This is a genomic window from Pseudomonas germanica (genome assembly GCF_019614655.1).
Classification (GTDB): domain Bacteria; phylum Pseudomonadota; class Gammaproteobacteria; order Pseudomonadales; family Pseudomonadaceae; genus Aquipseudomonas; species Aquipseudomonas neuropathica.
This window is the reverse complement of the sequence record NZ_CP071586.1, coordinates 4561971-4757500: the sequence shown is the minus strand read 5'-3', so window position 1 is coordinate 4757500 and position 195530 is coordinate 4561971. Positions and strand designations below refer to the sequence as shown.

General features: G+C 58.5%; 182 protein-coding genes, 2 rRNA genes and 3 pseudogenes (2 of these 187 cut by a window edge). 109 read left to right on the top strand and 78 right to left on the bottom strand.

Going from position 1 to position 195530, the window contains the following annotated elements; translation table 11 throughout:
* The 3 genes from J0G10_RS20945 to mrdA form a co-directional block, all read left to right on the top strand.
* Positions 1-2844 (top strand): 23S ribosomal RNA (locus J0G10_RS20945); it begins 50 nt to the left of the window's first position.
* Positions 2845-2994: 150 nt separating this feature from the next.
* Positions 2995-3110: ribosomal RNA gene (rrf, locus tag J0G10_RS20940) — 5S ribosomal RNA — on the top strand.
* Positions 3111-3334: 224 nt separating this feature from the next.
* On the top strand, positions 3335-5227 hold the full coding sequence (gene mrdA / locus J0G10_RS20935; RefSeq protein ID WP_034156458.1) for a penicillin-binding protein 2: 1893 nt from the start codon (positions 3335-3337) through the stop codon (positions 5225-5227).
* 65 nt (positions 5228-5292) lie between these two features.
* Here the strand turns inward: mrdA and J0G10_RS20930 are convergent, their stop codons facing one another.
* The 7 genes from J0G10_RS20930 to J0G10_RS20905 all read right to left on the bottom strand — a co-directional run bounded on the left by J0G10_RS20930 (position 5293) and on the right by J0G10_RS20905 (position 9062).
* Positions 5293-5964: a hypothetical protein gene (locus tag J0G10_RS20930; protein ID WP_220556622.1), complete on the bottom strand. Its 672-nt coding sequence runs from the start codon at positions 5962-5964 to the stop codon at positions 5293-5295.
* Positions 5965-6049: 85 nt separating this feature from the next.
* Entirely contained in the window at positions 6050-6256 is a 207-nt protein-coding gene (locus J0G10_RS20925; RefSeq protein ID WP_007910409.1) for a helix-turn-helix domain-containing protein, read from the bottom strand.
* Between the two features lie 9 nt (positions 6257-6265).
* Positions 6266-6871: a hypothetical protein gene (locus J0G10_RS20920; RefSeq protein ID WP_095050453.1), complete on the bottom strand. Its 606-nt coding sequence runs from the start codon at positions 6869-6871 to the stop codon at positions 6266-6268.
* A gap of 308 nt (positions 6872-7179) precedes the next feature.
* Positions 7180-7410, bottom strand: a complete 231-nt coding sequence (locus tag J0G10_RS30055) for a nitroreductase family protein (protein WP_245397993.1) — start codon at positions 7408-7410, stop codon at positions 7180-7182.
* The gene (locus tag J0G10_RS30050; protein ID WP_245397992.1) at positions 7370-7573 is read right to left on the bottom strand and encodes a nitroreductase family protein; all 204 of its coding nucleotides are present in this window, start codon (positions 7571-7573) and stop codon (positions 7370-7372) included. Before J0G10_RS30050 ends, J0G10_RS30055 begins: the two co-directional genes overlap by 41 nt.
* A 106-nt stretch (positions 7574-7679) precedes the next feature.
* Complete coding sequence (locus tag J0G10_RS20910; protein ID WP_093433626.1) at positions 7680-8084, bottom strand: lysozyme inhibitor LprI family protein; 405 nt, start codon at positions 8082-8084, stop codon at positions 7680-7682.
* Between the two features lie 57 nt (positions 8085-8141).
* Complete coding sequence (locus J0G10_RS20905; RefSeq protein WP_220556621.1) at positions 8142-9062, bottom strand: ADP-ribosylglycohydrolase family protein; 921 nt, start codon at positions 9060-9062, stop codon at positions 8142-8144.
* A 196-nt stretch (positions 9063-9258) separates the two neighbouring features.
* Here J0G10_RS20905 and J0G10_RS20900 point away from each other — a divergent pair, with 196 nt between their 5' ends.
* Positions 9259-9747: an SRPBCC family protein gene (locus tag J0G10_RS20900; protein WP_093433632.1), complete on the top strand. Its 489-nt coding sequence runs from the start codon at positions 9259-9261 to the stop codon at positions 9745-9747.
* Positions 9748-10190: 443 nt separating this feature from the next.
* On the opposite strand, the gene acnA is transcribed toward J0G10_RS20900, so the two are convergent.
* Positions 10191-12932 carry an aconitate hydratase AcnA gene (gene acnA, locus J0G10_RS20895; RefSeq protein ID WP_095050456.1) on the bottom strand — a complete coding sequence of 914 codons (2742 nt, stop codon included), beginning with the start codon at positions 12930-12932 and terminating at the stop codon, positions 10191-10193.
* A gap of 222 nt (positions 12933-13154) precedes the next feature.
* Here acnA and rlmM point away from each other — a divergent pair, with 222 nt between their 5' ends.
* Both rlmM and tusA read left to right on the top strand, forming a co-directional pair.
* Positions 13155-14228 carry a 23S rRNA (cytidine(2498)-2'-O)-methyltransferase RlmM gene (gene rlmM / locus J0G10_RS20890; RefSeq protein WP_095050457.1) on the top strand — a complete coding sequence of 358 codons (1074 nt, stop codon included), beginning with the start codon at positions 13155-13157 and terminating at the stop codon, positions 14226-14228.
* 165 nt (positions 14229-14393) lie between these two features.
* The gene (gene tusA / locus J0G10_RS20885; RefSeq protein ID WP_095050458.1) at positions 14394-14642 is read left to right on the top strand and encodes a sulfurtransferase TusA; all 249 of its coding nucleotides are present in this window, start codon (positions 14394-14396) and stop codon (positions 14640-14642) included.
* A gap of 48 nt (positions 14643-14690) precedes the next feature.
* Here the strand turns inward: tusA and J0G10_RS20880 are convergent, their stop codons facing one another.
* Positions 14691-16100 (bottom strand): MATE family efflux transporter, encoded by a 1410-nt coding sequence (locus J0G10_RS20880; protein ID WP_095124316.1) that lies wholly within the window; start codon positions 16098-16100, stop codon positions 14691-14693.
* A 159-nt stretch (positions 16101-16259) separates the two neighbouring features.
* Between J0G10_RS20880 and pdxB the strand changes: the two genes are divergently transcribed.
* The gene (gene pdxB / locus J0G10_RS20875; RefSeq protein ID WP_095050459.1) at positions 16260-17402 is read left to right on the top strand and encodes a 4-phosphoerythronate dehydrogenase PdxB; all 1143 of its coding nucleotides are present in this window, start codon (positions 16260-16262) and stop codon (positions 17400-17402) included.
* Between the two features lie 169 nt (positions 17403-17571).
* Here the strand turns inward: pdxB and J0G10_RS20870 are convergent, their stop codons facing one another.
* Positions 17572-17751, bottom strand: a complete 180-nt coding sequence (locus J0G10_RS20870) for a PA1571 family protein (RefSeq protein WP_220556620.1) — start codon at positions 17749-17751, stop codon at positions 17572-17574.
* A gap of 256 nt (positions 17752-18007) precedes the next feature.
* Here J0G10_RS20870 and J0G10_RS20865 point away from each other — a divergent pair, with 256 nt between their 5' ends.
* Complete coding sequence (locus tag J0G10_RS20865; protein ID WP_095124317.1) at positions 18008-19813, top strand: ABC transporter transmembrane domain-containing protein; 1806 nt, start codon at positions 18008-18010, stop codon at positions 19811-19813.
* An 82-nt stretch (positions 19814-19895) separates the two neighbouring features.
* Here the strand turns inward: J0G10_RS20865 and J0G10_RS20860 are convergent, their stop codons facing one another.
* A complete protein-coding gene (locus tag J0G10_RS20860; protein WP_220556619.1) occupies positions 19896-21824 on the bottom strand; it encodes a transglycosylase SLT domain-containing protein in 1929 nt (642 codons plus the stop codon).
* Between the two features lie 214 nt (positions 21825-22038).
* Between J0G10_RS20860 and J0G10_RS20855 the strand changes: the two genes are divergently transcribed.
* Positions 22039-23961, top strand: coding sequence for an ATP-binding cassette domain-containing protein (locus J0G10_RS20855; protein ID WP_220556618.1), 1923 nt, complete (start codon positions 22039-22041; stop codon positions 23959-23961).
* Positions 23962-24135: 174 nt separating this feature from the next.
* Here the strand turns inward: J0G10_RS20855 and J0G10_RS20850 are convergent, their stop codons facing one another.
* Complete coding sequence (locus tag J0G10_RS20850; protein ID WP_093099866.1) at positions 24136-24573, bottom strand: universal stress protein; 438 nt, start codon at positions 24571-24573, stop codon at positions 24136-24138.
* A 103-nt stretch (positions 24574-24676) separates the two neighbouring features.
* Between J0G10_RS20850 and J0G10_RS20845 the strand changes: the two genes are divergently transcribed.
* The 7 genes from J0G10_RS20845 to J0G10_RS20815 all read left to right on the top strand — a co-directional run bounded on the left by J0G10_RS20845 (position 24677) and on the right by J0G10_RS20815 (position 33073).
* On the top strand, positions 24677-25114 hold the full coding sequence (locus tag J0G10_RS20845) for a hypothetical protein (RefSeq protein ID WP_095050464.1): 438 nt from the start codon (positions 24677-24679) through the stop codon (positions 25112-25114).
* A 517-nt stretch (positions 25115-25631) separates the two neighbouring features.
* Positions 25632-27779: a fatty acid oxidation complex subunit alpha FadB gene (gene fadB, locus J0G10_RS20840; RefSeq protein WP_095124318.1), complete on the top strand. Its 2148-nt coding sequence runs from the start codon at positions 25632-25634 to the stop codon at positions 27777-27779.
* Positions 27780-27808: 29 nt separating this feature from the next.
* The gene (fadA, locus tag J0G10_RS20835; protein WP_007910465.1) at positions 27809-28984 is read left to right on the top strand and encodes an acetyl-CoA C-acyltransferase FadA; all 1176 of its coding nucleotides are present in this window, start codon (positions 27809-27811) and stop codon (positions 28982-28984) included.
* 99 nt (positions 28985-29083) lie between these two features.
* Positions 29084-29320 carry a DUF1653 domain-containing protein gene (locus J0G10_RS20830; protein ID WP_007910467.1) on the top strand — a complete coding sequence of 79 codons (237 nt, stop codon included), beginning with the start codon at positions 29084-29086 and terminating at the stop codon, positions 29318-29320.
* A gap of 114 nt (positions 29321-29434) precedes the next feature.
* Positions 29435-32065, top strand: coding sequence for a type I DNA topoisomerase (topA, locus tag J0G10_RS20825; RefSeq protein ID WP_095050466.1), 2631 nt, complete (start codon positions 29435-29437; stop codon positions 32063-32065).
* Between the two features lie 143 nt (positions 32066-32208).
* Positions 32209-32733 carry a DUF6586 family protein gene (locus J0G10_RS20820; protein WP_007910470.1) on the top strand — a complete coding sequence of 175 codons (525 nt, stop codon included), beginning with the start codon at positions 32209-32211 and terminating at the stop codon, positions 32731-32733.
* A gap of 106 nt (positions 32734-32839) precedes the next feature.
* The gene (locus tag J0G10_RS20815; protein WP_007910471.1) at positions 32840-33073 is read left to right on the top strand and encodes a hypothetical protein; all 234 of its coding nucleotides are present in this window, start codon (positions 32840-32842) and stop codon (positions 33071-33073) included.
* 92 nt (positions 33074-33165) lie between these two features.
* Here J0G10_RS20815 and sulA read toward each other — a convergent pair whose 3' ends face one another.
* A complete protein-coding gene (sulA, locus tag J0G10_RS20810) occupies positions 33166-33639 on the bottom strand; it encodes an SOS-induced cell division inhibitor SulA (RefSeq protein WP_095050467.1) in 474 nt (157 codons plus the stop codon).
* 10 nt (positions 33640-33649) lie between these two features.
* Entirely contained in the window at positions 33650-34258 is a 609-nt protein-coding gene (gene lexA / locus J0G10_RS20805; RefSeq protein WP_003226590.1) for a transcriptional repressor LexA, read from the bottom strand.
* 229 nt (positions 34259-34487) lie between these two features.
* On the opposite strand from lexA, the gene J0G10_RS20800 reads away from it, so the two are divergent.
* From J0G10_RS20800 to J0G10_RS20785, 4 genes are all read left to right on the top strand, one after another.
* Complete coding sequence (locus J0G10_RS20800) at positions 34488-35195, top strand: TetR/AcrR family transcriptional regulator (RefSeq protein ID WP_007910473.1); 708 nt, start codon at positions 34488-34490, stop codon at positions 35193-35195.
* Between the two features lie 158 nt (positions 35196-35353).
* Positions 35354-36364 (top strand): beta-N-acetylhexosaminidase, encoded by a 1011-nt coding sequence (gene nagZ / locus J0G10_RS20795; RefSeq protein ID WP_220556617.1) that lies wholly within the window; start codon positions 35354-35356, stop codon positions 36362-36364.
* 12 nt (positions 36365-36376) lie between these two features.
* Positions 36377-37114: an S-methyl-5'-thioinosine phosphorylase gene (locus J0G10_RS20790; protein WP_016986745.1), complete on the top strand. Its 738-nt coding sequence runs from the start codon at positions 36377-36379 to the stop codon at positions 37112-37114.
* Between the two features lie 9 nt (positions 37115-37123).
* Positions 37124-40417: a DEAD/DEAH box helicase gene (locus J0G10_RS20785; protein WP_220556616.1), complete on the top strand. Its 3294-nt coding sequence runs from the start codon at positions 37124-37126 to the stop codon at positions 40415-40417.
* 148 nt (positions 40418-40565) lie between these two features.
* Here the strand turns inward: J0G10_RS20785 and J0G10_RS20780 are convergent, their stop codons facing one another.
* The 3 genes from J0G10_RS20780 to mfd are packed head-to-tail and all read right to left on the bottom strand — an operon-like array spanning position 40566 to position 47294.
* Positions 40566-43256 (bottom strand): DEAD/DEAH box helicase, encoded by a 2691-nt coding sequence (locus tag J0G10_RS20780; protein WP_220556615.1) that lies wholly within the window; start codon positions 43254-43256, stop codon positions 40566-40568.
* Positions 43257-43267: 11 nt separating this feature from the next.
* Complete coding sequence (locus tag J0G10_RS20775; RefSeq protein ID WP_220556614.1) at positions 43268-43834, bottom strand: CsiV family protein; 567 nt, start codon at positions 43832-43834, stop codon at positions 43268-43270.
* 10 nt (positions 43835-43844) lie between these two features.
* Entirely contained in the window at positions 43845-47294 is a 3450-nt protein-coding gene (mfd, locus tag J0G10_RS20770; RefSeq protein ID WP_095124324.1) for a transcription-repair coupling factor, read from the bottom strand.
* A gap of 354 nt (positions 47295-47648) precedes the next feature.
* On the opposite strand from mfd, the gene J0G10_RS20765 reads away from it, so the two are divergent.
* The gene (locus J0G10_RS20765) at positions 47649-49112 is read left to right on the top strand and encodes a glyceraldehyde-3-phosphate dehydrogenase (protein ID WP_093433692.1); all 1464 of its coding nucleotides are present in this window, start codon (positions 47649-47651) and stop codon (positions 49110-49112) included.
* Positions 49113-49296: 184 nt separating this feature from the next.
* Here J0G10_RS20765 and tcuC read toward each other — a convergent pair whose 3' ends face one another.
* A complete protein-coding gene (tcuC, locus tag J0G10_RS20760) occupies positions 49297-50595 on the bottom strand; it encodes an MFS transporter (RefSeq protein WP_095050472.1) in 1299 nt (432 codons plus the stop codon).
* Between the two features lie 120 nt (positions 50596-50715).
* Between tcuC and J0G10_RS20755 the strand changes: the two genes are divergently transcribed.
* Both J0G10_RS20755 and sthA read left to right on the top strand, forming a co-directional pair.
* Positions 50716-51702, top strand: coding sequence for an FAD:protein FMN transferase (locus tag J0G10_RS20755; RefSeq protein ID WP_176471231.1), 987 nt, complete (start codon positions 50716-50718; stop codon positions 51700-51702).
* A 197-nt stretch (positions 51703-51899) separates the two neighbouring features.
* Positions 51900-53294, top strand: coding sequence for a Si-specific NAD(P)(+) transhydrogenase (gene sthA, locus J0G10_RS20750; protein WP_064117858.1), 1395 nt, complete (start codon positions 51900-51902; stop codon positions 53292-53294).
* Positions 53295-53336: 42 nt separating this feature from the next.
* Here the strand turns inward: sthA and J0G10_RS20745 are convergent, their stop codons facing one another.
* Both J0G10_RS20745 and J0G10_RS20740 read right to left on the bottom strand, forming a co-directional pair.
* Positions 53337-54059: a glycerophosphodiester phosphodiesterase gene (locus tag J0G10_RS20745; protein ID WP_007910500.1), complete on the bottom strand. Its 723-nt coding sequence runs from the start codon at positions 54057-54059 to the stop codon at positions 53337-53339.
* A gap of 14 nt (positions 54060-54073) precedes the next feature.
* Entirely contained in the window at positions 54074-54655 is a 582-nt protein-coding gene (locus J0G10_RS20740) for a PilZ domain-containing protein (protein ID WP_034156427.1), read from the bottom strand.
* Between the two features lie 94 nt (positions 54656-54749).
* Here J0G10_RS20740 and J0G10_RS20735 point away from each other — a divergent pair, with 94 nt between their 5' ends.
* The 3 genes from J0G10_RS20735 to J0G10_RS20725 all read left to right on the top strand — a co-directional run bounded on the left by J0G10_RS20735 (position 54750) and on the right by J0G10_RS20725 (position 57999).
* Positions 54750-56000 (top strand): lipoprotein-releasing ABC transporter permease subunit, encoded by a 1251-nt coding sequence (locus tag J0G10_RS20735; RefSeq protein WP_034156426.1) that lies wholly within the window; start codon positions 54750-54752, stop codon positions 55998-56000.
* The gene (gene lolD / locus J0G10_RS20730; RefSeq protein WP_007910506.1) at positions 55993-56691 is read left to right on the top strand and encodes a lipoprotein-releasing ABC transporter ATP-binding protein LolD; all 699 of its coding nucleotides are present in this window, start codon (positions 55993-55995) and stop codon (positions 56689-56691) included. The genes J0G10_RS20735 and lolD overlap by 8 nt, the downstream gene beginning before the upstream one ends.
* A 63-nt stretch (positions 56692-56754) precedes the next feature.
* Positions 56755-57999, top strand: coding sequence for a lipoprotein-releasing ABC transporter permease subunit (locus J0G10_RS20725; protein ID WP_093433700.1), 1245 nt, complete (start codon positions 56755-56757; stop codon positions 57997-57999).
* 119 nt (positions 58000-58118) lie between these two features.
* On the opposite strand, the gene J0G10_RS20720 is transcribed toward J0G10_RS20725, so the two are convergent.
* On the bottom strand, positions 58119-59465 hold the full coding sequence (locus J0G10_RS20720; RefSeq protein ID WP_220556613.1) for a heavy metal sensor histidine kinase: 1347 nt from the start codon (positions 59463-59465) through the stop codon (positions 58119-58121).
* The gene (locus tag J0G10_RS20715; RefSeq protein WP_038362249.1) at positions 59465-60145 is read right to left on the bottom strand and encodes a heavy metal response regulator transcription factor; all 681 of its coding nucleotides are present in this window, start codon (positions 60143-60145) and stop codon (positions 59465-59467) included. Before J0G10_RS20715 ends, J0G10_RS20720 begins: the two co-directional genes overlap by 1 nt.
* Positions 60146-60299: 154 nt before the next feature.
* Here J0G10_RS20715 and copI point away from each other — a divergent pair, with 154 nt between their 5' ends.
* Together copI and queF are read left to right on the top strand one after the other, a co-directional pair.
* Positions 60300-60833 carry a copper-resistant cuproprotein CopI gene (gene copI / locus J0G10_RS20710; protein WP_095050476.1) on the top strand — a complete coding sequence of 178 codons (534 nt, stop codon included), beginning with the start codon at positions 60300-60302 and terminating at the stop codon, positions 60831-60833.
* A 61-nt stretch (positions 60834-60894) separates the two neighbouring features.
* Positions 60895-61725: an NADPH-dependent 7-cyano-7-deazaguanine reductase QueF gene (gene queF, locus J0G10_RS20705; RefSeq protein ID WP_220556612.1), complete on the top strand. Its 831-nt coding sequence runs from the start codon at positions 60895-60897 to the stop codon at positions 61723-61725.
* 187 nt (positions 61726-61912) lie between these two features.
* Here the strand turns inward: queF and J0G10_RS20700 are convergent, their stop codons facing one another.
* Both J0G10_RS20700 and J0G10_RS20695 read right to left on the bottom strand, forming a co-directional pair.
* Entirely contained in the window at positions 61913-62176 is a 264-nt protein-coding gene (locus J0G10_RS20700; protein WP_095050478.1) for a DUF4404 family protein, read from the bottom strand.
* A gap of 108 nt (positions 62177-62284) precedes the next feature.
* Positions 62285-62905, bottom strand: coding sequence for a phosphatase (locus J0G10_RS20695; protein ID WP_095050479.1), 621 nt, complete (start codon positions 62903-62905; stop codon positions 62285-62287).
* Positions 62906-63103: 198 nt separating this feature from the next.
* Here J0G10_RS20695 and J0G10_RS20690 point away from each other — a divergent pair, with 198 nt between their 5' ends.
* Complete coding sequence (locus tag J0G10_RS20690) at positions 63104-63793, top strand: MlaA family lipoprotein (protein ID WP_038362262.1); 690 nt, start codon at positions 63104-63106, stop codon at positions 63791-63793.
* Positions 63794-63845: 52 nt separating this feature from the next.
* On the opposite strand, the gene J0G10_RS20685 is transcribed toward J0G10_RS20690, so the two are convergent.
* The gene (locus J0G10_RS20685; protein ID WP_220556611.1) at positions 63846-64145 is read right to left on the bottom strand and encodes a PilZ domain-containing protein; all 300 of its coding nucleotides are present in this window, start codon (positions 64143-64145) and stop codon (positions 63846-63848) included.
* Positions 64146-64420: 275 nt separating this feature from the next.
* Between J0G10_RS20685 and rssB the strand changes: the two genes are divergently transcribed.
* Together rssB and rssC are read left to right on the top strand one after the other, a co-directional pair.
* Positions 64421-65602: a two-component system response regulator RssB gene (gene rssB, locus J0G10_RS20680; protein ID WP_095050481.1), complete on the top strand. Its 1182-nt coding sequence runs from the start codon at positions 64421-64423 to the stop codon at positions 65600-65602.
* Complete coding sequence (gene rssC, locus J0G10_RS20675; RefSeq protein WP_003226553.1) at positions 65602-66084, top strand: anti-sigma factor antagonist RssC; 483 nt, start codon at positions 65602-65604, stop codon at positions 66082-66084. The genes rssB and rssC overlap by 1 nt, the downstream gene beginning before the upstream one ends.
* Positions 66085-66197: 113 nt before the next feature.
* Here rssC and tal read toward each other — a convergent pair whose 3' ends face one another.
* Together tal and J0G10_RS20665 are read right to left on the bottom strand one after the other, a co-directional pair.
* Positions 66198-67124: a transaldolase gene (gene tal / locus J0G10_RS20670; RefSeq protein ID WP_016986723.1), complete on the bottom strand. Its 927-nt coding sequence runs from the start codon at positions 67122-67124 to the stop codon at positions 66198-66200.
* A 202-nt stretch (positions 67125-67326) separates the two neighbouring features.
* Positions 67327-68280, bottom strand: a complete 954-nt coding sequence (locus J0G10_RS20665) for a cellulase family glycosylhydrolase (protein ID WP_220556610.1) — start codon at positions 68278-68280, stop codon at positions 67327-67329.
* Positions 68281-68573: 293 nt separating this feature from the next.
* Between J0G10_RS20665 and J0G10_RS20660 the strand changes: the two genes are divergently transcribed.
* From J0G10_RS20660 to J0G10_RS20625, 8 genes are all read left to right on the top strand, one after another.
* A complete protein-coding gene (locus tag J0G10_RS20660) occupies positions 68574-69014 on the top strand; it encodes a low molecular weight protein-tyrosine-phosphatase (protein WP_220556609.1) in 441 nt (146 codons plus the stop codon).
* A 39-nt stretch (positions 69015-69053) separates the two neighbouring features.
* On the top strand, positions 69054-71282 hold the full coding sequence (locus J0G10_RS20655) for a polysaccharide biosynthesis tyrosine autokinase (protein ID WP_095124332.1): 2229 nt from the start codon (positions 69054-69056) through the stop codon (positions 71280-71282).
* 40 nt (positions 71283-71322) lie between these two features.
* Positions 71323-72405: a glycosyltransferase gene (locus J0G10_RS20650; protein ID WP_095050484.1), complete on the top strand. Its 1083-nt coding sequence runs from the start codon at positions 71323-71325 to the stop codon at positions 72403-72405.
* Between the two features lie 15 nt (positions 72406-72420).
* Entirely contained in the window at positions 72421-73533 is a 1113-nt protein-coding gene (locus tag J0G10_RS20645) for a polysaccharide pyruvyl transferase family protein (protein WP_095124334.1), read from the top strand.
* Positions 73530-74762 carry an oligosaccharide flippase family protein gene (locus J0G10_RS20640; protein ID WP_095124335.1) on the top strand — a complete coding sequence of 411 codons (1233 nt, stop codon included), beginning with the start codon at positions 73530-73532 and terminating at the stop codon, positions 74760-74762. Before J0G10_RS20645 ends, J0G10_RS20640 begins: the two co-directional genes overlap by 4 nt.
* Positions 74753-75856 (top strand): hypothetical protein, encoded by a 1104-nt coding sequence (locus J0G10_RS20635; protein WP_095050487.1) that lies wholly within the window; start codon positions 74753-74755, stop codon positions 75854-75856. The genes J0G10_RS20640 and J0G10_RS20635 overlap by 10 nt, the downstream gene beginning before the upstream one ends.
* 12 nt (positions 75857-75868) lie before the next feature.
* Positions 75869-76915 carry an acyltransferase family protein gene (locus tag J0G10_RS20630; RefSeq protein ID WP_220556608.1) on the top strand — a complete coding sequence of 349 codons (1047 nt, stop codon included), beginning with the start codon at positions 75869-75871 and terminating at the stop codon, positions 76913-76915.
* A 186-nt stretch (positions 76916-77101) separates the two neighbouring features.
* Positions 77102-78232, top strand: a complete 1131-nt coding sequence (locus J0G10_RS20625) for an SGNH/GDSL hydrolase family protein (protein WP_220556607.1) — start codon at positions 77102-77104, stop codon at positions 78230-78232.
* A 142-nt stretch (positions 78233-78374) separates the two neighbouring features.
* On the opposite strand, the gene J0G10_RS20620 is transcribed toward J0G10_RS20625, so the two are convergent.
* The gene (locus tag J0G10_RS20620; protein WP_095050491.1) at positions 78375-78779 is read right to left on the bottom strand and encodes a phosphohexomutase domain-containing protein; all 405 of its coding nucleotides are present in this window, start codon (positions 78777-78779) and stop codon (positions 78375-78377) included.
* 29 nt (positions 78780-78808) lie between these two features.
* Positions 78809-79642, bottom strand: a complete 834-nt coding sequence (gene galU / locus J0G10_RS20615; protein ID WP_093433753.1) for a UTP--glucose-1-phosphate uridylyltransferase GalU — start codon at positions 79640-79642, stop codon at positions 78809-78811.
* 389 nt (positions 79643-80031) lie between these two features.
* On the opposite strand from galU, the gene galE reads away from it, so the two are divergent.
* The 6 genes from galE to J0G10_RS20585 all read left to right on the top strand — a co-directional run bounded on the left by galE (position 80032) and on the right by J0G10_RS20585 (position 86231).
* Positions 80032-81048, top strand: a complete 1017-nt coding sequence (gene galE / locus J0G10_RS20610; RefSeq protein WP_095124338.1) for a UDP-glucose 4-epimerase GalE — start codon at positions 80032-80034, stop codon at positions 81046-81048.
* A 230-nt stretch (positions 81049-81278) separates the two neighbouring features.
* Positions 81279-81515: a hypothetical protein gene (locus J0G10_RS20605; protein WP_007910552.1), complete on the top strand. Its 237-nt coding sequence runs from the start codon at positions 81279-81281 to the stop codon at positions 81513-81515.
* A gap of 90 nt (positions 81516-81605) precedes the next feature.
* Entirely contained in the window at positions 81606-82721 is a 1116-nt protein-coding gene (locus J0G10_RS20600) for a polysaccharide biosynthesis/export family protein (RefSeq protein ID WP_016985642.1), read from the top strand.
* A gap of 11 nt (positions 82722-82732) precedes the next feature.
* Positions 82733-83398, top strand: coding sequence for a YjbF family lipoprotein (locus J0G10_RS20595; protein WP_220556606.1), 666 nt, complete (start codon positions 82733-82735; stop codon positions 83396-83398).
* A complete protein-coding gene (locus J0G10_RS20590; protein WP_220558882.1) occupies positions 83398-84156 on the top strand; it encodes a capsule biosynthesis GfcC family protein in 759 nt (252 codons plus the stop codon). The genes J0G10_RS20595 and J0G10_RS20590 overlap by 1 nt, the downstream gene beginning before the upstream one ends.
* Positions 84153-86231, top strand: a complete 2079-nt coding sequence (locus J0G10_RS20585) for a YjbH domain-containing protein (RefSeq protein ID WP_095050495.1) — start codon at positions 84153-84155, stop codon at positions 86229-86231. The genes J0G10_RS20590 and J0G10_RS20585 overlap by 4 nt, the downstream gene beginning before the upstream one ends.
* Positions 86232-86845: 614 nt before the next feature.
* Here the strand turns inward: J0G10_RS20585 and J0G10_RS20580 are convergent.
* The 3 genes from J0G10_RS20580 to J0G10_RS20570 all read right to left on the bottom strand — a co-directional run bounded on the left by J0G10_RS20580 (position 86846) and on the right by J0G10_RS20570 (position 90284).
* Complete coding sequence (locus J0G10_RS20580) at positions 86846-88240, bottom strand: undecaprenyl-phosphate glucose phosphotransferase (protein ID WP_220556605.1); 1395 nt, start codon at positions 88238-88240, stop codon at positions 86846-86848.
* Between the two features lie 391 nt (positions 88241-88631).
* On the bottom strand, positions 88632-89264 hold the full coding sequence (locus J0G10_RS20575; protein ID WP_220556604.1) for a winged helix-turn-helix domain-containing protein: 633 nt from the start codon (positions 89262-89264) through the stop codon (positions 88632-88634).
* A gap of 279 nt (positions 89265-89543) precedes the next feature.
* Positions 89544-90284: a winged helix-turn-helix domain-containing protein gene (locus tag J0G10_RS20570; RefSeq protein ID WP_095124342.1), complete on the bottom strand. Its 741-nt coding sequence runs from the start codon at positions 90282-90284 to the stop codon at positions 89544-89546.
* Positions 90285-90870: 586 nt separating this feature from the next.
* Between J0G10_RS20570 and J0G10_RS20565 the strand changes: the two genes are divergently transcribed.
* A complete protein-coding gene (locus J0G10_RS20565) occupies positions 90871-91704 on the top strand; it encodes an undecaprenyl-diphosphate phosphatase (RefSeq protein WP_095050500.1) in 834 nt (277 codons plus the stop codon).
* Here J0G10_RS20565 and J0G10_RS20560 read toward each other — a convergent pair whose 3' ends face one another.
* A complete protein-coding gene (locus J0G10_RS20560; RefSeq protein ID WP_245397991.1) occupies positions 91705-92124 on the bottom strand; it encodes a DUF2388 domain-containing protein in 420 nt (139 codons plus the stop codon).
* 27 nt (positions 92125-92151) lie between these two features.
* Positions 92152-93162 carry a tRNA dihydrouridine(20/20a) synthase DusA gene (gene dusA, locus J0G10_RS20555; RefSeq protein WP_220556603.1) on the bottom strand — a complete coding sequence of 337 codons (1011 nt, stop codon included), beginning with the start codon at positions 93160-93162 and terminating at the stop codon, positions 92152-92154.
* 102 nt (positions 93163-93264) lie between these two features.
* Between dusA and J0G10_RS20550 the strand changes: the two genes are divergently transcribed.
* On the top strand, positions 93265-94389 hold the full coding sequence (locus tag J0G10_RS20550) for a tyrosine-type recombinase/integrase (protein WP_220558881.1): 1125 nt from the start codon (positions 93265-93267) through the stop codon (positions 94387-94389).
* Position 94390: 1 nt separating this feature from the next.
* On the opposite strand, the gene J0G10_RS20545 is transcribed toward J0G10_RS20550, so the two are convergent.
* The 8 genes from J0G10_RS20545 to J0G10_RS20510 all read right to left on the bottom strand — a co-directional run bounded on the left by J0G10_RS20545 (position 94391) and on the right by J0G10_RS20510 (position 99511).
* Complete coding sequence (locus tag J0G10_RS20545; RefSeq protein ID WP_064392767.1) at positions 94391-94666, bottom strand: pyocin activator PrtN family protein; 276 nt, start codon at positions 94664-94666, stop codon at positions 94391-94393.
* Positions 94663-94959, bottom strand: coding sequence for a hypothetical protein (locus tag J0G10_RS20540; protein ID WP_220556602.1), 297 nt, complete (start codon positions 94957-94959; stop codon positions 94663-94665). The genes J0G10_RS20545 and J0G10_RS20540 overlap by 4 nt, the downstream gene beginning before the upstream one ends.
* Before the next feature lie 66 nt (positions 94960-95025).
* Complete coding sequence (locus J0G10_RS20535) at positions 95026-95319, bottom strand: hypothetical protein (protein ID WP_141127440.1); 294 nt, start codon at positions 95317-95319, stop codon at positions 95026-95028.
* A gap of 16 nt (positions 95320-95335) precedes the next feature.
* Complete coding sequence (locus tag J0G10_RS20530; RefSeq protein ID WP_220556601.1) at positions 95336-98134, bottom strand: toprim domain-containing protein; 2799 nt, start codon at positions 98132-98134, stop codon at positions 95336-95338.
* 2 nt (positions 98135-98136) lie between these two features.
* On the bottom strand, positions 98137-98370 hold the full coding sequence (locus tag J0G10_RS20525) for a hypothetical protein (RefSeq protein ID WP_220556600.1): 234 nt from the start codon (positions 98368-98370) through the stop codon (positions 98137-98139).
* A gap of 75 nt (positions 98371-98445) precedes the next feature.
* The gene (locus J0G10_RS20520) at positions 98446-98811 is read right to left on the bottom strand and encodes a hypothetical protein (protein ID WP_220556599.1); all 366 of its coding nucleotides are present in this window, start codon (positions 98809-98811) and stop codon (positions 98446-98448) included.
* On the bottom strand, positions 98808-99281 hold the full coding sequence (locus J0G10_RS20515; protein ID WP_220556598.1) for a YmfL family putative regulatory protein: 474 nt from the start codon (positions 99279-99281) through the stop codon (positions 98808-98810). Before J0G10_RS20515 ends, J0G10_RS20520 begins: the two co-directional genes overlap by 4 nt.
* 29 nt (positions 99282-99310) lie before the next feature.
* Complete coding sequence (locus J0G10_RS20510; protein ID WP_095050509.1) at positions 99311-99511, bottom strand: DNA-binding protein; 201 nt, start codon at positions 99509-99511, stop codon at positions 99311-99313.
* A 92-nt stretch (positions 99512-99603) separates the two neighbouring features.
* Between J0G10_RS20510 and J0G10_RS20505 the strand changes: the two genes are divergently transcribed.
* Positions 99604-99951: a helix-turn-helix domain-containing protein gene (locus J0G10_RS20505; RefSeq protein ID WP_177409285.1), complete on the top strand. Its 348-nt coding sequence runs from the start codon at positions 99604-99606 to the stop codon at positions 99949-99951.
* A gap of 102 nt (positions 99952-100053) precedes the next feature.
* Positions 100054-100239: a hypothetical protein gene (locus J0G10_RS20500; RefSeq protein ID WP_220556597.1), complete on the top strand. Its 186-nt coding sequence runs from the start codon at positions 100054-100056 to the stop codon at positions 100237-100239.
* A gap of 55 nt (positions 100240-100294) precedes the next feature.
* Here J0G10_RS20500 and J0G10_RS20495 read toward each other — a convergent pair whose 3' ends face one another.
* The 3 genes from J0G10_RS20495 to J0G10_RS20485 all read right to left on the bottom strand — a co-directional run bounded on the left by J0G10_RS20495 (position 100295) and on the right by J0G10_RS20485 (position 103451).
* A complete protein-coding gene (locus J0G10_RS20495) occupies positions 100295-100552 on the bottom strand; it encodes an ogr/Delta-like zinc finger family protein (RefSeq protein ID WP_064392752.1) in 258 nt (85 codons plus the stop codon).
* A 75-nt stretch (positions 100553-100627) separates the two neighbouring features.
* Entirely contained in the window at positions 100628-101497 is an 870-nt protein-coding gene (locus tag J0G10_RS20490; RefSeq protein ID WP_177409286.1) for a phage portal protein, read from the bottom strand.
* Positions 101409-103451 (bottom strand): terminase large subunit domain-containing protein, encoded by a 2043-nt coding sequence (locus J0G10_RS20485; RefSeq protein ID WP_220556596.1) that lies wholly within the window; start codon positions 103449-103451, stop codon positions 101409-101411. Before J0G10_RS20485 ends, J0G10_RS20490 begins: the two co-directional genes overlap by 89 nt.
* A 162-nt stretch (positions 103452-103613) precedes the next feature.
* Here J0G10_RS20485 and J0G10_RS20480 point away from each other — a divergent pair, with 162 nt between their 5' ends.
* The 25 genes from J0G10_RS20480 to J0G10_RS20360 all read left to right on the top strand — a co-directional run bounded on the left by J0G10_RS20480 (position 103614) and on the right by J0G10_RS20360 (position 122560).
* Positions 103614-104540: a GPO family capsid scaffolding protein gene (locus J0G10_RS20480; RefSeq protein WP_220556595.1), complete on the top strand. Its 927-nt coding sequence runs from the start codon at positions 103614-103616 to the stop codon at positions 104538-104540.
* A gap of 1 nt (position 104541) precedes the next feature.
* On the top strand, positions 104542-105561 hold the full coding sequence (locus tag J0G10_RS20475; protein ID WP_220556594.1) for a phage major capsid protein, P2 family: 1020 nt from the start codon (positions 104542-104544) through the stop codon (positions 105559-105561).
* The gene (gene gpM, locus J0G10_RS20470) at positions 105558-106280 is read left to right on the top strand and encodes a phage terminase small subunit (RefSeq protein WP_220556593.1); all 723 of its coding nucleotides are present in this window, start codon (positions 105558-105560) and stop codon (positions 106278-106280) included. The genes J0G10_RS20475 and gpM overlap by 4 nt, the downstream gene beginning before the upstream one ends.
* A gap of 97 nt (positions 106281-106377) precedes the next feature.
* Positions 106378-106836, top strand: coding sequence for a head completion/stabilization protein (locus J0G10_RS20465; RefSeq protein ID WP_220556592.1), 459 nt, complete (start codon positions 106378-106380; stop codon positions 106834-106836).
* Positions 106833-107282, top strand: coding sequence for a phage tail protein (locus J0G10_RS20460; protein ID WP_220556591.1), 450 nt, complete (start codon positions 106833-106835; stop codon positions 107280-107282). Before J0G10_RS20465 ends, J0G10_RS20460 begins: the two co-directional genes overlap by 4 nt.
* Positions 107272-107952: a phage virion morphogenesis protein gene (locus tag J0G10_RS20455; RefSeq protein WP_220556590.1), complete on the top strand. Its 681-nt coding sequence runs from the start codon at positions 107272-107274 to the stop codon at positions 107950-107952. Before J0G10_RS20460 ends, J0G10_RS20455 begins: the two co-directional genes overlap by 11 nt.
* A gap of 11 nt (positions 107953-107963) precedes the next feature.
* Positions 107964-109079 (top strand): DUF2586 domain-containing protein, encoded by a 1116-nt coding sequence (locus J0G10_RS20450; RefSeq protein WP_220556589.1) that lies wholly within the window; start codon positions 107964-107966, stop codon positions 109077-109079.
* 6 nt (positions 109080-109085) lie between these two features.
* On the top strand, positions 109086-109535 hold the full coding sequence (locus J0G10_RS20445; protein WP_201234000.1) for a phage protein: 450 nt from the start codon (positions 109086-109088) through the stop codon (positions 109533-109535).
* Complete coding sequence (locus tag J0G10_RS20440) at positions 109535-109744, top strand: TraR/DksA family transcriptional regulator (protein WP_116256721.1); 210 nt, start codon at positions 109535-109537, stop codon at positions 109742-109744. Before J0G10_RS20445 ends, J0G10_RS20440 begins: the two co-directional genes overlap by 1 nt.
* Positions 109744-110040 carry a hypothetical protein gene (locus tag J0G10_RS20435; protein WP_220556588.1) on the top strand — a complete coding sequence of 99 codons (297 nt, stop codon included), beginning with the start codon at positions 109744-109746 and terminating at the stop codon, positions 110038-110040. The genes J0G10_RS20440 and J0G10_RS20435 overlap by 1 nt, the downstream gene beginning before the upstream one ends.
* The gene (locus J0G10_RS20430; protein ID WP_220556587.1) at positions 110037-110570 is read left to right on the top strand and encodes a lysozyme; all 534 of its coding nucleotides are present in this window, start codon (positions 110037-110039) and stop codon (positions 110568-110570) included. The genes J0G10_RS20435 and J0G10_RS20430 overlap by 4 nt, the downstream gene beginning before the upstream one ends.
* Positions 110570-111085, top strand: coding sequence for a lysis protein (locus J0G10_RS20425; RefSeq protein WP_220556586.1), 516 nt, complete (start codon positions 110570-110572; stop codon positions 111083-111085). Before J0G10_RS20430 ends, J0G10_RS20425 begins: the two co-directional genes overlap by 1 nt.
* The gene (locus J0G10_RS20420; protein ID WP_128615523.1) at positions 111082-111375 is read left to right on the top strand and encodes a putative phage tail assembly chaperone; all 294 of its coding nucleotides are present in this window, start codon (positions 111082-111084) and stop codon (positions 111373-111375) included. Before J0G10_RS20425 ends, J0G10_RS20420 begins: the two co-directional genes overlap by 4 nt.
* A gap of 23 nt (positions 111376-111398) precedes the next feature.
* The gene (locus J0G10_RS20415) at positions 111399-111539 is read left to right on the top strand and encodes a DUF6890 family protein (RefSeq protein ID WP_191626909.1); all 141 of its coding nucleotides are present in this window, start codon (positions 111399-111401) and stop codon (positions 111537-111539) included.
* Positions 111540-111544: 5 nt separating this feature from the next.
* Complete coding sequence (locus J0G10_RS20410) at positions 111545-113530, top strand: phage tail tape measure protein (protein ID WP_220556585.1); 1986 nt, start codon at positions 111545-111547, stop codon at positions 113528-113530.
* The gene (locus J0G10_RS20405; RefSeq protein ID WP_201233996.1) at positions 113527-113844 is read left to right on the top strand and encodes a DUF2590 family protein; all 318 of its coding nucleotides are present in this window, start codon (positions 113527-113529) and stop codon (positions 113842-113844) included. Before J0G10_RS20410 ends, J0G10_RS20405 begins: the two co-directional genes overlap by 4 nt.
* Positions 113841-115016, top strand: a complete 1176-nt coding sequence (locus J0G10_RS20400) for a baseplate J/gp47 family protein (protein WP_220556584.1) — start codon at positions 113841-113843, stop codon at positions 115014-115016. The genes J0G10_RS20405 and J0G10_RS20400 overlap by 4 nt, the downstream gene beginning before the upstream one ends.
* On the top strand, positions 115013-115537 hold the full coding sequence (locus J0G10_RS20395; protein WP_128615526.1) for a phage tail protein: 525 nt from the start codon (positions 115013-115015) through the stop codon (positions 115535-115537). Before J0G10_RS20400 ends, J0G10_RS20395 begins: the two co-directional genes overlap by 4 nt.
* 9 nt (positions 115538-115546) lie before the next feature.
* A complete protein-coding gene (locus tag J0G10_RS20390; RefSeq protein WP_220556583.1) occupies positions 115547-117244 on the top strand; it encodes a phage tail-collar fiber domain-containing protein in 1698 nt (565 codons plus the stop codon).
* An 8-nt stretch (positions 117245-117252) separates the two neighbouring features.
* Positions 117253-117960, top strand: a complete 708-nt coding sequence (locus tag J0G10_RS20385; protein WP_220556582.1) for a DUF4376 domain-containing protein — start codon at positions 117253-117255, stop codon at positions 117958-117960.
* On the top strand, positions 117957-118880 hold the full coding sequence (locus J0G10_RS20380; protein ID WP_220556581.1) for a hypothetical protein: 924 nt from the start codon (positions 117957-117959) through the stop codon (positions 118878-118880). The genes J0G10_RS20385 and J0G10_RS20380 overlap by 4 nt, the downstream gene beginning before the upstream one ends.
* On the top strand, positions 118877-119431 hold the full coding sequence (locus J0G10_RS20375; protein WP_220556580.1) for a baseplate complex protein: 555 nt from the start codon (positions 118877-118879) through the stop codon (positions 119429-119431). Before J0G10_RS20380 ends, J0G10_RS20375 begins: the two co-directional genes overlap by 4 nt.
* Positions 119428-120132 (top strand): hypothetical protein, encoded by a 705-nt coding sequence (locus tag J0G10_RS20370; protein WP_220556579.1) that lies wholly within the window; start codon positions 119428-119430, stop codon positions 120130-120132. Before J0G10_RS20375 ends, J0G10_RS20370 begins: the two co-directional genes overlap by 4 nt.
* Entirely contained in the window at positions 120105-121076 is a 972-nt protein-coding gene (locus J0G10_RS20365; RefSeq protein WP_220556578.1) for a hypothetical protein, read from the top strand. Before J0G10_RS20370 ends, J0G10_RS20365 begins: the two co-directional genes overlap by 28 nt.
* Before the next feature lie 50 nt (positions 121077-121126).
* A complete protein-coding gene (locus tag J0G10_RS20360) occupies positions 121127-122560 on the top strand; it encodes an SEFIR domain-containing protein (protein WP_220556577.1) in 1434 nt (477 codons plus the stop codon).
* A 46-nt stretch (positions 122561-122606) separates the two neighbouring features.
* Here J0G10_RS20360 and J0G10_RS20355 read toward each other — a convergent pair whose 3' ends face one another.
* The 5 genes from J0G10_RS20355 to J0G10_RS20335 form a co-directional block, all read right to left on the bottom strand.
* The gene (locus tag J0G10_RS20355; protein WP_220556576.1) at positions 122607-122903 is read right to left on the bottom strand and encodes a hypothetical protein; all 297 of its coding nucleotides are present in this window, start codon (positions 122901-122903) and stop codon (positions 122607-122609) included.
* A gap of 8 nt (positions 122904-122911) precedes the next feature.
* On the bottom strand, positions 122912-123163 hold the full coding sequence (locus J0G10_RS20350) for a hypothetical protein (RefSeq protein ID WP_245397990.1): 252 nt from the start codon (positions 123161-123163) through the stop codon (positions 122912-122914).
* A gap of 644 nt (positions 123164-123807) precedes the next feature.
* Complete coding sequence (locus J0G10_RS20345; protein ID WP_220556575.1) at positions 123808-124899, bottom strand: hypothetical protein; 1092 nt, start codon at positions 124897-124899, stop codon at positions 123808-123810.
* An 8-nt stretch (positions 124900-124907) separates the two neighbouring features.
* On the bottom strand, positions 124908-126383 hold the full coding sequence (locus J0G10_RS20340; RefSeq protein ID WP_220556574.1) for an AAA family ATPase: 1476 nt from the start codon (positions 126381-126383) through the stop codon (positions 124908-124910).
* A gap of 270 nt (positions 126384-126653) precedes the next feature.
* On the bottom strand, positions 126654-126869 hold the full coding sequence (locus J0G10_RS20335) for a hypothetical protein (protein ID WP_220556573.1): 216 nt from the start codon (positions 126867-126869) through the stop codon (positions 126654-126656).
* A 1201-nt stretch (positions 126870-128070) separates the two neighbouring features.
* On the opposite strand from J0G10_RS20335, the gene J0G10_RS20330 reads away from it, so the two are divergent.
* From J0G10_RS20330 to lepB, 4 genes are all read left to right on the top strand, one after another.
* On the top strand, positions 128071-128943 hold the full coding sequence (locus tag J0G10_RS20330) for a hypothetical protein (protein WP_220556572.1): 873 nt from the start codon (positions 128071-128073) through the stop codon (positions 128941-128943).
* A gap of 576 nt (positions 128944-129519) precedes the next feature.
* Entirely contained in the window at positions 129520-129882 is a 363-nt protein-coding gene (locus J0G10_RS20325) for a DUF6124 family protein (protein ID WP_220556571.1), read from the top strand.
* Positions 129883-130029: 147 nt separating this feature from the next.
* Positions 130030-130437: a hypothetical protein gene (locus J0G10_RS20320; protein WP_095124384.1), complete on the top strand. Its 408-nt coding sequence runs from the start codon at positions 130030-130032 to the stop codon at positions 130435-130437.
* Positions 130438-130517: 80 nt separating this feature from the next.
* The gene (gene lepB / locus J0G10_RS20315; protein ID WP_095124385.1) at positions 130518-131315 is read left to right on the top strand and encodes a signal peptidase I; all 798 of its coding nucleotides are present in this window, start codon (positions 130518-130520) and stop codon (positions 131313-131315) included.
* 44 nt (positions 131316-131359) lie between these two features.
* Here the strand turns inward: lepB and J0G10_RS20310 are convergent, their stop codons facing one another.
* From J0G10_RS20310 to J0G10_RS20300, 3 genes are all read right to left on the bottom strand, one after another.
* Positions 131360-132775, bottom strand: coding sequence for an amino acid permease (locus J0G10_RS20310; RefSeq protein WP_220556570.1), 1416 nt, complete (start codon positions 132773-132775; stop codon positions 131360-131362).
* A 127-nt stretch (positions 132776-132902) separates the two neighbouring features.
* Complete coding sequence (locus J0G10_RS20305) at positions 132903-133955, bottom strand: ornithine cyclodeaminase (protein WP_220556569.1); 1053 nt, start codon at positions 133953-133955, stop codon at positions 132903-132905.
* Positions 133956-134005: 50 nt separating this feature from the next.
* Positions 134006-135040, bottom strand: coding sequence for a histone deacetylase family protein (locus J0G10_RS20300; protein ID WP_220556568.1), 1035 nt, complete (start codon positions 135038-135040; stop codon positions 134006-134008).
* A gap of 119 nt (positions 135041-135159) precedes the next feature.
* On the opposite strand from J0G10_RS20300, the gene J0G10_RS20295 reads away from it, so the two are divergent.
* Positions 135160-135660, top strand: coding sequence for an Lrp/AsnC family transcriptional regulator (locus J0G10_RS20295; RefSeq protein WP_093433799.1), 501 nt, complete (start codon positions 135160-135162; stop codon positions 135658-135660).
* A 77-nt stretch (positions 135661-135737) separates the two neighbouring features.
* Here the strand turns inward: J0G10_RS20295 and J0G10_RS20290 are convergent, their stop codons facing one another.
* Entirely contained in the window at positions 135738-136106 is a 369-nt protein-coding gene (locus J0G10_RS20290; RefSeq protein ID WP_235372397.1) for a DUF7079 family protein, read from the bottom strand.
* Positions 136107-136284: 178 nt separating this feature from the next.
* Between J0G10_RS20290 and J0G10_RS20285 the strand changes: the two genes are divergently transcribed.
* On the top strand, positions 136285-136497 hold the full coding sequence (locus J0G10_RS20285; RefSeq protein ID WP_220556567.1) for a hypothetical protein: 213 nt from the start codon (positions 136285-136287) through the stop codon (positions 136495-136497).
* A 3-nt stretch (positions 136498-136500) separates the two neighbouring features.
* Here the strand turns inward: J0G10_RS20285 and J0G10_RS20280 are convergent, their stop codons facing one another.
* The 7 genes from J0G10_RS20280 to J0G10_RS20250 all read right to left on the bottom strand — a co-directional run bounded on the left by J0G10_RS20280 (position 136501) and on the right by J0G10_RS20250 (position 142768).
* Positions 136501-137292: a transporter substrate-binding domain-containing protein gene (locus tag J0G10_RS20280; protein ID WP_220556566.1), complete on the bottom strand. Its 792-nt coding sequence runs from the start codon at positions 137290-137292 to the stop codon at positions 136501-136503.
* A gap of 59 nt (positions 137293-137351) precedes the next feature.
* Entirely contained in the window at positions 137352-138221 is an 870-nt protein-coding gene (copD, locus tag J0G10_RS20275; protein WP_220556565.1) for a copper homeostasis membrane protein CopD, read from the bottom strand.
* A gap of 3 nt (positions 138222-138224) precedes the next feature.
* Entirely contained in the window at positions 138225-138599 is a 375-nt protein-coding gene (copC, locus tag J0G10_RS20270) for a copper homeostasis periplasmic binding protein CopC (protein ID WP_095124392.1), read from the bottom strand.
* Positions 138600-138631: 32 nt separating this feature from the next.
* Positions 138632-139501 (bottom strand): copper resistance protein B, encoded by an 870-nt coding sequence (locus J0G10_RS20265; RefSeq protein WP_220556564.1) that lies wholly within the window; start codon positions 139499-139501, stop codon positions 138632-138634.
* A gap of 11 nt (positions 139502-139512) precedes the next feature.
* The gene (locus J0G10_RS20260) at positions 139513-141210 is read right to left on the bottom strand and encodes a copper resistance system multicopper oxidase (RefSeq protein WP_220556563.1); all 1698 of its coding nucleotides are present in this window, start codon (positions 141208-141210) and stop codon (positions 139513-139515) included.
* A 73-nt stretch (positions 141211-141283) separates the two neighbouring features.
* Entirely contained in the window at positions 141284-142249 is a 966-nt protein-coding gene (locus J0G10_RS20255) for a phospholipase D family protein (RefSeq protein ID WP_220556562.1), read from the bottom strand.
* Between the two features lie 48 nt (positions 142250-142297).
* Positions 142298-142768, bottom strand: coding sequence for a hypothetical protein (locus tag J0G10_RS20250; RefSeq protein WP_095050551.1), 471 nt, complete (start codon positions 142766-142768; stop codon positions 142298-142300).
* Positions 142769-142933: 165 nt separating this feature from the next.
* Here J0G10_RS20250 and J0G10_RS20245 point away from each other — a divergent pair, with 165 nt between their 5' ends.
* The 4 genes and pseudogenes from J0G10_RS20245 (at position 142934) to J0G10_RS20230 (ending at position 145485) form a co-directional block, all read left to right on the top strand.
* On the top strand, positions 142934-143599 hold the full coding sequence (locus tag J0G10_RS20245) for a ribonuclease T2 (protein WP_095050552.1): 666 nt from the start codon (positions 142934-142936) through the stop codon (positions 143597-143599).
* 135 nt (positions 143600-143734) lie between these two features.
* Positions 143735-144232, top strand: coding sequence for a PAAR domain-containing protein (locus tag J0G10_RS20240; RefSeq protein WP_220556561.1), 498 nt, complete (start codon positions 143735-143737; stop codon positions 144230-144232).
* Positions 144233-144235: 3 nt separating this feature from the next.
* Positions 144236-144964: pseudogene (locus J0G10_RS20235) on the top strand (alpha/beta hydrolase).
* Positions 144964-145485: a hypothetical protein gene (locus J0G10_RS20230; protein ID WP_095050555.1), complete on the top strand. Its 522-nt coding sequence runs from the start codon at positions 144964-144966 to the stop codon at positions 145483-145485. The pseudogene J0G10_RS20235 and the gene J0G10_RS20230 overlap by 1 nt, the downstream one beginning before the upstream one ends.
* Before the next feature lie 16 nt (positions 145486-145501).
* On the opposite strand, the gene J0G10_RS20225 is transcribed toward J0G10_RS20230, so the two are convergent.
* The gene (locus J0G10_RS20225) at positions 145502-146359 is read right to left on the bottom strand and encodes a LysR substrate-binding domain-containing protein (protein WP_220556560.1); all 858 of its coding nucleotides are present in this window, start codon (positions 146357-146359) and stop codon (positions 145502-145504) included.
* Between the two features lie 109 nt (positions 146360-146468).
* On the opposite strand from J0G10_RS20225, the gene J0G10_RS20220 reads away from it, so the two are divergent.
* From J0G10_RS20220 to J0G10_RS20210, 3 genes are all read left to right on the top strand, one after another.
* Positions 146469-147173 carry a haloacid dehalogenase type II gene (locus J0G10_RS20220; RefSeq protein ID WP_220556559.1) on the top strand — a complete coding sequence of 235 codons (705 nt, stop codon included), beginning with the start codon at positions 146469-146471 and terminating at the stop codon, positions 147171-147173.
* A gap of 12 nt (positions 147174-147185) precedes the next feature.
* Positions 147186-147959: an aldolase gene (locus tag J0G10_RS20215; protein ID WP_220556558.1), complete on the top strand. Its 774-nt coding sequence runs from the start codon at positions 147186-147188 to the stop codon at positions 147957-147959.
* A 176-nt stretch (positions 147960-148135) separates the two neighbouring features.
* Positions 148136-149707, top strand: coding sequence for a sensor domain-containing diguanylate cyclase (locus tag J0G10_RS20210; RefSeq protein WP_220556557.1), 1572 nt, complete (start codon positions 148136-148138; stop codon positions 149705-149707).
* Positions 149708-149849: 142 nt separating this feature from the next.
* Here J0G10_RS20210 and J0G10_RS20205 read toward each other — a convergent pair whose 3' ends face one another.
* Positions 149850-150149 carry a hypothetical protein gene (locus J0G10_RS20205; RefSeq protein ID WP_093433811.1) on the bottom strand — a complete coding sequence of 100 codons (300 nt, stop codon included), beginning with the start codon at positions 150147-150149 and terminating at the stop codon, positions 149850-149852.
* A gap of 186 nt (positions 150150-150335) precedes the next feature.
* Between J0G10_RS20205 and J0G10_RS20200 the strand changes: the two genes are divergently transcribed.
* Positions 150336-150776 (top strand): carboxymuconolactone decarboxylase family protein, encoded by a 441-nt coding sequence (locus J0G10_RS20200; protein ID WP_095124401.1) that lies wholly within the window; start codon positions 150336-150338, stop codon positions 150774-150776.
* 129 nt (positions 150777-150905) lie between these two features.
* Here the strand turns inward: J0G10_RS20200 and J0G10_RS20195 are convergent, their stop codons facing one another.
* Both J0G10_RS20195 and J0G10_RS20190 read right to left on the bottom strand, forming a co-directional pair.
* A complete protein-coding gene (locus tag J0G10_RS20195; RefSeq protein ID WP_220556556.1) occupies positions 150906-152498 on the bottom strand; it encodes a DHA2 family efflux MFS transporter permease subunit in 1593 nt (530 codons plus the stop codon).
* Positions 152495-153604, bottom strand: a complete 1110-nt coding sequence (locus J0G10_RS20190) for an HlyD family secretion protein (protein WP_220556555.1) — start codon at positions 153602-153604, stop codon at positions 152495-152497. Before J0G10_RS20190 ends, J0G10_RS20195 begins: the two co-directional genes overlap by 4 nt.
* Before the next feature lie 413 nt (positions 153605-154017).
* On the opposite strand from J0G10_RS20190, the gene J0G10_RS20185 reads away from it, so the two are divergent.
* The 6 genes from J0G10_RS20185 (at position 154018) to J0G10_RS20160 (ending at position 165040) form a co-directional block, all read left to right on the top strand.
* Complete coding sequence (locus J0G10_RS20185) at positions 154018-155745, top strand: ShlB/FhaC/HecB family hemolysin secretion/activation protein (protein ID WP_220556554.1); 1728 nt, start codon at positions 154018-154020, stop codon at positions 155743-155745.
* A 97-nt stretch (positions 155746-155842) separates the two neighbouring features.
* Entirely contained in the window at positions 155843-160312 is a 4470-nt protein-coding gene (locus tag J0G10_RS20180) for a hemagglutinin repeat-containing protein (protein WP_220556553.1), read from the top strand.
* A gap of 205 nt (positions 160313-160517) precedes the next feature.
* Positions 160518-160895, top strand: coding sequence for a cytochrome c (locus J0G10_RS20175; RefSeq protein ID WP_095050566.1), 378 nt, complete (start codon positions 160518-160520; stop codon positions 160893-160895).
* A gap of 104 nt (positions 160896-160999) precedes the next feature.
* Positions 161000-161491 (top strand): sigma-70 family RNA polymerase sigma factor, encoded by a 492-nt coding sequence (locus J0G10_RS20170; RefSeq protein ID WP_095050567.1) that lies wholly within the window; start codon positions 161000-161002, stop codon positions 161489-161491.
* A gap of 40 nt (positions 161492-161531) precedes the next feature.
* Positions 161532-162515, top strand: a complete 984-nt coding sequence (locus J0G10_RS20165; RefSeq protein ID WP_220556552.1) for a FecR family protein — start codon at positions 161532-161534, stop codon at positions 162513-162515.
* Between the two features lie 98 nt (positions 162516-162613).
* Positions 162614-165040: a TonB-dependent siderophore receptor gene (locus tag J0G10_RS20160; protein WP_220556551.1), complete on the top strand. Its 2427-nt coding sequence runs from the start codon at positions 162614-162616 to the stop codon at positions 165038-165040.
* Between the two features lie 88 nt (positions 165041-165128).
* Here J0G10_RS20160 and J0G10_RS20155 read toward each other — a convergent pair whose 3' ends face one another.
* Positions 165129-166280: an MFS transporter gene (locus J0G10_RS20155; protein WP_220556550.1), complete on the bottom strand. Its 1152-nt coding sequence runs from the start codon at positions 166278-166280 to the stop codon at positions 165129-165131.
* 283 nt (positions 166281-166563) lie between these two features.
* Here J0G10_RS20155 and J0G10_RS20150 point away from each other — a divergent pair, with 283 nt between their 5' ends.
* Positions 166564-167544, top strand: coding sequence for a diaminopimelate epimerase (locus J0G10_RS20150; protein WP_220556549.1), 981 nt, complete (start codon positions 166564-166566; stop codon positions 167542-167544).
* A gap of 264 nt (positions 167545-167808) precedes the next feature.
* Here the strand turns inward: J0G10_RS20150 and codA are convergent, their stop codons facing one another.
* The 5 genes from codA to J0G10_RS20125 form a co-directional block, all read right to left on the bottom strand.
* Positions 167809-169056: a cytosine deaminase gene (codA, locus tag J0G10_RS20145; protein ID WP_095050572.1), complete on the bottom strand. Its 1248-nt coding sequence runs from the start codon at positions 169054-169056 to the stop codon at positions 167809-167811.
* Positions 169057-169070: 14 nt separating this feature from the next.
* Positions 169071-170342, bottom strand: a complete 1272-nt coding sequence (gene codB, locus J0G10_RS20140) for a cytosine permease (RefSeq protein ID WP_095124413.1) — start codon at positions 170340-170342, stop codon at positions 169071-169073.
* A 298-nt stretch (positions 170343-170640) separates the two neighbouring features.
* Positions 170641-171453: an alpha/beta fold hydrolase gene (locus tag J0G10_RS20135; protein WP_220556548.1), complete on the bottom strand. Its 813-nt coding sequence runs from the start codon at positions 171451-171453 to the stop codon at positions 170641-170643.
* A gap of 200 nt (positions 171454-171653) precedes the next feature.
* Positions 171654-172010 (bottom strand): 6-carboxytetrahydropterin synthase QueD, encoded by a 357-nt coding sequence (gene queD, locus J0G10_RS20130; protein ID WP_007915588.1) that lies wholly within the window; start codon positions 172008-172010, stop codon positions 171654-171656.
* 85 nt (positions 172011-172095) lie between these two features.
* Positions 172096-173175, bottom strand: coding sequence for a hypothetical protein (locus J0G10_RS20125; protein ID WP_095050575.1), 1080 nt, complete (start codon positions 173173-173175; stop codon positions 172096-172098).
* Between the two features lie 242 nt (positions 173176-173417).
* Here J0G10_RS20125 and J0G10_RS20120 point away from each other — a divergent pair, with 242 nt between their 5' ends.
* Genes J0G10_RS20120 through J0G10_RS20105 form a run of 4 tightly spaced genes read left to right on the top strand, consistent with a single transcriptional unit; the run spans position 173418 to position 176019 of the window.
* Positions 173418-173726: a PepSY domain-containing protein gene (locus J0G10_RS20120; RefSeq protein ID WP_095124415.1), complete on the top strand. Its 309-nt coding sequence runs from the start codon at positions 173418-173420 to the stop codon at positions 173724-173726.
* A complete protein-coding gene (locus J0G10_RS20115) occupies positions 173726-174037 on the top strand; it encodes a PepSY domain-containing protein (protein ID WP_095050577.1) in 312 nt (103 codons plus the stop codon). Before J0G10_RS20120 ends, J0G10_RS20115 begins: the two co-directional genes overlap by 1 nt.
* A 3-nt stretch (positions 174038-174040) precedes the next feature.
* Positions 174041-174709, top strand: a complete 669-nt coding sequence (locus tag J0G10_RS20110; RefSeq protein ID WP_038362523.1) for a response regulator transcription factor — start codon at positions 174041-174043, stop codon at positions 174707-174709.
* Positions 174706-176019 (top strand): sensor histidine kinase, encoded by a 1314-nt coding sequence (locus J0G10_RS20105; RefSeq protein WP_220556547.1) that lies wholly within the window; start codon positions 174706-174708, stop codon positions 176017-176019. Before J0G10_RS20110 ends, J0G10_RS20105 begins: the two co-directional genes overlap by 4 nt.
* Positions 176020-176448: 429 nt before the next feature.
* Here the strand turns inward: J0G10_RS20105 and J0G10_RS30340 are convergent, their stop codons facing one another.
* Both J0G10_RS30340 and J0G10_RS30335 read right to left on the bottom strand, forming a co-directional pair.
* Positions 176449-177204 carry a methyl-accepting chemotaxis protein gene (locus J0G10_RS30340; protein WP_371857720.1) on the bottom strand — a complete coding sequence of 252 codons (756 nt, stop codon included), beginning with the start codon at positions 177202-177204 and terminating at the stop codon, positions 176449-176451.
* 102 nt (positions 177205-177306) lie between these two features.
* A pseudogene (locus tag J0G10_RS30335) lies at positions 177307-177453 on the bottom strand (HAMP domain-containing protein); the annotation flags it as partial.
* A 1528-nt stretch (positions 177454-178981) separates the two neighbouring features.
* Here J0G10_RS30335 and J0G10_RS20095 point away from each other — a divergent pair.
* The 3 genes and pseudogenes from J0G10_RS20095 to J0G10_RS30325 all read left to right on the top strand — a co-directional run bounded on the left by J0G10_RS20095 (position 178982) and on the right by J0G10_RS30325 (position 182184).
* The gene (locus J0G10_RS20095) at positions 178982-180298 is read left to right on the top strand and encodes a Na+/H+ antiporter family protein (protein ID WP_095050993.1); all 1317 of its coding nucleotides are present in this window, start codon (positions 178982-178984) and stop codon (positions 180296-180298) included.
* Positions 180299-180501: 203 nt separating this feature from the next.
* A pseudogene (locus J0G10_RS30330) lies at positions 180502-181278 on the top strand (cache domain-containing protein); the annotation flags it as partial.
* An 84-nt stretch (positions 181279-181362) separates the two neighbouring features.
* Complete coding sequence (locus tag J0G10_RS30325; protein ID WP_425355403.1) at positions 181363-182184, top strand: methyl-accepting chemotaxis protein; 822 nt, start codon at positions 181363-181365, stop codon at positions 182182-182184.
* A gap of 208 nt (positions 182185-182392) precedes the next feature.
* On the opposite strand, the gene J0G10_RS20085 is transcribed toward J0G10_RS30325, so the two are convergent.
* Complete coding sequence (locus J0G10_RS20085) at positions 182393-183328, bottom strand: LysR family transcriptional regulator (RefSeq protein WP_095050996.1); 936 nt, start codon at positions 183326-183328, stop codon at positions 182393-182395.
* Positions 183329-183441: 113 nt separating this feature from the next.
* Between J0G10_RS20085 and J0G10_RS20080 the strand changes: the two genes are divergently transcribed.
* The 3 genes from J0G10_RS20080 to J0G10_RS20070 all read left to right on the top strand — a co-directional run bounded on the left by J0G10_RS20080 (position 183442) and on the right by J0G10_RS20070 (position 185807).
* Positions 183442-183927: a DMT family transporter gene (locus J0G10_RS20080; protein WP_095051024.1), complete on the top strand. Its 486-nt coding sequence runs from the start codon at positions 183442-183444 to the stop codon at positions 183925-183927.
* Between the two features lie 3 nt (positions 183928-183930).
* Complete coding sequence (locus J0G10_RS20075; protein ID WP_093433867.1) at positions 183931-184383, top strand: DMT family transporter; 453 nt, start codon at positions 183931-183933, stop codon at positions 184381-184383.
* Between the two features lie 1259 nt (positions 184384-185642).
* The gene (locus J0G10_RS20070; protein ID WP_077573617.1) at positions 185643-185807 is read left to right on the top strand and encodes a metallothionein; all 165 of its coding nucleotides are present in this window, start codon (positions 185643-185645) and stop codon (positions 185805-185807) included.
* 25 nt (positions 185808-185832) lie between these two features.
* On the opposite strand, the gene J0G10_RS20065 is transcribed toward J0G10_RS20070, so the two are convergent.
* Both J0G10_RS20065 and J0G10_RS20060 read right to left on the bottom strand, forming a co-directional pair.
* Complete coding sequence (locus J0G10_RS20065) at positions 185833-186105, bottom strand: hypothetical protein (protein WP_095050997.1); 273 nt, start codon at positions 186103-186105, stop codon at positions 185833-185835.
* A gap of 39 nt (positions 186106-186144) precedes the next feature.
* On the bottom strand, positions 186145-186372 hold the full coding sequence (locus J0G10_RS20060) for a DUF6555 family protein (RefSeq protein ID WP_093433873.1): 228 nt from the start codon (positions 186370-186372) through the stop codon (positions 186145-186147).
* Between the two features lie 136 nt (positions 186373-186508).
* Between J0G10_RS20060 and J0G10_RS20055 the strand changes: the two genes are divergently transcribed.
* From J0G10_RS20055 to J0G10_RS20045, 3 genes are all read left to right on the top strand, one after another.
* Positions 186509-187282 (top strand): AraC family transcriptional regulator, encoded by a 774-nt coding sequence (locus J0G10_RS20055; protein WP_220556545.1) that lies wholly within the window; start codon positions 186509-186511, stop codon positions 187280-187282.
* Positions 187283-187516: 234 nt separating this feature from the next.
* Entirely contained in the window at positions 187517-187690 is a 174-nt protein-coding gene (locus tag J0G10_RS20050) for a DUF1427 family protein (RefSeq protein ID WP_007969534.1), read from the top strand.
* Between the two features lie 30 nt (positions 187691-187720).
* Positions 187721-188677 carry a quinone oxidoreductase family protein gene (locus tag J0G10_RS20045; RefSeq protein WP_220556544.1) on the top strand — a complete coding sequence of 319 codons (957 nt, stop codon included), beginning with the start codon at positions 187721-187723 and terminating at the stop codon, positions 188675-188677.
* 122 nt (positions 188678-188799) lie between these two features.
* On the opposite strand, the gene J0G10_RS20040 is transcribed toward J0G10_RS20045, so the two are convergent.
* Positions 188800-189822, bottom strand: coding sequence for a purine-nucleoside phosphorylase (locus J0G10_RS20040; RefSeq protein ID WP_220556543.1), 1023 nt, complete (start codon positions 189820-189822; stop codon positions 188800-188802).
* A gap of 15 nt (positions 189823-189837) precedes the next feature.
* Positions 189838-190797: a nucleoside-specific channel-forming protein Tsx gene (locus J0G10_RS20035; protein WP_220556542.1), complete on the bottom strand. Its 960-nt coding sequence runs from the start codon at positions 190795-190797 to the stop codon at positions 189838-189840.
* 512 nt (positions 190798-191309) lie between these two features.
* Here J0G10_RS20035 and J0G10_RS20030 point away from each other — a divergent pair.
* Positions 191310-195530: the beginning of an autotransporter-associated beta strand repeat-containing protein gene (locus J0G10_RS20030; protein ID WP_220556541.1), read on the top strand. Its footprint extends 6303 nt past the window's final position; the window shows 4221 of its 10524 coding nt (coding positions 1-4221); its start codon is at positions 191310-191312; its stop codon lies off the right edge, out of view.

Genomic DNA, 195530 nt, shown 5'->3' with positions numbered 1-195530 from the left:
GAAAGACGTGGTAGCCTGCGAAAAGCTTCGGGGAGTCGGCAAACAGACTTTGATCCGGAGATGTCTGAATGGGGGAACCCAGCCATCATAAGATGGTTATCTTGTACTGAATACATAGGTGCAAGAGGCGAACCAGGGGAACTGAAACATCTAAGTACCCTGAGGAAAAGAAATCAACCGAGATTCCCTTAGTAGTGGCGAGCGAACGGGGACTAGCCCTTAAGTGGCTTTGAGATTAGCGGAACGCTCTGGAAAGTGCGGCCATAGTGGGTGATAGCCCTGTACGCGAAAATCTCTTAGTCATGAAATCGAGTAGGACGGAGCACGAGAAACTTTGTCTGAATATGGGGGGACCATCCTCCAAGGCTAAATACTACTGACTGACCGATAGTGAACTAGTACCGTGAGGGAAAGGCGAAAAGAACCCCGGAGAGGGGAGTGAAATAGATCCTGAAACCGTATGCGTACAAGCAGTGGGAGCAGACTTTGTTCTGTGACTGCGTACCTTTTGTATAATGGGTCAGCGACTTATTTTCAGTGGCGAGCTTAACCGAATAGGGGAGGCGTAGCGAAAGCGAGTCTTAATAGGGCGTCTAGTCGCTGGGAATAGACCCGAAACCGGGCGATCTATCCATGGGCAGGTTGAAGGTTGGGTAACACTAACTGGAGGACCGAACCGACTACCGTTGAAAAGTTAGCGGATGACCTGTGGATCGGAGTGAAAGGCTAATCAAGCTCGGAGATAGCTGGTTCTCCTCGAAAGCTATTTAGGTAGCGCCTCATGTATCACTGTAGGGGGTAGAGCACTGTTTCGGCTAGGGGGTCATCCCGACTTACCAAACCGATGCAAACTCCGAATACCTACAAGTGCCGAGCATGGGAGACACACGGCGGGTGCTAACGTCCGTCGTGAAAAGGGAAACAACCCAGACCGTCAGCTAAGGTCCCAAAGTTATGGTTAAGTGGGAAACGATGTGGGAAGGCTTAGACAGCTAGGAGGTTGGCTTAGAAGCAGCCACCCTTTAAAGAAAGCGTAATAGCTCACTAGTCGAGTCGGCCTGCGCGGAAGATGTAACGGGGCTCAAACCATACACCGAAGCTACGGGTATCATCTTCGGATGATGCGGTAGAGGAGCGTTCTGTAAGCCTGTGAAGGTGAGTTGAGAAGCTTGCTGGAGGTATCAGAAGTGCGAATGCTGACATGAGTAACGACAATGGGTGTGAAAAACACCCACGCCGAAAGACCAAGGTTTCCTGCGCAACGTTAATCGACGCAGGGTTAGTCGGTCCCTAAGGCGAGGCTGAAAAGCGTAGTCGATGGAAAACAGGTTAATATTCCTGTACTTCTGGTTATTGCGATGGAGGGACGGAGAAGGCTAGGCCAGCTTGGCGTTGGTTGTCCAAGTTTAAGGTGGTAGGCTGAGATCTTAGGTAAATCCGGGATCTTAAGGCCGAGAGCTGATGACGAGTGTTCTTTTAGAACACGAAGTGGTTGATGCCATGCTTCCAAGAAAAGCTTCTAAGCTTCAGGTAACCAGGAACCGTACCCCAAACCGACACAGGTGGTTGGGTAGAGAATACCAAGGCGCTTGAGAGAACTCGGGTGAAGGAACTAGGCAAAATGGCACCGTAACTTCGGGAGAAGGTGCGCCGGTGAGGGTGAAGGACTTGCTCCGTAAGCTCATGCCGGTCGAAGATACCAGGCCGCTGCGACTGTTTATTAAAAACACAGCACTCTGCAAACACGAAAGTGGACGTATAGGGTGTGACGCCTGCCCGGTGCCGGAAGGTTAATTGATGGGGTTAGCTAACGCGAAGCTCTTGATCGAAGCCCCGGTAAACGGCGGCCGTAACTATAACGGTCCTAAGGTAGCGAAATTCCTTGTCGGGTAAGTTCCGACCTGCACGAATGGCGTAACGATGGCGGCGCTGTCTCCACCCGAGACTCAGTGAAATTGAAATCGCTGTGAAGATGCAGTGTATCCGCGGCTAGACGGAAAGACCCCGTGAACCTTTACTATAGCTTTGCACTGGACTTTGAATTTGCTTGTGTAGGATAGGTGGGAGGCTTTGAAGCGTGGACGCCAGTTCGCGTGGAGCCATCCTTGAAATACCACCCTGGCAACTTTGAGGTTCTAACTCAGGTCCGTTATCCGGATCGAGGACAGTGTATGGTGGGTAGTTTGACTGGGGCGGTCTCCTCCTAAAGAGTAACGGAGGAGTACGAAGGTGCGCTCAGACCGGTCGGAAATCGGTCGTAGAGTATAAAGGCAAAAGCGCGCTTGACTGCGAGACAGACACGTCGAGCAGGTACGAAAGTAGGTCTTAGTGATCCGGTGGTTCTGTATGGAAGGGCCATCGCTCAACGGATAAAAGGTACTCCGGGGATAACAGGCTGATACCGCCCAAGAGTTCATATCGACGGCGGTGTTTGGCACCTCGATGTCGGCTCATCACATCCTGGGGCTGAAGCCGGTCCCAAGGGTATGGCTGTTCGCCATTTAAAGTGGTACGCGAGCTGGGTTTAGAACGTCGTGAGACAGTTCGGTCCCTATCTGCCGTGGACGTTTGAGATTTGAGAGGGGCTGCTCCTAGTACGAGAGGACCGGAGTGGACGAACCTCTGGTGTTCCGGTTGTCACGCCAGTGGCATTGCCGGGTAGCTATGTTCGGGAAAGATAACCGCTGAAAGCATCTAAGCGGGAAACTTGCCTCAAGATGAGATCTCACTGGAACCTTGAGTTCCCTGAAGGGCCGTCGAAGACTACGACGTTGATAGGTTGGGTGTGTAAGCGCTGTGAGGCGTTGAGCTAACCAATACTAATTGCCCGTGAGGCTTGACCATATAACACCCAAGCAATTTGCGTCGAAAGACCAGATTGCGGTGTGTGAAGACGAAACGAACCGAAAGTTCGATGTTCACAAACACCGAAAGCTATCACATACCCAATTTGCTGAAGCGAGGCCATTTGGCCACGACTCAGTACCCGAATTTCTTGACGACCATAGAGCGTTGGAACCACCTGATCCCATCCCGAACTCAGCAGTGAAACGATGCATCGCCGATGGTAGTGTGGGGTTTCCCCATGTGAGAGTAGGTCATCGTCAAGATTAAATTCCGAAACCCCAATTGCGAAAGCAGTTGGGGTTTTGTTTTGCCCGCGGGAAAGTTTTCACAGGACAACGCTGTCCCAGCTGTCGCAAGAAATGGCCATTGGGGAAAATCCTTCTGAAATGACCGGGCAGTTTTTGGTATGGTGCAGCTCGTTTTTTTTAACGGACTGATGTCATGCCCACGGATCGGCACTCATTTATGTCAAAGAGTTGCTGTAGAAATGCCTGAACCCATCCCGATCAAAGACCACGAAAAAGAGACGCGCCTGGTCAACAAACGGTTGATCGCCTGCGCCTTGTTCGTTTTCGCCATCAGCTGCGCCCTTGTCGTGCGCCTGTACATCCTCCAGGTGGTGGAGTTCGACTACCATTCCACGATCTCCGAAAACAACCGCGTCCACGTACTGCCAATCCCGCCGACACGCGGCTTGATCTACGACCGCAACGGCGTCTTGCTCGCCGATAACCGCCCCAGTTTCAACCTGACCATCACCCGCGAGCGCGCCACCGACGTCAATCAAGAACTGGACGAGGTCATCAACCTCCTGCACTTGCCTGCAGAAGATCGTACAGTCTTCGATAAAGCCATGAAGCAGTCCCGTCACCCGTTTACGCCGGTGACGCTGTTCTATGAGCTGACGGAAGAGCAAATCGCTGTATTGGCCGTCAATGAGTTCCGCCTCCCGGGCCTCGATGTCGAACCCCAGTTCGTCCGGCATTACCCGCTCGGCGCGCATTTCGCCCACTCGATCGGCTACGTCGGGCGGATCAATGAAAAAGAGTCGAAGAGCCTCGACTCGGTCGAATATCGCGGTACGCAATCCATCGGCAAAACCGGCATCGAACGCTTCTACGAGGCGCAATTACACGGCCACGTCGGTTACGAAGAAGTGGAGACCAACGCTCAAGGTCGCGTACTCCGTGTGCTCAAACATACCGACCCGGTCCCGGGCCAGAACATCGTCCTGAGCCTCGATATCAAACTGCAGGAAGCCGCCGAAGCCGCTCTGGGTGATCGTCGTGGTTCAGTGGTAGCGCTCGATCCGTCGACGGGCGAGGTGTTGGCCATGGTTAGCAATCCGAGCTTCGATCCGAATCTATTCGTCACCGGTATCAGCTCCAAGGAATACTCGGCACTGCGAGATTCGATCGACAGGCCGCTGTTCAACCGTGTGCTGCGCGGGCTCTACGCACCGGGCTCGACGATCAAGCCAGAAGTGGCAATCGCCGGCCTCGACGCCGGCGTCGTAACACCGCAGACGCGCGTCTTTGACCCCGGTTATTACCAACTCCCGGACTTCGATCACAAGTACCGCAACTGGAACCACAGTGGCGACGGCTGGGTGGACATGGACGCGGCGATCATGCGTTCCAATGACACCTATTTCTACGACCTTGCGCACAAGCTCGGCATCGATCGCCTGCACGATTACATGGCAATGTTCGGCTTGGGTGAGAAGGTCTCGCTGGACATGTTTGAAGAGTCGCCCGGCCTGATGCCATCGCAAGCGTGGAAGCGCGCGACCCGCCGTCAGGCCTGGTTCCCGGGCGAAACGGTTATCCTTGGCATCGGCCAGGGCTACATGCAGGTCACGCCGCTGCAACTGGCTCAGGCCACGGCATTGATCGCCAACAAAGGTGTATGGAACCGGCCGCACCTGGCCAAGACCGTCGACGGTGTCGCTCCTGTCGACGAACATCCGATGCCGAACATCCTGCTCAAGGATCCGCGAGACTGGGAGCAGGTCAATCACGGTATGCAGATGGTAATGCACGATGCGCGAGGTATCGCGCGTGCGGCCGCGGCCGGTGCGCAATATCGCATCGCTGGCAAGAGTGGTACCGCGCAAGTGGTGGCGATCAAGCAGGGCGAGCGCTACAACCGCGAGAAAACCCTGGAGCGCCATCGTGATAACGCCTTGTTCGTCGGCTTCGCGCCGGCCGAGCATCCGAAGATTGCGATTTCGGTGATGATTGAGAACGGCGAGGCCGGTGGTCGTGTTGCCGGCCCTGTGGTGCGGCAGATCATGGACGCTTGGCTGCTTGATCAGGACGGCCATCTCAAGCCGCAATACGCTGCGCCGACGAAAGCGCCGGGTGACCCGCACGTTTAACCTTCAACAGTTCACAGTAGCGGCTCATGCAAGCTGAACCGCTACCTTGAACTGTCTTGCAAAGACTATTTGCAGCGGTAACCCTCGGGCATCGTGACGGTGTAGTTGCGCTGCACGCGATCCTCGAAGTTCAGGTTCTGCAAGCCTTGTTCCACCAGAAAGGCTTCAACCTTGGTGGATTGGCAGTCTTCGTTATAGGACGACGCGCGAAGCAGGTAGACCGGGCGCTTACTGACTTCGTCGCGGGCAGTGGCAACGAAGGTGCTGAGCGTGGTGTAACCGGTGCGCTCCGAGGTCCCTACCGGTCCATAGGTGGTGTTCGGTTTACTCGTACAGGTCAGTCGGTCGTCTTTTTTCTTTCTGGTCTTGCACACCGTAGAGGTGCTGGTCGGCACTTGCCCATAGTCGGTGGCGGTATAGCGGTAAGTCACCTGTCGACTGCCAATATCGAGACTGACAGTCATTTTTATCGGCGCGTGGTTTTTCGGCAGACTGGCGTCGGTATAGACCTCCTGGAAACCCCTGTCTTTCAGCGCGTTAACCATGTCGCGAAGATAGTAGCGGGCATTAAGAGCGTTTTCGTCGCTGCCACTCGCAGACGTCACCAGCACAGTCGCCTTTCGGTCAAAATGATAGTCCGGATCGGGTGTCGCATTTAGCGCTACGTCCATTTGCGTGGCGCAGCCGCTGATCAACGCTGTCAGTAAAAACAGCGCGCAAAGTAAAAACCGGGTCATGACAAAGCCGCCTTACAAACTAAGGATTGAATAAGAGTTAAACGGTGTGGACTGGCGACAATTAACTTGCACGTCTGCGCAAGGCTCAGTCTTTCTGGTATTCCAGCAAATCGCCTGGCTGGCAATCCAGTGCTGCGCAGAGCTTGTCCAGGGTGGCCATCTTCACGCCCTTGACCTTGCCATTCTTCAGTAATGACAGATTGGCCTCGGTGATGCCCAGCAGGCTGGCCAACTCTTTCGAGCGAATTTTTTGCGTGGCCATGACAACGTCAAGGCGGACGATAATGGTCATTGTATTGTTCTATATGTATTGGCTTTGCTCATCGCTGAGTACTTTTGCATCGCGCATGATAATTGAAAACAAACAGAGCAATACGCCTTTGACAATCTCGTAGGCAGAAGTGGAAGACAGGCCGATCGAGAACTGAAAAATACGATCCCCTGGCGGTAGATCAATAGACAGGGCCAAACCTTGCAAAGTCTCTACCAGTGGGTAGGCGGCCGGAGAAATGATGCAAAGAATCCCCACTCGCCATAGCACCTTGATGTTGCGCTCGGTCCAGGTTTCGCCGCGGGACAAGCGCAGGAAAAACAACCCTGTCAGCCAGAGCACGTAGGTCGAAAGCAGGACGGGCAGGAAATCCAAAACGACGAGCAGCGCAGTGACCAGTGGCGAGAGCCATGTATCGGGGGCAAGCAGGGCACCTTCGACAAACGGGTCAAGTAATTGCGGCGAGTTTTCGGCGAAGGCGTAGAGCAGAGCTGCGAGCATTTCATCCGTTTGGAAGAACCAGATCGAAGCGTTGCCACCGACCTCGGTCACCCCTAAGACCCAGACAAGAATCGCTGCCAGTAATCCGACCCAATGCATGCGCTGCAGTGCCAATCCGTTGTTACGAGTACTCATGAAAAATCCTTGCGGTGTCATTGGGAATGACTAATTCTCGATGTTAAATTATCGAATGGCAATAATAAATTGTTCTTGTTTTGTGAGGGACGTTGTTAGCATCGGACGCAGAGGCCATAGAATGAACCTCAGTTCAATCGATTTGCGGGGATTTCAATGTCGATAGGCTCTCGAGTTCGAAGCAAGTCGAGAGCAGGGGAGGGGCGCGCCCCACGCGGTGAACGCTGATATCGATGACGGGTTCAGCGAATGATTGGAGCGGGGGGGCATGCGCCACAAGCATGCTTCAGTCCCCGCTCTTACAGGTCTTACTTGATCTCGGTAATGAAGTTTTCCCGCGAGCGCCGAACCTTTTTCAAGTTGACCAACCACTCTCCCTCAGTGGCTCTATGCCCCAGCGGCAGAATCACTACACCGCGCAAGTTGCGGGCCGTGAGTCCGAGGATTTCATCGATGGCTGCCGGGTCGAAACCTTCCATCGGTGTCGCGTCGACTTCTTCAAATGCCGCAGCGATCAGAGCCGAGCCAAGACTCTGCATTGGTCACTACGAGCAATTCAAAGGGCCGCAGTCCACTTGATGTCGGCGTTAGCCGTACCACCTCCAGAATGCGCTCGATTTTTTCATCGAACACCGTCCGGGAAGGGTCGTACTTTTTCGTTGCATAGCGCCATTTCAGCAGGTCTGTCAGTGTGCTCGTCATCAAATTCCGTAAAGGTGAAAGATGTTCTCCGCCCCCCACATTTGAAATGCGTTCCAATGTGGGAGCGAGCCTGCTCGCGAAGGATCCTCAAAGCCGCCGCAAAAAATCAGGCCCCAGGCACCGGGCAGCTCATGTCACCTTCTTCACACTTCAAATACTGTTTCAGCGACTCAACCCGCAGCTTGGTCACCCCTGTCAGACAACTGCTGTAAACCCATGGATAAACGCTCCCGCCAGTAACTCCCGACGATGAAAACTTGCACTCGGCATCCCGAAACCCGAGCCACGCCCGCTGCGCGCTGACCAACAGCTTCTTGCCATCCGGGTTGTCCTTCAAGCGCCCGATGATCTGTTGATACACGGTGTTCAACTCTTTGTCCGCCGCTTTGAAGTCTTGCCCGGCGCACTGATTCATCGTCGCTTGATCGCTGGCATTTGCACAGTCCACGGCGGCGTGGGCGAGGGGAGTGAACAGAAAGGGCGTGAGAGCCAGAAGCAGGCGTGGGGACATGGTCAAGTCTCGCTGTATCGAAGATAAGTGCCGAGCAGTGTAGCGGCTGCTTCGCACTTATTCAGGCAGGCGCATTCGGGAGGCGTCGAGCAAACGGTCGGCGATGGCCGCAATCTCTTCACCATCGTGCAGCCTTTCCAGCCAATGTGCAGGAATGCCCCGCACGCCGTAATAGGCGCCGGCCAACTGACCGGTGATCGCAGCGGTGGTATCGGCGTCATCCCCCAGGTTGGCCGCTCGCAAAATGGCCGCTTCGAAGCTGTCCGTCTGGTGAAAGCACCACAGCGCCGCTTCCAGGGACTGCACGCTGTAGCCATTGCCTCTGATGTCCGTCTCGGACAGAACGAGGTATTCGCCATGCGCAATGGCGGCGACCTTGGATTGCGAGAAGCTGGCGAAAGGCAACTGACGCAGTTCTGCTTTGCTTGCGCCTTCAAGCGCTCTGGCAATCAACCCGGCCAACAATTGGCAGCATTCGATGGCTTCAGGTGCTGCGTGGGTGGTTCGCGAACTGTCGGCGGCAAAGCTCTGGATTTTCCGGGCATCGGGAAAGTAGAACAGCACCACCGGCACCAGACGCATCAGCGAACCGTTGCCGGCGCTGTACGGGTCGGTCGAGCCGGCGAAGGGATCAGCGGTTTGTTGATACTGCGCGAGCGCCTGGCTGACGGTCATGCCGACATCGAAACATTCACCGGTCGAACTGAGGTAACCCCATTGCCACCAGTTGAGGTAGCGCCCCATCTGATCGGCAGCGTTGAATCCATTCTTGTTCAGCAGGCTTTCTGCCAGACAGAGGGCCATGGAAGTGTCATCGGTCCACTGCCCTGGCTTGAGGTGGAACGGGCCACCGCCGACCATATCGGTCAATGGTGGGAATGATCCCCGTGGTTTGAACTCAACCGTAGTACCGACAGCGTCGCCGCACGCAAGACCGAGCAGGGCTCCGCGGTAACGTTCAGCGAGGGATGGCGGCATGATTCGTCCTTGTAGATTCAAATTCGCTGGAGAAGGTAACAGTTTCGTTGGGCGGAGGGTGCCTGGATCCATCACAGCAACGGTCAAAAAGTGCAGCTTGATGTGTCTTTGCTGATGAATGACTGCACCGCCTTGATACAACTTCACATTGGACATGTGGTCATACAGGCCTAGTGTTCAAAACAGGAGGTGACGTATGAAACCAGTACCCAATAGTTTCGAACGCAAAATCACGCTCAAGGCGCCGCGTTCGCATGTCTGGCGTGCATTGGTCGATGCCGAGGCGTTTGGCCAGTGGTTTGGGGTGGCGCTGGAGGGCAGGCGTTTTATTGCCGGTGAATGGACGCAAGGGCAGGTCACGTATCCGGGTTATGAACACGTGTTGTGGAACGTGCTGATCGAGCGGGTCGAGCCGCAGCAGTTGTTTTCGTTTCGCTGGCATCCGTATGCGGTCAATCCGAAGATCGACTATTCACAGGAGCCGACTACGCTGGTCAGGTTCGAGCTGGAAGACTTCGAGAGCGGTACGTTGCTGAAAGTGTCCGAATCAGGCTTCGCGCACATTCCTGACATTCGCCAGAAAGAGGCGTATTACATGGACAGCCGTGGCTGGGAAGAGCAGTTGAGCCGGCTCGAACAGTTTCTTGCTGAGAGCGCCAAGGCCCGCGAGCGTGACGGTGGTTGAGACCTTCGAATCTTGCCTGAACGACAGCGATAGCCGGCTATGTGCACGGTGGTGCTGGAAGCAGGCCTCAGGGCCGCTGAAAGTCGCTTAGATCGTGGCTTCCATGCTTTCTGCATGACACGGCTAAGGGTTTTCGGAAGGGTTGCTATGGCGAATGTCCTACACGCGCTGGTAGCTTTTACGACTATTGGCGATTGGATCCACCGCGTAATCTACACACATCAACTGAGACACAGGGAGTGTTTCAGGATCAAGGATGATCGACCATTTGCAAGGATCGCTGCCGACAGGGAGTCGATAATGGTCTTGGGAAAAACCCGCTTCGGCGGGTTTTTTTTCGCCTGTATGTAGGAGCTGCCGCAGGCTGCGATCTTTTGACTTTGGCTTTTAAAAGCAAGATCAAAAGATCGCAGCCTGCGGCAGCTCCTACTTTGGTTTGTGCGTTACGAGGCGATCAATTGGCGCAGGACGTAATGCAGAATCCCGCCCGACTTGAAGTACTCCACCTCATTCAACGTATCGATCCGGCACAACACCTCGATCTTCTCCTGGCGCCCGTCCTCACGGGTGATCAGCAGCGGCAGATTCATCCGCGGTATCAGCTCGACGCCGGTCAGACCCTGGATTTCAAAGGTTTCCTTGCCGGTGAGATTGAGGCTCTTGCGGTTCTGATCAAGCTTGAACTGCAGCGGCAATACGCCCATGCCCACCAGATTGGAACGGTGAATTCGCTCGAAGCTTTCCGCGATCACCGCTTTGACTCCCAGCAGATTGGTGCCTTTGGCCGCCCAGTCACGGCTGGACCCGGTGCCATATTCTTGCCCGGCAACCACAACCAGCGGCGTTCCCGAAGCCTGATACTTCATCGCCGCGTCGTAGATCGCCAGTTTTTCGCCGGTCGGAATGTAGATCGTGTTGCCACCTTCTTCACCGCCGAGCATTTCGTTGCGAATACGGATGTTGGCGAAGGTGCCGCGCATCATCACTTCATGATTGCCACGCCGTGAACCGTAAGAATTGAAGTCCCGTGGCTCCACGCCTTTTTCGCGCAAATAACGCCCGGCCGGGCTGTCGGCCTTGATGTTGCCGGCGGGGGAGATATGGTCGGTGGTCACCGAATCACCCAGCAGGGCCAGCACCCGTGCACCTTTGACATCCTTGATTTCAGGCAACGGGCCGGAAATGTCGTCGAAAAATGGCGGATGCTGGATGTAAGTCGAATCGTCTTGCCACACATACGTCGCCGCTTGCGGCACTTCAATGGCTTGCCACTGTTCATCACCGGCGAACACTTCGGCGTATTCCTTATGGAACATTGCCGTACTGACCTGATTGACCGCGTCGGCGATCTCTTTGCTGGTTGGCCAGATATCGCGCAGGTACACCGGATTGCCTTGCTGATCTTCGCCCAGCGGTTCGCTGCTGATGTCGCTGCGCACGCTGCCGGCCAGGGCGTAGGCGACCACGAGCGGCGGTGAGGCCAGCCAGTTGGTTTTCACCAATGGATGCACGCGGCCTTCGAAGTTGCGGTTGCCGGAGAGCACCGAAGCGACGGTGAGATCAGCTTTCTGGATGGCTTTCTCGATCGGTTCCGGCAGCGGCCCGGAGTTGCCGATGCAAGTGGTGCAGCCATAGCCGACCAGGGAAAAGCCGAGCTGATCTAGGTATTGCGTCAACCCCGCAGCCTTGTAGTAGTCGGTGACCACTTTCGAACCCGGTGCCAGCGAACTCTTCACCCAAGGTTTGCGGGTCAGGCCTTTCTCCACCGCTTTTTTCGCCAGGAGGCCGGCGGCCATCATCACGCTCGGGTTCGAGGTGTTGGTGCAGGACGTGATCGCGGCGATGACCACGGCGCCGTTTTTCAGGCGATAAGTGTGGCCTTCATATTCATATTCGGTTTCGCCGACCAGATCGGCATTGCCCACCGCGACGCCGCCACCGCCCTCACTTTCCAGACGTCCTTCTTCTTTACTGGTGGGTTTGAATTGCAGATCCATGAAGTCGCTGAACGCTTGTGCGACATTCGGTAGCGAAACGCGATCCTGCGGGCGTTTCGGCCCGGCGAGGCTGGCTTCGACGCTGCCCATGTCCAACGCCAGGCTGTCGGTGAACACCGGTTCCTGACCGGGTAGACGCCACAAGCCTTGAGCCTTGGTGTACGCCTCGACCAGTTTCACCACTTCCGGTGGCCGGCCGGACAGGCGCAGGTATTCCAGCGTTACGTCGTCAACGGGGAAGAAGCCGCACGTCGCGCCATATTCCGGGGCCATGTTGGCGATGGTCGCGCGGTCGGCCAGCGGCAGGTCGGCGAGGCCGTCACCGTAGAACTCGACGAACTTGCCGACCACACCTTTCTTGCGCAGCATTTGCGTGACGGTCAGCACCAGGTCGGTAGCGGTGATGCCTTCCTTGAGCTTGCCGGTCAGTTTGAAACCGATCACTTCTGGAATCAGCATCGACACCGGTTGCCCGAGCATCGCCGCTTCCGCCTCAATCCCGCCGACGCCCCAGCCGAGCACGCCGAGACCATTGATCATGGTGGTGTGCGAGTCGGTGCCGACCAGCGTGTCGGGGAACGCGTAGGTGCGGCCGTCCTCATCCTTGGTCCACACCGTGCGGCCGAGGTATTCGAGGTTGACCTGGTGACAGATGCCGGTACCCGGCGGCACCACGCTGAAATTGTCGAAAGCGCTCTGGCCCCAACGCAGGAAGGCGTAACGTTCGCCATTGCGCTGCATTTCGATATCGACGTTCTGCTCGAACGCGCTGGCGGTGGCGAACTTGTCGACCATCACCGAGTGGTCGATCACCAGATCCACCGGCGACAACGGGTTGATTCGCTGCGGATCGCCACCGGCCTTGGCCATCGCCGCACGCATGGCGGCAAGGTCGACCACCGCGGGTACGCCGGTAAAGTCCTGCATCAATACCCGGGCAGGGCGGTACTGGATTTCGCGGTCGGAGCGGCGCTCCTTGAGCCAGGCGGCAAGCGCCTTGAGGTCGGCGCCGGTGACCGTTTTTTCATCTTCCCAGCGCAGCAGGTTTTCCAGCAGGACTTTCAGCGACATGGGCAGCTTGTCGAGGTCGCCCAAGCTTTTGGCGGCATCCGGCAAACTGAAATAGTGGTAGGTCTTGTCATCGATTTGCAGGGTTTTGAGCGTTTTCAGACTATCGAGGGACGGCATTACGATCACTCCTTTGAATCCGCACGGCTACGGATTGAGGGGACGAATAGAGCTTTAAACCTAGCCCTGTTTTAGGTAGCTGGCTAATAACTGGACTCTATGAGCGGAACCAAGGTTCCGACATCGGCTATCATGCGCCGGTTTTCGTGACAGGCTTTGCTTCAACGCAAGGCCTGAGCATCGCGCGGCGGCCGAATGATCGCCCGCTGCCCAGGAGTAAGAATGAACACCCTATTCATGCATTGCCGGCCAGGCTTCGAAGGCGAAGTCTGTTCGGAGATTTCCGACCTCGCCGCGCAACTCAACGTGGCCGGCTACGCCAAGGCCAAAGCGGCTACCGCCTGCGCCGAGTTTGTCTGCACCGAAGAAGACGGCGCCGAGCGCCTGATGCGCGGTCAGCGTTTCGCCGAATTGATCTTCCCGCGCCAATGGGCGCGTGGGGTTTTCATCGATTTGCCTGAAACCGACCGCATCAGCGTGATCCTTGCGCACATGGCCGAATTCCCGGTGTGCGGCAGCCTGTGGCTGGAAGTCGTCGACACCAACGACGGCAAGGAACTGTCGAATTTCTGCAAGAAATTCGAAGGCCCGCTGCGCAAGGCGCTGACCGGCGCCGGCAAACTGGTGGATGACGCCAGCAAACCGCGTCTGCTGCTGACCTTCAAGAGCGGTCGTGAAGTGTTTCTCGGCATGGCCGATGCCGGCAATTCAGCGATGTGGCCGATGGGCATTCCGCGTCTGAAGTTCCCGCGTGAAGCACCGAGCCGTTCGACGCTGAAGCTGGAAGAGGCCTGGCACCACTTTATCCCGCGTGATCAGTGGGAAGATCGCCTGCACAGCGACATGACCGGCGTTGACCTCGGCGCCGCGCCGGGCGGCTGGACCTGGCAACTGGTCAATCGCGGCATGCTGGTGACCGCGATCGACAACGGCCCGATGGCTGAAAGTCTGATGGATACCGGACTGGTTCAGCATTTGATGGCAGACGGTTTCACCTTCAAGCCCAAGCAACCGGTGGACTGGATGGTCTGCGACATCGTCGAGAAGCCGGCGCGCAATGCCGCGATGCTGGAAGAGTGGATCGGCGAAGGGCATTGCCGCGAGGCGGTGGTCAACCTGAAGTTGCCGATGAAGCAGCGTTACGCCGAAGTGAAGCGCTTGCTCGAACGCATTGCCGATGGTTTCAAGGCACGCGGGATCAAGGTCGATATCGGCTGCAAACAGCTGTATCACGACCGCGAAGAAGTGACCTGCCATTTGCGCCGTCACGACACCAAGAAAGCCAAATCCCGCTGATACACCGCAAAACCCCTGTAGGAGCTGCCGCAGGCTGCGATCTTTTGATCTTAAAAAGCAAAGATCGCAGCCTTCGACAGCTCCTACATAGGGTGTGGCGTAACGCCATAGATGACCGAATACCCGGCAATGCGCGACAATGCCGGCCAGTTTCAGGAGTGAATCATGAGTGAAATGATCGATACCCCGGTCGATGGCACCCTCGACGCCACCGGTCTCAATTGCCCGGAGCCGGTGATGATGCTGCACCAGCACATCCGTGACCTGGTGCCCGGCGGCCTGCTCAAAGTGATCGCCACCGACCCGTCGACCAAACGCGATATCCCCAAGTTCTGCGTGTTTCTCGACCATGAACTGGTGAGCCAGCACGAAGACGCCGGTACATATCTGTACTGGATCCGCAAAAAGTCCTGATCAAAGGCAAAAAAAAGACCTGCATCTGCAGGTCTTTTTTATGGGCGATCAACCCGCCGAGCGACTGATCCGAATACGCTTGCGCGCACTGCGCGTCAGGCGAATCGACAGCATCAACGCCGCACAGCTCAAGCCCACGATCAAACCCTGCCACAAACCGCTCGGGCCGCGTGGTTCGCCGAGCCAGTCGGTCAGACCGAGGGCATAGCCCACCGGCAAACCAATGCCCCAATAGGCGAACAGGGTCAGGATCATGGTCACGCGCGTGTCCTGATAGCCACGCAGCGCGCCGGCGGCGGTGACCTGGATCGCGTCGGAAAACTGGAACAGTGCCGAGTACACAATCAGCATCGCCGCGATGTGAATCACTGTCGGGTCAGCGGTGTAGATCGCCGCAATCGGCTCGCGCAGCAACAGCATCATGCTCGCCGACAGGCAGGCGTACGCCAGCGCGGTGCCCATGCCGACACCAGCGGCAAAACGCGCTTCGCGTGGTTCTTCGCGGCCCAGTGCCTGACCGACGCGCACGGTCACCGCCATGCCCAGCGAATACGGAATCATGAACACCAGCGAACTGACGTTGAGGGCAATCTGGTGCCCGGCCACCACGGTGGCGCCAAGACTGCCGATCAGCAGGGCGATCACGGCAAAAATGCTCGACTCGGCAAACACGGCGATACCGATAGGCAGACCAATCGCCAGCAGACGCTTGATCACTGTCCATTGTGGCCAGTCGAAACGGCTGAATATTTCGCTCGAACGATAGGCCGGTGCCCAGCGCTCATAACCGGCCAGCCCCAGCGCCATCACCCACATCACGATGGCCGTGGCCCAACCGCAACCGACGCCGCCCATCGCCGGCACACCGAAATGGCCATAGATGAAGATGTAGTTCAGCGGAATGTTCAGCGCTAGACCGCACAGGCCCAGCACCATGGCAGGACGCGTACGGCCGATGCCGTCACTGGTGCAGCGCAGCACGTGATAGAACGCCACTGCCGGCAGACCACTGGCGATGCCGTGCAGGTATTGCATGCACGGGCCGATCAGCTCTGGATCGACTTTCATCAGGTGCAGTACCGGCTCGGCGGCCACCAGCATCGCGGTGGCGATCAGTCCGACCACCAGCGCCAGCCACAGCGCCTGACGCACGAGCGGGCCGATTTCGCTGTGGGTGCCAGCGCCGAAACGCTGGGCGACTTTCGGCGTGGTTGCCAGCAGAGTGCCGGTCATCAGCAGAAACACCGGCACCCAGATCGAGTTGCCCAGCGCCACCGCTGCCAGATCCTTTGGCCCGACGCGGCCAGCCATCACCGCGTCGACGAAGCCCATGGCCGTAGTCGCCAGTTGCGCGATGATGATCGGCAACGCCAGGGCGAGCAGGTTCTTGAACTCCAGGCGAATCCGCGCGGGGCGAGTGAGGGAGACGGCGACAGGTTGATCAGTTACAGAATTCACGGGAAAAACGTCCACAGCTGTTGATGCGCAAGGCGCCGCATTCTACGCCGCTGACGCCTTGGTCAGGAAAAATCCTCTGTTGCGGATTTGTAAGCGCAAAGCCCGCTGGCCCGGCGACCGATCTGCACCTAAACTGCCGATCCGCCTAAGGAGCCCGCCATGCTGATTGTTGCCGACGAAAATATCCCGCTGCTCGATGCCTTTTTTGCCGGTTTCGGCGAGATCCGCCGGGTGCCGGGCCGTTCCATCGACCGTGCGACGGTCGCGCAGGCCGACGTGTTACTCGTGCGCTCGGTGACCAACGTCAACCGCACGTTGCTTGAGGGCAGCAAGGTGCGCTTTGTCGGTACCTGCACGATCGGCACCGATCATCTGGATCTCGACTACTTCAATGAGGCCGGCATCACCTGGTCGAGTGCACCCGGCTGCAATGCCCGAGGCGTGGTCGATTATGTGCTGGGCAGTCTGATGACCCTCGCCGAAATCGAAGGTGTCGATCTCACTCAGCGGACTTATGGTGTCGTCGGCGCCGGTGAGGTGGGAGGGCGCCTGATCAAGGTTCTGAAAGAGTTGGGCTGGAATGTCAAAGTCTGCGATCCGCCGCGTCAGGCTGCCGAGGGCGGCGATTACGTGAGCCTTGAGCAAATCATTGAGCAGTGTGACGTAATCAGTCTGCACACACCGCTGACACGCAGCGGCGTTGGTGCGACTTGGCATCTGTTCGATCAGCAGCGTCTGCAGCAGCTCAAGCCCGGTGCATGGCTGATCAACGCGGCGCGTGGTCCGGTGGTGGATAACGCCGCGCTGCGCGAAGTGCTGCTGGAGCGTGAAGACCTGCAAGCCGTTCTTGATGTCTGGGAGGCCGAGCCTGAGGTTGATGTTGCATTGGCCGAACTTTGCGTACTGGCCACTCCGCACATTGCCGGTTACAGCCTTGATGGCAAACAGCGCGGAACGGCGCAGATCTATCAGGCTTACTGCCAATTCATCGGCCAGCCAGCAAGCATTCAACTCAGTGAGCTGCTACCGGCGCCGTGGTTGTCGCAAGTGACCTTGCATGGCGACAGCGATCCGGCCTGGGCGCTGGCGATGTTGTGTCGTGGCGTGTACGACCCGCGCCGCGATGATGCGGATTTTCGCCGCAGCCTCGTAGGTAATGTCGGCGAGCAGCGGGCGGCGTTCGATGTGTTGCGTAAACAGTATCCGGTGCGGCGCGAGATTGAAGGGCTGAAGGTGCGGATTGAAGGGGATTCGCCGGTGTTGGCGAAGATAGTCGCGGCACTGGGTGCGGTGACTGTCTAGAAACCGGGTCGGCCCCTTCGCGAGCAGGCTCGCTCCCATATGGATCTCGCACTCACTGACGATCTCCTGTGGGAGCGAGCCTGCTCGCGAAAGTCGCGCCAAATGTCCCCGGATCTGCAGGCAGAAAAAACCCGGCCAAAGGGGCCGGGTCAGGAAGACGGTGGCTATATCACTTTTGTTCGGCAGGCTTGACCAATCGCTTCTCCAGCTCGCTGCAGGCTTGCTGGATCATCTCTTCAGTGATCGGTACTTCACGCCCATCCTTATCCAGTATCGAGCAACCCAGAGATTGGCCGGGCTTGGTGCGGATCACTTCAATCTTGTCATCGCTGCTGTGTTGCAAGGACATGGCCTGTCTCCTCATCAGGTTGTATACCCAGATTAAAGCCGCCACGTGACCAGGCTGTGACAGCGCCTTTCGATCCGTCATGAGCGGCCATTCCAGTCCAACAGAAATGACCGTTCGTCTCAACCTTGACGTTAGACCGATAGCAACTATGGCCTAGTCTTTGGGGGCATATTTAACCTGACTCATTGTGATTTACAGAGTTCCACCCCAAAGAAGGTTTACGCTAGCCCTTTCATCAACACGGATGTACACCTGAATGACCCCGAAGCTTTCTTCACGACACCGTCGCGCGCTGCGTCTGACCAGTCGATTCCTGGCCCCTTACCGCTGGCAGGTCATCGCTGCGCTGCTGGCGTTGATCGTTACGGCCGCCGTCACGTTGTCGATGGGGCAGGGGATCAAGCTGTTGGTCGACCGGGGCTTCATGACTCAGTCGCCGCATCAGCTCAACCAGAGCATCGGCATCTTCATGTTGATGGTGCTGGGTCTGGCGGTCGGTACGTTTGCCCGGTTCTACTGGGTGTCGTGGATCGGCGAGCGCTGCGTGGCCGACATCCGCCGCGAGGTGTTCAACCATCTGGTCTATCTCCATCCGGGCTTTTACGAGAACAACCGCAGTTCCGAGATCCAGTCGCGACTGACCGCTGACACGACGCTGCTGCAATCGGTGATCGGCTCGTCGCTGTCGATGTTCCTGCGCAACCTGCTGATGGTCATCGGTGGCGTCATCCTGCTGTTCGTGACCAATGCGAAACTCACCAGCATTGTGGTGATTGCCTTGCCGTTCGTGGTTGCACCGATCCTGATATTCGGCCGGCGCGTGCGCAATCTGTCGCGGTTGAGCCAGGACCGGGTCGCCGATATCGGCAGCTATGTGTCGGAAACCCTCGGCCAGATCAAAACCGTGCAGGCCTACAACCACCAGGTTCAGGACGAGCGACGTTTTGCGACGACGGTCGAGGACGCATTCGACACCGCGCGCAAACGCATCTTTCAGCGTTCGTGGATGATCACCATGGTGATCGTGCTGGTGCTCGGCGCCGTGGCGGTGATGTTGTGGGTCGGAGGCATGGACGTAATCGCCGGGCGCATCACCGGGGGCGAACTGGCGGCGTTTGTCTTTTACAGCCTGATCGTCGGCAGTGCGATTGGCACGTTGAGTGAGGTGATCGGCGAACTGCAGCGCGCGGCCGGGGCCGCCGAACGTATCGCTGAACTGCTGGGTTCGGAAAACATCATCCAGCCGCCCGTTACCGGGCTGGTGACCTTGCCGGAGCGCGTGCGGGGTGAATTGCAATTGCAGGACGTGCGTTTTTCCTACCCTTCGCGTCCGGAAAGCTACGCCGTCAACGGTTTGAATCTGACCATTCGCGCTGGCGAGACACTAGCGCTGGTGGGGCCGTCCGGCGCTGGCAAGTCCACCGTGTACGACTTGCTGTTGCGTTTTTATGATCCGCTGGAAGGGCAGATCCTGATTGATGGCGTGCCTTTGACCAGCCTCGATCCGCTGGACCTGCGCCGTCACTTCGCCCTGGTATCACAATCGCCGGCGCTGTTTTTCGGCAGTGTTGAAGAGAATATTCGTTACGGCAATCCCGGGGCGACGCTGGAGCAGGTCAAGGACGCTGCGAAAATTGCTCATGCCCACGACTTCATCGAGAAAATGCCCAACGGTTACCAGACCCATCTCGGCGATGGTGGCCTCGGTCTTTCCGGTGGCCAGCGTCAGCGTCTGGCCATTGCCCGGGCGTTGCTGGTCGACGCACCGATCCTGCTGCTGGACGAAGCCACCAGCGCCCTTGATGCGCAGAGCGAACACCTGATTCAGGAAGCCCTGCCGAGCCTGATGCAAAACCGCACCACGCTGGTGATCGCGCATCGACTGGCCACGGTGAAAAACGCTGACCGGATTGCGGTAATGGATCAGGGCAAGCTTGTGGCCATTGGCACCCATCAGGAACTGATTGCCAGCAATCCGCTGTATGCGCGGTTGGCAGCGTTGCAGTTCAATGATGGCAAGAGCGCGTCAACGAATCCTGTCACCGATCCTGCCATTCACTAAATAGCCGCTCAGGTTGTGCCCATAAAAAATGCCCGTATCTCGCGATACGGGCATTTTTCGTTAGTTGGCGTCAGTCAGGTGATCACTGATCGTCGAAGTAGCGCTCATGCCAGTCCACCAGCGGCTGCGGCGAGTTGAGCTTCTGGCCGTAGATCACCGAGTACGACAGCACGTTCTGCACATACTGACGGGTTTCGTCGAACGGAATGCTTTCGACCCACACGTCGAAGCTCAGGTGATCGGCGCCGCGCAGCCATTGGCGCACGCGACCAGGACCTGCGTTGTAGGCGGCGGAGGCGAGGACGCGGTTGCCGTTGAACTGGCTGTGCACCTGGCTCAGATACGCGGCGCCGAGCTGGATGTTCTTGTCCGGGTCCAGCACTTGCTGCGGCGAGGCCAGCGGAATGCTGAATTTGCGCGCGGTTTCCTTGGCGGTGCCGGGCATCAATTGCATCAGGCCACTGGCCCCGACACCGGAGCGTGCGTCGTCCATGAACGCGCTTTCTTGGCGGGTAATGGCAAACACCCAGCTCGAATGCAGGCCACGTACCTTGGCTTCACGCACGAGCGTTTCGCGGTGGGCCATCGGGAAGCGGATATCCAGATCGTCCCAGTACTGCGCCTGACTGATGGTGCGGATCGCCGGGAAATACCATTTCAAGTCGTAAGCGAGTTTCGCCTGGGCAACCATTTCATCGCGATTGAAATGGCGGCTGACGTGATACCACTCGCGACGACCGTCGACGATTTGCCCACGGGCATGGAATTCCAGCGCGCGGCGTACCCCCGGCGTGTTGCGCACCTTGTTGATCAGCGCCTGGCTGAGGACCAATGGCTTGTTGTTCAGCGAGTACGGCGATTGCGAGCGGTCGGCGGCGAGGAAACCGTAGAAGTCACGTTCGCGCGCAAGGTTTTTGTACAGGGTCTGCGCTTCCGGGTTCTGCGGCTGGGCCAGTTCCAGACTACGCGCCTGCCAGTAGCGCCAGCGGTTGGTGGTGGCCAGATCCTGCGGCAGACGGCGGGTCAACTGGTAGGCGTCGTCCCAGCGGGCCAGACGCAGCAACAGGCGCAAGCGCCATTCCGAGACGGTGTTGTCGCGCAGTTCCGGGTCGTACTTGGCCATCACGTCCAGCGCGCGGCTGTCGAAACGACGGGCAAGGGTCAGGCCGATTTCCCGGGCAATCGCGACTTTTTCATCGCGGGAGAAGTGCATGCTGCTGGCGTAACCGTCGAGCAACGCCATGGCCTTGTCCGGATCCTGACGGGCCAGTCGGCGCAAGCCGAGGCTGACCACATCGGACATCGGTTCATCGGCCGGGGTAAAGCGCGAAGGCTGATTGAGCAGTTCGGGTTTCTGCGCGACATCGACCAGCAAACGACCGCGCGGGGCGAGGGTGGTCAGGCCGTTGACCAGACTGTTGGCCAATGGATAGTTGCGGGCCTGAGCGGCAAGTTTGGTGCGCTCCCAGCGTTTCTGTTCAGTGAGCTGGCCATCGGCTGCCCAGATGCCGAACAGCGCGTCACACGCGGCGGGTTGGGATTTGCCAGTCAGCCAGAGCTTTTCAGCATTGGCGTACCCCTCGGCCTTATGGTTGCTGCTGATCTGGTACTGCGCATTCAGGCAGTCCAGTTCAGTGAAGTTGAGTTTCGGGTCGTAATACTTGACGAAGGTGGCCCAGTCGCCACGGTCGGCGAGCCAGCGCAACCAGCGCAATTTCATCCAGTTGGCCTGGGGCAGGTCACCGTGTTCGGCGAGGAACTTTTCGATTTCCGCGTTGCTCGCGGTTTTCAGCCGCGCGGTCAGTTCGTCGTAGGCCAGGTACGGTTCCAGCGGGTAATCGGCCAACGCCTGGCTGTAGCGAAAGTACGGGCCGGTATCACCCTTGGCCAGGGCGCGCTTGGCTTCATCGTAATACTGGCGTTGGGTGGACAGGTCCACCGCCTGGGCGGATTGAGCGGCAGCGGCGGTAAGTAGCAAACAGGACAAGACACTGAAAAGGCGACTGCGCATGAGACATCCGGGCAGAGAAATCATGACAAGTGCCGACCTCGGTCAGCACTGAATTGTCTTTAGCTTAGCCTTTTGCCAGCAAGCGGCGAAAGCTTTGCGGGCCTCGCAGCACAAGTTCGCAACAAATGTTGTGCAGAGTGCTTCGACAGACAAATTGCCGGCCTGCTGAAGCCCTAACTCAGGTAGAATGCGCGCCCGGTTTTTGGAGAAGCTCATGACCCTGCTCAAATTCAGCGATGTGTCCCTTGCGTTCGGCGCTATGCCGTTGTTGGACAAGGTGTCCTGGCAGATCGCCCGTGGTGAGCGGGTGTGCATCATCGGCCGCAACGGCACTGGCAAGTCCAGCATGATGAAACTGGTCAAGGGCGACCAGAAGCCCGATGAAGGCTCGGTGTGGCGTGCCCCCGGTCTGAAAATCGGCGAATTGCCGCAAGAATTGCCGGTGGCCGACGATCGGACGGTGTTCGACGTAGTCGCTGAAGGCCTTGATGGCGTGGGCGCGTTGCTCGCCGAATACCATCACCTTGCGCAGAACTGCGTCACTGATGAAGACCTGAACAAGCTGATGCACGTTCAGCAAGACCTCGAAGCCCGTGATGGCTGGCGCTTGCAGACTCTGGTCGAGAGCACTTTGAGCCGTCTGCAACTGCCGGCCGACAAGACCCTCGCCCAGTTATCCGGCGGCTGGCGTCGTCGCGTGCTGCTGGCGCAGGCGCTGGTGTCCGAGCCGGATCTGCTGCTGCTCGACGAACCGACCAACCACCTGGACATCGGTGCGATTGCCTGGCTCGAAGAAGCCCTGAAAGATTTCCAGGGCGCCGTGCTGTTCATCACGCACGACCGTTCCTTCCTGCAAAACCTCGCCACGCGCATCCTCGAACTGGATCGCGGCGGCCTGATCGACTGGAACGGCGACTACGCCAGTTTCCTTGTGCACAAAGAAGCCGCGCTGGCCGCCGAAGAAACCGCCAACGCGCTGTTCGACAAGAAACTGGCCCAGGAAGAAGTCTGGATCCGCCAGGGCATCAAGGCTCGCCGCACCCGCAACGAGGGCCGCGTCCGCGCCCTGAAAGCTTTGCGCGTGGAGCGTAGCGAGCGTCGTGAGCGCACCGGCAAGGCCAACATTCAGCTGGACACTGCCGACAAGTCCGGCAAGCAGGTGATGGTCCTCGAGAACGTGAGTTTCGCTCACCCGGGCGGCCCGTTCCTGATCAAGGATTTCTCGATGGTGCTGACACGCGGCGACCGTATCGGTCTGCTCGGCGCCAACGGTACCGGCAAGACCACCCTGCTGAAACTCATGCTTAGCGGTCTGCAACCGACCAGCGGCAAAGTGGAAGAGGGCACGCGGATCGACGTGGCCTACTTCGACCAGTTGCGTCATCAACTGGATCTGGAAAAAACCGTGATCGACAACGTCGCCGAAGGTCGCGACTTCATCGATATCGACGGCCAGAGCCGTCACGTGCTGAGCTACCTCGGCGATTTCCTGTTCAGCCCACAGCGTGCCCGCACGCCGGTCAAGGCGCTGTCGGGTGGTGAGCGTGCGCGTCTGTTGCTGGCCAAGTTGTTCAGCAAGCCGGCGAACCTGCTGGTTCTCGACGAACCGACCAACGACCTCGACGTGGAAACCCTCGAGCTGCTCGAGGAAGTGCTGCTGACCTTCAACGGCACCGTGCTGATGGTCAGCCACGACCGGGCATTCCTCGACAACGTGGTCACCAGCACCCTGGTCTTCGAAGGTGAAGGCAAGGTGCGTGAATACGTCGGCGGCTATCAGGACTGGATCCGTCAGGGCGGTTCGCCGCGTCTGTTGGGCGTGACTGAAAGCAAATCGGGCAAGGCTGACCTGAATTCGGCAGTGGTTACTGCCGAGCCTGCTGTGGTTGCTGCGCCTGCCGCTGCAGCACCGGCGGCCAAGAAGAAGCTGAGCTACAAGCTGCAACGCGAGCTGGAAGCGTTGCCGGGCGATATCGATGCCAAGGAGCAGCAGATTGCTGCGGTAGAGGCGGAAATGGCTGAAGCTGGTTTCTATCAGCGCCCAGCGGCTGAAACAGCCAAGGTGATTGCTTCGCTGGAGCAGTTGCAGGCTGAGCTGGATGCGTTGGTGGAGCGTTGGGCGGAGCTGGATGCCTGATTGATCCTGATGTGAAAAAGCCCGGCGTTCAGTGATGAACGCCGGGCTTTTCATATGCGGGTGGAGACCCAATGTGGGAGCGAGCCTGCTCGCGAATGCGGTGTGTCAGGCGGCATTAATGCTGAATGTGCCGATGCCTTCGCGAGCAGGCTCGCTCCCACAATGATCAGTGTTTCAACGTTTGACCAGGTGGACGGCGAGGACGTCGCAAGGCGCACCGTGCAGTACGTCGTTTGCGGTCGAGCCGAGCAACAGCGCCAGGCCATGTCGGCCATGACTGCCGACTACGATCAAATCGCACGTTTGCTCTTTGGCGAAATGATGGATTTCCTGGCGTGGCTGGCCGTAGGTCAGGTGGCAGTTGGCGCCTTCGAGTTCGGTGTATTTGAGCTTCAGACGTTCAAGTCGCTCCTTGGCCTGATCGAACTGCTGTTGTTGCAGTTGTGACAGATCCATCGGCACGTCGCCGCCGAATGCCATGGCCATCGGTTCGACAATATGCACCAGCGACAGCTTGGCGCCATTGCTCACCGATAGCTCTCGGGCGCGGTGAATCACAGGGTCGCACTCTTCGGTCAGATCTACGGCGACCAGGATGTGGTGGTAGGGCATGAGGTGCTCCTCGTGAGGTTTCAATATTGTTAAGTATGGCTGGTTTCAAGCGCATTGGTTCCAAGGTGACACAATGCGCTCACCAAGAATTGGGAATAGAGATATGACGGTCTGGTTGGTGGTGTCAATCCTGCTGGTGGTTTTGAGTCCGCTGGCGTGGTTGCGCCCATCGCGTGCGCAAAGCGGTCGCATCGCCTTGCGCATGGAGGCGCGGCGCATGGGTCTGGCCATGCAACTGGCGCCTCAGGAATGGCCGCACTGGCTGGCGCAAGAGCCGCCGAATCCGTGTGCGCAGTATCATCGGCCGCGTCGTGGCAAGTCGCCTGCCTGCTGGACTTACTGGCAAAAATCGCCGGGTGTGTGGGTCAATCAATGGCAGGAAGTTTGCGAAGATCGGGCGCTGCTCAATCATTTCGAAAAGTTGCCCGGCAACGTTTTCAAAGTCGAAGCAGACAAGCAGATGATCGCCTTGTACTGGGGCGAGAAGGGCGAAGCGTCGGTGTTGCAGGACATCGACACCACTCTGAAAGCACTGGCGTGACGCGCGGACTTTTCCCACTGCAACGGTGGGGAACGTCCGGCAGACGCGCAATAAAAAGCCCGACATGATTCATCGGGCAGGGTGGCCAGGCAGGCCGGAAACCTTTTTTGATGCTGACTTGGTCGGTACATCTCTCTGTAGTCCACCCAGCGTAGCCCTTTAAACTCGGGCTGCTGCGAATTAGGGCGACTTTTCTAACTATTGATTCTATGAATGGCTTCACATGCAGACGCGTGTTGCGGGTCTTCGTCTTACAGAAATGACCGCAAAGTCGCATTTCAACCCGTATTTTGGGCGATTGACAATTGTCGGAAATTCCGTGAAGGTGACGTACCCAAATCAAACGGGCGTATGAATTGAGCGTTTGTCTTACAGACTGCTCCTACAGAATCCCGACTATCGCGTTGGCGGGTGTGCCGGGTGGATTGGCGTTAGCATCGACGAAAAAGCGTCCTGCCGAGCCATTCGCCTGCGTCCGACGTGTACTGTTCAGCTTCCATATCGTGGAGATCAGTTGATGATTTACGAAGGTAAAGCCATCACGGTTAAAGCTCTTGAAAGTGGCATCGTCGAATTGAAATTCGACCTCAAGGGTGAGTCCGTCAACAAGTTCAACCGTCTAACCCTGAACGAACTGCGTCAGGCCGTAGACACCATCAAGGCAGATGCTTCGATCAAGGGCGTGATCGTCAGCAGTGGCAAGGACGTGTTCATCGTCGGCGCCGACATCACCGAATTTGTCGATAACTTCAAGCTGCCGGATGCCGAGCTGGTTGCTGGCAATCTCGAAGCCAACAAGATCTTCAGCGATTTCGAAGACCTCAACGTCCCAACCGTAGTGGCCATCAATGGCATCGCCCTGGGTGGTGGTCTGGAAATGTGCCTGGCGGCTGACTATCGCGTCATGTCGACCAAAGCCAAGATCGGCCTGCCGGAAGTCAAGCTGGGCATCTACCCAGGCTTCGGTGGCACCGTGCGTCTGCCGCGCTTGATCGGTGTCGATAACGCCATCGAGTGGATTGCCTCCGGTAAGGAAAACCGCCCTGAAGACGCCCTGAAAGTCAGTGCCGTCGACGCCGTGGTTGCTCCTGAAAAACTGCAGGAAGCTGCCCTTGAACTGATCAAGCGCGCCATCTCCGGCGAGTTCGATTTCAAGGCCAAGCGTCAGCCGAAACTTGAAAAACTCAAGCTGAACGCTATTGAACAGATGATGGCTTTCGAAACCGCCAAAGGTTTCGTCGCCGGTCAGGCTGGCCCGAACTACCCAGCGCCGGTTGAAGCGATCAAGACCATCCAGAAAGCCGCGAACTTCGGTCGTGACAAGGCGCTGGAAGTCGAAGCCGCCGGCTTCGTCAAACTGGCCAAGACCTCTGCCGCGCAGAGCTTGATCGGTCTGTTCCTGAACGATCAGGAGCTGAAGAAAAAGGCCAAGGCCTACGACGAAATCGCCAAAGACGTGAAGCAGGCCGCTGTACTCGGCGCCGGCATCATGGGTGGCGGTATCGCCTATCAGTCGGCCTCCAAAGGTACGCCGATCCTGATGAAGGACATCAACGAGCACGGTATCGAGCAGGGTCTGGCCGAAGCCGCCAAGCTGCTGGTTGGCCGCGTTGATAAAGGTCGCATGACCGCTGCGAAAATGGCTGAAGTGCTCAATGGCATTCGTCCGACCCTGTCCTACGGCGACTTCGGTCACGTGGATCTGGTTGTCGAAGCTGTCGTCGAGAACCCTAAGGTCAAGCAAGCCGTACTGGCTGAAGTCGAAGGTCAGGTCAAAGAGGACACCATCCTCGCGTCCAACACCTCGACCATTTCCATCAGCCTGCTGGCCAAGGCCCTCAAGCGTCCGGAAAACTTCGTCGGCATGCACTTCTTCAACCCGGTGCACATGATGCCGCTGGTGGAAGTGATCCGTGGCGAGAAGTCCAGCGAGCTGGCTGTTGCCACCACCGTTGCCTACGCCAAGAAAATGGGCAAGAACCCGATCGTCGTCAACGACTGCCCGGGCTTCCTGGTCAACCGCGTACTGTTCCCGTACTTCGGTGGTTTCGCCAAGCTGGTCAGCGCCGGTGTCGACTTCGTCCGTATCGACAAGGTCATGGAAAAATTCGGCTGGCCGATGGGCCCGGCGTACCTGATGGACGTGGTCGGCATCGACACCGGTCACCATGGTCGTGACGTGATGGCTGAAGGTTTCCCGGATCGCATGAAGGATGACCGTCGTTCGGCCATCGACGTGCTGTACGAAGCCAAGCGCCTGGGCCAGAAGAACGGCAAGGGCTTCTACGCCTACGAGGCCGACAAGAAAGGCAAGCAGAAGAAAGTCGCCGATCCATCGGTGCTGGAAGTGCTCAAGCCGATCGTTTACGAGCAGCGTGAAGTCACTGACGAAGACATCATCAACTGGATGATGATCCCGCTGTGCCTGGAAACCGTGCGTTGCCTGGAAGACGGCATCGTTGAAACCGCCGCCGAAGCCGACATGGGTCTGGTCTACGGTATCGGTTTCCCTCCATTCCGTGGCGGTGCACTGCGCTACATCGACTCGATCGGTGTTGCCGAGTTCGTTGCCCTGGCTGACCAGTACGCTGATTTGGGCGCGCTGTACCACCCGACCGCGAAGCTGCGCGAAATGGCCAAAAACGGCCAGAGCTTCTTCGGTTAAGCGCCCCCAACTAGAGTGAGAGTGAACTTATGAGCTTGAATCCTAGAGACGTCGTGATTGTCGACTTCGGTCGTACTCCGATGGGCCGCTCCAAGGGCGGCATGCACCGCAACACCCGCGCCGAAGACATGTCGGCGCACCTGATCAGCAAGTTGCTGGAACGCAACGCCAAGGTCGATCCTGCAGAAGTCGAGGACGTGATCTGGGGCTGCGTCAACCAGACCCTGGAGCAGGGCTGGAACATCGCGCGCATGGCTTCGCTGATGACCCAGATCCCGCACACCTCGGCCGGTCAGACTGTTAGCCGTCTGTGCGGCTCGTCGATGAGTGCGCTGCACACCGCTGCGCAAGCGATCATGACCGGCAACGGTGACGTGTTCGTGGTCGGCGGCGTCGAGCATATGGGCCACGTGAGCATGATGCACGGTGTCGATCCGAACCCGCACATGTCGCTGTACGCGGCGAAAGCCTCGGGCATGATGGGCCTGACCGCTGAAATGCTCGGCAAAATGCACGGCATCACTCGCGAACAACAGGACGCTTTCGGCGTGCGATCCCACCAGTTGGCCCACAAGGCCACCGTGGAAGGCAAGTTCAAAGACGAAATAATCCCGATGCAGGGCTATGACGAGAACGGTTTCCTGAAACTGTTTGACTACGACGAAACCATTCGTCCGGAAACCACCCTGGAAAGTCTGGCGGCCCTCAAGCCTGCCTTCAATCCAAAGGGCGGCACCGTGACTGCCGGTACTTCGTCGCAGATCACCGATGGTGCTTCGTGCATGATCGTGATGTCGGCGCAGCGTGCGCAGGACCTGGGTATCCAGCCAATGGCGGTTATCCGTTCGATGGCAGTGGCGGGTGTGGATCCGGCAATCATGGGCTATGGTCCAGTTCCGGCGACACAAAAAGCCCTGAAGCGTGCGGGCCTTGGCATCAACGATATCGACTTCTTCGAGCTCAACGAAGCTTTCGCCGCACAGGCCCTGCCAGTGCTGAAAGATCTGAAAGTGCTCGACAAGATGAACGAGAAGGTTAACCTGCACGGCGGCGCGATCGCCCTGGGTCACCCGTTCGGTTGCTCCGGTGCCCGTATTTCCGGCACTTTGCTGAACGTGATGAAGCAGAATAGCGGCACCTTCGGGGTGGCCACTATGTGCATTGGTCTCGGCCAAGGCATCTCCACCGTCTTCGAACGCGTTTAAGCGTCTCGTCGATGGAAGCCGGGGCCAAGTGCCCCGGTTTTTGTTTTTGTGGATTTATTTTGTTTTTATTTTTGAAAAAATTTGAGTGAGGGCCGAAGCATGCCGATACAACCTGGGCTCTACCAACATTACAAAGGTCCGCAGTACCGCGTATTCAGTGTTGCGCGGCATTCCGAGACCGAAGAAGAAGTGGTCTTTTACCAAGCCCTGTATGGCGATTACGGCTTTTGGGTACGCCCTCTGAGCATGTTTCTCGAGTCAGTCGAGGTTGACGGCGAGCAGGTGCCACGCTTTGCTTTGGTGCAAGCCGAACCGAGCCTTTTTTCCAAGGCATAAGGCGAGTGCGCACAGAACCCTGTGCTTGACCTCACCTTGTATCAACTATATATAGCGGTGCCGCGTCAGGCGCCAACCGCCTTTCACTTCTAGAATTCAGGAATTTTCTGATCCATGGGCAAATCGCTGGTCATTGTGGAATCCCCGGCTAAGGCCAAGACCATCAACAAGTATCTGGGTAACCAATACGTGGTGAAGTCGAGTATCGGCCATATCCGAGACCTGCCCACCAGCGGTTCGGCTAGCGCCAGCAAAGAGCCAGCCGCCAAGCGCGGTAAGGCTGCTGCGGGCGAAGGTCCGGTGCTCTCGCCGAAAGAGAAAGCGCGCAAGCAGCTGGTCTCGCGTATGGGTGTCGATCCCGATCATGGCTGGAAAGCCCAGTACGAGATCCTCCCGGGTAAAGAGAAGGTCATCGAAGAGCTGCGCCGGCTCGCCAAAGATGCTGACACCATCTATCTCGCAACCGACTTGGATCGCGAGGGGGAAGCCATTGCCTGGCACCTGCGCGAAGCCATCGGTGGTGACGACAGCCGCTACAAGCGTGTGGTGTTCAACGAAATCACCAAGAAAGCGATTCAGGAAGCTTTCTCGGAACCGGGTGAGCTGGACATTGATCGTGTCAACGCTCAACAGGCGCGTCGCTTCCTCGACCGCGTTGTCGGTTACATGGTCTCGCCGCTGCTGTGGGCGAAGATCGCTCGTGGCTTGTCCGCCGGTCGCGTGCAATCGGTTGCCGTGAAGCTGGTGGTCGAGCGTGAACGTGAAATTCGCGCGTTCAACCCGGAAGAGTACTGGGAAGTGCATGCCGATCTCGGCACCACCAAAGGCTCCACCGTGCGTTTCGAAGTGGCTCGCGAAAAAGGCGAAGCGTTCAAGCCGCTCAACGAAGCTCAGGCCATGGCCGCGCTGGAGAAACTCAAATCTTCCAGCTACAGCATCGTCAAGCGCGAAGACAAACCGACCAGCAGCAAGCCGTCGGCGCCGTTCATCACATCGACCCTGCAGCAGGCTGCGAGCAACCGCCTGGGCTTCGGCGTGAAGAAAACCATGATGATGGCCCAGCGTCTTTACGAAGCCGGCTACATCACTTATATGCGTACCGACTCGACCAACCTCTCGGCTGATGCCGTGGCGATGGCGCGTACTTACATCGAAGACGAGTTCGGCAAGAAGTACCTGCCGGAAACGCCGAACGTCTACAGCAGCAAGGAAGGCGCACAAGAGGCTCACGAAGCGATTCGTCCTTCTGACGCCAACACCACGCCAAGCAAGCTGGCGGGTATGGAGCGTGACGCTGAGCGTCTCTACGAGCTGATCTGGCGCCAGTTCCTCGCTTGCCAGATGCTGCCGGCGCAATACCTGTCGACCACCGTCAGCGTAGGCGCTGGTGACTTCGAGCTGCGCGCCAAGGGTCGTATCCTCAAGTTTGACGGTTACACCCGTGTCATGCCGCAGATTGCCAAACCGGGTGATGACGACGTTCTGCCTGATATGGCGCAGGGCGACGTGATGAAGCTGATCAAGCTCGATCCATCGCAGCACTTCACCAAACCGCCGGCCCGCTACTCGGAAGCCAGTCTGGTTAAAGAAATGGAAAAGCGCGGTATCGGTCGTCCTTCGACTTACGCTGCGATCATTTCGACCATTCAGGATCGCGGTTACGTGACCCTGCACAACCGTCGTTTCTACTCGGAAAAGATGGGCGACATCGTCACCGAGCGTCTGTCGGAAAGCTTCTCGAACCTCATGGACTACGGCTTCACCGCAGGCATGGAAGAGAACCTCGATGACGTGGCGCAGGGCGAGCGCGACTGGAAAAACGTACTGGACGAGTTCTACGGCGACTTCAAAAAGAAACTCGAAGTAGCCGAAAACCCGGACAGCGGTATGCGTGCCAACCAGCCGGTCATGACCGACATCCCGTGCACGACTTGTGGTCGTCCGATGCAGATTCGTACCGCGTCGACAGGCGTTTTCCTCGGTTGTTCAGGCTACAGCCTGCCGCCGAAAGAACGCTGCAAGGCCACCGTCAACCTGGTGCCGGGCGATGAAATCGCTGCGGACGACGAGGGTGAGTCGGAATCGCTGGTACTGCGTGGCAAGCACCGCTGCCCGATCTGCAGCACGGCGATGGACGCTTACCTGCTGGACGAGAAGCGCAAGCTGCACATCTGCGGTAACAACCCGGATTGCGCCGGCTACGAAATCGAAGAAGGCAGCTATCGCATCAAGGGCTACGAAGGTCCGAGCCTGGAATGCGACAAGTGCGGCAGCGAGATGCAGCTAAAGACTGGCCGTTTCGGCAAGTTCTTCGGTTGCACCAACCCGACCTGCAAAAACACCCGCAAACTGCTGAAAAGCGGTGACGCGGCGCCGCCGAAGATGGATCCGGTGAAGATGCCTGAGCTGAAATGCGAAAAGGTCAACGACACCTACATCCTGCGCGACGGTGCTTCCGGCCTGTTCCTGGCGGCCAGTCAGTTCCCGAAAAACCGCGAGACCCGTGCTCCGCTGGTGATCGAGATTCTGCCGCACAAGGACGAGATCGATCCGAAGTACCACTTCCTCTGCGACGCTCCACAGAAAGATCCTGATGGTCTGCCGGCGGTGATTCGCTACAGCCGCAAGACCAAGGAGCAATACGTACAGACCGAAGTCGATGGCAAGCCTACCGGTTGGAAGGCGTACTTCGACGGCGGCAAGTGGACGGTTGAAGACAAGCGTACGAAGCCAAAAGCTGAGTAAGCCTTAGCCTGATACTGAAAGGCCGCATGAGAACTCTTGGGTTTTCATGCGGCCTTTTTGTTTTGTGCTTGCGGTGGGATCGGCTGATCCACGACACTGTCCGGCCTGTGTGAAGCAATTATTTCGTTGTGGAGAGCGCCGTCATGGCTCACGAACTCTATACCCGCACCAACCAGAAGATCTATTTCGCCGGACTGTCGCTCGAAGCTCTGGCTCGCGCCGAAGAGGGGCGAGCGATGAATTCGCTGGCGTTGATTCAGGCGGGGCGTGAATCGGCGTTGTTTCACCTTTACGGCGCCTTGCTCGGTCTCTGTCACGAGATCGCTGGTTTCTATCGTCTGCCGCAGGCCAATGCACCACGCGCCGAGATGCTGCTGACACGTGAGGTGCTGGAGTCGATCGCGATTCCCGAGTTGGCCGAGATGGTCGAACTCGCTGGCAACTCTGAAACCTGGCTGGCAAAACTGCTGGCAGCGCATTCGGCGCTGTTCCAGCCGCCACGGGTGCCACACAAGCCCAAAGGGGACGTGACTCAGCCGCTAATTCAGGCGATTAATCTGGATGAAGAAGAAGCGCCAGAAGAGTTGAGTCGAGAGGAGCTGGAGAGCTGGCGGCAGAATCTGAAAGGCTTGGCGATTCGCTTTCGCGAAGGCTTGAACGAGTGCTGAGGGTGATTGACACGGTGGCAATCTGAAACATGCTGCTGGTCAAGATCCCGAGCGAAGCCTGAATGATGTCTATATAATCCCTGCCTTTCGTGGAGAACAGACCTTTATGCCAACGTCCTTTCTAGAAATTGTCGAGTTACCAGACGGCCGAATCGAACTGCGCAGGGCTGAGGACGAGGGTTCTCTGGTGACGCTGGATTTCTCCGACGATGCCAAGGCGTTCCTTCAAGGTCAGCATGTAGAAATTGCCAAGGCGATGCTAAGCGTCGGCGTGCAGATGGCCGGTCGTATGGTCGAAGGCGAGTTTGATAAGGAAGAGGGGCCGCGGGTTCTTCATTGATCCGCGCCTTTGCTTTTTAACGTTACCGCTTCAGATCGGCTTCTCTGTCCCTGGAGAAGCCCTGCGCTTCACACAGCGCGTAGTAGCAACCCTCAACCCAAACGAATATTCAGGCTCTGAGCTTCGCCCGTGCGTGCGGCGCTGATCAGTTGTTGCCGCGAGTGGGTGTTTAGCGGGTTGAGCCAGGTGACCACAGTGTGGCTGCGCCCCAACCGCAGAGCTTCGCACGCCAGTTGCTGGGCGCTTTGAGCGCCCCGTGGTTGAAGTAGCAGAATACGTTCGCGGTTCAGGCCGGCATCCCGCAGCCAGGTTTGAGTCAGGCTGGCAGGTGGCGCGATCAATGTCAGCCAACGTGCGTCCTGATCTTCACTGAGTTCGCGAAGAATCGGGGCGAGCAGGTTCAGGCAGTTCCCGGCCGCACCACGCAGTGACAGCTCACTGAATACTTCGGGTTCGGCATTCCAGGGGCGTTCGACCACGTCTTTCAGGATCGGCGCCATCGGTTGCGCCAGAAACGCTTCGAATAAAGGCAGTTGTGTTTGCTGGGGGGTGTGTGGGAACTGCATAAAGCCTCCTTTAGCGGCGGATTACGCCGACACTCAAGCCTTCGATCACCAGTTCCTGATCTTTCAGGTCGACTTCGATAGGGGCGAACTCGGGGTTTTCGGCAATCAGCCAGACCTTGCTGCCTTCACGCTTGAAACGTTTGACCGTCACTTCGTCGCCGATACGGGCAACGACGACCTGGCCATTACGTGCTTCGCGGGTGGTGTGCACGGCAAGAAGGTCACCATCGAAAATGCCGATGTCCTTCATGCTCATGCCGTGTACGCGCAGCAGATAGTCGGCGCGCGGATGAAAGAAGGCCGGATTGATGTTGCAAGACTCTTCGATGTGCTGCTGAGCGAGGATTGGCGCGCCGGCAGCGACCCGGCCAATGATTGGCAGGGTAGAGTCGTCGGCCTTGGCTTCAAAGCCGGGAATGCGAATACCGCGAGAAGCGCCCGGTGTCATCTCGATGGCGCCTTTTCGGGCCAGAGCCTTGAGATGTTCTTCAGCCGCGTTCGGCGACTTGAAGCCCAGTTCCTGAGCGATTTCCGCACGGGTTGGCGGGTAGCCGTTGTCTTCGAGGCAGCGTTTGATAAAGGCCAGAATCTCGGCTTGGCGTGGCGTCAGCTTTAGCATATTGATCGCTCTGTCTTTTTATACAGTGACTGTGATTATATACAGTGAAGCGTCCTTGGCAATGCCCGTTTTTTTGCAGGCCGCCAGACGGTCGGTATTCGTGCTTATTAATGAGTTGGGCTTGTGTGGTTAAATAGCTGACCGACCATTCCCAAAACGAACCGGCAGGCTTGACAAGGCACAGGCTGAAACGTATGTTTCAAACAAGTGTTTGTCAGGCGGAGTAGCCATGGCCCAGTCGGAAACCGTTGAACGCATTCTTGATGCTGCCGAGCAGTTGTTCGCGGAGAAAGGTTTCGCCGAAACCTCATTGCGTTTGATCACCAGCAAGGCCGGCGTCAACCTGGCAGCGGTGAACTATCACTTCGGCTCGAAAAAAGCGCTGATTCAAGCGGTTTTCTCGCGCTTCCTCGGGCCGTTCTGCATCAGCCTCGATAAAGAGCTGGAGCGCCGTCAGGCCAAGCCTGAAAACAAGCCGACGCTTGAAGAGCTGCTCGAAATCCTCGTCGAGCAGGCCCTTGTGGTGCAACCACGCAGCGGCAATGACCTGTCGATCTTCATGCGCCTGCTCGGCCTCGCGTTCAGCCAGAGCCAGGGCCACTTGCGCCGTTATCTGGAAGACATGTACGGCAAGGTGTTCCGTCGCTACATGCTGCTGGTCAACGAAGCCGCGCCACGCATTCCGCCGATCGAGCTGTTCTGGCGCGTGCACTTCATGCTCGGCGCCGCGGCGTTCAGCATGTCTGGCATCAAGGCGTTGCGCGCAATTGCCGAGACCGATTTCGGCGTCAACACCTCCATTGAGCAAGTGATGCGCCTGATGGTGCCGTTCCTCGCTGCGGGCATGCGTGCCGAAACCGGCGTCACCGATGCGGCGATGGCTACCGCACAACTGCGCCCGCGCAGCAAATCAACGCCGGTCGCCGCCAAGGTTTAACCGGGCACGGGTGGGCGCGGCAGCTTGTATCCGCTAAGCTAGCCGCCCATGCCGACTCTCGTTCTGAACCCGAAATCCATACAAATTGCCAACCTGCCGAGCATTGCTCAGGGTAGCGATGTGCTGCGGATCGGGTTTTTCGTTTTCAAGGAATCTCTATGACTGCTGGCCTGCAAGGCTCGTTGATGGTGGACGTCGCCGGTACCTGGCTGACGGCCGAAGATCGCCAATTGTTGCGTCAGCCCGAAGTGGGCGGCCTGATCATTTTCGCGCGCAACATTGAGCATCCGCGTCAGGTGCGTGAGCTTAGCGCGGCCATTCGTGCAGTTCGTCCTGATCTGCTGCTGGCGGTGGATCAAGAGGGCGGTCGCGTGCAGCGCCTGCGTCAGGGCTTTGTGCGCCTGCCGGCCATGCGTGCCATCGCCGACAACCCGAACGCCGAATACCTCGCCGAGCAATGCGGCTGGATCATGGCCACCGAAGTGCTGGCGGTCGGGCTCGACCTGAGCTTCGCCCCGGTGCTCGATCTGGATTACCAGCGCAGCGCTGTTGTCGGCACCCGTTCATTTGAGGGCGATCCGGAGCGCGCCGCAGTGCTTGCCGGAGCGTTCATTCGCGGCATGAACAGCGCGGGCATGGCTGCTACCGGCAAGCATTTTCCTGGCCACGGCTGGGCCGAAGCCGATTCCCACGTGGCGATCCCGAATGACGAGCGCAGCCTGGACGAGATCCGCGCCAACGATCTCGTGCCCTTCGCCAGGCTCAGCAAACAACTGGCCGCTGTGATGCCGGCCCACGTTATCTACCCGCAAGTCGACTCGCAGCCTGCCGGCTTCTCCCGGCGCTGGTTGCAGGACATCCTGCGCGGCGAATTGCAGTTCGACGGCGTGATCTTCAGCGACGACCTGTCGATGGCCGGCGCCCACGTTGTTGGCGATGCCGCCAGCCGCATCGAAGCCGCACTGACTGCCGGTTGCGACATGGGGCTGGTGTGCAACGACCGCGCTGCTGCAGAGCTCGCCTTGAGCGCCGCACAACGCATGAAGGTCAAGCCATCGGCCCGAATCGCGCGCATGCGCGGTCAGGCCATTGCCAGCACCGAATATCGTCAGGATCCGCGCTGGCTCACCGCCATCAGCGCGCTCAAAGACGCTCAACTGATCGATTAAGGATTTTTCGCTATGACGGTTTACGCAATCATCGGTGGCACCGGCCTGACCCAGCTCGAAGGCTTGACCATTCGCCAATCGCTGGCGGTGGACACCCCCTACGGCGCGCCATCGGCCGACGTGCAGATCGGCGAATACGCCGGCAAGGAAGTGCTGTTCCTCGCCCGTCACGGCCATCCGCATCGCTTTCCGCCGCACAAGGTCAACTACCGCGCCAACCTGTGGGCGTTGAAGCAGGCCGGTGCCGAAGCGATCATCGCGGTAAATGCGGTGGGCGGTATTCACCCGGCCATGGGCACCGGGCATTTCTGCGTGCCACACCAGATCGTCGACTACACCAGCGGCCGCGAACACACCTTTTTCGCCGATGATCTGGAGCACGTCACCCATATCGACTTCAGCTTCCCCTACAGCGAGCCGCTGCGTCAGCAATTGATTGCGGCGGTGGCTGCCGAAGGCTGCGAATACAGCGATCAAGGCGTGTATGCCTGCACTCAGGGCCCGCGTCTGGAAACCGTGGCGGAGATCGTGCGTCTGGAGCGCGATGGCTGTGACATCGTCGGCATGACCGGCATGCCGGAAGCTGCACTGGCCCGCGAGCTGGATCTGGATTACGCCTGTCTGGCGCTGGTGGTTAACCCGGCAGCGGGAAAAACCACCGAAGTAATCACCATGGCCGAGATCGAGCAGGCCTTGCATGACGGCATGGGCAAGGTTAAGTCGGCGTTGGCGCGGGTGTTGGCCGGCTAAGGACTGCCCATGAGCATTATCATCGAACAGCTTAAGTCGTTGGCCTGGGCCCGGGCATTCACTAGCAACGCGCTGGCCAAGGCTCGGGCTTATGCCGCCGATGATCGGGTAGAGATCATCGAGATCGATGACAGAAAGATCGAGGCGTTCTGCGTCGGTTCGGAAGATCAGGCGTATGAACAAACCATTTACCTGTCCGAAGATCGGCTGGGTTCCGTCAACTTGCGTTGCCTGTGCACCTGTCCTGTCTCAATCGACTGCAAACACTGCGCTGCGGTGCTCTATCACCTGCAGGGCAGTGATCATGAAGCGTCCGAAAGTAACGCACAGACCCAGTTGGGGCGGGCGCTGGAACATTGGCTTTCGACCATTCCCGTGCCGGCCAAGCCCATCGAAGAAGGCGCGCAAACTGCAGGCACGCGCCTGTTTTACAAGCTCAAGCCGACGTCAGTGAGCGGCAAGTGGCTGCTCGATATTTTCAAGGTCTCCCAGCTCAAGAGCGGCGAGTTGCGCGAAGTCAAACCGATGTATTCGCTGGCGGAAATGCTCATGCGTCAGCCCGGCTACCTGTCCGAGTTGGATCTGCGCGTCGCCAGGCTGCTGGTTGCCATGCACTCCCATCACGCCTATTACAGCGGCTATCCGCTGGAAGGCAGCAGCGGCGCCGAACTGCTGGAAATGCTCCTGCGCACCTCGCGGCTGTTCCTCGATTTCGAGGATCTGCAACCGTTGATGTCTGGCGCGAAACGCATCGGCCAGTTCGCCTGGGCCGAGCAGGCCGACGGCGGGTTCCGCGCGCAGTGGAGCAGTGCCGAGGCTGCGCAGGAAACCGTGCTGGCGCTGGAGCCGCTTTATTACCTGGATCGTGAACAGCGGCAGATTGGCCCTCTGTTCAATGAACTGGATGAAAAACTGGCCAGTCATTTGACTCTGGCGCCGGACATTCCGGCGCGTCAGGCCATGCAGTTCAGTCATCGCATGAGTGCGGCAACGAGAATCCCGCCGCCACACCAACTGACCGAACGAATCATCGACGACGTACTACCGCAGCCGCAACTCACCCTCGTCAGCGGTCGGGAGCGCTCGCGCTGGGAATACGTTCTTGAGCACCGCGCCGCCCTGGTGTTTACCTACAACGGCCAGCCGACGGTGGATCGCAACCCGGAAGTAATGATCCTCAACGGCACCGAAACCCAGCGCATTCAACGCCAGCCTGCGGTGGAAAAGAAACTGCGTCAGATCCTGCAAAAGTTCGGCTTCAAGAAAACCACGCGCAAGAGCTCGCTGGATCGTCCCGGCGAGATGTTCACGTTGCCGGATGATTCCGCCTGGCTCGGGTTTATGCACGAAGGGCTTGCCACGTTGCGCGCCTCGAACTGGGAAGTCGAGATGAGTCCCGGCTTTCATTTCAATGTGCAGCCAGTCGAGCATTGGTACGCCGAGGTCGAAGAAGAGGCTGGGCATCAGTGGTTTGATTTGCAGTTGGGTATCGTCGTCAATGGCCAGCGCTACAGTTTGCTACCGATCCTTCTGCACTTGTTGCGCACCCAGCCGCGCTTGCTTGACCCGGTCAATCTTGCACAACGCAGCGATGACGAAAAACTCCTGATCGAACTGAAGCCCAGCGGTTTTGGCGACCCTTCGGGCGCCAAGGTCGCGCTGCCGCTGAGTCGGATCAAACCGCTGATGGCCACGCTGGGCGAGTTGTACCTGGGCGGTCATCAGGGCGATGCACTGCGCTTGAGTGTCCCGGATGCCGCGCGCTTGAGTATGCTCGATGGCGTGCCGCTGGATTGGCAGGGTGGCGAGCGGCTGCGCACCTTCGCCAAGCGCTTGCAGAATTCCAGTCACACCCAGGTCGCTGCGCCGGCCGGCCTTAACGCGCAACTGCGCCCGTATCAGCTCGAAGGTCTGAACTGGATGCAAACCCTGCGCGAGCTTGAAGTAGGCGGCATTCTGGGCGATGACATGGGGCTGGGCAAAACGCTGCAAACCTTGGCGCATCTGCTCACGGAAAAACACGCCGGACGCCTTGATTGTCCGGCTCTGGCGGTGATGCCGACCAGCCTGATTCCCAACTGGCTCGACGAGGCCGAGCGCTTCACCCCCCAGTTGAAAGTGTTGGCGCTGCACGGCTCGGGGCGGCAAAAGGATTTCGCTGATCTGGCTGGATACGATCTGGTACTGACCACTTACGCTTTGCTGCCGAGGGATCTCGAGGTTCTACAGCCGCAGTTATGGAGCGTGCTGATTCTCGACGAAGCGCAGAACATCAAGAACCCGCTCAGCAAAGCCGCGCAGGCCGCACGCGATTTGCAGGCCCGCCAGCGCTTGTGCCTGAGCGGCACGCCATTGGAAAACCACTTGGGCGAGCTTTGGTCGCAGTTTCATTTCCTCATGCCCGGTTGGCTCGGCGACAGCAAGTCCTTCAATCGCGATTACCGCACGCCAATCGAAAAGCACGGCAATGTTCAGCGTATGCAGCACCTGACAGCGCGCATCAAGCCGTTTTTACTGCGCCGCAAAAAGGATCAGGTGGCCACCGAACTGCCGCCGAAAACCGAAATCATCCATTGGGTGGATCTCAGCGACGGCCAGCGCGATGTCTATGAAACCGTTCGCGTGGCGATGGATAAAAAAGTGCGCGACGAAATTGCCCGCAGTGGCGTGGCGCGCAGTCAGATCATCATTCTGGATGCCTTGCTCAAGCTGCGGCAGGTCTGTTGCGACCTGCGCCTGATCAACATGCCGCTGACAGCGAAGGCGCTGCGCTCCGGCAGTGGCAAGTTGGTCAGCTTGATGGAGATGCTCGAAGAGTTGCTCGGCGAAGGTCGCAGGATCCTGCTGTTCTCGCAGTTCACCTCAATGCTCGCCTTGATCGAGGAAGAATTGCAGCAACGTGACATTGCCTATTCGTTGTTGACCGGTGACACCACGGATCGACGCACACCGGTGAAGGATTTTCAGGGCGGCAAGGTGCCGCTGTTTCTCATCAGTCTCAAAGCGGGTGGTACCGGTTTGAACCTGACCGCTGCGGACACGGTGATTCACTTCGACCCTTGGTGGAACCCGGCGGTGGAGAATCAGGCCACCGATCGTGCGTATCGAATCGGGCAAAACAACCCGGTGTTCGTTTACAAGCTGATTGCTCGTGGCACGGTAGAGGAAAAAATACAGGCGCTGCAGCAGGAGAAAGCGGCGTTGGCCGGAGCGGTGCTTGAGGGGGGGACGACAGGTGGCTGGAAACTGGAGCAGAGCGACATTGAGGCGCTATTTGCGCCGTTGCCTGTTGCCAAGGGTTGAACCCTAAGTAATAGAGCAATATCTGATGGCCCCATCGCTGGCAAGCCAGCTCCCACAGGGTTGGGAGTCGTACACAAAACTGTGTTCCAACTCGGTACCTGTGGGAGCTGGCTTGCCAGCGATGGCTATCTAACAGGCGACGCAGATCTCAACGCTTGTCGGACTTATCCGGCAACGGCGCAAACAACGCCTCAATATCATTACTCTGCAACTTCCAGTCCCCAGCCTTGCGCCCATCCAGCACGCCCGCTGCCAAGTCGGATTTTTCCTTTTGCAGGTGCTGAATCTTCTCTTCCACCGTGCCCCGGGCAATCATCTTGTAGACGAACACCGGTTTCTCCTGACCGATCCGATAGGCACGATCCGTCGCCTGATTCTCGGTGGCCGGGTTCCACCACGGGTCGTAATGAATCACCGTGTCGGCCTCGGTCAGGTTTAAACCGACGCCGCCGGCCTTCAGGCTGATCAGAAAAATCTGACGCTTGCCACTCTGGAATTCCTTCACCGGCGTGCGCCGATCCCGGGTCTGGCCGGTCAGCAGCGCGTAAGCGACATTACGTTTTTTCAGCTCGTCTTCGATCAAGGACAGCATCGAGGTGAACTGCGAAAACAGCAGAATCCGCCGGCCCTCCTCGAACAGCTCCTCGAGCATTTCCATCAGGCTGTCGAGCTTGCCCGAGGTACTGCCGCGAGCGGGCAGGGTGGCGTCATTGACCAGGCGCAGATCGCAGCAAACCTGACGCAACTTGAGCAGCGCCTCAAGAATGATGATCTGGCTGCGCGCCACGCCTTTGCGGGTGATCTCGTCGCGGACCTTCTTGTCCATCGCCAGGCGCATGGTTTCATATACATCGCGCTGCGCTTCGTTGAGATCGACCCAATGGATGATCTCGGTTTTCGGCGGCAACTCAGTCGCCACTTGTTCCTTGGTGCGGCGCAGCAGGAACGGTTTTATCCGACCGTTGAGGTGCTGAAGTCTGACTTCACTGCCGCGCTTTTCAATCGGCACGCGGTAATCGGCGTTGAAGCTTTTTACGTCGCCGAGCCAGCCCGGCAGCAAGAAGTGAAACAGCGACCACAGCTCGCCCAGGTGGTTTTCCAGCGGCGTACCGCTCAGGCACAACCGTTGACGTGCGTTAAGCTCGCGCGCGGCCTGGGCGGCTTTGCTGTTCGGATTCTTGATGTACTGCGCTTCATCCAGCACCAACACATGCAGCGGCTGCTTGGCCAGACGTTCGACGTCTTTTGGCAGCAGGGCGTAGGTGGTGAGGATCAGGTCGAAGTCGGCCAGGTTATCGAAATGCTTTTTGCGAGTGGCGCCATACAGGGCAACCACTTTCAGTTGCGGCGTAAAGTGCGCCGCCTCATCGAGCCAGTTCGGAATCAGGCTGGTCGGCATCACCACCATGCACGGACGATCGAGGCGTCCGGCGATTTTCTCGCTGAGAATATGCGCCAGGGTCTGTAGGGTTTTACCCAGCCCCATGTCATCCGCAAGAATCCCGCCGACTTCCAGTTGCCGTAGCGACTGCATCCAGCTCAAGCCTTCGAGCTGATAAGGGCGCAACGTCGCATTCAAACCTTCCGGTGCTTCTGTGCTGAAATCACGAATATCACGCAGACGTTGGGCAAACGTGCGGATCTGTTCGCCGCCCTCCCACAGCAGCGGAAGGCCTTCCAGCGAATTGAGACGCGTGGCATCGGCCTTGCTCAGGCGCAGGGTGGTTTCGCCCGGCTCTTGTAAGTAAAACTCCCCGAGCGTCATCAGCACCGGCTTCAGCCGACCCAGGGGTAAGGCCACCTGCAACGGCCCGTGCTCGCTGTTGCGCTGCGGAATATTCACCAGAATCAGCTCGTCATCGCGGCGGCGCGCCAGGCGTTCCGGGTTGAGGATTTCCGCGTGCGAGCGCATCAGATTGAGCAAGATAGGCAACAGACTCAGGCGCTCACCATTGACGATGATCCCCAGTTCCAGATCAAACCAATCGCGTTCCGGCACCTGCTCGACGGTGGCGTACCAGTCATCAACGGCGGTCAGGTCAAAACCGAATTCCTCGTCGATCTGCAGTTCCCAGCCTTGGCTGCGCAGTTTCGGCAGGTCGTTGAGGGTGAACGTCAGCCAAGCGCTGTCATTGACCATTTCGTACAGCTCGCCAGCGCTCTCCGGCAGGGCTTTGCTCTGGCGGGTGGCGATGCGAAAGCCGAGGATGCGCAACTGTTCGCGGTACGACTGCTCGACATCCGGATGGCGTTTGACGCGCAGCGTCTGGCTTTCCTGGCGAATCAGGATGTCGCTGTTCTTTTGTCCGCTGACGTATTCATCCAGATAGCTGAACGACAACGCCGCGCGATGCTGAATGTAGCGCTGCATCTTGCCGTTGCGCGGTTCGAAGGCGCTGAACTCGACGCTGGCCAGCCATAGGCGCGGCATTGGCTGCACATTGTCGACCAGCACTTGCGGTGGCGCCTTCGGGCTGCGGTTTTCCAGCACGGCTTGCAGCTTTTCCAAGAGTTCGGCGTCTTTGGCGGCGGCAGGGTAATCGAGGGTTTCCTGCACTTTCAGGAGCACCGCTGCGCAGTGTTTGCAGTTGCTGCGAACCGGGCAGGTGCAGCTTGCATCGACCAGCAGCAAGGTGCTTTTGGCGGATTCGCGCAGCTGGATGGTCTGGCGGTAAACGTTACCGCCAGAGCCTTCGCAACTGGCGGTGATGGTCGCATCGCCGACCTGGGCGATGCGTACCCGGTTTTCCAGGGCATAGCGGCGGCCACGCTCCAGGCTCTGTTCCTTGAATCGGCTGACCCAGGAGGGTGCCAACGGTTTACTCAGGGGCGGGGACATAAGGACTTCGATCAGTCCGGAATCGCTTCAGGCGCTTCCCGTGGCGCTGGCGCGGTCAGGGAAGTGATCTTGATCAGCAAGGCCAGATGACCGTTGTCCAGGTAGTTGAGTTGGCCGTTCTTGGTGTGACTGTCCTGTTTCAGGCGCTCGCTGGTGGTGACCAGGCCATTGGCGTCGATCTGATTGACCCAGAAATCGGCGTTCACATCGGTGAAACGCCCCAGTTTCATTTCCAGCGTGCCCTCGATCGGGAATTGACCGAACTGCTCCTGACCGTCGCTGACCGCCACTTTTGCCGGTGCTTCGCCAAGGGTTTGCTGCCAGGCCTTGTGCATCAGCACGCTGTAGTCGCCGCTGGCGGTGAGTTTGCTGACGACGTCATTCAACGCCGGTGTGCGTTTGCTTTCGTCGCTCAAACGCTGGGCGCCAGCGGCCCAGTCTTCCGGCGCGGCGCGGCTGACGATTGCCGGCACGGCGTTCTGGCGCACCAGAATCATTTCGACCTGATACAGGTCATCGGCGAAAGCCGAAGGGGCTACCAAAGCAAGTAGCAAAGTCACTGAGCGGAACAGGCGCATTGGGCGTCCTTCAAACAGATTTCGGGAGGAGGCGCTCAAACAGCGCCTCTACAGTATTAAAGCGCTCTTCCGGACGTTCCATCGGTACCTGGAATTTGAACATCGTCGCGCCTTCGAATTTATAGCGTTTTGGCTGGCTCTGGATCAGCTTTATCAGCGTCATCGGGTCGACCGGGGTTTGCGCGGCGAACTCAATACGCCCACCTTGCGGGCCACCATCGACCTTCTTGATGCCCAATTGCTCGGCCTGCAACTTCAGCGCTGTGATGCGCACCAGATTCTTCGTCGGTTCCGGTAGCAGGCCGAAGCGGTCGATCATCTCGACTTGCAGATCTTTCAGGCCTTCCTCGTCGGTGGCCGAAGCGATGCGCTTGTACAGAATCAGACGCGCGTGAACGTCCGGCAGGTAGTCTTCCGGAATCAGCGCCGGCACCCGCAAGTTGACTTCCGGGCCACCGCCCAGCGGTTGATCAAGGTTCGGTTGCTCGCCCTTGCGGATCGATTTCACCGCGCGTTCCAGCATCTCCATGTACAGCGTGAAGCCCACGGCCTGAATCTGCCCGCTCTGGCCATCGCCGAGCAGTTCGCCGGCACCACGGATTTCCAAGTCGTTGGTCGCGAGCACGAAACCGGCGCCGAGATCCTGAGTATTGGCAATCGCTTCCAGACGCTTTTCCGCGTCCGAAGTGATTTGCTGGCGCGGCGGCGTCAGCAGGTAGGCGTAAGCCTGGTGGTGACTGCGGCCGACACGACCACGCAACTGGTGCAGTTGTGCCAGGCCGAACTTGTCGGCGCGCTCGATGATGATGGTATTGGCGCTCGGCACGTCGATGCCGGTCTCGATGATGGTCGAGGCGATCAGCACGTTGAAGCGCTTGTGATAGAAGTCGCTCATCACCTGTTCGAGTTCGCGCTCGCGCATCTGTCCGTGACCGATGCCGATGCGGGCTTCCGGCACCAGTTCGGCGAGATCGGCGGCGCACTTCTCGATGGTTTTCACATCGTTGTGCAGGTAGTAAACCTGGCCGCCGCGCAGCAGTTCACGGAGCAGGGCCTCTTTGACCGTGCTCTTGTTCTGCTCCATGACGAAAGTGCGCACCGACAGGCGTCGCGCTGGCGGCGTGGCGATGATCGACAAGTCGCGCATGCCCGACACCGCCATGTTCAGTGTGCGCGGAATCGGCGTGGCGGTCAGGGTAAGAATGTCGACTTCGCTGCGCAGGGCCTTGAGCTGTTCTTTCTGACGCACACCGAAACGGTGTTCTTCGTCGATGATCACCAGCCCGAGGTTTTTGATTTTCACATCGTCGGACAGCAGCTTGTGCGTGCCAATGACGATGTCGATTTTGCCTTCGGCCAGATCAGCGATAGCCGCGTTCACTTCCTTGGCCGACTTGAAGCGGCTCATCACTTCGACGGTCACTGGCCAGTCGGCGAAGCGGTCGCGGAAGCTGTTGTAGTGCTGCTGGGCGAGCAGGGTGGTCGGCACCAGAATCGCCACCTGACGACCGCCGTGCACGGCGATGAATGCCGCACGCATGGCCACTTCGGTCTTGCCGAAACCGACGTCGCCGCAGACCAGGCGATCCATTGGTTTCGGCGCGAGCATGTCTTCGCGCACGGCTTCAATGGTCGATTGCTGGTCCGGGGTTTCTTCGAACGGGAAACCGGCGCTGAACGTCGCGTAATCGGCTTTCGGGTCGGCGAATGCATAACCTTCGCGAGCGGCACGCCGGGCATAGATGTCGAGCAGTTCAGCGGCAACATCGCGCACCTGTTCGGCGGCTTTACGCTTGGCCTTCTGCCAGGTTTCCGAGCCGAGGCGGTGCAGCGGGGCCAGCGCATCGTCGCTGCCGGTGTAACGCGCGATCAAATGCAGGTTAGCTACGGGCACGTAAAGCTTGGCGTTCTCGGCGTATTCGAGGGTGAGGAATTCGGCGGCCTGATTGTCGATTTCGAGAATCGTCAGACCCAGATAGCGACCGACACCATGATCAATGTGCACCACCGGCGCGCCTTCGCGCAGCTCGGTGAGGTTTTTGATCACCGCATCGTTATTGCCGTCGGCACGCTTCTCGCGGCGGCGGCGTTGCATCACGCGTTGGCCGAACAGCGGACTTTCCGCGACCAGGGCCAGCGCCGGGTCATCGAGCATCAGGCCTTCATCGAGCGGGGCAATGGTGATCGCCAGACGATCCTTGCTCGCGACGAAGTCCGGCCAGCTGTCGACGGTTTTCGGTCGCAGCTTCAGGCGTTCAAGCAACTCCAGCAGGACTTCGCGACGGCCGGCGGATTCGGCGGTGAACAGCACGCGTCCGGGGAATTCATCGAGAAATGCCGACAGTGCCGCCAGCGGTTGCGTGGCTTTGGCCTCGATTGCCAGATTCGGCAGGGCTTGCGCGGGGAAGCGCTCGCGGCCGACGCCGGTTTCCACGTCTTGTTGACTGGCGACCACACGTGGCCAGCTCTTCAAACGGGCGAAACAGTCTTCCACCGGCAGGAACAATTCTGCCGGCGGCAATAAAGGACGCGAAGGGTCGACGCGACGCTCTTCATAACGATTGCGCACGTCGTTCCAGAAGTTTTCCGCCGCTTGCTCGATGCCCGGCAGAGAGAACACCTGGGTGTCCTGCGGCAGGTAATCGAACAGGGTCGAGGTTTCGTCGAAGAACAGCGGCAGGTAGTACTCGATACCGGCCGGAGTGATGCCGCTGCTCAGATCCTGAAAGATCGGGCAGCGACGGAAGTCGACGTCGAAACGCTCGCGAAAGCGTGCCTTGAAACGGGTGACCGCGTCTTTCTGTAGCGGGAACTCACGGGCCGGCAGCAGCTTGACCGATTCGACCTTGTCGATGGAGCGCTGGTTTTCCGGGTCGAAGGTGCGCAGGGTTTCGATTTCGTCATCGAACAGGTCGATGCGATACGGCAACTTGCTGCCCATCGGAAACAGGTCGATCAACGCACCGCGCACGGTGAACTCGCCGTGCTCATAAACCGTATCGACGTAGCGATAGCCACTGGCTTCGAGTCGCGAACGCATCTGTTCAACATCGAGCTTCTGCCCGACATCCAGCACCAGGCTGCTGCCGAGCAGGAATTTGGTCGGCGCCAAACGGTGCAACGCTGTGGTGATCGGCACCACCAGCACGCCATGCGCCAGTTCCGGCAGCCTATATAAGCTGGCGATGCGCTGGGAAATGATGTCCTGGTGGGGCGAGAACAGGTCGTACGGCAGGGTTTCCCAGTCAGGGAAATGCAGAACGGGCAAATCCGGGGCGAAGAAACTCAGCTCCTGTTCCAGTCGTTCAGCACTCTGGCTGTCGGCGGTCAGTAGCAGGGTGAAGCGCTTGGCAGCGCTGGCAGCCTCGGCAATCGCCAGGCTGAGGGCAGCACCGGGCAGATTGCCCCAATGCTGTTTACCTGCCTCGGCAGGGAGTAGCGGTAGACGCAGAACGGGCACGGAAGGTTGAGCTCCAGGCTTTGCGACAAAGTCGGTAATTGTAGCGGCGTCCGGTGCCGCCTGTCAGTTGCAGACTACGTCTATCTTCGCTGTTTGGACGAAATGTAGTGGTAACCATAAAAACCAGCCGTTTTTTTGTGGTTATGTAGTGCCGAAAGTGGCTGGTGTTACGGAGGGTTACAGACATCGTCTAACAGTCGTCGAAAAATTGACTGCGCTGAAAGCCCCGGTTTTACTGGGCTTGAGAGAGGCGTAATTTTTTTGAACGGAATTTTGTTACCGATTTCGCGACAAGCGCACATTGCTACAAGAGGTTGTCGGCGGCATAATGTAGCCCCTTTTTTCTGCCCCTACATGTGGAAGGTTACCGTGACTCAGAAGCCCGACCAGTGTCTTGGTGAATGGATCGACCGTGAAGCACTCGCAGAAGCGATGATTCCGCTTATCGGTCAGCTCTACCGCAATAACAACGTGGTGAGCTCGATCTATGGCCGCAGCCTGATCAACCAGTCTGTCATCGCGATTCTCAAAGCTCACCGCTTTGCGCGCCACCGTTCTTCCGACGACAGCGAACTCTCCGTCCACGAAACATTCCCACTGCTTAAAGCCATGAGCGAGCTCAAGCTCGGCGCGGCTTCGGTAGACCTGGGCAAGTTGGCGTTCAAATTCCGTAACGAAGGCAATGGCCGCAGCGCCGAGCAATTCGTTCGTGAAGAAATGGCTGACGTGGTTGGCCAGCAAAACGCTTCCGCACGTAAAGGCACTGACGTTGTGCTGTACGGCTTCGGTCGTATCGGCCGTCTGCTGGCGCGCATCCTGATCGAAAAAACCGGTGGTGGCGACGGCCTGCGTCTGCGTGCCATCGTCGTGCGCAAAGGCGCCGACAACGACCTGACCAAGCGCGCCAGCCTGCTGCGTCGCGATTCGGTCCATGGTTCGTTCAACGGCACCATTACCATCGACGAAGAAAACAACACCATCACCGCCAACGGTAACCTGATCCAGGTGATCTACGCGAAGAACCCGACCGAGGTGGATTACACCCAGTACGGCATCAAAGATGCGCTGCTGGTGGACAACACCGGTGTATGGCGTGACGCCGATGGTCTGGGCCAGCACCTGCAATGCCCGGGTGTCGCCCGCGTTGTTCTCACCGCGCCTGGCAAAGGCAAGCTGAAGAACATCGTTCACGGCATCAACCACAACGAAATCACCGCTGACGACAAGATCGTGTCCGCCGCTTCCTGCACCACCAACGCCATCGTGCCGGTGCTGAAAGCTGTGAATGACAAGTTCGGCATCATCAACGGTCACGTCGAAACCGTTCACTCGTACACCAACGACCAGAACCTGATCGACAACTTCCACAAGGGCGATCGCCGTGGCCGTAGCGCCGCGCTGAACATGGTCATCACCGAGACCGGTGCTGCCACCGCTGCTGCCAAGGCCCTGCCTGAGCTGGCCGGCAAGCTGACCGGTAACGCGATCCGCGTTCCGACGCCAAACGTGTCGATGGCCATTCTCAACCTCAACCTTGAGAAAGCTGCCACCCGTGAAGAGATGAACGAGTACCTGCGCTACATGGCGCTGCACTCCGATCTGCACAAGCAAATCGACTTCGTCAACTCGCAGGAAGTGGTTTCGACTGACTTCGTGGGCTCGCGCCACGCCGGTGTGGTCGACGCTGAAGCGACCATCGTTCAGGACAACCGCGTTGTACTGTACGTGTGGTACGACAACGAGTTCGGCTACAGCTGCCAGGTGGTTCGCGTGATGGAAGACATGGCCGGTGTGAACCCGCCAGCGTTCCCGCGCTAAGCGATAGCTGCACATGAAAACGCCCCGACTTTGTTCGGGGCGTTTTTTTATGCCTGCAAAACTTCTATTGCCTTGGCCAGCCTCATCGCTGGCAAGCCAGCTCCCACAGGTTTACTGGTTAATTACACAATTGCATTAACACCTGAAACCCTGTGGGAGCTGGCTTGCCAGCGATGGCGTCCTGTCAGGCGCCGCCAGGGACGGCCGCTTGCGCGGTACGCAGTTCGTGCTTATTGCCCCGGAACAACACCAACGTCGCAATCAATCCCAACACCGCCGCACCACTCAGCCAGATCCCCGGCGCAGCCTTGTTGTCCAGCACATGAATCAGGTAAGTACACGCCGCCGGGGTAAACCCGCCGAACGTCGCGGTTGCCAGGCTGTAAGCCAGTGAGAAGCCGGTCGTACGCACTTCAACCGGCATGATCTCGGTCAGCGCCACCACCATCGCGCCGTTGTACGAACCGTAGAGGAACGACAGCCACAACTCGACAATCAGCAAATGGCTGAAGCTCGGGTTCGCCACCAGCCACGACAGCGCCGGGTAGGCGGTCAGGATCGCCAGAATCGTCGCCGCCAGCAGTAAGGGTTTACGGCCGATCTTGTCAGACACCGAGCCCATCACCGGCAACCAGAAGAAGTTCGACAGGCCGATGCACACCGTCACCAGCAACGCGTCGAAATCCGACAGGTGCAGCTCAGCCTTGCCGAACGTCGGGGTGTACGCAGTGATCAGGTAGAACGACACCGTAGTCATCACCACCAGTGCCATGCCGGCGATGACGATGCCGAAGTTCTGACCGATCGAGCGGACAATTTCCCGCAGGGTTGGGCGATGTTTCCTGGCTTGGAACTCTGGCGTTTCCTCCAGCGAGCGGCGAATGACGAAGATTACCGGCACAATCATGCAGCCGATCAGGAACGGCACGCGCCAGCCCCAGTCACCCATTTGTTCCGGGCTCAGCCAGTGGTTGAGGCCGACGCCGAGCAGGCCGGCGAAAACCACCGCCGCTTGCTGACTCGCAGACTGCCAACTGACGAAGAAACCCTTGCGGCCTGGTGTGGCGATCTCTGCCAGATAGACAGATACGCCGCCCAGTTCTACGCCAGCGGAAAAGCCTTGCAGCAACCGACCGAACAGTACGAGCAGCGGTGCGGCGACGCCGAGGGTGGCGTAGCCCGGCACGCAGGCAATCAGCACCGTACCGGCAGCCATCAACGCCAGCGTGATGATCAGCCCTTGGCGACGGCCATGACGGTCAATGTAGGCGCCGAGGAAAATCGCCCCGAGCGGACGCATCAAGAAGCCGGCCCCAAAAGTGGCCAGTGAAAGCATCAGCGAAGCGAAGGCGCTGTCGGTGGGGAAGAAGGTCTTGGCAATGGCTGTGGCGTAAAAGCCATAGACCATGAAGTCGAACATTTCGAGGAAGTTGCCGCTGACAACGCGAAAAATCGCTTTGCCTTTGCCCGTGGTGGAGGACATGTTCAGGTACTCGCTATTGGATTTTGTATAAAGATGTTGCAGATCCTTTAATTCATAATGGCCGTCGCGGTTTTACGGAGAGATGAATAATTGTTCACTAGACGGTTGCTGGGGCTTGTGATGCTGGCTGGCTTATTGGCTGGCTGCGGCAATGGCGATTCCATGGAAAGCCTTGGTGGGGCGACCATGGGCAGCACGTATTCAATCAAGTATGTGCGCCGCGCCGGCTTGCCCGAACCGAAGCAAGTTCGCGGTGAAGTGGAGGGGATCCTCGGCGAAGTCGATCGGCAGCTATCCACCTATCGCAACGATTCGGACATCGAGCGCTTCAACGCTTTACCCGCCAATAGCTGTCAGAAAATGCCTGCAGCGGTACTCGAATTGGTCCGCACGGGCGAACAACTGTCAGCGCAAAGCGAAGGCTCCTACGACCTGACTGTCGAACCGCTGATGAATCTCTGGGGGTTCGGCCCGCAGGGGCGCGAAGAGAAAGTCCCTGGCGCCGCCGCACTCGCCGAGGTGATGTCGCGCGTCGGTTATCAGCACTTGCGCATCAATGGCGAGCAGTTGTGCAAGGACGCCGCCGTCGAAGTCGATTTCAACAGCATCGCCGCCGGTTATGCCGTCGACACCATCGCGGCACGGCTCGATGCCATGGGCATCCACGATTACCTCGCTGAAGCCACGGGTGAGCTAAAGGCAAAGGGGCGAAAGCTTGACGGCTCATCGTGGCGCATCGCGCTGGAAGAACCTCGTGACGATCAACAGGTCGCCGAGCGCATCATCAATGTCGACGGCTACGGCGTTTCCACCTCCGGCGACTACCGCAACTATTTCCTGCAGAGCGGTCGGCGTTATTCCCACACCTTCGATGCGCGTACCGGTGCACCGGTCCTACACGATCTGGCGTCAGTCACGGTGATTCATCCTTCAGCGTTGATGGCCGATGGCCTATCGACGCTGTTGCTGATTCTCGGCCCTGAAAGGGCGTGGGACTATGCGGAAAAACATGACATTGGTGCATTCTTTGTGATTCGTGCCGATACAGGTTTTGTCGTTCGCACCAACAAGGCTTTCGAACGCCTCAGTGGCGCAAAAACTGACTGAGAACAATACGAAAGCTGGCGTTGTAGTGCAGGCAAAAGTAGCCTACGACGCGACCAAGGGTTAATGTGCGCGGCGTTGACGCTTCTATAGACTGTATCCGGGTTCTTGATTGACCCCCAATTGTTCCTTCGCGCCGCCGTTCGGCGTGATTTAGCCGCCGGTGCTGCTGGCACCGCGGCCTGTTCTGAGGAGTACGCATGGCTGTCTACAACTACGACGTGGTGGTGCTGGGTTCCGGCCCGGCGGGAGAAGGCGCGGCAATGAACGCCGCCAAAGCAGGGCGCAAGGTCGCGATGGTCGACAGCCGTCGCCAGGTCGGCGGCAACTGCACCCACCTCGGCACCATCCCGTCCAAGGCACTGCGTCACTCGGTGCGGCAGATCATGCAGTTCAACACTAATCCTATGTTCCGGGCGATCGGCGAGCCGCGCTGGTTCTCCTTCCCGGACGTGTTGAAAAGCGCCGAAAAGGTTATTTCCAAACAAGTCGCTTCGCGTACCGGCTACTACGCCCGTAATCGCGTCGACGTGTTCTTCGGCACCGGCAGCTTCGCCGACGAGCAAACCATCGAAGTGGTTTGCGCCAACGGTGTGGTCGAGAAACTGGTGGCCAAGCACATCATCATCGCCACCGGTTCGCGTCCTTATCGCCCGGCGGACATCGATTTCCACCATCCGCGTATCTACGATAGCGACACCATCCTCAGCCTCGGCCACACCCCGCGCAAACTGATCGTTTACGGCGCCGGCGTGATCGGTTGTGAATACGCGTCGATCTTCAGTGGTCTGGGTGTACTGGTCGAGCTGGTCGACAACCGTGGTCAGTTACTGAGCTTCCTCGACTCGGAAATCTCCCAGGCGTTGAGCTACCACTTCAGCAACAACAACATCACCGTGCGCCACAACGAAGATTACGATCGCGTTGAAGGCGTCGACAACGGCGTGATCCTGCACCTGAAGTCCGGCAAGAAGATCAAGGCCGACGCCTTGCTCTGGTGCAACGGTCGTACCGGCAACACCGATCAGCTCGGTCTGGAAAACATCGGCGTCAAGGTCAATAGCCGTGGCCAGATCGAGGTCGACGAGGCTTACCGCACCTGCGTGCCGAACATCTACGGTGCCGGTGACGTGATCGGCTGGCCGAGCCTGGCCAGTGCCGCCCACGACCAGGGTCGTTCGGCTGCTGGCAGCATCGTCGATAACGGTAGCTGGCGCTTTGTGAATGACGTGCCGACCGGCATCTACACCATTCCGGAGATCAGCTCGATCGGCAAGAACGAGCAGGAACTGACCCAGGCCAAAGTGCCGTACGAAGTTGGCAAGGCGTTCTTCAAGAGCATGGCGCGTGCGCAGATCGCCGGCGAGCCGCAAGGCATGCTGAAGATCCTGTTCCACCGTGAAACCCTGGAAGTGCTGGGCGTTCACTGCTTCGGTTATCAGGCGTCGGAGATCGTTCACATCGGCCAGGCGATCATGAGCCAGCCGGGCGAGCTGAACACCCTGAAGTACTTCGTCAACACCACGTTCAACTACCCGACCATGGCCGAAGCCTATCGGGTAGCGGCGTACGACGGCCTCAACCGGCTTTTTTGACGGGCTCCGGCCGGTGGCCTGAGCCGGCCGGGGAGACCGATTTCAGCAATTCTCGAGGGTGGCAGTGGCCAAACCGGGAAAGTCTGTAATCAGGCTGTCAACGCCGAAGTCGGCGAGTCTGCGCATCAGCGCAGGCTCGTTGACGGTCCACACCGACACATGCAGCCCCTGACGCTGCGCCTTTTGCAGACGTTCCGGCGTGCACAGTGTCCAGTTCAGCGCGAGAATCTCACAGCCATAGCTGGCCGCGACCTTCAACGGGTCGAGCCAAGCGTATTCGGCCACCAATCCGCGCGACACGTCCGGCACCAGATCCAGCGCCGCTTTCAGCACTTCCCGCGAACTCGAGGTGATCGTCACCTTGTCGAGCAGGCCATGCCGTTGCGCCATTTCACGAATCGCCAGCACCGTGGTTGCGGCGCGAGTACGTGAAGCGCTTTTGACCTCCAGTTGCCAATGCTCGAAATCACACTTCTCGAACAACTCTTCCAGCGTCGGAATCGGGCACGGCTTGATCCAGCCCGGGCCGCCCTTGCGCGCGTCGTAGGTCACCAGCTCGGCGGCGGTGTGTTCGACGACCTTGCCGCGCCGCTCCGTGGTGCGTTTGAGGGTCGGGTCGTGGATGACCATCAACTCGCCGTCCTTGGACAGGTGCAGATCCAGTTCGCAACGGCGCACGCCGTGCTTGAGACATTCCTGAAAGCTGCTCAGGGTGTTTTCCGGTGCTTCGCCCTTGGCGCCGCGGTGGCCGTAGATGAGGGTCACGGTTCTTCCTTAAATTAAATGCCTGATTCGTTCTGTTCGCGGGCCAGACGTCGTTCCTGAGCCTGCTTCTGCAAGATATAGCGGGCGAGCAACTGGCGCTGGGCGTCGGTCAGGTGTTCGAACTCGGTACCGACGTCGTAGCCTTCGCCTTTGCGATCGCAATGGGTGACGCGAGCGCGCAGCAACAGGCCCAGCGCTTGCGGCATCAGCACCAGTTTCACTGACAGGTGTGCACCGGTGGCAATCGGTGTCGGGTGCTGAAAGTCGATCCCGCCTTCGGAGATGATCACCGGTTGCGGCTCGCCGATATGACCGAGTACGGTCAGGGCGACCACCTGGCTGAGCAGGTCGATGCGTTTGTTCTGGGATTTCAGGAACGCGGCAATGGCCCGGTCGCGCTCGCTGATCTGCCGCAACAGGTGTTGCGACTCGAATTCACTCAGGTGCAGTTCGCTGAGCAGGTTGAACAGTGGGGAAGCATCCTGCAACACTTCCTGGCCTGCGGCTTCGGGAGCAGACAGGGGCCGAATTTCCAGTGCGATCGTGTCCTCGATACGGTAGTATTCGCGGCGATCTTCTTCATCTAATGTCGACATGGCGAACCCATGGTAGCGGCGGTGGTCTGAGTGTAAAGCTGGTTATCGACCCCCGCCACAAGGACGTTCCTTTTCCCTCCGAACAAGCCCCGACATGTTCAGACCTCTCTTCGTATTTATCGGCACGCGTTATACCCGTGCAAAGCGTCGCAATCATTTTGTGTCATTCATTTCCCTGACTTCGATGATCGGGCTCGCCCTTGGCGTGGTCGTGATGATCGTCGTGTTGTCGGTGATGAACGGCTTCGATCATGAGATGCGCACCCGTGTGCTGGGCATGGTGCCCCACGCGACCATTGAATCCACTGAGCCGATCAACGATTGGCAAAGCCTGGCCACCCAGGTCAAGCAGAACCCGCAGGTGACGGCGGTTGCGCCGTTCACCCAGATGCAGGGCCTGCTGACCAATAACGGTCAGGTGTCCAAGGTATTGCTCAATGCCATCGACCCTGCGCTCGAGCGCAATGTGTCGATCATCGACAACTTCATGAAACAGGGCAAGCTCGACGATCTGACGCCGGGCAGCTTCGGCATCGTCATCGGCGACAAGGCTGCGACCAAGCTCGGCGTCGGCATCGGAGACAAGGTCACCTTCGTCGCGCCGGAGGTCAGCGTGACCCCGGCCGGGATGTTCCCGCGCATGAAGCGCTTCACCGTTGTCGGCATTTTCCATGTCGGCGCTGGCGAACTCGATGGCTATCTGGGCGTGACCAACCTGCAGGATCTGGCGAAGATGCACCGCTGGAAGCCTGATCAGGTGCAGGGCATTCGCCTGAAGTTCGACGACCTGTTCCAGGCACCGCGTGTGGCATGGAACATCGCCCAGCAGCTTGGCGAAGACCACTACTACGCCCGCGACTGGACCCGCACCCACGGCAATCTGTATCAGGCGATCCGTATGGAAAAAGCCATGATCGGCCTGCTGTTGTTGCTGATCGTCGCCGTCGCTGCGTTCAACATCATTTCCACGCTGGTGATGGTGGTCAACGACAAGAAGGGCGACATCGCCATTCTGCGTACGTTGGGCGCGACGCCGGGCACGATCATGCGCACGTTCATGGTGCAAGGCACGGTGATCGGTGTGGTCGGCACGGCGATTGGCGCGGTGGTGGGTATTTTCGCCGCGCTTAATGTCAGCGCGGCGATCTCGGCACTGGAAGGCCTGATCGGCCACAAATTCCTTAATGCTGACGTGTATTTCATTGATTATCTTCCGTCGCAGGTGCAGAGCCAGGATGTGGTCATGGTCTGCGCCGCTGCGTTGGTCCTGAGTTTCCTCGCCACCCTGTATCCAGCCTGGCGTGCCGCGCGCACCCAGCCGGCGGAGGCGCTACGTTATGAGTGAGTCGGGCATGAGTGAACAAGCAATCCTGAGCTGCCGCAACCTGGGCAAATCTTACGAGGAAGGCCCGGAATCGGTAGAAGTACTGGCCGGCCTGCAACTGGAGTTACACCCGGGCGAGCGCGTCGCGATCGTCGGCACCTCGGGTTCGGGCAAAAGTACCTTGCTCAACCTGCTCGGCGGCCTCGATACGCCGACCAAGGGCAGCGTCTGGCTCGATGGTGAAGAACTGTCGGCGCTGAGCGAGAAGAAGCGTGGCCTGCTGCGTAATCGTGCGCTCGGTTTCGTTTACCAGTTCCACCACTTGCTGCCGGAATTCACCGCACTGGAAAACGTCTGCATGCCGCTGCTGATCGGCAAGACGCCGATCCCGGAAGCGCGTCAGCGCGCCACGGCGTTGCTGGAACGCGTCGGCCTCGGTCATCGCCTGGAGCACAAACCGGCGGAACTGTCCGGCGGTGAACGTCAGCGTGTGGCCATCGCCCGCGCCCTGGTGAACAAGCCGGGCCTGGTGATGCTCGATGAGCCGACTGGCAACCTCGACTCGCACACCGCGCAAGGCATTCAGGATTTGATGCTGGAACTCAGCACCTCCATGCGCACGGCGTTCCTGGTGGTGACCCACGACATGAACCTGGCCCGCCAGATGGATCGCGTATTGCACCTGCAAGAAGGTTGCCTGACGCCCATCTGATTGGCTGAAACCCGACGCCTGCAAAGACGTCGGGTCTTTTATTTTTATACGGTGCCCCAGCGAATGTTCAGACCGTTATCGATCTTTATCGGCACGCGCTATACCCGCGCCAAGCGCCGCAATCGCTTTGTTTCGTTCATTTCGATGACCTCGATGATCGGCCTCGCCCTCGGCGTGCTGGCGATGATCGTGGTGTTGTCGGTGATGAATGGCTTCCAGCGCGAAATGAGCTCGCGCATCCTCGGCATGGTTCCGCACGCCACCATCGTGGGCGTCAAGCCGATCGATGACTGGCAGCCGGTTGCCGCCGCCGCGATGAAAAATCCTGAAGTGACCGCCGCCGTGCCGTTCACTGAGATGGAAGGCATGCTCTCCTATAAGGGCTTGATGCAGCCGATCCAGATCAGCGGCGTTGATCCGGCGCAGGAAGGCAAGGTTTCTATCGTTGCTCAGCACATTGTGCAGGGTCGTCTTGATGCCTTGAAGCCGGGCGAGTTTGGTGTGGTGATTGGTGAAATCACCGCGCGCCGTTTCCGCCTCAACGTCGGTGACAAGATCACCCTGATCGTCCCGGAAGTCAGCACCGCACCGGGCGGCATCACCCCGCGCATGCAGCGTCTGAACGTGGTGGGCGTGTTCAAGGTTGGCGCTGAACTGGACGGCTCGATGGGCCTGATCCATGTGGCGGACGCTGCGACCATGCAGCATTGGCAGCCGAATCAGGTACAGAGCGTGCGTCTGGCGGTCAAGGATCTGTACGCCGCGCCGAAAGTCTCTTCGGACATCGCTGCCGGCCTGGGCGCTGAGTTCAAGGCTGACGACTGGACCCACACCCAGGGCAGCCTGTTCAGTGCGATGAAGATGGAAAAAACCATGATCGGCCTGCTGTTGCTGATGATCGTCGCGGTGGCGGCGTTCAACATCATTGCGACCCTGATTATGGTGGTGAACGACAAGGGCGCGGACATCGCGATCCTGCGCACCATCGGCGCCACGCCACGACAGATCATGGCGATCTTCATGGTTCAGGGCACCGTGATCGGGATTGTCGGCACGATCATTGGCGGCGTTTTGGGCGTGATCGCCGCGCTGAATGTCAGTCAGATCGTGGGCTGGATCGAGCGAGTCAGCGGGCAGCACATCTTCAGTTCTGATGTGTATTTCGTCAGCAATTTGCCGTCGGAATTGCAGGGTGGGGATGTGCTGTTGATCTGCTCGGCGGGCTTTATTCTGAGCTTCCTGGCGACGGTATATCCGGCCTGGCGGGCGGCGAAGATCGAACCGGCTCACGCGTTGAGATATTCGTAAGCGACTCCATGCTCGTTCCCACGCTCTGCGTGGGAACGCCTCAACGGACGCTCCGCGTTCGGCTCTGGAAGGGACGCGGAGCGTCCCGGGCTGCATTCCCACGCAGAGCGTGGGAACGATCAGGTTCGAGGTAGCTCAATCACAAACCGCGTCCATCCCGCTTCAGATTCGCAATGAATCTGCCCACCATGGGCGCGGACGATCGACTGAGTAATCGCCAGCCCCAATCCCGCATGCTCACTGCTACCTTCCTGTCGCGCCGGATCGGCCCGATAAAATCGATCAAACAGGCGTGGCAACAACTCCGCAGAAATCCCTTCGCCACTGTTTTCGACTGAAATGCGTACCGCGTTCGGTTGATCAACGATCCGCAAGCTCACGTAGCCCTCGACCGGGGTAAACCGCAGCGCGTTATCGAGCAAATTCGACAAGGCACGGCGCAACATGCTGCGATCACCTTCGATCCGCGCATGGCCCTCGCGCGTCAGCTTGACCCCGGCGTCCTCCGCCAGCGGCGCAAAAAACTCCAGCAACACATCGGTCTCGTCCGCCAGTTCCAGCGCTTCGCGCTTGGGCATCAGCAAACCGTGGTCAGCCTTGGCCAGATACAACATGTCGTTGACCAGTTGTGCCATCCATTGCAGCTCTTCGAGGTTGCTGTGCAGCGCTTCGCGGTAATCCTCGATCGGCCGAGGGCGGGTGAGGGTGACTTGAGTGTGGGTCAGCAGGTTCGACAATGGCGTGCGCAACTCATGAGCGATGTCGGCGGAAAACGCCGAGAGCCGCTGAAACGAGTCGTCGAGGCGTGCGAGCATGGCGTTGAAGCTGTGGGCCATTTCCGCAAGCTCGGGCGGCATTTGCGCTTCCGGCAGTCGCGCATTCAGCGATTGTGCGGAAATCCCACGGGCGACCGCGCTCATGCGCCGCAATGGCCGTAAGCCGCTGCGTGCTGCCCAGGCACCGAGCAAAGCGGTGGCCAGTGCCGAGAGACCGACAGTCAGCCAGATCAGATGCTGCATGCGTTGCAGGAAGTGCTGGTGATGGGTGATGTCCAGCAGCATTGTCAGTTGCGGGGAATCGGCGTTTTCCGGGTAGAGCGGGGCGTTGAGCACGCGGTAATCGGTGCCGTCGTTGCTAACTGTCAACAGGCCGGATTGTTGCGGCAAATCCTTGGGGATTTGCGTCGAACTGTCATACCAGCGCTGGCCGTCAGTGCCGGTAATGCGCAACGACAGATCGGCCTGACGGCTCAGCTCATCCGCCAGCCGCGCCTCACGTTGAGCGGGTTGAACATCCTGCAAGGCGCGGCGCAGGCCAATCAGCTTACCGTCCAGTTGCTGTTGGTCGAGTTCGATGAAGTGCGCCTCGCTGGCGCGGTTGAACAGCACCCCGGCAAACAGTGAAACCACGGCGGTGCAAGCGGCAAACAACAAGGCCAGACGCGAACTCAGAGACAGCCGGCTCATCAGGCGCCACGCTCTTCGAGCACGTAACCCATGCCGCGCACGGTGTGGATCAATTTGTTGGGAAACTCGTCGTCGATTTTCAGGCGCAAACGGCGGATCGCCACTTCGATAACATTGGTGTCGCTGTCGAAATTCATATCCCAGACCTGTGAGGCGATCAGCGATTTCGGCAGCACCTCACCCTGACGGCGCAGAAGCATTTCCAATAGCGCGAATTCCTTGGCGGTGAGATCAATGCGTTGGCCACTGCGTTCGACCCGACGGCGAATCAGGTCCAGACGCAGATCGGCCAATTGCAGGCTGGTTTCTTGCTGTGTAGCACTGCCGCGACGCAACAGGCTGCGCACCCGCGCCAGCAGTTCGGAGAAGGCGAACGGTTTGACCAGATAGTCGTCGGCGCCCAGTTCAAGGCCATGCACCCTGTCTTCCACGGCGTCTTTGGCCGTCAGAAAAAGTACCGGCGTATCCAGTCCGGCGCTGCGCACCGCTTGCAGAATCTGCCAGCCGCTGCGACCCGGCAGCATCACGTCGAGGATCAGCAGCGCGTAATCACCGCTCAGCGCCAGTTGCTGACCGCTGTTGCCGTCGGCCACCAGTTCGGTGTTGAACCCGGCCTCGGTCAGGCCCTGGCGCAGGTATTGGCCGGTTTTCGCTTGGTCTTCGACGATCAACAGTTTCATGGGCGACTCGGGTTGTAGTAACTAAGGCTTTATACCGTGAGCGCGTGCGGTAAGCGCCAACCTGACAAAGTTGTAATCTGCCTGTCAGGTAGGTGCCAGCGCAGGCCGGCTAAAGTCTCCCACAGGCTGAACCTTAACTTGTTGGAGAACGACCATGTTTTTACGCCAATCCCTGACGTTGGCTGCCTGTCTGGTGGCGCTGAGTTCGCCAGTGTGGGCCGCGCCAGCTCACACCTACGATTTTGGCCAGCCAGCACCTGCCGCCAACGCCACGCGCAGTATCGAGGTGGTGATGGGTGATATGTCCTTCGATCCCAAGGCGATTCAGATCAAGGCCGGTGAGACCGTTCGTTTTGTGCTGGTGAATAAAGGCCAGTTGTTGCACGAATTCAACCTCGGTGACGCAGCGATGCACGCCAAACACCAGCAGGAAATGTTGCAGATGCAGCAAAGCGGCATGCTTACGCCTACCGGTATGAAGGAAATGTCCCACGACATGGCTGGCATGGATCACGCGGCGATGGGCCACGGCATGAAGCACGACGATCCGAACAGCGTGCTGGTCGAGCCGGGCAAAACTGCCGAGCTGACCTGGACCTTCAGCAAAGCGACGATCCTGGAATTTGCCTGCAATATTCCCGGGCATTATCAGGCGGGCATGGTCGGCAAACTGACGGTCAGTCAGTAAGCACTCAAAGGCGCGGGCAAAGACTGGTAGAATCCGCTGATTCTTCAGTCAGGTTTCCGCCATGCATCCCGCAGCCGAACATTCGCCGCTGGGCAAATCCAGCGAATACATCGCCACATACACGCCGTCCCTGCTGTTCCCGATTCCGCGCACCGCGAAATGGGCCGAACTGGGCCTGACCGCCGAAACCCTGCCGTATAAAGGTGTGGATTTCTGGAACTGCTTCGAGCTGTCGTGGCTGCTGCCGTCGGGCAAGCCGGTGGTGGCGATCGGCGAGTTCAGCATTCCGGCGGATTCGCCGAATATCATCGAATCGAAGTCGTTCAAGTTGTATTTGAACTCGCTGAACCAGACCGCGTTTGCCGACGTTGCGAGCCTGGAGGCGACACTGATCAAGGATTTGTCCGCCGCCGCCGGCAAACCGGTAGGGGTGCGGGTTCGCAGCCTGAAAGACGTTGAAGCGGAAGGCGTCGTGGCGTTGCCGGGCGTGTGCATCGACGATCTGGATATCAGTGTCAGCAACTATGAGCATCCGCGCCCGGAACTGCTACGTTGCGATGATTCGCGGATTGTGGAAGAGAGCGTGCACAGCCATCTGCTCAAATCCAATTGCCCAGTGACCAGTCAGCCGGACTGGGGCAGTGTGGTGGTGGAATATCGCGGCTCGGCGCTGGATCATGCGAGTTTGCTGGAATACATCGTCAGCTTCCGTCAGCATTCGGACTTCCATGAGCAGTGTGTGGAGCGGATTTTCCTCGATCTGCAGCGCTTGTTGAAACCTGAGAAATTAACGGTATTTGCACGTTACGTGCGTCGCGGCGGTCTGGATATCAACCCGTATCGCAGCACCGAAAGCTTACAGCTGCCGAACCACCGGCTCGTGCGTCAATAAAGATCCGGAATGTGCGATATCCAATGTGGGAGCGAGCCTGCTCGCGAATGCGTAGTGTCAGTCGACATCATCGTTGAATGATCCACCGTATTCGCGAGCAGGCTCGCTCCCACTAGGGACTGTATTTCAAGTCCGGAAATGAAAAAGCCCTGCCAGTGATGGCAGGGCTTTTTGCGTTACGGGGGAATCAGATCCCCATGCTACCCAGCGCATTGACTATATTGCGCAGGGTGCCGGCAATGGTCGGGTGTTCGACTTCGAAACGCTCCACTGCCAGATTCACACCATCGACGATGCTGGCGTCTTGAGTAGCCGCTTCCAGTTGGATTTCCGATTCAATCTGCGCCATCAACGCATGTAAGTCTTCACGCTCAACTTCCGTCAGCGGCGGATTCTGCTCCAGCTGCTCGCGCAGGGTCTCGAGCTGTTTTTGCAGTTCTTGGGCGGGCATGGTGTTTTCCTTTTATCAATAGGCACTGGCATTGACCGCAGCCGCGCGCCAAAGGTCTATGGCTGACCTTTAGATTAATCCACTCCCGGCAAACCTGCATGATCCCGATCAGGGCTTTTCGCCTTTGAGGCGGCGCAGGCTGATGTCTGCCAAACAAGTGTCGAGTTCGCCCAAATGATCGATCACCGAATGCACGCCCAGCCCGAATAACTGCACGGTCGCCTTGCCGCGCAAGTGTTCGCGTTCTTTCTGGCTCAAGGCTTGCCATTCGTGGGGTGCCAGGCCACACAGCGAGCCGCAGGAGGCGAGGCCGATGGTCCATAGCCCGGCGTTCAGGCCGGCCTGCAACAGGCGCGGCTCACCGCTGACCAATACGCAGCCGTCCAGACTGGCGACGTTCAAGTCCATCAAGGCTTGCCAGCAGGCGTTCGGCGCAGGCCACGGATTGATTGTTGCCGAATGTTGCGCAGGTTTGATTGACGCCGGGAGTAAGGCCGACAACGATTGGGCGAGCGCAGGGGGCAGTTCATCCAGCCAGGCGCAGGGAATCTGCTGGCGCTGCAAATTGTGCAGGCTGTCGAGCGCGCCCGGTGTTGCCTCGGCATGCTCGGGCAGGGCGATCGTCTGTTGCCGGGCACGAGCACCGAAATCCACCAGACAGCCGCTGAGTCCGAACAGTACGGCTGTCAGGCCCGGCGCGGCGAGGGGCAAGGTTTCGGCATGTGACATGGCAACGTCCCTGAAATAGCGATAAGGCTAGTCATTCCAGGTGACAGTTGCGTGACGGCTATGTGAAGCGCGACGTGGGAAGCGTCCTACAACTTTGCACAATTGGCCGACTGTCCAAACCGGCGTTTACGCTTATACTAGCGACCTTAATGCCCGGACTCCGATGTCCGCGACAGTACAAATCCAAGGAGTTTTTCTATGCGCTGGAGCTATCCGCTCGCTCAGCTAAGTGTATGTGCCGGCCTGTTGCTGGCGCCGTTCGCCACTCAGGCGGCAACGGAAGAAGACCCTTGGGAAAGCGTCAACCGCCCGATTTTCCAGTTCAACGACTTCGTTGACACTTACGCGCTGAAGCCATTGGCCCAGGGCTATGAGTTTGTCACGCCGCAGTTCCTTGAAGACGGCATCCACAACATGTTCCGCAACGTCGGTGACGTCACCAACCTTGCCAACAACATCCTGCAGGCCAAACCGGCTGCCGCTGGCGTCGACACGGCGCGCTTGATCTTCAACACCACGTTCGGTCTGCTCGGCTTCTTCGATGTCGGCACCAAAATGGGCCTGAACCGCAGCGACGAAGACTTCGGCCAGACCCTCGGTTACTGGGGCGTGGGTAGCGGTCCGTACGTGATGCTGCCGCTGATGGGGCCGAGCACGTTGCGCGATGCGCCTTCCAAGTACGTCGACAGCTATACCGGTATGTACCGCTACATCGACCACGTGCCTACGCGTAACTCGATCTTCGGTCTGAACATCGTCGACACCCGCGCCAGCCTGCTGTCGAGCGAGAAGCTGATCAGCGGCGACAAGTACACCTTCATCCGCAACGCTTACTTGCAGAACCGCGAGTTCAAAGTGAAGGATGGCCAGGTCGAAGACGATTTTTAATCTCGACCGGTAAAAAGAAAGGCGACCTCAGGGTCGCCTTTTTTGTGTGTAGCTATTTCATTTTCAGAATGGTCAGGCCGAGCTTCTGGCCGCCGCCGTCCTGTGGCCTGATCCACACCACTTCGGTCTCGGCTTCAAGCCCACTTAACGCTGCGTGTTCAGAGTCGATCCGCACGCTCAAACGGTCACCGACCGTGAACTGGCGCGGTGCTTCGACCTGCATGCCACTGCTGGAGAGGTCGATGCACACCCCTGAAACCTCATCCCCTTCATGAATCAACACGACATCGGCATCGACCCGCATGCGGATGAAATCGCGCTTTTCGCTGTAGTCCCGACTGGTTTGACTCATAGGTTCGTCCTTCCATTGGGTTACGGTTTGAGCTGTTCTTATAACTCTCGGTGATTTGACAAGTAAAGTCGTCAAGCGACCATCGGCGCATGCTTGAAACGCTCTGCGGATGGGAGTACCGTCTGCGCCTTAGAAGGGCACCTCTGGTGCAACCGCGTTTGCAGTCAATGCTCGAAAGCGGTGCAGCAGAGAGGCTAGAAAGCGAATCCAGTAGTCTGCGCAGGGCCAGATGCCCCGCCAACTACGCCAACCTAATTCTGGCGCCGTTTGCCCACATGCCAAAAACCAGTGCCACGCTGCTGATAATCGATGATGACGAAGTAGTGCGCGCGAGCCTCGCGGCCTATTTGGAAGACAGTGGTTTCAGCGTCCTGCAGGCCAGCAACGGCCAACAGGGTCTTCAGGTATTCGAGCAAGACACGCCCGACCTGGTCATCTGCGATCTGCGCATGCCGCAGATGGGCGGTCTCGAACTGATCCGTCAGGTCACCGAGCGATCGCCGCAAACGCCGGTGATCGTGGTGTCGGGTGCCGGCGTGATGAACGACGCGGTCGAGGCTTTGCGCCTGGGCGCGGCGGATTACCTGATCAAGCCTCTCGAAGATCTGGCTGTGCTCGAGCACTCTGTGCGCCGGGCCCTTGATCGTGCGCGCCTGCTGGTGGAGAACCAGCGCTACCGCGAGAAGCTGGAAAAGGCCAACCGCGAGCTTGAGGCCAGCCTGAACCTGCTCCAGGAAGACCAGAACGCCGGTCGCCAGGTACAGATGAACATGCTGCCGGAAAGCCCGTGGAGCATCGACGAGTTCAAGTTCGCGCACCAGATCATCCCGTCGTTGTACCTGTCGGGTGATTTTGTCGACTATTTCCGTGTCGATGAGCGCCGGGTCGCCTTTTACCTGGCCGATGTATCCGGGCATGGCGCTTCTTCAGCCTTCGTCACCGTGCTGCTGAAGTTCATGACCACGCGCTTGCTGTTCGAATCCAAGCGCAACGGCACCTTGCCGGAATTCAAGCCTTCGGAAGTCCTTGGTCATATCAACCGGGGGCTGATCAGTTGTAAGCTGGGTAAACACGTCACAATGGTCGGTGGAGTCATCGACGAGGAGACCGGTTTGTTGACCTATAGCATCGGCGGCCATCTGCCGTTGCCTGTGTTGTACACGCCTGACAGTGTTCGTTATCTCGAAGGGCGTGGTCTGCCAGTGGGGCTTTTCAATGAAGCCACTTACGAAGATCACGTGCTTGAGCTGCCGCCGACGTTCAGCCTGACGCTGATGTCCGATGGCATTCTGGATCTTTTGCCAGAACCTACGCTCAAAGAAAAAGAAGCCGCTTTGCCTCAACGGGTGAAGTCGGCGGGCGGCAGCCTGGATGGTCTGCGGCAAGTGTTTGGATTGGCCACGCTAGGGGAGATGCCGGATGATATCGCCCTGTTGGTGTTGAGCAGGAATCTTTAATGAGTACCGGTAGAATCCAGTTCGCCGAGCAGGACGGCACCTTTGTCCTGAAGTTCGTCGGTGAAGTTCGCCTGACCCTGTGTTCGGCGTTGGATGCGACTATTGAGAAAATCTTCACCGCGCTGAATTTCAACGCGATCGTGATCGATTTGACCGAAACCCGCAGCATCGACAGCACAACGTTGGGCCTGCTGGCCAAACTGTCGATCCTGTCGCGGCAGAAGGTCGGCCTGCTGCCGACCGTCGTCACCACCCACGAAGACATCACCCGTCTGCTGCAATCGATGGGTTTCGAGCAGGTGTTCAACATCGTCAACCACCCGGTGCCATGTCCCGAGTGTCTGGACGACCTGCCTGATCAGGACCAGTCGGAAGAAGTGGTGCGGATCAAGGTGCTCGAAGCGCACAAGATCCTCATGGGCCTGAACGATTCCAACCGGGAAGCGTTTCATGACCTGGTGAATGCCCTCGAGCGGCATTAAGTGATGCCGACCGGAGGGGCCTCTTCGCGAGCAAGAACACCTACAATTTCCGGCAGCAACAAAAAAGGGCGAACCCTCACAGGTTCGCCCTTTTTGCATTTCGCTAACTCAAATCACAGCTTGGCCTGCAACAGCGCCTCAAGCTTCTCCTGGTCGCGAGCGAACTGACGGATGCCCTCAGCCAGTTTCTCGGTGGCCATTGCGTCCTCGTTGGACAACCAGCGGAATTGCGCTTCGTTGAGGCTCAGACGGGCTTCACCGGCGTTGCCCGGGGCCAGTTTGCGCTCCAGCTTGCCGGTATCGGCCGCCAGCTTGTCGATCAGGTCCGGGCTGATGGTCAGGCGATCGCAGCCGGCCAGTTGCTCGATCTGGTTGAGGTTACGGAAGCTCGCGCCCATGACCACGGTCTTGTAGTCATTGGCCTTGTAGTAGTTGTAGATGCGGGTCACCGACTGTACGCCCGGATCATCAGCACCGGTGTAGTCGTTGCCGTTGGCCTTCTTGTACCAGTCGTAGATGCGGCCCACGAATGGCGAAATCAGGAACACACCCGCGTCGGCGCAAGCGGCGGCCTGGGCGAAGGAGAACAGCAGGGTCAGGTTGGTCTGGATGCCTTCCTTCTCCAGCACTTCGGCGGCGCGGATGCCTTCCCAGGTCGAGGCGATCTTGATCAATACGCGATCACGGCCAATGCCGGCCTTGTCGTACAGTTCGATCAGGCGATGTGCGCGCTTCAGTACCGCATCTTTATCAAACGACAGGCGCGCATCCACTTCGGTGGAAATACGGCCCGGGATCACTTTGAGAATTTCCTGACCCACCGCGACGCCGAAACGGTCGCTGGCCAGGCCGACATCGCCCTTGCAGTCGCTGACGCAGGCGTTCAGCAGCTCGGCGTAGGCCGGAATGGCCGCCGCTTTGAGCAGCAGGGAAGGGTTGGTGGTGGCGTCGACCGGTTTGACTCGGGCGATCGCTTCGAAGTCGCCGGTGTCGGCAACAACGGTGGTGAATTGTTTGAGTTGTTCCAGCTTGGAAGTCATGGGCGTGCTCTGTCCTATGGGTCTGATGACATTACCCGAGCGCTGACGGCCACTCAAGGGTAGGTGCGTGTATCGATGGCCCCTGCAGCAACAACCTGAAAACGATTGTTTGAAAGGCGGGGCGCGGTATCGATGAATACGATGCCAAAACAGCCAACAGGTTCAAAGCAACCGACCTGCGTACAGGCCGGTTGTGCATGCGCTACTGGGCGTTCAACAGGGCTTCGACGGACATACGTGCCGGTTTCGGCTGACCGTCAGAGGTCAGCAGGCCAAAGTTCTTCTCGCGATCGTTGCTGCCCGAATCGCTGTTCTTCCATTCATAAATGGACGTCAGCGGAATATTGAGTTTTTTAACATCGCCAATAAACGTGTTGATCTTGCTTGCTTGTCCTTCAGGCCCACCATTGGAGGCAAGTGCCGAGATCCCCCATTCACTGATGACTCCCGGCAGATGGAAGTTTTGCTGAATGAAGTTTTGCGCGTTGCTGATCTGCGTGGCGGTCATGCCGTAGGGGTGGTAGGACACGGCGCTCAGGCATTTGGGGTATTCGCTGACGATGCGGTTCAGCGCCACGGTTGCAGCCGAGCCTGCGCTAGGCGGGCGGGCGAAGCCGTAACCGATCACGGGTGTCGATAGCGGTTGCTCCTGCAGAGCCTTGCACACGCCGCTCATGAACGGCACAAACGTGGTGTCGAAATTGCGCGTCGGCCAGTAGGTTTCCAGGTCCGGCTCATTCCATAACTCGATCGCCACCAGTTGCGCGCTGTACGACTGTTGCAGCCCCGTCACGGCTTTGGCGAAGCCTTCACCGGCAGTGGTCACTTCGGCGCTCGAGGTGGCGGGCAACGCCTTGATCGCGCGGACCGTCAGCAACACCGGCAAGCCCGCAGACTGTGCTGCGGCAAAGGCATCGCTGACCTGTTTCTGATAAGCCTTGGCTGTCAGGCTGTCGCTCCACACACCGAAGCGGACAAAACCGAAGCCTGCCGATTTGATCTGCGCGGCGTCGGTGGCTGTGAAGTTCTGGATCTTCACCTGCACACCGATGTTCTTGGCTGGAAGGTTGGGAAACAGGGCGCTGGCGTGAACCTGAGTTGCACCCAGCGCCATCAACGCCAAAGCGCCGAGTCTTTTGAGATGTGTTGGTTTCATGTCTGCTCTCCCGAAGAGAAGTGACAACTGCGAATAAATGATCTCGTTTCTCAATTTTCGAGTGAGGTGATGGCACTTAGTGCGCGAATGTTAGTTTTTGTCGGGAAACAATCATCTGAAAATCACAGTTATTTTTAGTCCGTTAATAGTGGTTGGGGAGCTTTTAAACGCTGTGGTACTTAATGCTTCGGTACTAACAGGGCGAATCTATTTCTGAGTGCAGGAAGATCTTGAGGGTTCATTCAATTGCTCTCGGATGTTGGCCGTTTGACATTACACAGGAAAGTAAAACCTTGTTCAGAAAGATCCTTGTCGTTTGCGTGGGCAATATATGCCGTAGTCCGACGGCAGAGCTGATGTTGCGTAACGCGCTGACCCCCTCAGCGATCACCGTTTCCTCCGCAGGCCTGTCGGCGCGGGTGGGCGAGGGTGTAGAAGCGTCCGCGCGGCAAGTGCTCGAAGACCATGGCCATAACGCCGAAGGCTTCATGGCACGGCAACTGACCGCAGACATCGTCAATGAATCAGACCTGATTCTGGTCATGGAAAAACAGCATGTTAATCAAGTACTGAAGATTGCCTCTCATGCGAGGGGCAAAGTATTTCTGCTCGGCAAGTGGCAGAGCGAGCGCGAAATACAAGATCCATATCGTCAAGGCAAGGCCGCTTTTATTCATGCCCATGCATTGATTGAAGATGCTGTTAGCTCATGGGCACAACGTCTCGCGCGTTGATGAATATTCTTCAGATCAATGAATGGTAAGAACAGACTTATGCAGTTACCGTCCGTCATCGGCACCCGCGACAATGATCAAGACAGTATTGATCTTCTCGGCATATTCGGCAGTTTGATCGACCAGAAATGGTTGATCGGCGCGCTCACCGGCGCCTTCATGGTCACCGGTGTCGCGTACGCGGTTTTGGCCACGCCCGTGTACCTGGCCAATGCGCTGGTGCAGGTCGAGCCGAAGAAGAACGACATGCTCGGGTTTTCCGACCTCAACAGCATGCTCGGTGGGCAATCGCCGTCGGTGACCGAAATCGGCATCATCAAATCCCGCGCGGTGATCGGCAAAACCGTCGACGACCTGCGGCTGGACATCGATGTCACCCCCAACACCTTCCCGATGATTGGCGGCTTTCTCGCCCGGCGTTATCGCGGCGAGACTGAAACCAGTGTCGCGGCGCCGCGTTTCGGTCTGAACAGTTACGCCTGGGGTGGTGAGCGTCTGGAGTTCGCCCGGCTCAATCTGCCGAAAGAACTGTTGGGCAAGAAACTCACCCTGATCGCCGGTGAACAGAAGCACTTCCAGTTACTCGATGACAACGACAACCTGCTGGTGGAAGGCGTCGCCGGTGAAGCCTTCGCGCAGGATGGCGTAGAAGGGCAAATCACCCAGTTGTTGGCGAATCCCGGTACGCGTTTCGAAGTGGTGCGCAATCCGCGAATCGTGACCATTCAGGGCTATCAGGACGCACTGGATATCTCCGAACAGGGCAAGGAATCGGGGATTATCAAACTGGCGCTGGCCAGCAGCGACGCCGCCGAAGCGGTGAAGATCCTCAACAAGATCGCCGCGCTGTACGTCGATCAGAACGTGCGCCGCACCTCGGCGGAAGCAGCGCAGAGTCTGGCTTTCCTGCAAAGCCAGTTGCCGCAGGTCAAGCGTGATCTGGCCAAGGCCAGCGATGCGCTGAACGCCTATCAGACCCACGGCAAGACCGTGAACATCTCGCTGGAAACCCAGTCGGTGCTCGGTCAGTCGGTAGCGCTGGAAACGCGGATCTCCGAGCTGAAAATGCAGCAGGCGGAGATGGATCGCAAGTTCACCAAACAGCACCCGGCCTATCGCGCGTTGATGAGCCAGATCGGCGAACTGACCCAGCAACAGAAGTCGCTGGAAGGCAAGGTTGGTGATCTGCCTGCCACGCAACAAGAGCTGCTCAACCTGACCCGCGATGTCGAAGTGGCCTCGCAGATCTACACGCAGTTGCTGAACAAATCCCAAGAGCTGGACATCGTCCGCGCCGGTGCCGTGGGTAACGTGCGTCTGGTCGACGCAGCGGATGTCGACCTGACCAGTCCGGTCAAACCGAAAAAAGCCCTGATCGTGCTGATCGCCACCTTCCTCGGCGCTTTTGTCGGCGTGGCGCTGGTGCTGCTGCGCAAATCCCTGAGCCGTGGTCTGGAAGGCCCGGAAGCCATCGAGCAACTCGGTTTGCCGGTGTACGCGTCGATTCCGTACAGCGCCTTGCAGGATGAAGAAGACAACAAAAAAGGCCGCGCCCGCGACGGTGTCGACAAACCGGCGTACCTGCTGGCCCTGCGTAATCCCACGGATCTGTCGATTGAATCGATCCGCAGCCTGCGCACCTGCCTGCATTTCGCCGGGCTCGATTCGACCAACAACCGCATCATGATTTCCGGGCCGAGCCCACAGGTCGGCAAGACCTTCGTCTCGTCCAACCTCGCCGCGGTCATGGCGTTGAGCGGTCAGCGTGTGGTGCTGATCGATGCCGACATGCGCAAAGGTCACCTGCACAAAACCCTCAACACGCCGATCACCAACGGCTTGTCCGATCTGCTGGTCAAGCGCTGCAGCATCGATCAGGCAATCAACAAGGTCGAAATCGACAACCTGCACTTCATCAGCCGTGGCCAGGTGCCGCCGAATCCTTCCGAGCTGTTGATGCACGCCAACTTCCGCGAGCTGTTGGCGGAACTGAGCGAGCGCTACGACCTGGTGATCATCGATACGCCGCCGCTGCTGGCGGTGACCGATGCGGCCATCGTCGGCCGTGAAGCCGGGATCAGCCTGATCGTCACGCGCTTCGGGGTGAACCCGGCCAAAGAGATCGAACTGACCATTCGCCGCTTCGCGCAGAACGGCATCGAGTTGAAAGGCGCGGTGTTCAACGGCGTCGAGAAGCGTGCGGCCAGCTACTACGGCAATGGCGGTTACGGCTATTACAACTACGAATACGCGTCCGACAAATCCTGACTGTCAGCGACTGTTTTTTCCTGTTTGAAGTGGGTGATTTGTGAAGAAAATACTGCACGTGGCAGAGACGATCAAAGGTGGCGTCGCGACGGTGATCCGGACGATTTCGGCTTCGCCTGAAGGCGATGCGGCGAACTACGAGCTGGTGTACCTGGTGCCGGATGATCAGGCCAAAGAGTTGCACGGTATCGGCGCGCAGCAGATCCGCACCTTTCCCCGCACCGGGCGCAACGTGCCGTCGTTGCTGCGTTTTGCCTGGCGTTTGACCCAGGTGATGCTCAAGGAAAAACCCGACGTGGTGCATTTGCACAGCACCTTTTCCGGGGTGATCGGCCGGTGCGTATGTGTGCTGCTGCGACCGTGGCGCAAGCCGAAAATCGTCTACTGCCCGCACGCGTTTTCGTTCTTGATGGAAAGCTCGCCGACCAAGCAGAAAGTCTATGCGTGGATCGAGCGGGTGCTGCAGAAAGTCACCGATGTGATCATTTGCGTCAGCCAGTACGAACTCGACAAAGCCGCGCGTTTCGGCATCGAGCGCAAGCGCATGAAGCTGATCTACAACGGCATTCACCACAAGGATGACGCGCCGAAAGCGGCGAGTCCCGAGCCGATTCATCTGCTCTTCGTCGGTCGCCTCGATTATCAGAAAGGCTTCGACGTGTTGCTCAAGGCCTTCGCCAACGTGCAGCGCAAAGACTTGAAGCTGACCGTGGTCGGCAGTGCGGTGAACGAGGACGCGGTGGAGTGCCCGCCGATGGACTCTGTTGAATACCTGCCATGGGTCACGCCGAGCGAAGTGCAGGCGCTGTATCAGAAAGCCGATGCGCTGATTGTGCCGAGTCGCTGGGAAGGTTTCGCCATGGTGCCGCTGGAGGGCATGGCCATGGGTTTGCCGGTAATCGCCAGCAACTGCACCTCGCTACCGGAACTGGTCACCAATGAAGTCTCCGGTTATGTCTTCCCGTCCGGTGATCACCAGGCATTGGCCGACGTGCTGACGATTATCCAGAAGCCACGCTTGCTCGACCTCGGCAACGAAGGACGGAGCATTGTCCGCGAGCGTTTCAGCGCCGCGTTGATGATTCGCCAGACCTACGACCTGTATCGCGCTCCCACTTTTTAAGTAGAACTCAAGCATATGAACGTAACGATTTTGCATGGCTACAGTGCGTCCAACTCCGGTGACGGCTTGCTCGTCGATCTGGCCATTGCCCTGGTGCAGCGCAACTTTGGCGAAGACACCGCGATCAGTGTCGTGGCTTCCGATCCGGATTCTTTCAGCTATTTGCCGCACCCGCGTTTCGACGCGCCGGTGATGGCGGCCAAGGGTTTGGGCCGGGTCAAGCAAGCGGTGTTCCTCAACCAGTCCTACGCCGGGCTGGCGGATCTGTTGAAGAAAACCGACCTGATCGTCGGCGTCGGCGGCGGCTACATGCGCTCGAAAAGTGCTTTCGAACATATCAAGCTGAAACTCGGCCACGCCAAGCAACTGGAAACCGCGATCCTCAGCAAAGTGCCGTCGGTGTACCTGCCGCAAAGCATCGGCCCGTTCCATGGCGAAAGCAGCAAGATCGTCGAGCATTACGCCAGCGCCGACGCGGTATTCGTCCGTGACAACCGCTCTTCGGCCATTTTCGATGCCTGCGCAAACGTCTACCGCGCGCCGGATCTGGCCGTGCAATCGCTGGCGAGCAAAATCCTTCAGCAAGCAAAATTCACCCGCTGCGCGTCGTCGCCAGCCACAGTCTGCGTGGTGCTGCGCAAGCCGCCGGAGTGGAGCAAGGAAAAGAAAGTCGCTTACGTCGCCAATCTGAAGTTGCTGCTGCAGCGCCTGAAGAACAAAAGCAAAGTGGTCTGCGCCGTACAGAGCGCGGTACGCGGCAACGATGACGGCGCGTTCTATCGCGAGTTGGGCATCAGCGAAGACCTGTTGTCGTTGAAAGCAACGATTGCCAAATATCAGCCGGACCTGGTGATTTCCGTGCGCCTGCACGGCGCCATCGAGTCGCTGCTCTCCGGCGTGCCGGCGTACCACATCAGCTACGAACGCAAAGGCTTCGGCGCCTATCAGGACATGGGCGTGGAAGACTGGGTGATCAACGGCGGCGACATCAACGTCGACACCATCATCGACACGGTTTACGCGCCGAATGCGCTGTCTAACTTCGGCAAACGCCTGACCGATACCTGCCGTGAGATCGAGGCAAAAACCGTGGCCATGGACGAGATCATCAAAGGTGTCGTTCGATGATATTTCGGCTACTGCTTCGTGGCGGTGCATTGGGCGCGAAGTTTTTGCTGGTGTTGGCGATCACCCATTACCTCGGGTATGAAGCGCTGGGTTTTTACGGTGTGGTGGTCGCGGCGTCGCTGATTGCGTCGAAGTTCTACAGCGTCGGTTTCAGTTCCGAGATCAATCGGTTGATCAGCGTCGGCGGCAGTTCGCGCCGCGTGGTCGACAAGGTTCTGCTGCTGTATCTAGCGGTGGGGCTGGTGCTGTCGGTGGTGACGGTGCTGATTTATTCACTGTTCCAGACAGTTGAAGCGAGCGCCGCGCTGATTCTCTGCGTGACGCTGGTGTTGCTCACTGAGCACCTGTCGTTCGAGATCAACTCGTTCGTGTTTTCCGCGCAGAAAGCCACGGCCGGTGCGCTGTTGTTTTTCATCAAGACCGGCCTATGGGCGGTGTTGGCCGTTGGCGGGATGATGCTCGGTTGGGTCTCGGGAATCGCCAGTGTGTTGTGGCTGTGGGTGGTCGCCAACGTGCTGGTGATCATCGCCGGTTACCTGATCGTGGTGAACGTTCATCACGGCCGAGAAGCCGGGACACTGGCCACTGCTACTGTGTGGAAAGCGGGATTACCGTTTTACCTCGGCACCGGGTTGATCGCGTTGAGTCAGTACGCCGAGCGGTTTCTGATCGCCGACCTCGAACCGTACGCCAAACTGGGTCAATACGTGTACGCGTGGTCAGCGGCCAACACCTTGCAGGCGCTGTCGTATGCGGTGGTGGCGGTGGTCGGCATTCCGGTGTTGGCCAAGCGTTTTCAGGCTGATCAGCAGGCATTCACGGTCAAGCAACTGTTCATCAACAAGTGGGTCATGCGCTCGCTTGTCGTGTCGGCTGCGGTGGCAGTGGCGATCTATGTGTTTTTCAACGTGGTGCTCGATTACGTCGCCACCAGCGTGCCGCGTCCGGACAATGCGATCCTCGGCGTGCTGATTTTTTCCTTCGCTTTGCGCGCGATTGGCGACATCGTCTGGGGCGGTCTGATTGCTTCGAAAAACAGCCGGGTGTCACTGGCCAGCGCTGCCATTTGTTTGTTGATTTCGGTGCCGGTCAGCTATGTGTTGATCAAGCACTATTCGATCTACGGCGCGGCGTGGGGCAACGTCTTCGCGATCATCGTACAACTGCTGGTGATTGCCGTGCTGACCCGCGCAACGGCCGGGAAAAAGGCTGCGTTGTCATGGGCCTGAAGCTGCCGTGCATCGAGTTTCGTGGCAAGCGACTCGATTCGTCGATCTCATTCCTGATCCTCTTCACCGGGCTGTTTCTCTCGGTGGCGATGCCGCTGTTGATCCCACGTGATCCTGGGCCGGATGCGATGACCTTGTGGTCGTCCTACGCGCGTGCCGACAACTGCAATTTCTGGAACCCGTTCTCGCCCGATCGCTCGTCCTACGAGTGTTCGGCATTCCTGCTGCGGCCCACCGGGATCAACCTGACCAATGCCTGGGCCTACGGCATGTTCTGCAATTTTTTCCTCACGGCGATTCCGGTGGTGGTGTTTCGGCGCATGCCGTTGGCGATCTTTGGCACCCTGTGTCTGTGGGGCATTGTGCGTTCGTTTTTCCTGGAGAACCTGACCAAGGAAATCATTGTGTCGGTGGCGGTGTTGAGCATTTTGCTCAGCTCGCTGACGCGAAAATATCGCGGCGGATTTTTCCTCTCGGCGGTGATCTACGGCGTGCTGATCCGGCCCTACTGGATTCTGTTTTCGCTGTCGTGGGTCGGCGTCTGTGTGATGAAAAAGTACGTGTCGCGCACGACGTTCTTCCTGATGCTGTTCTTGTTTTATCTGGCGGTGGCGATGTCGATCCAGCTCGCCCTGGGCTTTCCGGTGTCGTCGATCCGCGCCAGTAACAACGAGTTACGCACGGCGGGCGAGGAGGGCTCGAAATCGTTGATCGTGTCGTGGCTCAGCGGCAGCGACTTCGTTTCGCAGGCGCTGGACTCGATGATCATTTTCTTCCGCTTGTCATTCCCGGTGGAGCTGATTCTGCTGTCCGGCCCGGGTCAGGTGATCTTCGTCGCGTTGATGATCATGACCGCGTTGCTGTTGTTCAAAGTCATCACCTCGACCGACTACAAGGGCGCGCCGATCCAGACCAAACCCAAGGAACTGATCGCCATTCCGCTGGCGTTTCTGCTGGTGCAAGGCCTGTTCGAGCCGGACTTCGGCTCCTTCGCCCGGCACTTCTCGATGGTGGTGCCGGTGTTGTTCGTGGGGCTGGGCTTGATGCTGCGGGCGAACAAACCGGTGCAGGTTGAATCAAGAATTCTGAATTGAGGCAGGTGCTTTATGTCGAGCAAGAAAAAGTCCCTGGAGATCGAAACCCTGCGCGGCCTGGCGTGCCTGTTGCTGGTGCTCTATCACGTCATCGGCCCGCTGGGTGGCGGGTTGAAGATCGATATCGGCTCGCCGTTCCGGGTGCTCGCCGATTCGATGGTGTACGTGCGCATGCCGTTGTTCACCTTCATCTCCGGGTACATCTATTCGATCTACAAAATCCGCGGCAATGACTTTTCCGCGTTCTTCAGCGGCAAGGTGCGCCGCTTGATCGTGCCGCTGTTTTGCGTCGGTGTGCCGTTCTCGGTGTTGCAGGCTGTCGGGCCGGGGGTGAACAAGGATGTCGGTGTGATCGACGCGTTGTTGTCGTTCTGGGTGCCGATCAACCACTTCTGGTTCCTGCAGGCGGTGTTCATCATTTTCATGTTCGTCGGGCTGCTGGAGTGGCGCGGGATGTTGCGTTCGGCGACGCGCTTGTATGGGCTGTTTGCGTTTGCGGCAGTGTTGTTTCTGCTGCCGCCGTTCAAGTTCGATGCGTTCGGGATCAACGGTGCGATTTATCTGCTGCCGTTTTTTGTGGCGGGGATGATTGGCCAGGAAAATGTCGACGTGTTGAAGCAGCGCTTCAAGGTGATCGGGCCGCTGGTGTTTGTGCTGATCTCGCTGACGCTGTTGTATGTCGCGGCGATTGATCGTGAGTTGATTGTCGATCGTCGCAGTCTGATTGGTTTGACCGTGGGTTGCGTGTCTTGCATCGCCTTGCTGTCGAGTGATATGCGCTCAAAAGCGCTGACGTGGCTCGGTGGTTATTCGTATGCGATTTTCCTGTTTCATGTGTTGTTTGCGGCGACGTCGCGGTTTGTGCTGGGACGGTTGGGAGTGAAGGATGAAAGCCTGCTGGTACTCGGTGGCTTGAGCTGTGGCTTGCTCGGGCCGGTGGTGTTGTCGATGGTTTTCAGCCGGTTCAATTTCACCTCTGTGTTGTTCCTTGGTGAGCGCGCGGCGAAGAAGAAACCGTTGGCGCCCATCACTCCGGTGCCGCAAACCCAAAGCAGCTAAGAGCTTCGCGAGCAGCGGATCTTTGTCGAACACAATCCCTGTAGGAGTGAGCCTGCTCGCGATTGCGGTCTGTCAGTCAGCATTTCATTACCTGACCCACCGCTATCGCGAGCAGGCTCACTCCTACAGTTGATCTGTGTACATCCCGGCATTCAGTGGGCCATTTCGGACTGAAGGAAATTTTGCATGTTGGCAGTAGATGACGCGCAACCCGTGGCAGCGTCGGTGGTTCAGGTGGGCGATGCCCGCGAGCGTTTTGCGCAGTGGCGTGAAGGCAAGGCTGGCGAGGTGTTGTCGGTCTCGGTGATCGGCGACAGCTACAGCGCCGGACAGGATTTTTACCTGAACAAACTGGTGCAGCGCGTGGCCGGGGAAGTGGGTTTTGCCGGGCCGGGTTACGTCGGTTTCAACCACGGCGCGGCGCTGGGCGGCACCCATTTCAAATACACCCGCAGCAGTGACAAGTACTTCGGCGGCGACTGGAAGGTTTCAGACCTGGGCCAGGCGAGTCCGGACAGCCGCACGGTGACAGGCCGTCCCGGTGCATGGTTGCAAGTGGATGCGAGTCCGACGCCGCGCATCGATACCGCTGTCACTCAGGCGAAACTGCTTTATCTGGGCAACGGCGAATCCAGCGAGATCCGCTACCGCTGGTCTCCCGCGCAAGACTGGCAACCCCTGAAGCTTGAAGGTTCGGGCGTGCAGGAAGTACCGCTGACAGGCCTCTCGGCAGTGAAAGACTGGTCCTTCAAACTGGAAGTGGTGAAAGGCGCGCCGACGTTGTTCGGCCTGTGGATGAGCAACGATCAGAATGGCGTGCGGGTTTCGAAACTGGCAGCCTCCGGTGCGGCCTCGGCGGACTTCTATCACCAGGATCCGCAATGGCAGGTGCAGTGGAAAGCCGCGGTGTCGAAGATTCCGGCCGACGTTTACCTGATCATGCTCGGCGGCAATGACCAGGGTTTCGGCGTGAAGCCTGCGCAGTATCTGCAGAACGTTCAGGGGCTGGTGGGCATGCTGCGCGAGATTCAACCGCAGGCGAGCATCAACCTGATCATGCGTCAGGACACCACGCGCTCCAGCGCTTACCCGATGTCGGCGTATGCGCAGGTGCTTGAGCCGTGGGCGCGAGAGCAACGTCTGGGCTACGCCAATCTGCAATGCGCGTTCGGCCCTGACGTCAAACGCTACTCGGCGGCGATGATCGGCCCGGACAAGATTCATCCGGTGCCGGCCACGGGCGGGAAGGTGATTGCTGATTACTTCTATGGCTGGATCATGGGCGCCAAGGATCGTTGCGACGCCTCCCCTAAATAACACGCAAACCCCAGAGCGGTGATCGTTCCCACGCTCCGCGTGGGAATGCCGCCCGGGACGCTCCGCGTCCCTTCGCTGGGTGACGCAGAGCGTCACTGGATGCATTCCCACGCAGAGCGTGGGAACGATCAGGTGAGGGGAGTTATTCGAAGGCGTCTACTTGCTCGAGCAACTCCGCAATCTTCTGCGGCATCAACCGCGTATCGCACCGAGTCTCAACGTTGATGATGATCGCCGGGTCGTTGCAGCAAATTCGCACGCGAAAACGCCAGTCACCGAAGATCACCTTCAGCCCATCACGGTCATCCATTTCCAGCGCCTGCTCGCCATACAGCTTTTTCAGATGAGCAAGCAGGGGATAGGGATCACGCAGCGGCCGGCGGATATCACCGGACGCCGGAAACACGCCAATCCGCTCCACCAGCAGAATCGTGCCCAGCCAGGACTCGTTGGCGCTGGGCAACGGCTGATGGCGGGACAGCCAGCTCATCACCCCGAGGTTACCCACCTCGCGTTCAATCTCTACGGAATGTTGTGCAATGTTCATGGTGGCCTCGTTGGGTGAAGGGAGCCGTCTCAGCGGCCCTTGAGATAGACGTTTTCGTAGCAGAAATTGGTCGCCTGCAAGTAACCCTCGGCGTCACCGCAGTCAAAGCGCAGGCCTTTGAATTGGTAGGCCAGCACGCAACCGTTCTGCGCCTGTTTCATCAGTGCGTCGGTGATCTGGATTTCACCGCCCTTGCCCGGTTGGGTGTCGGCGATCAGATCGAAAATGTCCGGCGTGAGGATGTAGCGGCCGATGATCGCCAGGTTCGACGGCGCGTCTTGCGGGGCCGGTTTTTCCACCATGTTGTTGACGCGGTAGATGCCGTCGGACATCAGCTCGCCGGCGATCACCCCGTACTTGTGGGTCTGGTCGGCCGGGACTTCCTGGATGGCGACGATCGAGCAGCGGAATTTCTTGTACAGCTCAATCATCTGCGTAAGCACGCCGTCACCTTCGAGGTTCAGGCACAGGTCATCGGCCAGCACCACGGCAAACGGCTCATCGCCGATCAGCGGACGACCGCTGAGAATCGCGTGGCCCAGACCTTTCATTTCCACCTGACGGGTGTAGGAGAAGGTGCAGGTGTCGATCAGCTCGCGGGTGCCGGCGAGGAATTTCTCTTTCTCGGTGCCGCGAATCTGGTGTTCAAGTTCGTAGCTGATGTCGAAATGGTCTTCCAGCGCACGCTTGCCGCGACCGGTGACGATGGCCATGTGTTGCAGGCCGGCGTCCCGCGCTTCTTCAACGGCGTACTCGATCAACGGCTTGTTGACGATCGGCAGCATCTCTTTCGGCATGGCTTTGGTAGCCGGCAGGAAACGCGTGCCATAGCCGGCAGCGGGGAACAAACATTTACGAATCATAAAAGTATCCTGGACAGTCATGGAACACAGGCGACGGATGCGAGCCATAAACAATGGCTGCAAGTTTCAATATTGATTGAAGGCCTACTTTAATACCTGAGTCAGGTTGTTAATGGCAATTAGTTGGGCCGGTAAAACATGACAATGTTATGAGATGTCGGCGAATGCTTTATTAGTTATTTTTAGTCGGTATCTGTTGATAGTGATGAGCGCACAGGGAGTGCTAATAAGTAACGAGCAATACAGTGTGACCTGCAAAAATATTTATTGCCAGTCATTGAACTAGTTTTGTTTTCGGTTGTTGTCGCCTGTTTGTGTGGAGTGTGACACATCTTCAATAAAACAGGCTTGACACGCTACTTGTCACTCATCCAAAGACGGATAGCACTATGAAGATTCTGGTAACGGGTGGCGCCGGCTATATCGGCTCGCATACCACACTTGCATTGCTTGAAGCCGGTTATGAAGTTGTCGTACTGGATAACCTTTGCAACAGCAGCGAAGCCGCGTTGCACGCGGTTGAAGGCATTTGTGGCAAGAGTGCCTGGATGATCCGTGGCGATGTATGTGACCGGGCACTGCTCGACCGGATATTCCGCGAGCACAACATCGAAGCGGTGCTGCATTTTGCCGGCCTGAAAGCGGTCGGCGAGAGCGTGCGCAAGCCGCTCGAGTACTACGAAACCAATGTCAGCGGCAGCATCAATCTGTGTCAGGCAATGGCGGCGGCGGGGGTGTTCCGCCTGGTGTTCAGCTCGTCGGCCACGGTGTATGGCGAGCCCGAGCAGATGCCGATCCGCGAGGATTTTCCCACCGGCAATCCGACCAATCCCTACGGCCAGTCCAAGCTGATCGTCGAGAATGTCCTGCGTGACTTGAGCCTGGCCGAGCCACGCTGGAGCATCGCCTTGCTGCGCTACTTCAACCCGATCGGCGCGCACCATAGCGGTCATATGGGCGAAGACCCCAACGGCATCCCGAATAATCTGGTGCCGTACATCAGTCAGGTGGCGGTCGGCAGCCTGCAAGAGTTGTCGATCTTCGGCAACGATTACCCGACAATCGATGGCACTGGCGTGCGCGATTACATCCACGTCGTCGATCTGGCGGACGGCCACTTGAAGGCGTTGCAGTCGATCTCCGAACGCAGCGGCATTCATACCTGGAACCTCGGCACCGGCGATGGCTACAGCGTGCTGCAGGTGCTCCACGCCTTCGAACAGGCCTGCGGGCAACCGGTGCCGTACCGGATGATGCCGCGCCGCTCCGGGGATATCGCCGAGAGTTGGGCCGACGCCTCCAAGGCGGCAAAAGAGCTGGGCTGGAAAGCTACGCGCAACTTGCAGGACATGGTCACTGATACTTGGCGCTGGCAATCGAATCATCCCAAGGGCTACTTGCGATGATGGCTATTTAGCTCAATGTTATTTTCAGTCAGGTTGTTAGATAACGTCGGGAAATTACACTGGTAATGCCTTTTGTAAATCCGTAGATATAAACCTGCCGTTCGACTTTTATCAGTTGGGTAAGACTGTGAAAGAACGACGGATCATGTTCGCGCTTTTTGCGGACTTGAACTCACCACCGCTAACTCAGGCCGGTTTTTTAACAGGTCGAATGTTAGAAAGGAGTTGATATGAAAAAAGTGATGGCAGTTGCCCTGTTGACGATGTTGAGCAACTGGGCTGCCGCCGCTGAAGCACCGTTGACAGCGGTAACCAATGTAGGTGGCAACGTGGCGGCTTCTCAAGCGCCCGCAGCCAGTACTGCAATGGTTGCCAGTGCTGTAGCGGCGTCTAACAGCGGTGGCAGTGCCAACGGCGGTACCACCGGTACGACGGGTACCACCGGTACAACCGGCACGCATAACTAACAGGAAGTTCTGTTAGTGCAGTACAAGGTCGCCCGACGCAAGTCGGGTGACTTTGTTTTTGGATTCGCCCTTGAATAGCGTAGTGCCATTATGACTCGTAGTGTTTATCTTTTAATGTTGGCAAGTCTCGCTTTGCAAGGTTGCATGTTTTCCCCCGGTCAATACCTCAGCACCAGTGACATCACCCGCCAGGGTGCCAGCGAAAGCAGCCGGGTCGAGCTGATTCCGATCACGCCGAAGCTGATTGCCATGAACCGCGCCACGCAGAAGCGTGAGTCGCTGCCGCCGGAGCTGTTGGCGACGCCGGCCGAATACCGCATCGGCAACAATGATGTTCTGTATATCACCGTGTGGGATCACCCTGAGCTGACGGCCCCGTCCGGCGCGCAACAACAGATCGATGCCAACGGCCGTCTGGTGCGCTCCGATGGCACGCTCTATTACCCGTTCATCAAGGAAGTCCAGGCCACTGGCCGGACCATCCAGCAACTGCGCTCGGACATTGAACAACGGCTGTCGGCGTTTATCGCCGAGCCGCAAGTAGATGTCGCGGTGTTGCGTTTCGCCAGCCAGAAAGTCGTGGTCACCGGCGCGGTGGCCAAGGCCGGCCCGCAAGCGATTTCCACCAATCCGCTGAGCGTGGTCGAAGCCCTCGGTTCGGCCGGCATCGACACCAACAACGCCGATTTGTCCGGGCTGTTGCTGACGCGTAAGGGCCGCACTTATCCGCTCAATCTCGACTCGCTCAATCAGCAGGATTCCGAGTTGCAGAACGTCTACCTCAAGGGTGGCGATCAGCTGTATCTGCCGTACAACGACAACAAGCGCATCTACGTGATGGGTGAGGTCAACCAACCGCGTGCACTGAGTTTCAAGACCGCGACGATGAACCTCACCGACGTGCTGGGTTCGGTTGGCGGCCTGGCTCAGACCACCTCCAATGGCAACGCTGTGTATGTCATTCGTGGCGTGGAAAACCTTGATGTCGAACCGGCGAAGATCTACCAGCTGGAAGCCGAATCGCCGACCGCCATGGCCCTCGCTTCGCACTTCGAAGTGCGCCCGCAAGACGTGGTGTATGTCGGGCCTGCGAACGTGACTCGCTGGAACCGTCTGATCAGCCAATTGGTGCCGTCGGCATCGATTGTCGGCACTGGCGCTTCCGCTGCGAAGAACTGGAGCGAATACAGTAACAACAGCAAATAAGGTCGCCGACTTTGAACATTTTGAAAGTTGGCCTGTGCCTGATGGCGGCCTCGTTGCTGTGCGGCTGTAACCCGCTGATGAGCGCTTCGTTAAATAACCTTAAAGCGGCGGTCGTCGGCCCGGATGAGGTCGACGTGTCGGCGTCTGAAGTGGCCGGGGTCAATTACCCGCAACTGAAACTGACCACGCCGTCCGGCTCCGGGGTGCTGGCGCTGGTGCGCGAACGGGAAGACCTGCAGTTCTGGGTCGCCTCCGGTAAACAAGTGTTACTGCTGCGCAATGGCCTCGCCGTACGCAGCATTGGCTTGGGTCTGGAAGGCGATCTCGATGGCACGCGGCTGGCCGATGACTCGCCGTTCAAACAGGGCCTGCATCACGTCGCTGACGGTTTCACCACGCGGCGCTGGATCGACCTCTACAAAGGTCAGGAAGTCGGGGTGATCGTCAACAGCCGCTTCTCCCGCCGTTCCGAACAGACCCTGCAGATTCTCGACAAGGAATACACCGTGCTGCGTGTCGATGAGCAGATTGACGCCCCGGCCATCGGCCTGAGCGCGACCAATCGTTACTGGGTCGACCCGCGTGACGGTTTCATCTTGCAGAGCGAGCAGCAGCTGACGTCGCAGTTGCGCGTCAAGGTCGTGCAACTGACCCCTGATCGCAGGCACCTGCCGTGATGCGCCTGAAAATGTTATCGGCGAGCTTGATGCTGGTCGCGAGTGTGAGTCAGGCGGCCGTCACGGTGTCGGGTGATGTCGCCAATCCCGGGCCGGTCGCGTTGCCACCGGGTGGGCGCTTGCTCGATGTGATCAGCGAAGCGGTGCCGAATGCCGAAGGCTATTGGCTGGCGGGCGGCTTGCTGCGGCAGTCGCTGATTGAGGCGCAGACACGGCTCAAGGTCGGTGTGCTGTTTGATCTGGATGTGCTGCAACGCATGTCGATGCTGTTCGACCGGCCGAGTCGGGCGGCACTGGCGCAGCGCATTGCCGAACAAGTGCGGCAGATGCCGGTAACGGGGCGGCAGATCGCCGATCTCGATCCGGTGGCGTTGGAAGTCGGCTTCGCGCGCAACATTCGCCTCGATGACGGCGATCGTCTGATCTATCCGAAGCGCGTCGACGAAGTGCAAGTGCTCGGTGCCGTCGCCGAGCCGTGCCGCTTGCCGTATCAGCCGTTGCAGGAGGCCCGTGAGTATCTGCAAGGCTGTTCGATTCTGGCCGATGCCGAAGCCGATTACCTGTGGCTGATCCAGCCCAACGGGGCGTCGCAACGTGTCGGTATCGCCCACTGGAATCGCGAGTCCGGACACTTTCCCGTGGCCGGCAGCAAGATTCTGGTGCCGTTGAAAAATGATGATCTTGATCCGCCTCTACCTGAACTGAATCAGCAGTTGGCCGAATTCATTGCCACGCAGCTGGCCGAGGTGGTTCATTGAAGTTACGTTTTGCAGCTGTGTTGTTATTGCCCTGCGGTCTGGCTCATGCCGAGCCGCGCATTACCCAGAATGACTTCGGTGGCACCGGTCTGCTGCAGACGCCGACCGCGCGCATGGCCCCGGCCGGCGAGTTGAGCGTCAACGCCAACCGCACCGAACCGTACAGCCGCTACAGCGTTTCGCTGCAGCCGCTGGACTGGCTCGAAGGCTCGTTTCGCTACACCGCGATCACCAACCGGCCGTACGGCTCGGAGGCCCTCAGCGGTAGTCAAAGCTATAAGGACAAGGCGGTCGACGTCAAAGTCCGGCTGTGGCAGGAAAGTCACTGGCTACCCGACGTGGCCCTGGGCTTCCGAGATATCGGTGGTACCGGTTTGTTCTCCAGTGAATTTTTCGTCGCCAACAAACGCTACGACAACTTCGATTTCAGCGCCGGGATTGCCTGGGGTTACCTCGGTAATCGCGGCGACATCGACAACCCGTTGGGCTACGTCAGCGATCGCTTCGATACCCGTCCGGCCCTCGAGGGCACCGGTGACGTCAACTCGGGTTCGTACTTCCGTGGCCGGCCGTCGTTCTTCGGTGGCGTGAGCTATCAGACGCCGTGGGATCGTCTCAGCCTGAAACTCGAATTCGAAGGCAACGACTACAAGCATGAGCCGAAGGACAACGAGATCAAACAGGACTCGCCGATCAACCTTGGCGCGGTATTCAAGGTGACCGATTCGGTCGATGTCAGCGCGGCGTGGGAGCGCGGTAATACGGCGATGTTCGGCGTGACCTTCCACACCAATTTCGTCAGCCGCAAAGCGCCGGCCAAGACCTACGACCCGACCCCGGAACCGCTGCCGGCGAAGGCACCGACCACGGCGATGGATCAGGTCAACTGGGCCAACGTCTCGCAGCGTTTGCAGCAGAATGCCGGCTACAAGGTCGAGCGCATTACGCAGCGTGATTCCGAGCTGATCGTCTATGGCGAGCAGCAGCGTTACTTCCATTCGTCCAAGGCTGTCGGGCGGGCGAGCCGGATTCTCGACAACAGCGTCAACGACGACATCGACTGGTTCACTGTGGTCAACAAGCGCTACGACTTGCCGCTGGAAGAAACCAGTTTGCCGCGCCAGACCTTCCGCGAGGTGATCAACAACGAAGAGCCGCTGCAGTCGCTGCACCGCACCACCGAGATCAACCCGGCGATGCCACACAACGAGAAGACCCTGTACACCGAAGCACCGCAGCATTTCAGCTATGGCGTGGGGCTGGGCTTCAAGCAGAACGTCGGCGGTCCGGATGGCTTGCTCTATCAATTGAGCGCCGATGCCGACGCTGAATACCGTTTCAACCGCAACACTTGGTGGAGCGGTTTGCTCAGTGCCAACCTGGCCAACAACTTCGATAAATTCACCTACGACGCGCCGAGCGGCTTGCCGCGTGTGCGCACGGATTTGCGTCAGTACCTGACCACGTCTAACACGACCATGCCGTTATTCCAGGTCAGCCATGCCGAGCAACTGGATAAAGACTGGTATGGGATGGTGTATGGCGGTTATCTGGAGTCGATGTTTGCCGGTGTCGGCGGTGAAGTGTTGTTCCGCCCGACCGGTGAGCGCTGGTCGGTGGGGGCGGATCTGAACTGGGTGCGTCAGCGCGATTTCGATCAGGGTTTTGCTTTGCGTGATTACTCGGTGGTGACCGGGCATGTCACGGCGTATACCGATTTGCCGTTCGATACGTTGGCGGCGGTTAGCGTCGGGCGTTATCTGGCCGGGGACTGGGGCGGTACGCTGGACATCTCGCGCGAATTCTTCAATGGCGTGCGTTTTGGTGCGTGGGCGACGATCACCACGGCGGGCAGTGCGGAGTATGGCGAAGGTAGTTTCGACAAAGGCATCTACCTGTCGATCCCGTTCGACGAAATGATGAGCATGTCGACCATGCGCCGCGCCAACCTGGTCTGGGCCCCGCTGACCCGTGACGGTGGTGCGCGACTGAGCCGCAGCTACCAATTGCACTCGATGACCGATAGCCGGGAAGGGGACATGTTTTATCGGAATTTCGAGAAGATCACGGAGTAAGCGCGGATATCCGAAGCACCTCTGAAACCTGTGGGAGCTGGCTTGCCAGCGATGAGGTCGACACATTCAATATTGATATTGGCTGACCCGCCGCCATCGCTGGCAAGCCAGCTCCCACAGGTTATGTGTCTAGTCACAAGGCTTGAGCCAACCACAAATCCCCTGTAGGCCTTCGCCTGCTCGCGATAGCGTCAAACCAGTCGACAATCCCTGTTGCCTGACCCACCGTCATCGCGAGCAGGCTCACTCCTACATTGGTTATTTGTCACGCCACAAATCCCGAGCCAATCCCGAATCCCTGTGGGAGCTGGCTTGCCAGCGATGAGGTCGGCACATTCAATATTGATATTGGCTGACCCACCGCCATCGCTGGCAAGCCAGCTCCCACAGGTTATGTGTCTAGCCACAAGGCGTGAGCCAAACACAAATCCCTGTGGGAGCAAGCTTGCTCGCGAAGGCGTCAGCACAGTCAGTATCATCATTGCCTGACCCGCCGCTTTCGCGAGCAGGCTCGCTCCCACAGTTTTTGCATCCATCCAAGATCCGATTCCATCCTCAAATCCCAGGCACAAAAAAGGGGACTTTCGTCCCCTTGCGGTATCCAGCTTCGAACCTCAGTAAATATCCTTCGACAGCAACGTAAACGGTGTCTTCACCAGGATCTTCAGATCCAGCCACAACGACCAGCTGTTGATGTACTGCAGGTCAATCTCGACACGCTTCTGCATCTTGTCGATGGTGTCCGTCTCACCGCGGCAGCCGCTGATCTGGGCCAGGCCGGTGATCCCCGGTTTAATCCGGTGACGCGCCATGTACGCGAGGATTTTCCCCGAGTAGTAGTTGTTGTGCGCGACGGCGTGCGGGCGTGGGCCGACCAGGGCCATATGTCCCTGCAATACGTTGAACAGTTGCGGCAGTTCATCCAGCGAAGTGCGGCGAATAAAGCGACCGACTGCGGTGATGCGCGAGTCATTACGGCTGGCCTGCTTCACGTCACGGTCATCGTGAACACGCATCGAGCGGAACTTCCAGACCTTGATCACCTTGCCGTTCCAGCCATGGCGATCCTGTTTGAAAAACACCGGGCCTGGCGAGTTGATCTTCACCGCCAGCGCAATGATCAGCAGGATCGGGCTCAGCGCGATGATCGCCAGAAACGCCACGGTTTTTTCCACCAGACTCTTGCTCAAAGCAGCGGTAGGGCGACTGGTCAGCGGGCTTTCGTTCAAGTAGATCGCCGGCAGACCGTCCACGACCTTCACCGAGTGATTGAGCAGCGTCAGACTGTTCAAGTCCGGCACCCACACCACGTCGACGTTGGCACCCAGCAAGTCACCATAAATCGCCTCGATTTTCGCGGCTTCACACAGCGGCAGGGTGATGTACAAGCGGCGGATGTCATGCGCCTCAATCAGCTCCAACAACTGTTCCTGATCGCCGACCACACGCGGTGCATCGGAATCCAGTGCAGACACATCGCCATTGCTGACCAAACCTACCAACGGCAGATTTTCCAGTTGGCTGAGCTTCTTTGCCAGACCCAGCGCCAGTTCGCCGGTGCCGACGATCAGCGTCTTGTGCTCGCTTTTACGCGACCGTTGGTAGTACTTGGAAAACGCATGCAGCGGAGCGTAGAGAAACGCCTGACCGAGGAAGCCATACACCGCCCAGCTCAGAATCACCTGCCGCGAAAACAGCTCATCGGCCTGGCAGACAAAGGCGATGCACGCCAGCGCCGCCATGGTCATCGACCAACCCATGAACAACCGACCGAGACCGGTCAGGTAGTTGTCACGCTTGCGATAAACACCGCTAAACGTATACGCCGGCACCGACGCCAGTACCGCCAGGGTTGCACACATCCGGTAGTAGAACGCGACCGTCCCGGTGTGCTGCTCGGCGAGTATGAACAACAGCGTCACGACAAAGCCTTGTGCCAGCGCCCATTGGCCCCAAAAGGTCAGTCCCTTGAGGCCTGTGCTTCGATTGATACTTAAAGAAAGATCCATACGGTATCCCCAAAAGACGTCCATTCAGGTTTCAACAGTTGAAATCCGAGTTGTTATGCAGACTTATTGTTTTTGTTTTAACGAGTGTCCTGAGGTAACAACATCGATATGCCGAACTGTCGTCAGTCAATAGACTAAGTTATTGGCTGGAATGGTGTCTGACGAGTTCTAACAAGATGGCACAGTGCCAATTTTTTAATAATTAAATAGAAGGGTGTTAGAAAAGGTCGTAGAGCGAGGGGTGAATAAAGTATGTTGTATTTGTTACTGTTGGAGGGTGGAGGCAGGGAATATTTACTTCAGGGAGGAAAATCAAGCCAAACAGAGTGCTCTTGTTGTTTTTGTAATCGCACTTTTTTCTGTTTGTTCTGTTCGTGGAGGTCTTGCGGGGTTACGCGACGACTTCCTGAATCAGGCAATAACCGCGGTTTCTGACAGCACGAAACAGTCGCTCACCATTACTGGCGCTTTTGAATTTGTCTTGCAGGCGACTCAAGCACATTTCCAGGCCGCGATATTGTTCCGGTTCTCGACCTATGCTGAGAATCAGCTCGTCACGACTGACAACACGCTCTTCATGGCTGAGCATTTTTCTGACCAGTGCTGTTTCCAGGCCAGTCAGGCTGATTTCGACATCTTCTTTGACCAGTGCACCCTGAGCGGGGTCGAGATGCCAGGTTTCATTGCCAGGCATATCACCTTCAACGGCAGGTGGCATGTCGCGGGATTCCCCGGTAATGACCGGGACATTCTGGAAAGGATTAGCCGATTGCGCGGCGCGCCATTCGGACTCGAGTGTGGCCACTATTCGCTGAGTATCGTGTTCGATACTGCGCGGGATATTTTTTCGACTGATGCCTGGATATGTGAACTCCATCACCATTGGAGCGGAAGAGGGCGAATCAACCCCTTCAAACGAATTGAAACGTTCACTGGACAGCATGCTCTCCAGTTCTCGTTGCGACGTTGTACTGTGAGTCACGACAACAAAATATTTCCTTGGGAGGGTTGTACTAGTTTCCATGTCTCTCTCCTGAATACATACCAAAATTGGCTAAAAGATAAATCGGCAGGCGAGCAATGACTTCCTCGGAAGTAATCGATAGGCAGGGTCTGGGCCCAAGATTGGCCCTCGATAAATTCCACTCGATCTGCTGCTATGTTATGGAGTTTTATTGTTATGGGGCGTGTTGTCGCGCTCATTCAATTGCTTGATTTCAAACAGGCGTGAAGCAGAACGGGAGCTATATGGTTGCATTAGACGATCCTTCGTACGTATGCAAATGGGATGGCTGCCCGAGAGTCAGGCAGTCGATATCAGACCCCGCAGCAGGCGATAGCCATAGCCGCGAATGCTCTGAATCGCGTTTGTACCATACATGTCCTTGATTTTTCCACGCAAGCGACTGATTGATTTCTCCAGCGCTCGAGGGTCGTAGAAATTGGTGTTGAGGCCCATGATGCTGGCGATTTCATCATGGCTCAGAATGTGATTACTGGTTTGCGCGAAGGCTTCGAGGATCTTCATTTCGGCAAACGAGATATCGAGTTTCTTGCTGGTGCCCATCAGGCAGATACGCGTCGGATCAAGCGTCAGATCGATATCGCGTTGCCATTCTTCGCTGTTGAAGAACTCGCCCAGCAACTCGGCGCCATCGTCGGAAAGGGTATTGAGCTTGATACAAACATCCGCGCCAGCCAGATAATATTTGATCTTGTTGAAGGCGCCGCGACCGGTGATGACCGCGCAAATGATTGGTTTCAAGTTGTCGCTGCGCAGGTTCTCGACCAGGGCAAGATTGTCTTCGAGGGCCTGAGGGCTGTCGATAACCAGGAAGATCGCTCGATACGAACCAGACTGTTCATTCAACTGATATGAACTAGTGTACGCGCTGGCTTCGAGCGCCATATCGGTACGTATATGCTGGGCGACTAGCGCTTTGAAATGTTCAGCCACGCCACGGGTACGACCCAGAGTAAGAACACCAGGTTCGTCGTTTGTCGGGCGCGGGCTTCTAGTCGCTAAGTTCGCTGAGAGCATCATGCATTGACTCGAATTAAGTGCTGACATCGGGATGTTAAAGCACCGGTTCTCATCTGTGACTGACAATTGGTAACATTCACGCGATTTTTAGACGTGGCTCCCGAGTTTTCTAACAATAATTAAGCTTTTCAAGCTTTTAGTTGATTTTCTCGGAGGGGTGAACTACTGCTTAGATGGTGGCGATATGCAATGGTGCCACTATTTTGAGCTTATTGCGATGGCTATCTCTATGTCTATCTGCCACTGTCTGGCCATCTCTGAATAATGTGATTTTGATCACACTTTATTGTCAGAGCAACTTTTTTTTGCAAAAGACCTAAATATTTTCTGCGTAGTTCGTCGGCCGACGATTATTAACATGGCTTGAGTGTGGCAATTCATAAGACCTATTCTTTGAGATCAAAAGATCGTCCGATCGCGGCCCGAACCTTCGGCAGCTCCTACAGGGGAATGCATTTCAAAATGTAGGAGCTGCCGAAGGCTGCGATCTTTTGATCTTCATATACGCCAATTGTGTAACTTCAGATACTCAACCCCTGAGTGTTATTACCCGGTCGCTCACCAAGAGCGCTCTGACGGAGGATTAATGGATTTCTGGACCCTTTTCCAGGTGTTGATATTAGGTGCGGTAGAAGGCCTGACCGAGTTCTTGCCGATCTCGAGTACCGGCCACCAGATCATCGTCGCCGACTTGCTGGAATTCGGCGGCGAACGCGCCATGGCCTTCAACATCATTATTCAACTGGGTGCCATTCTTGCCGTCGTCTGGGAGTTTCGACCGAAGATCTTCGACATCATCAAAGGCCTGCCCACCGAACGTAATGCACAACGCTTCACCCTCAACTTGCTGATCGCTTTTCTGCCCGCCGTGGTCTTGGGCGTATTGTTCGCCGACGCGATCCACGAATACCTGTTTAACCCGATCACCGTCGCCGTGGCACTGGTGGTCGGCGGCATCATCATGTTGTGGGCCGAACAGCGCAGCCATGTGATCAGCGTCGAACACGTCGACGATATGCACTGGTCCCACGCACTGAAAGTCGGATTCGTACAATGCCTGGCGATGATTCCCGGCACCTCGCGCTCCGGCTCGACCATCATCGGTGGCCTGCTCTTCGGCCTGTCGCGAAAAGCCGCCACCGAGTTCTCGTTCTTCCTCGCCATGCCCACCATGGTCGGCGCCGCCGTGTACTCCGGCTACAAATACCGCGATCTATTCCAGCCCAACGACCTGCCAGTCTTCGCCCTCGGCTTCGTCACCGCATTCATCTTCGCCATGATCGCCGTGCGCGGCTTGCTCAAGTTTATCGCCAACCACAGCTACGCCGCGTTCGCCTGGTATCGGATCGCGTTTGGTTTGTTGATTCTGGCAACGTGGCTGTTTGGCTGGGTCAACTGGACCGCCGCAGCGGCCGCCTGATCACTGAGCGCTGATCAACGCCGCAACGGCGAGATCGTTTAACGCCGAATCCGGCGACTCCTGTCGATAGCGCTGCAAGGCCGAGGTGAAATACGCGGCCTGCAGCATGCCGTCGCTGGCCAGATAGAGTCGCGCGTCTTCCTGTTCTTCAGCAGAGTAAACACGTTTATGGCTGTCGGTCGTTTCCTGGCTAGACGAAATAGGCGCGAGGAATAAAGACACCAGGGTGAAGCCGGAAAACTGCGTCACCTCCCACGGCGTATCGGTACGGCCCATACAAAAGCCATCGCAGTGCGCATAAACGTCGGAAGTGAAGCTGAACAAGGCGAGGAGGGTGAAGCGCTTGAAAGCAGAAAAAGTAAACGCGGGCATAAACAAAAGACATCCTGTCAGTACAACAAAACAGCGGGCAACGCTCATGCGTCGCCCGCACACTCAAACCATCAATCAACGACCTTCAAGCAACTCGGCCGCCTGATCCAGCAACGCCAGCGGATCCTTGGCCTTGTGAATATCCACCGACAACAACTGACGGAATTTCCGCGCCCCCGGGAACCCCGTGCCCAAGCCCAGCACATGGCGCGTGATGTGATGCATCGCCCCACCGGCCAGCAAATGCTCGGCTATATAAGGACGCAACTGCGCCAACGCCTCAGCCCGACTGATCACCGGCGCCGAACTGCCAAACAACTGCTGATCCACCTCCGCCAGCAAATACGGATTGTGATAAGCCTCACGCCCCAACATCACACCGTCGAACGTCTGCAAATGCTCATGGCAGGCCTCCATCGTCTTGATCCCGCCATTCAGCACAATCTCCAATTCCGGAAAATCCGCCTTCAGTTGCGCCGCCACGTCATAGCGCAATGGCGGAATGTCGCGATTCTCCTTCGGCGACAACCCCTCCAGAATCGCAATCCGCGCATGCACGGTAAAACTGGTGCAGCCGGCATCGCGGACGGTGCCGACGAAATCGCACAGCTCCGCGTAACTGTCCCGACCGTTGATGCCGATGCGATGCTTTACCGTTACTGGAATCGTCACTGCGTCTTGCATTGCCTTCACACAATCCGCCACCAGTTGCGGATGCCCCATCAGGCACGCGCCGATCATGTTGTTTTGCACACGATCACTTGGGCAGCCGACGTTCAGGTTCACCTCGTCGTAACCGTGCTCCTGGGCCATGCGGGCGCAGGCGGCCAGGTCCAATGGAACGCTACCGCCTAACTGCAGCGCGAGAGGGTGCTCGGCTTCGTTGTGACGGAGGAAACGTTCGTGATCGCCGTTGAGCAGCGCGCCGGTGGTGACCATTTCGGTGTAGAGCAGGGCGTTCTTCGACAGGAGGCGTAGGAAGAAACGGCAATGGCGGTCAGTCCAGTCCATCATGGGCGCAACGGAGAACCTTCTAGACAGCGTAGAGCCGGTGTTTGTTGGGTATGTAGCTGATTTATGTACCATTTTGCTCTACGTGTTCTAGGCCGATTTCAGGGGGTAAATAGGCGTTTTCTGAGGTCGGTTGGTACAATGTACCAATCACTTTTCCAATTGTACCAGTTGACTATGGCCACGATCAGAGCACGGAAACGCACCGACGGCAGCACCAGTTACACGGCACAGATACGCCTGTTTCGCGATGGGGTGCAAGTTTACCAAGAGAGTCAGACCTTCGCCCGAAAACAGGCCGCACAGGCTTGGGTGCGTAAAAGAGAAACCGAGCTGGACGCACCAGGTGCGATCGAGCGGGCGAACCGACCTGGTGCGACGATCAAGGAAATGATCGATCGCTACTTGGCTGAAATGACCAAGGCGCGCCCTCTCGGGAAAACGAAGCTCGGTACGTTGAAGGCAATTAGCGAGTGCTACCTGGGAAAGTTGAACGACAGAGATATAAGCAGCCAGCACCTGGTCGAGTATGCGTTATGGCGCATGGGTAAGGAGGGTGGGGGCGTTCAGCCTCAGACCGCTGGCAACGATCTCGCACATCTGGGCGCGGTTCTCTCGATCGCTCGACCCGCTTGGGGTTATGAGGTGGATCCGCATGCAATGGTGGATGCGCGCCGAGTATTAAAAAAGCTCGGTTACAACATGAAAAGCCGCGAACGCGATCGCCGGCCCGCCCTAGACGAACTTGACAAGCTGCTTACACACTTCCGGGATATCCAAACCCGTCGTCCAACTTCTATCAACATGCTTAAGCTGACGGGTTTCGCGTTGTTTTCCACGCGTAGGCAAGAAGAGATCACTCGGATCCTATGGGATGACTTGGACGAAGCTGGCCAGCGGGTGCTGGTTCGTGACATGAAGAATCCAGGCCAGAAGATCGGTAACGACGTCTGGTGTCATTTGCCGCCAGAAGCATGGGCGATACTTCAGACCATGCCTAAAGTGTTGCCTGAGATTTTTCCTTACAGCGCTGAATCCGTGTCCACGTCCTGGACAAGGGCCTGCAAAATCCTGGGCATCGCAGATCTGCACTTTCACGATCTGCGCCACGAAGGCGTCAGCCGGCTTTTCGAAATGGACTGGGATATTCCGCGAGTGGCGAGTGTGTCGGGACATCGAGATTGGAACTCGATGCGCCGTTATACCCACCTGCGCGGGCGAGGGGATGTTTATGCAACTTGGGAGTGGTTCGAGCGCATCCTGCAGGCGCCCGTAAAGCTAGGCGCCAAAACGTTGAAGTGAGTTAACTGCTGCGCGGTGCGCTATTCAGTTGGTTACTTTCTTTGACTGCTGCAGCGCGCTGCTCATCCAGGTAAGCCGACAGGTCTGCAATATGAATACCTTTCGCGCTTTTCTGACTCGGCTCCATGCGAGTGATAGGGAGCTTTATCTGGCCGGCCCCCACTTTGCGTTGGAACATGTCTGTTGTCAGGTGCGTGAAATAATCCTGACACACTCGATCCAGCGGAATTACCACTTGGCCATTGTATTGAGCCATCAGTACAAACAACGTTTTCATAGTGCGATTCCTTCGAGTGAGTTAGGTCGATCAATTGGGGTTAGGTTGGCTGTTGAGCTGCCAGCCAGTAGTTGAGCGACAACAGCGAACTCTGCCGCGTCGATGTCGCCCAACTCCTTGGCGAAAGTGGTAAGGCATTCGAGACGGATCCGCGCTACCTCGGTTTTCCGTACCTGGTAATCAAACAGTGCTGTACCGACGATTCTGATAGCCATCAGATGCCGAGCATGCGGGTCACCGTTGATGAGTGTGTTAGCCTTCGAATCACTGCTGCTTTGGTGCTGTACTTCCATGGTGTTGCCCTCGGTGGTGGTTGATGTCGGGGAGGTGCAACTCCTCGACATCGTTTCTTTATTCCGTCAGTCCTGGCGGGCCAGGTGAATGATCAGGTCGGCGTACTTCGGATCTTCCTCAGTGCAGGACTGCCATTCGATTACGCTCAAAATCTGCTGTGGGCTGCACGCGTCCACCAGGATTTCACGTTGGCCACCTGCGGCACGAACCTCAAGAATCTGCAGCAGTCCGTCCACCCCATAAGCACCGGCCTGAATGACCGGCTGGCTTTCGCCGATCCCTTCCAACCGGTTCTGGATCTCCTGCAGCTTGCTTGTGTTGCCGTCGCCGGCATTGCCCATAAAGATTTGGATTTGCATCGGTGTAGCCTCCTTTTCACGCTTTGAAGATCCAGCACTTGACCGTGGTAGGGCGACCCGGCGCCAAGGGTGTCCTGCTGTTCATGGCTGCGCGGACTGCGCTATGTACGGCCTTGTTTGCTTCCAGAAACTTGTGCGAGCGGGACTCTTTGAGCAGGTCGCGCAACGTGGCCACGTCGGCCAGCTTCTGTTTGTGTTCAGCAGCTCTTTCGCTGAATTCGTTGAGGTTGATCGCGATGACGCTTGGGTCACTGCTGTGATCAACCAAGGGGTCATCGTTGAGAGACTCGAGGTAGTCGTAGACTTCCCAGAATTCAGCAACGGCCGGGTGGTCGGAGCTGATCGAAGCCTGGCGCTCAATCGCCATGCGGACGATTTGGCGCTGGGTCGCGGCTATTTGAGGCTCATCCAGTTTCAGAATCAGGCGCAGTGCATCAAGTAGAGAAAGCAGTTGTGCGTGGTTCTTGCTGATCCGCTCCACGCGGATGTAGCCGCGCAGGTCATAACCGCAACTGCTGCAGTTGCCCTGGTCGCTGACATAGGCCGTGCTGCAGGCAAAACAGTGCGTGTGCAGGCGGCGCAGCTTGGCTTCGTGTTCGGGCATTCGCTGGGCGAACAGATCAAGCACAGCGGATTCTTTACCCACCGCTTTCAACAGAAAATGACTGAGGACGCCGCCGTCCAATGCGTTCAGCTGATCAGCGGCCGCACGGCTCTCCGGGGTCACGGTCGGGCGTACGAAGTGCAGTTTTACGATGCGCGTCATGATCGCTTCGTGGGCAATCACCGCCGCGTTCTGGCTGATGGCGATCGTTCCCCGAAATGGCGGTTCGTACGTCTCGTTGCCCGCCGTCTTGACGCCTTTGGTGGCCAGCGTGCCGCCGCCGTAAAAGTCTTTCAGCTCATCCCATTCGAAGGTTTTCGCGTGTGCCCGATCGTCGCTATGGCGATCGGCTTCCAGAAACACCACCGGCATACCTGAGACTTGGCCCATCAGGCGCGAGCGTCCGGCCTTGGTCGATTTCATCGGGTCGAAGCCTTCATAGCCTTCGCGTCCGAGCAGTTTCCACAGCAGGTTGAGCAAAGTGGTTTTGCCGGCACCTGCTTCACCGGTGGCTTCCAGAAACGGGAAGGACTGGTAACGCGCGCGGATCTGTTCGCAGAACAGCGAGCCGAAAAAGAACACCAGCGCAACGAAGCCCTGGGCGCCGAAGCAGGTCCACAGCAACCGCACCCACTGCTCGTTGAAGTCTTTACCGTCCCGCTGCAGCTTGATCGGGACGCCTTTCTGCAGGGTTTTCAGGCGCAACTTGCCGAACTCGAAATAGTCTTCGCTGTTGACCTTGTAGGTGGTGCCGTCCTTGATTGCGATATCGCCATACACGTAGCAGGCGTATTCCTTGCTGTAGCCCACGTAGTCAATGGTCGACACGGTTTTGATGCCGAACAGCTGGTCCTTCATCAGCTTGTCGAGCTGCTGGCCGCTGCCCGTGAACATGGCGCCGGCGGCCATGCCGAGCAGGCGCTTTTTGAATTCACTGGCGGCGGACAGCTGGCCGCTGGTGAACGTGTTTTTTACGCTTTCAGAGTCGTGGGGGAAGTCCACGCGCAGGTAATACCAGGACTCGTCGGTGACTTCGTTGCGCTGAAAGTACAAGGCTTGCGGGTAGCAGTTGGCAATCTCCACGACGCTACCGGACTGCTGCAGCGCCTTCTCGCGCTGTTGCGCCTGGTTGAGCAGCTGGTCGTCGTGGTTCTCGCTGTCCTCGATGTCGGACATGGCCCGGTTGAATTTCTCCATGTCCAGCTTGAACCAGTACAGACGGTTGCCAAAACCCAGGTGAAATTCCCCGCGCTTGTTCCAGTCGTACATGAGCAGGGCTTTTTCCGCTGCGCTTTCTGCCAGCAGCAGGGCGCCCTGGTGCCGGGCCTGTTTGAGGTCCGTTGCGATCTGTTCGGCGCGCTTGGTGTCGTCCTGAATAAAATTCCAGCGCTGGTGCAGGTCGTTCCAATCAGACTTGCGGCCGTCACGTTGCGGGATCTGTGCTGACTCGCAGACGAAACCCAGGGCACGGGCTTCGCGGACCCAGCGCCGGGTGTAGGCGTTGGCGCTCGGTTCGTTGTCCAGCGCCCAGACCAACTTGGGCAGCTTGCCGCCCTCACGGGTTTTGATCAGGGCCTTGAGCGAGTCCCCAGGGAACGCATTGGACGACATGGCCGATACGGCCGCGATGTCGTTGTGCACCAGAGCGATGGCGTCAAAGATCCCTTCGACAATCCAGATTTCCTTGACCTCGAGCAGGTCGACGCAAGGGGGGCACCACCAGACGCCGCGATAGCTGTCCTTGGATTTGAAGCGTGCTTTCATCTTGCCGAAACGGTGCGGCTGATCGATCAGCCGTTCCCACCAGCCGCCTTTTTCCAGCGCAAAGCGCACCGTGGCGCTGCCGGCGTTGTGTTCAGGCGAGTAGAAACTTTCCTGCGTGAACCAGCCCTGGATCAGTTCAAATCGAAAGCCCCGGGCGTACTCCAGATAAGCCCGTGCAGTGGCGTTGGGGTGCTGGTCCGTCGCCGGCGCACGCTTGCTCCAGTCCTCAAACAGATCGTCGTACAGCTCTTTTACGTGCAGGGTATGGCCGCACTTTTCCGGGCGACCACAGATCACCATCCATGGTGTATCGAATCGGGAATACAGCTCCTTTTTCTTGCACTTGGGGCAGGTGCCACCGCGCATGTAATCGGTGCCTACGCGGTGCTTCAGTCCGAAATCGAACTGGAGGCGTTGCAACACGTCGTGGCGGAGATCTTCTTTCATGATTACTTCACTGCTTTGAGGCTGAGGGAGAGGGCGGCCATCAGGCGTTTCTGGGCGGCCATCACCGGAGTTCTTTCGAGGATCGAGCTGTGCCGTTTTTCTTGCGGGACATACCGGTATTCATCCGCGTACCAGTAGTCGTTGAGGCTCAAGCGGTACTGCTCACGCATCGCAGCCAGAAGTGCCTCGGCCTCTGCAGGTGGCAGCTGGGTGGTCACAATTACGACTTTTCCCATCTTGAAACCTCGATTTGGGGCGCAGCTCACCCAAACCCACGGAGTGCGGGGCAGGCGTTTGTGTGAGGGTTGGTGTTACGAGTTGGCTAAGCGAAAGCGGCCAAGGTCCGGCGCGTTGATGATTCGCTCATAGATGAGGCTGACCGGTACGGCCCATTGTCGGCCGGTGACCGGATCAACGATCACGGTGTGCGTCGACGTGCTGCTCTGGATGTTCAGGCGTTGCCGATCGCGAACGGCGACCATGGTGGTGCCTGCCAGGTGAACGATTTTTTCAGCGACCTGCGTTTGCACGTCGTAGTCTGCAACCAGGTATTGAACAGCCCGGCTGAACAGTTGCTGATCGTCGCTCAGGTGTTCGCAGTGGTGACGCTCAAGAAACGCCAGCGCGGCGCTCTGCAGGACATCCTGGTATTCCGGTACTGCAGACAAATTGTTCATTGAGCCTTTCCTGCGCGGTAGAGAGCGATGGCAGCCAGCACTTCTGCGTGCCTTGCTGCTACGTGGAGGTTATGCGCGTCCATGATGAATTCGGCTTCTTCATCACTGATCGAACCGTCTTCAAGAGCGGCGGCAATTGCTTGATCAACACACCCTCGCTTTGCAGAAACCTGCACGGAGCGTTTGTAGAGTTCGACATTGTCGAGCGTTTCAGGATCGGCCACCGGTACGAACAGTCCCCCATACATCGAGGCGACGTAAGTAGGGAAGTGCTGAGTTCCACAGTCCTGCTCGAGCATGAAAACTTGTAAGTCGCTGAGGGGACTGCAACCAGCATTTTCGTAGGCATGGTTGTCGAATTTTTTAAGCTTCAGACCCAAGCGCGCAGCAGCGGCTTCGCGTCCGCCAGCGTAGCTGCGGATGATCTCGCTCATGACTTCTTTGCGAGTGTCTAGGATTGGACTTTTCAACTTCTACTTTTCCCTGTGGAGCGCCGCGATTACTGTTCAATTACGCCGTCTTTGATGCCTAGCAACACGGCGGCGCGATGTGCCTCCCCTCGGCGACCTTTGATCCGACCGTTCAAAAGGTCGCTGACCAAATTTTTGTTCAGCCCATGCTTGCGACTGAACTCCGCGATACTTAGTCCCTTTCGATCGAGAGCCGCCCGGGCTTGCTCGTGCGTAATGGTGGCGGGCATAGTGTTCCCTCTGTTCATTTGTGTTTGTTTGCGTTTGTCTGTGGTGATTCTTGGTCAAAAAAATGATCAAGTCAATGGTGGTGACTAAAAAAATGCTCATAGCGGATCGAGTAGGTGAACGCCTCAGGGAAGAGCGCGAGCGCTTGGGGTTAAATCAAACAGAGTTTGGAGTCCTACTGGGAGTCAGTAGGGGAACGCAAAAGAACTACGAACTGGGAGCCAGCTCTCTTGACCTTCGTTACGTCACGGCCCTGGAAGAGAAGGGGGTAGATGCGGCTTACGTGCTTACGGGACGTCATGCGACACCGTTGGGCCAACTTTTTAGCCCCTCGGAAGAACAGATGATCATGCAATTCAGGTCGATCCCTGATGATGATCAGAAGGCGATTCGTCGTTTCCTTGAAGCGATGGCCGACGACGCCGCCCGGCACCGGTCTTAACTCGCAACAATCCCGCACAGTCATTGGGGTATCTCTTATTCCAATGCAGTTGCGCACACCCCATAAAGTCCATTCAGCAATGCACTTTATGGAGTAGTTAGCATGTTGGATCGCAAGAAGAACGATCACATCAACCTCGAACACGCCGGGTCGGAAACTACCGTACTCACGGACATTGAGCGTCGACTGATCGATCTGTATCGCCGGCTGAGCCGCATTGAACAGCAACAGGTTCGTCGCGTGGCCGAGATACTGGCAATCAACCCAAAGGAGAAAGTAGAGGGCTGACCGTCATTCCTTGAATGATCCCGATCGCCGGCGCTATAGCGTTGGCGGTTTGCAACTACGCCACCGCCTGCGATCCCAACTGCTCGAAAAGCTCCCGCTGCTTCGCTCGGGGCATTTCCCGCAAGCGATCGATCAACATCCGCTCGAATGTCTGCGATGACGGACTGAGCGTGTGCGAGAACGTCAGATTTGCCACCCATGTGTGCCCGCACTTTGCGTCCAGGCACTGGCAGTACAGTTTTACAAAGGCTCTGGTTACCTCTTCCCGCGAGGCAATCCGGCCCTTGTGTCCGCAATTGCATACAACTCTCATTGTGTCCCTCCCCAGGGGCAGCTGATCGCCACCATATTGCCACAATATGTAGTGGCTTTCTCTCCGTTTGGTTGTTCAAGTAGTTGTATCCACTGCTTCAGGAGCAGGCTTCCAGCTGAAGCGCCTATCTTCTCGCAGCTTGTCATTCAGTTGGTTGAACAACTGGCAGATCGGCCGGATCTCGTTGCTGGTGTACACGCGATCGATCTTTTCGATGTCTCCGAAACCACCGGTGTTTTCCGGGATGATGCCGGCCAGTGCCGGGTTCATGCGCCAGGCGGCGATAACGTCGTTTCGGGTGATGTTCTTCACCTTCTCCAGTTCGTCTTTCGCTTGGAAGTCACCCACGGGGATGATCTGGATCGCGTTTTCCTTGCCGTTGGGGATGTTGACGAACATCGAGCGGAAGTTGCCCACGCCCTTGCTGGCACTGATCTGGGCGCGCAGCTCGTCTTCGTCCTCTTCGGTCAGGTCAGGATCGTTGGTGTAGAAGATGTAACCGGCGTGCGCGCCGTTGCTGTAGTACCGACGGCGGAAGAGGGTGGCCGCCTCATTGAGCAGCAGCGCCTGCAGGCCGCCCAAGTAGTCCGGGATCCCGTAAATGTTCTGTTCCACGTCGTAATCCAGGACGTGTGAAATCTCGTGTTGTTCGAACTCCATTTCCTTGTTGTCGGGCAGCAGCATCACGAAACCTCCGTCGACCTTTACCCGCATGTTGATGGCCGGAAGGTGCTGCAGCTCCAGCACTTGGCCGAACGCGTTGGTGTCGTTGTAGAAATACGACTCTCCGAACACCATGTAGTCCAGCCCTGCACGACCCATCGTCTCCGTGCTGCAGCCTGCCGAGGGGATGAACTCACGCAACAGCAGGTTGCGTTTGAATTTTGGAATGGCGCCGTGGTGCGCGTTGGCGCGCAGCAGCTTGGCCAGGCCAGCCCGTGACACCGGAGGTTTGTAGATCTTGCCGTCGTCGCTGGGGAACACGCCCACGTACTCTCCGATGTTGCCGGACAGTACTTGTTCCGGTTCCCCGAACGTAAATGAGCGCATCGGTTGCTGCGTTGGTTGGGCTACGTGTTGCTTTCTGCGCTTGCGGTTGGCCATGGCTACTCTGGTTACTCGTGACGTAGCGGCTGCGACGCCGCTTGTTGGTGTTCAAAGGTTCGTTGGACAGGGCGTGCATCACCGCCCAGGCAATGTCGGCGTGACCGGTGGCTTCGGTACGCGATGCGCTGTAGGTGATCTGGCCACTGTTGGTGGCGCCGCGCTTGATCGTCAGGAATGCCTGGGCGATATCGGTCCAGCCGGCGTCCCACTCGATGCGACTGCCTTGGATCGTGTCCTGGGCTTTGAGCACCAGAGCGTTTTTCGCCTCAAGGCTGTAGTGAATGGGCGTCGCTTTGGCGTAAAAGTCGCGCACCAGATCGAACACGCCGTAACCCACGCCGGTGACGTCAATGCCGATGTGCTGGACGTTGAAGCGCTCGGTCAGCTTCTTGACCTGTGCAGCCTGGTAGGTGAACGAGTGGCCACGCCAGCTGTGCTTCTCCAGAATCCGGAATTTCGCCCCGGGTTCGAGTGGCGGCGCGATGACCACGCAGGTGGCGTCGTCGCGGGTGCGGCTTGGGTCGTAGCCCAGCCAAACCGGACTGTTGCCGAAAGGTCGATCCAGCTCCGCGTTGTAGTCCTCCCACAACGACAGATCCGAATAGCAGCGTTCCAGATCCTTGAGGCTGAATGCGCTTTGGGTGCTGTCGATGAACTTGCAGTAGAACAGCTGCTGAAATTTGTCTTCGTCGTACTCCAGCTGCAGCTGCTCCAAGTCGAACAGATCACAGCCGCCGGCGATCGCATCGTCCAGGGTGATCGTCTTGCGCCACTGGCCGTCCGGACACAGCGCGCCCTGCGTGTAAGCCGCTTCGCTCGGCCACACGCCGCCGGCCTTCTTGCCGCGTTTGCTGTTGCGGAATTCATCGCCCGACCAGAATGGGTACGCCTGGTGCGACACGGCGCTGGGCGTCGAGAAATAGGTTTTGCGCCACTTCTTGTGTGTGCCCATAGCGCTGGCCACGGTGCTGAGTTTTTCGAAGTCGCGAATCCAGAAATATTCGTCCACGTAGACGTGGCCGTGATAGCCCTGGGCAGTGCTGCTGTTGGTGCTGAGAAAGCGTAGTTCGGCACCGTTGCTGAGCGTGATCGGGTTGCCGGTCAGCTCGATATCAAACCATTGCTTGGCGAACTGGATGATGTAGCTGCGGAAGATCTCGGACTGCGATCGGCTGGCCGAAAGAAACACCTGGTTGTCACCGCTCAACACGGCGTCCATGAACGCTTCGCCGGCGAAGTAGTAGGTCAGGCCGACCTGTCGGCTTTTGAGGATGTTCCGGACGCGGCGTGTCAGCGGGTTCTGTTTCGCCTCGAACAGCTCTTTCTGGTAGCCGTACATCTTCGAGATGAATTTATCGAGGAAGTCCACTTCGGTCAGGCCGCCGACGTCGTTCTTGGCCTTCTTTTCGCGCTTCTTGGCGCCGCCTTCGCCGCGTTCACGACGTTGACCAGGCTGGCGTTCGCGAGGCTCCCCCGGTGCGTCCGACGGCGCAGCCTGTGCAGGCTTGGCCGCAAGTTTTTTCAGCCGCTCAAGTAGGCCCGTCAGTCGCTCCAGTTCGTCCAGTTCGGCTTTCGTCAGCGGATCGATCTTTTCCAGGATCAGGGTGATTCGCCGGTTGACCGCGCTCAACGGTTCTTCATCCGTCAGCATCTCGTCCCAGCCGCCTTGGCGGATCCAGTAGTACACGATTCGTATGTTGGGCAGCTTCAAATGCGCCTGTATTTCCTTCACCGAACAGCGGCGCAGGTAGAGGCGTTTTGCGGCTTCTTTAACTTCGGTCGGGTAGTTCATGGGCCGCAGTCTATGCGGCGAAAACCCCGGAAACGCGGAGTTAAATGCTGCGATCCGCCTATCTCTCGAAAATAGGAGAACCCTGAATTTCAACCGTTTGTTTGGCGGTAAACGGCTCCCTATCGTGGCGGCTCATTCAACGATTGAGCGCAGTCACCACTCATGCCCCGTTCCCTTGTCTCCTACTGGAAACGTGTAGCCACCAGCGGCCCGACCGTCGATGGCCGCGAGATCCTTCCCCAGGAACTGCGCGACATCGCCGAGACCTACACGCCGACTTTGTACACCGCTGTTATCTGGTGTGAACACGAACGCTGGTTCGGATCCCACGGAACGGTTTTCGCTGTGCGCCTGGTCGAGGAGGGCGACGATCTGGAGCCTGGCCAAGTCGCCCTTGAAGCGCAACTGAAGCCAAACGACAAGCTGCTGCGCCTGAACGACGCCGGCGAAAAGCTGTTCACCAGCATCGAGATCAAGCCGAATTTCCGGGGCCGTGGCAAAGCCTATATGACCGGTATCGCCGTCACCGACGAACCTGCCAGCGTCGGCACGCAGGAACTCTACTTCTCCAGTCGCACCAGCCGCGATGCTTACTACGCCGCATCTCAAGAACTCGGCCCTCTACGCGAAACCGAAGCGCAGGGCGAGATTGGCCGTCTTGTCGGCATGTTCACCCGCCTATTCAAGCGTTTCGGCATTGACGACACCGCCGCCGAAACCACTCCGCAAACCCCAACCGAGAGCAAACCCCCAATGGATGATGCTACCGCCACGGCTCTGAAAGCCCTGCTGGCCCAGCTGCTGGTCGTCGCTGCCGGCATTCAGGCCGTGATTGAGCCTGCAGCCGAAGACGCACCAGAACCCGATCAAGCCCCGATCGATGACGTCAGCGCGGCAGTCGACGAGATCGTCACCACCGCCGAAGAAGAACGCGAATTCAAGCGCAACGGCGGCAGTTCCAACAAAGCAGTGTTGGCAGCTCTGACCAGTCTGCAGCAACAGTTCACCACGCTGCAGAACACCAGCACCGGCCGTCAGTTGCCGCGTTCCACCGGCGCAGCCGACAAAACCAAAGCGCGGGTACTCTGACATGGCCCGCTCCCTGAGCGCCTACGGCGCCAAGATGTATGCAGCCATGCAACTTGCCATGGCCGAAACCTATGGTGTCGAGCTGTCCAGCAAGATGTTCAGCGTTGAGCCGTCCATCACCCAGGAACTGAACGACGCCATCACCGCCAAGTCGGACTTCCTCTCGCGCATCAACGTCATTGGCGTGAGCGAAATCAAGGGCGAGAAGGTGTTCATCGGTGTGTCCGGCCCGGTGACTGGCCGTACTAACACCAAGACCACCGATCGCGAGGCGAAAGACGCCTCCGAGCTCGAAAACACCACCTACGAACTCTCGTCCACCGAGTCGGACGTGGGTCTGCCGTACGCAAAAATCGACGCCTGGGCCAAATTCCCGGACTTCCATCAACGTTACTCGGCTGCTGTGCAGAAACAGATCGCGCTGGACCGCATCATGGTCGGTTTTCACGGCCTGAAAGCCGCTGCACAGACCGATATTGCCGCTTACCCAATGCTGCAGGACGTGAACAAGGGCTGGCTGCAACAACTGCGCGAGCAGGCCCCACAGCAGGTACTCAAGGAAGGCAAAACCGCTGGCAAAGTAATCCTGGGGCAGGGCGGTGATTACGCCAACCTGGACGCTCTGGTGCATGACACCAAGCAAATGGTGGATGAGCGTCTGCGCGATGGCGGCGACCTGATCGCCATTATCGGCACCGACCTGTTGGCGGCTGACAAGGCCAAGCTGTACGCCAAGCAGGGTGATACACCCACCGAAAAAGAGCGCATCGAGGACGCCCAAGTGATCGCCACTTATGGTGGTCTGCCAAGCTTCAGCGTGCCGTTCTTCCCGGTTAACGGCGTACTGGTCACCAGTTGGGACAACCTGTCGATCTACTTCCAGGACTCCAGCTGGCGTAAGCAAACCGTAGACAACCCGAAACGCTCCCGCGTCGAGGATTACAACAGCCGCAACGAAGGTTACGTGATCGAACAGCTGGAAAAGATCGCGTTTACTGAAAACGTCGAGTTGGCCGCATGAGCCTGGCCCTTGCCCACAAGCGCCGTACTTTGGCACAGGGAACCGCTGCAGTAATCGCTGCAGCCGCCGCACCGCTGGCGTATTCGCCGGCGGAAGCCCTGAGCAGCCCGGCCAACGCGAAAAAGCACCTGCTGCTGATGGAAGCCTCTCTGGACCAGGATCTGCAGCGCCTTAGCGATATCAAGGGTCTCGCCGGGCGTCAGGCACTCAAGCGCGAGGAACTGCTGCCCAAGTATCAGGACTTCATTCAGCGTTACATGGATTCGGGCCTGGTGATGCCGAACCGTGTCCTGGTGCAGGTGATGGTCTGGCTATTCGACACCGAGCAGTTCGAAGACGGCCTGGCACTGGCGGACTTTGCGATCGGGCAGGGGCAGGAAATGCCCGAGCGGTTCAAGCGTCGCGACGTGCAAACCTTCGTTGCGGACGCCGTGATCGACTGGGCTTACGCCGAATACAACGCGCAGCGCAGCCCGGAGCCGTACCTGTCCGATTTGCTGCCGCGTGTCGACGGTGAGTGGGAGCTGACCGAGCAGATCCCGAGCAAGTACCACAAGTTGATCGGCATGCGCGCCATGGAGGCCGAGCAGTGGGAAACCGCGCTCCAGCACCTGGAACGTTCCACTGAGCTGTACGCGAAAGCCGGCAATGAGACGCGCATTGCGAAGTGCCGCAAGGCGATCGCCAAACAAGCACCCGCCGTGATCGGCGCCCAATAACCGACTACCCCCCCAGCGGGGAACTGTGGACGTGTGTCTGCCATTCATGGCCAGCCCCACGAAAAACAGTCTCCCCGCCCTATTTGAGCGGCCAGCAATGAGCTTTTCCGGGAACCCCACCACCTTTGTGGAACAGACGATTGAGAACGACGGCTTTTGGCCGAACCTCTCCGTGTCCGAGTTCCAAAAGGGCTACCGCTTGCCGGCGGAGTTCCTGGGCACGTTGCTGGTCGACGCCCTGAGTATTGCCATGGCCGAGGTCAATACAGACCTGGCCAAGCTCCAAAACCGCTGGCAGCTCCTCGGCATTGCCAACGTCGAAGCGGCCGGACAGTCGACGCCTGAAAGCGCACTGCGGGTCAGCTTGTACAAGCGCGCCGTGTATTGCCGCGCCAAGGCCAGCGCCTTGCCTCAATTTGCATCGGTTACCCGCCGCGAAAGCGCTGAGAACACCGCCAAGGAAGCGCCCGAGCTTAAAGAAATCTTCTTGGCATTCAGCCAATCCGCCGTTCGTGCCCTGCAAGGCCGTGGCCGAATCACGGCGGCGCTGCTATGACCAAGCTGCAAGGGCTGACCACCTACCTACGGGAACGCCGTCTGGTCGCGCCTGAACAGCTCGACAGTTTCACCGAGCAGGTGAAGCTCTCGCTGATCTGGAAACCCGACGTCGACGGCATGCACTTTGCCGACATGCACTATCGCGCCGCGATTGTCCTGGAGCGTTTCGCCGACCATCCGGCGCGCCTGATGGCTCTGGTTGGGAGTTGGTTGGAAAACCACGACACCAACCGCGACCACCATGAACTGCCAGCGCCGGAATTCCTTGTAGAGCCGTTGGATAACGATCTGTTCGACGTGGAAATCACGCTGGAGTTTGTCGAGCCGCAGTATTTGGCCGAAGACCCTACCGGCGAGATCGACGCCTTCGGCAAGAGCTGGGCTTTCGTCCCGTTTGACCTGTGGATTGCCGAGAACGGCGAGGTGGCCACCGGTGAGCGCTAATCCGTGCGACCTCGATGTCAGGGGCCTACTCAACGTCGACGCTCAACTGGCGCTGCTGGAGCTGCCGCCGGTGCTGCGCCGTCGTCTGCTGAACAACGTGACCAAGCGCGTGCGTTCGATGAGTCGCAAGCGTCAGCGCGCCCAGCAAAACGTTGACGGCTCGCCGTTCGCCGAGCGCAAGGGATCAGCCAAGGGCAAGAAAAAGATGGAAGCCGGGCTGGCCAAGCTGCTGCAAGTCACGCGAGTCAGCGCCGACGAAGCCGAACTGGGTTGGAAAAACGCGCTGACTCGCTGGGTCGCCACGCAACAACACAACGGCGCCACCGAGCGGCGCACCGCTGCCCAGATGCGCCGCTGGAACACCGTCCCGCCTGGCATCGCATGCACTGAAAAACAAGCGAAACGCCTGCGCCGTTTGGGTTTTCGCGTCCGCCAGAAGGGCAAAAAGACGCCGGCTAGGCCTTCGGTTGCATGGATTCAACAGCATGTGAACTACGCCAAGGCCGGTCTGCTGATCCGAATTCTGAACGATGAGAAAACCGAGACATCTGGCGCGCAAAGCTGGGACATCACCCTGCCAAAACGTCAGTTCCTCGGCGTGGCGACCGGCAATGAAACCCGCGAGCTGGTTAACCAGGTCTTTCAACAAATCCTAACTTCACCCCGTTAACGAGGCACTACATGGCACTCGGTCAAGTCACCGTCGACAACCTCAATCTAGGCCAGGGTGCCGTGACAGAGGTTGAGCGTTACTTTCTTTTCATCGGCCCTGCCGCCAAAAACGTCGGCCAGGTCATCCCGCTGAACACCGACAGCGATCTGGACGCCGCCCTGGGCATCCCGGCGAGCGACCTGAAAACCCAGATTACCGCCGCTCGGTTGAACGGTGGCCAGCGCTGGGCCTGCATGGCGGCTCCGGTCGGCCCCGAAGGCGATTGGGCCACCGCACTGCAGAAAACCCAGCAACAAGGGGTGTCGGTGGAAGGGGTAATTATCACCAAACCCGTGACAAAGGGTGACGAACTGTCGGCCATGCATGACGCGGCCGTTGCCCTCAACAACACCTACGGCCGCCGGGTTTTCTTTCTGGCGAGCAGTGCCGGGATCGCCGTCGACCAGACCTGGGCGCAGTACCTCACCGAGCAAAAAGCGTTGGTAGCGGGTCTGGCAGCGCCGCGCGTTTCACCGGTACCGCAACTGCACGGCAATGACCTGGGCGTGCTGGCTGGCCGCTTGGCTAATTCGGCAGTCAGCATCGCTGATAGCCCGATGCGCGTGGCCACCGGCCCGGTATTGGGCCTTGGCGACGTGCCCATTGATAGCGAGCTGATTCCGCTGCCGTCCGCTGTACGCAGTGAACTGGATCGGGCGCGGTTTTCTGTCACCCAGACCTATCCCGACTATCCGGGTGTGTACTGGGGTGACTGCAACATGCTGGACACCCCCGGTAGTGACTTTCAGGTCGTGGAATACCTGCGCATCACCGATAAGGCCGCTCGCCTGATCCGTCCGCTGCTGATCCGCCGTGTCGCTGATCGTCGCTTGAACAACACGCCCAACAGCATGGCGGTGAATACCAACCAATTGATGGCGCCACTGCGAGCCATGGCGAAGTCCATCAAGTTCAACGGCGAGGTGTTCCCCGGTGACATCGAGCCGCCGAAAGACGGCGACCTGGTGCTGGAGTGGCAGAGCAAAACCAAAGTCGCGGCCTACATCAAGCTCAAACCCCTCAACTGCCCGAAAGACCTCACGGCGAACATTGCCCTGGATCTTTCCATTGACAAAGCGGAGTAACGCCCCATGGCAAAGATTGGCGGCAAGAACTTCGACGTGAGCCTGGGCGATATCGCGCTGCACGTCGAAAGCTGCACCCTGGACATCACCGACAACTCGGCCGTGGCCCAAACCCGGGGCGTGCCTGACGGTTACGTCGACGGCGACGTGGCCGCTGCCGGTGAACTGGAGCTGGATAGCTCCAACTTTGAGTTGCTGATCGACGCGGCGCGATCGGCGGGCAGCTATCGCGAATTGAAACCGTTCGATGCGGTGTTCTTCGCTAAGGCCGGTGAGGACGAACTGCGTGTGGAGGCGTTCGGCTGCAAGGTGAAGATCTCCAGCCTGTTGTCGATCGACCCGAAGGGTGGCGAGAAGACCAAACACAAGGTGCCGTTCGACGTCACCAGTCCGGACTTTATCCACATCAACGGCGTTCCCTACCTGGCTGCGGCCGAGATCGAGGGGATCCGTTAATGGTGGACTGGTTCGACCGCGCCCAGGAGCTGGAGCAACGCCAACGTGACCAGGCGATCAAGGCCCAGCTACTGACGCCTGTGCCGGTTGGGCCAAGCCTGACCCATTGCGAGGACTGCGACAAAGAGATCCCGCCGGCACGCCGTGCGCTGGGCGGTAAAACGCGATGCGTCCCGTGCCAGACGGGCTTTGAGCAGAGTAAACGCTGATGACCACTGACGCCTTGCGCCTCGGAGTGCTGGAACAGAAATTCGCTGTCTTCGAACACCGGCTGGGCGAGCTGGAAGACCGCCATGAAACCGTGCCGACCCGCGTGACCAAGCTGGAACAAGGGTTTGAGCATATGGCCGGGCAACTGTCGGAACTGAACGCTGGCCAGCAGACCCTGACGGTCGCGGTAAACGATATCGGCGCAAAGGTCGGCCGCTTGCTGACCATCCTCACGCTGGTCGGAGCCGTCCTGCAAATGGTTGTGCCGGCACTGCTGCGGGTGTGGTTTCCATGAGCCTGCGCGGCAGGATTCAGGCCGGTGTGATTGCGCTGGCCAGCGCCCCGCTGGTGATCTTCCTGGGCACTTGGGAAGGCAACGGCCAGAACACCGTTTATGCGGACAAGCTCGCCGGTGGGCTGCCCACGGTTTGCAAGGGCATCACCCGGTTTACCAGCCCGTACCCGGTCGTCGTCGGCGACTACTGGTCACCCGCCAAGTGCGCCGAGGTGGAGCAACTGGTGATCCGCAAAACGCAGCTGCAGCTCGCCGAGTGCATCACCAACCCGAACGTGGGACAGACCACGTTCGACGCACTCACCAGTCATGGCCACAACTTCGGCGTGACCAGCACCTGCGCCAGTCGAGCGGTCGCGCTTATCAACGCCGGCCGCATCGCCGAGGGCTGCAAAGCTCTGGCATGGGCGCCGGACGGCAAGACGCCGGTATGGGCCTTTGTGACTGACGCCAAGGGCCAGAAGCGCTTTATTCCGGGCCTGCACAACCGCCGGCTGGCCGAATCCCGGCTGTGTGCGGAGGGCTTGTGATGCTGCGCCAAGCCTTGTTCCTGGTCGTGTTGTGCCTGGTCGCCTGGATCGGTTTTGACTCGCTCGAAGGCCAGCGCGACGAAGCCAGGCGCGAGCGTGATAGCGCGAAATGGGAGGCCAGCGGCCTGCGGGAAGCGGCACGCATCAGCGGCGAAATGCTCGCCGAGCGGGACGCGATCGACCAACGAAACACCCAGGAATTGACCGATGCACTCACTGAAAACGAGCGCCTGCGCCGCGCTGTTGGCGATGGCTCTGGCCGGTTGCTCGTCCGCGCCACCTGTCCCGCCACCGGATCTGTGCCCGCCACCACCGGCACCGCCCGCGTGGCTGATGCAGGACGCGCCGAACTCGCAGCAGACGCTCGACCGGATTATTTCACCCTTCGAGATCAACTCGCCTTAAGCCGGCAAATGATCCTCGGACTGCAGCAATACGTCCGTGGCGTGTGCCTGCGATCGCCAGCGCACCAGGACACAAATTTTCCCAACCTCAACAAGAGATCTACCCCATGAGCCAACAGAACAACACCGAAATTACCCTGGAAGTCGGCGAAGCGGAATTCACGTTCAGCCTGACCCCGGCTGACGTGACCAAATACTTCAATGCCCTGACCCAGACCAACAAGGTCGCCCCGGGCAATAACCTGCTGATGACCACCGTCAAGCAAGAGGAAAAGGCCACGCTGAAACCGTTGCTCGGCAATCCCGTGATGGTGATGCAGCTCGCCGGCGCGCTGCTTGAGGAGTACGCGCCGAACGTTGAGGTGATCGTAAAAAAGCGCACGAGCACGCTGAGCGCTTAAGCGAAAACGGCTTGGGCCAGCTCATGGCCCTGACGAGCCGCTGGCTACCTGGTGCCGAACCCACGCCCGAGGCGATGGGGACGGCCAAGTGGCTGGAGGACGAATACTGGAAACGCATGGAGTTTGCCGTGGCTAACGGCATCGCTCTTGCGCTGAACGGGTAACGACATTGGCAGACCGTAGCGCCAGCCTGGCTTTCATCCTGAGCCTGACCGACAAGGTCACCGCGCCCCTGGGCAAGGTGAAAATGGGTTTTTCCGAGCTTGCGGATCAGAGCGAACAGCACATCAAGACGATCGGCTTGGGCATGGCTGGCGTGACGGCGGCTGTGGTCGGGATTCGTGAGTCCATGGAACCGGCGCTGGAGGTCAATCGCGCTCTGGGCGACGTCCGATCGCTGGGCGTGGCCGAGGATGCGTTGTCTGCGCTCAATGCCAAGTCGCTGCAATTCGCCGTCAGCTATGGCGAGAACGCCAAGGATTTTGTGGCCTCGGCTTACCTGATCGAGGGCGCCATTAAGGGACTTGCCGGCAACCAGCTCGCCACGTTCACCAACACCAGTAACTTGCTGGCAAAGGCCACCAAGTCCGACGCCGAAACCATGGGTGAATACGTCGGCACGCTCTACAACCTGCAGAAGTCCCAAGCGGATGCGATGGGGAAGGGCGCGTGGGTGGAAAAACTCGGCGGGCAAACCGCGCTGGCCGTGCAGCTGTTTCGCACGAGCGGCGCCGCGATGAAGGACGCCTTCAAGGAAGCCGGCGCGATCGCCACCACATCCGGCGTCGATCTCGCCGAACAGATGGCGGTGATCGGCACGCTGAGCAGCACCATGGAAGGCGGCGACGCTGGCGGGCGCTACAAAGCGTTTTTCGAAAACATCGGCGCCGCCTCTGAAAAGCTCGGCATGCAGTTCACCGATCAGCAGGGGAAAGTCCTGCCGATGATGACCATCCTGGACAAGCTGCAGGGCAAGTTCGGTGATCTGACCACCGCGTCTGCCGGGGCCAAACTGGTCGAAGCGTTCGGCGGTGAAGGCGCCCAGATAATCGGTGCGCTGGCCAAGGATACCGATCGGCTGCGCAACGGCATCGAGCAGCTGGGCAAGGTGCGCGGTCTCGAAAATGCCGAGCAGATGGCCCGGGCGATGGTCGATCCGTGGCAACAGTGGGCGTCCCTGGTCGAGGTCATGCGCGTGGTGTTTGGTCAGGTGCTGATCCCGGTGCTGACGCCGTTCATGAACAAGATGGTGGACATCGGCAAAACCCTGGTGCGTTGGTCGCAGCTGTTTCCCAACATCACCCGGGTGATCGGCATCACCGCACTGACCATCATGGCGATCGTCGGCGCCATGTCGTTGTTGACCGTCGTGGTCGGCGTTGCACGGATGACCTGGCTGGGTCTGGTGTCGGTGTGGAAGGTTGTCCAGCTGCTCAACCTGCGCACCGTTGCCGGCTTCGTCCTGCAGAAACTGGCAATTCTGGCTTACATGGCCGTGATCTACACGCTCAGCGCCGGCCTTGCCCTGGTGCGTGGGGCCATGCTGCTGTGGCAGGGCGCGATCTGGCTGGTCAACGCGGCACTGTTGGCCAACCCGATGGTTTGGGTTGTGGTCGGTGTTCTCGCGTTGGTGGCGGTCATTGTCGCGGCGGTTCACTACTGGGACGAATGGACGTCTGCCTTGATGAATACGGCCGCGTTCCAGTTCGTCGCCGACAAGCTCCAGAAGCTGTCCGACTGGTTTAACTCAATGGGCGGTTGGGCAGGCATGGCCAAGGCGGCATGGGACAGCATCGTCGGCATTTTCACCACGGCCGTTAACGGCGTGATCGAGCTGCTGAACAGCATCCCGGGCGTAAACATCGAAGCGCGTTTCGGCGGCATGCCTGACGTGCCTGGCGTCGATGCTGCGACCAATGCCGCTGACACCGCCAACGCGGCGCAGAAAGCCCAGCAGACCATCAACGCGGCAATCCCCAGCCTTTCGCCGGCGCGCCCTTCAGCGGTGCCGCCCGGTGGCTTGCTGACCAGCATCCAGAACAACAACAGCAGCCAGAGCAAGGGCACGCATGTGGAGAACGTGATCATTCACACCGCCAAACCGATGAACCCGCTGGAAGTGGAAAACATGGTCGCCATGGCGGTCGGCGGATGAGCGAATACATAGACCTCTTGATCGTCGACAACGACCTGGCACTGGATCCGTCGCATCAACCTTTGCTCATCGATGACCGCGCCTGCATCGCCCAGGACATCGCTCACATGATCCGCGACAGCGGGTTGTTGGTGACGCTGGTCGCTGAGCGCGATCGGCTGCGGCAGCGCGACTGCATCCAGCAACTGGAACTGCTGGTCGAGAACGATCAGCGCCTGGTGCCCGGTACGGCACGCATCACCCAGCAGGAACCGGGCGTGTACCTGGTCACTGCGAAAACCCTGAAATTCGGTTCGATTGAGGTAAGTCTGTGAGCCAGGTCGATTTTAAAAAGGTGATCGCCGACGCCGGCATCCCGACCACCGAGGCCGGTTTGAAGGCCGCGTGGGAAAAGGAGGTTGAAGCCCAAGGCGCGAAGGTGGCCAACACCAGCAGTTATTCGCCGTTCTGGCGGGTGATGACTGCGCTGGTGACCAAACCGGTGTTGTGGCTGCTGGACTTTCTGTGTCTGTCAGTGCTGCCGAACTTCTTTGTGAAAACGGCGGTGGACGCCTGGCTGGACATGCTCGCTTGGGCGGTCAACGTCGAGCGCAAGGGTGCGACCAAAGCCCAAGGCAAATTGCTGTTTACCCGGGCTGTGCCGGACGGCGTGCTAGAGCTGGAAAAAGGCATTGTGGTGCAGTCAGCGGCCATCAACGGCAACGTCTACAAACTGGTCACCACGGCGCCGGCGACATTCGCAGCAGGCCAGCTGCAGCTGGAAGTGCCGGTGGAGGCGATCGAGTCCGGCAGTGGCTTCAACCTCGCCCCGGGTTACTACGCGATCTTGCCGGTGCCCATCCCCGGCATTGTCCAGGTGGTGAACAAGGACGGTTGGCTGGAATCACCAGGTGCGGATCCGGAACCGAACGACCAGCTGCGTTTGCGTGTGCGCAATCAGTTCTCGGCGGTGAACCAGTGGCACACCGACGCGGTGTATCGCGCCATGATCTCGGCCTTCCCGGGCGTACGTCCGGACGGCGTGTATTTCGAACACGGCGCACCGCGTGGGCCGGGCAGTGCAAACGCCTATGTGCTGTTTGACGCGGGTGTGCCGGCGGCCAGTTACCTGGAAAAGATCAACGCGCATATCCGCGACCAGGGCAACCACGGCCACGGCGATGATCTGCTGGCCATGGTCATGCCGGAAACTCTCTCCAGCATGGTCGTGAACGTCTGGCCGTTCCCGAATCAGACGCCAGAGCAGAAAGCCACACTGAAGCAGGAGGTGGAATTCTTTGTGCGTGCTGCCTTTCGCGAAAGCACCCCCCGCGACTACCAGCCCACGCTGACTTATCCGCAAGCGCGATTCAGCAAAAGCCGCCTCTGCACCGAGCTGCACGAACAATTCCCAAACATTGAAGCCGTGAAAATCACGCCGATGGTGGATGCGGTAAATGGTCTGTCTATTCCTCGACTGGAGAACCTGACGGTGGTGATTCAGTGATCAAGATCAAATTGCCGTTCTGGCTTGAAGGCACTGAGCTTTCAAAGCTGGTCAGTGCTGCACAGGCGTGGTGGGAAACCGTCACCGGTTGGCTGCGCTGGCCCTATTCGCAGATCGATCCCGATACCTGCCACATGAGCATTCTTGAACTGTGGGCCTGGCAGCGCGACGTGACGCGCTTTCAAGGTGAACCGGAATCCCTGTTCCGCCTGCGTGTGAAATACGCCTTTATCAACTCCGTCGACGCCGGAAGCACCGCCGGCTTGAAGCGCATTTTTATGCGTCTTGGCGTGGGTTACGTCGAGATCGAGGAGCGCCAGCCCGATCGGGATTGGGACGTCGTACTGCTGAAATTCAGCAACGCCCAGTTGTCGCTGAACCCTGAGCTGTTGCGCGTGCTGATCCAGCAATACGGCCGCACCTGTCGCCGTTATGACTTCGTGACCATCACCCCCGTGGGGCTGCAAATCGCCCTGATTGACTTCAACGACGACCAGCAAACGCTGGTTGCCAGCCTGTAGGAGCGCACCGTGAGCGCCAGTATTACTTTGGCCGGCGAAAGCCAAATCGCCCTTAAACAAGGTCAACAAAAGCCGCTGACCATCACGCGGTTCATCTTCGCCAACGTGCCCGACCTGAACCCTGAAACCCCGGTCGACCGTGCTGCCGGCAAACCGCCTGCGGCGCAGATTGTCCACGTCTACGACATCCCCAAAGAAAACGCCGGCTTCGTGAATCCAAACCAGGTCGTGTACAGCGCCCAGTTGGGTTCGGATATCGGCGACTGGGACTTTAACTGGGTCGGCCTTGAGGACGCGGACGGCCTGCTGTTCGCCGTGTCCTACGTACCGCTGCAACAGAAGCGCAGGAACATCCCGCCGCAGCAGATCGGCAACAACGTCACCCGTAACTTTCTGGTGGCCTATGACGGTGCCATGCAACTGACCGGCATCATGATTGATGCCAGCACCTGGCAGCATGACTTTACCGTGCGTCTTGCCGGCATCGATGAGCGTGAGCGGCTGAGCAATCGCGAGCTGTACGGTCGCGCCTGTTTTTTTGGTAACTCGCTGGCATTCGGCAAGAGCGAAAACGGGTTTCAGTTGGGCGCGGGTACTGCCTACATTGAAGGCATCCGCGTTTCGCTGACGAAGCCTTTGCCGTTCACCGGCGTTATTCCCGCTGGAAAAATCACACTCGACGTCTGCCTGGAACGGCAGTTGAACGATCGGGTAGCGACTTGGAAAGTCGTCTATGGCGAACAGGCCGACTACACCGACGCCGCCGGCGTGCGCCATTACTGCGTGCCGATCGCCCATTACACGTCCCCGACCGCGTTCTGGGACGAGCGTCAGCCCGAGCCAATCGCTGGGCCACTCGTTCAACACTTCGCGGCGCGTGAGGGTGATTACGCGAATCTGCGCGCCCGGGCGACGACCAAAGAAGACGTCGGACTTGGCAACCTGCCCAACGCAAAGAGCGACGACCCAACCACCAACAGTAGCGAGATTCTGGCGACGACCGCCGCGCTGAACAAACTGCAGAAGCAAGTCGGCGATTCGATGACCGGCATGGTGGCAGCGTTCTCCATGTCATGGGCGCCGGTGGGTTGGCTGAAGTGCAACGGGGCGGCGGTTTCCCGCACTACGTACGCGCAACTTTTCGCTTGGCTTGGTACGCACTACGGGGCCGGCGACGGTTCAACCACGTTAAATTTGCCTGACATGCGGGGTCTGTTTCCGCGAGGTTGGGACGATGGGCGTGGTGTGGATCCCGGTCGGGTTTTCGGGTCGTTCCAGGACATGGCGCTGCATTCTCACGCTCACTCGGCCTCGGCCGCTGCCGTTGGTGATCACTTGCACACTGCCTGGACAGACGCGCAGGGCAACCACGTCCACAGTGCCTGGACTGACGCGCAAGGCAATCACGACCACGGGTTCCGAACGGTCGACAACGGTGCAGGCGTCAATGTGGGTTACCCGGCAGGCGGCAGCGTCTGGACTGAACTTGAGATCGGCGGCGGGAAGAATGCCGACGGTCGGCCGATGCGCACCGACTATCAGGGTAACCACGCACATAACGTCGGCATCGGCGCCGCTGGCCAGCACGCGCACAACGTTGGCGTCAGTGGCGGCGGTGCGCACACCCACGGCGTGACAGTCGCCGCCGCCGGCGGTACCGAAACCCGGCCGAAAAACTTGGCCCTTCTTTTCTGCATCAAGTATTGAGATCGAGCATGACGGACAAAATCGTTTATCAGACCGACTATCTCGGCATCTTTATTGGTGCCGTGAAAGCTGAGGAATCACCGCTGGAAGAGGGCGTGTATCTGATACCCGGTGGCTGCGTGGAGATCGCACCACCAGCGGTTCCGGAACATAAAGCCGCGTGGTGGAACGGCAAAGCTTGGCAGCTTGTGGATTACTTCAGTGGCGTTGTGGTGTACAGCACCGAGACGGGCGAGCCGCTGACGTTGAAAGGCTTCGACCCCGTGCCGTCCGGCTACACCATGCAAAAGCCCGGGCCGAACCAGATCTGGAAGGATGGCCAATGGATCGACGACATTGAAGCCGTGCTGGCTGCTCTGCGTGACAAGAAACTGCAGATGATCGCTGCCGACTGTACGGCCTCCATTGCCGGCGGGTTCAGTTCCAGCGCGTTGGGCGAGCCATACCACTACAGCAGTGCGATCGATGACCAGGTGAATTTAAACGGCCAGGTGCTGCTGGGCCTGGACGACGTTTACCCGTGTTATGACGCCGACCAGGTGCTGGCCTTCCGGCCGCATACGATCACCCAGTTGCAGAAAGTCAGCCTTGACCTGGTGCGCTTCCGGCAAGCGGCGCAACAGCGCGCGGAAACACTGCGCCAAGCTGTAGCGAAGGCTCAGAAAGGCAAAAATCTGAAGGCAATGAAAGCCATCACCTGGACGCCGCCGGCATGACTTGGGCACCGGTGACGATGCGCTGGCCGGAGCAGGCCACGCAATGGATGGGTGGGCTGTCAGCAGCCAAGGATCTGGCCGGTGGCGAACTGGCCAGTACCGCCCAGCGCCTGGCTGGCCTGAGTGGACTGGCCAACACCAACCCGGGGCCGGTCGGTGATGCAGCAAAAGGCGCGATCGCGGCCGGACGCGCAGCGTTGGCCGAGCAGATGGGGCAGGTTCCGGCGTGCCTAGTCGTGACGCCGTTTCAAAGCGGCGTTGGCCAGGGTGCGGGCTATCAGCGCTTTCTGTCGGCGCCCAATGCGCTGGAACATCTGGCCAAGAAACTGGAAGACGCCAGCGACAGCGGGCGCCCGACCGGGCCGCAATACGCGCTGTCGATCCTGTTCCTGGGCACGCGCCTGGAACAGTTGGCCAGCGGCTTGGCGCGATTCAATGCACTGCTGCCGATTCCTGACCTGGTGCGCACCGAGCGTCGGGCGCAACACCTGCTGAAGCTGGAAAGTGAAAAGTGGGAGATCCCCGGCGCCGGGCCGCTGCCGCGCTGGCAGGGTCTGCCGCTGGAACGTTGCACAGTGGTCAAAGCTGCCAAACAGTCAATGGCTGGCCAACTGGCGGTGCTGGAGGGATACGCCGCCGACAGTTCGCCGTTGGCCGATCTGGCGGCGCTGGCAGCACGCAAGAGTGCCCAGCAGCAGGGACGGGATAAGCAATTGGCGGACCTGAAAAAGCTACTGGCTGGGGAAAACCCTGACGTGAGCATGCGCGCGCGGATGATCGGCCCGGGCACTGCCGGCGAATTGCGCCGCGAACTGTTGGCCGGCGACGCCCCGGGCCACGAATGGATTCAGTGCGCCGGCCTGTTGTTGGTCGGCAGCAAACAAGGGCTGAGCTTCGTGCAGGAACTGGTGGGCCTATGACGCTGCTACTCGACGGGCAAAAAGTCCAAGGCAAGAACCTCAAAGTCACGGCCAATCTGCGAATCGAAAGCGGCGACATGTCCGGCCAGACCAGCAACACCGACAAGGCCCACAAGGGCTTTAAGCCCAAGACGCTGGCCGTCTCGCTGATGATTCCCTTTGTGGATAAAACCCAGCTGACAGATTTGATGCGCATGGCTGAAACCACGGCCAGCGGCGGGCAATTGCACCTGTACCGGATCGTGAACGACACGGCGGAAGCCTTCGGCGTGCGTCAGGTGGAATTCTCCGACGGCGTCAGCGCTCGGGAAGCGGACACGCTGAAAGCCTGGCTTGTGCAATTCACGCTAAGCGAGCGCGAGTCGAACCCGGAGAAAGTCGAAGGCCGGCGCGCCGGCAACAAGGTAGACGCTCAAGGCGCCCCGGGTAGCCCGGTCGGTGACGGCGGTGCCGGCAACGGTGAAGGAATCAGCGACAACCCCGCGCTGAGCGGCTTTGAAAAGGTGCTGGGACGTGTGGATAAGTGGCTGGGCGGGAGTGAGCCAACGTGAAGCTGCACAAGATACTTTCCATCAACGGCGCCCCGATCGCTCTCATCAAGGAGGACGTCAGGCTGGACGCTACCAGCCCCGGTCGGGCGAACTTCACCGTTCAATCCCCTGTGCCGCTGAAAGGGCTGGTGACGCTGGATATCGGCTACAACGAGGGCACGCTGCAACGGCACTTTATCGGCTACGTCGAGCGCTGCACGGCCGCCAACGCGGTCGAACAGGTGCTGTTCTGTCGTGAGCTGGCCGCCGTGCTGGCCAACCCGTTGCCGTTGAACCTGCGTCATGTGGATCTGCGCGCCGTGCTGGCCCAGGTCAGCGAACAGACCGGCCTGCGCTTCCGTGTTCCCGATCGGCCTTATGCCAGCGTGAAGGCGCCGTATTTTTACAGCCTCGCTGCCGGCTACCAGGCGATGGACAGTCTCGCCCGGGTATTCAGCATTCCCGACTTCACCTGGCACCAGCTGGGCAACGGCGAAGTCTTCGCCGGCAGTTGGGCCGACAGCTTTTTCGGCGCACGTGCGCCGCTGCAAATCCCCACGGAGCTGTTCGACGGCTACCAGGGCACCCAGAGCGCGATGGTCGCGGCCCTTCCCGGGTTGCGCCCAGGTGCAACGATCAACAACGGCGAGCGCATCACCACGGTGTCGCTTGCCAACGACCAGATGGCTATCCGATGGAAGACGCAATCCGCCGCGCTGTAGAGCGCCAATTCCCCGAACTCACTGGTGGTTACCACCTGCCGCGTTTTGCCCGGGTTACCGCCGTGGCCGACGCGCCGGCGGACGCCGGACTGTGCGATGACTTCCGGCCGCGGTACGCCGTGGACATTGTCGTACTCGGCCCGGATGACGAGCCAGATCCGGCCATGCCGGCGCTCACTGGCGTTCCTCTGCCGCTGCCCACCGGTGGCGAGGAAATGGGCATTTACGCCTTTCCGGAGGAAGGCACGCGGGTCGTGGTGTGCTTCGCCTACGGCCTGCCGAACAAGCCCTACATCCAATCGATCTTGCCGCATGGGCTGAGCATGCCGAAGGTGCCGAAAGGTGATCAGGTGTGGCAACACAGCGCTGCCGCCCAGCAGCGTGTCGACGCCGAAGGCAACTGGCTACGCCAGACCGATGGCAAGATCCGGGATCAGGCGATTGAGCGCGAGGTTGAAGCCCTGGACAACCGAGAGCAGTTCCAGAGCCACACGCAGACGATCGATGACCACTCAACCGAGTCTGTGGGTGGTGTGAAGAAGATTGAGGCACTGGGCGCGCTCAAGCTAATGTCGGGCGGATCCGCGAGTTTGGCGGCGGTGGACGATCTGCACCAGGCTACCGGCCGGGATCTGAACGTGGTTGTGGGGCAGAAGCACAACGCCACGGTGGGCGCTGATATGCAGGAGCGTATAGAAGGACTGCGTCACAGCTTGGCTGGCGTAAGTCAACGCTTGCAAGCGCCCAAGAGCTGGATTGGATCAGAAACCGTAAACACACTTGAGCTGATGGTTGAGTTGTTGGCGATTGTAGGGGATATGAATTCGGCAATTGCCACTCATGTCCACCCCCCGTTAGCTCCTCCGGCTTCTTCCACGATTTTCGAGACCTTTTCCAAGAGCGCGAAGAGATTAGAAGCACTGCAACGCACGATAACCCTATAAACCCTAAGATTTGTCCTATGATGTGGATTCGTCTAAAGGGAGGGATAGACATGCAACCAAAGGTTTTTATTTCCTACAGTTGGAGTTCACCAACTCATCAAGAGTTGGTGAAGTCTTGGGCCGACCGTTTGCTTGAAGATGGCATCGATGTCGTGCTTGATATTTACGATTTGAAGGAGGGGCACAATAAATTCGCATTTATGGAGAGCATGGTTTTAGATGAGACAATTTCTCATGTACTTGTTATATGTGACAGAGTTTACTCTCAAAAGGCCGATGCGAAAATTTCCGGAGTGGGAACCGAATCCCAAATCATTTCTAAACAAGTCTACGAGAAAGTAAACCAGACAAAATTTATTCCTATCATTTGTGAGTACGATGAAGCCGGACAGGCGTATACCCCCCTATTCATCAGCTCGGCGATATATATAAACTTCTCCTCTCCCGAAGCGGTGAATGAAAACTGGGAAACACTTGTTAGACTTCTGCATGGCAAGCCTTTGCATCGTAAACCTGCTATCGGAAAGCCTCCTGGTTATATAACTGCCGAAGCGTCTGAAAATGCAACTCCAAGTGCAACAAAATTTTATTCACTTAGACAAGCAGTGCTTCAAAATAAGCCCGGAATACCTGGGTATCGGGAAGACTTCTTAACGACTTGCTATGAGTTTGTAGATTCTATGAGGGTGCGTACGCCACCAGATTTAGAAACCTTGGGGGAGCGAGTTTTGGGTGACTGCGCCCGCCTAAAAGATGTCAGAGACCAGTTAGTTGACTGGATCTCACTGGAGGTCAACCGCGCAGATGAGAATTCGTTCGGCGAAGTCATTCTCAAGGTTCTCGAGAAGATTCTGGATCTAAAATCAAAGCCAGAAGAACTCAACCCTTGGAACGAGGCATGGCTTGACGCTCTCCACTTATTTGCCTATGAGTTATTCATCTACATCATCGCCACTTTAATGAGGAGCGAAAAAACAGTAATCCTAAAAATGATATTTGAGACACAGTTTCTGCTACCAAAAGCAGAAAGAGATCGTGGACGAAAATTCGATGGGTTCGGCTCGTTCTGGACATTCTCGTCAACTTTAGGGACTGTACTAAAGCCCGCTGATGGCGGCACTTACAAGAGCACAGCAGGAGAGCTAGTAAAGCGGCAGGCAGATCGGCAAGACACACCTTTCTCTAGTTTGAAAGAAGCAGAGCTGCTTATTACTCTCGCATCTTTCGTCACCTCTAGCTCTCGACCTTGGTACCCTCAGACTTTTTTCTATTCTGCTTTTCACGAAGAATATGAATTCTTCCTTCGAGCGACTCAGCGCAAACACTTTTCGAAGCTGCAAATTATTCTCGGAGGCAAAACGTTAGAAGAAATAAAGGAGGCGGTAATAATAAATTCGAAAAACTTACCGAACGAGTACAGAAGTTTTTCTCAAAATGGCCCTTTTTGGGATGCATTTAATCTCGATCAGATGAACACGCTATAGACTATTACAACGCGAGATAGGGAGGTCACCTCCCTATCGACACAAGTCAAGACAGCCTACACCACCAAGATTGCGCATAAGCGCAGCCATCGATGTACTCAATGCCGCTTAATACGAATCCTGTAACGGCCATCCCTGCCAAAGTCGCATCAAGCAAAGGCGGCAGCGGATCCGGATCAAGTGGCATTCCCACCTCAACGCGGGCAACGTTAGCTGCACGGCCTAATTCATGGCATTGAGTAGAATTGACCATCACGTTGCCCCGGATAGCCGGATACCGGCGCCGCTCCTTCGGATCCAGCGCGATACCACGAAGACGCATTGGGGTGACAAGTACGTGCATCGCTTCTCCTACTCGTCAGCGTCGAGGTCAAGTAACGACTCAACAGCGTAGGCCAGCGCCGCATCCGCTAACTCAAGCAAGTCGCCAAGCTTGTCAGCGTCAATCACTTGGCCCTGGTGCAGTGCATGCGCTTGCCGAAGCAACGCTTTGTGATGGGCACCAGGCATTGCGAGTAACGACACCTCATCACGCAGCATGATCCGCCACTGCGCCATTGAGGGCGCTTCAGTCGTCGGGGTTCCAGCAGATTCCACATTCATCGGCCATGCCTACCTTGCTGAAGTACTGTATATGCAGACAGTATATCGATAGGCGTATTACTCAACATCAATGGAGCGACTGACGGCATCTCTCGACCAGTGAAGACGTGCATTTCTGATTCGATGCCCGCAGCTGATCGGCCCGTGGAAAATCCTGCATCCAAGAAAAAATCTGCTGAAAAAGCACTTATCCCCCTCCCGCCAACGGGCTTTCCAGTTGTTTTTTTTGAAATGGAGACTGGAGTGCATTCAGAGATCTAACCCACGCCTGGCAGGCGGGGAGCACGAGCTTTATCCTTTGCAATTTGTGCAAGCTTTTGCAACGGGTTGCAATATTACTTGTGCGGAGCTTTTAGCTTGGTTCCATAACGAATGATGAACGCAGGCCATGTATTTCAAGGGCTGCAACAAAAAAAACATCATTTTTCGACGATTTTGTATTTTGGAACCATGACTTCATACGGTAAATGGGAGAAAACTAATCCTATGATCGAAAGGTGGAAATTTATTGAAAGCGATGATGTAAACATAAAGATGATATGAAGTTTAAAGCAGCGCCTAACGTAGGAGGATTGTAATTTTTACTCGAATCGTGGTTAACACCCCTAACCCATAATCTGAATGTAGGGGTGTTGTCTTATTGTTCAAAGTGTACTGATTCTATCTCCAGAACAAGCCCATGAGAGTAAATGTGTGGTAATTGAATTCCATTCTGAAAATATAGAATGGTTGTTAAATGTTATTTCAGACTTGAAAGAGTAGTTCTCATCTTCTAAGAATGTGGCGATTTTCGCTAAGGTAGTATTGTGTAATGGAGAGAATATACTGCAAGAAGCCGGAATGCATAATGGAGCGCAAGGTGGGGTAGGGAACTCCGATCTCTTGGAAAGCCAGTATTTGGTTTTATCATTCTGAGTGCTAAAGTCGAGGCAGGTTTTTCTTGATTTAAGAGCTAGAAACATCCAGAGATCTTTTTGATAATAGTGATTGATCTCAATGAACCATGGTTCTGTGCCGCGAAGCTTCATCGCATGCTTTAGCATCAAAGGATGAATAAGGTTTTCTGCGGAATAACAATTAAGAATTAATGAGCGTGCAGTGACTGGAGGAGTGGTGATGTCCATGTTGTATATTGGGGCTGCAGTATTTCCTCCGAAAGGAGCACCGAGATAGTCAACGTCGCTGTCGACCATGCACAACGTTAAGTTTTGGGTTGTCTTTAAATTCTGATACTCTCGAGGTGTTTGACTACCACCACCAGTTATTATCTCATAGTTTAGTAGGACGTTCTGTAGTTGTGGCGAGTCATGCAAAGACATTTTGGCGATTCCGCCATAGAAAATCCCGTCTGTTCTGTTTTCTACCAATAGGCGGGTCTTGGAGAATAAGTCATCCCCTGAAATGGAGTCAGATGAAATTTGGATTTCCTCTTTTCCGTCTGGGAGTGTTATTTTTTGGAAGGTGTTTGGGGTGGAGACAATCTTTACATAAGTGGAACAGGCGTTGAATATCGAAAGTTTTCCTCGGACTCTCTTTGCTACTCGCGCGAGAGTGGCTTTGGCGCGATCACTTAAGTTGTCTAAATTTTTTACGTGTTCTATTGTAGGTATTTCGGAATATATTATGTGGCGTCCGTTTTTTCTTGCAGAGCACAAGTTTTCAATTAGGTCAATAAAGTGCGAGTTAACGTTTGCGTTATTTATTGTAGTGAGGCTTCGGTCTAAATAAAAAATCATAGCGAGCCTTAAGAGTCAAAAAAGCCATAAGGCCACTGGGTTAAGAAGCCTTGAGAATCGAAAGCAGATTCAGTTATTTTTGTTTTCCCATCCGAATCGTTTTTTTCAAATAGATAAATTCCCACATCATCTGGAGTAATAAGGGATTTATCTATCGCTTTTCCGAGTTGGTTTATGAAGGTTTCACTATGTGTTTCAATTACCAATCTGATGTTTTGGTTTTTTCCTCTTTTTATCGCTGAAATTAATATGTCTGCCAGTTTTGCTTGCATTTTAGGGTGTAGGTGGAGCTCTGGTTGTTCGACAACATAATATATCATGCGTTTAGTCCGCTCATCGGACCTTGTGGATTTCCATATTTGTGCAAGAATTGGAACAACTTGAGAAAAGCCGAAGCCAGTATCGGCCATGTTAACTTGTTTTTTGTCCTTCTCTGAAATTACTATTGAAACATGCCCCTCGCTGCTTTTTGATAAAACAGCAAATCCCATATGTTTTTGTGTCCATTCAGAGAACTCTTTAGCCTCTTTAGTTGATAGGCTATGCAAAAACATCGCAAGGTTTGTACCTTGAGGATCAAGTTCTTCAACAGAAAGCCCTTGCATGCGGTAATACCTTTCCGCAGAAGCCCTAATGGGTGTTACGTATTGTACGCCTCCAGCTGAGTTGTTTATGTTGTCACGTAGTGAGTCCCAGATCATTGGCAAAGCACGAATAGTTACGTATCGGCTTACTTTTTCAAGCATGCTCTGCGAGATTAGAATTGCAGGTAATCTTAAAGCTTGTGAAAGAGTTGAGATGCTTACGCAGCTTTCAAAGGTCAGAAGTTCAAATGTTTTACTATCGAAGTTACCAATTGTTTTGAACTCATTCGTCACGTCTTTCAATAGGCCAGCATCGAGTGGTGACTCATTGACTATGCTTGCCGGAAGCAGTACTGGCAAAATTCCATAGTGTAAATAGAAGTTGTAATATAGATCTGCTCTGGCGGTATGGTCTGCACCATCGATCTCAAATTTTTCAAGTGTTACGCCATTTCCTACGACTATTCTAATTATATGAGATCTTATTTTTACGTAGTATTCAGAGAGTTGATGGTTGTCTTTCGAAATTTTGGCGGTGACTTCAACTCTTCCAGGGCTAATTGTGGAAGAGAAGTTTGGTGAGATTCTCTTGGAGAAGTAATGGAAATTCTCAGGCTCTACGTTCAAGTCATTAATTACAAATGTAAAGTTTATTGTGTCTTTCGCTGGGGATTTTGAATCGTGTATTGCTTCTTTGAAAGAACCAAAGTCAACGTATGGTCCGTACCACAAAATGCCAGACTTTGTCTTCTGTTGATTGCTTTGCTTTAAAAGAGGGAAGGTTCTTATGAAAGTACTCTTTCCAGAGCTATTTTGCCCGAGAAAGACATTAATATTTTTTAGTTTGATATAGCCCGTATCGACTAGGCTCCTAAGGTTCTCGATTCTTATTTCGTCCATGTAGCATTCCTTTTTAAATCAAGCAAGTAACGTATTTTATGCATTGTCCTGCCCTCAAAACTCATTGTCAGAAGGGAGCTAGCGATAACGTTTGAGGAAGCTATCGAAAATTCATGAAGGTGTCGAGCGTCCCCGATATGGCGGAGCGGGGAATCTGGTCCCCGGTCATCATTTTCGCGAGGAGACTATTCCTTGAAGCTTCTCTCTAAGGTGAGATCAAAGGGGCTTTGTCCTGTTGTCGCTTCGAGAGCTTCGAGAACGGTGCAGCCGTCAGTCATCTTCCGAAGCTCTCAGGCGAGCAAAGCCTTGCCTAATAAATCCAGCATTTTCTCCAATCCGCTCAAGTGCCACGCGGGCATTCTCCCCCACGGCCTCGTGTCCCTGCTGCTCGACTAACAGCACCAGTTCCATCAACGCAGCTTCAAGGCCCAGTTGATTTTCGTACATTTTTTCGAGGACGACGGTGAGGGAATATTCGCTGGCCATTCATTCGACTCCGTTCGGAAAGTTGGAAGCATAGCAGGCACCAGAGGTGGCTGATTTCAGTTCGGGGCTGGGAAAAAGGTAATTTTGGTAAGCCGGTGTAGAAAATCGGCTGCGGGCCTTATAAATCGTGGCTTTGAGGTATTACCTTTGAAGGTAATTTTTGGTAACGCCGGAGGTAATGTTCCACCAAGTGGCTGATTTTAAAGGGTTTCGTAGATGGATTAAATTACTTCGACTAAGGGTAATTTTCTAACCTTCCTATTACCCTATTATTACCTTTGCTAAATCCATCTAACCTACTGAATCTATTCGTTTTTTGTGGCTTTAAAAAAGAAAATTACCAAAATTACCTTTTTCCCACGGGTCAACCTGAAAACGGAGTGAGGCACAGACGGGGCGATTCGCTGGCCTTTCATGCGCGCGGTTCTAACTCTCACGAAGCACGCCTGAGACGACGATAGACAGTGCCAGGATTGGAGCCGAGAACCGCTGCTTAAAATTTGCTAACGCAGTCGGCAGAGGGGATGGGACGAGGAGGGAGAAGAACAGAGCTGGTACGCAACTGGTACGCGGGATGGTGGCGAGGCGTTTGGGTCTTTATTTGCGGGAGGTAAAAGAAGCGTCAGTTCGATCCATCATCGGGGCGACGGAGAAGCGGCGGGAGAGTGGGGCGGGTTGTAGAGGCATTTGGGGGAATCTGGATCAGAGGGGCGAAGGTGGGGGAGTTTATCAGGATTGGGATAGGACGGAGGCTTACGCGTTGTTACTCCGTGCTCTTGCTCGCTGATGAGGTGTGACGTAGCGATTGAATATTGTGGTCTGTCCCCTATTTGTCCCCTACATGGACTTCTAGACCCAATCCATGATCGGGGCGACGGAGAAGCGGCGAGAGAGTGGGGTGGGAGTGGCGGTGATAGACGGCATTGGCGGTTCTGGATTGGGGAAGCTGGGAGGTAGGGAGTTTATCAGGATTGAGGTTGGGGAGGGCTTCGGGAAGTCAATCTGGGGAAGAGGTTAGTCGCTCGCTAACGAAAGGGAGTTGGATGAAAATAAATCCGCCCCCCCCCCTTTTTTTTCCTTCATGCGGCAGTCCCTGGTGTATCGCGCCCAGCTTCCCTCCTTCCTTAGGCGTGAGCACGTTTGCAAATCCATACATCGACTACGCTTAGTCTAGCTAACCAACGTAAGGTGGTCGCCGCTCATGGATATTATGCAAGAAGAACTTGAAGTTTTTAAAGCGTCGGCAAATAGGCTGCGTTGGTTTATAAGTACGGCTATACTTATATCTGTTCTAATCTTGCTTCATGCTTACCTAGAGAGGTTTAGTTTTCAAGACGCGCAGCTCGCGGGAATTGAAGCTCACCGTATACTTAGTCGCACTCTAAAAACACAAGATTGCTACAGGGAACTTGTGTCGTTTGAGGTTTTGGGCGAAAAAGAACCAGTTGGTAAGGTTGATTCTGCATGCACTGCTGAAAAGATTGGGGAGAAAAATCTTTTCCGATTGCGCTCTTTGTCTTATGAAGACTTGGTGCATGAATATTCTACGCGCAGTTTTTTAATTAATATGACAGATAATACAATGAAGGAGGTAAAGTTTCCTGTAAGGCAGATACCGATACTTGGGACAGAAATACCGGCCAATGATTTCGTTATCGTAATGGCATTGATGTCGATGGTTTTTGTTGTTGGTGTTTGGTTGAATCTCCGAGGGGTGCATGCTTCATTGCTTTCACTTGAAAAGCACAAAAAATCTGAGGTCATGAAAGTGGCACAGCTTAATACGGTTTTTTTAACAGCGCTTGAGAATAATGAAAATAAGTTTGCTCTAGGGGTGCGTGCTTGCTCTTTATGGCTTCCTTTTATGTCGATAGTAGTAGCTACAGTTGCGGGTTATGCGGAGCCTGTAGAGGAGCTTATTTCTAGAAGTGATAGCTTTCCAGGTTCAATCACAACGGTAATGGTGTTTTTGTTGATGTCTATTGTAATATCTGTGCTTCATTTTTTAATTGCATTACAGTGTGGAAGGGTAATGAGGAAAATAGATAGGGTGTTTAAGTCAAAGTGCGCATAGCTTAGTGAGTGCTCATCAGAAATTGGGTAGTTTCATTTTGAGGTTATTACAGGCATAGAACCGGTAGTGCCCTTTTTCAGGCCATAGTTACAGTTTACTTAGGAACTGTCAAAAAGCGAAGGGGTTTAACCGGATTAATCAGTTTGAAAGAGGGGCGGGTTTATTTGTTGGAAACAGTTTCACTTTTTTCAGTTCACTGATACGAGTCGTTCGATAACGCTATGCTTGTTTAAAAGTACCTCGGTGCCGCCGCTGATGGCCTACACAACCTTGCGCCTCCCCCTACACCTAAGACAGAATCCCCCGGCTTGTACGTCTAGCCCGCACGCTCTATCGTCCCCCACATCACTGAAAACCAGTGATCGGGTTTGGTAGCCCGCTTCGTGTCTAGATGCATCGCATCACCTTATTCAGTCGCTTCCCCAGGACTCGGATTTCATGGTGGTCATGCGTGGGGCCCATTCGTGGGCGCCGGGTTCTAGTGCGACCGGTCTACCAACCCGCGTATGGCCGCCACCTATCGTTTGGTAGCGTGGGTGATGGCTCCTTTTAGTAATCGCGCTAGAGGTTCCATCTATGTTCAAAGTAACGCCCAACCCACCAGAAACCGATCCCGCATCCCCCTACGATTCCCTCAACCCCAAAAAACTCCACGAAGCCGCCGAGCGCGCCCTCGATCACTACCTCCTTCCCGCCGGCCACATCATGTCCAGCGTCAACGAACCCGAACGCATGTACTTCGCAAACCCCAAATACGACTCAGAATCCCTGCTGGCCAATGCCAGTGAAACGCTGAGTTCCGCCTCGGAAATGCTCAACAACTTCGCCGCCGCACTCGAACCCTCGCACCGAAAAACCGCTTTGGGCATCGCGCAGGTGGTGATGTTGGGGGAATTGGCGGTGAATCAGGCGTTGGATAACGTTGAGGTGAAAGCGTAAATCAGCCCCCTTTGTGGCGAACGGCTCAGCCGTTGTCACGGAGGGGCTGTTCGCGCTGGGCAAAGCAGCCGGGATGAGGGCGGGGAAATGGACAGGGTGATGGCCATTTAGTAGCATTCCGCGCCTTTACTCAGGAGTCGCCGCACCATGGAAGCTACATCGTCCCGAGCTTGGTACAACACACGTCCCGCCGTTGTCTTCATGGCCGTTTTTTATTGCTTTGTCGTATTGATTCAGGCCGGTCTGTGGGTGGCTCATGACGGGTTTCAGCAAGCGCGGGAAGGGGATATTTCGTTCCTGATGTTGTTGAACGTCTGCGTGGTGGCATTGTTGATGTTTGTCGGCGGCTTGCTGTTGCTGGCGAGAAAGAAGATCAGTTCGCTGTGCTTTATGCTCGCGTTGATTCTGGGAATTGCCTTTTCTCTGTCGCAGATGAACAGCGGTTCGGTTGTGCATCTGCTGACTCTGCCGATGTTCAAAGAATATGCACTGGTGTTTGGTATCTGGGTGTACAGCCTGCAGTTGCGTACGACGGGTTATTTTTCCGCTAAATAACCCCTCTGCATTGCCCGTAGCGCCCTGTTGGCTGAATAGGCCGGGCGCTTGATTTTCAGCCATTTACGTGAAGAGAATTTATGTCTGCTCCTGATAAGCCAAAGCTGCCGTTGCAAGCATTCGTGATGTCGTGCCTGGTGGCCGGCTGGGGTCTGGTGTATGCCGGTCAGGTGAAGTGGGCGGTGCGTGTTGCCGCTTTACTTTATCTGGGTGTGATTTTACTCGGTGTCTGCGGGGTGCCTGCCACGCCGGTGGGCCTTTATGTCTTCGCTACCTTTATCGTCCTGGTGAAACTCGGCTCAGCCACGGCAGCAGCGATATCGGTGCGCAAAAACGACCGTCCGGTGAACAGCCCCAGCACCCGCTTCCACGTGTTTTACGTGGTGGCGCTGGTCATCCTCACGCTGATTCTTTTGGGGCCATTGCGAGGCCCGACGCTGGGGTTCAAGACTTACTTCATCCCCTCTGGCTCGATGGTTCCGACCCTTTCGATCGGTGACTATATCGTCACCAAAATGCGCATCGACGCGCTGCAAGTGGGCGACATTGTGACTTATCGCTACAACGGCACGGAGGCGGTCAAACGTGTGGCGGCGGTGGGTGGCGATACCTTGTCGATTGTTGACGGTAAGGTCATTCGCAACGGCGAAAACATGGGGCTGTTCTTTGCACCGCCAGATCGCGTGAAGGATCCTCGTTATCTGCAAACGCCGCAGACGGTGGTCGAGAAAGATCATGTTTATCTGCTCGGTGATAACCGCGACAGCAGTAACGACAGCCGCTTTATGGGCCAGGTCGCACTCGAAGACATTACCGGTAAAGTCACCGGAATCTGGTACTCATCCGATCGATCGAGGATTGGCACAGCCTTTCAGTGAAAACAAAAGCCGTCACCTTAAGGTGACGGCTTTCGCTTGCAGATCTAGCCAAACTGACTCGCCGACTCAACCGCAGATTTAGGCCTCCTCAACCGCGTCAACTGGTAAGCAATCGCCAACCAGACAAACCACCCCGGCATCACCATCAAGGCAATGCGCGTGTCAGGCCGCAACGCCAGCAGACACAGCACAAACCCCAAAAATGCCAACGAGAACCAAGCCATCGGCACGCCGCCGGGCATCTTGTAAGTCGACTTCGCATGCAGATCCGGACGTTTTTTTCGGTAGGCAATGTAAGACGCAAGGATGGTCGACCAGGTGAAGATCACCAGAATCGCCGACACGGTAGAGACGATGGTGAACGCGGTCATGACTTCCGGCACGATGAACAGCACCAGCACGCCGACCAGCATCAATAGCGTGGTAAACGCCAGGCTCAGCAGTGGCACGCTGTTGCTCGACAGTCGGCGGAATAGGCCGGGCGCGTTGTCCTGGTTAGCCAGTCCGAACAGCATGCGGCTCGAGGAGAACACGCCGCTGTTGGCCGATGAGGCCGCTGAGGTCAGGACCACGAAGTTGACGATGCCGGCGGCTGCGGGAAATCCGGCGACGAGGAACAGTTCGACAAAGGGGCTTTTGACTGGAGAAACCTGTTGCCACGAGGTCACGGCAATAATGCAGGTCAGCGCGAGGACGTAGAACAGGATGATCCGCAGCGGAATCGAGTTGATCGCTTTGGGCAGGGTCTTCTCCGGCGAGCGGGTTTCGGCGGCGGCGGTGCCGATCAGCTCGGTGCCGGCGAAGGAGAAGATCGCCATTTGAAATCCGGCGAAGAAGCCGAACAAGCCGTTGGGGAACGCTGCCTGTTTGTCCACCAGGTGACTCAGGGACGCGGTGACGCCACTGGGCGAGACGAACGAGCTGGCAATCAGCACGGTGCTGACGCCGATCAGGGTCACGACGGCGATGATCTTGATGATCGCGAACCAGAATTCCACTTCACCGAATAGCCTGACGGTCAGCACGTTGAGGGCGAACAGGGTCGCCAGCATGCCGACGGCGGGTATCCACGCCGGGACATCGGGGAACCAGTACTGGAAGAAGCCGCCGACCACGACGGCATCGCCGATCACCGCCACGCTCCAGCTCAGCCAGTACGACCAGCCGAGGAAGAACGCCGCGCGCGGGCCGAGGTAGGCACCGGCGAAGTCGGCGAAGGTTTTGAAGTTGAGGTTGGACAGGAGCATTTCGCCCATGGCGCGCATGACGAAAAACACGAACAGGCCGATGATCATGTAGATAAGGATGATCGACGTCCCGGAGAGGGCGATGATCTTCCCGGAGCCCATGAACAGGCCGGTCCCGATGGCGCCGCCCATGGCCATTAACTGGATGTGACGATTGCTGAGCGTGCGCTGCAGCGCGGGCTGTTCAGGCAGCCCGGAAGGGGTCGATTTCATTGCAAAACCTCTTGATTTTATGTTTTTGAGTTTTGGCAGAAAGTAGGTGTCGAGCGTTCTTGTTAGAGGTGCAGCGGCTAAGCACAAGGTGAGTCGCCCCCTGTGGCTTGGGGGCGCTCATTACCGATCAACTGACGGTGCGCAGACGCGAGGCCTTGGCCGGTTGCGGATCGAGCAACTGGAAGAGGTTTTTGATGTTCGCCGGCGTCGGCACCAGGTGGATGCGCTGGCCGATTTGCTGTGCCTGAGCCAGGTCTTTCAGGTAGCGCAGTGAGGAAAAGTCTTCCAGAGCAAAGCCCACCGAATCGAACACCGTCACCTGCGTGTCGTTCTCGCGTCCGGCCACTTCGCCCAGCACAATGCGGAAAAATTCGATCACCGGGGACTCGGCTGCCAGTTGCTGAATGTCGCCTTCAATGCGCGTCTGCGGCTCGAATTCGACGATGACCCGGGCGTTGCGCAGGATGTCGGCGTGCAGTTCGGTTTTACCCGGGCAGTCACCGCCGACCGCGTTGATGTGCATGCCGGGCTCGATCATTTCGGGGGTCAGAATGGTTGCGTAGGCTTTGTCGGCGGTAACGGTGGTGACGATGTCCGCGCCCTTTACCGCGTCCTTCACCGAGCTGGCCAGAATCACGTCGATTTCCGGGAATGCGGCGAGGTTGTGCTTCAACTTGAGTGAAGCGTCGCGATCAATATCGAAGATGCGGATTTCGTTGATGCCCAACATTTCGTGAAAGGCCAGCGCCTGAAATTCACTTTGCGCACCGTTGCCGATCAGGGCCATCGAGGTCGCGCCCGGACGAGCCAGCGATTTCGCCACCAGCGCCGAGGTTGCGGCGGTGCGCACGGCGGTGGTCAGTGTCAGTTCGCTGAGTAGGGTGGGGTAGCCACTCTGCACATCGGCCAGAAGACCGAAGGCCATGACCGTGAGCAAATTCTGCTGGCCGTTGTTCGGGTGGCCATTCACGTATTTGAACGAGTACTGCTGGCCGTCGTCGGTCGGCATCAACTCGATCACGCCGTCTGCAGAGTGGTTGGCTGTGCGCGGTGATTTATCAAACTGCGCCCAGCGTGCGTAATCCGCTTCGATGTAGCCGGCCATTTCCCGAATGGCGCGGCGGATACCGACTTGGGTGAACAGGCGTGCAGCATCATCGACATCAATAAAAAGCGTCATGGTCTTATTCTCCGATCCAGTCATTGAAAGGTTGTAGAGCGGCGGGCGGCTCAGCTGCGTTTGCTCTCGAAACCGTGCAGCACGTTCACTGCATTGATGCCGATCTCATCGACCATGTAGCCGCCCTCCATGACGAACAGGGTCGGGCAGCCGACGCTGGCGATCAGTTCGCCGATGCCAATGAAGTCATCGCTTTCCAGCAGAAAGTGGCTGATGGGGTCGTCCTTGAACGTGTCGACACCGAGGGAAATCACCAGCACTTCAGGGGCGAACTGCTGGAGCTTTTTGCAGGCGTGGAGCAGGGCGTTGCGGTAGCTCTCCCACGTGGTGTTTTTCGGCAGGGGATAGTTGAGGTTGTAACCCTCGCCGACACCCGCGCCGACTTCGTGGCTGTAGCCTGAGAAGTACGGATAGGACACCGCCGGTTCGCCGTGCAACGAGACGAACATGACGTCGCTGCGCTGGTAGAAAATGTTCTGCGTGCCGTTGCCGTGATGGAAGTCGACGTCGAGCACCGCGACACGTTTGGCGCCCTGAGTGATGGCTTGTTGCGCAGCAATCGCGGCGTTGTTGAGGTAGCAATAACCGCCCATGTATTCGCGCGCGGCGTGATGGCCGGGCGGGCGGCACAGGGCGAAGGCGCTGTCGTGGCCTTCATCGATCAGGGCCAGGCCGGTGAGGGCGATGTCGGCGCTGGTTTTCACCGCTTGCCAGGTCGTCGCGGTGATCGGCGAACCGGCATCCATCGCATAGAAACCGAGTTTGCCGTCGATGAACGTCGGCACCTCTTCGCCGGCCAGATCGCGCACCGGCCATACCAGCGGCAAGGCGTCGTGGGTGCGACCGGTTGCGCTCCATTCGCTCCAGGCACTTTCGAGAAAACTGACGTAGCGCTCGCTGTGCGCGTTGACGTAGCACGAGCGGTCAAACGCGCGTGGTTCAACGATCTGCCCGAGGCCGACTTGCTTGACGCGGTTGTGCACGGTGTCGGCCCGACTGGGTTGTTCGAATGACGGTTTGAGCACGCCGTCCTTCAATTCGGTGCCGTGGTGCAAACGGTGGGAATCACTGAAAACTGTAAACATTCTGCGCATCCGTTATTGTTAGCCAGTGCAAATATTCTGTTCCGGCTGGGCTGCGCTTTCTTTGCTTTGTGTTCGTGGTTTTGTGGATTAATCGGGCGTTTTTACTCAGGAATAGCGTCATGCAGAAAAAAATATCCAAACGCATCAGCCTCGACGAAACCGACTTGGCGATTCTTGAGTTGTTGCAGGAAGACGCCAGTATTTCCAACGCTGAACTCAGCGAGCGACTTTCGCTGAGCCTTACGCCGTGCTGGCGACGGCGCAAGCGCATGGAGGAGGCCGGGGTCATCAAGGGCTATCAGGCCAACCTCGATCGGCGAATGCTCGGGCTGGATATCATGGCGTTCGTGCACATTCGCTTTTCCACCCATGCCGACCACGCGCCGGACGCCTTCGAGGCGGTGATTGCGCAATTGCCGCAGGTGGTGGCCTGCCACAAGATCACCGGCGATGCCGATTATGTGTTGCAGGTGTTGGCGGAGGATCTTGATAGCTACAGCGACTTCATTGAGCAGGTGCTCAGGCGTCAGGTGGGGATTGCCTCGATTCAGTCGAGTCTGGCGTTGCGCGAGGTCAAGACTGGGAGCCGGATTGCGATTCCTAAACCGGGAAAGGACTGAACGGGCAGAGGGGCAATCATCTTTTCAGTTTCAACGCGTTGTATGTCGTTGATGCGCCATTGCCACGCAGGGCTGTATTAATTCCAGCCTTTGCAGTGAGCGGTAATCTCTGCCCAGACTTCCCGATAGCTGAATCGCAACCACGCGGTATGCAGCTTATGCAGTTGCCGCCGAATCCAGCTGTTCGTGTTTGCGAGCAGCATTTGCTCGATGTCCCTGTTCAACGCATCGGGTTCGAAACCTGTCCAGACCGGCGGGAGTACACATTCCAGGTTCCAGGCGCAGACGACGGCAACTTCGGCATACAGAATGTCTTTAACCTGTTCTGGATCATAGCCTTCGATTTGCCGGGCGATGTAGGGGTAATCGACACCGGTGTCGACGAAAATATCGGAGAGGGCTGCGCGGATTTTGTATAGATCGGCGTGGCTCAGTTCTCGTCTCAAGCTTGGGCCTCCTGGCGTTGAATTGCGCTGATCCGATTGCACGTGGCGGTTCTTGTCTGGTGGTTAGTCGATTCTGAACGCGCGCTGTCGATCAGCAAAGTTTCATCTTGCCGCGTGCGAAGCAGGCCTAGTCTGCTGAGACAAGATCGTCGCTGTTCATCCCGAGGGGAATCGTGCCATGCGCCTGAATGTCGTCAAAGTGCTGTTGATTGCTGCTGCAGTATCGGTGTTGAGTGCCTGTTCCGGCGCGGGTGGTTTGACCACCACCCGTTGTTTCTCCAGCGACTGTCAGTCGCCGGAGGCGCGCAACGCCAATACGTTGAAGTTCGGTGGCAACAGTATCGGCAGCAGTCTCAATCAGTACAGCTCCGGCATGCTGCATGACGATTAAGGATTACTGCGCGGCCGGTACGGCAATCCATTCGCTTAGCGTTTGCTGATATTTGCCGGTGACTTTGCTCAAGTGCAGCCACTGATCGACATACAGTTTCCAGCTGATGTCATCGCGCGGCAGCAGATAGGCCTTCTCGCCATATTGCATGTACTGATGCGGATTCACCGCGCACAACCCCGGTTTGAGTTTCTGCTGATACAGCGCTTCCGAGGCGTCGGTGATCATTACGTCGGCCTGGTTGTCGAGCAGTTGCTGGAAGATCGTCACGTTGTCGTGCAGGGCCAGTTGCGCTTTGGGCAGGAAGGCATGGACGAAGGCTTCGTTGGTGCCGCCGGCAGGTTCGACCAGACGCACATTGGGCTGGTTGATCTGCTCGATCGTCTGATACTTGCTGACATCGGCGCAGCGCACCAGCGGGATCTTGCCGTCGGTGTCGAGGGTGTTGCTGAAGTAGGCTTTTTTCTGCCGTTCGAGCGTCACCGAGATGCCGCCCATGCCGATGTCGCATTTACCGGCCTGCATGTCCGGCATCAGGGTTTTCCAGGTGGTTTGCACCCATTGAACTTTGACGCCGAGGCTGTCGGCCAGCGAGCGGGCCATGGCGATGTCGATGCCTTCGAAATCGCCGTCGGGGCGTTTGAAAGTGTAGGGCTTGTAGTCGCCGGTGGTGCAGACGCGCAACTGGCCTTGTTGCTGGATGCTGTCGAGGTGCGAAGCGCTTGGTTCGGCGTGGGCGCCGGCGGCCACGGTCAGCAGGCCGCAGAGGATCATAGTGCTTTTTAGGGTTGTCATTGCGATCGGGGCTTCTGAGAAGGACGGTGGCCCAGTGTAGTGAAAGGCTTTCCCGGGTGTCACCCTGCTTCCGGGCTTAACGTGCCTAGCCACGCCACCAGCGCCACGATCAGCAATGCGATTGCCAGTTCAACGACAACGCTGCGTTTTAGCGCATTTGCCGCGATGACATATTGTCCATTGCGCAACGCTTGCGCCAACGCCGGACCAAGATGAAAGCGGTTCAACGCCGCCAACACCAACATCCCGGCAAACAGTAAAACCTTGATCGCGAGCAGCATCCCGTAAGTGCCGAGCAAGATTTCGTCCAGTCTCGCACCGACGATGAACAGGTAATTCACCACGCCGGTAATCGACAGCGTCAGCACAATCACTGCACCGATCCACTCAAAACGCCGAACCGCAAACGCCAGCGAACGAATGCGAGCTTCATCGACCGACCCCCGCGCCATCAACACCAGCGCCAGCATCGCACCCAGCCACGCGCCCGCCGCGAGCAGGTGCAGAATGTCGCTGAGAAAATGCCAGAACCGCAGTATTCCTTCGTCCATCGCCCCGTGTCCGCTCCAGGCCAAAGAGGCGAGGGCGATGGCGCCAGCCATCGATGCGAGCCACGCGCCCGGCCTGATCAACACCACGATCAGCGCGATAATCCGCACTGCCCACGCCAGCCCGACATCGGTTTCCAGCAGCATCATTTGCAGATGTGGCCACAGCGCCGCGAGCGCTGTTTCGCCACTCATGGCGCGGGTCATCAGCACCAATCCTGCCACTGACAACAACGCCCCGATCAATGCCATCCCGCGCAGCATCGGCCGAAACCGCAGCAGCGTCCCAGCACTGTACAGCGCAAACAACGCCAGCCCGAACAACAGCAGCAAATCCACATACAACGCAAACCGCAGCACGATGTTGATCAGTTCAGCCATTGCTCACTTCACTTTGAACGTGACGTTGCCGGTGATCGGGTGCGTATCGGAAGACACTGCGCGCCATTGGACTTGGTAGGTGCCGGCGGGCAGCGGCGCGAGCGGGGTGATCAGCATGCTTTTCGGATCGCTGCCGGCGCTGACTTTGGCTTTCATTGGCATCGGCGAATGGGCCATGCCGGGCATTTCGGTCATGACCAGTTTGGCGCCGGAGAATTTTGTCAGCAGGTTCTCGGAAAAATGCAGTTCGATCTTGCCGGGCGCGGCGCCGTCGGCACCTTCGGCGGGAGTCGACGAGAGCAGTTTCGGGTGGGCTTGAGCGAGGCTGCTGAGGAGCAAGCCGCTGGCGAGTACAAGGGTGATTTTCAAGGTGCGCATGCAAGACCTCTGGAGTGTTTTTTAATGGGAATTCAGAACCACATCCGCACGCCAAGCACGAGGCGCGCTTCGCTGCGCTTCTCGCCTTCTTCGCGGGCGTAATCGGCGGTGTTGCCGTAGGTGCGGTTCCACGTCACGCCGATGTACGGCGCAAATTCGCGGCGGATTTCATAACGCAAACGCAGGCCGGCTTCAGTGTTGGCAAGCCCGGAACCGATACCCCATTGCGCATCGTTTTTGCCGTAGATGTTGAGTTCAGCGGTGGGCTGCAGGATCAGGCGGTTGGTCAGCAGAATGTCGTAGTCACCCTCGAACCGCAGCGCGCTCTGGCCACCTTCACCGATAAACGCAGTGGCCTCGGCTTCGAAGTTGTACAGCGCCATGCCCTGCACACCGAATGCAGCCCAAGTCTGCGGCGCGCCGGGTTTGAAGTCCTGACGCACGCCGCTGACCACGTCCCACCACGGCGAAATCGCGTGGCCCCAGAGTGCTTGAATCTCTGCGTCTTCGGTCTTGCCGTTGCTGCGCTCGCCTTCGGAGCGCAGCCACAGACGATCGATGTCGCCACCGATCCAGCCGGACAGATCCCAGGCCAACGCGCTGCCGTCATCGGCGTCCTGCCATTCGAGTTTGTCGGCGAGGAAGTACGTGTTGATCGCGCTGTCGTGGACTTTATGGCCGCCGGGGCTGGTAAATACGGCGGCGCGGTCGGCGTCGGTCAACTGCGGGATCGGCGTGCGACTTTCCGTCGGGGCGGCGGGCTGCATCCTGCCGTCGTCCATGCTTTGCATCGCGGAATGATCCATGCCGGACATCTGGCTGTGATCCATGCCCGGCATGTCGCCGGCGGCCATCGCCGAGCTGCCGACCAGCAGCAAAGAAAACGCGGTGAGTCGAGTCATCAGCGGCCCCTTCATGCTTCCACCCGCACTTCGCGGAACATGCCCGTTTCCATGTGGTACAGGAGATGGCAGTGATAGGCCCAGCGACCGAGTGCGTCGGCGGTGACGCGGTAGGTGCGGCGCGTGCCGGGCGGCATGTCGATGGTGTGTTTGCGCACCTGGAAGTCGCCGTTTTCGTCTTCCAGATCGCTCCACATGCCGTGCAGGTGAATCGGGTGGGTCATCATCGTGTCGTTGACCAGCACCAGGCGGATGCGTTGGCCGTACTTCAGCCGCAAGGGCTTGGCGTCGGAGAACTTGATGCCGTTGAACGACCAGGCGAATTTCTCCATGTGCCCGGTCAGGTGCAGTTCGATTGTGCGGCTCGGGTCGCGGCCATCCGGGTCTTCGAAGGTGCTGCGCAGGTCGGCGTAGGTCAGCACGCGACGGCCGTTGTTGCGCAGGCCGAGGCCGGGGTCGTTGAGTTTGGGCGCGGTGGTCATGGCTTGCATGTCGACCAGAGGATTGTTTTTTTCGCTGTCAGGATGGGATTGCATCGGGCCCATCGCCGAGTGATCCATGGTGCTCATGTCCATCGAGCCGTGATCCATGCCGCCCATGCCCATGTCGTCCATGGTCACCAGTGGGCGCGGGTCCAGACCCGGTACGGGCGCAGATAACCCGGCGCGAGTGGCGAGCGTGCCACGGGCATAACCGCTGCGATCCATGGCCTGGGCAAACAGGGTGTATGCCTCGGCGTCCGGCTCGACGATGACGTCGTAAGTCTCGGCCACGGCGATGCGCAGTTCATCGACGCTGATCGGTTTGACGTGCAAGCCGTCCGCCGCGACTACGGTCATTTTCAGTCCGGGAATGCGCACGTCGAAGTAGGTCATGGCCGAGCCATTGATCAGGCGCAGACGCAGTTTTTCCCCGGGGCGAAACAGGCCGGTCCAGTTGTTATCTGGCGCGTGGCCATTCATGAGGAAGGTGTAGGTGGCGCCACTGACGTCGGCAATGTCGGTGGGATTCATGTTCATTTCTGCCCACATCTTGCGATCGGCCACGGTGGCGCCCCAGCCTTTTTCGCTGACGTCCTCGATGAAATCGCCGACGGTGCGCTTGTGGAAGTTGTAGTAGTCGGATTGTTTTTTCAGGGTTTTCAGCAGACTGGCTGGATCTTCGTCGGTCCAGTCGCTAAGCATCAGCACGAACTCGCGGTCGTAGTGGAACGGCTCAGGGTCTTTGGCGTCGATCACCAGCGGGCCGTAGACGCCGGCCTGTTCCTGCAACCCGGAATGGCTGTGATACCAGTAGGTGCCGTTCTGCCGCACCTTGAATTGATAGACGTACACGCCACCCGGTTCGATGCCGTGAAAGCTCAGGCCCGGCACGCCGTCCATGTTCGCCGGCAGCAGAATGCCGTGCCAGTGAATCGAGGTGCTGGCGCTGAGCCGGTTGCGCACCCGCAGCGTCACGGTGTCGCCTTCGCGCCAGCGCAGCAAAGGGCCGGGCAGGCTGCCGTTGATGGTCATCGCCGTGCGTGGGCTGCCAGTGAAGTTGACCGGGGTTTCGCCGATGAACAGCTCGAAGTTGCTGCCGCTCAGTTCATGCAGTTGACCGGGCGCATTGAGCGCCCAGACCGGCGTGCGCCACAGGCCCAGGCCACCGAGCAGGCTGCTGGCGGCGAGGCCTTTGACGAAGGTGCGTCGTGATGGGTTGGAAGGCATGCGCTGGAAATCCCCGTTTAACTCATGACGGGGAGGCTAACCAGCGCCAGCTTTCAGTTGGCTGAGGCGGGGATTACAGTTTTGACAGGTTTAACGCGGCAAACGTCCCGAGATCCATGCACATTCCACCCTCGGACTTCCAGTTGGCAGTGCTCGCTTTGGCTTTGTGTAACAGCGGTAGCCATTCGTGCAGCGCTCCCAGGTTGTTTTTGTAGCCTGGGATATGACTGGCGCTCACATACTGCATGAACTCGGCTTGCCCGGTAGCCGAGTAGAAGACTGGCTCATTGGCGCCGTCCTCTTCTGCAAAGCAGAACTGCTCGCCATCGTGATAGAAGCTGATGAAGTGTGCATGCTGCGGGATATCGCTCCAGCTCTCCCAGCCAAATGCCGGTTGCCCTTGTTCCGTCGACTTCTGCGCCAGAGCCTTTTTGCCTTTGGTGGACATATCGTGAATGTCGACAGTGACAAACCAGCGTTCCGAGCCGAAAGCTTCAGGGTTTTTCAGGGCCGCCGCGATCAGCGAGTCTGGCTGTGTGTCTTGCGCCTGCCGGAATTTTTGCCGGGCTGTCCAGGCCGCTTCGATTTGTTTGAAGTAGGCACTGTCGACATCGATGGCATCCGACTCAGACCAGCGTTCAGCGAACCAGCGTTTTGCGTCCTGTATCGCTACGGTATCGTCCGTCAGGATGCCGAGTTCAATCCAGTGATTGGCTGCTTGACCTTCAATGCCCAAGCCATTGGCTGACGCGTTGGCGCTTCCCACGATCATTTCGTTTTCGCCAATGTAAGCCTTGGCATGGAGTCGAGGGAGGCTGCGAATGTTCGCTGGATGCAGTTGGAGCAGTTGCCTGACCACTGCGGGGTTGGTCGCCCCTGCAGACAAGTCGAGGAGAATGCGGACGTCTCCACGGCGTTGATCCAGACCCAGTTCCGTTATGGCGCGCTCGCCCCAAAAGGCGACGGCAATGTCCAATGAACCTTTGACTTCGCGCGCCCATTGAGCGAGTTGTTGCTGGTTTTGAATCAGTCGTGTCATCAGTACAACTCTAAGAGGTTAATAGAAGGTCTGCCGGGGCTGTCGATCCTAGAGGCCAAGCCCTTCCTGCACGACCTGCAGCAAGTTGTTTTCGGTCAGGGCGATGGCATCCAATTCCTGCCCGGTTTCGACGGTTTGCAACCACCAGTGGCTTTCGTGGTGTTCATCGACGGTTCGCAACAGATAAGTGTTTCTTTCCGGCAAGGTAATCTGCACCCGCCCGGCGCCATCTTCGGTAAACCGCGCAATGGGATCGAATGTCAGGCTTCGATCATTGGCCTCGATCACCAGTTGATCAATTGCGTAGTCATGCGCCTCACCATCCGGTGAAGTTTCGCAAACATGCGTAGGATTTCGCCGAATCTTCAGTCCTACTTCGGTGACGGGCTGCAACCACGCCTCAATGCGGTGGTACAAGTCATACACCTGAGCAGGCCAGCAATCGATTTCCAGTGCCGCATCCGCGTGGGTATGCCGGGTTTGTTTGAGTTTGGCGGCGAGTTCGTCTGCTTTACTCATTTTGGTTCCCTTGGTTTGGTGGCTGCCTGTTAATCGTAGACCTTTCAACGGCGTACGGCTTTGCCTTGCGTCATGCGCTTGCAACACAAGCGTGGCGAAATCAGCGCTGGCCAAGTCGGTCAGGATCGAAAACCATGGACGCAGGCGTCCCAAAGGAGTGGGTATATGAAAAAGCTGTTTACAATTTTGGCGGTGATTGCGCTGACGGCCGGTAGCATCGGTTTGAGTTCGGCGCGGCAATCGCAGTCAAGCAAGGCCCAGGCAGAATCGGTGGCGGGAGTGTTCGATTACTACCTGCTGGCGCTGTCCTGGTCGCCAACCTTCTGTTTGACGCACAAAGACGACTCACAGTGCACGGGCAAGGGCTATGGGTTCGTGCTGCACGGTTTGTGGCCGCAATACGCCAAGGGTGGCTGGCCGCAATCCTGCCCGCCGCTGACCACCTTGAATGCGGCGGAAACCAGCAAAGGCCTGACACTTTTCCCGACCAAAAAACTGCTCGACCACGAATGGTCCAAACACGGCACTTGCAGCGGCCTCGGCGCAATGGGTTATCTCGATGAATCGGACAAAGCCGTTGGCGCGGTGAAAATCCCGCAGGAACTGCAACCGTTCAGCTCCTCGTATTACTTCGAGGCGCAGGAAATCGCTGACCTGTTCCGTAAGGCCAACCCGGGGATTCCGGCGGATGGCATCGCGGTCATTTGCAGCGGCCCGGAACTGTCGGAAGTGCGCGTGTGCATGGGCAAGGATCTGCAGTTCGGTGCGTGTGGCAAGGGTGTGAAAACCCAGTGCCGCGCGGGGGATATTCGGGTGCCGCCGGCGCGCTAAGCTGAGCGGTTTCCACGTATCAAAAAGGCGCCCGATCGGGCGCCTTTTTTGGTCTGAAGGTTTGAAGCCCCCGGCGAAGTCCCGCATGCTTGCGCCCCCGAAAGGATGACCTCGTTACATTGCAAGGAGCTGTTCATGAGCGGAAAACCCGCCGCCCGCGTCACCGATCCAACCGCCTGCCCATTGCCGGGACATGGCACCAATTCCATTGTCAGTGGCTCCCCGAATGTGAATTTCGACGGCTTGGCGGCTGCGCGGATGACTGACAAATCCGCCTGCGGTAGCCCGATTACCGGTGCTGTTGCGTCGACGGTGTTCATCAACGGTTTGAACGCCGCGACACTGGACAGCACCGGTGGGCACGGCAACGTCGTCATCGGCGGTTCTGGCACGGTCATCATCGGTGACACGGTGACGTCGGCTCCCTTCAGTGGTTTGCTGCCGATGCCGGTGCATTTCACTGACAGGTTGAAACTGGTCAATGACGTGACCGGTGAGCCCATGCCTGATCATCCCTACGTGATTCAGCGCGCTGACGGACGTCTGGAACATGGGGTGTCTGACGCCAACGGATTTACTCACCAAGTCAGCTCGCACCTGCCTGAAACCATCAAGTTGTTTTTGGAGGAGTGAGGCATGGCTGCTGAAACGATAACGTGCGCGAAGGGCAACAATTACAAGCTTCACAAGGAACATGCGCTGACGGACAAGAAGGATGTCAGTGACAAGCCTGTGCCGGTGGAGAGTACCAAGGCGATTGTGGTTTTTATCGGAGGTGCGGGAGATAAGGAGAGTTATTATTTTTCTGGGCCTTATGAAAACATCCAGGATGCACGACGTGCATTTGATAGGCGCACTGAGACATTAAAGGGAGAAGGAAAATATAAATCGGAATGGTTGGGTTACAACGAAGTCAGAGGAAAGCAGGACATTCAACGGCACGTGCTAAGCCTTATTCCGTATAAAAGCTGTCCCGTCTATATCGTGGGCCATAGCCTCGGCGGCTGGAATGGTGCGCACCTGTCCAGAATAATGTCGGATTGGGGTTACAGGGTTCAGATGCTGATCACCCTGGATCCTGTGGGTGAAGGGGCTCTGGTTTGGCTGGGCTCAGACATTTATCGCGAACGTCCCGCGCCAGTTTCGGTTGATTGGATCAATATCAAGGCAACACCTTCCAAGAGAGACCCATCAGACGGAGTCGCGGACTTCGGGGAAAAATGGATTATCTCCTGCTGACCGTCACTTAACGTAAATGTCGACACGAATCATGCTAACGCTCTGGGATTGCTAAACGCCCCAATCGCTGATGATAAGTCTGCAAGTGACTTGCTGTTTGACTCAATCATGAAGGAGTTTTCGTGATGTTCAGGTTTTTCCTTTGCGTGGTTCTCGCTGTCTGTTCGGGATGTGCAAAGGACCATTTACAGCCTCCGGCAAATTTGAGTTATGTGTCCGTAGATAGGTCGAGTCCCCTTTTATATGTCATCAAATATCAATCCGATGTGGATGTTTTGAACCTGTTTGGCCGAGGCGAAAGGCAAGGGATGGCTTCGGGGACATTGAGATGCGCGTTAGCGGATGACCACGATTTTTCGGTTGGCAAAGCTATTCAGTTTTCTGCAGTGGGGCTGGTAGATTCTGATGTGCGCGAAAACGGCAACTCCAAATTCTCCTTTTCGACCAGTACATTTATCACTGAAACCTCCAGCAACCGAAGTACGGAGAGGGATCTGTCAGCGGCAGAACTGAACCAACTCCTCTCCAACAAACAACAAATCCCCTGCAAAGTCGTCGTCACCGCCTACGGCTACAAACCCTACTACTCAAACACCATGAACATTCCCGTCGCGGACCTCCTACGGGAAATCAACAAACCCCAATGATAAAAACGGGGGGATTTCAGGCAAATCCCCCCGCATCCACCCCCAACTCCCCACGCAAAAACTCCACCAGACCGCGCTGCAACCCGCTCAACACACCGTCCCGACTAACCAACGCCAACTCCGTCGACGCCAGTTCCGGCAGATCCGTACACACCTGATGCTCAGGCAACACCGCCGACACCGGCAGCACTGACACCCCCAACCCTGAGGCCACTGCCGCTTGAATCCCGGTCAGGCTGTGGCTGCCGAACGCCACACGCCACGGTCGCTGGGCAACATCAAGCAAACGAATGGCGCGCTGCCGATACAGGCAGCCTTGCGGAAACAACGCCAACGGCAGCACGCCAGCGGACGAATCAAATTCTGCGCCTTTGACCCACACCAACCGCTCCGGCCAGGTCGCCCACGCCGGGCCGCTGTCGGGTTCGCGTTTGATCAGGGCGATGTCGATGTCGCCGGCATCGAGGCGCTGGCGCAGATCGAGGCTCATGCCGCTGAGGGTTTCCAGCCGTGCTTGCGGATGGCTGCGGGTGAAGCCGGCAAGGATCAGCGCCATGCGCCGCGCGTCGAAATCTTCCGGCATGCCGATACGGAGGATTTCCAGGTCGAGGTCACTGGCCAGCGCTTCAGTGGCTTCTGCCGAAAGCGCCAGCAAACGCCGCGCATAGTGGATCAGCAGTTCGCCGTGTTCGGTGACGGCGACATTCAGCCCGGTACGGTCGCGCAGCAGCAAAGCGTGGCCGACCAGCTCTTCGAGTTTGCGCACCTGCTGGCTGACCGTCGACTGGGTGCGGTGCACGCGATCGGCGGCGCGGGTGAAGCCGCCTTCGTCGACCACGCAGACAAAGGTTTTCAGCAGTTCCAGATCCAGCATGGCAGTGCTCTCGATAGTGGTTATTCAACTGACGATTGGCTATTTATTTAATTTCACACTATCACCGGGCGCTCATAAGCTGAAGTCCTTACCCCGGAGGACTCGACCAATGACACTGACTCACACACCGCGCCCGCAATGGCTGACCTTCGATTGCTACGGCACGTTGATTCAATGGGACGAAGGCCTCAAAGCCGTCGTCGGGGAAATTCTCAGCGAGAAGGGCGAGCATCAGATCGATGTCGGGCAGCTGATCGACGTCTATGACCGCCACGAACATCGCCTCGAACAGACCCCGCCGCACCGTTCGTTCCGCGAGCTAAGCACCCTCGGCCTGCAATTGGCCCTGGAAGAATTGGGCCTGCCGAGCCTGCCCGAAGACAGCCAGCGTCTGGCCGCCGCGATCCCGAAAATGCCGCCGTTTGCCGAGGTGATCGAGACCCTGCGTGAATTGAAAACCATGGGTTTCAAACTGTGCATCGTCTCCAACACCGACGACGACATCATTGCCGGCAACGTCGCGCAACTCGGCGGCTACATCGACCGGGTGATCACCGCGCAACAGGCCGGTGCCTACAAGCCGGCGCCACGGCTGTTCGACTACGCTCATGAGCAATTGGGCGTCAGCCGCGCAGCGGTGGTGCACATCTGCGCGAGCCCCATGCTCGACCACACGGCGGCGCGGGACATGGGTTTTCGTTGTGTATGGATCGATCGCGGTACCGGTCGCCAGTTGCTGCCGGACTATCGCCCCGACGCCATCCTCAACCGCCTCGATCAAGTGTTGCCGCTGTTCAAATCCCTCGGTTGGTAACGGAGAAACGTCATGGCTCACACCCTGGCCGCCAGTGCGCAGGCTGCACGTTTGACAGCGCTGAACCTCGACACAGAAGCGATCATCACCGCACGCACCGAGCTGGCGGCATGCTTTCAATTGGCCGCGTTGCATGGCCTGGAGGAGGGCATCTGCAATCACTTTTCGGCGATGGTGCCGGGGCATGACGATCTGTTTCTGGTCAATCCCTATGGCTATGCCTTCGCCGAAGTCACCGCGCAGAATCTGCTGGTTTGCGACTTCGACGGCAATGTGGTTGAAGGCGAAGGCCATCCGGAAGCCACGGCGTTCTATATCCACGCGCGCCTGCACAAACAACTGCCGCGAGTGAAAGTCGCGTTCCACACCCACATGCCTCACGCCACGGCGTTGTGCCTGCTGCAAGGGCCGCCGCTTTTGTGGCTGGGGCAGACCGCGCTGAAGTTCTATGGGCGCACGGCGGTAGACGAGGATTACAACGGTCTGGCGCTGGACGCGTCAGAAGGCGACCGCATCGCCAGTGTCATGGGCGATGCTGACATTCTGTTCCTGAAAAACCACGGTGTGATCGTTGCCGCGCCGACCATCGCCGAAGCCTGGGACGACCTCTATTACCTGGAGCGCGCCGCGCAGGTGCAGCTGCTGGCGATTGCCACGCAACGGGAGCTGAAACCGGTGCCCCACGCCATTGCACAGCGGGCTTATGAGCAGATGCGTGAGGGCGATGCGCAAAGTGCGCGGGCGCATCTGCACAGTGCGATGCGGCGCCTGGCCCTTCATAACTGACTAACCCTAAAGAGGCATCGAAAATAAATCTGCGAACAGCGATCATCCAAATTCGCTGCGCGCCGATATACCTGGGCGGGAGCGGGGCGTTTGCCCCGTAGATTCCGGTGGGCTACGCTCACAAACATAAGGGTTTCCCTGCTGGCGCCCTTGTCGTACCTGCCCAGGACTTGCTTTTGCCTATCCCCATTCACGATCCACATCAGGCCCCCGGTGGCACCCTTAAACGCCTGCCGCTACGCAAAGCGGCTGTGCTGTTTATCGTTGCGGTGGGGTTGTGCTTGTCCGGTTTGCTGTACCTGCAACTGGAGCAGTCGCGACGCCAGGATCTGGCGGTGGCAAAAGTCGCGTCGAGCAACCTGACCCGGGCGATGGCCCAGCAGGCCGAGGACACCTTCCTGGCTGCCGATCTGGTGATGACCAGCCTGGTCGACTGGATTCAGGAGGACGGTTACGGCACCGCGCAGAAGCCGCGTCTGCAGAGAACCTTCGCCCGGCGCGTGCAGCAACTCGATCAGCTGCACGGCATGTTCCTGTTCGATCGTGATGGGCAGTGGGTGATTACCTCGTTTACTGATCTGCCCCGTGGCAATGGCGTGGCGGACCGCGAGTATTTCAAATTCCACCAACAGAACGCTTCGACGCTGGCGCACATCGGCCCGGCGATTCGCAGCCGCGAGAACGGCGAGTGGATCATCCCGATTTCCAAACGCGTCAATGATCACGCCGGCAATTTTCAGGGTGTGTTGCTGGCCGGGATCAAGATGTCGTACTTCGACCGCTTCTTCGAAAGCTTCAGCCTCGATGACCAAGGCATCATGTTTCTTGGCTTGAGCGACGGCACTTTGCTTGCCCGCCGTCCGTTTGATGAGAGCCTGATCGGCACGTCGCTGGCGCAAGGACGGATTTATCGCACGTTGCTGCCCGAGGCGGCGGCCGGCACGGCGATGATCAATTCGGTGGTCGATGGTGTTGTGCGTTTGTACGGTTATCGACGCTTGTCGGCGTATCCGTTGGTGGTGTCGTCTGCGACCTCGCGCGACACGATTCTCAAGGGCTGGTACGAGCGTGCGTTCCAGTCGAGTGTGATTGTCGCGCTGGTGATTCTCGGCGTCGGCCTGTTTGGCTGGGTGTTCATTCACCAAGTGCGCGACGGCGAACGGATCGAAAAAAACCTGCGCAAGGCCCAGCGCGCACTGGAGCAGATTGCGACCCACGACAGCCTGACCGGATTGGCCAATCGACGTTTGTTCGAGCGTTCGCTGGAGATCGAATTTGCCCGGGGCGCGCGGCAGGTCAGTCCGGTCAGCCTGATCATGCTCGATATCGATTTCTTCAAACGCTACAACGACGCCTATGGCCACGTCGCCGGGGATCATTGTCTGACCCAGGTTGCTCAGGTGCTGCGGGCGTGCTGTCAGCGCAAATCCGATCTGGCAGTACGTTACGGTGGCGAGGAGTTTGCGGTGCTGTTGCCGGACACCGACATCAACGGCGCGCTAGCAATTGCCGGGCAGATTCGGCGCAGCGTGATCGACAAGCACATCACCCATAGCGGCTCGCCGACCGGTTATCTGACGGTGAGTCTGGGCTGCTATTCATTTATCCCGAGCGGCAATGACAGCCTGGAAGTATTTATCCAACGCGCCGATGCGGCGCTGTATCAGGCGAAAAATGCCGGGCGCAATCGCGCAGCGGTGTTATCGCTGGATAGCGGCCTGGCCGAATTGATGCGCTCCGATCGCTGAACTACACGTTTTACCCTGTAGGAGTGAGCCTGCTCGCGATGCCGGTGTGTCAGCAAACAGTTGCATAACTGACAAATCGCCATCGCGAGCAGGCTCACTCCTACATTGGATAGCGTACTTATTTGGGATGGCTCTTGTTCGTTCAGCCGCCAGTGCCACCGCCCGCACCGCCAGTGCCGCCGCCGGCCGAACCTGTGCCGCCGCCAGCCCCCGAGCCCGAACCGCTCGCGCCACCATTGGTGCCAGTCCCGGATCCCATACCCGAAGAACCGCTACCACCGGAAGGCGCTCCCGGCGTGTTGTCTGGCGGCGTGGTGGTGCTGGTCGGTCCGCCGGATTTGGTGCCGGTAGCGTCAGCGCCGTCGTTGACGGCGAAGCTCGCGGTCGATGCCGTGGCCAGCAACCCGGCGAGTAATAACGAAGTGAGTTTGCGCGTGATCATGATCCGTCTCCATAAAGGGTCTGTACCTGATATTGGTCTGACGCGCAGAACCCTTGGTGCCGGGTGGCTGACGAGTGGTCAGCAGCGAAACCGAGTGGCCTCCTGATCTTCGGCAATATTGGCTATTTGTCGAACCGGGTGTGAGGGCTAACGTAGCCACACATTCACTTGCTACCCGGAGCTACCATGCAACCTCGTGCCGATTTCTACACCGCTTCCCCAGACGCCTTGAAAGCGATGATGGCTTTGGAAACGGCGGTGTCCAAACTGCCGCTGGAAAAGACCCTGATCGAGTTGGTCAAGCTGCGCGCTTCGCAAATCAACGGCTGCGCGTTCTGCATCGATATGCATACCACCGATGCGATCAAGGGCGGCGAAACCCCGCGCCGTTTGTTCGCGGTCACCGCTTGGCGTGAAGCGCCGTTCTTCAGCGACCGCGAACGTGCCGCGCTGCTGTGGACCGAATCGCTGACCCAACTGAGCCTGACCCACGCACCGGACGAAGATTACGACGTGGTTGCAGCGCAATTCACGCCGAAAGAAATGGTCGACCTGACCGTGGCAATCAGCACCATCAACAGTTGGAATCGTCTGGCGGTGGGCTTCCGCAAAATCCCACAGGCTTAAGCTGCCCACAATCCTCTGTAGGAGCTGCCGAAGGCTGCGATCTTTCGACTTTGCTTTTAAAAGACAAGATCAAAAGATCGCAGCCTTCGGCAGCTCCTACAGGGGCCGGGGAAACTTCAGAAAGCTGGATCAATGCCCATCCGCACTCGGCGCCGCCGGTGGCTTCACCTTGCGCATCAAGGGCACCATCGCGGTGGCGATGACGAAGCATGCCCCGATCATCAAAAAGGTGTCGCCGTAGGTCTGGGTTTGCGCCTCGCGGTAAGTCAGCAGCCACAACTGGCGCAGGCTGGCGGTGACACCGACGTCGCCACTCTGGCCCAGCGCTGCAAGGTTGCCGCCGACTTGCGACAGCCACTGATTCATCGCTTCATTGCTGCTGTTCAAGTGTTCGGCCAACCGCGTGAAGTGCAGGTTGGTGCGGTCATTGAGAATGGTCGCGCACGCCGCAATACCAATCGCCCCGCCCAGATTGCGCATCAGGTTGAACAAACCCGAAGCATGCTTCAAACGGGAGGGCGCCAACCCACCCAAAGTCAACGTCACCGCCGGCGGCACCGCCAGTTGCTGGGCGATCCCGCGCAACGCTTGCGGCAGCATCAATTGCCCCGCACCCCAGTCGTGGGTGATCGGGCTGAACTCCCACATCGACACCGCGAACAAACCCAGACCGATCATCATGATCCAGCGCAGGTCCATGCGATTGGCCAGAAAGGCATACAGCGGAATCGCCATGATCTGGAACACGCCAGTGGAGAAAACCGCTAGACCAATGTCCAGCGCGCTGTAGCCGCGTACCCGGCCGAGGAACAGCGGCGTCAGGTAAATCGTCGCGAACAGGCCGATGCCGGTGACAAACGAAAAGAAGCAGCCGAGGGCGAAATTGCGATCCTTCAAGGCGCGCAGATCAACGATCGGATTGGCCACGTGCAAGGTCCGGCCGATGAAGGCCAATCCCGCGAGGCCGCTGATCCACGCCGTGGTCAGAATGGTCTGGTCGCTGAACCAGTTCCAGCGCGGGCCTTCTTCGAGGGTGTATTCCAGGCAGCCGAGAAACAGCGCGAGGAACACCATACTCAGGTAGTCCGCGCCTTTGAGCAGGGACAATTCCGGCTGGTCGATTTTCACCAGCATCGGTACCGCTACAGCGACGAAAATCCCCGGCACCAGGTTGATGTAGAACAACCAGTGCCACGAAGAAATATCAGTGATCCAGCCACCGATTACCGGTCCCAAGGTCGGTGCCAATGACGCAACGGCGCCGATGGTTGCCGCAGCGATCACCCGCTGTTTGCCGGTGAAGAAAAAGAACGCCGTGGTGAACACCAGCGGAATCATCGAGCCGCCGAGAAAACCTTGCAGCGCCCGAAAAACAATCATGCTCTGGATGTTCCAGGCGATGCCGCAGAGCAGGCTGGCGAGGGTGAAGCCGACCGCCGAAGCGCAGAACAACCAGCGCGTGGAGAACACGCGCGACAGCCAGCCCGACAGCGGAATCACGATGATTTCGGCGATCAGGTAACTGGTCTGCACCCACGCGGTTTCATCGGTACCGGCGGACAGCCCACCGCCGATATCGCGCAGCGACGCCGAGACGATCTGGATATCCAGCAGCGCAATGAACATGCCGATGCACATGGTCGCGAAGGCGAACACCTTGGTCGCGGTCGCCATGTCCGCCGCGTTGAATGGCTGCGCCGGGGCGGTGAGGGTGGTGCTCATGGCGCGACGGCCACGGCGCTGGTTTCCGGTTGCGCACGGGTGTCGACTTCTGCCGTTACCGAGAGGCCCGGACGCAAGTGACCGAGCACGCCGTCAGCCGGGTCGAGGAGGATCCGCACCGGCACCCGCTGGACGATTTTGGTGAAGTTGCCGGTGGCGTTTTCCGGCGGCAGCACGCTGAACTGCGAGCCGGTCGCGGGGGCGAGGCTGTCGAGGCGACCGTGGAATTCCTGGCCGGAGAGCACGTCGGCACGGATGCTTACGCGCTGCCCGGGTTTCATCCGCGCCAATTGGTCTTCCTTGAAGTTGGCATCGACCCACAAGCCGCTGGCCGGCACCACTGACAACTGCTGTGAACCGGCCTGCGCATAGGCGCCAACCCGTGCGCGGCGATTGCCGATCACCCCATCGAACGGTGCGCGCAGTTCGGTGTAGCCGAGGTTCAGTTGCGCCAGATCACGTTCGGCCCGGGCTTGTTGAAGGGCGGCGCGGGCCTGTTGTTTCTGGGTGTCGATCACCGCCAGTTGGCGTTGCGCGGCGAGCAGTTCGGCCTGGGCGCGGGCACTGAGGGCTTGCGCTGTTTTGAAGGTCGCGTCGGCGCGTTGTGCGCTTTCCACCGACACCGCATTGGTCGTCACCAGGCGTTTGTAGCGCGCGTTGTCATCCCGCGAGCGTGCGGTTTCTGCGCCAGCGGCGTCGATGCCGGCGCGGGCCTGACTGATCACCGCTTGTTGCAGTTGTTCGGTGGCGTCGAGGTTGGCCAGCAGCGCTTCTTCGGCGGCGACGGCACCTTCGGCTTTGGCGAGGTTGGCGCGATAGTCGCGGGCGTCGAGACGAATCAGCACGTCGCCAGCCTTGACGTGCTGGTTGTCGCTGACCAGCACTTCGTCGATGTAACCGGCGACTTTCGGGCCGATCACCGTGACATCGCCACCAATGTAGGCATCGTCGGTTTCTTCAAGAAAACGCCCCGCGCCCCACCAGTGCATGGCGTAAATACCGGCGAAAATCAGCGCGAGCAATCCTGCGCCCGGAAGCAAAACGCGTTTAAGCAGGGGCGGCTTGGTCTTTACCACAACAGGTTCGAGGGTGGGCATGCTGGTCATGGCGGATTACCTGCGTAAGCGGATCGTTATTACGGCTGTAATATGACGTAGGTAATATTTAGTCGCAAATGATTTCTGGTGCCGATCGTCAGTTGCTTGATTGAACGAGGACGGCTCGTGCTGGGCTCGGGTTTTGGAGCGTGGTGTAACACGCATCTATAAGCTGCAGAAATCAAGGTTCGCCTGACTCCCGTCAGGGTGGACTGACGCTCGTCGAAGGCTCTCAGGCCCTCGGGGAAACCCTGATAACGTGCAGCGCCGTGGCCTTGCTGCTGACAATAAAGCCAGGCAAAGCAATTGTTTAAGAAATGTAAGCGCTGTAGGAAGCGTCTTGCTTTTGTGTGGGATGGCTCCGACTATCACGATCATTGATGACATGGCATTACGCCATTTGATGATCGCAAGGATGTTGCGTGCCGTTTCCGTTTCGCGCTGTTTTTCGCCGTGGTTCCCCGCTTTGCCCGCTGCTGTCGGCCTTTGTGTTGAGTGTCTGTGCCTCCTCGATTGAAGCTGCCGAACCTGTCGCGCCGGGCCAGGAAGTGCTGCGCCAGCAGCAACAGCAGCAGCGCGATCTGCAACAACTGCAACTTGAGCAAAGAAAGCGGCAACTGGAACGCGGCGCGTTCGGCCCGGCGCCGGTCACCCCGGCCATCCCGCCAACCGTCACCGCCGATGAACGTTGCTGGCCGTTGAGCGGTGCGCGCATCGGCGGCGTCACGCTGATCGACAGCGACAAACTCAACGCGCAGATCAAACCGCTGCTGGCGCCGTGCATGGGCGTCGGCCAGATCAATCATCTGCTGGCGACCATCACCGCGATCTACGTCGACAAGGGCTATATCGCCAGCCGCCCGTATTTGGTCAGTGCACCGGCAGCGGGGCAGTCGCTGGATATCCGCATTGACGAAGGTTACATCGAGTCCATCGAACTGGCCGATCAGAGCCAGCCGGTGTCGCTCGGGGGCGCGTTTCCAAACATGCTCGGCGAGCCGCTGAATCTGCGCGATCTGGAGCAGGGCCTCGATCAACTCAATCGCCTGCGCTCGATCGATCTCACCGCCGACATCGCCCCCGGCAGTCAGCCCGGCGCCTCGCGGATCATCCTGCGGTCGCGCACCGCCGCGCATTCGCACTGGGCCTTGAACGCGGGGTTCGACAACCTCGGCAGCGCCAGCACTGGACGTGATCGCGACACCGTCAGCCTGAGCCTCGACAGCCCACTGCAACTCAACGACTTGTTAAGTCTCAGCGCCAGCGACACCCTCAATCAGGGTGACCGCTACAGCCGCAATGCCAGCCTGTATTACGCGATCCCCTACGGCTACTGGACCTACAGCGTGTTCGCGAGCCACGCCGAATATCGTGCGCCGTTCAAACTGCCGAGCGTGACCTTTCACAGCACTGGCATCACCGATCAGGTCAGCCTGCGCGCCGACCGTGTGTTGTGGCGCGACCAGAGTCGTCAGCTCAGCGCCAACCTGCAACTGGCGCACAAGGATGTCGACAGCTACTTGCAAGACGTTCGCCTCGGTATTCAAAGCCCGACCCTGACCGTCGCCGAAGCCGGGCTCAATCTGTTCTGGCTCGACCGCGCGGTGTGGAACCTTGACGTCAATTACGCCCAAGGCCTGCACTGGTTTGGCGCCGACGATGACTCACAACATCAGATCAACAACCTGCCCAAGGCGCAGTTTCGCAAATACCGCGCCGGCCTCAGTCAGTGGCGCAATGGTCAGCTTGGCGCGCAGGCATGGCAATGGCAGAGCCAACTCAATTTGCAGTACAGCCCCGATCCGTTGCCGGCCATCGAACAGCTGCTCGGCACCGACGACTCGGCGGTGCGCGGCTATCGGGTCAGCAGTGCCTCCGGCGCCAGCGGCGCGATCTGGCGCAACACCTTGCGCCTGCCACTGCGCAGTGAATGGTCGCTGCAGATCACCCCGCGTGTGGGCCTCGACCACGGCTGGATCAAGGCCGATCACGGCGCGCAGGGCCAACGCCTGAGTGGTGCCAGTGTCGGCCTGAATCTGGGCTGGAAGAACCTGCAAGTGGACGTCGATTACCAGCGCGCCCTCAACACCCCGAACGGTCTGCAGCACGAGCCTGAAACCTGGCTGATGCGGGTGGGCCTGCAAATCTGAACAACGCAGTGAATAAACAGCCGTCGGATCTGAGCGCGTCAGCCACGGCCAAGACTAAACGCGCGACGTGATGCCGTACTCACATGGAGACGTTTTTATGCCAGCACACACCTTTGCATTTCATCTTTCCCCTCGGGGCAAATTGCGCTGGGCGATTGCCAGCCTGTTCTTCGCCGTGCACCTGCCCAGCGCGATGGCCGGCGGCGTCGTGGTCGCACCGGGGCCCGGCGGCACCGCGCAATTGCAGACCCAGGGCGGTGTGCCCATCGTCAACATCGTCGCGCCCAACGGTTCGGGCCTGTCGCACAACCAGTTCCTCGACTACAACGTCGACCGCCAAGGCCTGGTGCTGAACAACGCCTTGCAGGCCGGGCAATCGCAACTGGCCGGCCAACTGGCGGCCAACCCGCAACTGCAAGGCCAGGCGGCGAGCGTGATCCTCAACGAAGTGATCAGTCGCAATCCTTCCGCCATCAATGGCGCGCAGGAAATCTTCGGTCGTGCAGCCGATTACGTGTTGGCCAACCCTAACGGCATCTCGGTCAATGGCGGTAGTTTCATCAATACGCCGAATGCCAATCTGGTGGTCGGTCGCCCGGAATTGAATGACGGCAAACTGCAAAGTCTGAACAGCCGCGATGCCAGCGGTCAGTTGCAGATTCAGGGCGGTGGCCTGCGCAACGGCGAGGGCTCGATCAACCTCATCGCGCCGCGTATCGACAGTCAGGGCGCGATCACTGCGCGTGATCAATTGAACCTCACGGTGGGACGCAATCAGGTGGATTACGCCAGCGGTCAGGTGAAAACCGTGGATCCGGCGGGCAACACGTCTGATCAACGCATCGACGCCAGCCTGTTCGGCGCGATGCAGGCCGGTCGCATCAATATTGTCAGCACCGCCGAAGGCGCGGGCGTGCGGGTGGGCGCGGTACAAGTCGCCGGGCGTGACGGCGTGCAGATTCGTTCGGCCGGTGACCTCAGTGTCAGCGGTGAGGCCGTGGCCAACAGCCTCGACGTGACCCGCGCCGGTATCCGCAGTAGTCAGGGCGACGTCGGCTTGCACAGCGGCAAGGATCTGACGTTGGCTGCCACCGATGTTGGCGGCCGCGACGTCACGCTCGATGCCAAACGCAACCTGACCCTGTCGACGGTCGAAAGCCGCAAGCTTCAGGAAAAGCGCGAAAATTGGAACAACAGCACCATCGGCATTACCTGGGAAACTTACGATCGCACCCAGACCGACAGCGAATCGCGTCAGCACGGCAGCCAGATTATTGCCAGCCGCGACGCCAAGTTGTCGTCCGGCAAAGACACCGAACTGAAAGCCGCGAAAGTCGAAGCCGCGAATAATCTGAGCGTGCAAAGCGCTGGTGATCTGCGCCTGACTGCCGCTACCGAAAGCCATACGCAGACCGATAAAGGCAACCACCGCAAACACCTGTGGAAAGCCGACTGGAACAGCAGCAGCGAAGAACAGCGCAGCGTCACCAGCCAGTTGAAGGCTGGCAATATCGCCCTGCAAACCGCCGCGCTGTTGCGCTCCGAAGGCGCTGAGTTGAGCAGCGCCGGCGACCTGCAACTGGCCGGCAAACAAGTGGAAATCGCCACCGCCACACGGACTAATCGCAGCAGCGACAATCGCTATTCGGGTGATTTGGTCGGCGGTGGTTTCTTCGGCAAGACCGGCGATGTCGACAAGGGCAAGACCCAGCATCAGGGCAGCAAAATCAACGCCACCGGCAAACTGATCGTCAAGGCTGACGACGTGCGCATCAGCGGCAGCCAGGTGCGTGGCGGCACCGACGCCAGCGTGATTAGCGACAAGGGTTCGCTGGTGATCGATGGTGTGCAGGACACCTCGCACAGCAACAACCACGACAAGGACAGCAAATTCTTCGGCATTACCAAGGACGAGTCGCGGCAGAACAGTAAAGACAGCAGCACCGTGCGCAGCGAACTGGTGTCCGACAGCAACCTCAAGCTCAAGAGCGCCAAGGACATCGAGGTGGCTGGCTCGACGGTCAAGGCTGACGGTGCGCTGACGGCCGACGCGGCAGGCGACGTCAATGTGCATTCCGCGCAGAACACTCACGACAGCAGCGACACCACGCAAACACGTGGCTTCGATGCGTACGCCAAAGAGCAAACGCCAGAGCAGTATCGCGCCGGGATTCATTACGAGGACAAACAGCAAACGGTTACTCGCAACGACGTCACCCAGCAGGGCTCCCGCCTCAGCGGTGGCAGTGTGCAGGTGAAGTCGGGCGGTGACGTTACGCTCAAAGGCGCAGAGGTGAAGTCCACTGCAGGCGACACGACGTTGAGCGGCAAAAACGTGTCGTTGCTGGCCGAAGCTGACAGCCACAAAACCTCCACCGACACCTCCAGCACCGGCGGTGGTTTCTACTACACCGGCGGTCTCGACCGTGCTGGTAGCGGCGTCGATTTCGCCCACAGCACGGCGCAGGATTCCACCAGCAAAACCACCGCGCGATCCACCAGTGTGCAGAGCAGCGGCGGCCTGACGATCAATGCCGACAAACTCGCTACCGAAGGTGCACAACTCAAGGCCGGCAACGGTCTGAACGTCGCCGCCAACGAGATCGACAACCGTGCGGCCAGCAACACTGACAGCAGCACGCATAGCGAGAGCAACTGGTCGGCGGACATCGGCGCCAACGTCGAATACAAAGACATTGCTCGGCCGATCGCCGGCGCGGTCAAGGATGTGCTCAACGGCAAGGTGCCGGACAAGGACACACTGGCCAATCTCGGTCAGCCGAATGTCGGTATCGACGTTGCAGTAGGTCATGGCAGCGCCAGCAAAACCGAGCAGAGCAGCAACGCTGTGGTCAGCCGTTTTGACGGCGGCACTGTCGATGTGAAAACCACTGGCAGGCTGCATGACCAGGGCACGCAATACAACGCCAGCGCCGGCCAAGTGAACATCAGCGCTGACAAACTGCTTGCCGACGCTGCGAGCAACACGCACAACAGCAGCGCTAACGCGGTGGATGCCAAGGTCGACGTGCGCGTCTACACCAAGACCGGTGAAGACGTGAACGTCGCTGGCAGCGGCGCGGGTGGCAGCAGTGCGTCGAGCAAGGACAGTTCCACCGCCGTCGTCGGCGCTTATGCCGGCAGCCAGGGTGTGAACATCAAGATCGGCGGTGATGCGCAGTTCGAAGGCAGCCGTTTCGACGGCGGGCAGGGCGGTGTGAGCATCAACACCGGCGGTGATCTGGCGCTGAATCAGGCCAACGACCGCCAGAGCAACAATGACAGCAGCCTGCGCGGCAATGGCTCGCTGACGGTCGGCACCTTGCCGGGCACCGATGGCACCAACGTCGACCTCGGCGCCGGTTTCCAGCTCGATCACACCGGCAAGCAGACCACTGACACGCAGGCCCATGTGGCGAGCATCAGCGGCAACGGTCCGGTGCAACTCAGCAGCGGCGGCGATCAAGTCCAACAAGGCAGCAAGATCGACAGCGCTGGCGCCATCGATCTGCACGCTGACGGTAAGCTCGATCTGCAAGCCGCAACCGACACTCACACCGCGACCGGCAGTAACCTCGGCGGCGGTTTGAAGGGCGGCGGCAGCAAAACCAGTAGCGAGAAGAGCCGTGATCAGGGCGGCAATCTGAGTGGCAACTTCAACATCGGTCGGGTCAACGAGCAGTCGCAGACCCTCACCGGTGGCCAACTCAACAGCCAGAACGGCATCGTCTTGAGCGGTGATTCGATTCACCTGCAAGGCACGCAAGTCAGCGCACCGACCGTCAGCATCGACGCGCAGAAGGGCGGCTATGTGCAGGAATCGGCGCAGTCCACCGACCACCGCAATAACTGGAATGTCGCGCTCAACGCCGGCGGCAACCTGAGCAGCAAAACCCCGACCGCCGCAGATGAGAAGGCCAGCAGCGATCACGGTTTCAATGCTGGGGCGAAAGTCGGTGTGGATTACTTGCAAGGCAGCACCCAGCAGAACAGCCAGATCAAGGCTGACAGCGTGGTGTTGAACAGCGCCGCTGATGCACAGCTGGCGGGTGCGCGGATCGACGCGAAAACTGTCAGCGGCAAGGTCGCGGGTGATTTGACCGTCGAGAGCCGTCAAGACTCGAGCAACCACGCCAAGGTCGATGTCGATCTGGGCCTGACCGCGAAGAAAAATCCACCGAGCGAAAAAGAGAAGCTCGCCGGCACCGACTACAAGCCGACGCTGAACGCGCAGGGGGAATATGCGCACAAGAACAGCGTGGCGCAAGCGTCCGGGATCAGTGCCAGCCAAGGCGTGAACCTCGCAGTTGGCGGCGCGACACAACTGACCGGCGCGCGGATTTCGGCGACGCAAGGGAAGGTCGATCTGGGTGGTTCGAAGGTCAGCAGTGCTGATCTGAGCAACCGCGATTATGACGTGAAGGCAGGCCTGGATCTGCCGCATAAAGCTGAGGAAAACGCACCGAAGGTTTCCCTGGAAAACGGCAACCTGAAAGTCGGGCCGGTTACCCTTAGCGGGCATCTGGACACCCAGACCCTGCAAGCCGGGATCGACGAAAAAGGCTGACTCACTGGCCAGTGATGGATGCACTTGAACCCGCATCCACCACCAAACCCTGTGGGAGCGAGCCTGCTCGCGAAAGCGTCCATCCAGTCAATGCAATGAGTGACTTATGTACCGCCTTCGCGAGCAGACTCGCTCCCACTTTGGTTTTGCGCCGGGCGTTAAAACTCGACTATCTTGCGCCTCTTAAATGCCATGGAGGCAAACAATGAAAATAGCATCCGCCGTTTTACTCGGGACTTTGCTGATCACTCAAACATCCGTGTCCTTCGCGGATAACAGCAATGGCAAAAATCTCTATTCGCAGCGCTGCGCTGTGTGCCACGGCGCCGATATCAAAGGAACAGGGCCGCTGGCGCACAAAAGCAATCCGCCCACACCTGACCTGACAACCTCCGCGTTCAAAAAACGCCTGAATGAATACCCGGGCGTGATTGTGTCGTCGATCATCCTTCGCCCAAACGGCAACCTGATACCGAAAACGCTAAAGGAAAACGGGGTAAAAATACCGCCGCACGCCTGGAGTGTTAAGGATCTGCGTGATCTCCATGAATACATGAGTGGGGTGATTTCGATAAAACGCTGAGCTGCACAGGTGACCCGGACGGTCGGTCGAGGAATCCATTGCTTCGCCTTAATAGGAAGCATTACTATTCATGCCCCTTTCCTCAGCACGCCGCCAAAACCCCCATGCGTCCCCGCAGACCCGGCTTTTTCGAGCACTACGAAGAGTTGATCGGCACCTGGACTCGTCGCCTGCGCAATCGCGCGCAGGCCGAGGATCTGGCGCACGACACCTTTGTGCGGGTGCTTGAGTCCGATTCGGCAGCGGTGCAGCAGCCACGGGCGTATTTGCACCAGACCGCGCGCAATATCGCGGTCGACGGTTATCGGCGTGAGGATCGGCGCGGCGCTATGGAGTCGCAGGACATCGATCACAGTGAGTCGTCAATCGGCGACCCTGAGCATTACATGCGTGCGATCCAGTTGGCCGATTCCATCGAACGGGCGCTCGCTGAATTGCCGATCAACTGCCGCAAAATTTTCGTCTGGCAGAAGATCGAAGGCCTGACTCAGGCGGAAATCGCCGAACGCCTGGGGCTGTCCAAGAACATGGTGGAAAAGTATATGATCCGCACCCTGCGCCATCTGCGTGATCGACTGGACGGGTTGCAGTCATGAGCCGCTGCCCCCTTTCATCTTCAGCCCAACAGGACATTCCATGATGGAGACGCGTGCTTGCGCGTGCGGGCAAACAACGGTGCGCGATGACGCGGCTCGCTGGTTTGTGCGTTTGCAGGAGCCGGCCGTCAGTGCCGACGAGCAGCAGCGCTTTGACGCCTGGCTGAATGAACATCCGCAGCACCGTGACGAATTTCAGTTGCTGCAGGGCTTGTGGTCGGCGGCCGATCTGCTCCCGGCGCCACGCCTCAAAGCCCTCGCTGAAACCCCGCCGAACCGTCGCCAACGCCGTCCGTTGTTGCGTTATGCCGTGGCTGCGAGTGTGCTGGCGGTGGCGCTCGGGCTGGGCTTGTTCAGTGGCTTGAATCATCCGGGCGGCTACAGCGCCGAGTTCGCCACGGCGCTAGGCGAACGCAAACACGTGGCGCTGCCGGACGGCTCGTTGATCGATCTGAACAGCCGCAGCCGCTTGCAGGTGCGTTACGAAAAGAATCGTCGCGTCATCGAGTTGGCCGAAGGTGAGGCGATGTTCAGCGTCGCGCACGACACTTCGCGACCGTTCGTGGTCGAGGCCGGCAGCGGCAAGGTCACGGTCACCGGCACGCGTTTTGATGTGCGCCGCGACGTCACGCAAACCCGCGTGGCGGTTGAGCAGGGCACAGTGAAAGTGCAGGGGCGTGATGCGCCGGACAATCAATTCATCAACCTGACCGCCGGCCTCGGCACCTCTGTCGATGCACACGGTAAAGTCGCCGCCGCCTACTCGGTCAATCCAGCAGAACTGACGGCATGGCGCAGCGGCAAACTGGTGTTCAACAACGCCAGCCTCAGCGAAGTCGCGGCCGAAGTGTCGCGTTATCGTGAGAAGCCGCTGACTGTTGCCAACCCGGCCGTGGCCAGTCTGCGCCTGACCAGCGTGTTCAAATCCGACAACACCGATGCCTTGCTCAAAGCCTTGCCGAGCATCCTGCCGGTGGCCGTTCGCACCCTTGCCGATGGCAGTCAGGAAATAATCTCAAAATAAAATTCAGGTTTTTTTCGAGTTCAGCGTCTTCCTGTACAACTGCAACTGGTTTGCATTAACAGCCGCACACTCTTGCGATTCACAGGACTACGTACGACGTGAAGAACACCCCTGCCAACAACAAAAAATCCCCTTGGCTGCCGCTGGCTCTTGCGCTGGCGGTCAACGCTGGCATGCCGCTGGCGTTCGCCGGTGAAGCCATTCATATCCGTGCGCAGCCACTGGGCCAGGCCCTGAGCGAACTGGGCCAGCAGACATCGCTGCAAGTGTTTTTCAGCCCGGATCTGGTCGCCGGCAAACAGGCGCCGGCGGTCGATGGTGATATCTCCCCGGAGCAGGCGCTGCGCCAATTGCTGCAGGGCAGTGGTCTGGATTATCAGATCAACGAAGGTTCGGTGACGCTGTCGCCTGCCGCAACCTCCGCCGCCAGCAACGGCCCGTTGGAACTGGGCGTGACCGACATCAAAGTGGTCGGTGACTGGCTAGGCGATGCCAACGCCGCCGTGGTGCAGAACCACCCCGGCGCGCGCACGGTGATCCGCCGCGAAGCGATGGTTGAACAGGGCGCAATGAACGTCAGTGACGTGCTCAAGCGTGTGCCGGGCGTGCAGGTGCAGGACTCCAACGGCACCGGCGGCAGTGACATTTCCCTCAATGTCGGCGTGCGCGGTCTGACTTCGCGTCTGTCGCCGCGCTCCACCGTGCTGATTGATGGCGTGCCGGCGGCGTTTGCCCCATACGGCCAGCCGCAACTGTCTATGGCGCCGATTTCCTCGGGCAATCTTGACAGCATCGACGTGGTACGCGGCGCCGGTTCGGTGCGTTATGGGCCGCAAAACGTCGGCGGGGTGATCAACTTCGTCACCCGGGCGATCCCGGAAAAAGCCACCGGTGAAATCGGCACCACCCTGGAAACCACCCAGTACGGTGGCTGGAAACACATCGACACCGCGTTCCTCGGCGGCACCGCCGACAATGGCATGGGCGTGGCGTTGCTGTATTCCGGCGTCAACGGTAACGGTTACCGCGAGCGCAACAACGGCAACGACATCGACGACGTGTTGCTCAAGACGCACTGGGCGCCGACCGATCAGGACGATTTCAGCCTCAACTTCCACTACTACGACGCCACGGCCGACATGCCCGGCGGTCTGACGCAGAAGCAGTACGACGCCAAACCGTACGACTCGGTGCGTGACTACGACCAATTCACCGGTCGGCGCAAAGACGTGTCGTTCAAGTGGATCCGCCAGATCGACGAACGCACCCAAGCGGAAATCCTCACCTATTACACCGACAGTTTCCGTGGCAGCACCATCGCCGCCCGCGACCAGAAAACCCTCAGCTCCTATCCGCGCTCCTACTACACCCTGGGTATCGAGCCACGGGTGTCGCGGGTCTTCGATGTCGGCCCGACCACGCAGGAAGTCAGCGTCGGTTATCGCTACCTGAAAGAGGCGATGCACGAATCGTCGAGCCGTGTGGCGCTGGTCAACAACCAGCCGGTGCTCACGCCGACCTCCGACGGCCATGTGTTCCAGGACCGCACGGGCGGCACCGAGGCCAATTCGGTCTACCTCGACAACAAGATCGACGTCGGCAACTGGACCATCACTCCCGGCATTCGCTTCGAACACATCAGCACCGACTGGCATGACCGCGCCGTGCTCGACACGGCCGGTAAACCGGTGCAGGCGAAAAACCGCAGCATCGAGAGCAACGAACCGTTGCCGGCGCTGAGCGTGATGTATCACCTGTCGGACGCCTGGAAACTGTTCGCCAACTACGAAACTTCGTTCGGCAGCTTGCAGTATTTCCAGCTCGGCCAGGGTGGTTCGGGGGATCAGACCGCCAACGGTCTGGAGCCGGAAAAGGCCAAGACCTACGAAATCGGCACGCGCTACAACGACGATGTGTGGGGCGGGGAAGTGACGCTGTTCTACATCGACTTCGATGACGAGCTGCAATACATCAGCAACGATGTCGGCTGGACGAATCTCGGCGCGACCAAGCACCAGGGCCTTGAAGCGTCGGTGCATTACGACATGGCGGCGCTCGATCCACGTCTAGACGGTTTGACCGCCAACGCTGGTTTCACCTACACCCGTGCGACCTACGAAGGTGAGATTCCGGGCTTCAAGGGCCGTGATCTGCCGTTCTATTCGCGGCAGGTGGCGACCGTCGGGTTGCGTTACGACATCAACCGCTGGACCTACAACATCGACGGTTTCGCTCAGTCGAAACAGCGCTCGCCGGGCACCGGTGTGAATGCCGACGGCAGTTTCAACGGCAACTACATCACCGATGGCACGGCAGATGGGCAATATGGCGACATCCCGGGTTACGTGACCTGGAACGTGCGTGGGGGTTATGACTTCGGGCCGCAGGTGTCGAATTTGAAACTGGGCGCCGGGGTGAAGAACATCTTCGACAAGCAGTACTTCACTCGCTCCAGCGACAACAACTCGGGGATGTATGTCGGCGCGCCGCGCACGTTCTTTGTGCAGGCCAGTGTCGGCTTCTAAAGCATAAGATCAAAAGATCGCAGCCTGCGGCAGCTCCTACATTGGAATGCGTTCCTGTAGGAGCTGCCGCAGGCTGCGATCTTTTGCTTCAGACTTTCAGGACTTTGCCGCCGATGGCCACTGCCACCAACAACACCGCCATCAAGCCAAAGGCAAAGCTCAAACTGCTGGCATGGGCGACAAAGCCGATCACCGCCGGCCCCGCCAGAATCCCTGCATAACCCAGCGTGGTAATGGCCGGCACCGCGATGCTTTCCGGCATCACCGTCTGCTTGCCCACTGCCGTGTACAGCACTGGCACGATGTTCGAGCAACCAGCGCCGACCAACGCGTAACCGACCAGCGCCGCTTCCCAGTTTGGCGCGAATGTCGCCAGAAACAGGCCGGCCGCTGCCAACAGACCACCAAACAAAATGATCCGTGTTGCACCGACCATCCGCACAATCCGGTCACCCATCAAACGTCCGGCCGTCATGGTCAATGCAAACGCCGCATAACCCAGCCCTGCGTACGCCGTGTCGATCCCGCGTTCCTGCGCCAGAAACACCGCACTCCAGTCCAGCGCCGCGCCTTCAGTCAGGAACACGATGAAGCACATCCCGCCGATAAACAGCACGATGCCGTGAGGGATGGCGAATGCCGGTCCGGAGCTTTCACTGCCGTAGGGCAGCATGTGCGGCACGCATTTGAACAATGCCGCGATCAGCATGACAACCACCACCAGCATGGCGGCCAGTGGCGTCAAACCCAGGCCGAGCAAGGCACTGACACCCGCCGCGCCGACAATCCCGCCGAGACTGAACAAGCCGTGGAAACCCGACATCATGTTCTTGCCGCTGGCGCGCTCGACGATCACCGCTTGCAGGTTTACCGTCGAATCCACCGTGCCCAGGCCAGCGCCGAACATGAACAGCGTGGCGATCAGCGCCGGTATCGACGACACCGTGGCCAGCAACGGCAGCGCCGCGCAGATCAACAAGGTACCGCCGGTAGCGACGCGCCGACAGCCAAACCGTGTGGCCAGAATCCCCGCCAGCGGCATCGCCAGAATCGAACCGACGCCGAGGCACAACAGCAGCAAGCCCAACGTGCCTTCATCCAGTCCGGCGCGGGCCTTGGCGTACGGCACCAAGGGCGCCCACGCGGCGATGCCGAGCCCAGCGATGAAAAAGGCGATGCGCGTGGACATCTGTTGCAGGCGTCCGGGGACGAAAGTGTCTTGGGGGTTGAGGCTGGTCATATCGATCCTTGGCAAAAAACATCGCGTCCCCGAAGGACAGTGATTCAGCGACGAGGTTCGATCGCCGGCCATTCGGGGAAGTACAGACAACATCCTACCCTGTGGGAACAGAGACTCACCAATAAGCGGTCATGGACATCCCCCTGTGGGAGCGAGCCTGCTCGCGCAGGCGCAGTGTCAGCTGAAAAATATATCGACTGACACACTGCATTCGCGAGCAGGCTCGCTCCCACAAGGGATTGCGTTTTACAGTGGCCTTCTTCGGCGACAGGGGCAAACACTGATGACGCAATTCTACGATGCACGCGGCAATATCTATGGCGTGATCTCGCCCACCGAATTACGCGAGGCGGGCGTTGATTTACCTGCCAGCGCGTCCGGATGCGCCTCGTCGCGTCAGTCCTGGAGCGAAGCAGCAATCAAACTCTGCTGTGACTGGCCCGAAGGCCAGCGCCCGGCAAACAGCAAATCCCACCGCAGTGACGGCCTGCTGATCGGACCGTTCCAGACGTCGCCGCCATTCGACGTGCTGATCGTCAACACCGACGGCACCCTCGCCGAGCGCAGTGGCAACGGCCTGACGATTTTCTCGCAGGCGCTGACCGAGCAAGGCTTGATGCCGGAGGAGGGCGCGTTGTTGCGCGTGCATCACGACAAGGGTGACGCCGTGGAGACCTCGGTGAAACCGGCCGAAGTCGAAGGCGTTGAAGGTTTCTGGCTTGATCTCGGCCAACCGCGATTCGGGCCGGATGCCGTGGGCGCGCAGGTGGTTGAGAGCCTTCAGTTCAACGGTCGGGACGTGAGCCACGTCGCGCCCTTGGCACAACTTGATTGCGAGTGGGCGCACAGCCAGTTCGTGCGCATCGGCAACCCGCATTGCGTAACCCTGCTCGCCGACGAAGCGGCGTTGCCGAGCAACGAGCCGATGCGTGAATCCCCCCTGAGCGAAGGGTTGACTGCAATCGCCTACGCCATGCCCACCGGTGGCGGTGATCCGTGCCCGGCGGGCGTCAATCTGCAATGGGCGGTGCTGGAGTCGCCGCAGCGAATCCTCGCCCGGGTGTTCGAGCGTGGCGAAGGGCCGACGGCTTCATCCGGGACCAGCGCCAGTGCGGTGGCTTGCGCGGCGTGGCGAGTGGGTTGGGTCGCGGCGGGAGAAGTGCAAGTGGTCATGCCCGGTGGCACGGCGCCGATTTTGCTGGAAGAGGCGGACGGAGAATTAGTGCGGGTCAGATTGTTTGGTACGGCGCGGCTGATGGGCTGAATTCAAAACCGCCATCGCTGGCAAGCCAGACTCCCACAGGGTTTTGTGGTGAACACAAATAGTATGTTCAAACACATAACCCTGTAGGAGTGAGCCTGCTCGCGATAGCGGAAATACATTCAACATAATATCGCCTGATACACCGCTATCGCGAGCAGGCTCACTCCTACAGTGGATAGTGGCTGTACTCAGTTTTGTGTTCAGCATCAAACCCTGTGGGAGTCTGGCTTGCCAGCGATGGGGCCATCGGCCTCAACACAAGTCTCAGCTCAGCGCGGTACTGAATTCCACCACCGGCATCTGCCGCTTCATCAACACCTTGCCGCCACGAATCGAATACAACGGCAGCCCCTGACTACGAATTACCTCGTAATCGCTGTCCGCCGACAGAATCAGCAGATTCGCCGGACGCCCCTGTTCCAGGCCGTAACGCTCACCCAAGTGCATGGCTTTGGCGCTGTTGTCGGTGACCAGATCCAGCGCACTTTGCAGGTTGCGGTAACCGAGCATGTGGCAAATATGCAGCCCCGCCTCAAGCACTCGCAGAATGTTGCCGTTGCCCAGCGGATACCACGGGTCGACGATGGAATCCTGACCGAAACACACGTTCATGCCGGCTTCGAGCAGCTCATTCACGCGGGTCACGCCACGGCGTTTGGGAAAGTTGTCGAAGCGCCCTTGCAGGTGAATGCTCTCGGTCGGGCAGGAGACAAAACTGATCCCGGAGTGGCCGAGTAAACGGAACAGTTTGGCGCAGTAGGCGTTGTCGTAGGAACCCATCGCCGTGGTGTGGCTAGCGGTGACCAGCGCGCCCATGTCGCGGCTGCGCGCTTCTTCGGCGAGCACTTCGAGGAAGCGCGAATGCGGGTCGTCGGTCTCGTCGCAATGTACGTCGACCAGGCAACCGGTGCGCTCGGCCAGGTCCATCAGGAACTTCACCGAACTCACGCCCTGATCGCGGGTGTATTCGAAATGCGGAATCCCGCCGACCACGTCGGCGCCCATGCGAATCGCCTCTTCCATCAGCTCGCGGCCATTGCGGAACGACTCGATGCCTTCCTGCGGGAACGCGACGATTTGCAGGTCGATAAGGTGACGGCTCTCCTCGCGCACTTCGAGCATGGCTTTGAGCGCGGTGAGTTGCGGGTCGGTGACGTCGACGTGGGTGCGCACGTGCTGGATGCCGTGGGCGGCCAGGGCCTGAATGGTTTTCTTCGCGCGGGTCTTGGTGTCTTCTTCGGTGATGGTGACCTTGCGCTCGCCCCAGCACTCGATGCCTTCGAACAATGTGCCGCTCATGTTCCAGCGCGGCTCGCCAGCGGTCAGCGTGGCGTCGAGGTGAATGTGCGGTTCGACGAAGGGCGGCACCACCAGATTGCCGCCGGCATCGAGGTCATCCGGGCCAAGGGTCGGCGCTTCGGTCTGCCGGGCGATGCTGCGGATCAGACCGTCTTCAAGGTGCAATTCGTGCAAACCTTCCTGGTTGCGCAAACGGGCGTTGATGATGTGCATCAGGCGAGTCCTTTTTATAAGTCTTGTAGTGGCGCGGTCGCGCTGCGAGCGCCGAGTACGCCGGTGACGATGACATACGTTAGCGCGGCAGCAGCGATCCCTACCAGCGGCGCGACCCACGGCGAGCTGAACGCGGCGACGGTGCCGACCGCATAGGCCCCGAGTCCCGGCCAGTTGAACGCCGGTAACCGTGCGTCGGCCAGGCGCGGATAACGCCCGCGCCAACGGAAGAAGAAGTCCGCCATGATCACCCCGCCAATCGGTGGAATCACCGTGCCGAGCAGAATCAGGTAAGGCACCAGCATGTCGTACATGCCCAGCAGTGCGAGCAGAGTGCCGATCACCGCACCGGCGAGGGTCACGGTTTTACGTCGGCCGGTGCGCAGCAGATTGCAACCAGCGACGGCGAAGTTGTAGATGGTATTGTCCTGGGTGCTCCAGATGTTCAGCAACAACATGGCCATCGCGGCCATGGCGAAACCTTGTAACAGCAGCACTTCAACCACGTCGGGTTGTTGGTAGACGATGGCGCCATACGCACCGATCAGCACCATCAGGCCATTGCCGATGAAGAATCCGATCAGGCTGGCCAGCACCGCCACCCGCGCCGAGCGCGAGAAGCGTGTCCAGTTGGTCGCCTGCGTGGCGCCGCTGACGAAGGTGCCGAACACCAGAGTAATCGCCGTCGACCAGTCCAGCGAACCTGTCGGGACGACGCTGAGCAAACCTTCGAAACCGCCGACTTTCACCGTCGCCACCCACATCGACAGCATCAGTAGCAACATCATCGCCGGCACCGCGATGTAAGACAGAATCTCCAGTCCGCGATAACCGACGTAGGCCGTGGCGCAGAACAGCAGACCGAACAGGACCATCAGGCCGAGCACCGTACTTTCGTCGAGATTGAAATATTTACCGATCACCACGGCAGCCGTCGCCGTGCCCCAGGCGTACCAGCCGATCTGGGTGAAACCGAGGATCAGGTCGCTGAGCTTGCTGCCAACTTCGCCGAAGCAGAAGCGCCCCATCAGCACTGAGTTGAGGCCGCTTTTGAAGGCGATGTAACCCAGGCCCGCCGCATACAAACCGAGTAACAAATTGCCGACGACGATCACCGCCATCATCTCGGCGAAACTGAACGCCACGCCGAGCTTACCGCCGGCAAACATGGTCGCGGTGAAAAATGTGAAACCGAGCAGCACCATCGCCGTCGAGGCCAGGCCTTTGCGTGCATGCATGGGGACTTCGCTGAGGGGGTAATCGTTGCCGGGATCGTTCTGCGTCATGGGGCGGTCCTTGCTGGAGTGGAGGAGACGCGGGGGAGGGTTGCAGTGGTCGTGCCAAATGCCGGATGGCGCGGGTTATGTATAGACGAGTCGCGTCGGCAAGCGCGAAAACAGTGCACCTGAATACACCGGAGCCCCAATGTAGGAGCTGCCGAAGGCTGCGATCTTTTGATCTTGTTTTTGATCGTTCCCAAGCTCTGCGTGGGAATGCTGCCCGGGACGCTCCGCGCCCCACTTCAAAGCCGAACGCGGAGCGTCCGTTGAGGCATTCCCACGCAGAGCGTGGGAACGATCAAGGTCAGAGGAAGCGCAGCAGGGCGGCGACGATGGCTTCGGGGGCGTCTTCCTGGACGAGGTGTCCGGCGTTGGCAATCGGGTGGAATCGTGACCCCGGGATCATTTGATGTAACGCGCGGCCACGCTCGATGGGAATCCACTGATCCTGCTCGCCCCAGAGAATCTGTACCGGGCAGCGGATCGTTGGATACAGGCTTTCTGCTTCTCGGGTATAGCGCTCATCCATCTGCGCAATCTGCCGATAGAACGCCGCTTGCCCCGGATCGCCAAGCCACGGCTGCACATAGGGTGCGAGTTCGTCGTCGGGGATATCCCGGTGAATCGCCCCGCGAATATAGGTCGGCACGATGGCGCACTGAATGTAGTCGGGGATGCCACTAAACGCCGCTTCATGCTGACGCACATGCTGCACGAATGGCGAACCCCATGGTGTCAGCGCGACCGGATCAATCAGGGTCAGGCTGCGGTAATCCCTGCCGTTGAGCAGATGTGCGCGCAGCACGGTGGCGCCGCCGAAGTCGTGGGCGACGACGTCAGGGCGTTGCAGATTCCAGTGATCGAGCAGTTGCGTCAGCAGGTGATTTTGCACACCGAGGGAGACATCGGCGTCCGGTTGCTCGGAGCGCCCGTAGCCCAGCAGATCGAAGTAATGCACCCGATGCGTGGCGAAAAAGTGCGGTGCGATCCGATGCCACACGTATGACGAAAACGGCGTGCCATGCACGAACACCAGCGGCGGGCCATCGCCGCGCACGGCATAGCGGACCTGTCGGCCGTTGAAGTCAAAGACCTGATCCAGCAGCCAGTCTGTCATGGGCCTGTCCTCTTGGCGGGTGGGAGCCAAAAAGCATAGGCGTAAAAAAACAGCCGTGAAGGCTGTTCTCTGGCAAATCACTGTTTCCTTGTGGGAGCGAGCCTGCTCGCGAAAGCGGTGTGTCAGTCGATATCAATGTCGGCTGACACACCGCTTTCGCAAGCAGGCTCGCTCCCACAGGAGTATCTGGGTTTCAGAAGTTACTCACCGCGATAGATGCAACCGCTGGTGCAGGTCTCGTGAATACGGATCGCGCTCAGTTCCGGCAGCAACGGCTTCATTTCATTCCAGATGAATTTGGCCAGTACTTCGCTGGTCGGGTTTTCCAGACCGGGAATGTCGTTCAGGTAGTTGTGATCGAGACGCTCGTACAGCGGCTTGAAGATCGCCTTGATTTCAGAGAAGTCGCGGATCCAGCCGGTGTGCGGATCGAGGTCGCCGCTGAGGTGAAGCGCCACTTTGAACGAGTGACCGTGCAGACGCCCGCACTTGTGGCCGTCCGGGACGTGCGGCAGGCGGTGGGCGGATTCGAAAGTAAATTCCTTGAAGATTTCCACAGTATTTTCGGCTCTGTTCAGATGGCGTTCGCCGCAGCGATTCGGGCAGGCGGCGAGTTTACCAGCTTGTGTTTGGCCGTGCTGACTAAAGGGTCAGCAAGCGCTCGGCGAGGCGACCATTGGCAGTCAGTTCAAGAAATTCATCGCCCAAGCGGCGGCTCTCGTCCATCGCTGCGTGCCAGTATTTCTGCCGGCTCGCTGCATCGCCCATAAAGCGCTTGAAGTCGTTGCGGTCAGGCAATTTGCCGTAGGGCAGGCGCGCCAGATATTCCTTCGACGGCGCGAGCAGCAGCACGTCCTGCAAGCGCTCCACCGAGGCCTTGCGCCACGGCAGGGTCTTGTCGAACCAGCCCGGAATGACCCGGTCGGTGAAGTGCGGATAGAGCACGATGCCGTCACCGCTGTAGGGCAGGTCGAGGTGATAATCGAGCAGACCACCATCGCGGAAAGTGCCAGCACCGGCGCCCGGCAAATCCCGTACACCTTCCATGACCATCGGGATCGAACCCGAGGCGAGCAAGGCCTGACGCAGGTTGCTGGCATTCAGGGCGACGAAGCGCGACGGGAAGTCGTTCAGCGCATTCACCGGCGGGGCCAGGCGTGGGTCGTGGATGATCAAGCGTTCGAAGTGTCGCGACAGGCGCGCGCGGCCGCGCAAGTTGTCGGCGATCACCGAACCCAGCGCCAGACCCAGGCGACCGCGATGGTCATCAGCCAGGCGCCCCTGACTTTTCACCACCATGATGTTCAGGCGGTAATGCGCGTTGTCGAGGATGCTCGCGTCGCGGCCGTCGAGCAGGTCATGGAGCATGCGCTGCGAGCTCTGACTGATCTCGGCCATGGTCACGCCTTTGTTGAAGTTCTGCTCGGCGTACAGATGGCCGAGACGCCGGATGCCTTCGGCGGCGTCCGGCAGGCAGGCACTGGCGAAGCGCCAGGAACCGACCGAGGCGCCGATCAGCGAACGCTCGCGCGGCGCGCTGGGCAGCCATTCACCGAACAGCGCCAGATCCAGCCCCTGAATCCCCAACGCCTTCGGCCCACCGGCAGCGCCGGGCAGGGTGCCGACGTCGGCGGCATTCAAGCCTTGGGCACGAATGCGCGCCATGGCGCGTGGGCCGGCTTTGAGGGTGAGGGCGGGGAATTTGATGTGGATGGCGGTCATACCGGTCTCGATCGTTAGCAAGCGAACAATTATAAGCACATGTTACAAAATCCTGTAGGAGCTGCCGAAGGCTGCGATCTTTTGATTTTGTTTTGAAAAGACAAGATCAAAAGATCGCAGCCTTCGGCAGCTCCTACGCGGGGATATGTATTGAGCGGGAGCAATGATGGCAATTCAGTTTCAGTTAAGTTCATCCCGCTAAGGTGCCCACCGTATGCAACACATAAAAATATGGAGACACCATGAAAACCCTGACTGCCCTGTCCATTGCCTCGATTATCGGTTTCACTGCCAGCCTTGCCCATGCCCGCGATCTCGGCCCTGACGAAGCCCTGCGTCTGCGCGACGCTGGTACTATCGTCTCCTTCGAGAAGCTCAACGCCACCGCGTTGGACAAACACCCGGGTTCGACGATCACTGAAACCGAGCTGGAAGAAGAGTACGGCAAGTACAGCTACCAGATCGAAATGCGCGATCCGCAGGGCGTCGATTGGGATCTGGAATTAGACGCGGTGACTGGGCAGGTTCTCAAGGATCATCAGGATAAGTAATGAAGGTTAATGTTCGCGCCACCAGCCGTACGGCATTGGCGCTGGTGATTTTCTGCTCGGCCGCGATGGCGCGTGACCTCGATCAGGACGAAGCCCTGAGTCTGCGTGAGAAGGGCGTGATCCTGCCGCTGGAGCAAGTGCTGCAGCAGGCGCTGGATCGCTATCCCGGCGCAAAACTGCTGGAAGTCGAGCTGGAAGAAAAACACGACGTCTATATTTATGAAGTCGAGTTGCTGACCGTCGAAGGTGTCGCCCGTGAGCTGCACTTGAAGGCCGATACCGGCGAACTTGTGAAAGACAAGGAAGATTGATCGATGCGTTTGCTTTTGGTGGAAGACCACGTACCGCTGGCCGACGAATTGCTCGCCAGCCTGCAACGACAAGGTTACGCGGTCGATTGGCTGGCGGACGGTCGTGATGCGTTGTATCAGGGCAGTAGCGAGCCCTATGACCTGATCATTCTCGACCTCGGCCTGCCGGGTGTGCCGGGGCTTGAGGTGTTGGCGCAGTGGCGCGCCGGCGGTCTGGCGATTCCGGTATTGATTCTCACCGCGCGTGATTCCTGGGCCGAGCGCATCGAAGGTCTGAAGGCCGGCGCCGATGATTACCTGACCAAACCGTTCCACCCCGAAGAGCTGCAGTTGCGCATTCAATCGCTGCTGCGCCGCTCCAAAGGCCAGGCCAATCAGCCGACATTGCAGGCGGCCGGTCTGCATCTGGACGAGGGTCGGCAATGCGTGGTGCGCGACGGCGCCGATATTCAACTGACTGCCGCCGAGTTCCGTCTGCTGCGTTATTTCATGCTGCACCCGGAGCAGATTCTCTCCAAAAGCCATCTCGCCGAACACCTCTACGACGGTGAAACCGAGCGCGATTCCAACGTCCTCGAAGTGCACGTCAATCACCTGCGGCGCAAGCTCGGCAAAAGCGTGATAGAAACCCGTCGCGGCCAGGGTTACCTGTTCGGCGGGCAGGCTTCGTGAGGTCGATCCAGCGCCGCTTGAGCCTGGGTTTGATCAGCGTGATGGTGGTCGTCGGTGTGGTGGTGGCGCAAACCAGTCTGTGGTTGTTCGAAGTGGGTTTGCAGCGCTACCTCGAAGCCGGCCTGCGCAACGACAGCGAGAGCCTATTGGTGGCGCTGGTTCGTGGCCCACAAGGGCTGCAACTGGATGAAAGACATCTGTCCCCGGCCTACCAGCGGCCGTTTTCCGGGCACTACTTCCGTATCGATTTTGCCGACAGCCACTGGCGTTCACGCTCGTTGTGGGATCAGGACCTGCCGCTGCTCGACCATCCCGGGTTGCACAGCAATCTGCAACTGGGGCCGGACGGTCAGCAGTTGCTGGTGCTGCGCTCGGATTATCGGCGCCTGGGCCAGTCGATTTCGATCAGCGTCGCGCAGGATTACACCCCCGTGCGCGAGAGCTTTCAGCGCATGCGCCAGATCGGCCTCGGCCTCGGTCTGGCGGCATTGTTACTGATTCTGTTCTTGCAGCGATTGACCGTGCGCCGCGCGCTGAAACCGCTGGAAAGGGCTCGTGAGCAGATCGCGCAATTGCAGCAGGGCCAGCGTTCGCAACTCGATGATCAGGTGCCGGTGGAACTGGAACCGCTGGTGGCGCAGATCAACCATTTGCTCGCGCACACTGAAGACAGCCTCAAGCGTTCACGCAATGCCTTGGGCAATCTCGGGCATGCATTGAAAACGCCTTTGGCGGTGTTGTTGAGCCTGGCCGCCAGTGAAAAACTCGATGCGCATCCCGAGTTGCGCAAGGTGCTCAAGGAACAGCTGGAGCAGGTGCAGCAACGGCTCAATCGCGAGTTGAACCGTGCGCGGCTGTCCGGTGATGCACTGCCGGGGGCGCTGTTTGATTGCGATGCGGAGCTGCCGGGGTTGTTGGCGACGTTGAATATGATTCATGGCGAGCATTTGGCGCTGAGTTATGTCGCGCCAGCGGGGTTGCAACTGCCGTGGGATCGCGAGGATTTGCTCGAACTGTTGGGGAATCTTCTGGATAACGCCTGCAAGTGGGCGGACGCCGAGGTGCGTCTGAGTGTGATTGAACGTACGGATGGATTCGCCCTGAGCGTGGAAGATGACGGCCCGGGGATTCCCGAGGAACAGCGCGCTCAGGTATTCAGTCGCGGTACGCGGCTGGATGAGCAGACCCACGGGCATGGGTTGGGGCTGGGGATTGTGCGCGACATCGTCGATACGTGGGGCGGGTTGCTGGTGTTGGGCGAGAGTGAGTGGGGCGGGTTGAAAGTGGTGATCGAGTTGCCTCGGCGGTGAGCCTCTAAAAGCCCCTCACCCTAACCCTCTCCCAGAGGGAGAGGGGACTGACCGAGGTGTTTGTTCGAGGTACACCGACGTGAGATACCGAGCCGAACTCAGGTTCCGAAAGCCTTCCCGGGACCGGAGATATCGAGCCGAACTCAGGTTTTGAAAGCCTTCCCGGGACCGGAGATATCGGGTCGAACTCAGGTTTTGAAAGCCTTCACTGGACCGGAGATATCGAGTCGAACTCAGGTTTTGAAAGCCTTCCCTGGACCGGAGATATCGAGTCGAACTCAGGTTTTGAAAGCCTTCCGTGATCTGAAATACCGAGCCGAACTCAGGTTTTGAATGACATGAAGATCGGCTCCCTTTCCCCCTCGCCCCCCTTGGGGGGAGAGGGCTGGGGTGAGGGGGGAATCCCACTGACACCCCACAACCTGCGAATCAAACGCGAAACTGATCCATCAAACTCTGCTGCTGATTCGCCAGGCTATTGAGCGACTGGCTCACCCGCGCCGACTCATTCGCCTGCCCGGACAACGACTCTGTCACATCGCGGATCGTCGCCACGTTGTTATTGATCTCTTCCGCCACCGCACTTTGCTCTTCAGCGGCGCTGGCGATCTGCAGGTTCATGTCGCTGATCACCGTCACCGCATCGCCGATCTGACGCAGCGCAGTCACCGCCTGGCCGACTTGTTCGACACTGCCCTGAGCCTGACGGTGGCTGTTGCCCATCGAACCGACTACATCCTGCGTGCCGGTTTGCAGTTGCTCGATCACCTGACGGGTTTCTTCCACCGACTCTTGCGTGCGGCGGGCGAGGTTGCGGACTTCGTCGGCGACCACGGCAAAACCACGTCCGGCTTCACCAGCACGCGCCGCTTCGATCGCGGCGTTGAGCGCGAGCAGGTTGGTCTGCTCGGCGATGGCGCGAATGGTTTCCAGCACCGCGCCGATCTTCTCGCTGTTGGCCGCCAGCCCTTCGACTTGCACCATCGCCGCACTCATGTCGGCGGCGAGGGTGTCGATGCTCGCCGTGGTGCGATCGATCACGGTCAGGCCCTGACGGGTAGCGCGATCAGCATCCTTGGCCGCCTCGGCAGCTTGTGCCGCGCTACGGGCGACGTCTTGTGCAGTGGCGCTCATCTCGTGGGACGCGGTGGCGACCTGATCGACCTGACGGTATTGCTGTTCCATGCCAGCACTAGTCTGAGTGGCGATGGCCGAGGACTGATCGGCGGTGTTGCGCGCGTCCTGCACCGAGCGTTTCACCTCGGCAATGATCGGCTGCAACTTGTCGAGGAACTTGTTGAACCAACCGGCCAGTTGTCCGAGTTCGTCCTTTTTGTCGTAGGCCAGACGGCGGGTCAGATCGCCTTCGCCGCTGGCGATGTCTTCCAGCATGTGCGCCACGCCGAGGATCGGCTTGGTCACGCTGCGCGCCATCAGCCACACCAGCAGCAGGCCGATCAACGCCGCCAGCACGCCAAGGCTCAGTTCGATCAACGTGCCGGAATTATTGCTCGCGTCCAGCTGTTGCTTGAGCGCTTCGGCGCGGCTGACCAGAACTTTTTCCGGTACATCCAGCAGCACGCCCCACGAAGGGCCGCCGGGAATCGGCTGGAACGGCGACAGCACTTTCAACTGGCCGTTGCTGTGCAGGCTGCTGACGCTGGTGCTGGAAGCCAGTTTGCTCAGCAGTTCGGCGCCGCTGATCTTGTCGACGGCATCCAGACGCTGGCTGAGTTTGCCGGCATCCCGGCTGTAACCGGCGAGGAGGCCGGCGGGGCTGATGATGCTCACGGCGGTCTGGCCGTCATAGAGCTTTTTGCTCGCGGCCTGACTGATCGCTTGCAGGCTGTTGAGGTTGATGTCGACCGACAGCGAGGCGATGACTTTGCCGTTGACCATCAGCGGGAAGACGATGCTGGTCATCAGCACGTTTTGCCCGTCGATCACGTAGAAGTACGGTTCGATTACACACGGCTTGAGTGTGGCGCGCGGGCAGGTGAACCAGGCGTTGGCCGCTTGACCGCTGGGGCCGGTGCTGGTGTCGGCCATGTCGCTTTCCGGCAGGGCCATGGAGGTGACTTTGCCCGGGGTCGGTTGCGACCAGTACAGGGCGAAACGGCCCTTGTCGTTGCTGCCGAGTTCAGCCTGACCGGCAAACAGTTCGTCCTTACCGTCCAGCGCGTTGGCTTCGAATACCAGCGACAGGCCGAGCAGGTCAGGGTTGGCTTGCAGCGCGGATTTGACCTGACGGGTCATGTCTTCGCGCAGGTCGAAGGCATCGAGGAACCGCTTCTCGGCCTGCTCGCGCAGAAACAGTACCTGCCGCGAGAAGCCGTGACCGTACTGATAGGCGTCCATGAACTGCTGGCGAATGCCGGCCGCCTGCACTTCCCCTTGCGATTCGATGCGCGCTTGCGCCGACTCGGTGAGCATTTCCATGCTCGAAGCTTTCACCAGTTCAGAACTGTGCTCCATGCGATACAGCGAAAGACCTACCAACAGGGTCACGATACCGGCCAGGCAGAGGCCGGCGAGCAGGGTGATTTTCCATTGGATGGAAAGTTGTCTGAGCGACATGGAGACGTCCTTATTCGATAAATATCTGAGACTTTGCACTGTAACGGCCGCGTTTCGGCTTTCTTTATCCTTGAAACACAATATGACCAATTGCCGCATGCGGAGGCTGGAAACCCTGTTCTTGATCGTTCCCACGCGCAGCAAAGGAATGCAGCCCGGGACGCGCCGCGTCCCAAAGCGGACGCAGAGCGTCCAGTGAGGCGTTCCCACGCAGAGCGTGGGAACGATCACTGGAGGCGGTGTTGGCTTTGACAAGGGAAGTTCGCTGCGGCACAGTGCGCGCCCTTCTAATAAGACCCTCTTTGCAAATCCGCCGGTATTCCGTTGGCGGACTCATCCTGTCTGGCGATGTGTTTTCCATCGCAGTGTTTTTCGAGGAAGTGAAATGAACGCAGTCATAGCGGCAGTCGGCATCATGCTGATCCTCAGCCTGTCCCGCGTGCACGTAGTGATCGCCTTGATCGTCGGCGCGCTGGTCGGCGGCCTGACCGGTGGTCTGGGCATCGACGCCACGCTCAAGGCGTTCAACAGCGGCTTGGGCGGCGGCGCGACCGTGGCGTTGTCCTACGCCTTGCTCGGCGCTTTCGCCGTGGCGATTGCCAAGTCCGGCCTGGCTCATGCGCTGGCCGATAAGGCGCTGGCAATGGTCGATCGCCAGCACTCGACCGGCGGTGGCAGCGTCAAATGGCTGCTGATTGGCCTGTTGTGGGTAGTGGCGATTGCCTCGCAGAACATTCTGCCGATCCACATTGCGTTCATTCCGCTCTTGGTGCCGCCGCTGCTCTATGTGCTGACCAAGCTGCAACTCGACCGCCGCTTGATCGCCTGTGTCATGACATTCGGTTTGATCACGCCGTACATGTTCCTGCCAGTGGGCTTCGGCAACATCTTCCTCAATGAAATCCTGCTGGCCAACGTTGCCCGTAGCGGTGTCGACATCAGCGGTATCAATGTCACCCACGCCATGGGCATTCCGGCGCTGGGCATGGTCTTCGGCCTGGCGATGGCGTTCATCACCTATCGCAAGCGGCGCGTATACGACTTGGCGAAGATCGAGCAGGTCGAGCAAGTGGCGGTGCAGTACAACCCGCTGAGCCTGATGATTGCCGGTGTGGCGATTGCTGCTGCGTTCATCGTGCAACTGCTGCTGGACTCGATGATTATCGGGGCGCTGGTCGGTTTCCTGATCTTCTCGGTGTCGGGCATTGTGAAATGGCGCGAGACCGATGACCTCTTCACCGAGGGCATGAAGATGATGGCGATGATCGGCTTCATCATGATCGCCGCCTCCGGGTTTGCCGAGGTGATGAAGGCCACTGGCGAAGTGCAGACGCTGGTTGAATCCTCGGCATCGTGGATCAATCACAGCAAGGGCATCGGTGCACTATTGATGCTGCTGGTCGGGTTGCTGGTAACCATGGGCATCGGTTCGTCGTTTTCCACGGTGCCGATTCTGGCGGCGATCTTCGTGCCGCTGTGCGTGCAACTGGGCTTCAGCCCGATCGCCATAGTCTGCATCGTCGGCACCGCCGGTGCTTTGGGCGACGCCGGTTCGCCAGCGTCGGATTCGACCCTCGGCCCGACCTCCGGCCTGAACATCGACGGCCAGCATCACCACATCTGGGACACCGTCGTGCCAACGTTCCTGCACTACAACCTGCCGTTGCTGGCGTTCGGCTGGGTGGCCGCGATGGTCCTCTGAACCCTCTCCGGTGATCGTTCCCACGCTCTGCGTGGGAATGCCTCTTGTGACGCTCTGCGTCACGTTGTTGGACGCGGAGCGTCCGGGGCTGCATTCCCACGCAGAGCGTGGGAACGATCCTCATACCGAAGCTCAACTTTTGCTTGCGCGTGCCGTTAAAGCCTTTAACCACGCCAATAAAACCAAAAGAGTGAGCCCCCACAATGCGCCTGAGCCTCAAGGCTAAAGTCCTCTCCCTCGCCGTTCTCCCGGTGTTGCTCTTTGCCCTGGTCATCAGCCTGACCACGCTGTTCATCCTCCAGGAACAGGCGCACAAAGAGGTCGAACAGACCCGCGAGCGCCTGCTCGGCGATGCCAAAGCCACTCTGCAAAGCTACGTCGCCGTGGCCATGACCACGATCAAACCGCTGTACGACGCGGCCGCGCCGGGTGACGTTGAGGCGCGGGCGCAGGCGATCAAACTGCTCTCGGGCATTCGCTACGGCAAGGACGGCTACTTCTTCGGCTACGACTCCGAGACCGTGCGCCTGTTCAAAGCCAACGACCCCGAAGGCGTGGGCAAAAGCTTCAAGGACAACCGCGACCCGAATGGCGTTTACGTCAATCTCGGGTTGGTGAAAGTGGCGAAGGACGGCACCCACTATCTGCAATACAGCTCGCCACTGCCGGGCAACGCCAACGTGCTGGTGCCAAAGCTCGGTTACACCGAATACCTGGCGAAGTGGGACATGGCCGTCGGTACGTCGGTCAACCTCGACGGCATCGAAGCGCAAGTGGCACTGGTCGAAGCGCAGGTGCAGGAACGTATGCAAGGCGTGGTGCTGAGCATCGTCGGCGTCGCGGTGGTGGTGCTGTTGGTGATCGCGGCGGCAGGGATGCTGCTGGCCAATACCATTTTGCGTCCGTTGACCCTGATGAAAGCCAACCTCGACGACATTGCAGCGGGTGAGGGCGACCTTACGCGTCGCTTGAACATCACCAGCCAGGATGAACTTGGCGAACTGGCGGGCTCGTTCAACCGTTTCGTCGACAAGATTCATGGTCTGGTGCGGCAGATCACCGAGATGACCACGCAACTGACCGGTCTGGTGACGCAAGTGTCCGATCAGGCCCAGCGTTCGGATCAGGCGATGGAGCGTCAGCGCCACGAGACCGATCAGGTTGCCACGGCGATCAACGAGATGTCTGCCGCCGCGCAGGAAGTGGCCAAAAGCGCACAGAACGCCGCCGTCGCCGCTCAGCAGACCGACGAAGAAGGCCAGAGCGCCAAACGCGTGGTGGCTGGCAGCATCAAGCAGATCCATGCGCTGGTCGATGACATCCGCAGCAGCGGCGTGTCGCTGGACAGCCTGCAGCAAGACGTGACGTCGATTGTCGGCGTGCTCGGGGTGATTCGTTCGATCGCCGAGCAGACCAACCTGCTGGCGCTCAACGCCGCGATTGAAGCGGCGCGGGCCGGTGAGGCCGGGCGTGGTTTTGCCGTGGTGGCGGATGAGGTGCGGGCATTGGCCAGTCGCACGCAGATCAGCACGCAGGAAATTCAGGGGATGATCGATCGTTTGCAGGCGGGTACGCAGCAAGCGGTTGAAGCCATGCGTCGTTCCAGCGAGGCGGGTGACGGCACCTCACAGCAGGCCAATCAGGCCGGTGCTTCGCTCGACGCGATCGCATCGTTGATTGCGACGATCAACTCGATGAACGCGCAGATTGCCAGTGCGGCGGAAGAGCAGACGGCGGTGGCGGAGGAGATCAACCGCAGCGTGCATCAGATTGCGGTGGCGGTGGACAGCGTGGCCGATGAGACGCAGTTGGGTGCGCAGACTTCGCGTAGTTTGGCGGAGCTGGGGCAGCGCCTGGGCAAACTGGTCGGGCAGTTCCGGATCTGACAGCCTGAAAAGCCCCTCACCCTAACCCTCTCCCGGAGGGAGAGGGGACTGATTGGGGGATGCTATGGAACTACGCCGACCTGAAACAGCTTTACTGAATCCATAATCGACTGAATCTTTCCGGTCGATGGATGACGCGAGACACCTCGGTCAGTCCCCTCTCCCTCCGGGAGAGGGCTAGGGTGAGGGGCTTTTGATCTTCAAAGACTCAAGGTCGATCCCAATAGGGCACTTCACCAAAACATTCGACAAAGAAATCAATCACCGTGCGCACCTTCACCGACAACCTGCGGCTCCCCGGCCACAACACCGCAATCTGCTGCGGCTCCAGGCTGTTCGACACCTGATACTCCCCCAGCACCGGCACCAGCGTGCCGTCGCGCACTGCTTCGCCAATCAGCCATGACGGAAACATCACCAGCCCCAGGCCTTGTTCGGCGGCTTGGGTGAGGGTGTCGGCGTGGTTGCCGGTGATCGGGCCTTTCACCGAGTACGGCGTCCAGTCTTCGCCATCGCGGCGGAAAAACCAGCGCTGCTGGCCGGCCGCGCCTTTGTAGGCGAGGCAATGGTGTTGCGCCAGATCTTCAGGTTTCTGCGGCGTGCCGTGGCGCTTGAGATACGCCGGGCTGGCCGCGACCTGAAAGCGATGCGGCGCGAGAATCCGTGCCTGCATGCTTGAGTCGTGCAGCGGGCCGATGCGAAACAGCAGGTCAGCGCCTTCCTGCAACGGGTCGACGTAATGGTCGGTCTGCTGGATATCCAGTTGCAGCTTCGGATAACGCGCGCACAACTTCCCCAACCACGGCGTCAGATGCCGCTGACCGAATACTACCGGGGCGTTGATGCGCACCAGGCCGGTGGGTTCGCTTTGCTGTTCCTGCAGCGCCTGTTCGGCTTCCTCCAGTTGCACCAGCACCAGCCGCGCATGGTGACCGAGCATGCGCCCGGCTTCGGTTGGCGTCACCGCTCGGGTGTGGCGATAGAGCAATTGCTGATTGAGCGCCTGCTCCATCAACTGGATCTGCCGGGAGATCGAGGAGGGTGCCACGCCTTCCCGACGGGCGACTTCGGAAAAGCTGCCGTGATCGAGCACCGCCACAAACAGCCTTAGCGCTTTGAATCCGAGTTCGTTTAGCCCGTGCATCATTTGTCCTGCTATGCGAGTTACGCAAAAGTGTTGTCCGGATGCTCCCATTTATCGCACAGCTTCGCCAGCCGATAATCCGCGCCATCGTTTACTTGAGTGGAATGTTGTTTATGCAGACGTTGGATGAGGTGAGTGTCAGCGCTCCGGCGACGAAATCAGGGTTGCGCTTGTTGCTGCTGCCGCTGGTGATTCTCGCGGGCATGGGGTTGTCGGTGGAGGCGGGGTTGCTCGGTCCTTTGGGTGTGCAGGTCGGGCATCTGTGGGCGACCTTGAGCATCTTTGGTGTCGGCTCGGCGATTCTGTTTTTACTGCTGTTGTTCGCCGGTCCGCAAAAAGGCCCGGCACTAACGGATCTGCCGCGTTGGCAGTTGATTGGTGGTTTTCTGGGGCCGATGTATGTGGTGGTGCTGACGTTGGCGACGCCGCATATCGGCATTGCCATGACCATGATCGCGATTCTGTCCGGGCAGGTCGGCAAGAGTGTGTTGATCGACCATTTCGGCTGGTTCGGCGCGACGCGCAAGAAGGTCAATGCTGAGCGCTGGCTGGCGTTGGGGTTGATTGTGGCGGCACTTGTTTTGATTGCGCGGGGGTGAGTGATGAGTCTGGTTATTTTGTTGGCGGTGGTGGTGTTGGCCGGTGCGGTGTTGAGTGTGCAGGCGGCGATCAATGGGCGTTTGGGTGAGAGCGTCGGGGTGTTGCGCAGTAGTTTGCTGACGTTCGTTGTGGGTGCGGTGTCGACCGGGTTGTTGATTTTGTTTTTTGAGCCGGCGCATGCGGTGAGTCTTTTGGATGTGCCGAAGTGGCAGTTGACCGGGGCGCTGTTTGGTGTGGTCTACATGATGGTGATGGTCGGGGCGGTGCCGGTGGTGGGGACGGCTGTGGCGACGGTGGCTGTGATTGTCGGGCAGTTGGGCATGGGGATGTTGATTGATAATTTTGGCTGGCTGGGGAATCCGGCGATTGAGCTTTCTTCCAGTCGGATTTTGGCGATGGGGTGTTTGGGGTTGGCTTTGGTGTTTATGTATCGGAGTTCGCGTCAGGCTGGGTGACCTGGGTTGGGTACATATCCGTTGCTGCGGTAACGGCTGCTTAGGGTTTCGCCCTTACGGCGACTCACTTTTTTTACAAACGCCTAAAAAAAGTAAGCAAAAAAACGCTTGCTCCTGCGTGCGGCCCACTCGCTGGGGCTCGGGGTTCCTTCGCTGCGGGATCGATCCGGGCGCAGCGTCTCCGGTTTGCTCCGCTGCACCTACTCCCGCTGTGTTTGGCTGCGCCAAACGGTCGCTGCGCTCCCACGCCCGGATCAATCCCTCCACTCAGCCTTCCGACGTCGCTTTACAGATCAAAAGCTGCAGCCGAGCTAACGCTCATCCTGTTGAGTGGTGAGGAGCAACAGCGTGCTCGGCTTTGGATTGGTGTTGGATTCACCCCTCACCCCAGCCCTCTCCCGAGGGAGAGGGAGCCGATTTGTGGGCTTTCAAAATCTGAGTTCAACGCGGTATCGCAAGTCGGCGTAGCTCGCTCAATCATCTCGATCAGTCCTCTCTCCTTCAGGGAGAGGGAGCCGATTTGTGGGCTTTTCAAAATCTGAGTTCAACGCGGTATCGCAAGTCGGCGTAGCTCGCTCAATCATCTCGATCAGTCCTCTCTCCTTCAGGGATAGGGGGCTGATTTGTGAGCCTTTCAGAATCTGAGTTCAACGCGGTATCGCAAGTCGGCGTAGCTCTCTCAAATACCTCAGTTAGTCCCTCTTTTTCTTTGAGGGTGATGGGCCGATTTGTTTGCTTTTCAGAGCCTGAGTTCAGCGGGGTATCGCACGTCGGCGTAGCTCTCCCAAACACCTCAATCAGTCCCCTCTCCCTCTGGGAGAGGGCTAGGGTGAGGGGCTCTTGATCTAGCTTTTGATCTTGTTTCGGCTTTTGATCTTTTGCCCCATCGGCAGGCCGAGCGGAGGTGTTCATCCGGGGGTAGGCGCGCAGCGCCGTGCGGCGCAGCCGCATTCATCGAGAGGAGGTGCAGCGAAGCAAACCGTAGGCGATGCCCCCTGATGGACACCGTAGCGAGGGAACACTGAGCCTCAGCGAAGTGCCGTACGCCAGGGGCAAAGCCTTTTGCTTACTTTTCGGCGTCTGGAAAAGTGAGTCGCTGTAAGAGCGAAACCGCCAGCGGCAACACCCGCAGCAACGGATATGCCCCCAATCCCAATCCCAAACAAAATCAAAAGATCGCAGCCTGCCGCAGCTCCTACACTGGGTGTTAGGGCTTGCCCTTCAAGCCCCAGACAACCCCCACCCAAGGAGTCTGTCCCATGCCCGATAGAAAATGCGACTGCCCCAACTGCAAATGCACGATCAAGGAAGGCGATCATGCCTACGCCGTCCACGGCAAACACTATTGCTGTGAAGCCTGCGCTCACCACCACAAGAGTGGCGAAGAGTGTTCAACCAAGGGCTGTAAATGCGCCCACGGATGACGAACGACGCATAAAAAAGTGGAGCCTAATCAGGCTCCACTTCCAGTTTCAGACTTTCATCGTCCATCCGTTCGGTATGCCGCACCGTGCCCTGCAGCCTTCGCCCCTCAACCCTGACCACGACGGTTTTCGCTTGATCAAGGTCTTCCGGCAGCGGTGCCGGCACTCGCAACGCGAAGCGAAACGGATCATCTACGACCGCCTCCAGCCCAACGCGGCAGTCCACACTTTTGGTGATACGCCCGAACAACGTATCAAGGCCATAGTCCAGATGTGCCGGGCTGTTGATGTTGGTCATGGTGCATTCCCCCGAATGATGCCGATCACCAGGCTGAGCTTAGCTGGTCGGTCGCCACACGACGTTTTCCACGCCGAATTTTTCTGCCATCGGCTTGCTGGTCTTCTGCACCTTCTCACGGCCAAAGCGCGGGATGCGACCGACGCCGGCGTCGCAGCTCGCCCAGTGCCACGCCTCGACATTGTCCATCTTGTCCGAGCGGATAATGAAGGACTTGGGCGTGCCGTGGAGGGTGTATTCGATGACATAGAGTTTTGCGTTGTTCATAAAGCCCGTATTCCTCCCTGTAGTATTAGAGGGATCGCGGCGCACCGGGAAAATTCATTCGGATTGTCCGACGGTCTCTATCGTTGGCGACGCCGTGGCGCACTGGTTACCATGGTTTCCCCGCCAACCCCAATGAATGCTCGCCATGGCCCTTGCCGCACCGCCCGATCTCAGCGATACCGATGTGCCCGTGCAACCGCTCGCACGCACGTATCCGCGCGGCTTGTTTATCGAGCCGCATGAGCATGTCTGGGGTCAGTTGCTGTATGCGATGAGCGGGGTGATGTGGGTCGAGACCCCGCACGAGGCGCTGGTGGTGCCGCCGCAGCGCGCGGTGTGGTTGCCGCCGGGGGTGCCGCACGGGATTCGGGTGGTGTCGGATTTGCAGATGCGCAATATCTACCTGCGTCCGGCGCTGGCGGCGACGCTGGATCAGACGGTGCAGGTGATCGAGGTCGGTGGTTTGTTGCGCGAGTTGATTGTCGGGCTGGTGGAGCAGGGCGACAGCGGTGAACCGGCCTACTACGAGGCGTTGGTCGGGCTGGCCTTGCTGGAACTGAAACGCGCTAGGCGTTCACAGTTGAAGATCCCGATGCCGGATGATTCCGATCGGCGTTTGATGAACCTGTGCCAAGCGGTAATGGCAGCGCCGTCGCTGGAGATTCCGTTCGAGCAGCACGCGGCAAATGCCGGGGCCAGCGTGCGCACGCTGGCGCGGTTGTTCAAGGACAGCCTCGGCATGGGCTTCGCCGAGTGGCGGCGGCAGGTACAACTGGCGACGGCGGTGGCGGAGTTGATTCAGGGCGTGGCGGTGAGTGTGATTGCCCGGGAGCTCGGCTATTCACCCAGTAGCTTCAGCGACATGTTTCGTCGCGAACTGGGCGTCGCCCCTTCGCAATTCACTCTGTAACGACGCTATATCCTGAACCTACACAGAACCTTGTGGGAGCTGGCTTGCCAGCGATAGCGGTGTGTCAGCCGATGAGGATCGGATGTATAGGCCTCATCGCTGGCAAGCCAGCTCCCACAGGGTTTTGTGGTGACTGTGGTTGGTTTGTCCGAAATTCAGAAGTCCTTGGCCGATGCCAACCTCGCCGACTCCCTAAACTTTGCCCATTCCTTTCCACGGGCGGAGTTCCTCCCCATGAATTACCTGATTTCGCTAGCCATCGGTCTGGGCGTCGGTCTGTTGTACGGCGCGCTGGATTTCCGTTCTCCGGCGCCACCGGCTATCGCGCTGGTCGGTTTACTCGGCATGTTGGCCGGTGAGCAGTTGTGGCCGATGGGCCGGCAACTGGTCGCGGGCTGGCTGTCCTGAAATCCCTCTTTTCCTTCGGTGGATGTCCCCATGAAAGCACTGCAATTCGATAAAACCGGCGATCTGTCTGCCCTGCGTTACGTCGAGGTGCCGACCCCGGTACCCGGCGCTGACGAAGTGCTGGTGCAGATCAAGGCTGCCGGGCTGAATCCCAGCGATGTGAAAAACGTCCTGGGTCGTTTCCCCTACACCACGCTGCCACGGATTCCCGGTCGGGATTTTGCCGGTGTCGTTGTCGAAGGCCCGCAGGCCTTGATCGGTCAGGAAGTCTGGGGCACTGGTCGTGAGCTGGGCTTTTTTGCCGACGGCTCCCATGCGCAGTTCGTCAAACTGCCGGCCAATGGTGTGGCGCACAAACCTTCGCATCTGAGTTACACCCAAGCCGCCAGCCTCGGCGTGCCGTACACGACGGCGTGGGATGCTTTGGAACGCAGTCTGGTAACGGCTGAAACACGTTTGCTGGTGATCGGTGGCGGTGCGGTGGCCACCGCTGCTTTGGCGCTGGCGAAAGTGCGCGGCGCGCAGTTGCTCGCGGCGGCGCGGCGCCCGGAGCAGGTGGCGGAGTTGCAGGCGCAGGGTTATCAGACGATTCAGCTGGATAAACCCGAAGACCTCAGTGCGCAAGTCAATGCGGTGTATCGCGGCGGCGCCGATGTGATCTTCGACACCACCGGTTTCTGGTTGCCAGCGTCGGTGGCGGCATTGGCCACCTTCGGCCGGATCGCGATCATCGCCGCGCCGGTGGACGGGCATGTGCAACTGCCGGCACTGGCGCTGTATCGCAAGGGCGGTTCGGTGGTCGGGATCAATTCGTTGTTGTATGGCGTTGAAGCGTGTGCGGCGATGCTCGAGCAGTTCGGGCGGTTCTTTGATGAAGGGTTGTTGCCGTTGCCGCAAGGGTTGGTCGAGGCGCCGTTGGCCGAAGGTTTCGCGCGCTACGCCGATGTGAATCAGGGCAGCGGTGACAAGGTCATCCTAATTCCCTGATACACCGCAAAACCCCTGTAGGAGTGAGCCTGCTCGCGATTGCGGTGTATCAGTCACCCATGTATCAACTGACACACCGCGATCGCGAGCAGGCTCACTCCTACAGTAGATCGGTGTCGGGCTCAGGATTGCGGGACGCCGTTTTCCCACGCCGACCAGTTTTTCAGTATGTCCTGCACCAGCGGATTCCCCGCGCGATAGAGGTTTTCCAGCGCCGGTACGAAGCCGCCCTGATCGGCGTACTTGAGCAGGTTGTCCACTTCACTGCCGCCCGGCTCAGGACGGTCAAAGTCGGAGCCGGCACGCACCACAGCCAGACGTTGCACGTCGACCAGACCTTCACGGCTTGCACGCAGCAAGGCCTCATAGGTCGAGTTGTCTTCCTGCTGCGTCGTGCAGTATTCGCCCTTGTTATCGGTCAACAACTTGGTCCAGACCTCGGCCCGTTCGCTCAGGCGCGTGCCGGAGAACCAGGTGTTGCCGGCCAGTGTGTCGCAACGGGTCACCACCGGTGGTTGATTGGCCGGGGCCGACGGGTATTTCAGGCGCCACGCGGCGGATTCCTTGCTTTCGCTCAGCTCAACCTTGTGGCTCAGGGCGAACGCCTTGGCCTGCAGTTTCGGGTTGAGTTCAAAGACTTCGGTCTTGTAGTCCAACGGTGGTTTTTCGTTCGGGCCTTTGGTGTTGATGCCCAGGTAGCCGGTCGGCCAACTCGACGGCGCATCGCGCGAATCGATCTCCCATTGCGTGCCGAACTCCACCAGATAATGCGCCCACGCGGCGGTGCCGATAGTCCCGTGTTTCGGGCTGACGCCGGCGATACCGGCGATCAGGAAGTAACTTTTGCGCAGGTCGAATTTCGGCGACAGCGCCAACGCCAATGTCGAGGCGGCGGCGTTGGTCTGGCCCATGCCGGTGGTCAGCAGGCACACCTGCTGGGTGTTGCAGCGGATGCTCGGGTACTCGGCGGACAGGCCCGGCACGCGGATTTCCTGCTTCAGTTCCAGGCGATCGATCCAATGCTGCGCCTCGGGGGCGAACATGGTGATCAGCACGACTTTCGGTTGCATCGGTGCTTCGGCGGCCCACGCGGTGGAGGAGAGCACGGCCGCACCGGCCAGGGTCAAACGCATCATTGCTTGCATGGAAAACTCCTTGATTCAGAACTGATAACCGACGCCGGCGTAGTAACCCCAGCCGTTGGAACGCGCGCGGAAATTACCGTCGCCAAAATTCAGCTCGCTACCGTCTTCCCAGTTGCCGCCGTTGTGGAAATAACGGCCGACCAGGGTGAAGCGCAAGTGCGTGAACGAGTAGAGCAGGACGTTGGTCGCCACCGTCGCATTGGCGGTGCGCGCGGGGTTGTCCTTATGGATGTCCGAGCCGAAATCGAAGTTGGTGAAGCCGATGTAGGTCAATGAGGCGCCGTTGCTGAATTTATCGATCGGCACGATGTACTTGAGCTGTGCACGGTAGCCGTCCCAGGAATATTCGTTGCTCGCGCCGTAGTTTTCCCACTGATAGCGACCGTAGAGGTTGGCCGACAGATTGACCCGCGAATGGGTGTCGATGTCGGTGCCGAAACCGCTGTAGAGGGTGTTGGCGCGGTTCTCTTTGCGGCTGCCGTGGTCATAGATCCAGTCGAACGCCACATACCATTCCTTGAACGGGCCGATGGCCAGGCTGCGGCCGGCGAGGTAGTCGATGGAAATGCGCGGTTCGTGCTCCATGAACACCGGCGAGCCGTGATCCCACACGCCTTTGTCGTGGCTGTTGCCGATGTTGAAGATCTTCGGAATGTCGATGTAGCCGTACAACTCGAACGGGCCTTTGCGGCCGAAGTACTCGTATTCCAGATAGATGTCGTCGGCCGGTTGCGGGCCGAAGCTGATGTCTTTGCTGCCGATCAGCATCAGGTCCTGGTTGTACCAGTCCGACAGATAGGCGCCTTTTTTTGGCGGGCTGGCTTCGGGGCTGAGGGCTTCGCCCTGGGCGGATTCTTCGACTGGCGCCGGTTGCGCCAGAACGCTGTGGCTGAGAACTCCGGTAACGCCGGTCAGTAGCAGGGAAACAGCGAGCGTGCGCGCAAACGGTGCGCGAAAAGGGCATGCGATGGGCATTCAAAGTCCTTTTTTTGCGGATCGAGGCCCGTGTTCCGTGGGCTTGTACGGTTTTGTTACGAAAACGTTGGTATTGACGTTACGCAAACGTTTGCACAAGGCGTACCAGTTTTCTCAATGCTCTGAAATATCGATGAATTCGCAAATTTAACTGACGGACTGATCAGGTATGCCTGCTCACCGCAAAACCCCTGTAGGAGTGAGCCTGCTCGCGATAGCGGTTTATCAATAAAACGTGGGCTGACTGACACACCGCCATCGCGAGCAGGCTCACTCCTACAGGTTCTGCGACAGGCTGAAGGCCCATGGATACGGGCTGAAACGCTGATTCCAGACCCCTCTAGTATTAAAGTATTAACACCATTTAATCCGTGCCCCATTGCCGGGCGTCTACTAGCGTTGTCCCCAATAACGCGGTTTTGTGATGACCGTCGCAGTCTTGATTCGCGTGTGGAATAAGCACGGTTCTGCGCGCCCTCAAGGAAGAAATTGGCCACGACAAGGAGTAGCCCGTGGAAGCAAGGTTTGGTGTCGCCCTCGTTTCGCGTTTTTCCCCTCTTTCCCTTGCTGTGCACTTGAGCGTCGCCGGGCTGCTGTTGGGCGGGGTCAGCGCACCTGCGTTGGCCACGTGCTCCACGGCCGGTTCAATCGTGACGTGTACGGGGGTGCCGCCACTGCCACTGGTTCCCAACGACTTCGCCAGTGCCTCTAACAACCTGACGGTCAACGTCAACAGCGGCGCGCAGATGAACGCGACCCTTGGCGGGCATGTCATGGACCTGACGGGGGTCGACATCACCCTGAACAACTCCGGCATCATCGACCCGGCAGTCCTCGGTCTGGTGTCGGTGTTGAGTGGCGGGGCATTCATCGGCAGTGGCGCTACCAGCACGGTCAGCGTGCTCAACAACGCTGGCGCGATCATGCGGGGCACCGGGATGTTACTGGGGCTGAACCTGACGAGCATCGACGGCCTGGCCCTTTCGGTTAACAACGCGGCAACCGGCACCACCAGCATCACCAACAACGGCACCATCAGCTCGACTGGACTCTCGATCGGCGGCATCACGTTGGCGGATACCCCGGTGATCGGCGTCTACGGTGGTTCGCAGGTCAACATGACCAACAGCAGCACCGGTGTGATCAACGGCCGGATCGCGTTCGAAACCTCGGCGGCGGGCAACACCTTCACCAACGCCGGTGCGATTACCGGCGGTGTGTCGATGGGCGCGGCGAGCACCAACACCTTTACGGCGGTGACCGGCTCCAGCGTCAACGTCGGTGACGGTGTACAGATCAGCGTCGGCCTCGGCGGTTTGATCGGCATCAACTTGACCTTCGCCCCGACCGGTACGGTGGATGGCGGTGCGGGCGGCACCAACAGCCTGATCCTGCAAAACCCGGCTGGTGTCGGCGGTGGTATCACCGGGACTGGCACGGCATCGAGCGCCACCTACATCAACTTCAACAACCTGACCCTCAACAGCGGCACCTGGACCTTGCAGGGGCCATTGGTCAGTGGCGCGACCACGCTCAACGGCGGTATCGCGAATTTCAACAACAACGCCACCTTCGGCAGCGGTGTGCTCACCTCCAACGGCGGGGTTCTGCAGGCCAGCAACGCCGGGTTGAACATCAGCAATCTGATCTCCCTCGGCGCCGCCGGCGTCACGCTACAAGGCAGCAACGCGACCACCCTGAGTGGGGTGATTTCCGGCAGCGGCGGTTTCACCAAGGCCGGTACCGGCCAGCTTAATCTCAGCGCCGCCAACACCTATCTGGGCAACACCACGCTCAACGGCGGCACGGTGCAGGTGGGCAACAATCAGGCGTTCAGCACTGGCACGCTCAATGTGACCGGCGCGACAACGCTGAGCGCACCGGGCACCATCAGCCTGGCCAACGCCATCAGCCTCGGCGGCACCTTGACCGCCGGTGGCACTGGCGCGCTGACCCTCGGTGGTTTGATCAGCGGCAGCAGTGGCTTGACCAAAACCGGCAGCGGCAGCCTGACTGTCAGCGGCGTCAACACCGGGTTCACCGGTACCACCACCCTCAGCGCCGGCAGCCTGCTGGTGACCAACAACAACTCGCTGGGCAGCGGTGCGCTGAACACTGCCGCCGGCACCAGTCTGGACAGCACCACCAACGTTACGCTGGCCAATAACATCGGCATGACCGGTGCGCTCAACGTGCTCGGCAGCAATGCCCTGACCCTTGGCGGCGTATTGTCCGGCACCGGCGGCATCACCAAATCCGGCAGTGCCAGCCTGACGTTGACCGGCAACAACAGCAACAGCGGCAACACGCTGCTCAATGCCGGTAGCCTGTTGGTGGGCAGCAACACCGCGCTGGGCACGGGCGCACTGAATACCGCCGCCGGGACCACGCTGGATGCGACGGCGGCGGTGACGTTGGCCAACGCCGTCGCAGTGACCGGGGCGCTGACCCTTGGCGGCACGCAGGCATTGGGCCTGAGTGGCGTCGTCAGCGGTGCGGGTAACCTGATCAAGAACGGCACCGCCAACCTGAGCCTCAGCGGCAACAACACGTTCTCCGGCGGCACCGCGCTCAACGCCGGCACGCTGATTGTCGGCTCCAACACCGCGCTGGGCACCGGGGCTTTGACCACGGCAGCCGGTACCACGCTGGACGCCAGCACCGCCGTTGCGTTGACTAACGCCGTTTCGCTCAGCGGCAACCTGAACGTCGGCGGCAGCGCCAACCTGACCCTCGGCGGCATCGTCAGCGGCAGCGGCGGGCTGACCAAAAACGGCGCGGCCAACCTGATTCTCAATGGCGCCAACACCTTCCTCGGGGCGGTCGCGTTGAACGCGGGCACGATCACCGCGGGCGCCAACGCGGCGCTCGGCAGCGGCAACATCACCGTCGGCGGCGTGGCCACCCTTGACAGCAATTCCGCTGTGACACTCAACAACGCGGTCATTCTCAACAACAGCCTGGGCATTGGCGGCAGCAACGCGCTGACCCTTGGCGGGGTGATCAGCGGCGCCAGCCAACTGGTGAAAAACGGCGCGGCCAATCTCACGCTCAGCGGCGTCAACACCTACAGCGGCGGCACCACGCTGAATGCCGGCAGCCTGACGGTCGGTAACGGCGCCGCACTGGGCACCGGCGCCTTGTCGGTGGAAGGTGCGGGCACGCTCAACAGCAGTTCGGCCGTGACCCTGAACAACAACGTGATTCTCAACGCCAACCTCACCGCCGGCGGCGCCAACGCGCTGACCCTCGGCGGGGTGATCAGTGGCGGCAATGGTTTAATCAAGACCGGCGCATCCAGCCTGACCCTCAACGGCATCAACACTTACACCGGCACCACGGCGCTGAATGCCGGTTCACTGATTGTCGGTTCCAGCACCGCCCTCGGGACCGGCACACTGAACGCCTCAAACGGCACCTCGCTGGATGCCAGCACCGCCGCGACCCTGGCCAACAACGTCAACCTCGCCGGCACTCTGACCCTGGGTGGCTCCAATGCGCTGACCCTCGGCGGCGTGGTCGCCGGTATCGGAGGACTGACCAAGAACGGCGCTGCCGACCTGACCCTCAACGGCGCCAACACTTATTTTGGCAACACCGCGTTGAACACCGGCAAACTGACCGTCGGCAGCAACACCGCGCTGGGTTCCGGTACGTTGAACGCGGCGGCCAACACCACGCTGGACGCCAACACGGCCGTCAGCCTGAACAATGCCGTGGCACTCGCTGGTGCCTTGAACATCGGCGGCACGGCGAATATGACCCTGACCGGTCTGGTCAGCGGCGTTGGCAGTTTGGTGAAAGACGGCGCGGCCAATCTGATTCTCAACGCCGCCAACAACTACGCCGGCGGCACCACGCTGAACGCCGGCACCTTGACCGTCGGCAACAGCTCGGCACTGGGTTCCGGTGCGCTGACCGTCGCGGGCGCCGCGACGCTGGACAGCAACTCGCCGCTGGTCAGCCTCAACAACGCGGTCGCGCTGAATGCGGCGCTGACCGTGGGCGGTACGCAGAACCTGACCCTCGGCGGCGTGACCAGCGGCACCGGCCAGTTGATCAAGGACGGCGCGGCCAACCTGACCCTCAATGGCAACAACACGTTCAGCGGCGGCACCACGCTCAATGCCGGTACGCTGACCCTGGGCAATGCCAACGGTCTGGGCAGCGGCGCATTAATCGTCGGTGGCGCGGCAACGCTGGATAACAGCGCTTCGTTTGGCATTGGTAACGCGGTTACTTTGAACGCTGGGCTGACCGTGGCCGGCAATAACGATTTGAGCTTGAACGGCATCATCGACGGCGCCGGCAGCCTGACCAAAAATGGTTTGTCTGACCTGACTCTGGCCGGCAACAACACCTTCACCGGCGCGCTGAATATCGTCTCGGGCAGCGTCACCACGCTCAATACCAACGCGTTGGGTAACACCTCCGGCGTCAACATCAGTGCCGGTGCCGGGTTGAATCTGGGCAGTGACGCCAGCCTCGGCGCGCTGACCGGCAGCGGCAGTGTGCAACTGACCGGCAGCAACACCCTGACCGTCGGCAGCGGCAACGTCACCAGTACGTTCGACGGTGATCTCAGCGGCAGCGGCGGCTTGGTCAAAGTCGGCACTGGCACGCTGAACCTCACCGGGATCAACGGCATCACCGGCAACACCGCGATCAATGGCGGCACCGTTGATCTCAGCGGCTCGCTGGGCAGTGCTCAACTCAACGTCAATACCGGCGGC

Bases quoted from the DNA above. Each gene is read 5' to 3' on its own strand.
- mrdA (WP_034156458.1), top strand. From the start codon at position 3,335: ATGCCTGAACCCATCCCGATCAAAGACCACGAAAAAGAGACGCGCCTG.
- J0G10_RS20930 (WP_220556622.1), bottom strand. From the start codon at position 5,964: ATGACCCGGTTTTTACTTTGCGCGCTGTTTTTACTGACAGCGTTGATC.
- J0G10_RS20925 (WP_007910409.1), bottom strand. From the start codon at position 6,256: ATGACCATTATCGTCCGCCTTGACGTTGTCATGGCCACGCAAAAAATT.
- J0G10_RS20920 (WP_095050453.1), bottom strand. From the start codon at position 6,871: ATGAGTACTCGTAACAACGGATTGGCACTGCAGCGCATGCATTGGGTC.
- J0G10_RS30055 (WP_245397993.1), bottom strand. From the start codon at position 7,410: ATGCAGAGTCTTGGCTCGGCTCTGATCGCTGCGGCATTTGAAGAAGTC.
- J0G10_RS30050 (WP_245397992.1), bottom strand. From the start codon at position 7,573: ATGACGAGCACACTGACAGACCTGCTGAAATGGCGCTATGCAACGAAA.
- J0G10_RS20910 (WP_093433626.1), bottom strand. From the start codon at position 8,084: ATGTCCCCACGCCTGCTTCTGGCTCTCACGCCCTTTCTGTTCACTCCC.
- J0G10_RS20905 (WP_220556621.1), bottom strand. From the start codon at position 9,062: ATGCCGCCATCCCTCGCTGAACGTTACCGCGGAGCCCTGCTCGGTCTT.
- J0G10_RS20900 (WP_093433632.1), top strand. From the start codon at position 9,259: ATGAAACCAGTACCCAATAGTTTCGAACGCAAAATCACGCTCAAGGCG.
- acnA (WP_095050456.1), bottom strand. From the start codon at position 12,932: ATGCCGTCCCTCGATAGTCTGAAAACGCTCAAAACCCTGCAAATCGAT.
- rlmM (WP_095050457.1), top strand. From the start codon at position 13,155: ATGAACACCCTATTCATGCATTGCCGGCCAGGCTTCGAAGGCGAAGTC.
- tusA (WP_095050458.1), top strand. From the start codon at position 14,394: ATGAGTGAAATGATCGATACCCCGGTCGATGGCACCCTCGACGCCACC.
- pdxB (WP_095050459.1), top strand. From the start codon at position 16,260: ATGCTGATTGTTGCCGACGAAAATATCCCGCTGCTCGATGCCTTTTTT.
- J0G10_RS20870 (WP_220556620.1), bottom strand. From the start codon at position 17,751: ATGTCCTTGCAACACAGCAGCGATGACAAGATTGAAGTGATCCGCACC.
- J0G10_RS20865 (WP_095124317.1), top strand. From the start codon at position 18,008: ATGACCCCGAAGCTTTCTTCACGACACCGTCGCGCGCTGCGTCTGACC.
- J0G10_RS20860 (WP_220556619.1), bottom strand. From the start codon at position 21,824: ATGCGCAGTCGCCTTTTCAGTGTCTTGTCCTGTTTGCTACTTACCGCC.
- J0G10_RS20855 (WP_220556618.1), top strand. From the start codon at position 22,039: ATGACCCTGCTCAAATTCAGCGATGTGTCCCTTGCGTTCGGCGCTATG.
- J0G10_RS20850 (WP_093099866.1), bottom strand. From the start codon at position 24,573: ATGCCCTACCACCACATCCTGGTCGCCGTAGATCTGACCGAAGAGTGC.
- J0G10_RS20845 (WP_095050464.1), top strand. From the start codon at position 24,677: ATGACGGTCTGGTTGGTGGTGTCAATCCTGCTGGTGGTTTTGAGTCCG.
- fadB (WP_095124318.1), top strand. From the start codon at position 25,632: ATGATTTACGAAGGTAAAGCCATCACGGTTAAAGCTCTTGAAAGTGGC.
- fadA (WP_007910465.1), top strand. From the start codon at position 27,809: ATGAGCTTGAATCCTAGAGACGTCGTGATTGTCGACTTCGGTCGTACT.
- J0G10_RS20830 (WP_007910467.1), top strand. From the start codon at position 29,084: ATGCCGATACAACCTGGGCTCTACCAACATTACAAAGGTCCGCAGTAC.
- topA (WP_095050466.1), top strand. From the start codon at position 29,435: ATGGGCAAATCGCTGGTCATTGTGGAATCCCCGGCTAAGGCCAAGACC.
- J0G10_RS20820 (WP_007910470.1), top strand. From the start codon at position 32,209: ATGGCTCACGAACTCTATACCCGCACCAACCAGAAGATCTATTTCGCC.
- J0G10_RS20815 (WP_007910471.1), top strand. From the start codon at position 32,840: ATGCCAACGTCCTTTCTAGAAATTGTCGAGTTACCAGACGGCCGAATC.
- sulA (WP_095050467.1), bottom strand. From the start codon at position 33,639: ATGCAGTTCCCACACACCCCCCAGCAAACACAACTGCCTTTATTCGAA.
- lexA (WP_003226590.1), bottom strand. From the start codon at position 34,258: ATGCTAAAGCTGACGCCACGCCAAGCCGAGATTCTGGCCTTTATCAAA.
- J0G10_RS20800 (WP_007910473.1), top strand. From the start codon at position 34,488: ATGGCCCAGTCGGAAACCGTTGAACGCATTCTTGATGCTGCCGAGCAG.
- nagZ (WP_220556617.1), top strand. From the start codon at position 35,354: ATGACTGCTGGCCTGCAAGGCTCGTTGATGGTGGACGTCGCCGGTACC.
- J0G10_RS20790 (WP_016986745.1), top strand. From the start codon at position 36,377: ATGACGGTTTACGCAATCATCGGTGGCACCGGCCTGACCCAGCTCGAA.
- J0G10_RS20785 (WP_220556616.1), top strand. From the start codon at position 37,124: ATGAGCATTATCATCGAACAGCTTAAGTCGTTGGCCTGGGCCCGGGCA.
- J0G10_RS20780 (WP_220556615.1), bottom strand. From the start codon at position 43,256: ATGTCCCCGCCCCTGAGTAAACCGTTGGCACCCTCCTGGGTCAGCCGA.
- J0G10_RS20775 (WP_220556614.1), bottom strand. From the start codon at position 43,834: ATGCGCCTGTTCCGCTCAGTGACTTTGCTACTTGCTTTGGTAGCCCCT.
- J0G10_RS20765 (WP_093433692.1), top strand. From the start codon at position 47,649: ATGTGGAAGGTTACCGTGACTCAGAAGCCCGACCAGTGTCTTGGTGAA.
- tcuC (WP_095050472.1), bottom strand. From the start codon at position 50,595: ATGTCCTCCACCACGGGCAAAGGCAAAGCGATTTTTCGCGTTGTCAGC.
- J0G10_RS20755 (WP_176471231.1), top strand. From the start codon at position 50,716: ATGCTGGCTGGCTTATTGGCTGGCTGCGGCAATGGCGATTCCATGGAA.
- sthA (WP_064117858.1), top strand. From the start codon at position 51,900: ATGGCTGTCTACAACTACGACGTGGTGGTGCTGGGTTCCGGCCCGGCG.
- J0G10_RS20740 (WP_034156427.1), bottom strand. From the start codon at position 54,655: ATGTCGACATTAGATGAAGAAGATCGCCGCGAATACTACCGTATCGAG.
- J0G10_RS20735 (WP_034156426.1), top strand. From the start codon at position 54,750: ATGTTCAGACCTCTCTTCGTATTTATCGGCACGCGTTATACCCGTGCA.
- lolD (WP_007910506.1), top strand. From the start codon at position 55,993: ATGAGTGAGTCGGGCATGAGTGAACAAGCAATCCTGAGCTGCCGCAAC.
- J0G10_RS20725 (WP_093433700.1), top strand. From the start codon at position 56,755: ATGTTCAGACCGTTATCGATCTTTATCGGCACGCGCTATACCCGCGCC.
- J0G10_RS20720 (WP_220556613.1), bottom strand. From the start codon at position 59,465: ATGAGCCGGCTGTCTCTGAGTTCGCGTCTGGCCTTGTTGTTTGCCGCT.
- J0G10_RS20715 (WP_038362249.1), bottom strand. From the start codon at position 60,145: ATGAAACTGTTGATCGTCGAAGACCAAGCGAAAACCGGCCAATACCTG.
- copI (WP_095050476.1), top strand. From the start codon at position 60,300: ATGTTTTTACGCCAATCCCTGACGTTGGCTGCCTGTCTGGTGGCGCTG.
- queF (WP_220556612.1), top strand. From the start codon at position 60,895: ATGCATCCCGCAGCCGAACATTCGCCGCTGGGCAAATCCAGCGAATAC.
- J0G10_RS20700 (WP_095050478.1), bottom strand. From the start codon at position 62,176: ATGCCCGCCCAAGAACTGCAAAAACAGCTCGAGACCCTGCGCGAGCAG.
- J0G10_RS20695 (WP_095050479.1), bottom strand. From the start codon at position 62,905: ATGTCACATGCCGAAACCTTGCCCCTCGCCGCGCCGGGCCTGACAGCC.
- J0G10_RS20690 (WP_038362262.1), top strand. From the start codon at position 63,104: ATGCGCTGGAGCTATCCGCTCGCTCAGCTAAGTGTATGTGCCGGCCTG.
- J0G10_RS20685 (WP_220556611.1), bottom strand. From the start codon at position 64,145: ATGAGTCAAACCAGTCGGGACTACAGCGAAAAGCGCGATTTCATCCGC.
- rssB (WP_095050481.1), top strand. From the start codon at position 64,421: ATGCCAAAAACCAGTGCCACGCTGCTGATAATCGATGATGACGAAGTA.
- rssC (WP_003226553.1), top strand. From the start codon at position 65,602: ATGAGTACCGGTAGAATCCAGTTCGCCGAGCAGGACGGCACCTTTGTC.
- tal (WP_016986723.1), bottom strand. From the start codon at position 67,124: ATGACTTCCAAGCTGGAACAACTCAAACAATTCACCACCGTTGTTGCC.
- J0G10_RS20665 (WP_220556610.1), bottom strand. From the start codon at position 68,280: ATGAAACCAACACATCTCAAAAGACTCGGCGCTTTGGCGTTGATGGCG.
- J0G10_RS20655 (WP_095124332.1), top strand. From the start codon at position 69,054: ATGCAGTTACCGTCCGTCATCGGCACCCGCGACAATGATCAAGACAGT.
- J0G10_RS20645 (WP_095124334.1), top strand. From the start codon at position 72,421: ATGAACGTAACGATTTTGCATGGCTACAGTGCGTCCAACTCCGGTGAC.
- J0G10_RS20640 (WP_095124335.1), top strand. From the start codon at position 73,530: ATGATATTTCGGCTACTGCTTCGTGGCGGTGCATTGGGCGCGAAGTTT.
- J0G10_RS20635 (WP_095050487.1), top strand. From the start codon at position 74,753: ATGGGCCTGAAGCTGCCGTGCATCGAGTTTCGTGGCAAGCGACTCGAT.
- J0G10_RS20630 (WP_220556608.1), top strand. From the start codon at position 75,869: ATGTCGAGCAAGAAAAAGTCCCTGGAGATCGAAACCCTGCGCGGCCTG.
- J0G10_RS20625 (WP_220556607.1), top strand. From the start codon at position 77,102: ATGTTGGCAGTAGATGACGCGCAACCCGTGGCAGCGTCGGTGGTTCAG.
- J0G10_RS20620 (WP_095050491.1), bottom strand. From the start codon at position 78,779: ATGAACATTGCACAACATTCCGTAGAGATTGAACGCGAGGTGGGTAAC.
- galU (WP_093433753.1), bottom strand. From the start codon at position 79,642: ATGATTCGTAAATGTTTGTTCCCCGCTGCCGGCTATGGCACGCGTTTC.
- galE (WP_095124338.1), top strand. From the start codon at position 80,032: ATGAAGATTCTGGTAACGGGTGGCGCCGGCTATATCGGCTCGCATACC.
- J0G10_RS20605 (WP_007910552.1), top strand. From the start codon at position 81,279: ATGAAAAAAGTGATGGCAGTTGCCCTGTTGACGATGTTGAGCAACTGG.
- J0G10_RS20600 (WP_016985642.1), top strand. From the start codon at position 81,606: ATGACTCGTAGTGTTTATCTTTTAATGTTGGCAAGTCTCGCTTTGCAA.
- J0G10_RS20590 (WP_220558882.1), top strand. From the start codon at position 83,398: ATGCGCCTGAAAATGTTATCGGCGAGCTTGATGCTGGTCGCGAGTGTG.
- J0G10_RS20580 (WP_220556605.1), bottom strand. From the start codon at position 88,240: ATGGATCTTTCTTTAAGTATCAATCGAAGCACAGGCCTCAAGGGACTG.
- J0G10_RS20575 (WP_220556604.1), bottom strand. From the start codon at position 89,264: ATGGAAACTAGTACAACCCTCCCAAGGAAATATTTTGTTGTCGTGACT.
- J0G10_RS20570 (WP_095124342.1), bottom strand. From the start codon at position 90,284: ATGATGCTCTCAGCGAACTTAGCGACTAGAAGCCCGCGCCCGACAAAC.
- J0G10_RS20565 (WP_095050500.1), top strand. From the start codon at position 90,871: ATGGATTTCTGGACCCTTTTCCAGGTGTTGATATTAGGTGCGGTAGAA.
- J0G10_RS20560 (WP_245397991.1), bottom strand. From the start codon at position 92,124: ATGAGCGTTGCCCGCTGTTTTGTTGTACTGACAGGATGTCTTTTGTTT.
- dusA (WP_220556603.1), bottom strand. From the start codon at position 93,162: ATGGTACATAAATCAGCTACATACCCAACAAACACCGGCTCTACGCTG.
- J0G10_RS20550 (WP_220558881.1), top strand. From the start codon at position 93,265: ATGGCCACGATCAGAGCACGGAAACGCACCGACGGCAGCACCAGTTAC.
- J0G10_RS20545 (WP_064392767.1), bottom strand. From the start codon at position 94,666: ATGAAAACGTTGTTTGTACTGATGGCTCAATACAATGGCCAAGTGGTA.
- J0G10_RS20540 (WP_220556602.1), bottom strand. From the start codon at position 94,959: ATGGAAGTACAGCACCAAAGCAGCAGTGATTCGAAGGCTAACACACTC.
- J0G10_RS20535 (WP_141127440.1), bottom strand. From the start codon at position 95,319: ATGCAAATCCAAATCTTTATGGGCAATGCCGGCGACGGCAACACAAGC.
- J0G10_RS20530 (WP_220556601.1), bottom strand. From the start codon at position 98,134: ATGAAAGAAGATCTCCGCCACGACGTGTTGCAACGCCTCCAGTTCGAT.
- J0G10_RS20525 (WP_220556600.1), bottom strand. From the start codon at position 98,370: ATGGGAAAAGTCGTAATTGTGACCACCCAGCTGCCACCTGCAGAGGCC.
- J0G10_RS20520 (WP_220556599.1), bottom strand. From the start codon at position 98,811: ATGAACAATTTGTCTGCAGTACCGGAATACCAGGATGTCCTGCAGAGC.
- J0G10_RS20510 (WP_095050509.1), bottom strand. From the start codon at position 99,511: ATGCCCGCCACCATTACGCACGAGCAAGCCCGGGCGGCTCTCGATCGA.
- J0G10_RS20505 (WP_177409285.1), top strand. From the start codon at position 99,604: ATGCTCATAGCGGATCGAGTAGGTGAACGCCTCAGGGAAGAGCGCGAG.
- J0G10_RS20500 (WP_220556597.1), top strand. From the start codon at position 100,054: ATGTTGGATCGCAAGAAGAACGATCACATCAACCTCGAACACGCCGGG.
- J0G10_RS20495 (WP_064392752.1), bottom strand. From the start codon at position 100,552: ATGAGAGTTGTATGCAATTGCGGACACAAGGGCCGGATTGCCTCGCGG.
- J0G10_RS20485 (WP_220556596.1), bottom strand. From the start codon at position 103,451: ATGAACTACCCGACCGAAGTTAAAGAAGCCGCAAAACGCCTCTACCTG.
- J0G10_RS20480 (WP_220556595.1), top strand. From the start codon at position 103,614: ATGCCCCGTTCCCTTGTCTCCTACTGGAAACGTGTAGCCACCAGCGGC.
- J0G10_RS20475 (WP_220556594.1), top strand. From the start codon at position 104,542: ATGGCCCGCTCCCTGAGCGCCTACGGCGCCAAGATGTATGCAGCCATG.
- gpM (WP_220556593.1), top strand. From the start codon at position 105,558: ATGAGCCTGGCCCTTGCCCACAAGCGCCGTACTTTGGCACAGGGAACC.
- J0G10_RS20465 (WP_220556592.1), top strand. From the start codon at position 106,378: ATGAGCTTTTCCGGGAACCCCACCACCTTTGTGGAACAGACGATTGAG.
- J0G10_RS20460 (WP_220556591.1), top strand. From the start codon at position 106,833: ATGACCAAGCTGCAAGGGCTGACCACCTACCTACGGGAACGCCGTCTG.
- J0G10_RS20450 (WP_220556589.1), top strand. From the start codon at position 107,964: ATGGCACTCGGTCAAGTCACCGTCGACAACCTCAATCTAGGCCAGGGT.
- J0G10_RS20445 (WP_201234000.1), top strand. From the start codon at position 109,086: ATGGCAAAGATTGGCGGCAAGAACTTCGACGTGAGCCTGGGCGATATC.
- J0G10_RS20440 (WP_116256721.1), top strand. From the start codon at position 109,535: ATGGTGGACTGGTTCGACCGCGCCCAGGAGCTGGAGCAACGCCAACGT.
- J0G10_RS20435 (WP_220556588.1), top strand. From the start codon at position 109,744: ATGACCACTGACGCCTTGCGCCTCGGAGTGCTGGAACAGAAATTCGCT.
- J0G10_RS20430 (WP_220556587.1), top strand. From the start codon at position 110,037: ATGAGCCTGCGCGGCAGGATTCAGGCCGGTGTGATTGCGCTGGCCAGC.
- J0G10_RS20425 (WP_220556586.1), top strand. From the start codon at position 110,570: ATGCTGCGCCAAGCCTTGTTCCTGGTCGTGTTGTGCCTGGTCGCCTGG.
- J0G10_RS20420 (WP_128615523.1), top strand. From the start codon at position 111,082: ATGAGCCAACAGAACAACACCGAAATTACCCTGGAAGTCGGCGAAGCG.
- J0G10_RS20415 (WP_191626909.1), top strand. From the start codon at position 111,399: ATGGCCCTGACGAGCCGCTGGCTACCTGGTGCCGAACCCACGCCCGAG.
- J0G10_RS20405 (WP_201233996.1), top strand. From the start codon at position 113,527: ATGAGCGAATACATAGACCTCTTGATCGTCGACAACGACCTGGCACTG.
- J0G10_RS20385 (WP_220556582.1), top strand. From the start codon at position 117,253: ATGACGGACAAAATCGTTTATCAGACCGACTATCTCGGCATCTTTATT.
- J0G10_RS20380 (WP_220556581.1), top strand. From the start codon at position 117,957: ATGACTTGGGCACCGGTGACGATGCGCTGGCCGGAGCAGGCCACGCAA.
- J0G10_RS20375 (WP_220556580.1), top strand. From the start codon at position 118,877: ATGACGCTGCTACTCGACGGGCAAAAAGTCCAAGGCAAGAACCTCAAA.
- J0G10_RS20365 (WP_220556578.1), top strand. From the start codon at position 120,105: ATGGAAGACGCAATCCGCCGCGCTGTAGAGCGCCAATTCCCCGAACTC.
- J0G10_RS20360 (WP_220556577.1), top strand. From the start codon at position 121,127: ATGCAACCAAAGGTTTTTATTTCCTACAGTTGGAGTTCACCAACTCAT.
- J0G10_RS20355 (WP_220556576.1), bottom strand. From the start codon at position 122,903: ATGCACGTACTTGTCACCCCAATGCGTCTTCGTGGTATCGCGCTGGAT.
- J0G10_RS20350 (WP_245397990.1), bottom strand. From the start codon at position 123,163: ATGAATGTGGAATCTGCTGGAACCCCGACGACTGAAGCGCCCTCAATG.
- J0G10_RS20345 (WP_220556575.1), bottom strand. From the start codon at position 124,899: ATGATTTTTTATTTAGACCGAAGCCTCACTACAATAAATAACGCAAAC.
- J0G10_RS20340 (WP_220556574.1), bottom strand. From the start codon at position 126,383: ATGGACGAAATAAGAATCGAGAACCTTAGGAGCCTAGTCGATACGGGC.
- J0G10_RS20335 (WP_220556573.1), bottom strand. From the start codon at position 126,869: ATGGCCAGCGAATATTCCCTCACCGTCGTCCTCGAAAAAATGTACGAA.
- J0G10_RS20330 (WP_220556572.1), top strand. From the start codon at position 128,071: ATGGATATTATGCAAGAAGAACTTGAAGTTTTTAAAGCGTCGGCAAAT.
- J0G10_RS20325 (WP_220556571.1), top strand. From the start codon at position 129,520: ATGTTCAAAGTAACGCCCAACCCACCAGAAACCGATCCCGCATCCCCC.
- J0G10_RS20320 (WP_095124384.1), top strand. From the start codon at position 130,030: ATGGAAGCTACATCGTCCCGAGCTTGGTACAACACACGTCCCGCCGTT.
- lepB (WP_095124385.1), top strand. From the start codon at position 130,518: ATGTCTGCTCCTGATAAGCCAAAGCTGCCGTTGCAAGCATTCGTGATG.
- J0G10_RS20310 (WP_220556570.1), bottom strand. From the start codon at position 132,775: ATGAAATCGACCCCTTCCGGGCTGCCTGAACAGCCCGCGCTGCAGCGC.
- J0G10_RS20305 (WP_220556569.1), bottom strand. From the start codon at position 133,955: ATGACGCTTTTTATTGATGTCGATGATGCTGCACGCCTGTTCACCCAA.
- J0G10_RS20300 (WP_220556568.1), bottom strand. From the start codon at position 135,040: ATGTTTACAGTTTTCAGTGATTCCCACCGTTTGCACCACGGCACCGAA.
- J0G10_RS20295 (WP_093433799.1), top strand. From the start codon at position 135,160: ATGCAGAAAAAAATATCCAAACGCATCAGCCTCGACGAAACCGACTTG.
- J0G10_RS20285 (WP_220556567.1), top strand. From the start codon at position 136,285: ATGCGCCTGAATGTCGTCAAAGTGCTGTTGATTGCTGCTGCAGTATCG.
- J0G10_RS20280 (WP_220556566.1), bottom strand. From the start codon at position 137,292: ATGACAACCCTAAAAAGCACTATGATCCTCTGCGGCCTGCTGACCGTG.
- copD (WP_220556565.1), bottom strand. From the start codon at position 138,221: ATGGCTGAACTGATCAACATCGTGCTGCGGTTTGCGTTGTATGTGGAT.
- copC (WP_095124392.1), bottom strand. From the start codon at position 138,599: ATGCGCACCTTGAAAATCACCCTTGTACTCGCCAGCGGCTTGCTCCTC.
- J0G10_RS20265 (WP_220556564.1), bottom strand. From the start codon at position 139,501: ATGACTCGACTCACCGCGTTTTCTTTGCTGCTGGTCGGCAGCTCGGCG.
- J0G10_RS20260 (WP_220556563.1), bottom strand. From the start codon at position 141,210: ATGCCTTCCAACCCATCACGACGCACCTTCGTCAAAGGCCTCGCCGCC.
- J0G10_RS20255 (WP_220556562.1), bottom strand. From the start codon at position 142,249: ATGACACGACTGATTCAAAACCAGCAACAACTCGCTCAATGGGCGCGC.
- J0G10_RS20250 (WP_095050551.1), bottom strand. From the start codon at position 142,768: ATGAGTAAAGCAGACGAACTCGCCGCCAAACTCAAACAAACCCGGCAT.
- J0G10_RS20245 (WP_095050552.1), top strand. From the start codon at position 142,934: ATGAAAAAGCTGTTTACAATTTTGGCGGTGATTGCGCTGACGGCCGGT.
- J0G10_RS20240 (WP_220556561.1), top strand. From the start codon at position 143,735: ATGAGCGGAAAACCCGCCGCCCGCGTCACCGATCCAACCGCCTGCCCA.
- J0G10_RS20230 (WP_095050555.1), top strand. From the start codon at position 144,964: ATGTTCAGGTTTTTCCTTTGCGTGGTTCTCGCTGTCTGTTCGGGATGT.
- J0G10_RS20225 (WP_220556560.1), bottom strand. From the start codon at position 146,359: ATGCTGGATCTGGAACTGCTGAAAACCTTTGTCTGCGTGGTCGACGAA.
- J0G10_RS20220 (WP_220556559.1), top strand. From the start codon at position 146,469: ATGACACTGACTCACACACCGCGCCCGCAATGGCTGACCTTCGATTGC.
- J0G10_RS20215 (WP_220556558.1), top strand. From the start codon at position 147,186: ATGGCTCACACCCTGGCCGCCAGTGCGCAGGCTGCACGTTTGACAGCG.
- J0G10_RS20205 (WP_093433811.1), bottom strand. From the start codon at position 150,149: ATGATCACGCGCAAACTCACTTCGTTATTACTCGCCGGGTTGCTGGCC.
- J0G10_RS20200 (WP_095124401.1), top strand. From the start codon at position 150,336: ATGCAACCTCGTGCCGATTTCTACACCGCTTCCCCAGACGCCTTGAAA.
- J0G10_RS20195 (WP_220556556.1), bottom strand. From the start codon at position 152,498: ATGAGCACCACCCTCACCGCCCCGGCGCAGCCATTCAACGCGGCGGAC.
- J0G10_RS20190 (WP_220556555.1), bottom strand. From the start codon at position 153,604: ATGACCAGCATGCCCACCCTCGAACCTGTTGTGGTAAAGACCAAGCCG.
- J0G10_RS20180 (WP_220556553.1), top strand. From the start codon at position 155,843: ATGCCAGCACACACCTTTGCATTTCATCTTTCCCCTCGGGGCAAATTG.
- J0G10_RS20175 (WP_095050566.1), top strand. From the start codon at position 160,518: ATGAAAATAGCATCCGCCGTTTTACTCGGGACTTTGCTGATCACTCAA.
- J0G10_RS20170 (WP_095050567.1), top strand. From the start codon at position 161,000: ATGCGTCCCCGCAGACCCGGCTTTTTCGAGCACTACGAAGAGTTGATC.
- J0G10_RS20165 (WP_220556552.1), top strand. From the start codon at position 161,532: ATGATGGAGACGCGTGCTTGCGCGTGCGGGCAAACAACGGTGCGCGAT.
- J0G10_RS20155 (WP_220556550.1), bottom strand. From the start codon at position 166,280: ATGACCAGCCTCAACCCCCAAGACACTTTCGTCCCCGGACGCCTGCAA.
- J0G10_RS20150 (WP_220556549.1), top strand. From the start codon at position 166,564: ATGACGCAATTCTACGATGCACGCGGCAATATCTATGGCGTGATCTCG.
- codA (WP_095050572.1), bottom strand. From the start codon at position 169,056: ATGCACATCATCAACGCCCGTTTGCGCAACCAGGAAGGTTTGCACGAA.
- codB (WP_095124413.1), bottom strand. From the start codon at position 170,342: ATGACGCAGAACGATCCCGGCAACGATTACCCCCTCAGCGAAGTCCCC.
- J0G10_RS20135 (WP_220556548.1), bottom strand. From the start codon at position 171,453: ATGACAGACTGGCTGCTGGATCAGGTCTTTGACTTCAACGGCCGACAG.
- J0G10_RS20125 (WP_095050575.1), bottom strand. From the start codon at position 173,175: ATGACCGCCATCCACATCAAATTCCCCGCCCTCACCCTCAAAGCCGGC.
- J0G10_RS20120 (WP_095124415.1), top strand. From the start codon at position 173,418: ATGAAAACCCTGACTGCCCTGTCCATTGCCTCGATTATCGGTTTCACT.
- J0G10_RS20115 (WP_095050577.1), top strand. From the start codon at position 173,726: ATGAAGGTTAATGTTCGCGCCACCAGCCGTACGGCATTGGCGCTGGTG.
- J0G10_RS20110 (WP_038362523.1), top strand. From the start codon at position 174,041: ATGCGTTTGCTTTTGGTGGAAGACCACGTACCGCTGGCCGACGAATTG.
- J0G10_RS30340 (WP_371857720.1), bottom strand. From the start codon at position 177,204: ATGGAACAGCAATACCGTCAGGTCGATCAGGTCGCCACCGCGTCCCAC.
- J0G10_RS20095 (WP_095050993.1), top strand. From the start codon at position 178,982: ATGAACGCAGTCATAGCGGCAGTCGGCATCATGCTGATCCTCAGCCTG.
- J0G10_RS30325 (WP_425355403.1), top strand. From the start codon at position 181,363: ATGACCACGCAACTGACCGGTCTGGTGACGCAAGTGTCCGATCAGGCC.
- J0G10_RS20085 (WP_095050996.1), bottom strand. From the start codon at position 183,328: ATGCACGGGCTAAACGAACTCGGATTCAAAGCGCTAAGGCTGTTTGTG.
- J0G10_RS20080 (WP_095051024.1), top strand. From the start codon at position 183,442: ATGCAGACGTTGGATGAGGTGAGTGTCAGCGCTCCGGCGACGAAATCA.
- J0G10_RS20075 (WP_093433867.1), top strand. From the start codon at position 183,931: ATGAGTCTGGTTATTTTGTTGGCGGTGGTGGTGTTGGCCGGTGCGGTG.
- J0G10_RS20070 (WP_077573617.1), top strand. From the start codon at position 185,643: ATGCCCGATAGAAAATGCGACTGCCCCAACTGCAAATGCACGATCAAG.
- J0G10_RS20065 (WP_095050997.1), bottom strand. From the start codon at position 186,105: ATGACCAACATCAACAGCCCGGCACATCTGGACTATGGCCTTGATACG.
- J0G10_RS20060 (WP_093433873.1), bottom strand. From the start codon at position 186,372: ATGAACAACGCAAAACTCTATGTCATCGAATACACCCTCCACGGCACG.
- J0G10_RS20055 (WP_220556545.1), top strand. From the start codon at position 186,509: ATGCTCGCCATGGCCCTTGCCGCACCGCCCGATCTCAGCGATACCGAT.
- J0G10_RS20050 (WP_007969534.1), top strand. From the start codon at position 187,517: ATGAATTACCTGATTTCGCTAGCCATCGGTCTGGGCGTCGGTCTGTTG.
- J0G10_RS20045 (WP_220556544.1), top strand. From the start codon at position 187,721: ATGAAAGCACTGCAATTCGATAAAACCGGCGATCTGTCTGCCCTGCGT.
- J0G10_RS20040 (WP_220556543.1), bottom strand. From the start codon at position 189,822: ATGCAAGCAATGATGCGTTTGACCCTGGCCGGTGCGGCCGTGCTCTCC.
- J0G10_RS20035 (WP_220556542.1), bottom strand. From the start codon at position 190,797: ATGCCCATCGCATGCCCTTTTCGCGCACCGTTTGCGCGCACGCTCGCT.